Annotated in this window: 192 protein-coding genes and 13 pseudogenes (1 of these 205 running past the window's edge); 103 read left to right on the top strand and 102 right to left on the bottom strand. The window is 72.1% G+C overall.

What is annotated here, in order from left to right:
• Both ACIGYR_RS14605 and ACIGYR_RS14600 read left to right on the top strand, forming a co-directional pair.
• On the top strand, nt 1-344 hold the 3' portion of the coding sequence (locus tag ACIGYR_RS14605; RefSeq protein WP_391843022.1) for a TetR/AcrR family transcriptional regulator. 229 nt of this gene lie to the left of the window's left edge; the window shows 344 of its 573 coding nt (coding positions 230-573); the start codon falls outside the window, past its left edge; its stop codon occupies nt 342-344.
• A gap of 32 nt (nt 345-376) precedes the next feature.
• Nucleotides 377-1,543: a GDSL-type esterase/lipase family protein gene (locus ACIGYR_RS14600; RefSeq protein ID WP_399599073.1), complete on the top strand. Its 1,167-nt coding sequence runs from the start codon at nt 377-379 to the stop codon at nt 1,541-1,543.
• 16 nt (nt 1,544-1,559) lie between these two features.
• Here ACIGYR_RS14600 and ACIGYR_RS14595 read toward each other — a convergent pair whose 3' ends face one another.
• On the bottom strand, nt 1,560-2,213 hold the full coding sequence (locus tag ACIGYR_RS14595; protein ID WP_391843026.1) for a class F sortase: 654 nt from the start codon (nt 2,211-2,213) through the stop codon (nt 1,560-1,562).
• Between the two features lie 180 nt (nt 2,214-2,393).
• Entirely contained in the window at nt 2,394-2,984 is a 591-nt protein-coding gene (locus ACIGYR_RS14590) for a hypothetical protein (RefSeq protein WP_399599070.1), read from the bottom strand.
• Nucleotides 2,985-3,219: 235 nt separating this feature from the next.
• Between ACIGYR_RS14590 and ACIGYR_RS14585 the strand changes: the two genes are divergently transcribed.
• On the top strand, nt 3,220-4,218 hold the full coding sequence (locus tag ACIGYR_RS14585) for a hypothetical protein (RefSeq protein ID WP_399599068.1): 999 nt from the start codon (nt 3,220-3,222) through the stop codon (nt 4,216-4,218).
• A 140-nt stretch (nt 4,219-4,358) separates the two neighbouring features.
• The gene (locus ACIGYR_RS14580) at nt 4,359-5,237 is read left to right on the top strand and encodes a hypothetical protein (protein WP_399599066.1); all 879 of its coding nucleotides are present in this window, start codon (nt 4,359-4,361) and stop codon (nt 5,235-5,237) included.
• Between the two features lie 75 nt (nt 5,238-5,312).
• Here ACIGYR_RS14580 and ACIGYR_RS14575 read toward each other — a convergent pair whose 3' ends face one another.
• Together ACIGYR_RS14575 and ACIGYR_RS14570 are read right to left on the bottom strand one after the other, a co-directional pair.
• Nucleotides 5,313-6,524: a cytochrome P450 gene (locus ACIGYR_RS14575; protein WP_399599064.1), complete on the bottom strand. Its 1,212-nt coding sequence runs from the start codon at nt 6,522-6,524 to the stop codon at nt 5,313-5,315.
• On the bottom strand, nt 6,521-7,231 hold the full coding sequence (locus tag ACIGYR_RS14570; protein ID WP_391843036.1) for a tRNA-dependent cyclodipeptide synthase: 711 nt from the start codon (nt 7,229-7,231) through the stop codon (nt 6,521-6,523). Before ACIGYR_RS14570 ends, ACIGYR_RS14575 begins: the two co-directional genes overlap by 4 nt.
• Nucleotides 7,232-7,449: 218 nt before the next feature.
• On the opposite strand from ACIGYR_RS14570, the gene ACIGYR_RS14565 reads away from it, so the two are divergent.
• The 8 genes and pseudogenes from ACIGYR_RS14565 to ACIGYR_RS14530 form a co-directional block, all read left to right on the top strand.
• Complete coding sequence (locus ACIGYR_RS14565) at nt 7,450-8,286, top strand: fructosamine kinase family protein (RefSeq protein ID WP_399600206.1); 837 nt, start codon at nt 7,450-7,452, stop codon at nt 8,284-8,286.
• A gap of 102 nt (nt 8,287-8,388) precedes the next feature.
• Nucleotides 8,389-8,580, top strand: a complete 192-nt coding sequence (tgmA, locus tag ACIGYR_RS14560; protein ID WP_014670659.1) for a putative ATP-grasp-modified RiPP — start codon at nt 8,389-8,391, stop codon at nt 8,578-8,580.
• 17 nt (nt 8,581-8,597) lie between these two features.
• Nucleotides 8,598-9,581, top strand: a complete 984-nt coding sequence (gene tgmB / locus ACIGYR_RS14555) for an ATP-grasp ribosomal peptide maturase (protein ID WP_399599060.1) — start codon at nt 8,598-8,600, stop codon at nt 9,579-9,581.
• Nucleotides 9,582-9,616: 35 nt separating this feature from the next.
• Nucleotides 9,617-10,504: a Gfo/Idh/MocA family protein gene (locus ACIGYR_RS14550; protein ID WP_399599058.1), complete on the top strand. Its 888-nt coding sequence runs from the start codon at nt 9,617-9,619 to the stop codon at nt 10,502-10,504.
• A gap of 642 nt (nt 10,505-11,146) precedes the next feature.
• Nucleotides 11,147-12,250, top strand: coding sequence for a PP2C family protein-serine/threonine phosphatase (locus ACIGYR_RS14545; protein WP_399599055.1), 1,104 nt, complete (start codon nt 11,147-11,149; stop codon nt 12,248-12,250).
• A 684-nt stretch (nt 12,251-12,934) separates the two neighbouring features.
• Nucleotides 12,935-13,402: a hypothetical protein gene (locus ACIGYR_RS14540; RefSeq protein WP_391843044.1), complete on the top strand. Its 468-nt coding sequence runs from the start codon at nt 12,935-12,937 to the stop codon at nt 13,400-13,402.
• A 268-nt stretch (nt 13,403-13,670) separates the two neighbouring features.
• On the top strand, nt 13,671-14,912 hold the full coding sequence (locus tag ACIGYR_RS14535; RefSeq protein WP_399599051.1) for a serine hydrolase domain-containing protein: 1,242 nt from the start codon (nt 13,671-13,673) through the stop codon (nt 14,910-14,912).
• Nucleotides 14,913-15,112: 200 nt separating this feature from the next.
• A pseudogene (locus tag ACIGYR_RS14530) lies at nt 15,113-15,396 on the top strand (hypothetical protein); the annotation flags it as partial.
• A gap of 15 nt (nt 15,397-15,411) precedes the next feature.
• Here the strand turns inward: ACIGYR_RS14530 and ACIGYR_RS14525 are convergent.
• Entirely contained in the window at nt 15,412-15,885 is a 474-nt protein-coding gene (locus ACIGYR_RS14525) for a MarR family winged helix-turn-helix transcriptional regulator (protein ID WP_399599048.1), read from the bottom strand.
• A 138-nt stretch (nt 15,886-16,023) separates the two neighbouring features.
• Between ACIGYR_RS14525 and ACIGYR_RS14520 the strand changes: the two genes are divergently transcribed.
• The 3 genes from ACIGYR_RS14520 to ACIGYR_RS14510 all read left to right on the top strand — a co-directional run bounded on the left by ACIGYR_RS14520 (nt 16,024) and on the right by ACIGYR_RS14510 (nt 18,865).
• Entirely contained in the window at nt 16,024-16,644 is a 621-nt protein-coding gene (locus ACIGYR_RS14520) for an L-threonylcarbamoyladenylate synthase (protein ID WP_391843050.1), read from the top strand.
• 114 nt (nt 16,645-16,758) lie between these two features.
• Nucleotides 16,759-17,514, top strand: coding sequence for a dienelactone hydrolase family protein (locus tag ACIGYR_RS14515; protein ID WP_399599045.1), 756 nt, complete (start codon nt 16,759-16,761; stop codon nt 17,512-17,514).
• 151 nt (nt 17,515-17,665) lie between these two features.
• Nucleotides 17,666-18,865: a glycoside hydrolase family 64 protein gene (locus ACIGYR_RS14510; protein ID WP_399599042.1), complete on the top strand. Its 1,200-nt coding sequence runs from the start codon at nt 17,666-17,668 to the stop codon at nt 18,863-18,865.
• A gap of 57 nt (nt 18,866-18,922) precedes the next feature.
• Here the strand turns inward: ACIGYR_RS14510 and ACIGYR_RS14505 are convergent, their stop codons facing one another.
• Complete coding sequence (locus ACIGYR_RS14505; protein ID WP_399599039.1) at nt 18,923-21,328, bottom strand: M4 family metallopeptidase; 2,406 nt, start codon at nt 21,326-21,328, stop codon at nt 18,923-18,925.
• Nucleotides 21,329-21,737: 409 nt separating this feature from the next.
• Between ACIGYR_RS14505 and ACIGYR_RS14500 the strand changes: the two genes are divergently transcribed.
• Nucleotides 21,738-22,553, top strand: a complete 816-nt coding sequence (locus tag ACIGYR_RS14500) for an SAM-dependent methyltransferase (protein WP_399599036.1) — start codon at nt 21,738-21,740, stop codon at nt 22,551-22,553.
• 275 nt (nt 22,554-22,828) lie between these two features.
• Here the strand turns inward: ACIGYR_RS14500 and ACIGYR_RS14495 are convergent, their stop codons facing one another.
• Entirely contained in the window at nt 22,829-23,116 is a 288-nt protein-coding gene (locus ACIGYR_RS14495) for a DUF1905 domain-containing protein (RefSeq protein ID WP_399599033.1), read from the bottom strand.
• A gap of 137 nt (nt 23,117-23,253) precedes the next feature.
• Between ACIGYR_RS14495 and ACIGYR_RS14490 the strand changes: the two genes are divergently transcribed.
• Both ACIGYR_RS14490 and ACIGYR_RS14485 read left to right on the top strand, forming a co-directional pair.
• Nucleotides 23,254-24,771, top strand: coding sequence for a metallophosphoesterase family protein (locus ACIGYR_RS14490; protein ID WP_399599030.1), 1,518 nt, complete (start codon nt 23,254-23,256; stop codon nt 24,769-24,771).
• A 67-nt stretch (nt 24,772-24,838) separates the two neighbouring features.
• On the top strand, nt 24,839-25,876 hold the full coding sequence (locus tag ACIGYR_RS14485; protein ID WP_399599028.1) for an LLM class flavin-dependent oxidoreductase: 1,038 nt from the start codon (nt 24,839-24,841) through the stop codon (nt 25,874-25,876).
• Nucleotide 25,877: 1 nt separating this feature from the next.
• Here ACIGYR_RS14485 and ACIGYR_RS14480 read toward each other — a convergent pair whose 3' ends face one another.
• A complete protein-coding gene (locus ACIGYR_RS14480; protein WP_399599024.1) occupies nt 25,878-26,852 on the bottom strand; it encodes a TauD/TfdA dioxygenase family protein in 975 nt (324 codons plus the stop codon).
• Nucleotides 26,853-27,226: 374 nt separating this feature from the next.
• Here ACIGYR_RS14480 and ACIGYR_RS14475 point away from each other — a divergent pair, with 374 nt between their 5' ends.
• The gene (locus ACIGYR_RS14475; protein ID WP_391843064.1) at nt 27,227-27,844 is read left to right on the top strand and encodes a DNA polymerase ligase N-terminal domain-containing protein; all 618 of its coding nucleotides are present in this window, start codon (nt 27,227-27,229) and stop codon (nt 27,842-27,844) included.
• A gap of 160 nt (nt 27,845-28,004) precedes the next feature.
• Here the strand turns inward: ACIGYR_RS14475 and ACIGYR_RS14470 are convergent, their stop codons facing one another.
• From ACIGYR_RS14470 to ACIGYR_RS14450, 5 genes are all read right to left on the bottom strand, one after another.
• Nucleotides 28,005-30,335, bottom strand: a complete 2,331-nt coding sequence (locus ACIGYR_RS14470; RefSeq protein ID WP_399599020.1) for a SpoIIE family protein phosphatase — start codon at nt 30,333-30,335, stop codon at nt 28,005-28,007.
• A gap of 54 nt (nt 30,336-30,389) precedes the next feature.
• Nucleotides 30,390-30,857 carry a peroxiredoxin gene (locus ACIGYR_RS14465; RefSeq protein ID WP_391843068.1) on the bottom strand — a complete coding sequence of 156 codons (468 nt, stop codon included), beginning with the start codon at nt 30,855-30,857 and terminating at the stop codon, nt 30,390-30,392.
• Nucleotides 30,854-31,234, bottom strand: coding sequence for a MauE/DoxX family redox-associated membrane protein (locus ACIGYR_RS14460; RefSeq protein WP_391843070.1), 381 nt, complete (start codon nt 31,232-31,234; stop codon nt 30,854-30,856). Before ACIGYR_RS14460 ends, ACIGYR_RS14465 begins: the two co-directional genes overlap by 4 nt.
• Before the next feature lie 31 nt (nt 31,235-31,265).
• Nucleotides 31,266-31,490: a hypothetical protein gene (locus tag ACIGYR_RS14455; protein ID WP_399599016.1), complete on the bottom strand. Its 225-nt coding sequence runs from the start codon at nt 31,488-31,490 to the stop codon at nt 31,266-31,268.
• Nucleotides 31,491-31,732: 242 nt separating this feature from the next.
• Nucleotides 31,733-32,590 (bottom strand): LysR family transcriptional regulator, encoded by an 858-nt coding sequence (locus tag ACIGYR_RS14450; RefSeq protein WP_399599013.1) that lies wholly within the window; start codon nt 32,588-32,590, stop codon nt 31,733-31,735.
• Nucleotides 32,591-32,746: 156 nt separating this feature from the next.
• Between ACIGYR_RS14450 and ACIGYR_RS14445 the strand changes: the two genes are divergently transcribed.
• The 3 genes from ACIGYR_RS14445 (at nt 32,747) to ACIGYR_RS14435 (ending at nt 35,922) form a co-directional block, all read left to right on the top strand.
• A complete protein-coding gene (locus ACIGYR_RS14445; RefSeq protein ID WP_399600204.1) occupies nt 32,747-33,559 on the top strand; it encodes an EamA family transporter in 813 nt (270 codons plus the stop codon).
• A 298-nt stretch (nt 33,560-33,857) separates the two neighbouring features.
• Nucleotides 33,858-34,616 (top strand): IclR family transcriptional regulator, encoded by a 759-nt coding sequence (locus tag ACIGYR_RS14440; RefSeq protein ID WP_391843076.1) that lies wholly within the window; start codon nt 33,858-33,860, stop codon nt 34,614-34,616.
• Nucleotides 34,617-34,713: 97 nt separating this feature from the next.
• Nucleotides 34,714-35,922, top strand: a complete 1,209-nt coding sequence (locus ACIGYR_RS14435) for a PP2C family protein-serine/threonine phosphatase (RefSeq protein WP_399599011.1) — start codon at nt 34,714-34,716, stop codon at nt 35,920-35,922.
• A 19-nt stretch (nt 35,923-35,941) separates the two neighbouring features.
• On the opposite strand, the gene ACIGYR_RS14430 is transcribed toward ACIGYR_RS14435, so the two are convergent.
• On the bottom strand, nt 35,942-36,313 hold the full coding sequence (locus ACIGYR_RS14430; protein WP_399599007.1) for an ATP-binding protein: 372 nt from the start codon (nt 36,311-36,313) through the stop codon (nt 35,942-35,944).
• Between the two features lie 243 nt (nt 36,314-36,556).
• Here ACIGYR_RS14430 and ACIGYR_RS14425 point away from each other — a divergent pair, with 243 nt between their 5' ends.
• The 3 genes from ACIGYR_RS14425 (at nt 36,557) to ACIGYR_RS14415 (ending at nt 40,196) form a co-directional block, all read left to right on the top strand.
• Complete coding sequence (locus tag ACIGYR_RS14425; RefSeq protein WP_391843082.1) at nt 36,557-37,312, top strand: IclR family transcriptional regulator; 756 nt, start codon at nt 36,557-36,559, stop codon at nt 37,310-37,312.
• A gap of 44 nt (nt 37,313-37,356) precedes the next feature.
• Nucleotides 37,357-38,871 (top strand): glycerol kinase GlpK, encoded by a 1,515-nt coding sequence (gene glpK, locus ACIGYR_RS14420; protein ID WP_399599004.1) that lies wholly within the window; start codon nt 37,357-37,359, stop codon nt 38,869-38,871.
• 323 nt (nt 38,872-39,194) lie between these two features.
• Nucleotides 39,195-40,196, top strand: a complete 1,002-nt coding sequence (locus ACIGYR_RS14415) for an ATP-dependent DNA ligase (RefSeq protein WP_391843152.1) — start codon at nt 39,195-39,197, stop codon at nt 40,194-40,196.
• Between the two features lie 131 nt (nt 40,197-40,327).
• On the opposite strand, the gene ACIGYR_RS14410 is transcribed toward ACIGYR_RS14415, so the two are convergent.
• The gene (locus ACIGYR_RS14410; RefSeq protein WP_399599001.1) at nt 40,328-40,864 is read right to left on the bottom strand and encodes a cysteine hydrolase family protein; all 537 of its coding nucleotides are present in this window, start codon (nt 40,862-40,864) and stop codon (nt 40,328-40,330) included.
• 231 nt (nt 40,865-41,095) lie between these two features.
• Between ACIGYR_RS14410 and ACIGYR_RS14405 the strand changes: the two genes are divergently transcribed.
• Together ACIGYR_RS14405 and ACIGYR_RS14400 are read left to right on the top strand one after the other, a co-directional pair.
• Nucleotides 41,096-41,665, top strand: coding sequence for a hypothetical protein (locus ACIGYR_RS14405; RefSeq protein WP_399598998.1), 570 nt, complete (start codon nt 41,096-41,098; stop codon nt 41,663-41,665).
• Nucleotides 41,666-41,746: 81 nt separating this feature from the next.
• The gene (locus ACIGYR_RS14400; protein ID WP_391843090.1) at nt 41,747-42,508 is read left to right on the top strand and encodes a hypothetical protein; all 762 of its coding nucleotides are present in this window, start codon (nt 41,747-41,749) and stop codon (nt 42,506-42,508) included.
• Here the strand turns inward: ACIGYR_RS14400 and ACIGYR_RS14395 are convergent.
• Nucleotides 42,480-42,890 carry a TetR family transcriptional regulator C-terminal domain-containing protein gene (locus tag ACIGYR_RS14395; protein WP_399598995.1) on the bottom strand — a complete coding sequence of 137 codons (411 nt, stop codon included), beginning with the start codon at nt 42,888-42,890 and terminating at the stop codon, nt 42,480-42,482. The genes ACIGYR_RS14400 and ACIGYR_RS14395 overlap by 29 nt on opposite strands.
• A 12-nt stretch (nt 42,891-42,902) precedes the next feature.
• On the opposite strand from ACIGYR_RS14395, the pseudogene ACIGYR_RS14390 reads away from it, so the two are divergent.
• A pseudogene (locus tag ACIGYR_RS14390) lies at nt 42,903-43,049 on the top strand (aldehyde dehydrogenase family protein); the annotation flags it as partial.
• A 240-nt stretch (nt 43,050-43,289) separates the two neighbouring features.
• A complete protein-coding gene (gene hemC / locus ACIGYR_RS14385) occupies nt 43,290-44,225 on the top strand; it encodes a hydroxymethylbilane synthase (protein WP_399600201.1) in 936 nt (311 codons plus the stop codon).
• A gap of 141 nt (nt 44,226-44,366) precedes the next feature.
• Here the strand turns inward: hemC and ACIGYR_RS14380 are convergent, their stop codons facing one another.
• The 4 genes and pseudogenes from ACIGYR_RS14380 to ACIGYR_RS14365 all read right to left on the bottom strand — a co-directional run bounded on the left by ACIGYR_RS14380 (nt 44,367) and on the right by ACIGYR_RS14365 (nt 46,322).
• On the bottom strand, nt 44,367-44,891 hold the full coding sequence (locus tag ACIGYR_RS14380) for a hypothetical protein (RefSeq protein WP_399598992.1): 525 nt from the start codon (nt 44,889-44,891) through the stop codon (nt 44,367-44,369).
• 191 nt (nt 44,892-45,082) lie between these two features.
• Nucleotides 45,083-45,564 (bottom strand): annotated as a pseudogene (locus tag ACIGYR_RS14375) (ABC transporter permease); the annotation flags it as partial.
• Nucleotides 45,553-45,801, bottom strand: a pseudogene (locus ACIGYR_RS14370) (ATP-binding cassette domain-containing protein); the annotation flags it as partial. The pseudogenes ACIGYR_RS14370 and ACIGYR_RS14375, both read right to left, overlap by 12 nt.
• A gap of 65 nt (nt 45,802-45,866) precedes the next feature.
• Nucleotides 45,867-46,322 (bottom strand): MarR family winged helix-turn-helix transcriptional regulator, encoded by a 456-nt coding sequence (locus ACIGYR_RS14365; RefSeq protein ID WP_399598990.1) that lies wholly within the window; start codon nt 46,320-46,322, stop codon nt 45,867-45,869.
• A 263-nt stretch (nt 46,323-46,585) separates the two neighbouring features.
• On the opposite strand from ACIGYR_RS14365, the gene ACIGYR_RS14360 reads away from it, so the two are divergent.
• Nucleotides 46,586-47,383 carry an RNA polymerase sigma factor SigF gene (locus tag ACIGYR_RS14360; protein WP_391843101.1) on the top strand — a complete coding sequence of 266 codons (798 nt, stop codon included), beginning with the start codon at nt 46,586-46,588 and terminating at the stop codon, nt 47,381-47,383.
• 3 nt (nt 47,384-47,386) lie between these two features.
• Here ACIGYR_RS14360 and ACIGYR_RS14355 read toward each other — a convergent pair whose 3' ends face one another.
• Entirely contained in the window at nt 47,387-47,701 is a 315-nt protein-coding gene (locus ACIGYR_RS14355; protein ID WP_391843103.1) for an ANTAR domain-containing protein, read from the bottom strand.
• Nucleotides 47,702-47,827: 126 nt separating this feature from the next.
• On the opposite strand from ACIGYR_RS14355, the gene ACIGYR_RS14350 reads away from it, so the two are divergent.
• Nucleotides 47,828-48,634 carry a VOC family protein gene (locus ACIGYR_RS14350; RefSeq protein WP_391843105.1) on the top strand — a complete coding sequence of 269 codons (807 nt, stop codon included), beginning with the start codon at nt 47,828-47,830 and terminating at the stop codon, nt 48,632-48,634.
• Between the two features lie 55 nt (nt 48,635-48,689).
• On the opposite strand, the gene glgX is transcribed toward ACIGYR_RS14350, so the two are convergent.
• Together glgX and ACIGYR_RS14340 are read right to left on the bottom strand one after the other, a co-directional pair.
• Nucleotides 48,690-50,831: a glycogen debranching protein GlgX gene (glgX, locus tag ACIGYR_RS14345; protein WP_399598985.1), complete on the bottom strand. Its 2,142-nt coding sequence runs from the start codon at nt 50,829-50,831 to the stop codon at nt 48,690-48,692.
• On the bottom strand, nt 50,828-51,340 hold the full coding sequence (locus ACIGYR_RS14340) for a pep a2 (protein WP_399598982.1): 513 nt from the start codon (nt 51,338-51,340) through the stop codon (nt 50,828-50,830). The genes glgX and ACIGYR_RS14340 overlap by 4 nt, the downstream gene beginning before the upstream one ends.
• A 303-nt stretch (nt 51,341-51,643) precedes the next feature.
• Here ACIGYR_RS14340 and ACIGYR_RS14335 point away from each other — a divergent pair, with 303 nt between their 5' ends.
• The 6 genes from ACIGYR_RS14335 to ACIGYR_RS14310 all read left to right on the top strand — a co-directional run bounded on the left by ACIGYR_RS14335 (nt 51,644) and on the right by ACIGYR_RS14310 (nt 60,543).
• Nucleotides 51,644-51,943, top strand: coding sequence for a DUF5133 domain-containing protein (locus ACIGYR_RS14335; RefSeq protein WP_161294330.1), 300 nt, complete (start codon nt 51,644-51,646; stop codon nt 51,941-51,943).
• Nucleotides 51,944-52,051: 108 nt separating this feature from the next.
• Nucleotides 52,052-54,043 carry an alpha-1,4-glucan--maltose-1-phosphate maltosyltransferase gene (locus ACIGYR_RS14330; protein WP_399598979.1) on the top strand — a complete coding sequence of 664 codons (1,992 nt, stop codon included), beginning with the start codon at nt 52,052-52,054 and terminating at the stop codon, nt 54,041-54,043.
• Nucleotides 54,040-55,758 carry a maltose alpha-D-glucosyltransferase gene (treS, locus tag ACIGYR_RS14325; protein WP_399598975.1) on the top strand — a complete coding sequence of 573 codons (1,719 nt, stop codon included), beginning with the start codon at nt 54,040-54,042 and terminating at the stop codon, nt 55,756-55,758. The genes ACIGYR_RS14330 and treS overlap by 4 nt, the downstream gene beginning before the upstream one ends.
• Before the next feature lie 32 nt (nt 55,759-55,790).
• Nucleotides 55,791-57,155, top strand: coding sequence for a maltokinase (locus ACIGYR_RS14320; RefSeq protein WP_399598973.1), 1,365 nt, complete (start codon nt 55,791-55,793; stop codon nt 57,153-57,155).
• 3 nt (nt 57,156-57,158) lie between these two features.
• A complete protein-coding gene (gene glgB, locus ACIGYR_RS14315) occupies nt 57,159-59,360 on the top strand; it encodes a 1,4-alpha-glucan branching enzyme (RefSeq protein WP_399598970.1) in 2,202 nt (733 codons plus the stop codon).
• Nucleotides 59,361-59,454: 94 nt separating this feature from the next.
• On the top strand, nt 59,455-60,543 hold the full coding sequence (locus tag ACIGYR_RS14310) for a glutamate--cysteine ligase (RefSeq protein ID WP_399598968.1): 1,089 nt from the start codon (nt 59,455-59,457) through the stop codon (nt 60,541-60,543).
• A gap of 19 nt (nt 60,544-60,562) precedes the next feature.
• On the opposite strand, the gene ACIGYR_RS14305 is transcribed toward ACIGYR_RS14310, so the two are convergent.
• Nucleotides 60,563-60,796, bottom strand: coding sequence for a DUF6480 family protein (locus ACIGYR_RS14305; protein ID WP_391847899.1), 234 nt, complete (start codon nt 60,794-60,796; stop codon nt 60,563-60,565).
• A gap of 149 nt (nt 60,797-60,945) precedes the next feature.
• Here ACIGYR_RS14305 and ACIGYR_RS14300 point away from each other — a divergent pair, with 149 nt between their 5' ends.
• The 5 genes from ACIGYR_RS14300 (at nt 60,946) to ACIGYR_RS14280 (ending at nt 67,625) form a co-directional block, all read left to right on the top strand.
• A complete protein-coding gene (locus tag ACIGYR_RS14300; protein WP_399598966.1) occupies nt 60,946-62,844 on the top strand; it encodes an AMP-dependent synthetase/ligase in 1,899 nt (632 codons plus the stop codon).
• Between the two features lie 149 nt (nt 62,845-62,993).
• On the top strand, nt 62,994-63,428 hold the full coding sequence (locus ACIGYR_RS14295) for an ATP-binding protein (protein WP_391847897.1): 435 nt from the start codon (nt 62,994-62,996) through the stop codon (nt 63,426-63,428).
• Between the two features lie 195 nt (nt 63,429-63,623).
• Entirely contained in the window at nt 63,624-65,000 is a 1,377-nt protein-coding gene (locus tag ACIGYR_RS14290) for an NAD(P)/FAD-dependent oxidoreductase (RefSeq protein ID WP_399598963.1), read from the top strand.
• 97 nt (nt 65,001-65,097) lie between these two features.
• Complete coding sequence (locus ACIGYR_RS14285; RefSeq protein ID WP_391847895.1) at nt 65,098-65,307, top strand: DUF4287 domain-containing protein; 210 nt, start codon at nt 65,098-65,100, stop codon at nt 65,305-65,307.
• Nucleotides 65,308-65,402: 95 nt separating this feature from the next.
• Nucleotides 65,403-67,625 (top strand): FUSC family protein, encoded by a 2,223-nt coding sequence (locus ACIGYR_RS14280; RefSeq protein WP_399600199.1) that lies wholly within the window; start codon nt 65,403-65,405, stop codon nt 67,623-67,625.
• A gap of 58 nt (nt 67,626-67,683) precedes the next feature.
• On the opposite strand, the gene ACIGYR_RS14275 is transcribed toward ACIGYR_RS14280, so the two are convergent.
• Nucleotides 67,684-68,538: a SigB/SigF/SigG family RNA polymerase sigma factor gene (locus tag ACIGYR_RS14275; protein ID WP_399598959.1), complete on the bottom strand. Its 855-nt coding sequence runs from the start codon at nt 68,536-68,538 to the stop codon at nt 67,684-67,686.
• A gap of 232 nt (nt 68,539-68,770) precedes the next feature.
• Nucleotides 68,771-69,205 (bottom strand): ATP-binding protein, encoded by a 435-nt coding sequence (locus tag ACIGYR_RS14270; RefSeq protein ID WP_399598956.1) that lies wholly within the window; start codon nt 69,203-69,205, stop codon nt 68,771-68,773.
• Nucleotides 69,206-69,330: 125 nt separating this feature from the next.
• Between ACIGYR_RS14270 and ACIGYR_RS14265 the strand changes: the two genes are divergently transcribed.
• Both ACIGYR_RS14265 and ACIGYR_RS14260 read left to right on the top strand, forming a co-directional pair.
• Entirely contained in the window at nt 69,331-69,570 is a 240-nt protein-coding gene (locus tag ACIGYR_RS14265) for a hypothetical protein (protein WP_399598953.1), read from the top strand.
• Nucleotides 69,571-69,843: 273 nt separating this feature from the next.
• Nucleotides 69,844-70,302, top strand: a complete 459-nt coding sequence (locus ACIGYR_RS14260; RefSeq protein WP_391847891.1) for a cyclic nucleotide-binding domain-containing protein — start codon at nt 69,844-69,846, stop codon at nt 70,300-70,302.
• Between the two features lie 5 nt (nt 70,303-70,307).
• Here the strand turns inward: ACIGYR_RS14260 and ACIGYR_RS14255 are convergent, their stop codons facing one another.
• A complete protein-coding gene (locus tag ACIGYR_RS14255; protein ID WP_399598950.1) occupies nt 70,308-71,609 on the bottom strand; it encodes an MFS transporter in 1,302 nt (433 codons plus the stop codon).
• Between the two features lie 82 nt (nt 71,610-71,691).
• On the bottom strand, nt 71,692-72,309 hold the full coding sequence (locus ACIGYR_RS14250; protein WP_399598947.1) for a LysE/ArgO family amino acid transporter: 618 nt from the start codon (nt 72,307-72,309) through the stop codon (nt 71,692-71,694).
• A 66-nt stretch (nt 72,310-72,375) separates the two neighbouring features.
• Between ACIGYR_RS14250 and ACIGYR_RS14245 the strand changes: the two genes are divergently transcribed.
• Nucleotides 72,376-73,263, top strand: a complete 888-nt coding sequence (locus tag ACIGYR_RS14245) for a LysR family transcriptional regulator ArgP (protein WP_399598944.1) — start codon at nt 72,376-72,378, stop codon at nt 73,261-73,263.
• Nucleotides 73,264-73,787: 524 nt separating this feature from the next.
• Complete coding sequence (locus tag ACIGYR_RS14240) at nt 73,788-74,039, top strand: WhiB family transcriptional regulator (RefSeq protein ID WP_391847887.1); 252 nt, start codon at nt 73,788-73,790, stop codon at nt 74,037-74,039.
• A gap of 243 nt (nt 74,040-74,282) precedes the next feature.
• Here the strand turns inward: ACIGYR_RS14240 and ACIGYR_RS14235 are convergent, their stop codons facing one another.
• The 4 genes from ACIGYR_RS14235 to ACIGYR_RS14220 form a co-directional block, all read right to left on the bottom strand.
• A complete protein-coding gene (locus ACIGYR_RS14235; RefSeq protein WP_399598941.1) occupies nt 74,283-76,118 on the bottom strand; it encodes a sensor histidine kinase in 1,836 nt (611 codons plus the stop codon).
• Between the two features lie 74 nt (nt 76,119-76,192).
• Nucleotides 76,193-76,900 (bottom strand): response regulator transcription factor, encoded by a 708-nt coding sequence (locus ACIGYR_RS14230; protein ID WP_399598938.1) that lies wholly within the window; start codon nt 76,898-76,900, stop codon nt 76,193-76,195.
• Between the two features lie 20 nt (nt 76,901-76,920).
• On the bottom strand, nt 76,921-77,691 hold the full coding sequence (locus ACIGYR_RS14225; RefSeq protein ID WP_399598936.1) for a L,D-transpeptidase family protein: 771 nt from the start codon (nt 77,689-77,691) through the stop codon (nt 76,921-76,923).
• Between the two features lie 41 nt (nt 77,692-77,732).
• Nucleotides 77,733-79,142, bottom strand: a complete 1,410-nt coding sequence (locus tag ACIGYR_RS14220) for a M1 family metallopeptidase (RefSeq protein ID WP_399598933.1) — start codon at nt 79,140-79,142, stop codon at nt 77,733-77,735.
• Nucleotides 79,143-79,308: 166 nt separating this feature from the next.
• Here ACIGYR_RS14220 and ACIGYR_RS14215 point away from each other — a divergent pair, with 166 nt between their 5' ends.
• Nucleotides 79,309-79,656 carry a DUF488 domain-containing protein gene (locus tag ACIGYR_RS14215; RefSeq protein WP_399598931.1) on the top strand — a complete coding sequence of 116 codons (348 nt, stop codon included), beginning with the start codon at nt 79,309-79,311 and terminating at the stop codon, nt 79,654-79,656.
• 97 nt (nt 79,657-79,753) lie between these two features.
• On the opposite strand, the gene ACIGYR_RS14210 is transcribed toward ACIGYR_RS14215, so the two are convergent.
• Both ACIGYR_RS14210 and ACIGYR_RS14205 read right to left on the bottom strand, forming a co-directional pair.
• The gene (locus ACIGYR_RS14210; RefSeq protein ID WP_399598928.1) at nt 79,754-81,427 is read right to left on the bottom strand and encodes an FAD-binding dehydrogenase; all 1,674 of its coding nucleotides are present in this window, start codon (nt 81,425-81,427) and stop codon (nt 79,754-79,756) included.
• 48 nt (nt 81,428-81,475) lie between these two features.
• Nucleotides 81,476-82,096 (bottom strand): TetR/AcrR family transcriptional regulator, encoded by a 621-nt coding sequence (locus tag ACIGYR_RS14205; protein ID WP_399598925.1) that lies wholly within the window; start codon nt 82,094-82,096, stop codon nt 81,476-81,478.
• A gap of 132 nt (nt 82,097-82,228) precedes the next feature.
• On the opposite strand from ACIGYR_RS14205, the gene ACIGYR_RS14200 reads away from it, so the two are divergent.
• The 3 genes and pseudogenes from ACIGYR_RS14200 to ACIGYR_RS14190 all read left to right on the top strand — a co-directional run bounded on the left by ACIGYR_RS14200 (nt 82,229) and on the right by ACIGYR_RS14190 (nt 85,257).
• Nucleotides 82,229-82,858, top strand: a complete 630-nt coding sequence (locus tag ACIGYR_RS14200; protein ID WP_399598922.1) for an alpha-ketoglutarate-dependent dioxygenase AlkB family protein — start codon at nt 82,229-82,231, stop codon at nt 82,856-82,858.
• Between the two features lie 181 nt (nt 82,859-83,039).
• A pseudogene (locus tag ACIGYR_RS14195) lies at nt 83,040-83,777 on the top strand (MBL fold metallo-hydrolase); the annotation flags it as partial.
• Nucleotides 83,778-84,021: 244 nt separating this feature from the next.
• On the top strand, nt 84,022-85,257 hold the full coding sequence (locus ACIGYR_RS14190; RefSeq protein ID WP_399598920.1) for a DUF4032 domain-containing protein: 1,236 nt from the start codon (nt 84,022-84,024) through the stop codon (nt 85,255-85,257).
• Between the two features lies 1 nt (nt 85,258).
• Here ACIGYR_RS14190 and ACIGYR_RS14185 read toward each other — a convergent pair whose 3' ends face one another.
• Entirely contained in the window at nt 85,259-86,125 is an 867-nt protein-coding gene (locus ACIGYR_RS14185) for a universal stress protein (RefSeq protein ID WP_399598918.1), read from the bottom strand.
• Between the two features lie 297 nt (nt 86,126-86,422).
• Between ACIGYR_RS14185 and ACIGYR_RS14180 the strand changes: the two genes are divergently transcribed.
• The 4 genes from ACIGYR_RS14180 to ACIGYR_RS14165 all read left to right on the top strand — a co-directional run bounded on the left by ACIGYR_RS14180 (nt 86,423) and on the right by ACIGYR_RS14165 (nt 92,986).
• Nucleotides 86,423-88,099, top strand: coding sequence for an FAD-dependent oxidoreductase (locus ACIGYR_RS14180; protein WP_399598915.1), 1,677 nt, complete (start codon nt 86,423-86,425; stop codon nt 88,097-88,099).
• On the top strand, nt 88,096-89,547 hold the full coding sequence (locus ACIGYR_RS14175; protein ID WP_399598913.1) for an ATP-binding protein: 1,452 nt from the start codon (nt 88,096-88,098) through the stop codon (nt 89,545-89,547). The genes ACIGYR_RS14180 and ACIGYR_RS14175 overlap by 4 nt, the downstream gene beginning before the upstream one ends.
• A complete protein-coding gene (locus tag ACIGYR_RS14170; protein ID WP_391847874.1) occupies nt 89,544-89,894 on the top strand; it encodes a UBP-type zinc finger domain-containing protein in 351 nt (116 codons plus the stop codon). Before ACIGYR_RS14175 ends, ACIGYR_RS14170 begins: the two co-directional genes overlap by 4 nt.
• A gap of 86 nt (nt 89,895-89,980) precedes the next feature.
• A complete protein-coding gene (locus ACIGYR_RS14165; RefSeq protein ID WP_399598910.1) occupies nt 89,981-92,986 on the top strand; it encodes an AAA family ATPase in 3,006 nt (1,001 codons plus the stop codon).
• Nucleotides 92,987-93,303: 317 nt separating this feature from the next.
• Here ACIGYR_RS14165 and ACIGYR_RS14160 read toward each other — a convergent pair whose 3' ends face one another.
• From ACIGYR_RS14160 to ACIGYR_RS14150, 3 genes are all read right to left on the bottom strand, one after another.
• A complete protein-coding gene (locus ACIGYR_RS14160) occupies nt 93,304-94,470 on the bottom strand; it encodes an SGNH/GDSL hydrolase family protein (RefSeq protein ID WP_399600195.1) in 1,167 nt (388 codons plus the stop codon).
• Nucleotides 94,471-94,916: 446 nt separating this feature from the next.
• Nucleotides 94,917-96,719 (bottom strand): alpha-galactosidase D, encoded by a 1,803-nt coding sequence (locus tag ACIGYR_RS14155; protein ID WP_399598907.1) that lies wholly within the window; start codon nt 96,717-96,719, stop codon nt 94,917-94,919.
• A gap of 165 nt (nt 96,720-96,884) precedes the next feature.
• The gene (locus ACIGYR_RS14150) at nt 96,885-98,645 is read right to left on the bottom strand and encodes a M4 family metallopeptidase (protein WP_399598905.1); all 1,761 of its coding nucleotides are present in this window, start codon (nt 98,643-98,645) and stop codon (nt 96,885-96,887) included.
• A 337-nt stretch (nt 98,646-98,982) separates the two neighbouring features.
• On the opposite strand from ACIGYR_RS14150, the gene ACIGYR_RS14145 reads away from it, so the two are divergent.
• The 10 genes from ACIGYR_RS14145 to ACIGYR_RS14100 all read left to right on the top strand — a co-directional run bounded on the left by ACIGYR_RS14145 (nt 98,983) and on the right by ACIGYR_RS14100 (nt 108,401).
• Nucleotides 98,983-100,179 carry a serine hydrolase domain-containing protein gene (locus ACIGYR_RS14145; protein WP_399598902.1) on the top strand — a complete coding sequence of 399 codons (1,197 nt, stop codon included), beginning with the start codon at nt 98,983-98,985 and terminating at the stop codon, nt 100,177-100,179.
• Nucleotides 100,180-100,266: 87 nt separating this feature from the next.
• The gene (locus tag ACIGYR_RS14140; protein WP_399598899.1) at nt 100,267-100,944 is read left to right on the top strand and encodes an AIM24 family protein; all 678 of its coding nucleotides are present in this window, start codon (nt 100,267-100,269) and stop codon (nt 100,942-100,944) included.
• A gap of 153 nt (nt 100,945-101,097) precedes the next feature.
• A complete protein-coding gene (locus ACIGYR_RS14135; protein ID WP_399598896.1) occupies nt 101,098-102,138 on the top strand; it encodes a tetratricopeptide repeat protein in 1,041 nt (346 codons plus the stop codon).
• Entirely contained in the window at nt 102,135-103,160 is a 1,026-nt protein-coding gene (locus tag ACIGYR_RS14130; RefSeq protein WP_399598894.1) for a polyprenyl synthetase family protein, read from the top strand. Before ACIGYR_RS14135 ends, ACIGYR_RS14130 begins: the two co-directional genes overlap by 4 nt.
• Nucleotides 103,161-103,259: 99 nt before the next feature.
• Nucleotides 103,260-104,219, top strand: coding sequence for a threonine/serine dehydratase (locus ACIGYR_RS14125; protein WP_399598892.1), 960 nt, complete (start codon nt 103,260-103,262; stop codon nt 104,217-104,219).
• A gap of 143 nt (nt 104,220-104,362) precedes the next feature.
• The gene (locus tag ACIGYR_RS14120) at nt 104,363-105,943 is read left to right on the top strand and encodes a protein kinase (protein ID WP_399598889.1); all 1,581 of its coding nucleotides are present in this window, start codon (nt 104,363-104,365) and stop codon (nt 105,941-105,943) included.
• A gap of 37 nt (nt 105,944-105,980) precedes the next feature.
• Nucleotides 105,981-106,952, top strand: a complete 972-nt coding sequence (locus ACIGYR_RS14115) for an LLM class F420-dependent oxidoreductase (protein ID WP_399598887.1) — start codon at nt 105,981-105,983, stop codon at nt 106,950-106,952.
• 66 nt (nt 106,953-107,018) lie between these two features.
• On the top strand, nt 107,019-107,168 hold the full coding sequence (locus ACIGYR_RS14110) for a hypothetical protein (protein WP_399598884.1): 150 nt from the start codon (nt 107,019-107,021) through the stop codon (nt 107,166-107,168).
• 62 nt (nt 107,169-107,230) lie between these two features.
• Entirely contained in the window at nt 107,231-107,656 is a 426-nt protein-coding gene (locus ACIGYR_RS14105; protein ID WP_399598881.1) for an SsgA family sporulation/cell division regulator, read from the top strand.
• Nucleotides 107,657-107,696: 40 nt separating this feature from the next.
• The gene (locus tag ACIGYR_RS14100) at nt 107,697-108,401 is read left to right on the top strand and encodes a DUF2238 domain-containing protein (RefSeq protein WP_399598878.1); all 705 of its coding nucleotides are present in this window, start codon (nt 107,697-107,699) and stop codon (nt 108,399-108,401) included.
• A gap of 56 nt (nt 108,402-108,457) precedes the next feature.
• Here the strand turns inward: ACIGYR_RS14100 and ACIGYR_RS14095 are convergent, their stop codons facing one another.
• The 5 genes and pseudogenes from ACIGYR_RS14095 to ACIGYR_RS14075 form a co-directional block, all read right to left on the bottom strand.
• The gene (locus ACIGYR_RS14095; protein ID WP_391847861.1) at nt 108,458-108,952 is read right to left on the bottom strand and encodes a DUF6328 family protein; all 495 of its coding nucleotides are present in this window, start codon (nt 108,950-108,952) and stop codon (nt 108,458-108,460) included.
• Between the two features lie 49 nt (nt 108,953-109,001).
• The gene (locus ACIGYR_RS14090) at nt 109,002-109,985 is read right to left on the bottom strand and encodes an aldo/keto reductase (RefSeq protein ID WP_399598873.1); all 984 of its coding nucleotides are present in this window, start codon (nt 109,983-109,985) and stop codon (nt 109,002-109,004) included.
• 176 nt (nt 109,986-110,161) lie between these two features.
• Nucleotides 110,162-110,767: a TetR family transcriptional regulator gene (locus ACIGYR_RS14085; protein WP_391847859.1), complete on the bottom strand. Its 606-nt coding sequence runs from the start codon at nt 110,765-110,767 to the stop codon at nt 110,162-110,164.
• A gap of 85 nt (nt 110,768-110,852) precedes the next feature.
• Nucleotides 110,853-112,346: an MFS transporter gene (locus ACIGYR_RS14080; protein WP_399598869.1), complete on the bottom strand. Its 1,494-nt coding sequence runs from the start codon at nt 112,344-112,346 to the stop codon at nt 110,853-110,855.
• Nucleotides 112,347-112,472: 126 nt separating this feature from the next.
• Nucleotides 112,473-112,712 (bottom strand): annotated as a pseudogene (locus tag ACIGYR_RS14075) (FAD-binding monooxygenase); the annotation flags it as partial.
• A 401-nt stretch (nt 112,713-113,113) separates the two neighbouring features.
• On the opposite strand from ACIGYR_RS14075, the gene ACIGYR_RS14070 reads away from it, so the two are divergent.
• Nucleotides 113,114-113,491, top strand: coding sequence for a tyrosinase cofactor (locus ACIGYR_RS14070; protein WP_391847857.1), 378 nt, complete (start codon nt 113,114-113,116; stop codon nt 113,489-113,491).
• 35 nt (nt 113,492-113,526) lie between these two features.
• Entirely contained in the window at nt 113,527-114,348 is an 822-nt protein-coding gene (locus tag ACIGYR_RS14065; protein ID WP_399598865.1) for a tyrosinase family protein, read from the top strand.
• On the opposite strand, the gene ACIGYR_RS14060 is transcribed toward ACIGYR_RS14065, so the two are convergent.
• Together ACIGYR_RS14060 and ACIGYR_RS14055 are read right to left on the bottom strand one after the other, a co-directional pair.
• Nucleotides 114,349-115,044 (bottom strand): ribonuclease H, encoded by a 696-nt coding sequence (locus ACIGYR_RS14060; protein WP_391847855.1) that lies wholly within the window; start codon nt 115,042-115,044, stop codon nt 114,349-114,351.
• Between the two features lie 34 nt (nt 115,045-115,078).
• Complete coding sequence (locus ACIGYR_RS14055) at nt 115,079-115,873, bottom strand: VOC family protein (protein WP_391847854.1); 795 nt, start codon at nt 115,871-115,873, stop codon at nt 115,079-115,081.
• 315 nt (nt 115,874-116,188) lie between these two features.
• On the opposite strand from ACIGYR_RS14055, the gene ACIGYR_RS14050 reads away from it, so the two are divergent.
• Genes ACIGYR_RS14050 through ACIGYR_RS14035 form a run of 4 tightly spaced genes read left to right on the top strand, consistent with a single transcriptional unit; the run spans nt 116,189 to nt 120,592 of the window.
• Nucleotides 116,189-117,631 carry a family 2B encapsulin nanocompartment shell protein gene (locus ACIGYR_RS14050; RefSeq protein ID WP_399598863.1) on the top strand — a complete coding sequence of 481 codons (1,443 nt, stop codon included), beginning with the start codon at nt 116,189-116,191 and terminating at the stop codon, nt 117,629-117,631.
• A gap of 16 nt (nt 117,632-117,647) precedes the next feature.
• A complete protein-coding gene (locus ACIGYR_RS14045; RefSeq protein WP_399598860.1) occupies nt 117,648-118,700 on the top strand; it encodes a family 2 encapsulin nanocompartment cargo protein terpene cyclase in 1,053 nt (350 codons plus the stop codon).
• 53 nt (nt 118,701-118,753) lie between these two features.
• Nucleotides 118,754-119,632 carry a geranyl diphosphate 2-C-methyltransferase gene (locus ACIGYR_RS14040; protein ID WP_399598857.1) on the top strand — a complete coding sequence of 293 codons (879 nt, stop codon included), beginning with the start codon at nt 118,754-118,756 and terminating at the stop codon, nt 119,630-119,632.
• A gap of 54 nt (nt 119,633-119,686) precedes the next feature.
• Nucleotides 119,687-120,592, top strand: coding sequence for an aminoglycoside phosphotransferase family protein (locus ACIGYR_RS14035; protein WP_399598854.1), 906 nt, complete (start codon nt 119,687-119,689; stop codon nt 120,590-120,592).
• Between the two features lie 31 nt (nt 120,593-120,623).
• Here the strand turns inward: ACIGYR_RS14035 and ACIGYR_RS14030 are convergent, their stop codons facing one another.
• Nucleotides 120,624-121,106, bottom strand: coding sequence for a VOC family protein (locus tag ACIGYR_RS14030; protein WP_399598851.1), 483 nt, complete (start codon nt 121,104-121,106; stop codon nt 120,624-120,626).
• 145 nt (nt 121,107-121,251) lie between these two features.
• Here ACIGYR_RS14030 and ACIGYR_RS14025 point away from each other — a divergent pair, with 145 nt between their 5' ends.
• The gene (locus ACIGYR_RS14025; RefSeq protein WP_399598849.1) at nt 121,252-122,454 is read left to right on the top strand and encodes an epoxide hydrolase family protein; all 1,203 of its coding nucleotides are present in this window, start codon (nt 121,252-121,254) and stop codon (nt 122,452-122,454) included.
• A 270-nt stretch (nt 122,455-122,724) separates the two neighbouring features.
• On the top strand, nt 122,725-123,615 hold the full coding sequence (locus tag ACIGYR_RS14020) for an RNA polymerase sigma factor SigF (RefSeq protein ID WP_399598846.1): 891 nt from the start codon (nt 122,725-122,727) through the stop codon (nt 123,613-123,615).
• 157 nt (nt 123,616-123,772) lie between these two features.
• Here ACIGYR_RS14020 and ACIGYR_RS14015 read toward each other — a convergent pair whose 3' ends face one another.
• Both ACIGYR_RS14015 and ACIGYR_RS14010 read right to left on the bottom strand, forming a co-directional pair.
• Entirely contained in the window at nt 123,773-124,225 is a 453-nt protein-coding gene (locus ACIGYR_RS14015; protein ID WP_391847846.1) for an ATP-binding protein, read from the bottom strand.
• Between the two features lie 584 nt (nt 124,226-124,809).
• A pseudogene (locus ACIGYR_RS14010) lies at nt 124,810-126,027 on the bottom strand (DUF6777 domain-containing protein); the annotation flags it as partial.
• 176 nt (nt 126,028-126,203) lie between these two features.
• Here ACIGYR_RS14010 and ACIGYR_RS14005 point away from each other — a divergent pair.
• Entirely contained in the window at nt 126,204-127,514 is a 1,311-nt protein-coding gene (locus ACIGYR_RS14005) for a streptophobe family protein (RefSeq protein ID WP_399598842.1), read from the top strand.
• On the opposite strand, the gene ACIGYR_RS14000 is transcribed toward ACIGYR_RS14005, so the two are convergent.
• The 5 genes from ACIGYR_RS14000 to ACIGYR_RS13980 are packed head-to-tail and all read right to left on the bottom strand — an operon-like array spanning nt 127,511 to nt 132,301.
• Nucleotides 127,511-128,515 carry a serine/threonine-protein kinase gene (locus ACIGYR_RS14000; protein WP_399598839.1) on the bottom strand — a complete coding sequence of 335 codons (1,005 nt, stop codon included), beginning with the start codon at nt 128,513-128,515 and terminating at the stop codon, nt 127,511-127,513. The genes ACIGYR_RS14005 and ACIGYR_RS14000 overlap by 4 nt on opposite strands.
• The gene (locus ACIGYR_RS13995; protein ID WP_399598836.1) at nt 128,515-129,057 is read right to left on the bottom strand and encodes a hypothetical protein; all 543 of its coding nucleotides are present in this window, start codon (nt 129,055-129,057) and stop codon (nt 128,515-128,517) included. The genes ACIGYR_RS14000 and ACIGYR_RS13995 overlap by 1 nt, the downstream gene beginning before the upstream one ends.
• A gap of 7 nt (nt 129,058-129,064) precedes the next feature.
• Nucleotides 129,065-131,404 (bottom strand): FHA domain-containing protein, encoded by a 2,340-nt coding sequence (locus ACIGYR_RS13990; RefSeq protein ID WP_391847842.1) that lies wholly within the window; start codon nt 131,402-131,404, stop codon nt 129,065-129,067.
• 59 nt (nt 131,405-131,463) lie between these two features.
• Entirely contained in the window at nt 131,464-131,874 is a 411-nt protein-coding gene (locus tag ACIGYR_RS13985; RefSeq protein WP_399598833.1) for a hypothetical protein, read from the bottom strand.
• Nucleotides 131,875-131,929: 55 nt separating this feature from the next.
• Entirely contained in the window at nt 131,930-132,301 is a 372-nt protein-coding gene (locus tag ACIGYR_RS13980) for a cupin domain-containing protein (RefSeq protein WP_399598831.1), read from the bottom strand.
• Between the two features lie 2 nt (nt 132,302-132,303).
• On the opposite strand from ACIGYR_RS13980, the gene ACIGYR_RS13975 reads away from it, so the two are divergent.
• On the top strand, nt 132,304-132,858 hold the full coding sequence (locus tag ACIGYR_RS13975) for a hypothetical protein (RefSeq protein WP_399598829.1): 555 nt from the start codon (nt 132,304-132,306) through the stop codon (nt 132,856-132,858).
• An 11-nt stretch (nt 132,859-132,869) separates the two neighbouring features.
• Here the strand turns inward: ACIGYR_RS13975 and mgrA are convergent, their stop codons facing one another.
• Nucleotides 132,870-133,862 (bottom strand): L-glyceraldehyde 3-phosphate reductase, encoded by a 993-nt coding sequence (gene mgrA, locus ACIGYR_RS13970; RefSeq protein WP_399598826.1) that lies wholly within the window; start codon nt 133,860-133,862, stop codon nt 132,870-132,872.
• A gap of 111 nt (nt 133,863-133,973) precedes the next feature.
• Between mgrA and ACIGYR_RS13965 the strand changes: the two genes are divergently transcribed.
• The 3 genes from ACIGYR_RS13965 to ACIGYR_RS13955 all read left to right on the top strand — a co-directional run bounded on the left by ACIGYR_RS13965 (nt 133,974) and on the right by ACIGYR_RS13955 (nt 137,014).
• Complete coding sequence (locus ACIGYR_RS13965) at nt 133,974-134,900, top strand: LysR family transcriptional regulator (RefSeq protein WP_399598823.1); 927 nt, start codon at nt 133,974-133,976, stop codon at nt 134,898-134,900.
• Between the two features lie 67 nt (nt 134,901-134,967).
• Nucleotides 134,968-136,470 carry a carotenoid oxygenase family protein gene (locus ACIGYR_RS13960; RefSeq protein ID WP_399598820.1) on the top strand — a complete coding sequence of 501 codons (1,503 nt, stop codon included), beginning with the start codon at nt 134,968-134,970 and terminating at the stop codon, nt 136,468-136,470.
• 28 nt (nt 136,471-136,498) lie between these two features.
• Complete coding sequence (locus tag ACIGYR_RS13955; RefSeq protein WP_391847836.1) at nt 136,499-137,014, top strand: DinB family protein; 516 nt, start codon at nt 136,499-136,501, stop codon at nt 137,012-137,014.
• On the opposite strand, the gene ACIGYR_RS13950 is transcribed toward ACIGYR_RS13955, so the two are convergent.
• The 10 genes and pseudogenes from ACIGYR_RS13950 to ACIGYR_RS13905 all read right to left on the bottom strand — a co-directional run bounded on the left by ACIGYR_RS13950 (nt 136,996) and on the right by ACIGYR_RS13905 (nt 145,307).
• Nucleotides 136,996-138,075: an adenosine deaminase gene (locus ACIGYR_RS13950; RefSeq protein WP_391847835.1), complete on the bottom strand. Its 1,080-nt coding sequence runs from the start codon at nt 138,073-138,075 to the stop codon at nt 136,996-136,998. The genes ACIGYR_RS13955 and ACIGYR_RS13950 overlap by 19 nt on opposite strands.
• Nucleotides 138,076-138,124: 49 nt before the next feature.
• Nucleotides 138,125-138,517: a VOC family protein gene (locus tag ACIGYR_RS13945; RefSeq protein WP_391847834.1), complete on the bottom strand. Its 393-nt coding sequence runs from the start codon at nt 138,515-138,517 to the stop codon at nt 138,125-138,127.
• Nucleotides 138,518-138,945: 428 nt separating this feature from the next.
• A complete protein-coding gene (locus tag ACIGYR_RS13940; protein ID WP_391847833.1) occupies nt 138,946-139,851 on the bottom strand; it encodes an aldo/keto reductase in 906 nt (301 codons plus the stop codon).
• 34 nt (nt 139,852-139,885) lie between these two features.
• A complete protein-coding gene (locus tag ACIGYR_RS13935; protein ID WP_399600193.1) occupies nt 139,886-140,554 on the bottom strand; it encodes a chitinase in 669 nt (222 codons plus the stop codon).
• A 250-nt stretch (nt 140,555-140,804) separates the two neighbouring features.
• Nucleotides 140,805-142,127, bottom strand: a complete 1,323-nt coding sequence (locus tag ACIGYR_RS13930; protein WP_399598814.1) for an aldehyde dehydrogenase family protein — start codon at nt 142,125-142,127, stop codon at nt 140,805-140,807.
• Nucleotides 142,128-142,263: 136 nt separating this feature from the next.
• Nucleotides 142,264-142,626: pseudogene (locus ACIGYR_RS13925) on the bottom strand (sigma factor); the annotation flags it as partial.
• 34 nt (nt 142,627-142,660) lie between these two features.
• The gene (locus tag ACIGYR_RS13920; protein WP_391847831.1) at nt 142,661-143,011 is read right to left on the bottom strand and encodes a YciI family protein; all 351 of its coding nucleotides are present in this window, start codon (nt 143,009-143,011) and stop codon (nt 142,661-142,663) included.
• 478 nt (nt 143,012-143,489) lie between these two features.
• Nucleotides 143,490-144,632, bottom strand: a complete 1,143-nt coding sequence (locus ACIGYR_RS13915) for an LLM class flavin-dependent oxidoreductase (protein WP_391847907.1) — start codon at nt 144,630-144,632, stop codon at nt 143,490-143,492.
• Nucleotides 144,633-144,835: 203 nt separating this feature from the next.
• Entirely contained in the window at nt 144,836-144,919 is an 84-nt protein-coding gene (locus tag ACIGYR_RS13910) for a putative leader peptide (RefSeq protein ID WP_391847906.1), read from the bottom strand.
• A 211-nt stretch (nt 144,920-145,130) separates the two neighbouring features.
• Nucleotides 145,131-145,307: a hypothetical protein gene (locus ACIGYR_RS13905; RefSeq protein ID WP_391847830.1), complete on the bottom strand. Its 177-nt coding sequence runs from the start codon at nt 145,305-145,307 to the stop codon at nt 145,131-145,133.
• Between the two features lie 195 nt (nt 145,308-145,502).
• On the opposite strand from ACIGYR_RS13905, the gene ACIGYR_RS13900 reads away from it, so the two are divergent.
• Entirely contained in the window at nt 145,503-147,014 is a 1,512-nt protein-coding gene (locus ACIGYR_RS13900; protein WP_399598810.1) for an SDR family oxidoreductase, read from the top strand.
• 302 nt (nt 147,015-147,316) lie between these two features.
• The gene (locus ACIGYR_RS13895; RefSeq protein WP_399598807.1) at nt 147,317-148,693 is read left to right on the top strand and encodes a cryptochrome/photolyase family protein; all 1,377 of its coding nucleotides are present in this window, start codon (nt 147,317-147,319) and stop codon (nt 148,691-148,693) included.
• A 15-nt stretch (nt 148,694-148,708) separates the two neighbouring features.
• Here ACIGYR_RS13895 and ACIGYR_RS13890 read toward each other — a convergent pair whose 3' ends face one another.
• The gene (locus ACIGYR_RS13890; RefSeq protein WP_399598804.1) at nt 148,709-149,830 is read right to left on the bottom strand and encodes a MerR family transcriptional regulator; all 1,122 of its coding nucleotides are present in this window, start codon (nt 149,828-149,830) and stop codon (nt 148,709-148,711) included.
• A 127-nt stretch (nt 149,831-149,957) separates the two neighbouring features.
• Here ACIGYR_RS13890 and ACIGYR_RS13885 point away from each other — a divergent pair, with 127 nt between their 5' ends.
• Both ACIGYR_RS13885 and ACIGYR_RS13880 read left to right on the top strand, forming a co-directional pair.
• The gene (locus ACIGYR_RS13885; RefSeq protein ID WP_399598802.1) at nt 149,958-150,608 is read left to right on the top strand and encodes a sigma-70 family RNA polymerase sigma factor; all 651 of its coding nucleotides are present in this window, start codon (nt 149,958-149,960) and stop codon (nt 150,606-150,608) included.
• Nucleotides 150,609-150,696: 88 nt separating this feature from the next.
• A complete protein-coding gene (locus ACIGYR_RS13880; protein WP_399598800.1) occupies nt 150,697-151,131 on the top strand; it encodes an SPW repeat protein in 435 nt (144 codons plus the stop codon).
• Nucleotides 151,132-151,264: 133 nt separating this feature from the next.
• On the opposite strand, the gene ACIGYR_RS13875 is transcribed toward ACIGYR_RS13880, so the two are convergent.
• Nucleotides 151,265-152,728 carry an APC family permease gene (locus tag ACIGYR_RS13875; protein WP_399598798.1) on the bottom strand — a complete coding sequence of 488 codons (1,464 nt, stop codon included), beginning with the start codon at nt 152,726-152,728 and terminating at the stop codon, nt 151,265-151,267.
• A 114-nt stretch (nt 152,729-152,842) separates the two neighbouring features.
• On the opposite strand from ACIGYR_RS13875, the gene ACIGYR_RS13870 reads away from it, so the two are divergent.
• Both ACIGYR_RS13870 and ACIGYR_RS13865 read left to right on the top strand, forming a co-directional pair.
• Entirely contained in the window at nt 152,843-154,027 is a 1,185-nt protein-coding gene (locus ACIGYR_RS13870; RefSeq protein ID WP_399598795.1) for an ROK family protein, read from the top strand.
• Nucleotides 154,028-154,134: 107 nt separating this feature from the next.
• A complete protein-coding gene (locus ACIGYR_RS13865; RefSeq protein WP_399598792.1) occupies nt 154,135-156,855 on the top strand; it encodes a glycosyl hydrolase 2 galactose-binding domain-containing protein in 2,721 nt (906 codons plus the stop codon).
• An 88-nt stretch (nt 156,856-156,943) separates the two neighbouring features.
• Here ACIGYR_RS13865 and ACIGYR_RS13860 read toward each other — a convergent pair whose 3' ends face one another.
• Nucleotides 156,944-158,386: a hydrolase gene (locus tag ACIGYR_RS13860; RefSeq protein WP_399598789.1), complete on the bottom strand. Its 1,443-nt coding sequence runs from the start codon at nt 158,384-158,386 to the stop codon at nt 156,944-156,946.
• Between the two features lie 227 nt (nt 158,387-158,613).
• On the opposite strand from ACIGYR_RS13860, the gene ACIGYR_RS13855 reads away from it, so the two are divergent.
• Nucleotides 158,614-158,877, top strand: a complete 264-nt coding sequence (locus ACIGYR_RS13855) for a GlsB/YeaQ/YmgE family stress response membrane protein (RefSeq protein ID WP_391847821.1) — start codon at nt 158,614-158,616, stop codon at nt 158,875-158,877.
• Between the two features lie 135 nt (nt 158,878-159,012).
• Here ACIGYR_RS13855 and ACIGYR_RS13850 read toward each other — a convergent pair whose 3' ends face one another.
• Together ACIGYR_RS13850 and ACIGYR_RS13845 are read right to left on the bottom strand one after the other, a co-directional pair.
• Nucleotides 159,013-159,867, bottom strand: coding sequence for a GNAT family N-acetyltransferase (locus ACIGYR_RS13850; RefSeq protein WP_399598786.1), 855 nt, complete (start codon nt 159,865-159,867; stop codon nt 159,013-159,015).
• 457 nt (nt 159,868-160,324) lie between these two features.
• A complete protein-coding gene (locus ACIGYR_RS13845; RefSeq protein WP_399598783.1) occupies nt 160,325-161,011 on the bottom strand; it encodes a chaplin in 687 nt (228 codons plus the stop codon).
• 286 nt (nt 161,012-161,297) lie between these two features.
• On the opposite strand from ACIGYR_RS13845, the gene ACIGYR_RS13840 reads away from it, so the two are divergent.
• Nucleotides 161,298-162,902, top strand: a complete 1,605-nt coding sequence (locus ACIGYR_RS13840) for an alpha/beta hydrolase (protein ID WP_399598780.1) — start codon at nt 161,298-161,300, stop codon at nt 162,900-162,902.
• Nucleotides 162,903-163,054: 152 nt separating this feature from the next.
• On the top strand, nt 163,055-163,579 hold the full coding sequence (locus tag ACIGYR_RS13835) for a DUF4232 domain-containing protein (protein WP_399598779.1): 525 nt from the start codon (nt 163,055-163,057) through the stop codon (nt 163,577-163,579).
• Between the two features lie 21 nt (nt 163,580-163,600).
• On the opposite strand, the gene asnB is transcribed toward ACIGYR_RS13835, so the two are convergent.
• A complete protein-coding gene (gene asnB / locus ACIGYR_RS13830; protein ID WP_399598776.1) occupies nt 163,601-165,442 on the bottom strand; it encodes an asparagine synthase (glutamine-hydrolyzing) in 1,842 nt (613 codons plus the stop codon).
• A 277-nt stretch (nt 165,443-165,719) separates the two neighbouring features.
• Nucleotides 165,720-166,499, bottom strand: a complete 780-nt coding sequence (locus ACIGYR_RS13825) for an alpha/beta fold hydrolase (protein WP_399598773.1) — start codon at nt 166,497-166,499, stop codon at nt 165,720-165,722.
• A 168-nt stretch (nt 166,500-166,667) separates the two neighbouring features.
• Here ACIGYR_RS13825 and ACIGYR_RS13820 point away from each other — a divergent pair, with 168 nt between their 5' ends.
• Nucleotides 166,668-167,762 (top strand): chemotaxis protein, encoded by a 1,095-nt coding sequence (locus tag ACIGYR_RS13820; RefSeq protein ID WP_399598772.1) that lies wholly within the window; start codon nt 166,668-166,670, stop codon nt 167,760-167,762.
• Nucleotides 167,763-167,828: 66 nt separating this feature from the next.
• Nucleotides 167,829-168,854: a Gfo/Idh/MocA family protein gene (locus ACIGYR_RS13815; protein WP_399598769.1), complete on the top strand. Its 1,026-nt coding sequence runs from the start codon at nt 167,829-167,831 to the stop codon at nt 168,852-168,854.
• A gap of 81 nt (nt 168,855-168,935) precedes the next feature.
• Here ACIGYR_RS13815 and ACIGYR_RS13810 read toward each other — a convergent pair.
• From ACIGYR_RS13810 to ACIGYR_RS13800, 3 genes and pseudogenes are all read right to left on the bottom strand, one after another.
• Nucleotides 168,936-169,028 (bottom strand): annotated as a pseudogene (locus tag ACIGYR_RS13810) (hypothetical protein); the annotation flags it as partial.
• Nucleotides 169,004-169,632 (bottom strand): annotated as a pseudogene (locus ACIGYR_RS13805) (alkaline phosphatase family protein); the annotation flags it as partial. The pseudogenes ACIGYR_RS13805 and ACIGYR_RS13810, both read right to left, overlap by 25 nt.
• Before the next feature lie 4 nt (nt 169,633-169,636).
• Nucleotides 169,637-170,050, bottom strand: coding sequence for an SsgA family sporulation/cell division regulator (locus ACIGYR_RS13800; RefSeq protein WP_391847812.1), 414 nt, complete (start codon nt 170,048-170,050; stop codon nt 169,637-169,639).
• A gap of 340 nt (nt 170,051-170,390) precedes the next feature.
• On the opposite strand from ACIGYR_RS13800, the gene ACIGYR_RS13795 reads away from it, so the two are divergent.
• Entirely contained in the window at nt 170,391-171,821 is a 1,431-nt protein-coding gene (locus ACIGYR_RS13795) for a PP2C family protein-serine/threonine phosphatase (protein WP_399598768.1), read from the top strand.
• A gap of 138 nt (nt 171,822-171,959) precedes the next feature.
• Here ACIGYR_RS13795 and ACIGYR_RS13790 read toward each other — a convergent pair whose 3' ends face one another.
• A complete protein-coding gene (locus tag ACIGYR_RS13790; RefSeq protein WP_391847810.1) occupies nt 171,960-173,456 on the bottom strand; it encodes a hypothetical protein in 1,497 nt (498 codons plus the stop codon).
• A gap of 332 nt (nt 173,457-173,788) precedes the next feature.
• Here ACIGYR_RS13790 and ACIGYR_RS13785 point away from each other — a divergent pair, with 332 nt between their 5' ends.
• Both ACIGYR_RS13785 and ACIGYR_RS13780 read left to right on the top strand, forming a co-directional pair.
• Entirely contained in the window at nt 173,789-174,934 is a 1,146-nt protein-coding gene (locus ACIGYR_RS13785) for an aminoglycoside phosphotransferase family protein (RefSeq protein WP_391847809.1), read from the top strand.
• 300 nt (nt 174,935-175,234) lie between these two features.
• Nucleotides 175,235-177,205 carry an N-acetylmuramoyl-L-alanine amidase gene (locus ACIGYR_RS13780; RefSeq protein ID WP_399598765.1) on the top strand — a complete coding sequence of 657 codons (1,971 nt, stop codon included), beginning with the start codon at nt 175,235-175,237 and terminating at the stop codon, nt 177,203-177,205.
• A gap of 40 nt (nt 177,206-177,245) precedes the next feature.
• Here the strand turns inward: ACIGYR_RS13780 and ACIGYR_RS13775 are convergent, their stop codons facing one another.
• From ACIGYR_RS13775 to ACIGYR_RS13735, 9 genes are all read right to left on the bottom strand, one after another.
• Nucleotides 177,246-177,743 carry a hypothetical protein gene (locus tag ACIGYR_RS13775; protein WP_391847807.1) on the bottom strand — a complete coding sequence of 166 codons (498 nt, stop codon included), beginning with the start codon at nt 177,741-177,743 and terminating at the stop codon, nt 177,246-177,248.
• A 58-nt stretch (nt 177,744-177,801) separates the two neighbouring features.
• Nucleotides 177,802-179,244 (bottom strand): tannase/feruloyl esterase family alpha/beta hydrolase, encoded by a 1,443-nt coding sequence (locus tag ACIGYR_RS13770; protein ID WP_399598762.1) that lies wholly within the window; start codon nt 179,242-179,244, stop codon nt 177,802-177,804.
• Nucleotides 179,245-179,384: 140 nt separating this feature from the next.
• Nucleotides 179,385-180,656, bottom strand: a complete 1,272-nt coding sequence (locus ACIGYR_RS13765) for an alpha/beta hydrolase family esterase (protein ID WP_399598760.1) — start codon at nt 180,654-180,656, stop codon at nt 179,385-179,387.
• 333 nt (nt 180,657-180,989) lie between these two features.
• Nucleotides 180,990-181,892, bottom strand: a complete 903-nt coding sequence (locus tag ACIGYR_RS13760) for a universal stress protein (protein ID WP_399598757.1) — start codon at nt 181,890-181,892, stop codon at nt 180,990-180,992.
• A gap of 117 nt (nt 181,893-182,009) precedes the next feature.
• Nucleotides 182,010-182,252: a DUF397 domain-containing protein gene (locus ACIGYR_RS13755; RefSeq protein ID WP_391847803.1), complete on the bottom strand. Its 243-nt coding sequence runs from the start codon at nt 182,250-182,252 to the stop codon at nt 182,010-182,012.
• A gap of 82 nt (nt 182,253-182,334) precedes the next feature.
• On the bottom strand, nt 182,335-183,501 hold the full coding sequence (locus ACIGYR_RS13750) for a thiolase domain-containing protein (RefSeq protein WP_391847802.1): 1,167 nt from the start codon (nt 183,499-183,501) through the stop codon (nt 182,335-182,337).
• Complete coding sequence (locus ACIGYR_RS13745; RefSeq protein ID WP_399598755.1) at nt 183,498-184,568, bottom strand: thiolase domain-containing protein; 1,071 nt, start codon at nt 184,566-184,568, stop codon at nt 183,498-183,500. Before ACIGYR_RS13745 ends, ACIGYR_RS13750 begins: the two co-directional genes overlap by 4 nt.
• Nucleotides 184,565-185,506, bottom strand: a complete 942-nt coding sequence (locus ACIGYR_RS13740) for a Zn-ribbon domain-containing OB-fold protein (protein WP_399598753.1) — start codon at nt 185,504-185,506, stop codon at nt 184,565-184,567. Before ACIGYR_RS13740 ends, ACIGYR_RS13745 begins: the two co-directional genes overlap by 4 nt.
• 245 nt (nt 185,507-185,751) lie before the next feature.
• Nucleotides 185,752-186,552 (bottom strand): crotonase/enoyl-CoA hydratase family protein, encoded by an 801-nt coding sequence (locus ACIGYR_RS13735; protein WP_391847799.1) that lies wholly within the window; start codon nt 186,550-186,552, stop codon nt 185,752-185,754.
• A 187-nt stretch (nt 186,553-186,739) separates the two neighbouring features.
• Here ACIGYR_RS13735 and ACIGYR_RS13730 point away from each other — a divergent pair, with 187 nt between their 5' ends.
• The gene (locus ACIGYR_RS13730) at nt 186,740-188,353 is read left to right on the top strand and encodes an acyl-CoA synthetase (RefSeq protein WP_399598751.1); all 1,614 of its coding nucleotides are present in this window, start codon (nt 186,740-186,742) and stop codon (nt 188,351-188,353) included.
• Nucleotides 188,354-188,391: 38 nt separating this feature from the next.
• Here ACIGYR_RS13730 and ACIGYR_RS13725 read toward each other — a convergent pair.
• Nucleotides 188,392-188,617 (bottom strand): annotated as a pseudogene (locus ACIGYR_RS13725) (alpha/beta fold hydrolase); the annotation flags it as partial.
• Nucleotides 188,618-188,792: 175 nt separating this feature from the next.
• Between ACIGYR_RS13725 and paaK the strand changes: the two are divergent.
• Nucleotides 188,793-190,097 carry a phenylacetate--CoA ligase PaaK gene (paaK, locus tag ACIGYR_RS13720; protein ID WP_399598748.1) on the top strand — a complete coding sequence of 435 codons (1,305 nt, stop codon included), beginning with the start codon at nt 188,793-188,795 and terminating at the stop codon, nt 190,095-190,097.
• Nucleotides 190,098-190,122: 25 nt separating this feature from the next.
• Here paaK and ACIGYR_RS13715 read toward each other — a convergent pair whose 3' ends face one another.
• The 3 genes from ACIGYR_RS13715 to ACIGYR_RS13705 form a co-directional block, all read right to left on the bottom strand.
• A complete protein-coding gene (locus tag ACIGYR_RS13715) occupies nt 190,123-191,640 on the bottom strand; it encodes an acyl-CoA synthetase (protein WP_399598746.1) in 1,518 nt (505 codons plus the stop codon).
• Between the two features lie 176 nt (nt 191,641-191,816).
• Nucleotides 191,817-193,367: an acyl-CoA synthetase gene (locus ACIGYR_RS13710; RefSeq protein ID WP_399598744.1), complete on the bottom strand. Its 1,551-nt coding sequence runs from the start codon at nt 193,365-193,367 to the stop codon at nt 191,817-191,819.
• Entirely contained in the window at nt 193,364-194,473 is a 1,110-nt protein-coding gene (locus tag ACIGYR_RS13705) for an NAD(P)H-dependent flavin oxidoreductase (protein ID WP_399598741.1), read from the bottom strand. Before ACIGYR_RS13705 ends, ACIGYR_RS13710 begins: the two co-directional genes overlap by 4 nt.
• A gap of 163 nt (nt 194,474-194,636) precedes the next feature.
• Here ACIGYR_RS13705 and ACIGYR_RS13700 point away from each other — a divergent pair, with 163 nt between their 5' ends.
• Nucleotides 194,637-196,424, top strand: a complete 1,788-nt coding sequence (locus tag ACIGYR_RS13700; RefSeq protein WP_399598739.1) for a serine hydrolase — start codon at nt 194,637-194,639, stop codon at nt 196,422-196,424.
• 145 nt (nt 196,425-196,569) lie between these two features.
• On the opposite strand, the gene ACIGYR_RS13695 is transcribed toward ACIGYR_RS13700, so the two are convergent.
• On the bottom strand, nt 196,570-198,132 hold the full coding sequence (locus ACIGYR_RS13695; protein WP_399598736.1) for a phytoene desaturase family protein: 1,563 nt from the start codon (nt 198,130-198,132) through the stop codon (nt 196,570-196,572).
• A 637-nt stretch (nt 198,133-198,769) separates the two neighbouring features.
• Here ACIGYR_RS13695 and ACIGYR_RS13690 point away from each other — a divergent pair.
• Nucleotides 198,770-199,174, top strand: coding sequence for a growth inhibitor PemK (locus ACIGYR_RS13690; protein ID WP_049568093.1), 405 nt, complete (start codon nt 198,770-198,772; stop codon nt 199,172-199,174).
• Between the two features lie 86 nt (nt 199,175-199,260).
• On the opposite strand, the gene ACIGYR_RS13685 is transcribed toward ACIGYR_RS13690, so the two are convergent.
• On the bottom strand, nt 199,261-200,877 hold the full coding sequence (locus ACIGYR_RS13685; RefSeq protein ID WP_399598733.1) for a bifunctional 3-(3-hydroxy-phenyl)propionate/3-hydroxycinnamic acid hydroxylase: 1,617 nt from the start codon (nt 200,875-200,877) through the stop codon (nt 199,261-199,263).
• A 192-nt stretch (nt 200,878-201,069) separates the two neighbouring features.
• Here ACIGYR_RS13685 and ACIGYR_RS13680 point away from each other — a divergent pair, with 192 nt between their 5' ends.
• The 8 genes and pseudogenes from ACIGYR_RS13680 to ACIGYR_RS13645 all read left to right on the top strand — a co-directional run.
• On the top strand, nt 201,070-201,825 hold the full coding sequence (locus ACIGYR_RS13680) for a thioesterase II family protein (protein ID WP_399598731.1): 756 nt from the start codon (nt 201,070-201,072) through the stop codon (nt 201,823-201,825).
• A 53-nt stretch (nt 201,826-201,878) separates the two neighbouring features.
• Nucleotides 201,879-202,169, top strand: a complete 291-nt coding sequence (locus ACIGYR_RS13675; protein ID WP_399598729.1) for a cation:proton antiporter — start codon at nt 201,879-201,881, stop codon at nt 202,167-202,169.
• A 148-nt stretch (nt 202,170-202,317) separates the two neighbouring features.
• Nucleotides 202,318-202,761 (top strand): type II 3-dehydroquinate dehydratase, encoded by a 444-nt coding sequence (locus ACIGYR_RS13670; RefSeq protein ID WP_391847787.1) that lies wholly within the window; start codon nt 202,318-202,320, stop codon nt 202,759-202,761.
• Nucleotides 202,758-202,973 carry an alpha/beta fold hydrolase gene (locus ACIGYR_RS13665; RefSeq protein WP_399598726.1) on the top strand — a complete coding sequence of 72 codons (216 nt, stop codon included), beginning with the start codon at nt 202,758-202,760 and terminating at the stop codon, nt 202,971-202,973. Before ACIGYR_RS13670 ends, ACIGYR_RS13665 begins: the two co-directional genes overlap by 4 nt.
• A gap of 97 nt (nt 202,974-203,070) precedes the next feature.
• The gene (gene ccrA / locus ACIGYR_RS13660; RefSeq protein WP_391847786.1) at nt 203,071-204,429 is read left to right on the top strand and encodes a crotonyl-CoA carboxylase/reductase; all 1,359 of its coding nucleotides are present in this window, start codon (nt 203,071-203,073) and stop codon (nt 204,427-204,429) included.
• A 2-nt stretch (nt 204,430-204,431) separates the two neighbouring features.
• Nucleotides 204,432-205,469, top strand: a complete 1,038-nt coding sequence (locus ACIGYR_RS13655; protein WP_399600191.1) for a 3-oxoacyl-ACP synthase III family protein — start codon at nt 204,432-204,434, stop codon at nt 205,467-205,469.
• Nucleotides 205,466-206,344: a 3-hydroxybutyryl-CoA dehydrogenase gene (locus ACIGYR_RS13650; protein ID WP_399598724.1), complete on the top strand. Its 879-nt coding sequence runs from the start codon at nt 205,466-205,468 to the stop codon at nt 206,342-206,344. The genes ACIGYR_RS13655 and ACIGYR_RS13650 overlap by 4 nt, the downstream gene beginning before the upstream one ends.
• 221 nt (nt 206,345-206,565) lie before the next feature.
• Nucleotides 206,566-207,188, top strand: a pseudogene (locus tag ACIGYR_RS13645) (transposase); the annotation flags it as partial.
• Nucleotides 207,189-207,347: 159 nt separating this feature from the next.
• Here the strand turns inward: ACIGYR_RS13645 and ACIGYR_RS13640 are convergent.
• The 12 genes and pseudogenes from ACIGYR_RS13640 to ACIGYR_RS13585 form a co-directional block, all read right to left on the bottom strand.
• Entirely contained in the window at nt 207,348-207,866 is a 519-nt protein-coding gene (locus ACIGYR_RS13640) for a MarR family winged helix-turn-helix transcriptional regulator (protein WP_399598722.1), read from the bottom strand.
• Between the two features lie 168 nt (nt 207,867-208,034).
• Entirely contained in the window at nt 208,035-208,964 is a 930-nt protein-coding gene (locus ACIGYR_RS13635; protein WP_391847783.1) for an ROK family protein, read from the bottom strand.
• A gap of 6 nt (nt 208,965-208,970) precedes the next feature.
• Entirely contained in the window at nt 208,971-209,669 is a 699-nt protein-coding gene (locus tag ACIGYR_RS13630; RefSeq protein ID WP_399598718.1) for an HAD-IA family hydrolase, read from the bottom strand.
• Complete coding sequence (locus ACIGYR_RS13625; RefSeq protein WP_399598716.1) at nt 209,666-210,766, bottom strand: Gfo/Idh/MocA family protein; 1,101 nt, start codon at nt 210,764-210,766, stop codon at nt 209,666-209,668. Before ACIGYR_RS13625 ends, ACIGYR_RS13630 begins: the two co-directional genes overlap by 4 nt.
• Nucleotides 210,763-211,923: a 3-amino-5-hydroxybenzoate synthase gene (gene rifK, locus ACIGYR_RS13620; RefSeq protein ID WP_399598713.1), complete on the bottom strand. Its 1,161-nt coding sequence runs from the start codon at nt 211,921-211,923 to the stop codon at nt 210,763-210,765. The genes ACIGYR_RS13625 and rifK overlap by 4 nt, the downstream gene beginning before the upstream one ends.
• A 221-nt stretch (nt 211,924-212,144) precedes the next feature.
• On the bottom strand, nt 212,145-212,978 hold the full coding sequence (locus ACIGYR_RS13615; RefSeq protein WP_399598710.1) for a shikimate dehydrogenase family protein: 834 nt from the start codon (nt 212,976-212,978) through the stop codon (nt 212,145-212,147).
• Nucleotides 212,975-214,381, bottom strand: coding sequence for a 3-deoxy-7-phosphoheptulonate synthase (locus ACIGYR_RS13610; RefSeq protein ID WP_399598708.1), 1,407 nt, complete (start codon nt 214,379-214,381; stop codon nt 212,975-212,977). The genes ACIGYR_RS13615 and ACIGYR_RS13610 overlap by 4 nt, the downstream gene beginning before the upstream one ends.
• On the bottom strand, nt 214,378-215,448 hold the full coding sequence (locus tag ACIGYR_RS13605) for a 3-dehydroquinate synthase family protein (protein WP_399598705.1): 1,071 nt from the start codon (nt 215,446-215,448) through the stop codon (nt 214,378-214,380). Before ACIGYR_RS13605 ends, ACIGYR_RS13610 begins: the two co-directional genes overlap by 4 nt.
• 203 nt (nt 215,449-215,651) lie before the next feature.
• Nucleotides 215,652-216,419 (bottom strand): arylamine N-acetyltransferase, encoded by a 768-nt coding sequence (locus ACIGYR_RS13600; RefSeq protein WP_399598702.1) that lies wholly within the window; start codon nt 216,417-216,419, stop codon nt 215,652-215,654.
• 113 nt (nt 216,420-216,532) lie between these two features.
• Nucleotides 216,533-221,851 (bottom strand): annotated as a pseudogene (locus ACIGYR_RS13595) (type I polyketide synthase); the annotation flags it as partial.
• A 33-nt stretch (nt 221,852-221,884) separates the two neighbouring features.
• A complete protein-coding gene (locus ACIGYR_RS13590) occupies nt 221,885-227,275 on the bottom strand; it encodes a type I polyketide synthase (RefSeq protein ID WP_399598699.1) in 5,391 nt (1,796 codons plus the stop codon).
• A 31-nt stretch (nt 227,276-227,306) separates the two neighbouring features.
• The coding region (locus ACIGYR_RS13585; protein WP_399598696.1) for a type I polyketide synthase at nt 227,307-228,911 on the bottom strand (1,605 nt) is incomplete at its 5' end.

Here is a 228,911-nt window from a genome sequence, read left to right as displayed (position 1 = left end):
CCGGGAAGGACGCCCTCGGCGCCTTCGCGAACGTCTACCGGGACTACGCCCGCGCACACCCCGGCCGCTACGCGGCGGCCCGCCACCCACTGGACTCCGAAACCGCCGCCGGCAGCGCGGGAGTCCGGATCGCCCACCTGACCCGGGCGGTCCTGCGCGGCTACGACCTCTCCGAGCCGGAGCAGACCCACGCGGTCCGCCTCCTGGGCAGCGTCTTCCACGGCTATCTGAGCCTGGAGTCGGCCGGCGGCTTCAGCCACAGCGCCCCCGACTCGCAGGAGTCGTGGACGCGGATCCTGGACGCCCTCGACTCCCTGCTGCGCAACTGGCCCGCCCACCCCTGACCCGTACTTTCCCGGAAGCGCAGACGGACACGATGCACACCATCCCCCTCACCGCCGATCTGATCCGCGGTGCCCTCGAGCTGGAGCGCACCGCGCACGGTCTGCTCCCCCACCGGCTGCCCGCCCGAGCCCGCGCCCAGTGCGCCGACCCGCAGCTGGCCCTGGTGGAGGCCCAGCCCTCCGGCGTACGACTGGTCCTCCGCACCCGCGCCACCACTGTCGAGCTGGACACCCTGCCGACCAAGCGGGTCTACCTCGGCGCACCGCCCCGCCCGGACGGCGTGTACGACCTGCTCGTCGACGGACGCCTGGCCGGCAGCGCCTCCCTCAGCGAGGGCAGCACCCTCACCATCGACCTGGCCACCGGCTCCGCCGAGCACCGGCCCGGCCCGGTCGGCACGGTGCGTTTCACCGGGCTGCCGGACACCGTCAAGGACGTGCAGATCTGGCTGCCGCACAACGAGACCACCGAGCTCGTGGCGCTGCGCGCCGACGCCCCCGTCGAGCCCGTGCCGGCCCGGGGCCGCACCGTCTGGCTGCACCACGGCAGTTCGCTCAGCCACGGCTCCGACGCGGCGACCCCCACCACCACCTGGCCGGCGCTCGCCGCGGCCCTGGGCGGAGTGGAGCTGATCAACCTCGGGCTGGGCGGCAGCGCGCTGCTGGACCCGTTCACCGCCCGCGCGCTGCGTGACACGCCCGCCGACCTGATCAGCGTCAAGCTCGGCATCAACGTGGTCAACACCGACCTGATGCGGCTGCGCGCCTTCGGTCCCGCCGTACACGGCTTCCTCGACACCATCCGCGAGGGCCGTCCCGACACCCCGCTGCTCGTCGTCTCGCCGGTGCTGTGCCCGATGCACGAGGACACGCCCGGCCCCACCGCCATGGACCTGGCCGCCCTGAGCGAGGGCCGCGTGAGCTACCGGGCCACCGGGGATCCGGCCGAGCGGGCGGCCGGCAAGCTCACCCTGGGGGTGGTCCGGGAGGAGCTGGCCCGGCTCGTCCGCGAGCGGGCGGCCGAGGACCCGGCTCTGCACTACCTCGACGGCCGGGAGCTGTACGGCGAGGCCGACTTCGCCGAACTGCCGCTGCCGGACGGCCTCCACCCGGACACCGCCGGCCACCGCCGGATCGGCGAACGGTTCGCGGCTCTGGCGTTCGCAGCGGGCCGCCCCTTCGCGGACCGCGCCGCCTGACCGGCGGGCCGCCGGCTCACACCAGGTGGGCGAAGACGACCAGGTTGTCGGTGTAGTCCCGCACCGTGCGGTCGTAGTCACCGGCGCAGGTGATGAGCCGGACCTCGGGGCGCTCGGCGTCCTCGTACACCCGGTCGCTGGGGAAATCGTCCTTCGCGAAGGTCTCGGAGTCGTCCACGACGAAGTCCGCCGTGCTCCCGTCGGCCCGCTCCACGGAGAAGCGGTCGCCGGGCTCCAGCTCGTCGAGGTGGGCGAAGACGGCCGGGGAGGTCACCGTGTCGACGTGGCCGGCGATGATCGCGGTGCCCGACTCGCCGGGCGAGACACCGTCGGCGTACCAGCCGACGAGGTTGGTGTCGGCGGCGGGCGGGGGCTGCAACTGGCCCGAGGCGCCGATGGACAGGGTGGTGAAGGGGGCGTCCACCGCGATCCTGGGGATGTGCAGGCGCGTCGGTGCGGACCGGGAGAGCCCCTCGCCGGTCTGCCTCGGATCGGCCGACGTGGCTGCCCCGGCACCCGCGCCCGAGGCCCGGTGCGTCTCCGGTACGCCGTCCGGCTGCTGATGATTGCCGAACATGCTGACGGCCAGGAAGACGGCCGCCACACCCCACAGCGTCAGCCGTCCGCCGCGGCCGGAGCCGGCGGGGGTCGAGGGGGAATCTGCTGCCATCGGAACCACCTCACTCGGGTCACGGCAGCACGGGGATCAGGCAGGGCAGGAGGAGCGGGATCGGCGTCTCGGGGGGCGCAGGGGACGCGGACCGGCGTCCCGGGGGGGCGCAGGGGACGCGGACCGCCGGCACGGCCGGCGCGCCGGCGGCGTCCGCAGCCCCTGCGACGTAGTGGCCCGTCAGGACGCCGGCGCGGCGGCCTTCTTGCGGCGCAGCGCGTACACGCCGGTGGCGCCTACCGCCAGCACGGCGAGGCCGCCGGCGGTGACACCGGGTGCGGCGAGCGCTCCGCCGCCGGTGTGCATGCCACCGCGCGGCTTGTCACGGCCCTCCTCCTCTTCGTCCCACTCACTCTTGCCGCCCTTGTCTCCCTTGTCCCCCTTGTCCCCCTTGCCGCCCTTCTCGCTCCGGTCCTCGCCGCCGCCGTCACTGCCCTTGTCCCGGTAGCTCTCGGGATCGAACCGGCTGTCGTCTTCACCCGAACCCCAGTCGCCGCTGCTCACCGCGGCGAGAGCTCCGCCACCCGTGTGCATTCCGCCGTGCGGTCCGTCGTGTTCACCCCCGCCGTCGCGCTTGTTGCCGTAGTCCTTGTCGGAGTCGCTGTCGGATCCCTTGTCGCGGCCGGATTCGCTGTCGTGCTCCTTGCTGTACGAGGAGTCGTCACGGCCGCCGTCGTGCTCGGCCGGAACTGCGAACGCGGCGGCGGGCGTCGCAAAGGCGAGGGCGGCTGTGGCTGCCGCCGTCGCCAGGAGCGTGCGGGCAGAGCGCATAGTGATGTCCTTCCGCCGTGACCGGGCAGCGGATACCTCATCAGCTGGTTGGACCCGGCCTCGACATGAACCACCGTCAGTGAGGCCCCCGGCTCCCACCATCCGGGCCGCCCAGCCGGGTCATCACGCCACCCGTCTGCCCCAGCGCGGCCGCCTCGCGACCCCTCGTCCGGCTCAATGGCCGACGCGACCGCACGCCTGCCCGAGTGATCGAGTCGTACCTGAGGAGAGCTCCATGCCCGCGAACGCCCTCCGCGGACCCAAGGCCCGGCGGCTGGCCGCCGCGTGGGCCGGTGCTCCGCTCGCCGTCGCCGTCGTCTGCGCCCCCGCCCGCGCGGGGGCGGAGACGGTGACGGAGTATCCGGTCACCACGACGGCCGCGGCCGCTCCCGCGGGCATCACCGGCGGCCCGGACGGCGCGCTGTGGTTCGCGGAGCACGGCGCCGGACGCATCGGGCGGATGACGGCCGACGGCACCGTCACCGACTTCCCGACCTCCGGCCCCGACACCGGGCCGGCCGAGATCGTCCAGGGGCCGGACCGTGCCCTGTGGTTCACCGAGACCACAGCCGGGCTGATCGGCCGCGTCACGCCCTCCGGCCGGCTCACCGAGTTCCCGCTGCCGACGGCCGGCGGGGGCCCGGCCGGAATCGCGCTCGGCCCGGACGGGGCCCTGTGGTTCACCGAGGTGACCGGCAACCGGATCGGCCGGATCACGGCCGCGGGCCGGGTCACCGAGTATCCGGTGCCCACCGCGGACTGCGCACCCCACTCCATCGCGGCAGGCGGGGACGGCGCCCTGTGGTTCACCGAGCTGGGCGGCGGCAAGGTCGGGCGGATCACCGCCGCCGGGCGGATCACGGAGTTCCCGCTGCCCGGCGGGGCCGGTTTCCCCGGCGGCATCGTCGCCGGGCCGGGTGGCATGTGGTTCACCGCGTCCGGCGAGCACGCGGCCTACCGGGTCGACTACACCGGGCACCTCAACCGGTTCCCGCTGCCCGGCGCGGACAGTCTGCCGGGCAGCATCACCCGCGGGCCGGACGGCCACGTCTGGTACGCCGACCAGGCCGGCCGTATCGGACGGATCACCGCGACCGGCACGGTCACCGCCTTCCCGGTGCCGGACGGCGCCGAGAAGGTGCCCCCCGGACTGACGGCCGGGCCCGGCCGTGCGATGTGGTTCACCGAACTGCTCGGCAACGCCGTCGGCCGCGTCCGTGTCGGCGCCGGGTGATGCCGGGCCGCCGGGCACGACCGGCTCCGCTCACCGTGCCCGAAAGCCGCCCGTGATCGCCGCCACCCCTTGTTATGACAGCCGTCATAGCGCAGGCTGGTGGCCGGCAGCACGGCAGGCGGACGCGGTGGGAGGAAGCGGTGGCGGAGACGATGGCGCGGGCCCTGTGGGAGCGGTACGAGCCGGTGCACGACCTCGTCTACTTCGCACCTGAGGCACGCCGTGCGGCGGACGGCCTCGGGATGCGCGGGTACTGGATGGGCTACTTCGCGCTGCGGGCCGCCCCGCTCGGCGCCGCGCACCCCGCGGTGGTGAGCAGCTGTTTCTTCGTCTTCCACCCCTCGCGCGTGGCCCGTGCACTGCCGGACGCCTGGGCGTACGCCGCTCCGGCGGAGGTGCTGGCGGCCCGCTGGGAGGCGATGGACGCGGCGATGACGCGGCTGTTCGGGGCGGACACCGTCGGTTCCGCCGCGTTCACGCAGACCGCGGACCTCGCCTGGGAGGCCGCCGCCGGCGCGGACACCACGGGCCGGGTGCTGGCCGCCGCCAACCAGGCACTGGAGCGGCCGGACCGGCCGGCCGCGCGCCTGTGGCAGGCCCTGACGACCCTGCGCGAACACCGGGGGGACTCCCATGTGGCGGTGCTGGTGAGCCTGGGGCTCGGGCCGGTCGAGGCGATGGTGCTCAAGGCGGCGGCCGGCGAGTCCGACGGTTCCTTCCTGCGCGAGACCCGGAAGTGGGCGCGGGAGGACTGGGCGGCGGCCGAGGGCCGGCTGCGCGCGCAGGGCCGGCTCGCGGCCGACGGATCGCTCACGTCCGCGGGGCGTGCCCTGCGCGCGGAGGTCGAGGCGCTCACCGACGCGGCGGCCGAGGGACCGTGGACCGTGCTGGGTGCCGAACGCGGCGCGCGCCTGGCCGCGCTGCTGGAGCCGCTGGCCCGCACGGTGGAGGAGGCGGAGCTGTTGCCGCCCGGGAATCCGGTGGGACTGACCCGGCGAGCGCATCCGGTCGGCCGCTGAGGGTCCGTCGGCCGCATGCGGCCCCGCCCGGGGTGCCGGGCCGGGGACGCCGTACGGGTGGCGAGGTGCCGTGGGCTACCAGGTCACCGGCAGCCGCTCGGGAATGCGCTTCATGAACCCGGTGCGCCAGACCAGTTGGCCCGGCGGGACGGCGAGCGCCAGGTCCGGCAGGCGGTCGAGCAGGACCTCCAGTGCGATGCGGGCGTGCGCGCGGCCGAGCGCGGTCGCGGGGCAGTAGTGCGCGCCGCCGCCGAAGGAGAGGTGGTCGGCGGTGTTGTCACGGTGGACGTCGAAGCGGTGCGGGTCGGGGAACTTCTCCGGGTCGAGATTGGCGCCCTCCACCAGGACGAGGACGAGTTCGCCCGCGCGTATGTCGACGTCGCCGAGCCGGACGTCGTCGAGGGCGAGGCGGGGCAGGGCGTCGCCGATGGAAAGGTTCACCCGCAGCAGCTCCTCCACGCCCGGGCCGATCAGCTCGGGCCGGTCCCGCAGCAGATCGCGGGCGATGGGGTGGGTGAGCAGGTAGACCAGGGCCATGGCGAGGAAGCCCGAGGTGGAGATGGTGCCGGCGCCGAACATGGTGACGCCGACGGTGGCCAGCATCTCGTCGCTGAGGTGCGCGTAGTCGGGGTCGTCACGCAGGGCGGCGAGCTCGCCCATCAGGCCGTGCGTGGCCGGGTCGTCGAGCAGGGCCGTCATCCGGGCGATGTCCCGGTCCCAGTTGAGGCGCGCGCCGGTGATCGGGCACGCGGAGTTCATGAAGGCGATGTCCAGGCTGCGCAGGAAGGCCGGGGCCTCGGCCTGCGGGATACCGAGGATGCGGCAGTGCATCCCGGCCGAGTACGGCTCGCAGAAGGCCCCGCGCAGATCGGCCGTCGGCCCGTCGGCGACGATCAGGTCGACCAGGCGGTGGGCCTCGGCGCGCAGCCACTCCATGAGGCCCGGCGCCTTGGGGTTGAGCGTCTTCATCACCGCGCGGCGCAGCCCCGCCCCGGTGATGTTGCCCATGTTGTTCACGACCTCGGGCGGGATCGTGAGCGCGTACTGCCGGGGAACGCCGGGTGCGGAGGTGTCCTTGAGGGAGAACCGGTCGTCCTTCAGGACCTGCGCGCACAGCTCGTACGACGACACCAGCCATGCCGTGTCGCCGGCGATGGTCCGCACGCGCCGCACGGGGGTGGTGGCGCGCAGTTCCCCGACCTCGGCGGGCACCCGGGTGCCGTCCCAGGAAAATGGGAAATCGGGCAAAGGGGGGTGGTCGGTGCGGGTGTCGGGTGCGGTGGTCACAGCGCGGCTCCTTCGACGGCGGCGGGGGTGACGATGGCGTGGCCCTGGTTGCGGGAGGCGCGCAGACCGGCCCCACGGGAGTACAGCAGTTCGGCCATCGGCAGGAGTTGGTGGTAGCAGTTGAGCGAGGAGGGCACGCCGAGGATCGCCGGGGTGTCCAGGAACAGCGGGGCCTCGGCGCACACGTACTCCAGGCACACGGCGCGCTGCCGCTCGCTCGGCGTCTCGCCGCGCGCGGTGAGGAAACGATTCACCAGGGCTTCGCACACGCCGCGGAAGGCACCGTCGGAGACCAGCCGCGCCTGCAGGTGCCGGTGGATCTCCTGGTAGGCGGGATTGGTGCGGAACTCCGACATCGGATGCCAGTCCAGCCGGGTGCCGCCCGGGTCGGCCGCCGACACGGCGTCACGGACCTTGGCGCGCACCCCGCGCAGATTCTTGACGGCCTTGCGACGGGCCTCCTCCGGCGGATAGCCGGAGGCCTCGTACATCTCGGCGACGTACAGGTCGGTATAGACGAAGTCGACCCGGTCGAAGTGGTCCAGCCCCCAGCGGGCGAGGTCGTGCAGGCGCCGGGCGGAAAAGTAGCTGTTGCCCGGGGACACACCGATCACGGCGTGAGCACCCTCATCGAGGATGACCTCGCAGTGGGAGGTGTACGGCTGGACTTCGAAGACGTCGGCCATCAGCACGGATGCTGTGGTCACGGGGGAAATCCTCCGCCGCGCGCTAGTCCCTGCGGGGCCTTGTGCCCCCGGTGTGGCGATGCGGCGCCCTCACGCTAGCCGTACTGGATCACCACGGGTAGTAACTGCCCGGGTTTGGCTGAAATCAGTCGTATCAAAGGTCGAACTACCCGACGGAGGGCCCCTTTTGCGGGCCCTACCCTGGTGCCGTGGTCTACCGAGAAGAGGATCCAGGACAGGTGGCGTCCCGGCTCACCGGGCGCCCCGCGACCGGGGGCCGACCGTCGTCGGGCTCCCCCGCGGAAGTGCTGCTCGACGGCGGGACACCGGTGATGGTCAAACGTGCTGACGGGTCCGGGGCGATACGCGCCGAGGTGGCGGGACTGCGCTGGCTGGCCGCCGCGGACGCGGTCCGGGTACCGGCGGTGCTCGGGCACGACGAGCACTGGATGGTGACCGAGCGGGTGCCCACCGGGTCTCCGTCCCCCGAGGCGGCGTTGCGTTTCGGCCACGCCCTGGCCGCGCTCCACGCGGCCGGCGCCCCCCATTTCGGGTCACCACCGCCCGGCGGCCCGGCGGACGCCTACATCGGCCGCGCCCCCATGCGCAACGCGCCGGGTGCCGACTGGCCGCGCTGGTACGCCGAGCACCGCGTGCTCCCCTACGTGCGTGCCGCGGTCGGCCGCGGCACGCTCCGCCCGGCCGAGGCGGCCGTGTTCGAGCGGGTCTGCGCGCGGCTGCCGGAGCTGGCGGGCCCGGCCGAACCGCCCGCCCGGCTGCACGGCGACCTGTGGAACGGCAACGTGCTGTGGGGCGCCGACGAGGAGGTCCGGCTCATCGACCCGGCCGCGCACGGTGGACACCGTGAGACCGACCTGGCGATGCTCCAGTTGTTCGGCTGTCCCCACCTGGAACGGGTACTCACGGGCTACCGGCAGGTGGCGCCCCTGGCCGACGGCTGGCGCGACCGGGTGGCGCTGCACCAGCTCTTCCCCCTGCTGGTGCACGTGGTGCTGTTCGGGCGCGGGTACGCCGAACAGGCCCTGGCCGCCGCCCGGGGAGCACTCGCGGGGTGAGAGCCCCGAGGCGCCCTCCCCGAGCCGCGGTCACGGAAAGTAAGGAAACCATTCACCCGTTCGACTCGTATAAGGACGTGAAAGCCTAATCAGGGAGAGACCATGCAACCGTTCACGCTCAACTACGCGCGGCCCGCTGTGCAGTTGGACGTCACCGCACCGTACGCGTACGACTCCGGACTGCAACTGAACGTCCTCCCGGACGGGCGGATCGCCGCCACCGACCACGCGACCTTGAGAGCACTCGGAACCACGACCTCGACCGCCGGTTCCAAGACGCACTTCGACGACTGAACCACGGGCTGCGACAGATGACCGTGCTCATCCTGACCAGTCAGGAAGACGTGACGGCGGACATGGTGGTCCTCCGGCTGACCGAGGCCGGCGTGCCCGTCGTCCGGCTCGACCCCGCCGACCTCACCAACGGGGTGGCGCTGTCGGGCGAATACGTGCAGGGCGCCCGCCGGGGACACCTGTCCGTCGGCGGGCGCCTGGTCAGCATGAACGGACTGCGCTCGATCTGGGTACGCAGACCGGGACAGCCGGCCGCCCGCGCCACCCAGCCGTCCGCCTGGCTGACGGAGGAGTCCTCGCAGGCGCTGTACGGCATGCTGCGCTGTACCGACGCCCGCTGGATGAACCATCCGGACGCCGCCCGCCGCGCCCGGCACAAGCCCTGGCAGCTGCATCTCGCCCAGCACAGCGGCCTCGCCGTACCGGCCACCCTGATCACCACGTTCCCGCAGGCGGCACGGGAGTTCGCGGAACGTTTCCCGGACCTGGTGGTCAAACCGGTCTCCGGGGCGCATCCCCAGGAGCCGCCCCGGGCGGTGCCGACCAGCCGGGTCGCACCGGACGCCGACTTCACCGCGGTGGCCTACGGGCCCACCCTGCTGCAACGGCGGATCGCCAAGCGGGCCGACATCCGGCTCACCGTGGTCGGCGGCACGCTGCTGGCCGCGCGCAAGCCCGCCGATCCGGACGCCCACCCGGACGACGTGGACGTCCGCTTCGCCCCGTCGGTCTCCCCCTGGCTGCCCGCGGACGTGCCGCCGCGGGTCGCCGAAAGCGTGCTGCGCTACCTGACCGAGGCCGAACTCGCCTACGGCGCATTCGACTTCGCGGAGGACGCCGACGGGATCTGGTGGTTCCTGGAGTGCAACCAGTCCGGCCAGTTCGGGTTCGTCGAGATGGACACCGGCCAGCCGATCGCCGCCACCATCGCCGACTGGCTCGCCGGGCACGGTGATGCGGGTCGCAGGTGTGCGGAGGGCGACCGGAGCACGGCATCGTGAGGGCGCGGGGATCGGCCCGGAGAAAGGAACGCGACATGCGCATCGGACTGCTGGGCACGGGCCCATGGGCACGGGCGGCCTACGCCCCCGCCCTGGCCGGGCACACCGGCCTGGAGTTCGCGGGGGTGTGGGGGCGCAGGCCGGAGGCGGCCACGGCGCTGGCGGAGCGGTACGACGTCACCGCGTACGCCGACGTGGACACACTGCTCGCCGACGTGGACGCGGTGGCGGTGGCCCTGCCTCCCTCGGTGCAGGCCGAGATGGCGGTGCGGGCGGCCGACGCGGGCCGCCATCTGCTGCTGGACAAGCCGCTGGCGGTGGCGGTCGCCGAGGGGCGGGCCGTGGCGGAGGCGGTGGAGCGGGCCGGGGTGGCGTCGGTGGTGTTCTTCACCGCGCGCTTCCAGAAGGAGCCGGAGGCATGGATCGAGGAACAGGCCGCCGTGTCGGGCTGGTTCACGGCGCGGGCGCAGTGGCTCGGGGCGGTGTTCACCAGCGACAGTCCGTTCGCGGCCTCGCCGTGGCGGCGGGAGAAGGGCGCGCTGTGGGACGTCGGTCCGCACGCCCTGTCGGTCCTGCTGCCGGTCCTGGGTGACGTACGGCAGGTCATGGCGGCGGCGCACGGTCCGGCGGACACCGTCCACCTGGTGCTCGACCATGCCACCGGCGCGTCGAGCACGCTCACGCTGAGCCTGACGGCTCCCCCCGCGGCGGCCGGGGCCGATGTGGAGCTGCGCGGCGAGGCGGGCGTATCGGTGCTGCCGGGGAGTTCGGAAGGCGCGGTCCCGGCGCTCTCCCGGGCAGCCGACGCACTGGTGCGGGCCGCCCGCACGGGCCGCCCGCACTCCTGCGACGCCGCGTTCGGCCTCCGGGTCACCGAGATCCTGGCCGCGGCGGAGGCGCGGCTGGCGGGCAGCGGACGCTAGTGGCGCATCTGCCGGTCGGCAAGAGGCGTTGTGGCCGGTGCCACGACCGCGGGAACGACATGGAGCCGGTGGCAGGGCAGAGCAATACCGTGATCCATCACGAGCCGGGAGTATTCACCTCATGATCGGCCGGACAGTTCCCGGGCCGCCCCGGCGCACCGGCCCACCGGGCTACCCGCGGCGCCGCGCGCGGCCGTGGGCCCGAGGACTCGCGCGCGGCCGTGGGCGCGAGGGCTGCCGAGTCGCTGGTGAGCAATGGGGCCGACGACGCCGGGGGCACGGTACGAGACAGGTACGGACAAGTGAGCACTGCTTCCGTCGGACGGGCGGATGAACAGCTCGGTCAGGGACTCCTCCGGGATGCGCGGGGGCGCGGCGCTCCCGGCCGGAGCCCGGACCTGTCACGCCCGGGGCATGAGACGCGGACAGCCCGTGAGGATGGTGATCCGCATGACGCTCGCCTCCCCTCTCATGGCCATGCCCGGCGCATGAGACGTGGGCGGCCCGTGAGGGTGATGATCCGCATGACGCTCGCCTCCCCTCTCGTCCGCCTCGGGTGTGGTGCTCACAGACCCAGGGAACGGTCGGGCGGGCGGTCACCGCTTCTTCGCGGGGTGCGGGGCGTCGGCGTAGCTTGGGGATGTGGGATCGGTGCGCGGCTGGTCGTCGCACGGGGACCGAAATCGCGGCTGGCTGCGGGGAGCGCCGCCGCCGTGGTGGGTGCGTGTGCTGCCCGTGCTGCTGCTCGTCGTCGTCGGCTCGGCCACGCTGATCACGCCCCATGCGCACGATCTCGGCTTCCTGCTGGGTGCGATCCCGCCGCTGGCGGTCCTGTCGTACGGCCCGGTGATGACCGGGCTCCTCGGCATGGGGGTGGTCGTGGTGCTGAACCTCCCGGCCGCGCATCTGAACCGCCCCGGCAACACCGACCTGCTCACCATCGTGTTCGTGGTCGCGCTGAGCGTGTTCGTCTCCTACGTCCGCAGCCACCGGGACGCCCAGCTGCACACGGAGCGGGCGATCAGCGAGGCGGTGCAGCAAGCCGTGCTCCCGCCACTGCCGGACCGGGTCGGAGGGGTCCGGTGCGCGACCTACTACCGCGCCGCCCAGGACGGGACGCTGGTGGGCGGGGACTTCTTCGACGTGCGGGCGGGGCCGTACGGCGTGCGCGCGGTGATGGGTGATGTGCAGGGGCACGGTCTGAAGGCGGTCGCCACGGTGGTGTCGCTGCTGGGGGCGTTCCGGGAGGCCGCACTGGACCAGCCGGACCTGGAGTCGGTGGCGGCCCGGCTCGACCGCCGGCTGGCGGTGGACTCGGTGGACGCACGGCACGCGGAGCTCTTCGCGACGGCCCTGCTGGTGGAGTTCGCCGTCGACACGGCCGCGGTGCGGGTGCTGGCCTGCGGTCATCCCGCGCCCGTCCTGTTGTGCGAGGGAGAAGCCAGGGAGGTGATCGTCACACCCGGTCCGCCACTGGGCATCGGGCTGGTCGGCGTCGAACCGCCGAAGGAGGTCACGGTGGCGCTCGGCCCGGGCAGCCGGCTGTTCCTGGCCTCCGACGGAGTGTGGGAGGCCCGAGGCGCCGACGACGCCTTCTACCCCCTGCCGGAGCGGCTGGCCGCCCTGACCGCCACCCCGTCCACCGAGCTGCCCGCCGCGGTGTGGGCGGACCTGGGACGGCGGCGCTACAAGGTCCGCGACGACGCCACCATGCTGGTGCTGGCACCCGAGCCGCCGGCCACCTGAGCCGGCTCCGCAGGACATGCGCCCGCCGGCCACCTGAGCCGGCTCCGCAGGACATGCGCCCGCCGGCCACCTGAGCCGGCTCCGCAGGGCACGCGCCCGCCGGCCCGCGTCCCACGGCCGTCCCGCGTCCCACGGCCGTCCCGCGTCCCACGTCCCGCGTCCCGCGTCCCGCGTCCACGGGAAGCGGTGCGAGCGGATGCCGGCGTACGGGCAGGCCGCGGAACGGGCAGCCGAAGCTCGGGCAAACCACGGTGCGAGCAGGCCGAGGCTCGGGCAAACCACGGTGCGAGCAGGCCGAAGCTCGGACGGGCGCGAGTACGGGGAGGGCCGTCCGGGACGGCGCGGATCTCGCGGGCGTCCCCCGGTGCCCTGTGTCGCCGGGGCAGCCTCCGGCCTCCTCGTGCCCGTCGATGTCGGCGCCCCGCGCGGCGCGCGCCCGCGCCTGGATCGAGCCCGTCCGCGCCGGATGATCACGAACGGGTGACGCGTCCCCCTGCTCCCACTGACGAACCGGCAGACGGAGTTCGAACGCCCCACCTCAAACGCCAGGCCGCGCCACCCCTTCCGCACCATAGAAATATCTACCACGATGCATATGCCGGGTTGGCGTGCGAACGCGGGAAAAGCCCGGTCACGGACGTTCCCTGCACTCGGGCAGGCGAGCGAGGACACCCGGAGCGGTGCATGACGAACACGATGTGGATGCGGAGCGTGGAGTGGCTGGCCGCGGCGTCGGCCGACCCGCGCGCCTGCAAGTGGGAGTGGGATCACGGCGAAGGCATCGCGCTGCTGGAGGCGGGCCGGTACTGGGACGTGCTGAGCGTCCCCGACCGGCTGGGACTGCTCACCCTGGACCTGTTGTGGCGGCCGGACCTGCCGGTGCCGGGGCCGACGCTGGTGGACACGGCGGCGGGGCGGGTCGGGTTCTTCCTGCCGCCCGACCCGGCGGGGGGCTGGGTGGGCGCCGGTCTGCGCTACGCGACGAAGGGATCCTGGATCGCCGTGCCGCCGCCGTACCGGCCGGCCCGCTTCCTGGAGTGGCTCGTACCGCCCGACGGCACCGGCACGCTCCATGCGCCCGGCGCCCTGGAGGAGGCGTTGCAACAGGCCAACGGCACGCTGGCGGTACTCGCGCCGCTGTGCGGGCGGTAGCGGCGCAGGAGCCGGGCGAAACCGGTCAGAGGCGGTCAGGACCGGGCCGTACGCTCGGGCGCTCATCGGGTCGGTGAAGGCCGCTCCCGGCGAAGGGGGCCCCGCGCCCGCCGGACCAGCATCCCGCCCAGATCTCCGCGCTCCCCGGCGCCGCGCCCCCGCCCGGCCCGGCGGGCAGTGCCGGACCGGCGCTCCTATGCTGGGAAGGTCCGGGCTCCGACATCCCCGCCCAGCGCACGGTCGCCTCTCATGTGCTTGGAGTCAGCCCATGTCGCCTACGTCCGTAACCCTGCGCCGGGTAGCCATGACCGCCCTGCTGACGGGATCGCTGCTCGTACCGCTGACGGCAGGGGCGGCGCCGGCCACCGTACCGGCCGCGCACCTCTCCGACACGCCCGGCCCGTCGGCCGCGGGGCCGGACGTCCGCCCCCTCTCCCCCGAGGTGGCACGTCAACTCGACGCGGGCGTACAGCAGGTGATGCGCAAGGCGAACATTCCGGGGGTGACCGTCGGCGTATGGACGCCGGGCCAGAAGAGCTACGTCCGTTCGTTCGGGGTCGCCGACAAGGCGACCGGACGGAAGATGGCGCCGGACCTGTACATGCGGATCGGCAGCGAGACGAAGACGTTCACCGTCAGCGCGCTGCTGCAACTGGTCGACCAGGGCAAGGTCGGCCTGGACGATCCGATCGGCAAGTACGTCGACGGCGTACCGAACGGCGACAGGATCACGCTCCGGCAGCTGGCCGGCATGCGCAGCGGGCTGTTCAACTACTCCGAGGACAACGGCTTCTTCAAGGCTCTGACCTCCGACCCCCGACGTCCCTTCACGCCACGGGAGTTGCTCGCCTACGCCTTCAAGCATCCGGTGATGTTCCAGCCGGGCCAGAAGTTCTCCTACTCCAACACCAACCTGATCCTGCTCGGACTGGTGGTGGAGAAGGAGAGCGGTCAGCACCTCGGGGACTACATCAAGGAGCACATCCTCGATCCGGCCGGCATGAAGGACACGCTCTTCCCGAGCGGCAGTGAGTTCCCCCGGCCGCACGCGCAGGGTTACACCGATCAGACGGCCGACGGCAAGATCGCCGAGACCGCGGGCTGGAACCCGTCCTGGGGCTGGGCCGCCGGAGCGATGATCTCCACTCTGGACGACCTGCGCATCTGGGCGCCCACGGTCGCCACCGGCCAACTGCCCGACGGCAAGCGGATGATCAGTCCCGCCACGCAGAAGCAGCGCCTGGTCACCCCGGCGACGCCGATCCCGGACACCGGATACGGGCTGGGCATCTTCAATGTGCAGGGGTGGATCGGCCACAACGGCTCACTGCCCGGCTACGAGTCGCTGACCATTTACCTCCCCGCGACCCGGACGAGCGTCGTGGCGCTGCTCAACACCGACATCGGCCACGGCCAGGACGAACCGAGCACGCTGATCGGCGAGGCCGTCACGAAGGTCATCTCTCCGCGGCACGTGTTCAATCTGCCCGCCGCGCCCGCGGCGAGGTGACGAGCCGATTCGACCGGCATCCCGGCCGCCCGCGCCTGCGCGTACGTGCGCGCGCCCGGTGCCGGTGCCGCCGGACAGGGCTCCGCCGGCGGCCTGGGGGGGAATGGGCCGCCGGCGGAGATGCCGCGCCCGGGGCGGGGGGAAGGCCCTGGGCGGCTCAGAGGTCGGATGCCCCGGAATCCGCCGGGTACGCAGGCGGGATCCGAGAACGATCCGAGGAGCAGTGCGCACGCGGCCGGAGCGGGGCGCCGGCCACCGCCGCCGCGCGGCGGCGCGCCAACCCCTGGCTCACCCTCTGCGCGGTCGCCTTCGGACTGTTCATGGTCCAGCTCGACGGACCCGTCGTCGCGATCGCCAACCCCGAGATCGGCCGCCGACTGCATGCGTCCACCGCCCAGTTGCAGTGGTGACCAACGCCTATCTGCTCGCCCTCGCCGCCACCCTCATCCTCGGCGGAAAGCTCGGCGACCGGAGTGACCGCCGGGGTGCAGCCGATGCGTCAGTGAACGCCGGGGTGCAGCCGGTGCCGCAGTGAGCCGAGTGCGCCGATGGCGGAGCCCAGGGCGTCCATCTCACCCTCGGTCAGCGACAGCAGGGCCTCGGTGAGGTGGGAGACCTGGAGCGCGCGCACCTTGCCGAGGCGGTGTCGGGCCAGCGGCGTCGGATGCAGCCGTGCGACCCGCTTGTCGGTGCTGTCCTCCCTCCGTTCCAGCAGGCCCTGCTCGGTGAGCCGGGTGACCAGCGCGCTGACGTTGTTCGGCTTCATCAGCAGGGCGCCGGCGGCCTCCCGGACCGTGGCGCCCTCGTGCTCGGCGACGTACCGGAGGAGGTGGAGATGCCCCTCGGGCGGCTTGGGGTGGGGGAAGTCGCGCGCGACCCGCCGGTCCAGGGCCCGGTACAGCGTGGGCAGGGCGTCGGCGAGCGCCGAGGCGACGCTGTCGACGTCCCGCCGAGGAGCGCTGGAACCGGACATGACCCCAGAGTAGGTATGTCGCCATACCCATGTCAAAAAGGTATGTGCTCATAGGTAGTACCCGGGAGCACCGTGCCGGTGGGGACCTACGGGCGGTGCGGTGCGCGAGCGGCGCACGGGACGGCATAAGCTCGACGGGTGGCGAAGTACTTCGACGTGCACCCCGAGAACCCGCAGCCGCGCAGCATCGCGCAGATCGCCGACGCGGTGCGCTCGGAAGCACTCATCGCATACCCGACCGACTCCTGTTACGCGCTCGGCTGCCGGCTGGGCAGCCGGGACGGCATGGACCGGATCCGTTCCATCCGCCGGCTGGACGACCGGCACCACTTCACACTGATGTGCCGTGACTTCGCGCAGCTCGGCCAGTTCGTGCGGGTGGACAACGACGTGTTCCGGGCCGTGAAGGCATCCACGCCGGGCAGTTACACGTTCATCCTGCCCGCAACCCGCGAGGTGCCGCGCAAGCTGCTGCACCCGAAGAAGAAGACCGTGGGCGTGCGCATCCCCGACCATGTGGTCACCCAGGCGCTGCTGGCGGAGCTGGGTGAGCCACTGCTGTCCAGCACGCTGCTGCTGCCGGACGAGGAGGAGCCGCTGACCCAGGGCTGGGAGATCAAGGACCGGCTCGACCATGCGGTGGACGCCGTGGTCGACTCGGGTGAGTGCGGCACCGAGCCGACGACGGTGGTCGACTTCTCCAGCGGGGAGGCGGAGATCGTCCGGTGGGGCGCCGGGGATCCCAGCCGCTTCGAGTGAACCCGCGGCACGCCGGGTCCGGGGTTCCGGATCCGGCGTGCCGGCATGGACCGCAGCCGCGGCGCCGGGGACCATCGCCCCGGCGCCCGTTCTCCGAGGGAGAGCCTTACCACCATGACCGACGTCCAGGGAAACGTTGTCGACGTCCGGACCGCGGACGGCGTGGCCGACGCCTACCTCGTCCATCCGGCCGACGGGCGCCCCCGTCCGGGCGTGCTGTTCTACCAGGACGCGTACGGGCTGCGGCCGCACCTGCGGGCGATGGCCGACCGGCTGGCCGGCGCCGGTTACACGGTGCTGGTGCCGAACGTGTTCTACCGGGCCGGCCGGGCGCCGGTGGTGGACCTGCCCGAGTTCATCGACCCGGCCGCCGACCCGGCCATCTGGGAGCGGCTCGGGCCGCTGCTGGCCGGTCTGACGCCGGACCTGGTCAAGCGGGACGCGGACGCCTATCTGCGCCGGCTGGCCGACAGCCCCTTCGTGTCCGACGGCCCGGTCGCGCTGACCGGCTACTGCATGGGGGCCCGGCTGGTTCTGTGGACCGCGGGCGCCCACCCGGACCGGGTCGCGGCGGCGGCCGGCTTCCACGGCGGGCGCCTCGCCACCGACGACCCGGAGAGCCCGCACCTGGAGGCGCCGCGCATCAGGGCGGAGCTGTACTTCGGGCACGCGGACGAGGACCCGTCGCTGCCCCCGGAGCAGGTGGCACGCTTCGAGGAGGCCCTCGCGACCGCCGGGGTGCGGCACACCTGCGAGGTCTACGCCGGCGCCCACCACGGCTACACCCAGGCGGACACACCCGCCTACGACCGGAAGGCCGCCGAGCGGCACTGGGCGGCGCTGTTCGACCTGCTCGAGCGGACCTTCTGAGCCGGACCCGGGCGCCCGCCCGACGGCGGGCGCCCGGGTCGAATCCCGTCCATGTCATTGACATGCACTCGCCCTGGCACGACGCTGAGAGCGCTCTCAAGCAGGTACGGACCAATTCCGTACGACCCCGACCCCCACACGGAGGTGGAGAGTGCCTCACAGGCTCACGCGCCGGGCGCTGCCCCCGGCCGCCGCCGCGGCCCTGCTCGGCGGACTGCTCGTGCTCGGCGCACCGGAAAGCGCCGGTGCCGCCGTGCCGGACACCATCCCCCTGAAGATCACCAACAACTCGGGCCGCTCCGAACCGGTCTACGTCTACGACCTCGGCACCCAGCTGTCCTCGGGACGGCAGGGCTGGGCCGACGCGAACGGCACCTTCCACGCCTGGCCGGCGGGCGGGAATCCGCCGACTCCCGCGCCGGACGCGGCGATATCCGGCCCGGCCCCCGGACAGTCCACGACCATCCGCATCCCGAAGTTCTCCGGCCGGATCTACTTCTCCTACGGTCAGAAGCTCGACTTCAGGCTCACCACCGGCGGACTGGTGCAGCCGGCCGTGCAGAACCCCTCCGACCCCAACCGGAACATCCTCTTCAACTGGTCGGAGTACACGCTCAACGACTCCGGGCTGTGGCTCAACAGCACCCAGGTGGACATGTTCTCCGCGCCGTACGCGGTCGGGGTGCAGCGGTCCGACGGCGGCGTCAGCACCACCGGGCATCTGAAGTCCGGCGGCTGGACCGGCTTCTTCAAAGCGCTGCGCGGACAGCCTGGCGGCTGGGCCAACCTCGTCCAGACGCGGTCCGACGGCACCGTGCTGCGCGCGCTGTCCCCGCTGTACGGCGTGGAGACCGGGGCGTTGCCGGCCAACGTGATGGACGACTACGTCAACCGGGTCTGGCAGAAGTACACGACGTCGACGCTGACGGTCACACCGTTCGCCGACCAGCCGAACACCAAGTACTTCGGCCGGGTGTCGGGCAACGTCATGAACTTCACCAACTCCTCCGGCGCCGTCGTCACGAGTTTCCAGAAGCCGGACGCCGCGAGCATCTTCGGCTGCCACAAGCTGCTGGACGCCCCCAACGACCAGGTCCGCGGCCCGATCTCGCGTACGCTGTGCGCCGGTTTCAACCGCTCGACCCTGCTGGTCAACCCCAACCAGCCGGACACCACGACGGCGAACTTCTACCAGGACCCGGTGACCAACCACTACGCGCGCAAGATCCACGCGCAGACGGCCGACGGCAAGGCGTACGCGTTCGCCTTCGACGATGTCGGCAACCAGGAGTCGCTGGTCCATGACGGCGGCCCGCAGCAGGCGTATCTGACGCTGGATCCGCTGAGCTGACGCACGACGGTCCCGCACCCGAGGAACGGGGTGCGGGACCGCGCTTGTGGGAAGGGCTCAGCTGGTCGTCAGGGCCGTGTCGTCCACGACGAAGCTGGTCTGCAGCGAGGAGTCCTCCACGCCGTTGAACTTCAGCGTGACCGTCGAGCCCGCCAGCGAGGACAGGTCGAAGGTCTTCTGGCTGTAGCCGGCGGCCTTGTTGAGGTTCGAGTAGGTCGCGAGGGTCGTCGAACCGGCGGTCACCGTCAGCTTGTCGTACTGGACGCTGGAGCTGGTCTCCGCGGTGTCGATGTGCAGGTAGAAGGTCAGGCTCGCCTTGCAGCCCGCCGGGATCGTCACCGACTGGGACAGCGTGTCGGTGTGCGTGCTGCCGTACCCGTCCAGCCATGCCTTGTAGGAGCCGCTGTGGGCCGCCTCACCGCTGTCGGTGGTGATGACGCCGCTGGTGGCGCTCCAGCCGGTGCTGCCCGACTCGAAGCCGGGGTTGCTCAGCAGTTGCTTGGACGTGCAGCCGCCGCCGGTCGTGCTGACCGTCCAGGAGAAGGTGGCGGTGCCCGTCGCGCCGGTGGAGTCGGTCACCGTCACGGTGGTGTTGTAGGTGCCCGCCGTGGTGGGTGTGCCGGAGATCAGACCGGTCGTGCCGTTGATCGACAGACCGGAGGGCAGGCCGGAGGCGCTGTAGGTCAGCGCGCCGCCGTTGGTGCTGCTCGCCTGGATCTGCAGGTTCACGGCGGTACCGACGGTGGCGGACTGGCTGCCCGGGTTGGTGACCGTCACCCCGCTGCTGGGCGGGTTGATGTGGCCGCCGACGGCGATGCCGGCGAAGGCGTTGCCCACTCCGGCGTACTGCGTGGAGTTGGTGCCGTACAGGTCGCCGGCCGCGCGGAGGGCGGCGGCGCGGGCGGCCGCGTAGTCGGTGCTGGACGTCATGTACGTCGTCAGCGCCTTGTACCAGATCTGCAGCGCGGCGGCCCGGCCGATACCGGTGACGGCGACGCCGTCGGCGGTGGGGCTGTTGTAGGTCACGCCGTTGATGACCTTGGTGCCGCTGCCCTCGGACAGCAGGTAGAACATGTGGTTCGCCGGGCCCGAGGAGTAGTGCACGTCGAGGTTGCCGACGCCGCTGTACCAACTGTCGGCCGATCCGCCGTCCTTGCTCGGCTTGTCCATGTAACGCAGCGGCGAGCCGTCGCCGTTGATGTCGATCTTCTCGCCGATGAGGTAGTCGCCGACGTCCTTGGCGTTGTTGGCGTAGAACTCCACGCCGGCCGTGCCGAAGATGTCGGAGGTGGCCTCGTTCAGGCCGCCCGACTCGTCGCTGTACTCCAGGCCGGCGGTGTTCGAGGTGACGCCGTGGGTCATCTCGTGGCCGGCGACGTCGAGCGAGGTCAGGGCGTGGGTGTTGCCCGAGCCGTCGCCGTAGGTCATGCAGAAGCAGCTGTCGTCCCAGAAGGCGTTGACGTAGCCGCTGCTGTAGTGGACGCGGCTGTAGGCGGCGACGCCGTCGTTGCGGATGCCGCTGCGGCCGAAGGTGTTCTTGTAGAAGTCCCAGGTCTCCTGGGCGCCGTAGGCGGCGTCGGCGCCGGCGGTCTGGGTGTTGGCGCCGGTCCCGTCGCCCCAGACGTCGTCGGCGTCGGTCATCAGGGTGCCGGTGCCCGAGGTGCCCTTGTTGAGGCTGTAGGTCTTGTGACCACCGCGCGAGGTGTCGTACAGCTGGTACGTCGACCCCGACAGCGTGGTGCCCAGGGTGACGGTTCCGCTGTACTGGGTGTTGCCGGTGCCGGTCTTGACCGCCTGGTACCGGTACAGCTCCTTGCCGGTGCCGGCGTCGGTGATGACGTGCAGCTGGCTGGGGGTGCCGTCGTCCTGGAAGCCGCCGATCACGGTCTCCCAGGCGAGGGTCGGGGTGCCGTGGCCGGCCCAGATCACCTTGCGGGCGCTGTCGGCGGTGGGCTTCTTGGCGTCCAGGGCCTGCGCGGCCTTCAGCGCCTTGGTCTGGGCGGCGGCCTTGGTGAAGGTCGCAGTGACGGAACGCACCTGTATCTTGCGCTTGTTGTTGAAGGTGGTGCTCACGGTCCCCTTGGCCAGTGAGGCCGGCGGGGTGTGCACGACGAGGTCGCCGCCGAGGACGGGCAGACCGGCGTACGTGCGCTCGTAGCGCGTGTGCACGGTGCCGTCGTTGTCCTTGACGACGTCCTTGACGACCAGCTTCTCCTGCGCGCCCAGGCCGAGGGTGCGGGCGGTCGTGGCGGTCTGCTGCTGGGCGCTCTTGATCAGCGCCTGGTGCTGGGCCGGGCTGAGCGTGGCCTCCATGCCGCCGGTGTGCAGCGGGCCGGGGTGGGGAGCGGCCGGGGTGGCGGTCGCCGGGACCGCCTGGAGGCCGACGGCCAGGAAAGCCGCGGTGGAGACCAGGGCGGCTCCGACCGTGGCTCGCTTGTGGGGAAGGGGTCTGTGGGGTCTCACTCGTACTCCTCCTGCTGCGGCCGCCGGTCGGCGGCCGGTGACAGACGGGCAGACGGGTCTGCTGCCCGGGCGAGCTGAGCTGTGCGGGACCGTGATCCGTGAACCGGTGGGGCGGATCAGCGTGCTGAGGGAGAATGACAGTATTGACCGAGCCATGTCACCTCACGGCGGTTCAATCGAGGGTTTTCCCTATCGGTCCTGTTTCGCGTGGCCGCCCCGTCCGGGCTGTTCTCCGCCGCGCCCCGCGGCCGCCTTGGAACCGCTGTCCGTCCGCGCCCGCGCCGGGGCCGCTGTCCGTCCGCGCCCCGCGCCCACGCCGGAAACGCGAACCGGGAGGCGACAGGCGGGTGTTCGGACATAGGTTGTGCCGTGGCTGATCCCTGTCTTGGCTGAAAGAAGGACACGACCCATGACCGATTCGGCGACGACGCCCGAGCCGGCGACGCACCAGAAGATCGACACATCGGTGCCGCACTCGGCCCGTATCTGGAACTACTGGCTCGGCGGCAAGGACAACTACCCGGTCGACGAGGCGGCCGGCGACGCGTACACCGCCGTCTTCCCGGGCATCGTCACCATCGCCCGCAGCAGCCGTGCCTTCCTGCGCCGCAACATCGCGTACCTCGTCTCCGAGGCGGGCATCCGGCAGTTCCTCGACATCGGCACGGGTCTGCCGACCGCCGAGAACACCCATGAGGTCGCCCAGCGGCTCGCCCCCGAGGCACGGATCGTCTACGTCGACAACGACCCGATGGTCCTGGCCCACGCCCGCGCGCTGCTCTACTCCTCCAGCGAGGGGGCGACCGCCTACATCGACGCCGACATCACGGACCCGGACCGCATCATCGCGACCGCCGCCGAGACGCTGGACCTCACCCGGCCCACCGCGCTCGTCCTCAGCAACATCCTGGGCCACGTCGCCGACCACGACCAGGCCCGCGCCATCGTCGGCCGGCTCATGGACGCCCTGCCGTCGGGCAGTTACCTGTCCGTCAATGACGGGTCACGCGGCATCGACCCGGTCTTCGAGCGGGCCCAGGACGCCTACAACAACAGCGGGGCGGTCCCGTACAACCTGCGTACGGCCGATGCGATCACCGCGTACTTCGACGGCCTGGAGCTCGTCGAACCCGGCGTCGTCTCCGTCACCCAGTGGCGCCCGGAGCCGGGTTCGCCCACCCCGGAGGTCATCGCCGAGCACGGAGGACTCGCCCGCAAGCCGTGACCGTCCGCGAGCCGGGCGGCACCCGCTTCGTCAGGTGGCTGCCCGGTCTCCGGGCGGCCACCCCCTCACCGAGAAGTGCCCACTCGGGTGAGCACGGATCCGCCGGTGCGCGCGGCACCGAACCGCCCAGAGCCGGTTTTCGCCGGCGCGGGGAGCGCCCGCCGAGTCGGTCTGGAGCACGGTTCCGCCGGTGTTCCGGATCATCTGCCGGAGCACCTTCCCGAAGTCGAGGGCAAGCGTGGCCGGCAGGCGCCACGGTGTCCCCGCCGGCGCGTTCACAGCCGCACCGTCAGCTTCACGGTCAACTCGTCGCCCACGGCGATCCCCCGCGCCGCGCGCACCGCCTTCTTGAGCGGCAGCAGATACGCGCCCTGCCTCGGGAAGAGCGACGTCGTGAAGGTGGTCCCGCCGATGCCCGCCGCCACGGGTATCGCGCCCCAGCCGTAGGTGGCCATGGCCGCCACCTCGCGGATGTCGGCGGACTCCTGGTCCGGCACGGCGACGAAGTAGTACGGCGACGGCCCCCGCCACTCGATCACCCGGCCGGAGAAGGAGAGTTCCACGCGATGCGATCCGTTCCGGAGAGGGGGCGGGCTGTCGCGGTGAGCATAACGGGGGTGGGAACGGACCACGCGAGCCGGGCCGTTGCGGGAGGCCCCGGCAACCCGCCGTCGACCAAGGCGTTGTTACCGTGCACCGCGTGTCTGAATCCTCACGTGATACCGCACAGGGCGCCGGTTGGGGCGCGGCCGACCCCGGCACGTACAAGCGGCTGATGCCGGGCCACGCCGAGAAGCTGTCGTGGCTGAACCCCCGGATCCTGTGGGCCGCCCGCAACGGCGTCCTGGCGTCGTGGTTCGGTGACCCGACCGGTCGTACCCGCAGCCGCTGGGTGGCCCGGCGGGCCGCGGCGGGCGCGCCAGCCGACAAGCTGATCCGACGGGACGTACCCGAACGGTTCTCCTTCATCGTCATCGGGGACACCGGCGAGGGGGACGACTCCCAGTACGCGGTGGTACCCGGTCTTCTGAAGGCGGGTCAGGACACGGACTTCGCGGTGATCGCCAGCGATGTCATCTACCCCGTCGGCAGCGCCGACGACTACGGCAGCAAGTTCTTCCGGCCGTACCAGGACTACCCCGCACCGATCTACGCGATACCGGGCAACCACGACTGGTACGAGGACCTCGGCGCTTTCATGCGCGTCTTCTGCGCCGACGCCCCGCCGCTCGACCCGGAGCCCCGGCCCCGCCCGCTCACCGGCGCCTGGTGGCGTTCCCTGTTGTGGCACCGGGCGAAGCCTGTCGACGAGCAACGGCTCGCCGAGGCACGGACGTTGCGTTCGGCGCCCGGTCAACAGGCCGAGCAGCCGGGCCCGTACTGGGCGATCGACGCCGGACCGGTGCGCATCATCGGCATCGACACCGGCCTGCTGGGCACGGTCGACGCCGAACAGGGCGCCTGGCTGCGGGAGATGTCCAAGGGGCCCCGGCCGAAGATCCTCGTCTCCGGGTCACCGTTGTACGTCGACGGTGAGCACCACCCGTGCCCCATCGAGGGCGGCGGCACGGTGGACGATGTCGTCCGGGCCCCGGAGCACCACTACGTGGCCGCGATCGGCGGCGACATCCACAACTACCAGCGCTACCCGGTCACGGTGGACGGCCGCACCGTCCAGTACGTCGTGGCGGGCGGCGGCGGGGCGTTCATGCACGCCACGCACACCATCCCGCGGGTGTCGGTCGGTGGCGTCACCGAGCGCGAGTTCCGCTGCTATCCGCTGCGCGGCGACTCGCTCGCCTTCTACAGCCGCCTCTACGGCCGCCGGCTCCGGCTGCGCCGCTTCTTCCGCCTGAGCGAGGCGGAGGCGACGGCCGTCGTCACCGAACGGCTCGGCATCGAGCCGGTCCGCCCTCCCGGCCCCGACGCCCGGGTCACCCGCCGTACCCGCCTGGTCGCGAGCCTGCTCGGCGCCGGTCGCCGCCCCGACCGTCCGGCCCGGTTCCGGCTGCCCGTGCGGAAGATCTACACCCAGCTGTTCTCGCCGTCCTCCGCCACCTACAGCCCGCCGTTCTTCAAGTGCTTCCTGCGGCTGGACGTCTCTGCGGACGCCGTCCGGCTGCGCTGCTTCGCCGCGACGGGCAACCGCGCGCAGGAACTCGATCCGCCGGTCGAGGACGAGGTCGTGATCCCGCTGCCGCCGGCCGGGACGAACTGATCACACGGTTGTCACACTCGCCTGCCAGAATCGAGGCAGAGCCGACCGACGACCGTTGGAGGAGCCGGTGCCGTCCCCCTCTCGCCCCCTGCGCAAGCTGGGCTTCCTCACCATCGGCCTGTTCGACGCGGCGGACCCGGGCCGGGGCCACGAGTCGACGCTGGAGATCATCGAGTTGGGTGAGCGGCTCGGCTTCGACACCGCCTGGCTCCGCCACCGGCATCTGCAGTACGGCATCTCGTCCCCGGTCGCCGTCCTGGCCGCCGCCTCGCAGCGGACCCGCCGGATCGGGCTGGGCACCGCGGTCACACCGCTCGGCTGGGAGAACCCGCTGCGGCTCGCCGAGGATCTGGCGACGGTGGACGTGCTGTCCGGCGGCCGGCTGAACCCGGGTGTCAGCGTGGGCCCGCCGATGCACTACGAGCAGGTCAAGGGCGCCCTCTACCCGGACACCGCCGACGCGGAGGACTTTGGCTACGAGCGCGTGCGGCGGCTTGTGGACCTGGTGCGGGGCAAGCCCGCCACCGACTTCAGCGGAGTGGAGGGATTCGAGGTCTTCTCGGATGTCGTCCAGCCGCAGTCCCCCTCACTCGGGCGACGGCTGTGGTACGGCGCCGGCAGCCTCGGGTCGGCGCGCTGGGCCGGTGAGCACGGGATGAACCTGCTGACCAGCAGCGTCGTCAAGGCCGAGGGCGCCGCGGACGGGGACGGGCCGCCGGACTTCGCCGAGATCCAGCTGTCCCACATCCGGGAGTTCCGGGCGCACCACCCCGACGGCGACGCCGCCCGGGTCTCCCAGGGGCTGGTGGTCATCCCCACCGACTCCGCGAGCCCCGGGCAGCGCGCCAAGTACGCGCGGTACGCGGCCGGCCGGCTGCCCCGCACGGCCTCCCCCCAAGGCCCGGCGAAGCTGCTGTTCGCGCCGGACCTGGTGGGCACCTCGGCGGAACTGGCCGAACGGCTCCACGCGCACGCCGCCTTCCGCGAGGTGGACGAGGTGGCGTTCGCGCTGCCGTTCACGTTCGAACACGAGGACTACGTACAGATCCTGACGGACATGGCGCAGAGGCTGGGCCCGGCACTGGGGTGGCGGCCCGGCGGTTGAGTCACCACTTCCCCGCCGTCGTACCGGTGACCGGCTCGGACGGCCGCCCGTCCACACCGACCGGCACATCGCCCTGGAGCATCACCCGGTGCATGATCCGGGGAGCGCCGGCCCGCGTGTGGTCGCCGGGGGCGAGGTGGATGGTGGCCCGGTTGTCCCAGAAGGCGACGCTTCCGGGTTCCCAGCGGAAGCGGACCGTGTACTCGGGGCGCACGGCCTGCTCCAGCAGCATCTCCAGCAGCGCCGCGCTCTCCGGCCGGGAGACTCCCTCGATCTGCTCCAGGTAGTAGCCGTTGACGAACAGCACCCGCTCCCCGGTCTCCGGATGGACGCGGACCAGCGGGTGCACGGAGGCGACCTGGTGGTCCAGCAGGTGGCGGACGTACCCGTCGTCGCCGGACCGGGGCTGGTAGCCGACGCCCAGCCGGTGCTCGGCGCGCAGGCCGTCCACGAAGGCGCGGACCGGGGCGGACAGTCCGGCGTAGGCGGCGGCCAGGTTGGCCCAGGTGGTGTCGCCGCCGTAGGGCGGAACGGTCTCGGCGCGCAGGACGGTCGCGGCCGGCGGGTCGATCCGGGCGCCGTGGTCGCAGTGCCAGCCACGCAGCAGGGAGTGCCGGCGGCGGCGCAGCCACTCCTCGTGCTCCATGCCGAACCGGCCGCCCAGTTCCAGCCGGTCCGCCGTGGTCTCCACCTCGGGGAAGTCCGCAGGTGAGGCACCGCCCCGCCGGGCGAGGACGACCGGATCACCGAAGCGGCGCGCGAAGGCGATGTGACCGGCGTGGTCGAGTCGCTGCCCGCGGAAGAAGACCACCTTCCAGCGCAGCACCGCGTCCCTGATGAGCGCGATCACCGCGTCCTCCAGCGGACCGGCGAGGTCGACGCCGGTGATCTCGGCGCCGATGTACCCGGCGACCGGTTTCACCTCCACGCCCGCGCGAGGCTCCGCTCCGCCCGCGATCGCCCCGTCCGTCGTCATGCGCCCTCCGGTGCTCGTCCGGTTGATCACCACTCACCCTATCCATGGGCCTGGGGGGAGACACAGAGGAGACCCTGGAGATGGCCGCGGCAGCCCGCTGGACACCCCGGGCGAGGACTCTGGCGCCGGCCGGTTCGGTGCGCCGGCCGAGCTGCGGGAGCGGGGGCTGACCAGGAGTCCCGGGCTGAGCGCCGGGTCCGCCGCCCAGCCGGGCGAGGCCCGGGCGATCGGACCCTGGTGAGCGTCCGGAACGTGTACCACCTGGCCGACCGGCAGGACGACGCGGTGGCCGAGCCGGACGGCGTCGCGGGCTGACGGGCCCGGGTCCGGGGTACCCGGGAGCGCGTGAGCCGGACGCAGGGAAGGAGCCGCAGATGGCAGCGGAGGACCGGCTGCGGACGTACCGCGGCAAGCGTGACTTCGAGCGGACGCGCGAGCCGTCGGGGCAGGCACCCTCGGCCGGCGGCGACGGGCCCCGGTTCGTGGTGCAGATCCACGACGCGCGCCGGATGCACTTCGACTTCCGGCTCCAGGTGGACGACGTCCTGAAGTCCTGGTCGGTCCCCAAGGGGCCGTCCGGCGATCCCGCGGACAAGCGGCTGGCGGTGCCGACGGAGGACCATCCGCTGGAGTACGAGGACTTCGAGGGCGTCATCCCGAAGGGCGAGTACGGCGGGGGCACCGTGATCGTGTGGGACCACGGGACGTACGAACCGCTCAGCCACGACCGCCGGGGGCACCCGGTGGACTTCGCCGAGTCCCTGGAGCGCGGGCATGCCACCTTCCGCCTGCACGGCACCAAGCTGCACGGCGAGTACGCCCTCACCCGCTTCCGCGGCGGCACCGACGAGGAGGATGCCTGGCTGCTCGTGCGCAAGGGACCGGCGCGGGCGGAGGGGCACGGCACCCCGGATCCCCGCCGGGCCCGTTCGGTGCGCACGGGACGCACGCTGGCGCAGGTCGCCGCCGACGCCGACGCCGGACGGGAGTGACACCGGTCCTCGAGCGGGGCGCCGCAGGGCTCACCGAGTCCCCCCGTCCAGGTCGGCCGCGGACCCGGTGACACGCCGTTCGTCCTCGACACGCTCCACGTGCTGCCGCACGGCTCCCGTCCCCGCCGTACGCGCCGAACGGGCCTGCGGCTCCCCGTGATCAGGTGTCGGGGAGCGGCTGTTCGGCCCAGATGGTCTTGCCCGCGGCGGTCTGCCGACTGCCCCAGCGCTGGGTGAGCTGGGCGACGAGCAGCAGTCCCCGGCCGCCCTCGTCGTAGGCGTGCGCCCGGCGCAGGTGCGGGGAGGTGGAACTGGCGTCGGACACCTCGCAGATGAGGGCCCGGTCGCGGATCAGGCGCAGCTGGATGGGCGGTTCGCCGTAGCGGATGGCGTTGGTGACGAGTTCGCTGACGACGAGTTCGGTGACGAACGATGCCTCCGTCAGCCCCCAGACGTCCAGTTGTTCGGTGGCCGCCTGCCGGACGACCGCGACCTGCGCGGGATCGCGCGGGACGTCCCAGGTGGCGACCCGGTCGGCGCCGAGCGCCCGGGTGCGCGCGAGGAGGAGGGCCACGTCGTCGCACGGCTGGTCGGGCAGGACGGCCTTCACGACGTTGTCGCAGAGGGCGTCGAGGGAGTCGGCGGGTGCGCGGAAGGCCCGGAGCAGTTCGTCGGAGGCGCCGTCCAGGTCCTGGTCACGGTAGTCGATCAGGCCGTCGGTGAAGAGGGCGACGATCGAGCCCTCGGGCAGTTCTTGTTCCGTGGCCTCGAACGGCAGACCGCCGACGCCGAGCGGCGGCCCGGCGGTCATGGGAACGAGTTCGGCGGTGCCGCCGGGCAGGATGACGGCGGGGGGCGGGTGGCCGGCGGCGGCCAGGGAGAGGCGGCGGGAGATGGGGTCGTAGACGGCGTACAGGCAGGTCGCGCCGAGTTCGGCGATCTCCTCTCCGCTGCCGTCGGCGGCCAGGTGGGTGACCAGGTCGTCCAGGTGGGTGAGGAGTTCGTCGGGGGGCAGGTCCACGTCGGCGAGGGTGCGCACGGCTGTGCGCAGCCGGCCCATGGTGGCCGACGACTGGATGCCGTGGCCCACCACATCGCCCACCACCAGGGCCACCCGGCCGCCGGAGAGCGGGATCACGTCGAACCAGTCGCCGCCGATGCCGGCCACCGACCCGCACGGCAGATAGCGGTGGGCCACCTCGACCGCGGCCTGCCGGGGCAGGCCGCGCGGGAGCAGGCTGTGCTGGAGGGCGAGGGCGGTGGAGCGCTCGCGGGCGAATCGGCGGGCGTTGTCGACGCAGACCGCGGCGCGGCTGGCGAGTTCCTCGGCGAACGCGGCGTCGTCGGGGCCGTAGGCGTCCGGGTGGGCCATGCGGACGCAGACCGCGACGCCGAGGGTGGTCCCGCGCGCCCGGAGCGGCACCGCGACCATCGAGTGGACGCCCTTGCGGTAGGGGCTTCCCTCCGGTGAGCGCGCGTTGCGTTCCGCGAGCCACTCGGCGAACTCCGGCTCGCCGGCCTGGCAGACCACCGCGTGCCCCTCCTGCAGGGCGCGGGCGGGCGGCAGGGTCGGCTCGTAGACATGCCGCTCGCCCAGGCGCAGGGCCGCCCCGGGATTGCCGGGACGGGTGGAGCCGTGGGCGACGCGGCGCACGTCGACACCGCCGTCCGGGAGCGCCGGCGGCTCCTCCGCGCCGAGCACCCACTCGAGCAGGTCGACGCTGGCGAAGTCGGCGTACCGGGGGACGAGGAGTTCGACCAGTTCCTCGGCGGTGCGGACGACGTCCAGGGTGGTGCCGATGCCGGTGGCGGCCTCGTTGAGCAGGGCGAGACGGCGGCGGGCCCAGTACTGCTCGGTGTTGTCGAAGGCGGCGATGCCGACCGCGGTCAGCTCGCCGGAGTCGGTGCGCAGCGGCCACATCTCGACGCTCCAGAGATGCTCCCGGTTCATGGCGGGAGCCCCGGCGAAACTCTCGTAGCGAACGGGCCGGCCGGTCTCGGCGACCTCCCGGAGATGGCGCAGGAAGCCCTGGTGATAGTCGGCCTCCCCCACGGTGTCCGGGAAGAAGCGGCCGTTCAGCGCGGCCTCGGACACGCCCATCACCCTGCAGGCGGAATCGTTGACGCGCAGGTAGCGCTGCTGGAGGTCGAACACCGACATGGACATGGACGCCTGCTCGAACGCCTGGGCGGCCAGCGTGGAGTCGGGCGCGTCGGCCGTGACGACGTAGCCGGTGGGGGTTTCGTCGGCGTCGGTCACCGGGCAGGTGGTGACGGCCACCTCGATCCGGTGGCCGTCACGGTGCCGCAGGGCGATGATCCCGGAGCGTGCGGTGAGCTTGCCGTCGGCGAGGTCCTCCGCAAGCAGGTCCGCCGCCGGCCGGCCCACGACGTCCCGGGCCGGGTGGCCGGTGAGCAGCCGAGCGCCCTCGCTCCATCCGGTCACCCTGCCCAGCGCATCGAGGACCGCCATGGCGGCGACAGGCTCCATATACCCCAGGATGTTCCGATTGGCCCGGCGCATCAAGCCGCAGGGCTGCCCGTCTCACCCCCGATGGGCGCGGAGGGCGGTGAGAGCCCGGTCGGCGTGGGAGTTCATGCGCAGCTCACTGCGCACGATCTCCAGGACGGTACGGTCCTGGGCGATCACGAAAGTGACGCGCTTGGTCGGGGCCAGGGAGAGGCCGCGCTTGACGCCGAACCGCTCGCGGACCGTTCCGTCGGGGTCGGAGAGCAGCGGCATGCCGAGGCCGTGCCGGCCGGCGAACTTTTGCTGTTTGTCGACGGTGTCCCCGCTGATTCCGACCGGCCGGGCGCCGGCGGCGGCGAATTCCGCGGCGAGATCGCGGAAGTGGCATGCCTCGGCGGTGCAGCCGGGGCTGAGGGCGGCGGGATAGAAGAAGAGGACGACGGGGCCGTCGGCCAGCAGGTCGGTGAGGCTGCGGGTGGTACCGGTCTCGTCGGTCAGGGCGAAGTCCTCGACCCTGTCCCCCACGGCGATGCGCTCGGTCATGATCGTCCCTTTCCGTTGCGGGCCACTCCGCGTGCCCACAGCACGAGAGGCACCTGGAGGGGCAGCCGGGCGAGGGCCGCCGTTCTGAGGGGCGCCGGCCGGTGGCGCCAGTCCACGGCCATCTGGACGTTCGCCGGGAACACACCGACGAAGAAGGCGGCTGCCGCCTTCGCGGCCGGCACGCGGGTCCGGGGCGCCGCGAGGGCGCCCGCCAGGACCAGCTCGACGACCCCGCTGCCGTACGTCCAGGCCCGCGGCGAGCCCGGCAGCAGGCGGGGGACGGTCGCGTCGAACTGCCGCGGGGCGGCGAAGTGGGCGACCCCGGCGGCGGCCAGCAGGCCGGCCAGTAGCAGGGGCGAGCGTTCGGACCGGGGCACGGTTCCTCCTCTGACGGCCTGCCGCCGGATACTACTGGACGGCGCCGCACGGCCCGGGTGTGTCAGCCGGTGGTGGCCGGCTTCTGCCCGGCGCCGCCGGGGCCGGGTGCCGGGCCGGGCGCAGGGCCGCGACGCCGATGAAGACCATGGACGACACACCGGCCAGCGCGAAGGCGGTGAAGCCCCGGCCGCCCTCGCCCGCGGCGAGCAGCTGCCCGCCGAGCCACGGGCCGAAGACGGCGCCGAAGCGGCCCATGCCGGAGGTCCAGCCGACGGCGGTGGCGCGGTTGTCCGGGGCGGAGCGCGCCCATGCCGGAGGCCCAGCCGACGGCGGTGGCGCGGTTGTCCGGGGCGGAGCGGATCGAGACGGTCGCGTAGATCATCGTCTGGGCGCTGTTGAGGACGCGACGGCGGCCTCGGCCGCGCACAGTCCTTCCAGCACCATGCGGCACTCGGTGATGGCGACCGATTTCTGTCTGCATGTTTTGAGGTGGCGTCTCAGCCGCTCCGGTAGAGCTCGGTCAGCAGCTCCAGCACCGCCTGGAGTGCCGGATGCGGGTCGTCGCGCCACCAGGCGAGCCGGACGGCGACGGGTTCGGCGTCGCGCACCGGCCGGTAGACGACGCCGGGCCGCGGGTACTGGTACGCGGTCGCCTCGGCCGTCACCCCGAAACCCCGTCCGGCGGCGATGACGGTCAGCCAGTCGTCGACGTCGTGGGTCTCCTCGGTGGCCGGGCGGGCGTCCGGCGGCCACAGTTCCGGCGTGGCCGTGCCGGTACGGCGGTCCACGAGCAGGACCCGGTCGGTGAGGTCGGCGAGCCGCACGGAGCGGCGCCGGGCGAGCGGGTCGTCGGCGGCGAGCGCGCACAGCCGCCGCTCCAGTCCGACGAGGGCGGTGCCGAAACGCCGGTCGTCCGGCGCCCTGCGCACGACGGCGAGATCGCAGGCGCCCTCGGCGAGCCCGGCGGAGGGCGAGTTGACCCGGACCAGGTACAGATCGGTGTCCCCGTGGGCCGCGCTCCAGCGCCGCTGGAAGGCGACCGTGTGCCGGCCCAGCGCCGACCAGGCGTAGCCCACGCGCAGCCGGGTGTGCCCCGAGGTGGCCTCCCGGACCAGGTCGGACACGTCCGCGAGCACCCGCCGGGCCTGCGCCACCACGCGCGTCCCGGTCGCGGTGGGCGTCACCTCGCGGGAGCTGCGCCTGAGGAGCCGTACCCCCAGGGCGCGTTCGAGGGAGGCCAGGGCGCGCGAGACGGCGGCCTGGGAGACGCCGAGCGCGATCGCCGCGTCGGTGAACGTGCCCTCGTCGACGATGGCCACGAGACAACGCAGCTGCCGCAGATCGATGTCGTGCATACGCTGATCGTATAGATCGACCCGTACATGCATTATGCGCAAGTGAGCAGGTGGCGCACTCTCGTTCGCATGCGACGAGCTCTCGAACGCCCGGCCGCGGCCGGGCCCGTGGCGGTGGCCGGGCACGCGCCCCGGCCCCGGTCCCTGACGGCCGGAGTGGCCGCCATGGCCGGCAGCGGGGTGTCCAACCAGACCGGCGCCGCCGTCGGTGCGCTGGCCTTCCCGGTCCTCGGGCCGCTCGGCGTGGTGGCGGTACGGCAGTACGTCGCCGCACTCGTCCTGCTCGCGGTGGCCCGGCCCCGGCTGCGCACCTTCACCTGGCGGCAGTGGTGGCCGGTGCTGCTGCTCGGCGGGGTCTTCGGCGCGATGAACCTCAGCCTGTACAGCGCCGTCGACCGGATCGGTCTGGGTCTCGCCGTGACCCTGGAGTTCCTGGGACCGCTCACCATCGCGCTGGCCGCGTCCCGGCGCCGGCTGGACGCCGGGTGCGCGGCGCTGGCCGCGGCCGGGGTCGTCGCCCTGATGCGTCCGCGACCCTCCGCCGACTACGCCGGGATGGCCCTCGGCCTGGTCGCCGCGTGCTGCTGGGCTGCGTACATCCTGCTCAACCGGGTCGTCGGGCGGCGCATCCCCGGAGCGCAGGGCGCGGCGGCCGCGGCGGCCGTGTCCGCACTGGCCTTCCTGCCCGTCGGCGTCGCCGTCGTGCTCACCCGTCCGCCGACGGCCGGCGCCGTTCTGTGCGCCGTGGCCGCCGGTGTCCTCTCCTCGGCCGTGCCGTACCTGACCGACCTGTTGACGCTGCGGCATGTGCCTGCGCGGACATTCGGCCTGTTCATGAGCGTCAACCCGGTGCTGGCGGCCGTCGTCGGCTGGGTGATCCTCCGGCAGGGCCTCGGCGGCGCGGAGTGGGCGGCCATCGGGGCGGTGGTGGCGGCCAACGCGGTGAGCATCGCCACCACGCGCCACTGACGACGGCAGGCCGACCGGCCCCGGCACGTCCCAGGGCACTCCCGGCGCCGCCGGCCGCCGGCCCGCCACGTTCCTGGGTGTCCCCGCGCCGCCGGCCGTCGCCCTGGCACGCCCCCGGCGTGATCCCCGCGCCGCCGGCCGTCGGCCCCGGCACGTCCCCGGGCGATCGCCGCCCGCACGTCCTGGGGTGCTCCCCCGCGCCGCCGCCCGCCGGCCCGGCTCTCTCCTCTCCCTCCGCGGCCAGGGTCGCGGGGACGTCTGCCTTGCCGGGGCCAGGTGCCCGGAGCAACCTGGTCCTATGGGTGCTCAGGAAGGGCCCACCCTCATCACGTCCGTGCAGCGGGCCCTGCGGCTGCTGGAGGCGGTCGGCGCGCACGAGAACGGCGCCCCCGCGAAACAGCTGGCGCGCGAGACCGGGCTGCCCCTGGCCACCGCCTATCACCTGCTGCGCACCCTGCTGCACGACGGTTACGTGCGGAAACTGGACGACGGCGGCTTCATCCTCGGTGACCGGGTGAACTCCCTGCACACGGCGGGCAGCGCGCAGACGTTGCTCAGCCGTGTGCGCCCGGCGCTGGCGGCCTTGCGGGACGAGCTGTCCACCGCCGCCTACCTCACGTTCTACGAGGACGGCGAGATCAGGGTCGCCGACATCGTCGACGGGCCACGCGCGCCGCGGGTGGATCTCTGGGTCGGGTTCGAGGACGCGGGACACGCCACCGCACTGGGCAAGTCGGTGCTGCGCGAGCTGGACGAGGACGCGCGCCGCGAGTATCTGACCAGGCACCACCTCCCCGACCTCACACCACGGACGATCACGAGTCTTCCGGAGCTGCTCCGCAGGCTGAACTCGCCGCCCTTGGCACCGGCCGTCACGGACCTGGAGGAGTACGCACTCGGAACCGTGTGCGTCGCCGTGCCCGTCTACCGCGGGGACACGCCCGGCTCCCTCGGCGTCTCCCTGCCCGCGGAGCGGCGGGACCGGATCCCGGAGATCGGGGCCCGGCTCCTGCCGATCGCGAACCGAGTGACCAGGGGGCTGTCGCTCACTATCTGAAAATCCGCTCCTTGTGGCCGTCCTCACCGACCCGTTTTCTTGATGAAACGGACATTCCGGGTGTGCACCCCCTACAGGTGAGGACAGCGGACGACACATGAGCCAGGCCCGACACCATGGCGACGACCCCCGACCGATGCCGCTGTTCAGGAAACGGGTGGCCCGCACCACGGGATCGGTGTGCCGGCGTGCCGCCGGGCAGCTGCCCGCGGGAAAGCCCCTGCTGCCCGCTCTCGTCATCGCCGTCGTCGTACTCGCCGACATCGCCGCCGGGGCGGGGGTGCCCTGGCTGCCGCTGCTGGTGGCCGGACCCGCGCTGGCAGCCGCCACCAACGGCCCGCGGGGTGTGGTCTGCGTCGGCCTCCTCGCGGCGGCGACGGGCACGGCGCTGGGTGTCGGGCATCCGGTTCCCGCGCGCGAGCCGGCGGCCGTGGTCTCCGCCCTGCTGGCCGTCACCGCCGCGAGCTGCCTGGCCAGCGCGATGCGCGGCCGTCGTGAACGGGTCCTCGCCGCCGTCCGCTCGGTCGCGGAGACCGCCCAGCAGGCGCTGCTCCAGCCCGTCCCGGAGACCGTCGGCCCGTTCCAGGTGGCCGTCCGCTACAGCGCCGCCGCGGCGGAGGCCCGGATCGGCGGGGACCTGTACGCCCTCGTGCCCACCCCGCACGGCATCCGGCTGATCGTCGGGGACGTGCGCGGCAAGGGGCTGCCCGCCGTGGGGACCGCCGCGCTCGTGCTCGGCGTGTTCCGCGAGGCCGCCCACGACGAGCCCGACCTGCTCGCCGTGGTCGGCCGGATCGAGCGGAGCCTGGCGCGCAATCTCGGTCCGGACGACTTCGTCACCGCCGTGGTCGCCGGATACAGCGGATCGGGCGGGCTGGAGGTCGTCAACTGCGGACACGCGCCTCCGCTGCTGATCTCCGCGTCCGGGGAGATCGGGACGGTGGAGCCCGCCCAGCACGCTCCACCGCTCGGGCTGCGCGCCCTCTCGGGCCAGGCTCCCGGCCTTCAGCGGCTGTCCCTCGCGGTGGGGGACCAACTGCTGCTCTACACCGACGGCGTCATCGAGGCCCGCGACCACGCCCGGGAGTTCTATCCACTGGCCGAGGGCGTGGCCCGCCATGCGTCCGATGAGCCGGACCGCACGCTCTCCGCGCTCCACGACGAACTGCTGGCGCATGTGGGCGGCCGATTGCACGACGACGCCGCCCTGCTGCTGCTCCGCAAGCGGACCGATGAGGAGCCGGCCTCCGTGCCGTCCGGCCGGGAGATCCGGCCTCGGACCATGGTGTCCGGTTCGCGGGCATAGCTTCGCACCACGGCGGCTTTCAGGCCACCGCGAGTTCGGCCCAGCGGGTCACGCCTCCGGAGTGGACCCGTATGCCGTGACGCGTCGCCAGGGCGTGGACGATCGCCTCGCCCCGGCCGTGCTCGTCGGGATCGATCCCGACGAGGGACTGCCCCGCCGACAGCGCCGCTCCGGCGTCGGTGACCTCGATCCGCAGGGTGCGGCAGCCGTCGCCGCGCACCCATGACAGCCGTAGCTCTGCCGGGGGCCGGGCGTGGAGGATCGCATTGGTGACCAGCTCCGACACCACGAGCAGCGAGTCCTCGATGATTTCCGGACACACCGTCCAGTCGGCGAGGAGCACCGCCACCCGTCGGCGTACGGCCGAGACGGCACCAGCGACGGGCGGCACCGGACACACATGTTCGTATGCCGCCCGAAGCAGCGTGTTGAGCTGTGCCACCATATTTTTCTCCCGATGGTGTGTGCTGCCGGTCCGACGCCGTGACTCGACGCGTTCCGGGCCTCAAAGCAAGCTATGGAGACAAATCGGGCGGGTCAATGAACATGGGTCGGCATTACCGAACGCACCCGTGCCGGGGGCGCCCTCCGGCCCCGTGGAGCGAAGCCCGCTCGGCGGTAATAGGCTCGCTTCATGGCCGGCCCAGTCCAGTCGATCGAAAGGGCGGCGGCGATCCTGCGTCTGCTCGCCGGTGGGCCCCGCCGACTGGGGCTTGGCGAGGTGGCGGCCTCGCTCGGCCTGGCGAAGGGCACCGCCCACGGCATTCTGCGCACGCTCCAGCACGTGGACTTCGTGGAGCAGGACGCGGCGACCGGGAAGTACCAGCTCGGAGCCGCCCTGCTGCACCTCGGCACCAGCTACCTCGACGTCAACGAGCTGCGCTCGCGCTCCCTCAACTGGGCCGACGCGCTGGCCGCCCGCAGCGGGGAGGCGGTACGCCTGGGGACACCGCTGGAAGGAAAAGTCCTCATCGTGCATCACGTGTTCCGGCCCGACGACACCTTCCAGACCCTGGACGTGGGCGCGCTGCTCCCTCTGCACGCCTCCTCCCTCGGCAAGGTGCTGCTGGCCTACGGGACCGCGACCGTCGAACCGGCGCTGGAGGCGTACACCCGGCACACGCTGCTCGAGCCGGAGCAGCTCGGCCGGGCGCTCATGGCGGTCCGGGAGGTCGGGTGGGCCGCCGAGATCCAGGAGATGAGCATGGGCGAGGCCGGGGTCGCCGCGCCGATCCGGGGGCACGGTGGCCTCGTCGTCGGCGCCATCGGGCTGTCCGGGCCGATCGAGCGGATCTGCGACAGCCAGAACCATCCCCGCGCCGGTCTGATCAGTCTGATCCGTGAAGCCGCCCGGGCGATCTCCAGAGACCTGGGAGCCGCCCGCTGGTAGGCCAGGACAGCCGCCCCTAGATCCGTCGGAAGGCAGACCCGATCATGGCTGAACGCTATGTGATGTCCGTCGATCAGGGCACCAACTCGACCCGATGCATCCTGTTCGACCACCGCGGGCGGCTGGTCTCGGTCGCGCAGAGGGAGCACCAGCAGCACTTCCCCCGGCCCGGATGGGTCGAACACGACGCCGTCGAGATCTGGCAGAACCTGCGGCGCGTCGTCCCCGAGTCCCTGTCGGACGCCGGCGTCGACACGGGGCAGGTCGCCGCCATCGGCCTGGCCAACCAGCGCGAGACGACGGTGCTCTGGGACCGGCGGACCGGCGCCCCCGTGGGCAGGGCGATCGTCTGGCAGGACACCCGCACGGCGCCGCTGGTCGAGGACCTCATACAGCGCCCCGGGGAGGAGTTCTTCCTGCAACGGTGCGCCCTGCCGCCCTCGACCTACTTCTCGGCGCTGCGGATCCGGTGGCTGTTCGACCACGTCAAGGGCGTCGAACAGCGCGCCAAGGACGGCGAGGTGCTGTTCGGAACGATCGAGAGCTGGCTGATCTGGAATCTCACCGGGGGCACCGACAGCGGACTGCACGTCACCGACGCCACCAACGCCAGCCGCACGATGCTGATGAACATCCACACCCTCACCTGGGACGACGAACTGCTGGACTTCTTCGGGGTGCCCCGCGCGATGCTGCCGGAGATCCGGTCGTCCGCCGAGCTGTACGGCGACGCACGCTCGCTGCTGCCGGGTGTCTCCATCACGGCCGCCCTAGGTGATCAGCAGGCCGCCCTCTTCGGCCAGACCTGTTTCTCTCCCGGCGAGGCCAAGTGCACCTACGGAACGGGAAGCTTCCTGCTGCTCAACACCGGCACCGCCGTCGTGCGGTCCCGGCACGGACTTCTCACGACCGTCGCCTACAAGATCGGTGACCAGCCGCCGTCCTACGCCCTCGAGGGGTCCATAGCCATCACCGGGGCCCTGGTGCAGTGGTTCCGTGACCGGCTCGGCCTGATCAGCAGCGCCCCGGAGATCGAGACGCTCGCGCGGACGGTCGAGGACAACGGCGGCTGCTACATCGTCCCCGCCTTCTCGGGGCTCTTCGCCCCCCGCTGGCGCAGCGACGCCCGCGGGGTCGTCGTCGGCCTGACCTCGTACATCACCAAGGGGCATCTGGCACGGGCCGTGCTGGAGGCCACCGGATGGCAGACCCGGGAGGTCGTCGACGCCATGAACGCCGACTCCTCGGTCTCCCTCCAGCAGCTCAAGGTGGACGGGGGCATGACCGCGAACAACCTGCTCATGCAGTTCGTGGCGGACGTGCTCGACGTGCCCGTGGTACGGCCCATGGTCGCCGAGACGGTCTCCCTGGGCGCCGCCTACGCGGCGGGGCTCGCCGCCGGCTACTGGCCCGACCTGGAGGTGCTGCGCCGCAACTGGCACCGGGCCGCCCAGTGGCTGCCCGACATGGATCCCGGGCGGCGGGAGACGGAGTACGACAACTGGCAGCGGGCCGTGGAAAGGTCCCTGGGCTGGGTCAGACCGCCCCGGCCCGCCTGACCGCGGCGCATCCCTGGACGCACCTGCCCCCACCGCTCGGGCACCCTCACCGCACGCGCACCTCACACACGCGCACCGCCGACCGCACGCGCACCTGACTGCATAGGCATGCCCGACCGCACGTGCACCTGACCGCATGGGCATCCCCGACCGCACGTACACCTGACCGCATGGGCATCCCCGACCGCACGCGCCTACCCCCGGCGCGCCACCCCGGAGCGGCCGCCCCGGCCCGGCCCGTACGGCGGGCCCGTTCAGGGGAACCGGGGAGGAAAGGCGCGTGAGGGCGGCGGCCCCGGTCGAGATCTTCTGCCGTGACCGCCGTGACCCTGCCGCTCATCGCGCCGATGCTCGCCACCCCCGGCAGCCTGCCGCCCGCCGCCCAGGACGCGCGGTGGGCGTACGAGACCAAGCAGGACGGCCAGCGGGTGATGGTCTATCTGCCCGGTGACGGCAGTGTCCTGCTGCGCGCCCGGTCCGGTGAGGAGATCACCGCGGCCTATCCCGAACTCCGCCCGCTGGGCGCCGCCCTGGGCGGCACACCCGCCGTGCTGGACGGCGAGGTGCTGGCCCTGGACGAGTTCGGACGTGCCGACTTCCAGCTGTTGCAGAGCCGGATGGGCCTCGCGCACGCCCCCGCGCGGGCCGCGCGCCGGGCCGCTCAGGTACCGGTGCACCTGGTGCTGTTCGACGTGCCGTTCCTGGCGGAGTCGCTGGTACGGCAGCCGTACGTGCGACGGCGGGCCCGGCTGGCGGAGCTGGGCCTGGCCGGGCCGTACTGGTCGACACCGGGGGCCGTGACCGGGCACGGCGCCGAGGCGCTGCGCGCCACCCAGGAGCACGGTCTGGAGGGTCTGGTGTGCAAGCGGCTGGACTCGGTGTACGAGGCCGGGGTCCGCTCGCGCGCCTGGATCAAGATCCGGAACATGCGTGCCGAGGACGTGATCGTCGGCGGCTGGCTGCCCGGCAAGGGCCGGCTGACCGGGCTGCCCGGAGCGGTGCTCGTCGGCCAGCGCGACGCGGACGGCCGGCTGCGGTACGTCGGCGGGGTCGGCACGGGCTGGAGCGAGGCGGAACGAACCCAGCTGGCGGACCTGCTCCGGGACGCGCCGAGCGACCGGTGCCCCTTCCACCCGGCACCGCGGATCACGGAGGCGCGCTGGGTGGCGCCCCGGCTGGTCGGCGAGGTCAGCTACAGCACCCGCACCCGGAACGGCATGCTGCGCCAGCCGTCCTGGCTGCGGCTCCGCCCGGACCTCACCCCGGAGGAATCGGCGGCGGACCTGCCGCAGGACCTGGCACGGGGACCGGAGGCCCGGGGTTAGGACCGCAGGGCCTGGCACAGGGACCGGAGGCCCGGGGTTAGGACCGCAGGGCCGGGCTGGGGACGGCCTTCCCCTCTCCAGCCGGGCGGGCGCGGACGTACCACGCGGCTCGGCGACGAGGGTGTGGTGCCTCACCCCCAGAGGTCCTCGCTCCGGCAGACGCGGGCACCCATGTTCCGCTCCATCATCTGCAGTGCCGCCCGGGCGAGGTCCGCGTGGATGTGCGCGACGGCGTCCTTGGGAACGACCACCTGGAAGTGGCGGATGTGGGCGTCGAGAGCCGAATAGAGCACGCACTGCTCGGTGACCTGTCCGGTCAGCACGAGCTGGTCGGTGCCCTGTTGCCGCAGCAGGTACTCCAGCGGCGTCTCGAAGAAGACCGAATGCCGGGCCTTCAGGACGAACAGGGAGTCCTCGTCGGGTTTCAGCGGTTCGACCAGGTGGGCGTGCGGGCTCGCCAGGGCGTGCTCCAGCACCTCGCCGTGGTGCGAGCGCCACTCGCCGAAGTTGTCGTTGACATAGATCACCGGAGCCGCACGCCGCCGTGCGCGTCGCAACAGATCGGCCATGACCGGTACCACCGATTCCGCCGAGGGGATGAGCAACTCGGCGTCCTTGTGCTCATACGTATTGATCATGTCGATGACGATCAGCGCGGACTTGCTCATGTCACCAGGGTTCCACCGTTGGAGGGCGGGGCAACCTCAGCCGTCGAGGAGGCTGCGGAGCTGCCGGGTCGTGCTCCCGGCGGGCGGCTCTCCGATCGGGTGATGCCGTCCGTGTCCGGCCCCGCCCGTGATCGTTACGTCCGGTGCCGCCGCTTCGCAGCGGTGGCACCGGCGTCCCGCTGAACGGCGGGACGCGTCGAAGATTTCCGTCGCCATGACAAGGAGCTGCCGGTGGGAGGCTGGATCAGTGTCGGGCTCGGGGCTGCCGCCGTCTTGTGCCCACTGTCCCAGCACGGCGACACGACCGTCGCCCTCGATCACACGTCGGCCACCGCGCGACTGGTGGTCTGCGCACCCGACGTGTGGATCGACATGGGTGACGGCCCGGTCGCCGAGCCCGAACCCGCGCGGCCCGCGACGGCACCCGCACCGCGGCCCGCCACGCCGCAGCCGGCCACACCGCGGCACGCCGCGCCGGCTCCCGTGCCGCCGGTCTCCGGCCCACCCCGTCCGGCGGCCCGGCACCCTCGGGAACCGGCCCCCAAGGTCGCGCCACCGGCCGCCACCTCACCCGGTCCGGCGACGGTTACGCCGTCGGACCGGGAACAGCGCCCCTCCCCCGCACCGCTGAGGGCACCGGCAGCCTTCCGGTGGGTGCCCCGCTCGCACTACACCGGCGGCCCGCGCCGCCCGGCCGTGGCGGGCACTCCGATGACCATGACCATGGCTGTGGTCACCACCCCGGCCGTCCTGGCCGCGGCCGTGCTGCGGCCCGGCTCCCGCCGCCGAGGCCGCGGCTGACCGCGCCCCGACCCGGCCGTCGCCTCCCGGCCCGGCCGCCGTACCCCCTCCGTTCCGCCGCACCCGTCCTGGAGTTGTGCTGTGCCCGAGTGGCTCGTCTACACGCTGATCTCGATTCTGGTCTGCCTTCTCGTCGTCGCGGCCATCGTGGTGCGGCACCGCCGGGTCGCCGCCGACGAGGACACCTCCGAGACACCGGACGTGCTGGAATACATGGTCATGATGGTCGGCGTCGTCTACGCCATCGTGCTCGGTCTGGCCATCGCCGGTGTGTGGGAGGCCCGCGGGGCGGCGGAGGACACCGTCCAGCGCGAGGCACAGGCCCTGTACGAGATCGACCAACGCCTGGACGTGTACCCGGCCGCCTTCCACTCCCAGGTGCACCGCCACATCGACGACTACGCACGGCACGCCGTCACCACCGAATGGCCCGCGATGGAGCGCGACGCACCCGTCGACGGCACCGGCGCCCGACTGCTCGCCCGTATCCGCAGCGACGTCGCCCACCACACTCCGGCCGACGAACTCCAGGCCCAGGCGTACCAGCCCTTGGTGGACCAGATCGCCGCCGCGGACGATGCCCGTCACCAGCGCCTGGACAGCGCCGGCACCACCCTGCCCGGCGAGGTCTGGTTCGGTCTCGTCGCCGGCGCCGTCGTCACTCTCGGCCTGCTGTACACCCTGCAGATCCGCCGCTCGGCCCGCGAACTGCTGCTCGCCACCGCCTTCAGCGCCCTGGTGGTCTTCCTGCTCTGCCTCGTCTGGAGCTTCGACGCTCCCTTCGGCCACTCGGGTACCGACTCCGCGCAGCCTCTCAGCGATCTGCTGGCCACGGCCCTGTGACCGGCTGGACCTCCGGCAACGTCTCCGGCAGCCCCAGTGCGGCGGACACGTGCCGCCAGATCGCGGTGAGGGCCGTGTCCAGGGTGACGGTGGGGTCGCGGAGCATCAGGCGGATGCCGTAGCCGTCGCTCAGGGACAGGACCAGGGTGCTGAGAGCGTCCACGTCGGTCGGGGTGAACTCGCCCGAATCGATGCCACGGCGCACCGCGCCGGCCACCCAGGCGTGCAGTTGGGCGTACAGGCCGACGGCGAAGACGCGGGTCGTCTCGTCGCGCAGGGCCCGGGCCCACAGCTCCTGCCACAGCCGCCAGTCCTGGTGCAGTTCGGGATCGGTCGGCAGGAGGTTGCGCAGGATCCGGGCGAGCGCCTGCTGGTCGCCCATCCCGGCGTCCGGATGGTGGCGGTGACCGGCAGCGTCCACGCCGGCCGGGAGATCGCCGCGGCGGCGGCCGCCGACCTCAAGCGGGTGCACCTGGAACTCGGCGGGAACGCACCGGTGCTGGTCCACGAGGACGCCGATCTCCACGACACGGTCGAGCAGTTGGCGCCCCTGGCCTTCTACAACGCGGGCCAGGACTGCACGGCCGCGACCCGGCTGCACCGGCATCGTCCGGGTCGACACCCACGGCACCACGGTGTCCGAGATGCCGCACGGCGGCGTACGGCACTCCGGCTACGGAAGCGACCTGTCGCTCACCGGCCTGCTCGACTACACGCAGGTCGAACACGTCATGCTGTGACCGCGCCGGGACCATGCACCGCCAGGGTCTATCGTGTCCCCATGTCTGTGCCGGAACTGATCCGTATCGTCTCCCGTGACTCACCCATGGCCCTGGCCCAGGTCGAGCGTGTCCGCGCCGAGTTGGCCGTACTCCACCCGGGGGTGCGGACCGAGGTCGTGCCGGTGAAGACGACCGGGGACAAGTGGATGGGCGATCTGTCCAAGGTCGAGGGCAAGGGAGCGTTCACCAAGGAGGTGGACGCGGCCCTGCTGGCCGGGGAGGCGGATCTCGCGGTGCACTGCGTCAAGGACGTGCCCGCCGACCGGCCGCTGCCCGCCGGGACGGTGTTCGCCGCGTTCCTGAAGCGGGACGACATCCGGGACGCGCTGGTGCACCCGGGCGGCCTGACCCTGGACGAGCTGCCGGTCGGCACCCGGATCGGCACCTCCTCGGTGCGCCGGGTCGCCCAGCTGGCCGCCACGCACCCGCATCTGGAGTGCGTGCCGTTCCGCGGCAACGCCAACCGCCGGCTGGAGAAGCTGGCGGCGGGCGAGGCGGACGCGCTGCTGCTGGCGGTGTCCGGTCTGGAGCGGATCGGCCGGACCGACGTGATCAGCGAGGTGCTGTCGACGGAGGCGATGATGCCGCCGATCGGCGCGGGCATCCTCGCCCTGCAGTGCCGGGAGGCCGACAGCGCGCTGATCGATGCCGTCAGCGGGCTCGGTGACCCGGACACGTATCGCGAGGCGACGGCCGAACGGATGTTCCTGCATGTGCTGCAGGGGCACTGCAACAGCCCGATCGCCGGGTACGCGCGCGTGGACCGCGGCGGGGAACTCTCCCTGCGGGCCTGCGTGTTCACCCCGGACGGCAAGACCCGGCTGAACGCCCACGAGTGGGCGGGCCGGCTCGACCCCGCCACGCTCGGCACCTCGGTGGCGGTGGCGCTGCTGCGCCAGGGCGCGCGGGAGATCATCGACGGCATCCCGCACTGAGCGACGTACCGCACACGGCTGACCCGCCCGGGGTACGAGGAACGCACGGGCGGGCGGCTGACCCGCACGAGGTACGGGGTACGCACGGCGGGCGGCTGACCCGCACGAGGTACGTACGGCGGCGGGCGGCCCCTGCCCGCCTCAGGCGGTTCCCGGCTCCGTCTGGTCCCTCAGGAAGGCGGAGACCTGATGGGCCAGACCACCCTGCCCGGTGCTCGCGGGAGCCGCGGCCGTGGTGGCCTCCAGGACGCCGATGCCGCCCGCCCACAGCCGGCGGTCGCTCCACTCGTCGTCCACCCGCAGCTGCACCTGAACGTCCACGTGACTCAGGGCACTCTCGGGCGCGGCGGCGTAGAGCACGGCGGTGGCCCGGCGCAGCGGATAGACGTCGAAGCCCTCGATGAACTGGGAGTTGCGCCAGTCGATGAAGGCGCCCTCGCCGTCCGGGCCGACGCGGACGTCGAGCTGACCGTCCTCCAGATGGATGCCGAAGTGCCGCGCGCCCCGGTTCTCCACGGTCACCCGGACACTGAAATACGTCAGTCCGGCGGCGGCGTCGTCCCGTCCGCGCGGCGGCTCGGCCGCCTCCAGACGGTGGACGCGGACCCGCAGACCGGCATGCTCCTCGTACTCCTGCCAGTCCCCGACCACGTTCGGCTCGTACACAGTGCCCCTCTCGACCTTCGAGAGCTGCTGTCTATCTGTGCTCTCAGCGCACTGTCAAATGAGCGGAATGCGCTGTGGCCAGGGTATTCACCCGCTTTGATCGGTGATCAAGCGCTGCCCAGGAAGAATCCGTTCGCGGCCTGTTCCGGGCGGGTGCGCGCGCGTGCCGCACATCACGTCCGGGGGCAAGATCAGCGGGCCAGACGGCCGAGCAGCGCGGAGGCCGCGGTGATGCCGAGCGCAGCGGCCACCGCCAGGACGGCGAAGTCCAGCCGGTCGCGGCTGAGGACGATCCCCGCGATGGTCATCGACAGGCAGGAGAAGAACACGGAGACGAGGACCACCGCGAGGGCGACGCCGAGCAGCTTGACGATCACGACGACCCCGTGATCAGGGACGAGCGTGGGGTCGGCGTGACGAGCAGCTAGTTCAGGATGCCGGCGTCCCGCTCCCAGATGATCTGGATGCCGTAGAAGATCGCGATGGACATCGCCGACTGGGCGATGATGCCGGGCGCCAGATAGTCGATGTACGGCACCCCGCCGGTGGGGATCGCCCGGATCCGGGTGAAGGTCTGGCCGAAGATCAGCAGCCACAGGGCGGGCTGGACCGCGCGGGTGTACAGCTCGGTGCGGTCGTGGCGCAGCTTCTGCAGCTCGACCGCGGACGCGGCCGCGGTGCATCAGGCCGACCCGGTCGCAGCACTGGTCGTCCTCGTCCATGTAGTGGGTGGTGACCAGGACGGTCATGCCGGTGGCGGCGCGTACGGCGTTGATGTGCTCCCACACGGCGGTGCGGGCGATCGGGTCCAGGCCGATGGTGGGCTCGTCCAGGATCAGCAGCCGAGGCGCGCTGACCAGGGCTGGGCGAGTTCGAGGCGGCGGACCATGCCGCCGGCCTCTGTCACGGCACCGCCGGATGGGGGCCGGGCACCGCTGAGGCCGGGGGTGCCGGGTACGTCCGGGATCTCGCTCGTCATGTCTCCTCGGCTTCCTCGTGCAACGTGACGGCCAGCCTGCGCAGGGCCGGCAGGGCCGCGCGCAGCGCCTGCTGATCGGCCTCCCCGAGCCGCGAGACATGCCGGCCGACCAGTTCGGTCCGGCGGCGCTGCCAGTCCGCGAGCCGCTGTGCGGCGGCTCCGGTCAGCAGCAGACGGGCGGCACGCCGGTCGGCCGGGTCGGTCTCGCGGATCAGACAGCCGTCCCGGGCGAGCTGGTTGACCAGGGTCGACACGGAGTTGTTCGCCAGGTGCAGTTGTCGGGCCGCCTCCGAGATGCCGATGCCGGGCCGGGACTCGACCAGCCGCAGCAGCTCGACCTCGGCACCGCGCAGCCGGGGCCCGGTGACCCCGCCGCGCAGCCGGCGCCGGATCAGCCGCTGGACACCGACGAGCGCGTCGGCCAGGTCCGCCGGAAAGGTGTCCGCTTCCACACCCGAAAATTACCTCTGACACAGAGCTATTTCTTCCCGAGCGGGAGTCAAGAGCGCGACGACAGCGGCCCTCAGTGAGGCCCAGAGGACCTATATGTACTTATTTGTTTTGAGATGTCCGTCAGCGGGAAAGCGAACCACTGTGCTTCGGACATGAGGCACGTCCGTGGGAGCCGGCTCCGCCGGACGCCCCGATGTCCCCTCATCGTCCGAGCGCACCTCCCACGGTGTCCACCAGCACCTGCCGAGAGAGGTGCGCGCACATGCCTGTCACCGGCGGCACCAAGCCCCACCCCCACGACGACGCCCCGGACACCGGCGAGTCCTTCCAACGGCTCGCGCGGCTGCCGGACGGTCCCGAGCGCCAGGCGCTCAGGGACGAACTGGTCCGGCTGTGGCTGCCCATGGCCGAACGGATCGCCGTACGGTTCCGCGGCCGCGGCGAGGCCCTGGAGGACCTCTACCAGGTGGCCGCGCTGGGCCTGGTCAAGGCCGTCGACCACTACGACCCCGCCCGCGGCCGTGCCTTCGAGGCGTACGCGGTGCCCACCATCACCGGGGAGATCAAGCGTCACTTCCGGGACCACATGTGGACCCTGCACGTACCCCGCCGGGTACAGGACCTGCGCAACCGGGTCCGCACCGCCACGAAGGAGCTGGCCCAGACCACGTCGGGCCGGGCGCCCACCGTCGCCGAGATCGCCGCGCACACGCGGCTCAGCGAGGAGGAGGTGCGCACCGGCATGGAGGCGCTCGAGTGCTTCTCCGCACTGTCCCTGGACGCGGAGGTGGCCGGCACGGACGGTTACGCCCTCGGGGACTCCCTGGGCGGACCGGACCCGGGGTTCGACCTCGTCGTGGACCGGGCCGCGGTCAAGCCGTGTCTGGAGACGCTGCCCGAGCGCGAACGCACCATCCTCTACCTGCGGTTCTTCGGCGGTATGACACAGAGCCGGATCGCCGAGCAGCTCGGCATCTCGCAGATGCACGTCTCGCGGCTGCTCAGCGGCTGCTTCGACCGGCTGCGTGAGGAACTGCTCGCGGAGGCCCGCGCCCGCTGAACGCTATTCCTCCTCGGTACCGGGCACCTGCGTCGGGCCGTGCCGGTCCAGGGCGTCCTCGAGTGCGGCGCGGATGTCGGCCGGTATCTCCCCGCGCCGACCCCAGATCAGGATCAGCTCCGCGATGTGGCGCAGCTTGATGTTGCTGTGCTGGGAGACCTCCTTGAGCACCTCCCAGCCCTCGTCCGGGGTGACCCGGCCGAGGGCCACGACCATTCCGATCGCCTGGTCCACGATCGCGTGCGAGGTCATGGCCTCCTTCAGCTGGTCGACCTCTGCCTGTAGCGCGGCCACCCGGTCCGCCTCACTCTCTCCCATCTCTCCATCCTGGGCAGGGGGCTGCACCCCTGCCACCTGGGGTACTCGACAGGCACTCCACCCCCGTCCGGTTGGACACTGGTGCCAGACCGGTGGCCGCCCGGCCCCGAGAGCAGGACGACTGCCATGAACCACGACACCCCCGTCGGCGGACCGCGCAGGAAAGACGTCGTCTCCACGCACGCCGTCTACGGCGCGCCGTGCTGGGTGAGCCTGACCAGCCGCGACCTCCAGGCCACCGAGGACTTCTACTCGGCCGTCCTCGGCTGGCGCTGGCGGGGCGCCAAGCTCGGTGAACACTTCCGGATCGCCCTCGCCAACGGCGTCCCGGTGGCCGGGATCGCCGCCGTCGCCACCATGTGGCAGATGGCGGTGGCCTGGACGCCGTACTTCGCCGTCCAGGACGCGGACCTGGCCGCGTCCCGGGCCCGGGAGAGGGGCGGCACCGCCGCGGTGGGGCCCCTGTCGTTCCCCCCCGGCCGGGCGGCGCTGCTCGCCGACCGGGACGGCGCCACGTTCGGGATCTGGCAGGGGGAGCTGGTCACCAACTGGGAGGCGTGGCGGCAGGCGGCACCGACCTTTGTACGGCTGCACACCCGGGACGCCTTCGACGCCGCGATCTTCTACGGCGAGGTCCTGGGCTGGGCGACCGGCTCGGAGGGCTGCTGCGAGGTCGAGTACGACGGTGACGAGGTGGTGCTGCGCAGCCGGGGTGACGCGGTGGCGCGCATCGACTCGGGCGCGGTGGAGGCGGCCCCGGACCCCTCGGTGCGTCCGCACTGGCAGATCCACTTCGCGGTGACCGACGTGCCGGGCTGCGCCCGCGCGGCGGAGAAGCACGGGGGCAGCGTGCTGCGCGAGGACGAGACCGAGGCGATCCTGCGGGACGCCGACGGCGCGCAGTTCACGGTCACGGCCCGCCGCGCTCGCTGAGCCCACGGGCCCGCGGGTTCCCCTTCATGGGTACCCGCGGGCCCGCCGTGGCTCGTCACGCCCCGCGCGAGGGACGCGAGAGCAGAACCAGGCCGCGGGCCTCCACGCGGAGCTTCGTGCCGGCCTTGCGTTCGCGTTCGTCGGGGATCCCGTCGGGGTCGGCGGTGTCGATCAGGGTGGTCCAGCGCTCGCCGAAGGATTCGCCGGGCAGCCGGAAGACGACCGGCTCCCAGTAGCCGTTGACGAGCAGCAGGAAGGAGTCGTCGACCATGCGGCGGCCGTGCGGGTCCCGTTCGGCGATGGCGTCGCCGTTGAGGAACACGCCGACCGAGTGCGCGTCGTCACGCTGCCAGTCCCGGCCGGTCATCTCGCGGGCGTCGGGCCGGAGCCACATCAGGTCGGGCAGCGGCTGTTCGGCGTTGGTCGCGGTCTCGCCGCGGAAGAAGCGGCGGCGGCGCAGCACCGGGTGCGCCGCTCGCAGGGCGATCAGGTGCCGGGTGAACTCCACGAGCGACTGCTGCTCCCGCGCCAGTTCCCAGTCGATCCAGGAGATCTCGTTGTCCTGGCAGTAGGCGTTGTTGTTGCCGCGCTGGGTGCGCCCGAGTTCGTCGCCGTGGCAGAGCATCGGGATGCCCTGCGACAGCAGCAGGGTGGCGAGCAGGTTGCGCTGCTGGCGGGCGCGCAGTTCGAGGACGGCCGGGTCGTCGCTGTCGCCCTCCGCCCCGCAGTTCCAGGACCGGTTGTGGCTCTCGCCGTCCCGGTTGTCCTCGCCGTTGTCCTCGTTGTGCTTGTCGTTGTACGACACGAGGTCGCGCAGCGTGAAACCGTCGTGCGCGGTGACGAAGTTGACGCTCGCGCGCGGCCGGCGCCTGCTGTGCTGATAGATGTCGGAGGAGCCGGTCAGCCGGGAGGCGAACTCGCCGAGCGAGCCGGGCTCGGTCCGCCAGAAGTCCCGTACGGCGTCCCGGTACTTGCCGTTCCACTCCGACCACAGCGGCGGGAAGTTGCCCACCTGGTAGCCGCCCTCCCCCACGTCCCACGGCTCGGCGATGAGCTTGACCCGGCTGATCACCGGGTCCTGCTGGATCAGGTCGAAGAACGCCGAGAGCCGGTCCACCTCGTGGAACTGCCGGGCCAGGGTGGCCGCGAGGTCGAAGCGGAAGCCGTCGACGTGCATCTCGGTGACCCAGTACCGCAGCGAGTCCATGATCAGCTGGAGCACGTAGGGGTGCCGCATCAGCAGGCTGTTGCCGGTGCCGGTGGTGTCGTAGTAGTGCGCCCAGTCACCGTCGACCAGGCGGTAGTAGGAGGCGTTGTCGATGCCCCGGAAGGACAGGGTCGGGCCCATCTCGTTGCCCTCGGCGGTGTGGTTGTAGACCACGTCGAGGATGACTTCGAGCCCGGCCGTGTGCAGCGCCTTCACCATGGCCTTGAACTCGTTGACCTGCTGGCCGCGGGTACCGTGGGCGGCGTAGGCGTTGTGCGGGGCGAAGAAGCCGATGGTGTTGTAGCCCCAGTAGTTGGACAGGCCGCGGTCCTGGAGCACGCCGTCCTGCACGAACTGGTGCACCGGCATCAGTTCGACCGCGGTCACGCCGAGCGAGGTGAGGTGTTCGGTCACGGCGGGGTGCGCGAGGCCGGCGTAGGTGCCGCGCAGGGGCTCGGGGACGTCGGGGTGGGTGCGGGTGAGGCCGCGGACGTGGGCCTCGTAGATCACCGACTCCGCGTACGACGTCCTGGGCGGGCGGTCGTCGCCCCAGTCGAAGAATGGGTCGGTGACCACGCCCAGCATGGAGTGGCCGGCGCTGTCGGCCGGGGCGGGTCCGTCCGGGGCCCGCTCGTACAGGGAGGCGTGGTTGTCGATCTGGCCGTCGACGGCACGGGCGTAGGGGTCGAGCAGCAGTTTCGCCGGATTGCAGCGGTTGCCGAGGGCGGGCTGCCAGGGGCCGTGCACCCGGTAGCCGTAGCGCTGGCCGGGGCCGATGCCGGGCAGGTAGGCGTGCCACACGAACCCGTCGACCTCGTGCAGCCGGACCGGGGTCTCGGTGCCGGCGTCGTCGACGAGGATCAGCTCGACGCGCTCGGCGACCTCGCTGAAGAGGGCGAAGTTGGTGCCCTGGCCGTCGAACGAGGCACCCAACGGGTAGGGGTGCCCGCTCCAGACGGGCACCCCTGCGCGCTTCTTGCGGGCGGTCACCGGCTGCCCTCCAAGGCGTCGTCCCCGGCGGCCGCCGGCGCGGCCAGGGCGGCCACGCGCTCCATGCGTGGCACCTGGAGCCCCGTGCGCAGCATCGGCGCGGGGGCGACGGGCACCAGCGGCATGCGCTCGCCGGCACGGGCGCGCTGGGAGAACCAGATGATCTTGCTGCCGGTGTCCGAGGCGCAGCAGCCCCAGCCGTCGCTCATGGCGGCGATGTCCGCCAGGCAGGAGCGCAGGTCCTGGTCGGGGCGCAGATCCGGGTCGTTGTCGCCGAAGGCGGTGATGAGGTGCTGGCCGTTCCACCACATCTCGATGGAGGTGTGCTTGTCCGTCGCATGCGCGTCGATCGCCCGCAGCAGCAGTTCGGCGCCGCGGCAGACGGGGTCCACGAGGTTCTCGAGATCCCAGTAGCGGAGATGGGCGGCCAGGATGCGGCTGACCTGTACCACCCGTTCCGGGCTGACTTCCACATCGAGGTGGTAGTAGCAGGGCACTGCGGTCTTCATCGTCGCTTGCTCCTCACCGGCGAAGCTCTCGCTCCCCTGACCCCGTCCGGGAGGGATCCCGGACACACAGCGTGAGCGTTGATCGCTTCTGAGTCACCTCCACGGTGCGGGCACTACGCCATTCGTGCAACACGAGCACCCGGCACCCGTAATGGTTGAAGCTCCAACAAGACGCTGCGTCGTCGCGCGTGCACCATAAGTGAAAGCCTCGATCGCCGTAACGGTGCCGTGCCTCTCCGTGCGCGGACACCACCCGACCGTCGGGAACGCGCCCAGTCGAGAGCGTGGAAGGTGAAGAGGGCGATGCTGCTACCCGCCAAGGCCGAAGTGGCCCGGCAGTTGCGGCGTTACCGGGCGTGGGAGCGCGTGATGCTCGCCTCGCCTCACGACCGCACGGTCCGGGCCACCTTCGAAGACTCGGGGTACACGCTGTGCGTGCTGATGGGCAAACGCTGCGCCCGCGAGGCCGCGGACGCCGCAGAGCGCTATCTCCGCACGAACCTGGTCACCTACCTGCGTGAGCAGGACGCACGTCCGCAACCTCGTCGCGCGGCCAGAAGAGCGCCGCCGTCGGAGCGGCGTTCCACGGCGCCAAGCCCCTGACCTGGCACCGTACAAGGCGTTCCCCTCGGACCGGCACACGCCGGGCCGACTATCGGATCGCGAAGCCGGGCCGGGTGCCCGGCTTCGCGCACGGCGGAGGTGACACACATGCGCAGGACCCCGGCCATCGGCCGTGTACCGGTACGCGACGTCCGGCCGGCCGTGGAGTGCGGCAGGCGCCCGGCCAAAGCGGTGGCCGGGGAGACCTTCGAGGTCACGGCCACCGTGTTCCGCGAAGGGCATGACGCCGTCGGCGCGAACGTGGTCCTGCGCGATCCGGTGGGCCGGCGCGGCCCGTGGACACCGATGCGGGAGCTGTCGCCGGGAAGCGACCGCTGGGGGGCGGAGATCACGCCGGACGTGACCGGCCGCTGGACCTACCGGGTGGAGGCGTGGAGCCATCCGCTGGCGACCTGGCGGCGCATCGCGTCCGTGAAGGTGCCGGCCGGGATCGACACCGGCCTGGTGCTGGAGTCGGGCGCCGAGCTGTACGAGCGTGCCGGCGCCGGAGTGCCCAAGGGCCCGGAGCGCGACCTCGTGCTGGCCGCCGCACAGGCCCTGGGCGACGACTCCCTCTCGGTGCACCACCGGCTGAAGGCGGCGTTGTCGCCGGAGGTGGAGGAGGTGTTGGCCCGCTACCCGCTGCGGGAGCTGGTGACCGCCTCGGACGCGATGCCGCTGCTGGTGGAGCGTGAACGCGCCCTGTACGGCTCCTGGTACGAGTTCTTCCCGCGCTCGGAGGGCACCGCCGCGCAGCCGCACGGCACGTTCCGTACCGCCGCCCGCCGGCTGAAGCCGATCGCGGACATGGGCTTCGACGTCGTCTACCTGCCTCCCGTCCACCCGATCGGCACGACGTTCCGCAAGGGCCGCAACAACACCCTCACCGCCGGCCCGGACGACGTCGGCGTGCCCTGGGCGATCGGCTCGCCCGAGGGCGGCCACGACGCCGTCCACCCCGGCCTCGGCACCATCGAGGACTTCGACCACTTCGTCGCTCAGGCACGCGAACTGGGCCTGGAGGTCGCCCTGGACTTCGCGTTGCAGTGCTCACCGGACCACCCCTGGGTGCACAAGCACCCCGAGTGGTTCCACCACCGCCCCGACGGCTCCATCGCCCACGCGGAGAACCCGCCCAAGAAGTACCAGGACATCTACCCCATCGCCTTCGACGCCGACATGGACGGCCTGGTCACCGAGACCGTCCGCGTGCTGCGGCACTGGATGGGGCACGGGGTGCGGATCTTCCGGGTCGACAACCCCCACACCAAGCCCGTGGTGTTCTGGGAGCGGGTCATCGCCGAGGTCAACCGCCGGGACCCCGACGTGATCTTCCTGGCGGAGGCGTTCACCCGGCCCGCGATGATGCACACCCTCGCCCAGATCGGCTTCCAGCAGTCGTACACGTACTTCACCTGGCGCAACAGCAAGCAGGAACTGACCGAGTACCTCACCGAACTGTCGGGTGAGGCGGCGGCCTACATGCGGCCGAACTTCTTCGCCAACACCCCCGACATCCTGCACGGCTACCTCCAGCACGGCGGACGCCCCGCCTTCGAGGTCCGTGCCGTCCTGGCCGCCACCCTCTCCCCCGCCTGGGGCATCTACTCCGGATACGAGCTGTGCGAGAACACCCCGCTGCGGCAGGGTGGCGAGGAGTACCTGGACTCGGAGAAGTACCAGCTCAAAGCCCGCGACTGGGAAACCGCCGAACGCGAGGGCCGCACCATCGCCCCCCTCATCACCCGGCTCAACACCATCCGGCGAGAACACCCCGCGCTACAGCGCCTGCGGAATCTGCACTTCCATGAGACCGACAACGATGCCGTGCTCGCCTACAGCAAGAGCACGGGTACGGACACGGTCGTCGTGGTCGTCAACCTCGACCCGCGTCACACCCAGGAGGCCACGGTCTCGTTGGACATGCCGCAACTCGGCCTGGACTGGGACGCCACCCCACCGGTGCACGACGAACTGACGGGCGAGACGTACCACTGGGGCAGGACAAACTACGTGCGTCTCACGCCCGGCCGGACGCCGGCGCACGTGCTCCACGTCGGGCGATCGACGCCCCAGAACGGAGGGCCCGCAGCGTCATGACCGTCAACGACCCCGTACCGGACACTTTCGAGGACACTCCCGCGGGTGACCGGGACCCCGAGTGGTTCAAGCGTGCCGTCTTCTACGAGGTGCTGGTCCGCTCCTTCCAGGACAGCAACGGTGACGGCGTCGGCGACCTGAAGGGCCTGACCGCCAAGCTCGACTATCTGCAGTGGCTCGGCGTGGACTGTCTGTGGCTGCCGCCGTTCTTCAAGTCCCCGTTGCGCGACGGCGGATACGACGTGTCCGACTACACCGCCGTGCTCCCGGAGTTCGGGGACCTCGCCGACTTCGTGGAGTTCGTGGACGCCGCCCACCAGCGCGGCATGCGCGTGATCATCGACTTCGTCATGAACCACACCAGCGACCAGCACCCGTGGTTCCAGGAGTCCCGGAAGAACCCCGAGGGCCCCTACGGCGACTTCTACATGTGGGCCGACGACGACAAGCAGTACCAGGACGCCCGGATCATCTTCGTCGACACCGAGGCGTCCAACTGGACCTTCGACCCGGTCCGGGGCCAGTACTACTTCCACCGCTTCTTCTCGCACCAGCCGGACCTGAACTACGAGAACCCGGCAGTCCAGGAGGAGATCCTGGCCGCCCTGCGCTTCTGGCTGGACCTGGGCATCGACGGCTACCGCCTGGACGCGGTGCCCTACCTGTACGCGGAAGAGGGCACCAACTGCGAGAACCTGCCCGCCACGCACGCCTTCCTCAGGCGGGTCCGCCGGGATATCGACGCGATGTACCCGGACACCGTGCTGCTGGCGGAGGCGAACCAGTGGCCCGAGGACGTCGTCGACTACTTCGGCGACTACTCCACCGGTGGCGACGAGTGCCACATGGCGTTCCACTTCCCCGTCATGCCGCGCATCTTCATGGCCGTACGCCGGGAGTCGCGCTACCCGGTCTCCGAGATCCTCGCCAAGACCCCCGCGATCCCCACCAGCTGCCAGTGGGGCATCTTCCTGCGCAACCACGACGAGCTGACCCTCGAAATGGTCACCGACGAGGAACGCGACTACATGTGGGCCGAATACGCGAAAGACCCGCGGATGCGCGCCAACATCGGCATCCGCCGCCGCCTCGCCCCCCTGCTCGACAACGACCGCAACCAGATCGAGCTGTTCACCGCCCTGCTGCTGTCCCTGCCCGGCTCGCCGATCCTCTACTACGGCGACGAGATCGGCATGGGCGACAACATCTGGCTCGGCGACCGCGACGCCGTACGCACCCCCATGCAGTGGACCCCCGACCGCAACGCCGGTTTCTCCACCTGCGACCCCGGACGCCTGTACCTGCCCACGATCATGGACCCGGTCTACGGCTACCAGGTCACCAACGTGGAAGCCTCTATGTCCTCCCCGTCCAGCCTGCTGCACTGGACCCGCCGCATGATCGAGATCCGGAAGCAGAACCCCGCCTTCGGACTCGGCTCGTTCACCGAGCTGCCGTCCTCCAACCCCGCGGTCCTGGCGTTCCTGCGCGAGTACGGCGACGACCTGGTGCTGTGCGTGAACAACTTCTCCCGCTTCGCCCAGCCCACCGAACTCGACCTGCGCACCTACGACGGACGGCACCCCGTCGAGCTGATCGGCGGGGTGCGCTTCCCCGCCATCGGTGAACTGCCCTATCTGCTGACCCTGCAGGGCCACGGCTTCTACTGGTTCCGGCTCACCCGAGTCGCATCCCGCATCGGCCGCCGCCGCTGACCCGTCCGGCGCCGAGGAAAGGACGCGTCACCATGCCGAAGACCATCACCCCCCGACCGCGCACCGCGACCGGCGTCGACGGGCCCATGGCCTCACTGGGCGGTCTGCTGCGCGAATGGCTGCCGAGGCAACGCTGGTTCGCGGGCAAGGACCGGCCCGTCACCGATCTGTCGGTGCTGTCCGTGACCGAGCTGTTCCCGGGGTGTCTGCACCTGCTGGTGCACGCCTCGCACGTGCCGGTGCCCACCCCCGGCGGCACGTCCGCGCCCGGGGACTGCTACCAGCTGCTGCTGGGCCTGCGACGGCATCTCGCCCCGCGGCTGGAGCGTGCGTTCATCGGGCGGGCACAGGAAGGCCCGCTGGCCGGGCTCGCGGTGTACGACGCGCTGCACGATCCGCGTTCGGCGGATCTGCTGCTCCAGCGGCTGCGGCAGCCCGGCGCGGCGGGTCCGCTGCGGTTCGAGGCGGCCCCGGGCGCCCGAGTGCCCGGTGGCCTGCCGCCGCGGCTGCTGGACGCCGAGCAGTCCAACACCTCGATCGTGTACGGCGACGCGTACATCCTGAAGGTGTTCCGGCGGATCCAGCCGGGCGTCAACCCGGACCTGGAGGTGCCGGCGGCGCTGGCCGCGCAGGGCTGCGCCCGGGTGCCCGCGCCGGTGGCCTGGTTCACCACGACCGCCCCGCGCCGGGCCACCCTCGGAGTGCTCCAGCCGTTCCTGCCGGACGCCACCGACGGCTGGTCGCTGGCGCTCAGCGCGCTCGCCGCGGGCGACGACTTCACCACCGAGGCCCGCGCGCTGGGCCGGGCCATGGCGGAGGTGCACCTGGCGCTGGCCGATGCCTTCCCGCCGGCCGCGCCGGGCGAGAACGGCCGTACGGCCGAGGCGATGTGCGCGCGGCTGAACGCCGCCGCGCACGCCGTACCCGGGCTGCTGCCCTTCGTGCCCGGCCTGAAGGCCGCGTTCGGGGCGCTGGCCACCTGCGACACGGGGCCGCCCGCCCAGCGCATCCACGGCGACCTGCACCTCGGGCAGGTGTTGCGGGCCGGCCGCGACTGGTTCGTCATCGACTTCGAGGGTGAACCGTCGCGCCCGCTCGCCGAGCGGCGGGCCCCGCAGTCCCCGGTGCGCGATGTGGCCGGGATGCTGCGCTCCTTCGACTACGCGGCCCGGCAGCGCCGCCCCTGGCGACCCGAGTGGGCGCGCCGCTGCCGGGAGGCGTTCTGCGCGGGCTACGCGGCCCGCGCGGGCTGGGATCCACGCAAGAAGCACGCGCTGCTGCGCGCGCACGAGACGGACAGGGCGGTCTACGAGGTGCTGTACGAGGCGAGACACCGGCCGGACTGGCTGCCGGTTCCGATGGCGGCGATCAAGCGACTCGCCGTGTGGGGAGGCTGACTCATGGCACTGCGTGACACCACGCGACCCGAGACCGCGGGGCCCGTGCCGCCCGCGGCCGTCCCGCTGGACACGGCCGACCGTGACCGGCTGCTGGCCGGCGCGCACCACGATCCGCACGCCCTGCTGGGCGCCCACCCCGTTCCGGGCGGCACGCTGTTCCGGGCGCTGCGCCCGAACGCCCGGGCGGTGAGTGTCCTGATCGACGGCAAGCGCACCGAGATGTGGTCGGAGGGCGACGGGCTCTTCGCCACCGTCCTGACGTGCGCGGAGATCCCCTCCTACACCCTCCTCGTGGCGTACGGCGACACCGAACAGGAGGTGCAGGACCCGTACCGCTTCCTGCCCGCCCTCGGCGAGCTGGACCTGCACCTGATCGGCGAGGGCCGGCACGAGCAGCTGTGGCGGGCGCTCGGCGCCGAGCCGATGGTCCACCAGGGCGTGGCAGGCACCCGCTTCACCGTGTGGGCGCCGAACGCCCAAGGGGTGCGGGTGGCGGGGGACTTCACGTACTGGGACGGCACGCAGTACCCGATGCGGTCGCTCGGCGCGTCCGGGGTGTGGGAGCTGTTCCTGCCCGGGATCGGCGAGGGCACCCGGTACAAGTTCGAGATCACCTCCCGGCACGGCCACCGCTTCCTGAAGGCCGACCCGATGGCCCGGTGCGCGGAGGTGCCGCCGGACACCGCGTCGGTCGTGACGGCCTCGCGCTACGAGTGGGGTGACACGGAGTGGATGGCGCATCGTGGTGACACACCCGTGCACCAGGCGCCGTTCTCGGTGTACGAGGTGCATCTGCCCTCCTGGCGACCCGGTCTGACCTATCGCCAGCTGGCCGACGAACTCCCGGCCTACGTCAAGGAGATGGGCTTCACCCACGTGGAGCTGATGCCCGTGGCCGGGCACCCCTTCAGCGGCTCCTGGGGTTATCAGGTCACGTCCTACTACGCGCCCACACCCCGGCTCGGCTCCCCCGACGACTTGCGGTACTTCGTGGACGCCTGTCACCGGGCCGGCCTCGGCGTGATCATGGACTGGGTGCCGGCGCACTTCCCGAAGGACGACTGGGCGCTGGCCCGGTTCGACGGGGACCCGCTGTACGAGCCCGGGAACGCCACGCGGGCGGAGCACCCGGACTGGGGGACGTACGAGTTCGACTACGGCCGCACCGAGGTGCGCAACTTCCTCGTCGCCAACGCGGTCTACTGGTGCGAGGAGTTCCACATCGACGGGCTGCGCGTGGACGCCGTCGCCTCCATGCTCTACCTGGACTACTCGCGGGACTCCGGCCAGTGGGAGCCGAACGTGTTCGGCGGCCGGGAGGATCTCGACGCGGTCGCCTTCCTCCAGGAGATGAACGCCACCGTGTACCGGCGCTGCCCGGGCGTGGTGACCATCGCCGAGGAGTCCACCGCCTGGGACGGGGTGACCCGGCCGACGGACAGCGGCGGCCTCGGGTTCGGCCTGAAGTGGAACATGGGCTGGATGCACGACTCGCTGGAGTACATCCAGAAGGAGCCGGTGCACCGCAAGTACCACCACGACGAGATGACGTTCTCGATGGTGTACGCCTACAGCGAGAACTACGTCCTGCCCATCTCCCACGACGAGGTGGTGCACGGCAAGCAGGCGCTGGTGTCGAAGATGCCCGGCGACTGGTGGCAGCGGCGCGCCAACCACCGTGCCTATTTGGGCTTCATGTGGGCCCACCCCGGCAAACAGCTGCTGTTCATGGGGCAGGAGTTCGCGCAGGGGGCGGAGTGGTCCGAGGCACACGGCCCGGAGTGGTGGCTGCTCGGCGACGACTACCACTCGGCCGGCGACCACCGGGGCGTCCAGGCCCTGGTCCGGGACCTGAACACGGTGTACCGGGCGATGCCGGCGCTGTGGCAGCGGGACACCGACCCGGGCGGCTTCCGGTGGGTTCTGTGTGACGCGGCGGACGACAACGTCCTGGCGTTCCTGCGGTTCGCCGCCGACGGCAGCCCGCTGCTGGCGGTCTCGAACTTCTCTCCCGTCGTCCGGCAGGACTACCGCCTGTGGGTCCCGGACGACCTCCCCGCCTGGCACGAGGCGCTGAACACCGACGACGTCCGCTACGGCGGCAGCGGGGTCGGCACCGCGGGACCGGTCAAGCCCGAGGACGGGTTCCTCCGGCTGACGCTGCCGCCGCTCGCCACCGTCTGGCTGGCGCCGGAGCGCTGAAAGCCGCAGGTGTCGGCGGCCGTCCGAGGGGCAGTCGAGGTCGTACAGACCGTCGGCTGCCCCTAGTGGCACGGACAGAAGGGCGGCACACCAGGTGCGCACTGTCGGAGTGGAGGAGGAACTCCTCCTGGTCGATCCGGACAGCGGGGACCCGAGGGCGCTGGCGGCAGCAGTCCTCGCCCGCGCCGCTCAGGACGATCCCGGGCAGGACGTCTTCGAGAAGGAGCTGTTCGGCCAGATGCTGGAGTTCGCCACGCATCCGCAGTCGGACATGGCGGACCTCGGTGACGAGATCGTCCGCTGTCGCAAGGAGGCTGCCCGGCACGCCGGGCAGATCGGTTGCACCGTCGCCGCGCTGGCCACCTCTCCCCTGCCGGTCAGTCCCTCCCTCAGCGTGAACGATCGGTACCAGTGGCTGGCCGAGCGGTACGGGGTGCCCACCTGGGACCAGCTCGTGTGCGGCTGCCATGTCCATGTGTCGGTGGAGTCCGACGAGGAGGGCACAGCCGTCCTCGACCGGGTCCGCCCGTGGCTGTCGGTGCTGCGGGCGATCAGTGCGAACTCCCCGTTCTGGCAGGGCCGCAACACCGGCTACGCCAGTTATCGCAGCCGGGTGTGGAACCGCTGGCCGTCGGCCGGGCCGACCGAGCTGTTCGGGACCGCCGAGCGGTACCACCGACGGGTGGCCGACATGGTGGCCACCGGAGTCATCCTCGACGAGGGGATGGTCTACTTCGACGCGCGGCTGTCGGCCCACTATCCGACCGTGGAGTTCCGGGTCGCGGACGTGTGCCTGGGCGCGGACACCGCCGTGCTGGTCGCGACGCTCTGCCGCGCCCTCGTGGAGACGGCCGCGCGCGACTGGCGGGCGGGCCGGCCGGCGGCCGACCCCGGCGTGAGTCTGCTCAGGCTGGCCGACTGGCAGGCCGCCCGGTTCGGGCTGGAGGAGGACCTCCTGGACCCGGTCAGCCTGCGGCCCCGGCCCGCTCCTCAGGTGCTCGAATCCCTGCTGGAGCATGCCGGGGACGCGCTCACCGAGACCGGCGACGCGGACCGCGCAGCACATACCGTCGACGAGCTGCTGCGCCGGGGCAACGGCGCGCGCGAGCAGCGCCGGCTGCTGGAGCACACCGGCAGCCTGCGCGACGTCGTCACCGAGTGTGTGCGGCGTACGCAGGGTTAGACGTCCCGCCCGGCGGGGTTCAGAGGATCAGGATCAGGGCGTAGACCAGGAAGAACGCCGCTATCAGCGCGACCAGGAGCAGGATCAGGGTCAGCGGAGCCTTGGCCCAGCCTCTGTGCTGGGCGTGCGGCTCCCGGGGCCCGGCCTCGGGCATGCTGCTCTCGGCGGGCGGTGTCTCACCGGGCGGAACTCCCCCACCTGGCTCCAGTCCGGTCGTGCGCTCGGGTTCCGGATCGGGATTCACATGACTCATGCCTCCCGAGTCCCCAGGACGCGCCCACATCATCAGCCGATCACGACTTCCCCGATCCTCTCACCGAACGCGCTTGCCTGAGCTACATTCGAGCACCGCCGACACCGAGCCGATCGGCGGAGTGACCCTCCGTACACCGGGAGCAGCGCATGCGCGACGTCGCCCTCGCTCCGGCCTCCACCCCGCCGCTGACCGGCGGTCTCGCCGACTGTGTCTTCGCGGCGGCGGACCGGAATCCGACGCTGCCGATGCTGGCGCGCCGCGCGGGTCCCGGCGCGGCCGGATGGGAGGAGGTGACGGCGGTCGAGGTGCGGGACGAGGTGGTCGATGTGGCCAAGGGCCTGATCGCCGCCGGGATCACGCCCGGCCACCGGGTGGCCCTGATGGCCCGGACCCGCTACGAGTGGACGGTGCTGGCCCACGCGCTGTGGGCCGTGGGCGCCGAGGTCGTACCGGTCCATCCGGCCTCGTCCCGGGACCAGGTCGAGTGGATCCTGCGGGACGCGGGCTGCGTGGCCGTGGTCGTGGAGGACGAGCAGGGCGTGATGACCGTCGGCACGGTGTGCGCCCGGCTGCCGCGGCTGCGGCACGTCTGGCAGCTGGACACGGGGGCGCTGACCGATCTCGTCGAGCGGGGCACGGTGGTCCCCTACACCACGGTGGAGTCGCTGCGCCGGATCGTGCTGCCGGACTCCACGGCGGCCGTCGTCTACACCTCCGGCACCTCGGGCCGCCCGATGGGCTGCGCCCTCAGTCACCGGGGCCTGGCCTACCCGTGCGACACCCTGCTGGCCGGCTGGGCGCACACCGCGGCGCCCCCCGGCGAACAGCCGTCCGTGCTGGCCTTCCTGCCGTTCTCCCACGTCTACGGCATGATGATCATGCTGACGTGTGTGCGCGGCGGAGCGCTGATGGCGCATGAGCCGGAGGTGACGGAGACGGCACTGGCGTCGGCGTTGAGCAGCTTCCGTCCGACGTACCTCTACGGCGTGCCGTCGGTGTTCGAGAGGCTGTACAAGACCTTTCTGCGCACCGCCCAGCAGGCGGGCCGGGGTGCCCTGTTCGAGCGGGCCGCGCAGACCGCGCGGGACTTCGCCGCGGCCGAGGAACGCCGGCGGCTGGGCACCGGGCCGGGGCCGGGTTTCGAACTGAGGCTGCAGCACTCCCTGTTCGAGCGGACGGTGTACCGCAGGCTCCGGGCCGCGCTCGGCGGCCGGGTGGTGCGGGGCACCTCGGGCGGTTCGGCGCTCGGCCGTGAACTGGCCCTGTTCTACGAGGGCATGGGTGTCTTCGTCCACGACGGCTATGGGCTCACCGAGGCCGCCGGCGGGATCACCATGCAGCCGCTCGGCCGGGAGAAGTCCGGGACCGTCGGGCTGCCGCTGCCGGGCACCCAGGTCCAGGTGGCCGACGACGGGGAGATCCTGGTGCGCGGGCCCTCGGTGTTCCAGGGCTACATCAGCGACGAGTCGGCGACCCGGGCCGCGCTGCGCGGCGGCTGGCTGGCCACCGGGGACATCGGCCGGCTCGACTCCGAGGGCTATCTGACGATCACGGGGCGCAAGAAGGACATCATCGTCACCAGCGGCGGCAAGAGCGTGGCGCCGGCCCTGCTGGAGCAGCGCCTGCGCATGCATCCGCTGGTCCACCAGGCAGTGGTGATCGGCGACGACCGGCCTTGTGTCGGCGCCCTGATCACCCTGGACCCGGACTTCCTCGCGCACTGGCGGGGCGCCCTGGCGCTGCCGGGTGACCACCCGGGCCGGGAGGCCCGGGAGGAGAACGCGCTGCGGGAGGAGATCGCGCGGGCCGTGGCCTCCGCCAACAGCGCGGTGTCCCGCGCGGAGTCCATCAGGGTCTACCGTGTCCTCCAGGAATCGTTCGCGGCGGACAACGGGCTGCTCACACCGTCCATGAAACTGCGCCGGGACGCCGTCGTGCGGCACTACGCGGCCGAGATCGAGGCGATGTACCAGGCGCGTTCGCGCTCGCGGCCGGTTGCGCAGGAGCCGGCCGAGTGGGACGAGGCGGATGACGTCTTCCGCTGAGAAGGTGCACCCGGGGGCCGCCGGGCCGGGGGGGACGGATAGTCCGCGCGGCTTTGGGAACCCGCAGCGGAGCAAGAGATCAGCAACGACGACCGTCCTGGCCGGAGGGGCCGAGCGGGCCCTCCCGGGCCGGGGCCGGGGAATGCGAGATGGTGACGGAGCCGCGTTGGGACGACACACCACCCGCGGAGGAGAGCCACGAGCGTACGTTCTCCTTCCCGGGTGAGCTGCGCAACGTCACGGGGGCACGGCTGGCGGCGGAGGAGTTCTTGTGCTCCCTCGCCCGGCACGCGCCGCCCGGGGCGCACGAGTACTGGGACGACATCCTGCTGGTGGTCACGGAGCTGGCCGCGAACGCCGTCCAGTACGCGCCCGGCCCGTTCGATCTGCGGCTGCGCCGCACCTTCGACGGGGTGCACGTGACGATGCGGGACACGAACCGGACGACGCCGCAACCGCGGCCCTTCCACCCGCGTACGGGCGGCGGCGGCATCGGCTGGCATCTGGTGCACACCCTGTGCACCCAGGTCAGCGTCGTCGTGCACGACGGCGGCAAGGACATCCACGCGTTCCTGCCCTGGTGACGGATGTTCGACGTGTAGGTGTACGCCATCCGGTTACTCCACCCCGCTGTGGGGCACGTTGATCCCCACGCGTTCGTCTGCCTGCCGCGCTCAGCTGGCGGAACGGCTGCAGGCACGGTGGGATCGGAGTTGGTGTGTGGCGATCCGGGGCAGGCGAACGGCATCGAGCAGGACCGCCTGGAGCCGCAGAAAGGGATGGACACCGTGACACGACCCAGGATCCTGGTGGTTGGCGCCGGCTTCGCCGGAGTCGAGTGCGTCCGCCGCCTGGAGCGGAAACTCGCCCCCGACGAGGCCGACGTCACGCTGGTGACGCCGTACGCCTATCAGCTGTATCTCCCCCTGCTGCCCCAGGTCGCCTCCGGCGTGCTCACGCCGCAGTCGATCGCCGTGTCCCTGCGCCGGAGCAAGAAGTACCGCACCCGGATCATCCCGGGCGGCGCGATCGGTGTGGACCTGAAGTCCAAGGTGTGCGTGGTGCGCACCATCACCGACAAGATCGTCAACGAGCCCTACGACTACATCGTGCTGGCGCCGGGCAGCGTGACCCGCACCTTCGACATCCCCGGTCTGACCGACCACGCCTTCGGGATGAAGACGCTCGCCGAGGCCGCCTACATCCGCGACCACGTGATCTCGCAGCTGGACCTGGCGGACGCCAGCGACGACCCGGCGGAGCGGGCCGCGCGGCTGCAGTTCGTGGTGGTCGGAGGCGGCTACGCGGGCACCGAGACCGCGGCCTGCCTGCAACGGCTGACGCACGCCGCCGTGCAGCGCTACCCGCGCCTGGACCCGGGTCTGATCAGGTGGCACCTGATCGACATCGCGCCCAAGCTCATGCCGGAGCTGGGTGACAAGCTCGGCCGCAGCGCGCAGGAGATCCTGAAGCGACGCGGCGTCGAGGTCTCGCTGGGCGTGTCGATCGACAAGGCGGGCCCGGAGGAGGTCACCTTCACCGACGGCCGGGTGGTGCCCACGCACACCCTGATCTGGACGGCCGGTGTGGTCGCCAGCCCGCTGATCGCCACGCTCGGCGCGGAGACGGTCAAGGGCCGGCTCGCGGTCACCGCCGAGATGTGCCTGCCGGGGCACGACGGGGTGTTCGCGCTCGGTGACTCGGCGGCGGTGCCGGACCTGGCGAAGGGGCAGGAGGGTGCGGTGTGCCCGCCCACCGCGCAGCACGCCATGCGGCAGGGCAGGAAGGTCGCCGACAACGTCATGGCGGCCCTGCGGGGCCGGCCGCTGCAGCCGTACGAGCACAAGGACCTGGGGCTGGTGGTGGACCTGGGCGGCAAGGACGCGGTGTCCAAACCGCTCGGTATCGAGCTGCGCGGGCTGCTCGCGCAGGCGGTGGCGCGCGGATACCACTGGTCGGCGTTGCGCACGAACGTCGCCAAGGCCCGTGTGATGACCAACTGGCTGCTGAACGCGGTCGCGGGCGACGATTTCGTCCGCACCGGCTTCCAGGCGCGCAAGCCCGCCCGGCTGAAGGACTTCGAGTTCACCGACGCCTATCTGACGCCGGAACAGGTACGGGCGCGCGTGGGCGGCACCGCACTGGACCAGCTCTGATGTGACCTGAATCACCGAGAGACCGCCGATCATTTCCCACCGGACCGGCGGTCTTCTCAGGTGACCGGCATACGTCACACGGAGGGAACACCGCACCATGACCGAGAAGACCGTGAAGGGCCCGGCGAGCTACTTCCCCGCGATCGAGAAGAAGTACGGCCGCCCGGTCGCCGAGTGGCAGGAGCTGATCCGCTCCTCACCGCTGACCAAGCACATGGAGCTGGTCGGCTGGCTGAAGTCGGAGCACGGACTCGGTCACGGACACGCCAACGCCCTGGTGGCCGCCACGCTGGCCGAGAGCAGGTAGCCCGGACCCGCGTGCGATGCTGGGTCGGAGATCATTTCTGGCACGGGAGAGAGCACGGCGGCGTGAAGGCAGCGGGACGGTCGGGACAGGTACGGATGTGGGACCGGCTCGCGGCGTCGGACCCGGGGCTGCTCCGCCTCACCGCGGGACTGCGCACGGTCACCGCCATCGCGCTGACCCTCGCCGTCCTCGCCGTGCTGCGCGTCCCGGTGCCGCAGCTGGTCGCCGGAGCCATGGCGGCGATGGTCGCCACCTTCGCCATCCGGGAGAAACAGCGGGGCCCGCAGGCCGTCACGCTGGCGCTCGGCCTGCCGGTGGCACTGGTCTCGGTCACGCTGGGCGCCCTGCTCAACCAGCAGGTCGTGGCCGGGGACCTGTTCTTCGTCGTCCTCATCTTCTGCGCCGTCTACGGCCGCCGGTTCGGTGACCGCGGCACGGCGCTGGGGCTGATCGGCTTCCAGATCTACTTCCTCTCCCTGTTCGTGCACGCGACGATCTCCGGGCTGCCGGCGCTGTTCGGTGTCATCTGCGTGGCGTTCGCGGGCAGCGCCGCCGCCCGGTTCATGCTGTTGCCGCAGACCCCGGCGGGCACCCTGGACCGGCTGCGGCGGGCCTTCCGCGCCCGGCTCGCGCAGCTGCTCGCCACGCAGGCCGAGCTGCTGGACGCCGGCCCCGACGGGGTGGAGAAGGTGCTGGAGGAGTTGCGCACCGGCACCGCGCGGCTGCACGAGACGGCGCTGATGATCCAGGGCCGGCTGGAGGACGGCACCTCGGACCCGGCCGTGGCCCGGCTGCTCCAGCGCCGTATCGCGGACGCCGAGATCGCCGCCGAACGGCTCGGGCTGCTGCTGCTCACCGCGCGCAGCGCCGAGCGGACCGACACCCTGACCCTGCACCTGCCGGGCGCCCCGCTGCCCTCGGGGGGCGAGCTGCCGGTGCGGGACGAGGCGACGGCGGCGCTCCGCCGGGACCTGAAGGCGCTGCGGGTGCTGATGCTGCGGCCGGCCGGCGAGGCGTCGGGGACCGCGCTCGCCCACGTGCGCAACCGGCTGCTCGGCTATCGCGAGGAAGAGAACCTGCCCAAGGCCGCTCCGGCCGTACAGGACGTCTTCCGTGGCCTGGGCGAGGCCGCGCGGGCCGCGCTCGGCCTGCGCATCGCGCTGGACGGCCCGCAGGACGAGTCCGACGACTCCCCGGCGACCGCCCGCTCACGCGAGGAGCTGGACGCGGAGGACGCCGCGATCGAGATCAGCGAGGAGAGCGAACCGGAGGAGGCGGAGCCGGCCGGTCTGCAGCGGCCCACCACCCGGGCCGCGCTGCAGGTGGCCGTCGGCTCCTCGCTGGCCATCGCCGGCGGCGAGCTGCTGTCCAGCCAGCGCTGGTACTGGGCGGTGCTGACCTGCTGGATCGTGTTCCTCAACACCGCCTCCACCGGCGAGATCCTGGTGAAGGGCTACCGCCGGCTGCTGGGCACGGTCCTCGGGGTGGTGGCCGGCATCGGGCTCGCCGGGCTGATCGGACACCACACCTGGACGGCGTTCGCACTGGTGCTGCTGTTCATCTTCGCGGTGTTCTACACCGCGCCCCTGTCGTACACCCTGATGTCGTTCTTCGTGACGGCGATGCTGGGCCTGTTGTACACCCTGCTGAACACGTACAGCATGTCGGTGCTGGTGCTGCGGATCGAGGAGACGGCGCTCGGCGCGGCCTGCGGGGTGATCGCCGCGGCGGTGGTGCTGCCGATCCACACCGACCGCCGTACCAACGACCTCCTCATGGCGACCCTGGACCGGCTCGCCGACGTGACGCGGGGCGCCGTCGACCAGCTGAGCGGCGGGACCGGCGGCGATCTGGTGGAGCAGGCGCGCGAGCTGGACCAGGCGCTGGCCGACCTGCGGGCGGCCACCCAGCCGCTGACCCATCCGATCACGCCGCTGCGCTCGCGCCGGGACACGGCCCGGTACGTGGTGGCGCTGCTGGAGACCTGCGCGTACCACGGGCGTTCCCTCGCGGCCACGGCCGAGCTGCTGCCGACGCATCCGTCCATCGCGGCGGATCCGCGGTTGCGCGGGGCCTGCGGGCGGATCGTGCACAACATCGAGGCGATCGCCGCGCATGTGGCGGATCCGCGGTCCACCGCGGAGATCGAGACCGGCTCCAGCATCGCGTCGATGCTGGAACCGGGAACCGCGCACACTCCGCGCTACGGCCGGGTGACGGACCGGGTGCTGCGTCATCTGCAGCGGCTGGACGAGGCGGTCTCCGGTCTGGCCCGCCCGCTGGGCGTCGCCGGGGGCCCGGCACAGCCAGGGAGGTGAGCGCCCGCGCCCGGCCCGCCGCGCACCGCTGATCGGCCGCTCACCGCCGGCCGGCCGCTCACCGCTGGTCGGTGCCGGGGTGGCGGCTGCCGAGCACCTCGTCACGGACGCGGGCACAACTGCGGCTGATCAGCCGGGACACGTGCATCTGGGAGATGCCGAGCCGGTCGGCGATGCGGCTCTGCGTCATGTCCTCGAAGAAGCGCATGTAGAGAATGGCCCGCTCGCGCTCGGGCAGCCGGCGCAGCCCCTCCTTCGCCGCCTCGCGGTCGACCACGACGTCGTAGGAGGTGTCCGCCTCGCCGAGGGTGTCGGCGAGGCTGTATCCGTCGTCGGCGGCCGAGAGCTCGGCGTCCAGCGAAAGGGTGCTGAAGCTCTCCAGCGCCTCCAGCCCGGCGGTCACCTCTTCCTCGGTGAGCCCGGTGTGGGCGGCGATGTCGGCGACGGCGGGTTCGGGGCTGCCGGGGTTCTGGGTGAGCTCGCGCCGGGCCACCCGGACCCGGTTGCGCAGTTCCTGCACCCGGCGCGGCACCCGGAGGGCCCACATCCGGTCGCGGAAGTGCCGCTTGACCTCTCCGGTGATCGTCGGCACGGCATAGCTCTCGAAGGCCCCGCGGGAGGGGTCGAAGCGGTCGATGGCCTTGACCAGTCCGAGCGCGGCCACCTGGCGCAGATCCTCGACGGACTCGCCACGGTCGCGGAACCGGCCGGCGATCCGGTGGGCCATGGGCAGCCAGGCGGTGACGAGTTCATCGCGTACGGCGTCCCGCTCGGGGCCGTCGTCCAGTTCCGCCAGCCGGGCGAACAGGTCCGCGGTGTCGGGGGCGTCGTCGTGGTGCCGCCTGCTGGGCGTCGGGGCGGCACCGGCGGGGGCGGACGTCCCGGGACGGCTTGTCGACAGGTCGGTCAGCATGCGGAATCGCTCCTGAACGTGGTTTCAGGGCACGGCCGGAACGGGGTTCCGGGTCCTGGCCCGAACGGGGGTGTCAGGGGGAGTTGCGGGGGATCCGCCGGGCCCGCCAGGAAGGGGGCCCGGACAGCGGTCGTGTTCCCCGCCGGGGCGCGCCTCCGGTCCGAAGCACGAGATTCCGTCTGCCCCCCGGCCATGCGGGCAAACGCCGCTGCGCGGAACTTCGCGAACCGCTTCAGCGCAGCGGTACGACGGCCGTGATGCGCTTGCCGCCGCAGGGCAGCTCCGCGACCCGGACGTCCCGGGCCAGCCGGCACACGATGGGCCAGCCGCGCCCGCCCGGCAGGGTACGGCCGCTGTCGTCCCTGGCCTGGAGGGCCACCGGGACTTCGTCACTGCGGTCGCAGACCGAGACCCGGACGCCGCCGGCGTCGACATCGACGTCGAAGCCGGTGATGCCGCCGCCGTGCAGCAGGGCGTTGGTGGCGAGTTCCGAGGTGACCAGCAGGGCGTCCTCCACCGCCTCGGGCGGGCACGGCAGGGCGCGGGCGCGGCACCGCTCGGTCATCACGCGCTCCACCTTTCTGCGCGCCTCGGCCGGTCGGCCCGGCACCCAGCGGCGCGCGTCCGGCAGGTTCGCGCGGGAGTTGGTCCGGTGCTTGTCGAGCATCCTTGTCCTCCCTGAGCGGTGCCCGGATTGCGTTGCTCTCTCCCTTCCGGCTGACCCTCCAAGCCGCTGTCAAACACCGTCGGTGGCGGTGTCATCACCTGGATTCCGGCGGGTACCCGCCCGGCATGAGCGATGTCGTGGACGCGGACGAATTGTTGCGGCGGATCCGGCGGGGCCGGGAGTACGCGGCCGAGGAGGAGCGGGCCTGGCTGGAGCGGGCCCAGAGCCTGACGGCGACGGATCCGGAGGGTGCGCGGGAGGCGGCGGACCGGGCGCGGGCGTACGAGGCGGTCCAGCGGGTGCTGGAGGAGATCGTCCGCCCGGGCGAGGCGGCACGGACGGACGGGGTGAAACAGGTCACCTGACCCGCTTGCAGTGAGCGACCCGCAAGAAAGATGGTTTACTATTCATCCATACGTGATGCGGGAGTGGCGCGGAACCGTCCTTCCCCCTCCCACGCGTCACCGCATACGGCCCTGGCTGGTCTCCCCCGTCCAGCCAGGGCTTTTTGCTGCCCGGCAGGCGACACGCCGACGGAAAACGGCAGCCTTCGAGGTGCCCGGCACGGCAGCAGCGGCTGAAATGGGCTTAAGCACAGCACCGGATCCGCAACCGCCGCCGGCGAGGAGCCCCGCGCCATGACCAAAGCGATCAAACTGCTCACCGCCCTCCCCCAGGCGCAGCGCGAGCGCCTGATGGAGGTGGCCGAGGAGGTCTCCTTCCCGGAGGACACCCGCATCTTCGAGGCGGGCGGCACGGCCGACCGGTTCTGGGTGATCCGCTCGGGCGCTGTCCATCTGGACCAGCAGGTCACCTCCCGGCAGCGGGTGACCGTGGCCACGCTCGGCGCGGGCGACCTGCTCGGCTGGTCCTGGCTGTTCCCGCCGTACAAGTGGGACTTCGGCGCGGTGGCCTTCAGCAATGTACGGGCCTACGCGTTCGACGGGCCGTCGGTGCTCGCCCTGTGCGTGGAGGATCCGCTGCTCGGGCTCTCGGTGGTACGGACGGTGGCCGAGATCCTCGCCCACCGGCTGGAGACGACCCGCGGGAAGCTGATGGACCAGTACGCGCTGCGCCGGGGCCGAGGGCCGCTGTAGGTCCGTCAGACGCGGTAGCGGCGCAGCGCCGGGACGGCGCAGGCCAGGGCCAGCATCACCACGACGACCAGGGCGCCACCGCCCGCGACGGCGGCGCGCGGGCCGAACGCCGCGCCGACGGTGCCGTGCAGGACGTCGGCCAGGCGCGGGCCGCCCGCGACGACCACCGTGAACACGCCCTGCATCCGGCCGCGCATCTCGTCGGTCGCGGCCGACAGCAGGATCGCGCCGCGGAACACCATCGAGACCATGTCGGCGACCCCGGCCGCCGCGAGGAACACCACGGCCACCCAGAGGTTCCCGGTCAGCCCGAACCCGGCGATGGCCACACCCCAGCCGACGACCGCCCCGATGACCATCCAGCCGTGCCGGCGGGCCCGCGAGAACACACCGGAGAACAGGCCGCCGAGCACCGCGCCCACCGGGATGCCGGCGAACAGCACCCCCAGTGCGAAACCCTCGCCGTAGGAGCCGTACGTCTGCGCCGCCAGCTGCGGGAAGAGCGCGCGGGGCATGCCGAACACCATGGCGACGATGTCGGCGAGGAAGGACAGCAGCAGCACCTTGTGCCGGGAGATGTACCGGAACCCGGCCGCTATCTCGCGCAGCCCGGCCCGGCGGCCGGCGGCCCCGCCGAGCGGCGGCAGCGCGGGCAGGCGGTGGACGGCCCACACGGTCACGCACAGCGCCAGCGCGTCGATCAGATACAGCTCGGGCAGCCCGATCACCGGGATGAGCACGCCGGCGAGCAGCGGGCCGGCCACCAGGCCCGTCTGCATCACCGTCGAGCCGAGCGCGTTGGCCGCGGGCAGCTGCTCCGCCGGTACCAGGCGGGCGATGGAGGCGGTGCGGGCGGGCGCGTTCAGCCCGAAGAACGCCTGTTGCAGCGCGAGCAGCACCATGAGGACGACGACCGAGTCCAGCCCGGTGACGGCCTGCGCCCAGAACAGCAGCGAGGTCACCGCGATGCCGCTGTTGGTGACCAGCAGCAGTTTGCGGCGGTCCACGGTGTCGGCGACCGCCCCGCCCCACAGCGCGAAGGCCACCATGGGCACCAGGCCGGCCAGGCTCGCGTAGCCGACCCAGGCCGAGGAGTGGGTGATGTCGTAGATCTGCTTGGGTACGGCGACGGCCGTGAGCTGGCTGCCCACGGCGGTGACGATGGTCGACGACCACAGGCGCCGGTAGGCGGGGATGCGCAGGGGACGGGTGTCCATCGCCCATCGGCGCCAGCCGCGCCGGGGCGGGGCCTCGTCCGCCGGGGCACTGGTACCGGTCTGGGTGCTGCTGCTCTCGCTGGTGTCCACGGATGTCCTGGTTGCTCGTTACATCTTTTCGCTTCGCGAAGCTAACTATTGCAGCAACGCCCGTGGGCTTCGAACGGATTCCTCAGGAACCGGCGACCAGGGTCACGCCCAGGGCCAGCATGGTGAGCGCGACCAGGCCGTCCAGGAACCGCCACGCGCCGGGCCTGGCCAGGAACCGGCCCAGCAGCCGGGCGCCGAAGCCGAGCGCGGCGAACCAGCACAGGCTGGCGAGCACGGCACCGAGCCCGAAGGTCCAGCGCAGCGGGCCCCGGTCCGCGGCCAGGGAGCCGAGCAGGAACACGGTGTCCAGATAGACGTGCGGGTTCAGCCAGGTCATCGCCAGGCAGGTGAGCACCGCCCGGCGCCGGGAGCCGGCCGGCTCCCCCTCGGTGCTCAGTGCCGCCGTGGCCGGCCTGAGCACCCGACGGGCGGCAAGGGCGCCGTAGCACAGCAGGAAGGCCCCGCCGACGATCCCCACCGCCCGGAGCGCGCCCGGCCAGGCCACCACGACGGCGCCGACCCCGCCGACGCCGAGCGCGATGAGCACCGCGTCGGACAGGGCGCAGATGCCGACCACGGCGAGAACCGCGTCCCGGCGCACCCCCTGCCGCAGGACGAAGGCGTTCTGGGCGCCGATGGCGACGATCAGGGAGAGGCCGGTGCCGAATCCGGCAGCCGCGGCGGTCAGGGCGTGGTTCATGTCCGCGACGCTAGGCACGCTCCGGCGGCAAGTACAGCTAAAGATTTTTACGTACCCTTAGCCGCTGTGATGACAGAGCTTCCGCTGGAGCAGGTGCGGACCCTGCTGGCCGTGGTGGACGAGGGCACCTTCGACGCGGCCGCCGCCGCGCTGCACGTGACGCCGTCGGCGGTCAGCCAGCGGGTCAAGGCCCTCGAACAGCGCACCGGCCGGGTGCTGCTCCAGCGCACGAAACCGGTGCGGCCCACGGAGTCCGGCGCCGTCCTGGTGCGGTTCGCCCGGCAGCTCGCCCGGCTGGAGCGGGACGCCTGGGGGGAGCTGGGGCTCAGCGGCACCGGCGAGCCGACACGGGTGTCGGTGGCGGTGAACGCCGACTCACTGGCGACCTGGTTCCTGCCGGCCCTCACCCGGGTCGACGGCCTCTGCTTCGAACTGCACCGGGAGGACGAGGACCACACGGCGGCGCTGCTGCGGGAGGGACGGGTCATGGCGGCGGTGACCTCCTCCGCCGACCCGGTGCCGGGCTGCACGGTCCGTCCGCTGGGCCGGATGCGCTACCTGCCGGTGGCCGCACCGGAGTTCATCGCGGCCCACCTGGACGGGCGGCCGTTGGCGGAGGCGCTGTCCCGGGCGCCGGTCGTGGCCTTCGACCGCAAGGACGACTTCCAGGACGGTTTCGCGCGCCGGCTCGGCCGGGGCTCCGCCGGCCCGTTCCGGCACCATGTGCCCACTTCCGAGGGGTTCCTGGACGCGGTCGCCGCGGGGCTCGGCTGGGGCATGGTCCCGGAGGCGCAGGCCGGGCCGCTGCTGGACCGGGGGCGGCTGGCCCTCCTCACCCCCGGTGAGTACGCGGACGTCACCCTCCACTGGCAGCAGTGGAAGCTCGACTCCCCCGCGCTGGCGGCCCTGGCCGACGCGGTGACCGCGACCGCGGCGGAGACGCTGCGCCGCTGAGCCACGCGGGGCGTGCACACCGAGCCGCCTGCGAGGCGGAAGCCGCGGCGCGGGAAGCATGGGGCACGCGGAAGTCCGCGGCACAGGAAGTCCTCGGGGCGGGAAACCTGCGGCAGGGGGTTTTGCGGCACGGGAAGTCTGCGGCACGGGGGTTGTGCGGTGCGAGAGGTTTGCGGACGGGGTTTTCCGGTGCTGGAAGTCCGCGGCACAGTAAGCGCTCGGCGCGGAAAGTCTGCGGCGCGAAGGACCGGCCGGCGGTGCCCGGTCGGCTGCCGGCCCGAACTCCCCGTCCGCGGTGGCCTGTCGGGGGGATCCGCGCTCTCCGTGCGCCGCTTCCGGGCCCGTTGACCGCCCACGGCCCCGTGAGGAGACCGGAGCCCCTGCGGTGACCGGCGGGCGATCGTCGCCGGATCTCCCCCGGTTGTGCCGTTTCACGTCGCCGTGACCGGTCACCCGAAACCGCAGAGCGCGTGCGCGACGCATGCGACAGGCACGACGACTTCGATCCGATCCAGGAGATTCCGATGGACAACTGGCGCGAACATGCCGCGTGCCGTCACGAGGACCCCGATCTGTTCTTCCCGATCGGCACCACCGGGCCGGCGCAGGTGCAGGCACAGCAGGCCAAGGCGGTGTGCGAGCGATGCCCGGTCCGGGAACAGTGCCTCGACTGGGCGCTGGACACGGGCCAGAGCATCGGTGTCTGGGGCGGTACGACGGAGCTGGAGCGGCGCGCGCTGCGGCGCCGGGCGCGCTCCCGGCCACGCTCCGGCTGACCGGACCCTGGTCGGCCGACGGGCGAGCGGCCCGTTCTCCGGCCCCGGCCCGGCGCCGCCAGGAGGCTCGCTTTCCGACCCGGCCGGCCCCCGTCAGGAGGCTCGTTGTCCGGCCCGGCCCCCTCAGGGAGGCTCGTTCCCGCCCCGGCCCGTCCCCGGCCCCCCAGGATCCGGTGGACGCGCGCCGGGGCCCTTTCCTGGGGCAGGTGGGCGTGCCGGAGAGTGGGCCGTGGCGCTCCGGCCTCAGGGCTCGTCGGCGGGCGGTGGCATGGCCGGCAGCCGCAGGGCGAACTCCGCGCCCGCTCCCGGCTCGCTCGTGACCGCGGCCGTGCCGCCGTGGGCCGCGACCAGATGGCGGACGATCGCCAGGCCCAGGCCGCTGCCACCGGTGCGGCGGCTGCGCGACTTCTCCGCCCGCCAGAACCGCTCGAAGACGTGCGGCAGGTCCTCGGGGGCGATGCCCGAGCCGGTGTCGGTGACGGTGAAGAGGACCTCCTCACCGTCCCGCCGCGCGGCGAGCGTGACGGTGCCGTCGGCGGGGGTGTGCCGCAGCGCGTTGGAGACCAGGTTGCCGAGGGCCTGCCGCATCCGGACCGGATCGGCGTCCAGCCAGGCGGCATCGCCGGTCTCGGTGCGCAGGGCGACCCCGGCGGCGTCGCCGGCGACACGGTGGGCGGCGGCGACCTGGTCGAGCAGCTCACCGGCCCGCAGCGGCTCACGGTGCAGGCGCAGCGTGCCGGCGTCGGCCGCGGCGAGGTCCTGGAGATCGTCGATGATCCGCTGGAGGACGAGCGCCTCCTCGTGCAACGAGTCCAGCAGCGCCGGGTCGGGACCGACGACACCGTCCCGGACGACCTCCAGCCAGCCCCTGATGTTGGTGAGCGGGCTGCGCAGCTCGTGCGCGATGTCGCTGACCATGGCCTTGCGCTGCGCCTCCAGCCGCTCGCGCCGCTCGGTCAGGTCGTTGAACGCCTCGGCGAGGATGCCGGTCTCGTCCCGGGTGGTCACCGGCACGCGTACGTGCAGCTCGGGCGACTGCTGTGCCGCCAGGGTGAGCGCGCGCAGGGGCCGTACCAGCCGGATGGCCACGACGGCGGTCACGGCGACGGTCACGGCGAGGACCAGCCCGGCCACGCCGACGACCTTGGCCTTGTTGGCCGGTGACATGTCGAACCGGGCCGGGTTCTGGTCGCCGATGCCGAGGAACAGCTCGGCCACCGGGGCGACGTAGGGCTCCAACTGGGTGCGGCGCGCGCTCTGGACACAGTCCTGGGCAGCCCGCGCGGCCTCGCCGGTGGCGACCTTGGCGTACTTGGCGAGCAGGAAGCCGCCGCCGAACGGATCCTTGCCGCTGGGGTCGAAGGTGAGGAAAAGCTGTCCGCCGAGGTGCAGTCCGGCCTGTCTCAGGCAGGGCCGGGCGAGTTCCGACAGCGCGTCCAGTGCCGTCCGTTCCGTCGTTGTGGGGGTGTTGAGCTGCCCGTCCTCGCACGCCACCGCGCCGTAGGCGGCGGGGTCGGTGCCGTCCGGCGCGCTCACGACCGGCCGCCCGCTCACGGTCCGTACGACGCTGGGCTGTAGGCCGTAGCGCTCGTAGCAGTGCTTGCGCTTGGTGGCCAGCGCGTCCAGCCCGGCGCGTTCCTTCCGGGAGAGCCGGTAGGGGCCGACCGCACGCGGGTCGATGCCGCTGAGCTGGGCGCCGGTCTCGGTGTAGGTGTCGGTGCGCAGCGGGTCGACGGTGGCGGCGGCCCGGGGCGGCAGCGGGGTGCCGCGGGGCGCGGAGTCGGCGACGAAGGCGCGGTCGGCGGTGGTGAGGGCGATCCGGCGTCCGGTGCGGGCGGCCAGCGCCCGGACGGTGTCCCGGACGCCCGACCAGCCGGAGTGGGTGGCGGCGTAGCCGCTCAGCTCGGCGAGGATGCGGTTGTCGGCGGCCAGGTCCTGGCCCTGCTCCTCCTTGAGGGCGCTGGTCGTGGTGGTCACCGCGAGCCACGCGGTGGCCGCCACCGAGCAGACGGCGATCAGCGCGGAGACGGACAGCAACCGGACGAGCAGCCGTTTGCGCAGCGGGATCCGGCGTTTCACGGGCGCCGGCCGGCCGTCGCGTGCGGTGCCGCGCCGACCGTCCGCCCGCCCTTCGGGCCGGGGCTCGCGGCGCCTCACGGCCGGGCGCCGGTCAGTTTGTAGCCGACGCCGAACACGGTCAGCAGCCGTACCGGCCGCCGCGGGTCGGCCTCGATCTTGCGGCGCAGATTCATGATGTGCACGTCGACGGCCCGCTCGGTGGAGGCCCGGTCGAAACCGCGAGTGCAGTGCAGCAGCTGCCGCCGGGTGAACACCCGCTCCGGCTCGCTCGCCATGGCCAGCAGGATCTGGAACTCGGCGGGCGTGCACTCCACGGGCGCGCCGTCGCAGCGCACCTCGTGCCGTACCGGATCCACACCGATCCCGGCGGCGCGTACGACGGGGTCGTCGTCCCGGGCGCCGCCGCCCCGCCCGCTGCGTCTGAGGACCGTGCGGATGCGGGCCATCAGCTCGCGCGGGCTGTACGGCTTGGTCAGGTAGTCGTCGGCGCCGAGTTCCAGGCCGAGCAGCACGTCGTCCTCGGCGGAGCGGGCGGTGAGCATCACCACCGGGATGTCGGGCCGTTCCGGGCTGCCGCGCAGCGCCCGGCACACGCCGAAGCCGTCGACGACCGGGAGCATGAGGTCGAGGACGACGAGGTCGGGGCTCAGCCGGCGGGCCGCGTCGATCGCCGCCGCGCCGTCGTGCACCACCGTCGCGCTGTGGCCTTCGGCCAGCAGCGACCGGCGGATCAGTTCGGCCTGCTTCTCGTCGTCCTCGGCGACCAGTACATGTGCGCACACGAGTTCGGATCCTAGGCCCCTCAACGGGCGAGCCAGTCGGCGTACCCCATCACGACGACCGGCTGCCGGCCGGGGTCCAGCGTGCGCAGGAGATCCTTCATGTGGGCCTTGGCGACGCTGACGCAGCCGTGGGTGGGGCCGCCGTGGTCGACGTGCAGCCACACTCCCCCGCCGCGCGCCGGACCGAGCGGGCGGGTCCAGTCCAGCGGCGAGGTGCCGGGCCGGCGGTTGTAGTCGATGGCGATGACGTAGTCGAAGGACCCCTCCAGCGGTTCGCCCTCGAAGCCGGTGCCCGGCGAGTGGAATCCGCGGGAGCGGTGGTACGGGAACCTGCTGCCGGGGTCCGGGAGCAGGCCGCCGGCGTCGGAGAGGGTGTAGACGCCGAGCGGGGAGCGCAGGTCGCCGTTGAGGTGGTGGGCGCTCCAGCCGTGCAGCGCGTTGTGGGCGGGCCAGGCGGCGCCCGCCTGCCAGCCGGTGGGGGTGCGCTCGTGCAGGACCACCGTGCACAGCGGGGAGTTCCTGCCGCGCCCGGTGACGACGACGGCCTGCCCGCAGCGTTCGGGTATCGCCGCCAGCCGCTCACTGCCGAGCCCGGGTATGCCCCGCGGTGCCGACTCCGCGGACGTCTCGGAGGTGGCCCGCGACGCCGGCTCCGTGGACGTCCCGGGGGTGGGCGCCGGCGCCGGACGGCGGGCAGGTGTCCGGCGCTCGGTCGCCCCGGCTCCGCCGCCGCAGCCGGTGAGCAGCAGCGGGGAGGCGAGGAGTGCGACAGCGGTTCTGCGTTGGATCATGGGTCGACCTTGGCCGACAGTTGTTTGGAAGTGGTCAGGGGTCAGGCGCTGTTCGGCTTGCCCGGCGTGTAGAGCCAGGTGTGGAACAGCTCTGTCAGCTGCTTCCCCGACTTCTCCTCGGCAAGCCTGACGAACTGTGCCGTCGTACCGTGCCCGCCGCGGTGCCGGGACGCCCAGGCGCGCAGGATCCGGAAGAAGTCGCGGTCGCCGACGGCCCGGCGCAGCTCGTGCAGGGCCATCGCGCCGCGCGCGTAGACGGGCGTACCGAAGATCCGGGCGCCGCTGCCCGGGTCGCCGGGCGGATAGGCCCACAGGCCGTCGCTCGCGGGCCGGGCGTAGAGGGAGTCGAAGGTCCGCTGGGCACGGTCACCGCCGTGCTGCTCGGCGTAGAGCCACTCGGCGTAGGTGGCGAAGCCCTCGTTGAGCCAGATGTCCTTCCAGGAGGTGAGGGAGACGGAGTCGCCGAACCACTGGTGGGCGTTCTCGTGGACGAGGGTGCCGAGGCCGGGTGCGGAGTCGTAGAGCGGCCGGGTCTGGGTCTCCAGGGCGTAGCCGACGTCCGGGGCGTGGTCGACGATCGAGCCGGCGGCCCGGAACGGGTACGGCCCGAACAGCCTGCTCTCCCACTCCAGCACGGCGGGCAGCTGCTTGAGGACGGGTGCGGCGGCGCGCGCCTCGCGGGCGTCCACGGCGTTGTACACCTGGATGCCGTCCCGGGTGGTGTACCGCTCGACCCGGAAGGTGCCGATGGTGGCGGTGGCGAGGTAGGCGGCCATGGGCCGGGTCTCGTGCCAGCGGAACGTGGTCCGTCCGTGAGCGGTGCGCTGTCCGAGCAGGACGCCGTTGGCGACGGCGGTGCGGCCCTGCGGCACGGTGATCGTGAAGTCGTAGGTCGCCTTGTCCTTGGGATGGTTGTCGGCCGGGAACCAGGTCATCGCGCCCTGCGGCTCGCCCGCGACGAACGCGCCGTCGTCGGTGGGGATCCAGCCGTCCGGCGAGCCGTCGGGGTCGGTGACCGGCTTCGGGGTGCCGTGGTAGGCGACCTGGACGCGGAACCGCTGTCCCGCGCGCGGGGCCCGGCGCGGGGTGATGACGAGTTCCTGGCCGTCGCGCCGGAAGGCCGCCGCCCGGCGGTCGACGGTGACGGCGGTGACCGTCAGCCCCTTCAGGTCGAGGTCGAAACGGGTGAGTCGCTCGGTGGCGCGGGCGGTGAGCACCGCCGTGGCGTCCAGGCGTCGGGAGGCGGTGTCGTAGCGGAGCGTCAGGTCGTAGTGGTGGACGTGGTAGCCGCCGTTGCCGCTGAGCGGGAAGTAGGGGTCGCCCGCGCCGGCCCCGCCCGTGCCGCCCGGCGCCGCGGGTCCGGCGGCGCCGAGGAGCGCCGCCACGGCGACGGGGACGGTGGCGAGGGTGGCGGTACGGCGTCGGGCGGGCTGTCTGCGGGGTGGCGTCACGTGCGCTCCTCGGGAGTGGCCGATGATCGACTGGCCGTCAGGGTAGGCGCGGCGGCGCCCGCCGTTCCCCCTTGTTCCGGTCAAGTCGTGCCGCGTCGCCGCCCGATGGGCGGGGCGGCGCGCAGTACGCTCGCGGAACCGACCCCGACCCGGAAGGGCCCCGACCGTGAGCGTGCGCGTGCGCCGGATCTACGAACCGCCCGAGCCCGACGACGGCCTGCGTGTGCTGGTCGACCGGCTGTGGCCGCGCGGCCTCGCCAAGGACGCGGCGCAGATCGACGAGTGGCCCAAGGGACTCACGCCGTCGGGTGAACTGCGCACCTGGTACCACGGCGGCGGCTCGTACGAGGAGTTCCGCCGCCGGTACGAGGCGGAACTCGACGCGCCGGAGGCCGCCGAACTGCTCGACGGCCTCCGGAAGTCGGCCCGCGAGGGGCGGGTGACGCTGCTGACGGCGTCGAAGAAACCGGACCAGAACCACGCGACCGTTCTGGCGGAGTTGCTGAGGGGCTGAGTACAGGCGGTCTGTTCCGACGGACTCGCTGAAGGGCTGAGTTCAGGCGGTCTGCCGCGCGACCGTTCCGGCGGAGTTCCTTGCTGAAGGACTGAGTTCAGGCGGTCTGCCGCGCCGCCGCCCGCCCCGCGGCCCGGCCCGAGAACAGGCAGCCGCCGAGGAAGGTGCCCTCCAGGGCGTTGTAGCCGTGGACACCGCCGCCGCCGAATCCGGCGACCTCGCCGGCCGCGTACAGCCCCTCGACCGGAGTGCCGTCGGCGCCGAGGGCGCGGGAGTCGAGGTCGGTCTGGATACCGCCGAGGGTCTTGCGGGTCAGCACGTGCAGCCGGACCCCGATGAGGGGGCCCGCGGCCGGGTCGAGGATACGGTGCGGGGTGGCGACCCGGCCGAGCCGGTCGCCGATGTAGCGGCGGGCGTTGCGGATGCCCTGGACCTGGGAGTCCTTGCTGTAGGGGTTGGCCATCTGCAGGTCACGGGCCTCGATCTGGCGGCGTACCTCGGCCGCGTCCAGCAGCGGCTTGCCGGTCAGGCCGTTCATCTTCTCGACCAGCTGCTCCAGGCTGCCCGCGGTGACGAAGTCCGCGCCCTTGTCCAGGAACGCCTGCACGGGTGCCGGTGCGCCCTTGCCGAGCAGCCGGTCGCGCAGCACGGCCTTGCGGTCCTTGGCGGTGATGTCGGGGTTCTGCTCGGAGCCGGAGAGCGCGAACTCCTTCTCGATGATCTTCCGGGTGAGGATGAACCAGGAGTGGTCGTGTCCGGCGATGTCCTCGGTGGTGCGCAGGTGCTTGAGCGTGCCCCGGGTGTCGTATCCGGGCAGGCAGGGGTCGGGCAGCCGGCGGCCGAGGGCGTCCAGCCAGATGGACGACGGTCCGGGCAGGACGCGGATGCCGTGGCCGGGCCAGATGGGGTCCCAGTTCCGCAGGCCCTCGGTGTAGTGCCACATGCGGTCGCGGTTCACGAGCCGTATGCCGGCCTCGGCGCTGATGTCGAGCATGCGGCCGTCGACGTAGGCCGGGACGCCGGTGACCATCTCGGCGGGGGGCGTGCCGAGCTTCTCGGGCCAGTAGCGGCGGACGATGTCGTGGTTGGCGCCGATGCCTCCGGTGGTCACGACGACGGCCTGGGCGGTCAGCTCGAAGTCGCCGACGCGCTCACGGCTGGAGGCGACGCCGCGTGGGGAGTCGTCGGGGGCGAGGACGGTGCCGCGCACGCCGCGCGCGGCGCCGTCCTCGACGACCAGCTCGTCCACCTGGTGGCGGTGGTGGAAGGTCAGCAGTCCGTCCCGGGCCGCCTGCCGGGCGTACCGGACGAAGGGCTCGACCACGCCGGTGCCGGTGCCCCAGGCTATGTGGAAGCGGGGCACGGAGTTGCCGTGTCCGTCCGCCCGCAGGTCGCCGCGCTCGGCCCAGCCGACGGTGGGGAGCAGCTCGATGCCGTGCCCCTGGAGCCAGGACCGCTTCTCGCCGGCCGCGAACTCGACGTAGGCCCGGGCCCAGCGCACCGCCCAGGAGTCCTCGTCGTCCAGCCGGTCGAACTGCGCGCTGCCCTGCCAGTCGTTCCAGGCGAGGCCGAAGGAGTCCTTGATGCCGAGACGGCGCTGCTCGGGGGAGTCGACGAGGAAGAGCCCGCCGAAGGACCAGAACGCCTGGCCGCCGAGGTTGGCGGCGTTCTCCTGGTCGACCAGGGCGACCCGGCGGCCCCGGCTGGTGAGTTCGTGCGCCGCGACCAGGCCGGCGAGGCCCGCTCCGACGACGATGACGTCCGCGTCCATGGCGTCTGTGTCCTTCCTGTCCGTGCTCGTGACTGGCGAGTTCCGGGGCTATGCGGGGATGCGGCTGCCGTCCGTGAGCAGCGCGGTGAGCAGCTGTTTGAGCCAGGCCCGGGCGGTGTCGACGTCCCGGTCCAGCAGCAGTTGGGTGGTGACCCCGTCGTACGCGGCGACCACGGCGTGCGCGGCGCCGTCCGCGTCGCCCAGGACGGCGGGCAGGGCTGTGTGCCCCCGGGCCCGCAAGAGCCGGTCGGCGATGGCCTCGCGGAGCCGTGCCCGGTGGTCGAGGAGGGCCCGGGCGACCGCGGGGTCACGGGCTGCGTGCACCAGGAAGTCGGTCTTCACCAGCAGCCAGTCCACGTCGAGCAGCAGTACCTCGGTGACCCGGTCCACGGCGGCGGGTACGTCCAGGTCGGGGCCGTCCTGGCCGAGCGCGTCGGTCACCTGGGCCGCGATGAGGTCGGCGCGTTCCTGGTAGAGGGCGAAGAACAGCTCGTCCAGGGTGGTGAAGTTCGAGTAGAAGGCGCCCCGGCTGAACCCGGCCGCCTCGCAGACCTCCTCGATGGAGACCCGCCCGAAGCCCTTGGCCGCGAACACGGCGAAGGCGGCGTCGAGCAGCCGGGCGCGGGTGCGGACCCGGCGCCGGGTGACGCGCTTGGGTGGCTCTTCCATCGGCACGGGCCCTCTCATTGGATACGCGAATGTATCGGATACACCGGTGTATTGAAAAGCCCCCGAGCCGGGCCGGGGAACGGCCACGTCACCGAATGGAACACAGTTTCGATTAAGGAGTACGCTGGCCTCATGGCCACGCACCTCCAGGGCTCCCTGTTCGACCAGACCGACGAGCTGCGGCTCGGCCCGTTGCACGGGCTGCGCCGGACCGAGCTGAGCGCGGGCGCCTGGATCGACGTCCTGCCGGGCTGGCTGAGCGGCGCCGACGCACTGTTCGAACGGCTGGCGGCGGACGTGCCGTGGCGGGCGGAGCGCCGCAAGATGTACGACAACGTGGTCGCCGTACCCCGGCTGCTGGCCTTCTACGGCGCCCGGGACCCCCTCCCCCACCCGGTGCTGGACGAGGCGCGTACCGCCCTGTCCCGGCGCTACGCCGAGGAGCTGGGCGAGCCGTTCACCACCGCCGGGCTGTGCTTCTACCGTGACGGCCGGGACAGCGTGGCCTGGCACGGGGACCGCATCGGCCGGGGCGCCCGCCAGGACACCATGGTCGCGATCCTCTCCGTCGGAGCACCCCGCGACCTGCTGCTGCGCCCGGCCGGCGGAGGCGGCGACACGCTGCGCCGGCCCCTGGGCCACGGCGACCTCATCGTGATGGGCGGCTCCTGCCAGCGCACGTGGGAACACTGCGTCCCGAAGACCAGCCGGGCCACGGGCCCGCGCATCAGCATCCAGTTCCGGCCACACGGCGTGCACTGACGGCACGGGGGCGCACGGGCACCGGGCCCGCGATCTGCGCCACCCGCCCGCTCCGCGATCGCAGCGGCGGTGGCCGACCGAGCGGATCCGGCCGCATGACCGCCGGGCCCCCTTGTGCGGGACGGCGTCCGGTCTGGTTGGCTGTCCCCCGACGATCCGCCGCTCGGGGCTCGGAGAGATCATGCGGGCTGACGTACAACAAGTCGCCGACGGCACCTACCTGGTGCACGGGCACAACACCAACTGGGTGATCCTCAAGGACGGTGACGCCGTCACCCTGGTGGACACCGGGTACCCCGGGGACCGGCCGGGGCTGCTGGAGTCCCTGGCGGCCGTGGGCGGTTCGCCGGACGCGGTCGCCGCGATCCTGATCACCCACGCGCACAACGACCATCTGGGCTCGGCCGAGTACCTGCGCGCCGGCCACGGCATCCCGGTGTATCTGCACCCGGCCGAAGTCCCGCACGCCCGGCGGGAGTTCCTGCAACAGGCCCGCGTCTCCGACGTGGTCCGCAACGCCTGGCGGCCCGGTGTCCTGTCCTGGGCGCTGCACGTGAAGCGCGTGGACGGCCTGACGAGCTACCCCGTCGCGGCCGCGGAGCCGTTCGCGGCCGAGGGGCCGCTCGACCTGCCCGGCCGGCCGGTCCCCGTGCACACCCCCGGTCACACGGACGGCCACTGCGTCTACCACCTGCCCGACGCGGGCATCGTGATCTCCGGTGACGCCCTGGTCAGCGGGCACGCCATCTCCCGGGTCGAGGGCCCGCAGATGCTGTGCGACTTCTTCCACCACGACCGCGCGCGGGCGCTGGACTCCCTGGAGTTGATCGGCGCGCTCGACGGCGACACCCTGCTGCCCGGTCACGGGCCGGTACACCGTGGCTCGCTACGGGCCGCGGCGGACCAGGCCCGGGAGCGTGCCTCGTAGCACAGCTACCGTCCGCGACAAGCCCCGTGACGGGGCCGGCCCGCCGGCACACGCGCCCCCAAGGCAAGGGCCTGCTGCTCCATGCGCGCCCCAGGCCAAGGGCATGCTGCTCTATGCGCGCCCCAGGCCGAGGACCCGCTGAAACACGCGCCCCGAAGCCAAGGGCCCACTGAAACACTCGCCCCAGGGGCCGGGGCCTCCTGGGACACGCGTAGCCGGCCTTAGGGTTCGTGTCATGGCCTTGCAGATCAGCGCCACGAATCCGGAGCACCCCGCGCTCCTGCTCGCCCTGCCCTGGGACACCCCGCTGGAGGAGTGGCCCGAGGAGCACCTCGTGCCGCTCCCCCGCGGCATCTCCCGGCACGTCGTGCGGTACGCGCACGCCGGCGAGGAGGTGATCGCCGTCAAGGAACTCGCCGAACGGCCCGCGCTGCGCGAGTACCAGCTGCTGCGCGACCTGGACCGGCTCGGCATCCCCGCCGTGGACGCCCTGGCCGTGGTCACCGGGCGCACCGACGGCTCCGGTGCCCCGCTGGAGCCGGCGCTGGTCACCCGGCACCTGCGCGGCTCGATGCCGTACCGGTCGATGTTCGAGACGACCATGCGCCCGGCGACCATGCACCGCCTGATGGACGCCCTCGCCGTGCTGCTGGTCCGTCTCCACCTGGCGGGGTTCGCCTGGGGCGACTGCTCGCTGTCCAACACCCTGTTCCGGCGGGACGCGGGCGCCTACGCGGCCTATCTCGTCGACGCCGAGACGGGCGACCTGCACCCGCGGCTCAGCCCCGGACAACGGGAGTACGACCTGGACCTGGCCCGGGTCAACATCAGCGGCGAGCTGCTGGACCTGGAGGCGTCCGGCGCGCTGCACCCCTCCCTCGACCCGGTCGAGTTCGGTCACGAGATCTGCACCCGCTACCAGGGACTGTGGCAGGAGTTGACCCGCACCTCGGTGTACCCGGCGGGCAAGTACCACTACATCGAGCGCCGGATCCGCCGCCTGAACGACCTCGGCTTCGACGTGGCCGAGATGCAGATCGAGCACTCCCCCACCGGCGACACGGTCACCTTCGTGCCGAAGGTCGTGGACGCCGGCCACCACCAGCGGCAGCTGCTCCGGCTGACCGGGCTGGACACCGAGGAGAACCAGGCGCGGCGGCTGCTGAACGACCTGGAGAGCTGGATGGCCACCCAGGACGACTACGCCCCCGGCGACCCCCTCGCCGCCCGGCCCGAGGTGCTGGCCCACCGGTGGGTCCGGGACGTGTTCCGGCCCACCGTGCGGGCGGTGCCGCCGCAACTGCGCGGCTCCGTGGACCCGGCCGAGATCTACCACCAGCTGCTCGAACACCGCTGGTACCTGTCCGAGCGGGCACAGCACGACATGGGGCTCGACACCGCCGTCCAGGACTACATCGAGAACGTCCTGCCCAAGGCCCGTGCCACGCTGGAGCCGGCCGACCCGGAGTAGCTCACTCGTGCGGGACCACGGCCACCGGGCAGCCTGCGTGGTGCAGCACCCCGTGCGCGACCGAGCCGATCCGGGCGCCGACGGCCGTACGGTGCGCACGGCGCCCGACGACCATCAGCTGGGCCCGGCCGGACATCGACAGCAGCACCTGGCCCGCGCTGCCCATCTCCACGTGCTCGGCCACGGGCACCTCGGGGAACCGCTCGCGCCAGGGCTCCAGGGCCCCGGCCAGCGCCTGCTTCTCGTACGGTTCGAGACCGCCCGCGTCGTCCAGCAGCTTGAGCGAACCGGGGCTGTAGGCGAAGACCGGCGGCAGGGTCCACGCCCGGACGGCCCGGACGGTCGCGCCGCGGGCCGCCGCCGTCTCGAACGCGAACCGCAGCGTGGCCGCGCTGTCCTCGGGGCCGCCGTGCTGGCCGACCACGACGTCCCGGCCGGCCGCCTCCGCCGTGGGCTCGTCCTCGGCGCGTACCAGGACCACGGGCCGGGCCGCCTCGGCGATCACCTGCTGGCCGACCGAGCCCAGCAGGAACCCGACGACGGGCCCGTGGCCGCGCGAACCGAGCACCAGCATCTCGGCCCCGGCCGCCGCGTCGGCCAGCGCGTGCGCGGCGCCGCCCTCGACGACGTCGGTGCTCACCGTCAGCCCCGGATGCCGCTCGGCGACGAGGCCCACGGCCTCCGTCACGCCCTGCGACACCCACCCCTTCTGGGTGTCCCGGTCGGCGGTGGCGAGCGCCTCGGCGTACCGCCAGGCGTGCACCACGCGCAGCGGCAGCCCCCGGCGTACGGCCTCTCTGGCCGCCCAGTCCAGCGCGGCCAGACTCTCCGCCGTGCCGTCCACCCCTGCCGTGATCGGGCGTGTCATCCGTGGGCCTCCTCGTCGTAGCCGCGTCCTCGTGGTGCTGGTGCCCGCTGCCGGGCACCGCGTGCGCACGGCCATGATGATCTCTTCTACGCGCCGTCGCACGATCCCCCGGCCGTCGTGCGCGCACAGGCCGGCGGCCGCCTCCGGTGAACACGCCGCCGGCACCCGCCCTCGGGGGATCAGCGCCGTGCCCGGTCCCGGCGCGCACCCGGGCGATCGAACATACGATGGGCTGGAACCGGTGCGGTGGTCCCCACGACACCGCCCGCGGGATCCGGCAATCGGGTGGGGAGAGGCATGGCACAGGCCGCCGAAGCAGCGCGGACCGTCATCCTGACCGTGGACGACGACCCGGGAGTCTCCCGTGCCGTCGCCCGTGACCTCAGGCGGCGCTACGGCGAGTCCTACCGGATCGTGCGCGCGGAGTCCGGCGAGTCCGCGCTGGACGCGCTGCGCGAGCTGAAGCTGCGCGGTGATCTGGTGGCGGTGATCCTGGCCGACTACCGCATGCCGCAGATGAACGGCATCGAGTTCCTGGAGCAGGCGCTCGACGTGTACCCGGGAGCGCGGCGGGTGCTGCTGACCGCGTACGCGGACACCAGCGCGGCGATCGACGCGATCAACGTGGTCGACCTGGACCACTACCTGCTCAAGCCCTGGGACCCGCCGGAGGAGAAGCTCTACCCGGTGCTGGACGACCTGCTGGACGCGTGGCGCAGCAGCGCCTACAAGCCGGTGCCCAGTACCAAGGTCGTGGGTCACCGCTGGTCGGCGCGGTCGTCGGAGGTGCGTGAGTTCCTGGCCCGCAATCAGGTGCCGTACCGCTGGTACTCGGTGGAGGAGCCGGAGGGGCAGCGGCTGCTGGCGGCGGCCGGGCAGGACGGCCGGCGGCTGCCGCTGGTGATCACACCGGACTGCACCGTCCTGGTCGAGCCCGAGGCACCCGAGCTGGCGGCGCGGGTCGGCCTCGCCACGACGCCGACGGCCGACTTCTACGACCTGGTCGTGATCGGCGGCGGTCCGGCCGGGCTGGGGGCCGCCGTGTACGGGGCCTCCGAGGGGCTCAGGACCGTGCTCGTGGAGCGGTCGGCGACCGGTGGGCAGGCCGGGCAGAGCTCGCGGATCGAGAACTACCTCGGCTTCCCCGACGGCGTCTCCGGCGCCCAGCTCACCGGCCGGGCGCGGCGGCAGGCGGCCAAGTTCGGGGCGGAGATCCTCACCGCCCGTGAGGTGACGGGACTCGAGGTCAACGGCGCCGCGCGGGTCGTACGGTTCGCGGACGGCTCGTCGGTCGCCGCGCACAGCGTGATCCTCGCGACCGGGGTGCAGTACCGGCAGCTGGAGGCCACCGGCTGCACCGATCTGACCGGCTGCGGGGTGTTCTACGGCTCGGCGCTGACCGAGGCGGCCTCCTGCCAGGGGCACGACGTGTACATAGTCGGCGGCGCCAACTCGGCGGGCCAGGCGGCGATGTACCTGTCCCGGTTCGCCAAGTCGGTGACGCTGCTGGTGCGCGGCTCCGACCTGTCGGCGTCGATGTCGTACTACCTGATCCAGCAGCTGAACGACGCCCCGAACATCTCCGTGCGCAGCAACACCGTGGTCGACGCCGCGCACGGCACCGGCCGCCTGGAGCGGCTGACGTTGCGTCATGTGACGTCCGACGACACCGAACAGGTCGACGCCCAGTGGCTGTTCGTGTTCATCGGCGCGGCCCCGCTGACCGACTGGCTGGACCGGACGGTACTGCGCGACCAGCGCGGCTTCATCCTGGCCGGGCCCGACCTGACCGCCGACGGACGGCCGCCGGCCGGCTGGGAGCTGGACCGGCCGCCGTACCACCTGGAGACCAGTGTCCCCGGCGTGTTCGTGGCAGGCGACGCGCGCGCCGAGTCCGCCAAGCGTGTCGCGTCGGCCGTCGGAGAGGGAGCCATGGCCGTGATGCTCGTCCACCGGTATCTGGAGCAGTCATGAGCGGGCACGTGATGCCGTGCAGCCCCAAGGAGGTCGGCTCGCTCTTCCTCTTCGAGAGGCTGAGCCCCGAGCAGCTGGGCCGGCTCTGCGCCGAGGGGCGGGTGGAGCTGTTCCAGCCCGGCCCGGTGTACGCCGAGGGTGACCCCTCGACCTGCTTCTTCGTGCTGATCGAGGGCACGGTCGTGCTGTCCCGGCGGGTCGGCGGCGACGACGTGGAGGTCATCCGGACCTCGCAGCGCGGGGTGTACGCGGGCGCGATGCAGTCCTACCTGGGCGACCGGGTGCGGCAGGTCTACAACAACTCCATGCGGGTCACCGAGCCGAGCCGCTTCTTCGTGCTGCCGGCGGACATCTTCGCGGACGTCATGCGCGAGTGGTTCCCCATGGCCGTGCACCTGCTGGAGGGCCTGTTCTTCGGTTCGAAGAGCACGCAGGCGGCGGTCGGGCAGCGGGAACGGCTGCTGGCGCTGGGCTCGTTGTCGGCGGGGCTCACGCACGAACTGAACAACCCCGCGGCGGCGGCGGTCCGGGCCACCGCGACCCTGCGGGAGCGGGTCGCGAAGATGCGGCACAAGCTCGCCCTGATCGCCGAAGGCCCCTTCTCCCGCGATGTGCTGGCGAGCCTCGTGGAGATCCAGGAACGCACCGCGGAGCGGGTGGCGAAGGCCCCGGTGCTCAGCCCGCTGGAGGCCACCGACCGGGAGGACACGCTCACCGACTGGCTGGAGGACCACGGTATCGAGCAGGCCTGGCAGGTGGCGCCCACCTTCGTGCAGGCCGGGCTGGACGTCGACTGGCTGGAGCACGTCGCGGCGGCGGTGGACGAGGAGATCCTGCCCAACGCGGTGGGCTGGCTCAACTACACCATCGAGACCGAGCTGTTGATGAACGAGATCGAGGACTCCACCACCCGGATCTCGCACCTGGTCGACGCGGCCAAGCAGTACTCGCAGCTGGACCGGGCGCCGTACCGGGTGGTGGACGTGCACGAACTCCTCGACAGCACGCTGCTGATGCTGTCCGGAAAGATCGGACCGGGCATCGAGGTCGTCAAGGAGTACGACCGCACGCTGCCGCCGGTCCCCGCCTACCCGGCGGAGCTGAACCAGGTGTGGACCAACCTGATCGACAACGCCGTCTCGGCCATGAAAAGCACGAGCGGCCAGGGCACGCTGACCGTGCGGACGGGGCTCGACCGCGAGCGGCTGCTGGTGGAGTTCCAGGACACCGGACCCGGCGTCCCGCCGGAGATCAAGGACCGGATCTTCGACCCGTTCTTCACCACCAAACCGGTCGGCGAGGGCACCGGGCTCGGACTGGACATCTCCTGGCGCATCGTCGTCAACAAGCACCACGGCGCCTTGCTGGTCGAGTCGGTGCCCGGTGACACCCGCTTCCAGGTGCTGCTGCCCCTGACCGCCGAGACGCCCGACGAGGAGACGGTATGAGCAACGTCGACGGTATCGATCCGCACGTCCCGCCCAGCGGCACGGGCTGCACGGAGTGCGAGGAGGCGGGCGGCTGGTGGTTCCATCTGCGCCGCTGCGCGCAGTGCGGGCACATCGGGTGCTGCGACGACTCCCCCGCGAAGCACGCCACCGCCCACTACCGGACGACGGGACACCCGGTGATCCGCAGCTTCGAGCCGGGCGAGGGCTGGTTCTGGAACTTCGCCACCGAGGAGTTGTACGACTCCGGGCCCGAACTCGCTCCCCCGGTCAGCCATCCCGCCGACCAGCCGGTCCCGGGTCCGGCGGGCCGGGTCCCGCGGGACTGGGCGCGCACCCTGCGCTGAGGCCCGCCGGTCGCGCGGCGGCGGGTGCGCCGGGCGGAGGCGCAGGTCCCGGAGGCGTTGTCGGTGCCGCATGTCAGGATGGGGGCGTGTCGCAGACCGCCTTCACCGCAGCGCCGTTGATCGGACGGAACGAGGAACTGGCCCGGCTCACGGGCGTACTGGAGCGTGCCCGGGGCGGCGCGCCCGGCGCGGTGCTGCTCGCCGGGGACGCCGGCGTCGGCAAGACGCGGCTGCTCGACGAGGTCGCCGGGCGGGCGGCGCGGACCGGGACGACCGTGGTCACCGGGCACTGCGTGGACCTCGGCGACGTCGGCCTGCCGTATCTGCCGTTCACCGAGATCCTGGGGCTGCTCGCCACCGACGAGCGCTTCACGGCCGTACTGGCCGCGCATCCGGCGGCGGACCGGCTGCTGGGCGCCGGCCCGGACGCGGCCGGGGGCCCGGACGGGCGGCTCAGACTCTTCGAGGACGTCGCCGGGCTGCTGGCCGATCTGGCCGCCGTCGCCCCGCTGCTGCTCGTCCTGGAGGACCTGCACTGGGCCGACCAGTCCTCCCGGGACCTGCTGCGCTTCCTGCTCGGGCGGGGCGTGCTGCACCGGCCGGGCGGCGGCGCCCCGGGCCGGCGGCTGGCGCTTCTCGCCTCCTACCGCGCCGACGATCTGCACCGCCGCCATCCGCTGCGGCCCCTGCTCGCCGAGCTGGTCCGGCTGCCGGGGGTGGAGCGCCTGGAGCTGCGGCCGCTGCCGGATCCCGAGGTCGCCCGGCTGGTGCGGGCCCTGGAGGACCGACCGCTGCCCGACGCCGTCGTGCACGGCATCGTCGCCCGCGCCGAGGGCAACGCGTTCTACGCGCAGGAACTGCTCGCGGCGGCCGACGCCGGGCCCCTGTGTCCGAGCGAGGCCGGCAGCCCGGCGGCGGACGCCGACGGGGTGCCCAGCGGCCTGGCCGACCTGCTGCTCATCCGGGTCGAGCAGCTGTCCGAGACGGCCCAGCAGGTGCTGCGGACCGCCGCCGTGGCGGGGCGGCGCGTGGAGCACGCGCTGCTGCGCGAGGCGGCCGGGCTGCCCGAGGACACGCTGGAGGCGGCCCTGCGGGAGGCCGTCGGCCATCAGCTCCTCCTCGCCCAGGACGACGGGACATACACCTTCCGGCACGCTCTGACGCGCGAAGCGGTCTACGCCGACCTGCTGCCCGGTGAGCGGTCCCGGCTGCACGGCGGGTACGCCCGGCTGCTCGCCGCCCGCGGCCGTACCCCCGAGACCGCGGCGGAGCGCGCCCACCACTCCCGGGAGAGCCACGACCTGCCCGAGGCGCTCGCGGCCCGTCTGGAGGCCGCCGACCACGCCCGCCGGCTGGGCGCACCCGCCGAGGAGCTGCGCCACCTCGAAGCGGTCCTGGACCTGTGGCCGTCGGTGCCGGCGTCCGCCCGGCCCGTCGGACAGGAGCTGGACCGGATCACGCTGACCCTGCGCGCCTCGGCCGCCGCGGCCCACGCCGGGGAGGTCCACCGCGCGGTCTCGCTGACCCGCGCGGCGCTCGCCGGGGTCGGCGAGGACACCGACGACGAACTGGCCGCCCGGGTGCGGTACACGCTGGCCGGGAACCTGCTGACCGTGGACAGCCTGACGGCCGCCTTCCGCTACAGCAGTGAGGCGCTGGCGATGATCCCGGCCGAACCGCCGTCGCGGACCTGGGTGTGGGCGGCGGCCACCCATGCCGCGGCGGCCCGTCAGGTCGGCGAGGAGGAGACCGCGCTGCGGATCGGCCGGCAGGCCCTGCGGGTCGCCGAGGAGCTGGGCATGACCGCCGCCCAGGCCGATCTGCTGGTCTCCCTGGCGAACACCGAGGCCGGCGGCCGGCGCTCCCCTGAGGGCCGGGAGCAGCTGCGGCGGGCCAGGGACCTGGCCCGTTCCGCCCGGAACGCCCCGGTGGAACTGCGCGCGCTGTTCGGCCTGGCGATGGGCGCCTTCGAGGCGGGTGACCTGGCGGAGTGCCTGCCCGTCGTGGCCGAGGGGCTCGACCGGGCCCGCCAGGCCGGGCTGCTGTCCTCGGCGTATCCGCTGGAGCTGCGCTACCTCCAGCTGGTGGCGCTGTTCACCCTGGGCCGCTGGGACGAGTGCCTGCGCGTGGCGGCCGAGACGGCCCCCGCTCTGCCGGCGGCGGGCGGCGCCTTCGCGACGAGCCCCGCCCTGTTCGTGGCCCTGGCCCGCGGCGACGAGAGCGCCGCCGCCCGGGCACGTGCGCTGCTGCGGGGCCCGTTCGACTGGATGGGCACGCTGGTCGCCGGGATCGTGCTCACCGACTCCGCCGTCCGGCGCGGCGACGTGGCGGAGGCCATGGAGCGGATGCGGGAGGCGGTCGCGGCCCTCGGCGACGGTACGACGCGCCGGCCGGGCGTGACGGTCCGGCTGGCCGCGCTCTGCCTGACGGCGGTCGCCGACCGGGCCGTGGAGCTGCGCGCCACGGGCGACGCCGGCGGGGACCTGGCCCGCTGGGCGCGGACCGCGGATGAGCTGGTGGAGTCGGCGCGGGCCACGGCCGAGCAGGACGCGGAGGGCGGGGTGCAGGGTCCCGAGGGCCTGGCGTGGCTGGCCCGCGCCGAGGCGGAGTGGGCGACGGTCGTGTCCGGGCCGGACCCGGCGGCCTGGGAGAAGGCCGTCGCCGCGTTCGGGTACGGCGACGGGTACGAGCAGGCGCGGAGCCGGCTGCGGTGGGCGCGGGCGCTGCTGGCCGTGGAGCGGACGGCACAGGCGGCGGAGCAGATGCGGCTGGTCCGGGCGACGGCGACCGGCTTGGCCGCGGCGCCGCTGCTGGAGGAGATCGACATGCTCACCCGCCGGAGCCGGCCCGGGGCCGAGCCGGACGGCGCGCAGGCACCGTCGCTGACCGCGCGGGAGCGGGACGTGCTGCGGCTCCTCGCCCTGGGCCGCAGCAACCGGCAGATCGGCGAGGAGCTGTTCATCACCGGCAAGACGGCCAGCGTGCACGTCTCCAACATCCTCGCCAAACTGGGCGCCGCGAGCCGCACGGAGGCGGTGGCGGTGGCCCACCGCCGGGGTCTGGTCACACCGGAGCCGGCCGAACCCGGGTGACGAACCCGCGCAGGGAGGCCGGGCCCAGGCGACGGTCCCGCGCAGAGACGGCCGGACCAGCGACGGCCCCGCGCAGGGACAGCCGGACCCAAGCGACGCACCGGAGCCGGCCGGACCCACCTGCCGCACCGGAGCCGACCGGACCCAGGTGACGGGCCCGCGCAGGGACGGCCGGACCCAGGTGCCGCACCGGAGCCGGCCGGACCCGGCTGACAGCCCTGTGCAGGGACAGCCGGACCCAGGCGACGCACCGGAGCCGGCCAAACCAGGTGACGGCCCCGCGCAGGGGCGGTCGGCCGGCACCGGGTGGTGGTGGTTCAGCGGGCGCAGGTGAGACCGGCTGGGTCGACGGCGTCGGCGAGGGCCTGCATGCCCTTGTCGTTGGGATGCAGATGGTCGCCGCCGTCGAAGAACGGCAGGAGGCGCTCGGGGTCGTACGGGCTGCGCAGGACGCGGTCGAAGTCGGTGACGGCGTCGAAGTCCCCGCTGCCGCGCAGGTACCGGTTCACCTCCTGTCGTACGGCTTCGGCGGCCGGGTCCCATTCGGGCCAGCCCTTGAACGGGCCGATGGTGGCGGCGACCGCGCACCTGCCCGTCGCGTGCGCCCGCCGGGCGATCTCCCGGTAGCCGGCGACGAGGTCGGCCGCGGTGACACCGGTGTGCGCCTTGAGGTCGTTGACGCCCTCGAAGAGGAAGACGGTCCGCACTCCGGGCTGGGTGAGGACGTCCCGGTCGAGCCGGTGCAGCGCGGCCTGGCCGGCGCCGTCCGCGAGCAGCTTGTTGCCCGAGATGCCCGCGTTGGCCACGCCCTGGACGGCCGTGCCCGCCGCGTTCAGGCGCCGGGCGAGGTAGTCGGGCCAGCGGCGGTTCAGGTCGGTGGTGGACTGCCAGCCGTCGGTGACGGAGTCACCGAGCGCGGCGACGGCGCCGCCGGCCGCGCCGGAGGCCCGTACGGCGACGGAGTCGATGTACCACCAGGAGGTGGTGGTCCGCGTCCAGTCGGCGCCGCTCTCCTCGGCGGTGTGCGCGCCCTGGCCGGTGTAGGAGGTCTGCATCGCCATCCAGTGACCGGTGGCCGGTCCGGCCGCATCGGGGGTGCGCAGGCTGACGACGAGGTCGGAGCCGGCCGGGAGCCGGCCGGGCAGCGGATCGCTCCAGGCGACGGCTCCGGCCGGGACGGTGACCGTGCGGGTGCCGCCGAAGGTGAGCGGCCGGTTGCTGCCCGGCCGCAGGGCGGCACCCCGGTCGCGCAGGCCGGCGTACACGCCGTCCAGGGTCAGCGGCCGGTCACCGAAGGCGTTGGTGAAGCGGACGCGCAGGCCGGTGCCGCCGATGCTGGTGTGGACGATCAGCCGGTAGCCCTGGCCGGCCGTGCCCTCGCCCATGCGATCGGCGCTCGCCGCCCAGGTGACCACGTCGGAGGCCCGGGCGGTGCGCGCGGGCGGGGTGGCAGCCTGTGCGGCGCTCGCCGACCGGGTGACCACGTCGGAGGCCCGGGCGGTGCGCGCGGGCGGGGTGGCAGCCTGGCCGGCGCTCGCCGACCGGGTGACCACGTCGGAGGCCCGGGCGGTACGTGCGGGCGGGGTGGCGGCCCGGGCGGGCGGCGCGAACTGGCAGGTGAGGGCGGTGAGCAGGACGGCGGCGATACGGCAGCAGCGCCCGAACCGGCCGGTCACCGGGCGAACTCCCGGCGCGTGGCGGTCCGGCCGGGGCGTCCGCGGACCGCCCGGAACGTACCTGCGTGTCCCACGGTGGTCATGGTGCGGCCTGCGGCGCGTGTCCGCACCTCGGTCGGGGGACGAGCGAGTGCTCGTCGGCGGGGGGCCGCCACCGCGGCCGGTGACGGGCGGTGACAGTGGGGGGTTGGGTGCGCCGGGGGGCCGGCCTTCTCGCCGTGTCTGCCGGGCGGGTGTTCCATGGCGGGGTCCGATCACTGACGGGGGGACGAGGGGACGTCGATACGGTCGATGTCCGGGGCATAGTCCGCACCGCTGTCGAAGGTGACGGTGTTGCGGCCGGCCCTGAGGGTGACGGGGACGCTGACCGTCTCGGCGGTCCCCCAGTCACCGGTGGAGGGGAACGTGTGGCGGGTGCCGACGCCGGAGCCGGCGGTGACGGTCACCGGCCGGGCGTCGCCGCTGACGTAGGCCACCTTGATCAGATAGGTGCCTGACCGGGCCACGACGATGTCGTTGAAGCGGAGCGTGCCGCCGCCGTAGAGGTCACCGACCTTCTTGCCGCCGGAGCAGGCCGGGCAGTCGGCGACGGAGGCCCGGCCGCCGAGGGTGTTGGTGCCGTCCTCGGCCTCGTGCGCGCTGGTGGTGAGCGCGCCGCCGTGCGGGGTGACGGTGAACAGGCGGGAGCCGTGGGCGGGCAGGGCCTCGGTGATCTTGTCCTTGCGGGAGCCGAGGTTCTCGTGGTTCCACAGGTCGCGGACGGTCGCCCGGCCGGTGAAGCCGAGGGAGGAGAAGTCGGCGGTGACGGCGGCGGGGGCGTCCGCGAGGTTGAACAGGGCGACCGTGTACGTGCCGTCCGGGTTCTTCGCGGCCCACACCTGCTGGGGGTCGGAGGGGGTGACCGGCCGGGCGGGCGGGGTGTCGCCCTGGTCGACGGCGATGACCTCGCGGTTGGTGAGCAGCTTGACGCCGTAGTCGTCGAGCCGGGTGAGGTCGTCGCCGGTGTAGAGAGGGGACTTGGCGATGGCCCACAGGGTGGCGTAGGTCTGCCGTTCGGCCTTGGTCAGACCGTCCATGGCGCCGTTGCCGACGTCGAGGGAGTCCAGGTCGTTCCAGCCGCCGGGACCGGCGTGCTTCGTCCAGCCAGGGGTGTCGGTGAAGCGGTCGTCGACGGAGTTCTCCCAGCTGACGAGGGTGTTGCAGTAGCACTCGACATCGGTGTCGACGCGCCAGCCGTGGGAGTGCTTCCGCCAGTCGGCGGCGTGGCCGATGTCCAGGGACCAGGACAGTTCCAGGTGGATCGGCCGGCCGGTGGCGGCGATCGCCTTCTGCCAGGCGGCGACGTCGGCGACGTTGTCGTAGTTGTCGCCGCTCTTGAAGGAACCGGGCCCCACGCCGTCGAGTTTGAGGAAGTCATAGCCCCAGTCCGCGAGCGACTGGGCCTGGGAGTCGACGTACTTCTGGGTGCAGGGTCTGGAGAAGTCGAGTTTGTAGGCGCTGTCCCAGCCGTTGGTGGTGCGCAGGTCGCCATGGACGATGTCGGCGGTGGTGCAGCCGTCGGCGTTGCGGATCGGCACCTTGCCGTCGCCGTACGCCTCCTTCTCCAGGCCGACCGGCAGATAGATGCCGGCCTTGAGGCCGAGTCCGTGGATGTGGTCGGCGACCGCCCGCATGCCGTGCGGGAAGCGGACCGGGTCGGCCTGCTGGCGTCCGTAGGCGTCGTAGCCGGGCTTCCAGCTCTTGTCCCGCCACCAGCCGGAGTCGATGTTGACGTACTCGTAGCCGTAGCGCTTCAGCCTGGTGGCCAGGGCGTCGACCTGCCGCAGGACGTTGGCCTCGGTGAGGTAGCTGTAGTCACCGTCCGGGTTGAGGCCGGGGTACCGGGAGGACTGCATGCTCCAACTGGACCAGCCCATGAAGGGCTTGGCGGCCGTGACCGGCGTGGTGTCGGCCTGCGCGGTGGCCGGGACGGCCGTGGCGAGGCCCGCGATGAGGGCCAGGGCGACGGCGGCTGTGAGCCCGCGCACGGGCGGGACGGAAGGTGAGGGTGACCGCATGGCCGGGAAACTAGGACCCTTATTTTCCGCTGTCAATAAATAAAGCGGCGGATGTTACGGGAGCGGTCGGGACCCGCGGCCGGCCGCAAGAGCCCTGCCCGGACCCGGACATGCGGATGCCCCGCGCGAGGCGGGGCATCCGGTCGTGCTGGTGCGCGCTGTCCGTCAGTGGTGGGCGCGCGGCGTGTTGGCGGCGGTCACGTTGACCGCGGCCCACGACTTGTCGACCGTCTTGTACTCGGTGCTGTTCGCGCCGTACAGGTCCTTGGCCGCCTTCAGGGTCGCGAGACGCGCCTGGTGGAAGTCGGTCGTGGAGACCATGTAGCGGGTGAGCGCACGGTAGTAGATGGCAGTCGCCTTGGAGCGGCCGATGCCCTTGACCGTGACGCCGTGGTAGGTCGGCGAGTTGTAGGTGACGCTGCCGATCTTCTTCTTGCCGCTGCCCTCCGCGAGGAGGTAGTAGGCGTGCGAGGAGACACCGGAACCGGCGTGCACCTCGGTGAAGTAGGTGTCCGGCGACCAGTAGTCGATCGTGCCCTCGAGCTTGTCGAGGGACGGGTGGTCCAGGCGGCGCAGGAACTTCTGCGCGAGGCCCAGCTTCTCGCCGACCAGGTAGTCCGGCGTGTCCTTCGTGTTCTTGGCGTAGAACTCGACGTTCGAGCCGAAGATGTCCGCGAGCGACTCGTTGAGCGAGCCCGGCTCGCCGTACTGGTTGCCCTCGGAGTCGACGATGGTGGGCTGCAGGTTGGCGGTCGCCTCCACCACGCCGTGGGTCAGCTCGTGACCGGTGACGTCGAGGACGACGAGCGGCTTCTTGAACATCTCGCCGTCGCCGTCGCCGTACAGCATGCAGTTGCAGGTGGGGTCCCAGAAGGCGTTGGCGACCTTCTTGCCCCAGTGGACCATCGCCTGGGCGGCCTTGCTGTTGCCCGCGATGCCCTTGCGCTTGAAGGTGTTCTTGTAGAAGTCCAGCGTCTTGGTCACGCCGTACTGGGCGTCGGCCGCGGCGCTGACCCGGCTGGTGGTCTTGCCGTTGCCCCACACGTTGGTCGTGTTGGTGAACTTCGAGCCGGCGCCGAACTTCTCCGTGTACGAACCCTTGGCGTCCCGCGTCTCGGTGCCGTACCGGCTCGGGTCCTTGAGCTGGTAGTGGCCGCGCGAGGTCGCCGTGGTGGTGAGGCCGACGTTGCCGACGAAGAGGGTCTTGCCGGTGCCCTTGGCGGACGTCGGGTAGTGGGTGACACCGGAGGCACCCGAGCCGACCAGGCCCGGCACTGCAGAGCCGGAAGCGGTGCCGGTGGCCGGGTCGAGGGTCTCGCCGCGCTCGCGCAGGGTGTCGAGCAGCTTGGGCGAGAGGAACTCGTCCCGGTCGGGCGTGTTGCTGCGCACCTTGCCGGTGACCGCGTCGACGACGACCGTGCGGGAGCTGTCCTTGTCGGTGACGGTCACCTGGTAGGCGAGGGCGGAGGTCTCACCACGGGCGTCCACCACGAGCTGGGCACCGCCCGCGTCGCCCTTGGCGGCCTGGGCGGCCTTGGCGGCGGCCTGGTCCGCGGTCAGCTTGGCCTCGGCGGCCGGCTTGACGGCGTGGTCGGCCGCACGGGTCACGCCCGTGTAGGCCAGTCCCCGGTCCAGGTGGACGATGAGGTCGCCACCGAGCACCGGCAGGTCGTTGTGGGTGCGGACGAAGCGGACGTGGCGGGCGCCCTCGGGGTCGATCATGACGTCCTGGGCGTGCAGTGCATCGCCCTTCGAGACGCCGGACGCCGAGGCGTGCGCGAAGGCCGCGGTGCGCGCCGCCTCCACCACCACCGTGGCGTTCGGGGCGGCGGAGGCGGCGGACCGCTCCACCCCCGTGGAGGGGCCCGCGAAGGCCGTACCGGCCAGGCCCGTGGCAGCCGTGGTCACCGCGACGGCGACTGCCACGGTGCGTATGTGCGGTCTACGCAATCTGATCAGGGTTCCTTCGTTCACAGGCGATCGGGGTCACCAACCGCCTTGAGGCATGGCGCACTTGGGCGCCATGGGGGCTGTTCTGGCCCCGAGGGACAACCCTTGCGGATCAGTCATGGGCACGTAAAGACGGAATGATCCATTTCGCGAACTTCTATGACAATCCTTTACGAATGGGGGGCCACAGAGTGATCGCGGGACAGCCGACTGTGTGTCGGCTGTGGAGACGTCGTCTTCATCCCCTAGGTTCCCTGGGCGGAATGTGACCGACATCGCATCAGAAAACCCGAGCCGACAGGAGTGACAGAGGATGGTCTCGACAACGGTGGGACGGGGAGCGGTCCTCGGAGCGGTCGCGCTGTCGCTCCTCGCGGTCCCGGCGCGGGCCGCGACATGGGAGCCGGACAGCCCGGCGGCGCTCCCGGCACCCGACACCGCGGGCCTGGCCGCGGTGCTGCGGTCGGTGGTGGCCCAGGGCGCACCCGGCGCACTGGCCCGGATCGACGACCACGGCCGGACGTACCGGGTCACACACGGCGTCGCCGACCGCGGCAGCCGGCGGGCCATCTCGACGGACGACCGGTTCCGGGTCGGCAGCATCACCAAGACCTTCTCGGCCGTCGTGCTCCTCCAACTCGTCGACGAGCACCGGCTCGCGCTCGACGCGCCGGTCAACCGCTATCTGCCGAACCTGCTGCCGGACGACCGGATCACGGTCCGTCATGTGCTGAGTCACCGCAGCGGCCTGTACGACTACACGAACGACATGTTCGCCGACAGCGTCTCCGGCTTCGAGGCGGTCCGGACGAAGGTCTTCACCTACCGGCAGCTGGTCGCCCTCTCCCTGCAGAGGCCCCGCACCAACGCCCCCGGCGCCGCCTACTCGTACTCCAACACCAACTTCGTCGTCGCCGGCCTGCTCATCGAGAAGCTCACCGGGCAGCCCGTGGGGAGCGCGTACCAGAAGCGCGTCATCGAGCCGCTGGGGCTGGCCGACACGTTCTACGTCCATCCGGACACCGCGATCCCGGGCCGGTACGCCCGCGGGTACCTGACCCCGGACAAGGCGGGCGCCCCCCTGGTCGACGCGACCACGCAGACCGTGTCCTGGGCGCAGAGCGCGGGGGCCGTCATCTCCAGCGCGCGGGATCTGGACGTCTTCTACGGCGCACTGCTCGGAGGGAAGCTGCTGCCGGCCGCGCGGCTCGCGGAGATGGAGCGGTTCACGAAGGTCGACGGCACGACGGCGTACGGGCTCGGGCTGCGCCGGCGCGACCTGTCCTGCGGGGTGTCGGTGTACGGGCACACGGGGGCGGTGCAGGGGTACTACTCGTACGCGTTCACCACGAAGGACGGGGGGCGCAGTCTCACGGCTGTGGCCAACACGTCGAACAACGGGAAGGTGCTGGGCACGTTGGCGGGGGCCCTGGAGTCGGCGTTCTGCGGGAAGCCGAAGACGGAGCAGAAGGCTGAGCAGATGGCCGAGCCGAAGGCGGGGCGTGAATAGGGGCTGCCGGGCGCGGCTGTTCGGTGGCTGAATCGATACGTTGCGTGATCTTGGCGGAATGCCATCGTCCGGGACACCATGCCCGGCATGAAGGGTGACCTCTTTTCCAGTCAGCACGTCGTGCAGCCGGCCGTACAGCCGGGCATGTCCGTCGAGAACGCCAAGTGCATCCGGTACGCGGTCGAGGGCGAGATGTACGCCCGGCAGGGCGCCATGGTCGCCTACCGCGGCGACCTGAAGTTCGAGCGCAAGGGGCAGGGTGTCGGCGGCATGCTCAAGCGTGCGGTCACGGGTGAGGGACTGCCCCTCATGGCGGTGCGCGGGCGGGGCGAGGCATGGTTCGCGCACGAGGCGCAGAACTGTTTCATCGTCGAGGTCGAGCCCGGGGACCAGTTCACCGTCAACGGCCGCAACGTCCTGTGTTTCGACGCCTCGCTGGCGTACGAGATCAAGACGGTGAAGGGGTCGGGCATCGCCGGTGGCGGCCTGTTCAACAGCGTGTTCAGCGGGCAGGGCCGGCTCGGCCTGGTCTGCGAGGGCAACCCGCTGGTCATCCCGGTGTCCACGCAGTCACCGGTGTACGTCGACACGGACGCGGTGGTGGGCTGGACCGCGCAGCTGCAGACCTCGCTGCACCGTTCGCAGTCCATCGGCTCGATGCTGCGCGGCGGCTCCGGCGAGGCCGTGCAACTGGTGCTCCAGGGCGAGGGGTTCGTCGTGGTGCGGCCGAGCGAAGTGACACCCCAGAAGGCCCAGCAGCACTGAACCTTCACATCTGATCCGTTCCCCGCGGGCAACCCCCGCCGCCGTACCGGCGTCTTGATCCACAACAGACCGGGCCCCGGCCCCACAGGGCCGGGGCATCTTTTCGAGACGCTATACACGACATGTATACACTCCGTGTATAGAAGGGTACGCATGTACGGCAAGGCTTTCGCCCCGGAGTACCAGGGCGCCCTCACCACCCTGTCCGTGAACTCCTCGCTGGTCGACGTACTGGCCGAGGGCACCGAGCGGCTGCGCGAGGCCGAACGCGCCGGGCGGCCCGGCGAGGCGGCGCGCTGCGGGCTCGCCGTCGCCGAGGCGCACCGGCGACTCGGCCACGTGGAGGAGGCCGACCGGGCCTGGAAGGCGAGTTACCGCGCCGCCCGGGAGGCCGGCGACACCGCCGCGATGGCCTGGGCGCTGTGGAGCGGCGGCACGCTGGCCCGGCAACGCGGGGCGTTCCCGCTGGCCTGGCGGCTGCTGAAGCTCGCGGCCGAACTCGGCGAGCGGGGCGGGGACGTCGTCGTGCGCGGCTACTCGCTGGCCGGGCTCGCGGAGACCGGCCGGATCCAGGGCGACTACGCGGCGGTCGGCCGGCTGCACGAGCAACTGCTGGCCGAGGCGCGCAAAAGGGGCGAGGCCCGGCACACGGTGTGGGCGCTGGAGGGCATCGCCCAGATGCACCGCAACACCGGCGATCACGACAGGGCGTACGCCCTGTTCGAGGAGGCGGCGCAGATAGCCGGCCGGGCCGACGACCGGCGCGGGCACGCCTGGGCGCTGCGCGGACTCGCGGACGTCCTGTCGGTGCGCGACGGCGCCACGGAACGGGCGCTGGAGCTGCTGGCCGAGGCGGAGGCGACCTGCCGGGACATGAACCTTTCCAGCGCGCTCGCCTACAACCACAAGATGCAGGGCAACGTCCTGTACCGGGCCGGCCGTCACGCCGAGGCCCGCGACCGGTACGAGCTGGCGCTGACGGAGTTCCGGACGATGAGCGAACCGCGCGGCGAAGCGCTCTCCCGGCTTGGGCTGGCCAAGTCCCTCGCCCGGCTCGGCCGCGACCGTGCCGAGACCGCGGCGGAACTCGCCGACCTGGCCCGGACGCTGGAACGCAGCGGGCTGCGGCACGCACGGGAGATGGTGGCCCGGGCACAGCGGGAGTTCGGCCTCGACGCGGAGGTCGTACGGTGACGGCGCTCACCTCACCGGTGCGGGAGTCCGCTCCCCGGATCCTCGCCCGGTGCCGGGAACTGGTGCGGCCTCGGCTGCGCGAGGCGGTGGAGCGGCTGCACCCCTGGGTGGCCGAGATGGCCGCGTACTCCTTCGGCTGGTGCGAGGTCGGCGGGGCGCCCGCCGCCGCGCCGGGCGGCAAGGGCGTGCGGCAGGCACTGGCCGTGCTCGGCGCCGAGGCCGCCGGTGCCGACGGGCGTGCCGGTGTCCCGGCGGCGGTCGCGGTGGAGCTGGTGCACGCCTTCTCGCTGCTGCACGACGACATCATGGACGGCGACGCGACCCGGCGCCGCCGCCCCGCCGTCTGGCAGGCGTACGGCACGGGGCCGGCCGTACTGGCCGGGGACGCCCTGTTCGCGCTGGCGGTGGACACACTCGCCGCCGCGCCGGAAGGCCCCGGCGCGGTACGGCTGCTCTCCTCGGCCCTCGCGGATCTGGTGCGCGGTCAGGCCGACGACCTGCTGTTCACCACCCGGCCCGGTACCGGGCCGGACCGGGTGACACCACGGGAGTACCGGGCGATGGCCGAAGGCAAGACAGGCGCGCTGCTGGGCTGTGCCCTCGCGCTGGGTGCCGCGCTCGGCGGGGCGTCCCGGGACACGGTCGGCGCGCTGGACCGGGCCGGCCGGCACCTCGGGGTCGCCTTCCAGCTCGTCGACGACGTGCTCGGCATCTGGGGCGACCCGGCCGTCACCGGCAAGCCCGTGGGCGGCGATCTGCGGGAGGGCAAGAAGACGTTCCCGGTGCTGGCCGCGCTCGGTTCCCCGGCGGCCCGGCGGCTGCCCTCGCTGCTCGGCTCCGCCGAACACGCGCAGGAGGCCGCCGCGCTGATCGAGGCGGTGGGTGGCCGTGCGGCGGCGCTGACCGAGGCCCGCGCCCAGACGGCCGCCGCGCGGCGGCTGCTCGCCGGCGCACCGCTGGCCCCGGGGCCCGCCGAGGATCTGACCCGGTTGCTGGACCACCTGGGGGAGCGCGCGCTGTAGCCGAGTTCCATGATCCGGAACACCGTTGACCGCCGGCCTCCCCGCGGGCGAAGGTGCGAACGGCGCGGCTCCCGACCCGCGCCGGAAGGGTGCAGCACCTTGATCGACATCTCGGACATCGAAGCCGCCGCACAGCGGATCGCCGGGCACGTGGTACGGACGCCGACGGTGCCGAGCCCCGGCCTCGGCGCCCTGCTCGGCGTCCCGGTCACCGCCAAACTCGAACTGCTCCAGCGCACGGGCTCGTTCAAGGCCCGTGGGGCCACGGCGAAGCTGCTGTCGCTGAGCGAGGCCGAGCGGGCGGCGGGGGTGGTCGCGGTCAGCGGCGGCAACCACGGCATCGCCCTCGCGGTGATGGCGGCGGCCCTCGATGTGAAGGCCACCGTCGTCATGCCGCGCACCGCGCCCGCGCGCTCCATCGCGCTGGCCGAGGACGCCGGGGCGACGCTGCGGCTGACCGACGGCATGGACAGCGCCTTCCAGCTGGTGACCCGGCTGCGGGACGAGGGCCTGACCCTGGTCCACCCCTTCGACGATCCGGCCGTGGTCGCCGGACAGGGCACCGTGGGGCTGGAGTTGGCCGAGGACGCCGGGGAGCTGACGGACGTCGTCGTCAGCGTCGGCGGCGGGGGCCTGATCGCCGGCGTCGCGGCTGCCCTGCGCGCCCGGCGTCCCGGGGTGCGCGTGTGGGGCGTGGAGACCGAGGGCGCGGAGGCGATGTCCGGCGCGCTGAAGGCCGGCGGCCCGGTCCCGGTGCCGCTGTCCTCCCTGGTCACCACGTTGAGCGCGCCCTCGGTGTCGCAGCTGACGTACGACCATGTGTCCGCGCTGGTCGAAGAGGTCCTGGTGGTGCCGGACCGGGACGCGGTGCGGGGCTGTCTGGAACTCGCCGACCACGCCAAGGTGTGGGCCGAGCCGGCCGCGGGCTGTCTGCTGCCGGCTGCCCGGCGGGTGGCGGCACGGGCCGGCGCGGGCGCGCGGATCGGGCTGGTGGTGTGCGGGGGCAACACGACGCCCCGCGAACTCACCGGCTGGGCCGACCGCTTCGGGCTCCTGTGAGCCAGGGAGGACATCCCGAAATCGCAAGCCCCTTCGAACGTTTGAATAAAAGGCAGGAAAGGGCCTGAATCAAGGATTCTTTGAACGCACCCCCGCGGGCGACGCGTACCTCTGGGAAAGTCCGGCAGGGGTTTCAGCGAGGGATGACCATGGTCAAGGCGCACGTCTTCGCACACGAGTTGGTCGCCGGGCGGTACCGGCTCCTGGAGGTCTTCTCCCGCGAGACGAACCGCCTGTGGTGGTACGCCGAGGACGTAGCCGCGCGGCAGCCCCGTCTGGTGGCGCAGACCGCCCTGCCGGAGCCCGCCGACGAGGACACCGCGCGTCGCGTCACGGCCCGGGTCGTCCGCACGTCCGAGACCATGCGGCTGCTGCGCCCGGGCCGGGTCGCCACGGTCGTCGACGCGGTGGTGGAGGCGGGCGTCCTGTGGACGGTGACCGAGTGGATCGACGGCCGGCCCCTCGGCGAACTGCTCGACCGGGAGGGGCCGTTCGCCCCGGTGCGGGCGGCCCGAGTCGGCCTCGAACTGCTGGAGGTGCTGGAGGCCGCGCACGACGAAGGTGTCACGCACGGCGAGCTGAGCCCCGGGCAGGTCTTCGTGCGGGACGACGGCCCGGTCGTCGTCAGCGGCTTCGGACTGGCGGGCGCGACACTCGTGCCGCGGCTCACCGCACCGTCGTACGCCTCCCCGGAGCAGGCACGTGACGAGCGCATCGGCCCCGCGGCCGACCTGTGGGCGCTGGGCGCGCTGCTCTACACGATGGTCGAGGGCCGGCCGCCGTTCCGGGACCGCGGCCGGCCCGAGGCCACGCTGAGGGCGGTGGACCGGCTCCCGCTGCGCACCCCGCTGCGTGCGGGCCCGCTCACCCGGGGCGTGCAGGGGCTGCTGCGCAAGAACGCGCAGGAGCGGCTGACCCGGCCGGTGGTCCGCGAGGCGCTGACCCGGGCGCTGAGCGAGGACACCGGCACGCACTCACCGCCGGCGCCCGAGCCCCAGCCGCGCGGTGCCCGCACGGGCGTGCGCCGTGCCGGGCCGGTGCCGAGCGGACCGGTCCTGGCCGTGGGCACCGCGCTGGCCGCGCTCACCCTGGCCGCCGCGGTGCTGGCCGCGACCGGCGCGCTGCCCGGCACGGATTCCGCGTCCTCCCCGCCCCGGGCCGCGGTCCCGGCCGCCCCCACCGACCGGCACACCGGCGGTGACACCGCGCCGACCCCGACACCGACCGCCTCGGCCTCCGCCGCCCTGCCGGCCGGATACCACCGGTACAGCGCCCCCGAGGGTTTCTCGGTCGCGCTGCCCGACGGCTGGAAGCGGCTGGCCACGTCCCGGGTGACCGGTCTCGCCTACCGCGTCACCCTCGGCCGGGGCGGCGACGCGCCCACGCTCGCCGTCACCTACAGCGAGCGTGTCGGCCCCGACCCCGTCGCCGTGTGGCGGGACGACGTCGAGCCCGGGCTCGCCGAGCTGCCGGGCTACCGCCGGGTCGGCCCGGTCCGGGCCACCACCTACCAGGGCCGTGAGGCCGCCGACCTGGAGTGGCTGGCGGGATCCGGGGAGGCCCGGGTGCACACCTTCGGGCGCGGCTTTCTGCTCGGTGGCCGGCGGGGCTTCTCCCTGCGCTTCACCACCCCCGACGCGGCCTGGGACGACGCCGCCAACCGGCTGGCGCTGAAGACGTTCCTGCGGACGTTCCGGGCACCGGAGGACCGACCCGGCCGGTAGGCCGTTTTTCCTCCGCCCAGCCGGGGACTCGCTCAGCATGGTGCAAATCGGATACACGATGATGACCGAGCAGGCCGGCCCCCGGGATCTGGTGGAGCACGTGGTGGGAGCCGAGGAGGCGGGCTTCGACTTCTCGGTGATCTCGGACCACTACTTCCCGTGGCTGCGCGCCCAGGGACACTCCTCCTACGCGTGGAGCGTGCTGGGCGCAGCCGCCCAGGCCACCTCGCGGATCCCCCTGATGACCTACGTCACCTGCCCCATCCTGCGCTACCACCCGGCGATCGTGGCGCAGAAGGCGGCGACCGTGCAGTTGCTGTCGGAGGGCAGGTTCCGCCTCGGGCTCGGCGCGGGCGAGAACCTGAACGAGCATGTCGTGGGCGGCGGCTGGCCCCCGGCTGACGTCCGTCACGACATGCTCGAAGAGGCCGTGGGGATCATCCGGGCGCTGTTCGAGGGCGGCCATGTCACCCACCACGGACAGCACTACGACGTGGAGTCGGCCCGCCTGTGGGACCTGCCGGAGACGGCGCCGCCGATCGGCATCGCCGTCTCCGGCGAGCAGTCCTGCAAGCTCGCCGGGCACCTCGCCGACCTGGTGATCGCGACGGAGCCGAAGGCGGGCCTGCTGGAGGCGTTCGACCGGCACGGCGGCAGCGGCAAGCCCCGGGTCGGCCAGCTGCCGGTGTGCTACGACCCCGACCGGGACACGGCCGTCAAGCGCGCCCACTCCCAGTTCCGCTGGTTCGGCCTGGGCTGGAAGGTGAACGCCGAGCTGCCGCACCCCGACTCCTTCGAGGCCGCGACCCAGTTCGTGACCGAGGACGACGTCGCCGCCTCCATCCCGTGCGGAGACGACCCCGACGACTTCGTGGAGGCCGTGCGGCCCTACGCGGAGGCCGGGTTCGGGGAGATCGCCCTCGTGCAGATCGGCGGCGATTCCCAGCGGGACTACCTGGACTGGTCGGCGAAGACCCTGCTGCCGGCGCTGCGGGAGGCGTTCGCCTGACGCGCTCGCTGTACCGAGGCGCCCGACCGCGCGCGCCGCGTTCCTCGCCGACCCCTTCACCGCCCGGTGACCAGGTCGTTCGAGGAGCTGGCCTTCGACGGCGCGCAGGACTTCCACGAGGACGACAAGGTCCAGCGCCTGGCGGAGTTTCAGCGGGCCGTAGGCGGCTGTCCGACCGCACTGCGCGGCGCCTGCGGGAATCGGTCTCACCGGTGAGCATTCCCGGCGCTGCCGGGGTACTAGAGGGCTCTACGCCCATTGTTCCCGGAGGCCCCCGCGTGAACTCGCTCGTGCACAAGACCCTGGTGGTGCAGCTCCTCGCGCCCGGCACCGGACGGTGTCCGGTGCTGGCCCATCTCGGTTATGACGCGGACGACCCGTTCGCCGTCACCGCCGTCTTCGCCCACGACGGGCATGTGCTGGCCCGCTGGCGGCTGGACCGGGAGATGCTCTCCGCCGGTTTGACCGGACCGGTCGGCGTCGGTGACGTACGGCTGCGGCCGGCCGCCACCGGCCTCTGGCACGAACTGCGCATGGAGTTCCTCGGGGACACCCGGCCCGACGGCAGCCGGCACCGGGCGGTGGTGTTCGCCTGGGCGCCCGCGATCTCGGCGTTCCTGCGCGAGACCCACCAGATCGTCCCGCCGGGGCAGGAGCACGTCCCGGTGGACGAGTTGCTGGCGGAGATCCTCTCCGCGGGCTGAGTAGCCGTACTCATGTCCGCGGATCCGGTCCGGCGCCACGATGGGGGGCGACGACGCCCCCGAGGCAAGGAGCTCCGCCGTGACCGCAGTGCACTCCGCCCCGCTCCCGACGCCGCGCCGCGTGCCGCCCGCCCTCTTCGCCGGCGTGGTGGCCGTGGGACTGGCCGTGTCGGCGTGGGGCGCGCGCGACCGTACCACCTGGTTCCTGGAGACCGTGTGGGCGCTGGTGGGCCTGCCCCTGGTGGTACTGGCCTGGCGGCGCTTTCCGCTGACGGGGCTGCTGTGCGGGCTGCTGACCGTGCACGCGCTGGTCCTCGCGGTCGGCGGGCACTACACCTACGCCCAGGTCCCGGCGGGCGACTGGGTGCGCGACACCCTCGGCCTGGACCGCAACCCGTATGACCGCTTCGGGCACCTGATGCAGGGCTTCGTCCCGGCGGTGCTGGTCCGCGAACTGCTCGTGCGTACCTCGCCGTTGCGCGGCAGCCGCTGGCTGGCGCCGCTCACCGTGTGCGCCTGTGTGGCCTTCAGCGCCTGCTTCGAGCTGCTGGAGTGGCTGGCGGCCGAGGTGGGCGGGCACGGAGCGGACGCGTTCCTCGCCACTCAGGGCGATGTGTGGGACACCCAATGGGACATGTTCTGCGCGCTGATCGGTGCCGTGCTGGCCCTGCTGCTGCTCAGCCGGGTGCACGACCGTCAGCTCCGCGCTCCGGCGGGCGGCACGGCAGCGCACCGTGATCGGTGAGGTGCCCCGGCTGACCGCCGGGTCGACGGCAGCCACGGGGCCTCGGGGTATGCGCCCTACTCGCCCGAGCGGGCCGTGTGCTTGCGGCGGGCCCATAGGGGCAGGCCGTACCAGCACGCGAGGTACCAGGCGACGACGGCCGCCACCAGGTACGGGACATACCCGTCGTGCGTGGCCACCCGGAGGATCAGCAGCAGGGACGACGTCATCGTGGCCAGCAGCAGGACCAGGCCGACGAACGTCATCCGGGAGGCCAGCCGCACCGCCTGCGGCTTGACCCGGCGGCCGGAGACCAGGCGGTGCAGGGACACCGGGCCGATCAGGGCACCGGTCGCACAGGCCCCCAGGACGACCGTCACGATGTAGATCACCTGGTCCGGGGTCGCCAGGCGCCCGTACTTCGGCTGGAAGACCACGGTCAGCAGGAAGCCGAACAAGATCTGTACACCCGTCTGGGCCACCCGGACCTCCTGGATGAGCTCGCCCCACATCCGGTCGGCCCGCTCTTCCTCGGTCTCGTCGCGCCCCCTGCGCTGTTCCTCCTGCGTCATGCGGTGCGTGTAACCGCCCCACCGTTCGTTCAAACGGTCGGCGTCCAGCTCACCAGCGCTGCTCGACCTGGTCCTTGATGCGGCGGTCGTAGAGTTCGCGGATCGCGGTGAAGGTCTCCCGCGGCAGCGGTGGCAGCTTGGCCGCGGCGGCGTTGGCGCGGGCCTGCTGCGCGTTGCGGGCGCCGGGGATCACCGTGGTCACGCCGTCCTGCTCGATGATCCAGCGCAGCGCCAGCTGGGCCGGGGTGTACCCCTCCGGGGCGAGCGCGGCGAACTCGGCGGCGGCCTCGACGCCGGTGCCGTAGTCGACGCCGGAGAAGGTCTCGCCCTGATCGAACGCCTCGCCGTGCCGGTTGAAGGTGCGGTGGTCGTCGGCCGCGAACACCGTGTCCTTCGTGTACTTGCCGGACAGCAGCCCGGAGGCGAGCGGCACGCGCGCGATGACGCCGACGCCGGCCTCGCGGGCGGCGGGCAGCACCTCGTACAGGGGCTTCATCCGGAACGGGTTGAGGATGATCTGCACGCTCGCCACGTTCGGCCGGGCGATCGCGGTGAGCGCCTGGTCGCAGGTCTCCACGCTCACCCCGTACGCGGCGACGCGCTCCTCCTCGACCAGGGTGTCCAGGGCGTCGAACACCGCGTCCGAGGAGTAGACCGGCGTGGGCGGGCAGTGCAGCTGCACCAGGTCGATGCGGTCGACCCCGAGATTGCGGCGTGAGCGGTCGTTCCATTCGCGGAAGTTGTCCAGGACATAGTTCTCGGGGATCTGTTCGACCCGGCGGCCCATCTTGGTGGCCACGAGCACGTGCAGGTCCGGACGGCCGCGCAGGAACGAGGCGATGCTCTCCTCGCTGCGTCCGTCGCCGTACACGTCGGCCGTGTCGAAGAAGGTGACCCCGGCCTCGGCCGCCGCCTCCAGGACGGACAGGGCCTCCTTGTCGTCCACGTCGCCCCAGTCGGCGCCCAGCTGCCATGTGCCGAGACCGACGACCGATGCCCACTGACCCGACCTGCCGATTACGCGTTCGTCCATGGCGTCAGTGTGTCATCCGGCACGGTCCCGCGGAGCCGGCCGTTCCGCCGGGTCCGTCCCGGGACCGGCCGGTCCTCCGGGGCCCTGCCGACCGGTCCCGACGTCACCGGGTGAGCCGCATCACGGGGTGAGCCGCCCGGCCCCCACATCACGGGGTGAGCCGACCGGCCCCGACGTCACGGGGTGAGCCGGCCGCCGGGCGTCAGCTGCGCCTGTACGGCGGGCCCGTAGCGGTCGGCGACGGCGTCGGCGTCGGTATCGCGCAGGTGCGGTCCGCGGGCGATGCCGTACATCACCCCGAGGCCGACGAGGGCGGCGACCGCCAGTTCGGCGCGCAGGCCGGCGTCGGGGCCGGTGAGCCGGGCGGCGAGGCGTTCGGTCACCTGGGCGCGGAAGTTGGCGCGCAGCACGTCGCCGTGGTCGCCGTGCAGCGGGGCGAAGGCGATGCGCAGCAGCGGGTCGGCGCCCCGCTCGCGCTGGCTGGACAGCACGTGCCGGACCATGTGCCGGCCGAGGTCGTCCAGCGGGGCGTCCAGCAGGTCGTCGGCGTCGGTGTCGAAGGACATCACGCGGGCGAAGAGGGCGTCCTTGTTGCCGAAGTACTTCAGGATCAGCGGCGGGCTGACACCGGCCCGGTCGGCTACGGCCTTGAGGGTGATGTCGGCGTGCGCGTGCCGGGCCAGGAGGAAGCGCGCGGCCTTCAGGATGGCGTCCTTGGTGGCCTCGGCGTCCCGGCGTGCGGGGGCGGGCACCTGACCGGGTGGCGTGCTCATGGTCCTCATGCTCCCTCCGCCATATCACGTTCCCTCCGCTCCTCACGCTCCCTCCAGCGCCGGGGTCCTCACGTTCCCTCCGCCGCCGGGGTCCTCACGCTCCCTCCAGCGCCTCGTCGCGTGCGCCCCGGGTGGCGCCCCGGTCCCTGCGGGTGGGGCCGGCGTCGCCGTCGCCCGGGATGGACAGGGCCGCCGCGCAGGCCGCGAGGGCGACGACACCCGCGACGGTGAAGGCGAGCTGGTAGCCGTGGAGGGTGGGCAAGGGGACACCGCCGAGGAGGCTGCTGTGATGGACGAGGACGGCTGCGACGGCCGCGCTGGAGACGGCCTGGCCGATGGTGCGCATGAGGACGTTGACGCCGTTGGCGGACGCGGTCTGGGCGGCCGGTACGGCGCGCAGGATGAGGGTCGGCAGCGCCGAGTAGGCGAGCGTCGTGCCGGTCGCCACCACCGTGGCCCCGAGGATGATCATCCACAGGTCGCGACTGTCGGCGATGCGCAGCGCGTACCCGCAGGCGATGACGGCGGCACCCAGCGCGAGCGTGATCCGCGGGCCGCGCGCGGCCGAGATACGGGCTGACAGCGGCGAGAACAGCAGCATGGTGACGCCGCCGGGCAGCAGGCAGAGTCCGGTGGCGACGATGGACAGGCCGAGCCCGTACCCGGTGGCCTTCGGTGCCTGCACCAGCTGGGCGGTGACCAGGGAATTGGCGTAGAAGGCGAACCCGGTCAGCAGGGCCGCCACATGGGACAGGCCCACCCGGGGCCGGCTGACCAGGCGCAGGTCGACCAGCGGCCGTGCGGTGCGCAGCTGGTGCCACCACCACAGGGCGAGGACGACCACGGAGCCGAGGAAGAGTCCGAGGACCCGGGCGCTCCCCCAGCCCCAGGTGCCGCCCTGGGAGACGCCGAGCAGCAGGCAGACCAGCCCGGCCGCAAGGCCGAGCGCGCCGAGGACGTCGAACCGTCCGGGCTCGCGCACCGGCGACTCCTTCACCGCCCACCAGGTCGCCGCGACGCCCGCCGCGCCGAGGGCGCTGGTCAGCCAGAACATGGTGTGCCAGTCGGCGTACTGCACGACCAGCGCGGCGAGCGGCAGGCCGAGCGCGGCGCCGATGCCGACGGTGGAACTCATCAGTGCCACCGCCGAACCCCGGCGCTCCGGCGGGAGTTCGTCGCGCAGGATGCTGATGGCGAGCGGGACGACGGAGGCGGCGGCGCCCTGGAGCGCGCGGGCGGCGATGAGCACGCCGATGTCGGAGGAGAGCGCGCACATGACGGATCCGACGGTCATCAGGGCGAGTGCGGCGGTGAGCACCCTGCGCTTGCCGTACATGTCGCCGGCCCGGCCGAGCACGGGGGTGAGGACGGCGCCGGAGAGCAGGGTCGCGGTGACCGTCCAGGAGACGGTCGCGGCCGAGGCGCCGGTGAGCCGGGGCAGGTCGGGGAGCAGGGGGACGACCACGGTCTGCATGACCGCCATGAGGATGCCGCCCGACGCCAGCACCGGAATGGTGAGCCGGTCGCGCAGCCGGGGCGCCTGCGGACCGGTGCCGGGCGGCGGGGATATCGGGGCTGGCTGATCCATCGGCGCTCCTGCGGGCGGCACGGATTGGAGGTGAATAACAATTCACTGTATCGAGTGAATGCCCATTCACCAACCGTGCCGCGGGCGCGGGTGACGGCTCAGGCCGGGTGGTGCTCCAGGAGCGCGCTACCGCCGGCGGGCGTGCAGGGCGCGGGCCGCGCGGGGGCCGAGCCAGCGCTTGAGCCTGCGCAGCGGTTCCAGCCGGCCGGCCGCCTTGTCGAGGCCGTAGTACAGCTGCGGCGGGACGTACGGCAGCAGGGGCGAGTGACGCCGGCCGAGCAGGGCGAACATCCGATGCGGGGGCAGCTGGATGTAGGGGGGCAGGTTCTCGTACCACTGGGAGCTGTAGCGGGCCGCGCTCTGGATGCCGCTTGAGCAGGATGGCGAGGTAGAGGCCGGCGGGCCCGCCTCCGACACAGACGACCTTCACGTGTACACCCCTGACAGTCACCCGACGTGGTCGATCGGCACCGGCAGGTAGCAGGGTGTCGGCCCGCCCGATCGCGTCAGCTTGTCGCGGTGAGCCACGCCACTCGGGCGGGCGCCAGCCGGAAAGGATCATCGGAAACCCGGGCGGCCCGGCAAGGAATTCCCCGTTCCGGGGTGAACCGGCACCTCCGCGCAGCAAGATCATCTTGGTTCAACTCTGTAGGACAATTAACCAATTGTCCGGATCGCAGCCAACCGGTTCCGGGCGATTTCTTCCGCTCCATGACATCCCGATAGGCATGCGGGGTCACACCGGACCACTGTTCAGGAGGACCCGCATGCCCGACATCACCCGGCGCCGCGCGCTCACCACGGCAGCCGCCGTCGCCGCGACGGCCTCGGCCGTCGCCCTCGCCGCGCCCGCCGCGTCGGCCGCCGGCCACCACGACCACACCATGGCCGACTCGTTCGACGAGGTCTACAAGGGCCGCCGCATAGCGGGCGGCCCGGCGAGCGGCGGTGGACACCACCACGGACACGGCGGCGGGTACGAGGTGTTCGTCGACGGCGTGCAGCTGCACGTGATGCAGAACGCGGACGGTACCTGGATCAGCGTCGTCAGCCACTACGACCCGGTGGCCACCCCGCGCGCCGCGGCCCGTGCCGCGGTGGACGAGCTACAGGGCGCACAGCTGCTGCCGTTCCCCACCAACTGACCGCCCTCGCAAGGACTTCCGGAGCACCGCGCACCATGACCGTACGCAAGAACCAGGCCACCCTGACCGCCGACGAGAAGCGGCGGTTCGTCGCCGCCCTCCTGGAGCTCAAGCGCAACGGGCGCTATGACGAGTTCGTCCGCACGCACAACGAGTTCATCATGTCGGACACCGACAGCGGCGAGCGGACCGGCCACCGCTCCCCCTCCTTCCTGCCCTGGCACCGCAGATTCCTGCTCGACTTCGAACAGGCACTGCAGTCCGTGGACTCCTCCGTCGCGCTGCCCTACTGGGACTGGAGCACCGACCGCACGGTGCGTGCCTCGCTGTGGGCGCCGGACTTCCTCGGCGGCACCGGGCGCAGCTCCGACGGCCGGGTGATGGACGGCCCGTTCGCCGCGTCCGCGGGCGCCTGGCCGATCAACGTGCGCGTCGACGGCCGTACGTTCCTGCGCCGCTCCCTCGGCACCGGCGTGCGTGAGCTGCCGACGCGCGCCGAGGTGGAGTCGGTGCTGTCGATGGCGACGTACGACATGGCGCCGTACAACAGCGCCTCGGACGGTTTCCGCAACCACCTGGAGGGCTGGCGCGGGGTCAACCTGCACAACCGGGTGCACGTCTGGGTCGGCGGGCAGATGGGCACCGGTGTCTCCCCCAACGACCCGGTGTTCTGGCTGCACCACGCCTACGTCGACAAGCTGTGGGCGGAGTGGCAGCGCCGGCACCCGGGTGCCTCCTACGTGCCGACGGGCGGCACGCCGGACGTGGTGGACCTCGACGACACGATGAAGCCGTGGAACGACGTGCGCCCGGCGGACCTGCTCGACCACACCAGGCACTACACGTTCGACGTCTGATCAGGCCCCGGCGGTGGCGCACTCCGGATGGCCCCAGCCCTGCGCGTTCTTGGCGATCTTCTCGCCGGCCGCGTACGACCGGCCGCACAGGCAACGGCCGGGGAACTTCGCCTTGATGGTGCGGGAGGACGCGGTACCGCCGGTGCGGGGTGCCTTCCGGCGGGGCGCCCCGGCCGCCTTCGGGGTGTCCGGCGACGGCGGGGGTTGCGCCGAGCCGAGCGCGCTGCCGGCCGGTTCCTGGACGGAGGCCGCCTGGCTGGCCGCGCGGTCGGCGAAGTCGTTCAGCGGGTCGCCGTCGACCTGGTGGGCGGGAACGTAGCGGAACTCCACCGACCGGCCGTCGAGGAGTTCGTCGATGCGGACGACCAGGTCCTGGTTGGCCACGGGCTTGCCGGCGGCCGTCTTCCAGCCGTTGCGCTTCCAGCCGGGCAGCCAGGTGGTGACGGCCTTCATCGCGTACTGGGAGTCCATCCGGATCTCCAGCGGCACGTCCGGGTCGACGGCCGCGAGCAGCCGCTCCAGAGCCGTCAGTTCGGCGACGTTGTTGGTGGCCCGGCCGAGCGGGCCCGCCGCCCAGCGGGCGGGGGTCCGCTCGTCGTCGTCCGAGACCACCCATGCCCATCCGGCCGGCCCGGGGTTTCCCTTCGAAGCCCCGTCGCACGCGGCCACCACACGTTCACGCATGTGCTCGATCATGCCACGACCGCGCAGGAGAGCTGTTCCGGACCGGTCATACGTCCTTGATCGCGGGCATCTCGCCCTCGGTGGTCGTGATGTCGATCACCGAGAAGTTCGCCCCCTGCGGGTCGCTGAGCGCCGCGAACCGGCCGAAGGGGCTGCTCATCGGCCCGAACCGAAGGACCCCGCCGAGCTTGGTCGCCCGGTCGACGGCCGCGTCGCAGTCGTCGACGGTGAAGTAGACGTTGACGTACGAGGGCACCTCGGGCGGGAAGTCGTCGGTCATCCGCATCCGGCCGAGGACCGTGTCCTCGCCGATGTCGAACATCCGGAAGTCCACCGCGTCGTCCTCGATCTCCTTCATCCGGTACGGGAAGACGGCGGAGAGGAACGCGTCCGCCTGCTCGGGCTCACGGGTGAACACCTCCGCCCAGCAGTAGGCGCCGGGCGTGGCCATCGCCTCGAAGCCCTCGTGGGTGCCCGCCTGCCACACCCCGAACACCGCCCCGCTGGGCTCCCGGGCCAGGCACATCGTGCCGAACTCGCCGACCTGCATCGGCTCCATCAGCACCTCGCCGCCGTTCTCCCGGATCCTCTCCGCGGTGGCGGCGGCGTCCGGCGAGGCGAGGTACAGGCACCACTGCGACTGGCCCTCCTGGCCGGGCATGGGCGGGACGACGGCCGCTACGGCCTTGCCGTGCACGTATGCCTGGGTGTAGTTGCCGTACTCCGACGACGACTCGCCGAAGGTCCAGCCGAGGACGTCGCCGTAGAACCTCTTCGCTCCCTCGACGTCGCTGAACATCGCATCGGCCCAACAGGGCGTTCCCTCGGGTTGCACGGCCATGGTCGGAGCCCTCTCGGTCAACTGGATGGTCCCGCTACATCACGCTAGTCACCCCGCGGTCCCGCCGCGCGCCGAAGCCGAGGGCCGAAAACCCGGGCGCCCCAGGGGTACGGGGGCGAAACACCGGCGCGCGATCACCCCACCCCGCACAGAACACTCTCAACGGGGTGTTTACGCCACACAGTGATCGAGACCGCCCCTTTCACGCTGTACCGGGACATCGCGCGCGCTGTTTGGCTGGTCCGAGCGCGCCGCCACCCTGCGCACCGCCGACCGATCCACATCACCCCTGTCCGCCTCTCCGCAGGAGGGAATGTGTCCACTCCGGACATCGCCATCGGTTCCGCAGTCGACGAACCCGATCCCGGGCCCCCGGCAGACGCCCCGCTCACCAGCCTGAGCACCCGGGCGGCCCGGCAGCTCACCACCACCACCAAGTCCGAACCGCAGATGCAGGCCATCACCTCACGGTGGCTGCTGAAGACCCTGCCGTGGGTCGACGTCAAAGGCGGCGCCTACCGGGTCAACCGGCGTCTGCAACTGCGCACCGGTCGCGGACGCGTGCACTTCGAGCAGAACGGCGCCGACGACATCCGGGTCGTCCCGGAGACACTGACCGAGCTGCCGATCCTGCGCGGCTACTCCGACATGGAGGTACTGCGGGAGATCGCCACCCGCTTCCAGCCGCGGGAGGTACGCCCCGGCCAGGTGCTGTTCGAGGCGGGACAGCCGGTCACCGAGGCATACCTCGTGGCACACGGACGCTTCACGCGCTATGCCGAGGGAAAGTACGGCGCCGAGGAGATCGTCGGCGTCGTCACGGGCGGCGACCAGATGGGCGACGAGGCGGTCGGCCAGTCCGATCCGCTGTGGCTGACCTCCGTCCGGGCGGAGACCGCCGGTGTGGTGCTGGCGCTGCCCTGGGCGGTCGTGGAGGAGTTCAGTGAGCGGGCGCCGTCCCTCGCGGCCCACCTGGCGGCGTACGTCGAGCGGCAGCACCGGCCGATGAACCGCAAGGGCGAGGCGGAGGTGCCCGTACAGGCCGGCCATGTGGGCGAGCCGACCCTGCCGGGCGGTTTCGTCGACTACGAACTGGCCCCGCGCGAGTACGAGTTGTCACTCACCCAGACCGTGCTGCGCGTGCACACCCGGGTGGCCGACCTCTACAACGACCCGATGGACCAGACCGCCCAGCAGCTGAGGCTCACCGTCGAGGAGATCCGCGAGCGGCAGGAGTGGGAGCTGGTCAACAACCGGGAGTTCGGGCTTCTGCACAATGTCGACTACAGCCAGCGGATCAGCACCTTCACCGGACCGCCGACGCCGGACGACATGGACGAGCTGCTGTCGATGCGGCGCAGGACGAAGGTCTTCCTCGCCCACCCGAAGGCGATCGCGGCCATCTTCCGGCAGTGCAACAAGCGGGGCCTGGTGCCCGGCACGGCGAGCGTGGACGGGCACGAGGTGCCCGCCTGGCGAGGGGTGCCGATCTTCCCGTGCAGCAAGATCCCGATCACCGAGAACCACACCAGCAGCATCATCGCGCTGCGCACCGGCGAGGCCGACCAGGGCGTGATCGGTCTCCACCAGACCGGCATTCCCGAGGAGTACCAGCCGGGTCTGAACGTCCGCTTCATGGGCATCGACACCGCCGCGATCATCAACTACCTCGTCACGGCCTACTACTCACTGGCCATCCTGGTGCCCGACGCGGCCGGGATCCTGGAGAACGTCCAGCTCGGCCGGACGGCCGAGTGACGGACCGGAGCACGTCATGAGCGCATCGACGCACACCTACCGGCTGCCCGGCCCCCCCGACATCGCCCGGAGCATGCGCAGGGACCGGCGCACCGGGACGATTCCCGGACTGCGCCACCGGCCGGCCGCTCCCGCCGACCCGCAGAAGGCCGCCGAGATCGACCGCCGGCTGGAGACCTGGGCCCGCGGTCTCGACCTGTTCCCGGAGGCGTGGAAGGGGGACTTCTCCGGCTTCCAGTTCGGCCGCGCGGTCGTCCTTCAGCATCCGGGCGCACTCGACCTGGAGCGCCTGACGGTCGCCGGCCAGCTGCTGCTCGCCGAGAACGTCGTCGACTCCTGCTACTGCGAGGAGGACGAAGGCCGGGGCGGCGCGCGGCGCGGCCTCGGCGGCCGGCTGATCATGGCCCAGTCGGCGATCGACCCTTACCACGGCGTCCCGGAGCTGGAGGAGGAGTGGCGCCAGGGCGTACGGGCCGACGGTCCGCTGCGCTCCTACCACTTCGCCCTGGCCGACTACGCCGCCTTCGCCACCCCGAGCCAGACCGCCCGGTTCGTGCACGACATCGCCCGGCTGCACCTGGGGTACCTGGCGGAGGCCGCCTGGGCCGAGACCCGGTACGCGCCCCGGGTCTGGGAGTACCTGGTGATGCGGCAGTTCAACAACTTCCGGCCCTGTCTGTCGATCGTCGACGCGGTGGACGGCTACGAACTGCCCGAACAGGTCTACGCCCGGCCCGAGATCCAGCGGATCACGGCCCTTGCCTGCAACGCCACCACCGTCGTCAACGACCTGTACTCCTTCACCAAGGAGCTGGCCGGCGACCCGACCCACCTCAATCTGCCGCAGGTGGTCGCCGCCAACGACCGCTGCGGGCTGAAGGCCGCCTATCTGAAGTCCGTCGAGATCCACAACCGGATCATGGACGCCTTCGAGCAGGAGTCCGCCCTCCTGTCGGGCACCTCGCCCCTCGTGGAGCGCTACGCCCGGGGGCTCGCCGCCTGGGTGGCCGGCAACCACGAGTGGCACGCCACCAACACCCACCGCTACCACCTGCCCGACTACTGGTAACCGCATCGCCTCTCGGAACGAAACACCGTCACATGTGCAACAAGGAGTCACCGTTGACGACCGTGCCCTTCGCCCGGACCGCATCCGTTCCCGTGCCGGCCCAGTCCACGTACCAGAGCCGCGTCGCCGACTACTGGAACGCCGAGGAGAACCCGGTCAACCTCGAACTCGGCAAGATCGACGACCTCTACCACCACCACTACGGGATCGGGGCGGCCGACCGCTCGGTGCTCGACGAACCGGACGCCGGCCTGCGCCGGGAACGCATCACCACCGAACTGCACCGGCTGGAGCACGCCCAGGCCGAACTGCTCGCCACCCACCTGGGCCCGCTCTCCCCGGCCGACCGGGTCTTCGACGCCGGCTGCGGCCGGGGCGGCGGCAGCGTCGTGGCGCATCTGCGCTACGGCTGCCACGCCGACGGGGTCACCCTCTCGACGAAACAGGCGGACTTCGCCAACGAACAGGCCCTCGCGCGGGGCATCGGCGACAAAGTGCGCTACCACCACCGCAACATGCTCGACACCGGGTTCGAGACCGGCGCGTACGCGGCGTCCTGGAACAACGAGTCCACCATGTACGTCGAGCTGGACCTGCTGTTCGCCGAGCACGCCCGGCTGCTGCGCCGCGGCGGACGCTATGTGGTGATCACCGGCTGCTACAACGACACCTACGGGCAGGCGTCCCGTGAGGTGTCACTGATCAACGCGCACTACATCTGCGACATCCATCCGCGGTCGGCGTACTTCCGCGCGATGGCCCGGAACCGGCTGGTGCCGGTCCACGTCGAGAACCTGACGGAGGCCACCATCCCGTACTGGGAACTGCGCAAGGAGGCGGACCACCTGGTCACGGGGATCGAGGACACCTTCCTGTCCGCGTACCGCAACGGCAGCTTCCAGTACCTGCTCATCGTGGCCGACCGGGTCTGAGCCCGGCGTAATTCCGTCGACAGCGAGGGCGTCGAGACGCTGGGATGGGCTCCGATGAGTGCCTTCGACAGCCAGAAGCCGCGCAGGATGCACGCGGACGAGGCCGACCTCGACGCCCCGCTGGTTCAGCGCCTGATCGCCCGCCGGTTCCCGGAGTGGGCAGCCCTGCCCGTACGGCGGCTCGCGTCCTGCGGGACCGAGAACGCCATGTTCCGGCTGGGCGCCGACCTCGTGGTACGGCTTCCCCGGCGTCCCGCCGCCGTGCCGGACGTGCTGCGCGAGCAGCACTGGCTCGGCCTGCTCGGTCCGCTGCTGCCGGTGGCGGTGCCCGAACCGCTGGGGGTGGGCGGGCCGGACGAGGAGTTCCCGTGGCCCTGGGCCGTCTACCGCTGGCTGGAGGGCCGTAACCCGGTGGCGGGGGCCGTGGCGGAGCCGGAGCGGCTCGCCGAGGATCTCGGGGCGTTCGTGCGCGCGCTGCGCCGGGTCCCACCGGAGGACGGGCCGCCCGGCTACCGGGCCGGTCCCCTGAAGGACCGTGCCGAACCCACCCGCGCGGCCATCGCCGAGCTGGCCGGGAGGGTGGACACCGGCGCGGTCACCGCCTGCTGGGAGCAGGCCCTGCGGACCCCGGAGCACACCGGGCCGCTATGGGCCCACGGGGACCTGGCTCCCGGGAACGTGCTGGTCGACGGCGGCCGGCTCAGTGCTGTGATCGATTTCGGCACCGCCGGGGTCGGCGACCCCGCCGTGGACCTGATCGTGGCCTGGAACCTGCTGCCCGCGTCCGCCCGGGACACGTTCCGCGAGGCTGTCGGCGCCGACGACGCCCAATGGGCGCGCGGCCGGGGCTGGGCGCTGTCCATCTCGCTGATCCAGCTCCCGTACTACTGGCACACCAACCCGGCCCTGGCCGAGAACTCCCGGCACGTGATCGCCGAGATCCTCGCCGAGGCCGGGTGACGCGGCGGCGGCCGGCCGGCCACCACCCCTGTCAGTCGCCGGCGTATGCCTGCTCCAGTGCGGCGGCGTCCAGCTTGCCCATGCTCATCATGGCCCGGGTGGCGCGCGCGGCCTTCTCCGGGTCGGGGTCGGCGATCATGTCGATGAGCGGGGCGTAGACGACCTGCCAGGAGACGCCGTACTTGTCCTTGAGCCAGCCGCAGGGGCCGCCCTCGCCGCCGTTCTCGGTGAGTTTCGTCCAGTAGTGGTCGATCTCCTGCTGGTCGGAGCAGAAGATCTGGAAGGAGATCGCCTCGCCGAAGGTGAATTCGGGGCCGCCGTTGAGAGCGACGAACTTCTGGCCGTTGGCCGTGAACTCCACGGTCAGCACGGAACCGGCCGGACCGGGCCCGGACTCGGTCCACCGGACGACGCGTCCGATGCTGGAGTTCTTGAAGACCGAGACGTAGTGGTGCGCGGCCTCCTCCGCCTGGCCGTCGAACCAGAGACACGTGGTGAATCCGTCGGTGGTCATGTGCGCCTCCCGGGGCGTGGAAGAGGGTGGGCAACAGGGCGTGGAACACGGTCATGTGTGTCGACCACTCCCGGGCGCGAAACTCATCGGTCCCTCCACCGGTTCACCCGGACGGGTGAGGCGGCTTCCGCCTAACATCCGGATCATGACCTCCACGCCCGGCGACAGCGACGGCATCCGGCCCTTCCACCTCTCGGTCCCGCAGAGCGACCTCGACGACCTCCACGACCGCCTCGACCGCACCCGCTGGCCCGCCGAGCTGCCCGGCGCCGGCTGGGAGTACGGAGTCCCCGCCGGCTATCTGCGGGAGCTGGTCTCCTACTGGCGGCACGAGTACGACTGGCGCCGCGCGGAGGCTCGGCTGAACGCGTGGCCGCAGTTCACCACCACGATCGACGGCGCCCACATCCACTTCGCGCAGCTGCGCTCCCCCGAACCGGACGCCACCCCGCTGGTGCTGACCCACGGCTGGCCGGGCTCGCTCGTGGAGTTCTGGGACGTGGCCGAACAGCTCGCCGACCCGGCGGCACACGGCGGGGATCCGGCCGACGCCTTCCACGTCGTCGTACCGACCATCCCGGGGTTCGGGCTGTCCGGGCCCACCACGGAGCCCGGCTGGGAAGCGGGCCGGGTCGCCGACGCCTGGGCGGAGCTGATGCGCCGGCTCGGCTACGAGCGGTTCGGCGCCCAGGGCGGCGACTGGGGCGCGGCGATCTCCAGGGAACTGGGCCGCGCCCACCCCGACCGGGTCATCGGCGTCCACCTCAACCTGCTGCCCGGCGCGCAAGCGGCCACCGAGCCGACCGCCGAGGAGCTGGCCGCGCTCGGGCCCGAGGAGCGGGAGCGGACGCTGCGGTCATGGCGAGCCTGGGCCGAGTGGTCCCGCGAGGGCACCGGGTACGCCGTCCTGCAGTCGACCCGGCCGCACACCCTCGGCTACGCCCTGACGGACTCGCCCGTCGGCCAGCTCGCCTGGATCGTCGAGAAGTTCCGGGAGTGGAGCGACTGCGGGGAGCTGCCGGAGGAGGCCGTCGACCGGGACCGGCTGCTGACCGACGTGATGCTGTACTGGCTGACCGGCACGGCCGCCTCGTCCGCCCGGATCTACTACGAGCGGGCGCACGCCACGGGCCGCGGCGCCCGCCCGGCCGAGCCGTCGACCACCCCGACCGGGCTCGCCCTGTTCCCGGCCGAACCCCAGATCGCACTGCGGCACAAGGCCGAGCGCACCGAGAACCTGGTGCGCTGGACGGAGTTCGACCGCGGGGGGCACTTCGCGGCCATGGAGGAGCCGGACCTGCTGGTCGCCGACGTACGGGCGTTCTTCCGGCAGCTGCGGGAGGGGTGACGGGCCGGGCGGCGGGGTCCCGGGCACGGTCCCGGTGTCGCGCGAAGGGGGACAGGGGGCCGGCGGCCCCGGGCCCGACCGGCTGTTTCACGCCAGTACGGTGTGCCGGCTGCATGCACGGCGTCACCGGGGGTACCCGCCCGGTTAGCGCTCCATCGGGGCATGACTGCCCGAATAGCGGGTACCCGGAGGAACGCTGCATGCACCAGGGAATTCGGACACTGAAGCCGTAGAGGCACATGTCGTACCGTGACTTCGTGGGGAGAGGTAATGAAAACCGCCGCCGGGATCCGGTCGGAAGCAGAGGTCGTCGCACAGACCGAGCAGGACAGGACGGGCGAGGTATCACTGCCTGGCATCGCCGACCCGACGTCGGTCGCCCCACGGGACGCGCGGGAGCTGTCCCGTCAGTTCTTCCACCGGCTGGCCGAGCTGGAAGAGGGCACGCACGAATTCCAGTACGCGCGCAACACGCTCATTGAGATGAACATGTCGCTGGTGCGGTTCGCGGCCGGACGGTTCCGGGGCCGTGGCGACGACATGGAGGACATCGTCCAGACCGGCATGATCGGGCTGATCAAGGCCATCGACCGATTCGACCTCACGCGCGAGGTCGAGTTCACCTCCTTCGCGCTGCCGTACATCGTCGGCGAGATCAAGCGGTTCTTCCGGGACACCACCTGGGCCGTGCACGTGCCGCGCCGGCTCCAGGAGCTGCGGGTCGAGCTGGCCAAGGCACGCGAGGAGCTGTCCAGCCGACTGGACCGGGACCCGACGGTCGCCGAGCTGGCCACACTGATGAACATCCCCGAGGACCAGGTGGTCGAGGCCCAGCTTGCCTCCAACGGCTACAACTCCGCGTCCCTGGACGCCGCGCTCACCGGCGACGGCGCCGAGGACGGCGAGGCGGTGCTCGCCGACTTCATCGGTGTCGAGGAGGAGGGGCTCCGGCTCGTCGAGGACTTCCACGCGCTCGCCCCGCTGATGGCGGAGCTGAGCGACCGCGACCGGCAGATCATTCACCTGAGGTTCGTGGAGGAGGCGACCCAGGCGGAGATCGGGGAGCAGCTCGGGTGCTCTCAGATGCACGTCTCGCGGCTGATCAAGCGGATCATCGCCCGGCTGCGGCAGGGGATGCTCGGCGAACTCGGCTGCGCCTGACGCGGCACCGCGGGGGCGCTCCGGTCCGGGAACGCCCCCAGCCGCTCGGCAGGGGCGAACCGCTCGGTTCGGGGCGACCGGTACGGCTCGCGGAGCCCTCGGTGTTTCGGCTCGACGCTCTGTGTCACAGAGCCCTCAGCTCAGTGTCACAGAGCTCTCAGGATTTCAGCTCGAAGACGGCGCGGATCCGTTTGCCCACGGGGACGCGCTCCACGGTGACCTCCGAGGCAAGGGCGTGCACGATCTCCAGCCCGTGCCGCCCGACACGCTCGGGGTCCTTCGGGAAACGGCGGGGCAGAGCGCTGCTGCTGTCGTACACGGACACGGCGACGGCGGCGTCCGTGCCCTCCAGCTCCAGGATGTAGGGGCCGTTGCTGTGCTGGTCGGCGTTGGTGACCAGTTCGCTCACCATCAAAAGCAGTTCACCGTCGGCGCGACCGTCGGCGATCGCGCACCATTCGTTTCGCAGCTGCTGGAGGAAGCGGGAGGCGAAAGTGCGGGCTTCTGCGATGCATCCGGGTTCGCCGGTGTAGTGCGCCGCACGCCGCAGCGGCTCCACGGGTACGTCGAAGCCAGTCGGTATCACTGCCCCGCCCAGGTGCTCGGTCATATGTCTCTCTCGAAAGCCCGGTCCGGCCGGTCGCTGTTGCACCAGTCCTCGTACCCCGAGTCCGGCCCTCCAGTCCACCGGACACGTTCGCCGAACGCGCACAGTGGTGAAGGTCACGGCGGGCGGTGAGCCAGGACCGCTCACCGGGAACCGCCCGACTCCTCCTGGTGCTGATCGGAGTCCTCGGGCTGCTGCCGGGACTCCTGCGGCTGCGCGGACGTCCGCGGCGGCTGCTGCGACGTCCGCTCCGTCCGCTGCGAGGTCGGTGCTGGCTGCCCGTCCGTCCCTGAGGTCACCGGGACGGAAACGGTTTCGGGCGGCGAGCCCGGCACCGGCGCCGACGAGCGGGCGGTGGCCGTCTCCCCCCGCGGCGACGTCACCGTCCCGGACGGCGGATTGGACGACTCGGTCCGCGACGACTGCGACGGCGTCCTCGACGCCCCCGGCGACGAGGACGCGGGCCGGGACGGCTCCGTCCGTGACTTTGAGGAGGAAGAGAACGGAGGCTTGGACGAGCCCGACGACGGGGGCGTGGAAGACCCGGAGCGCGACGACTCCGACGGGGCCTTGGACGACTCGGACGGCTCCGACGGGGCCTTGGACGACTCGGACGGCGGCTTGGACGACGACCCCGACGACGGAGGCTTGGAAGACCCGGGACGCGACGACTCCGACGGGGCTCTCGACGGCCCCGACGAGGAGGGCGAGGGCTTGGACGGCCCGGAGGACGAGGCGGACGACGTCGCCGGCGAGGAGGATGCCGAGGACGTCGGCGGGGCGGTCCGCTTCGACGCCGACGGACAGGGCTTCGCCGAGGAACCCGGCCGCCCCGTCGTGCCCGGGGACGTCGAGCACGGTGCCGGCTGATTCCACGGCTGCGGGTGCCTGGGCGGCTGGACGTGGTGGTCACGGCGGCCGTGCTCGTCGCCGCGGTGGCGGCCCACCCACTCGTGGTGGTGCGGGTCGTAGATCGTGAAGACTTTTACCGGCAGCGGTGCCGGCGTCACCACGACGACATCGCCGGGCCGGTACGAGGGCCAGCTCCGCCCCACGACCTTGGGCGTGGTGTGCTGGGCGACCGGCGCGGTCAGCGGGTTGCCGCACGCGCAGCGCACCCGGGGCACGCCGTGCCCGTCGACCAGGACGGCGGTACCGGCCTGGAGGACGGACTGGTAGCTGGTGGCCGCGCCGTCCTGGTACCCGTGGTTGGTCACCCAGGTGTCCGTGCGCAGCTGTACGGAGGTGAGGGAGCGCAGGTAGACGGGGACGTCAGCCGGCTTCACGCCGGCCGTCGCGGCGAACGCCCGGTTCTTGCTCGAGTCGGCCCGGAGGTACGTGATCTGCTTCTCGACGTCACAGCTGGCCGTCTGCCGGGTGCCGCCGTACAGGCCGGGCGCCCCGCCCTGCACCCCGCGGACCTGCTCGCCCCCGCCTCCCGTCCCGCCGGTGGGCTCCGCGGAGGGGGTCGCCGGGGTGGAGATCTCCTGTGCGGTCGACTTCGTGAACGGGTTCTGGCCCACGCTGTTGGCGGACTGAAGGAACACCTCGCCGCCCTTGGTGGAGGATCCACCGCCGCCCGGACGGGTGAAGACCACCGCGAGGGCCACGGCGGCGGCGACGGCGACGGCGAGCGCTGCCATGCGGGGCACCGATCTCCACCACGGCCGGTGCGGCTCCCCGGGCCCGGGGCCGCCGGTCGGCGGCTGCGTGGGCGGCGGCCCGGAAGGGGGGCGGGAGGAACCCGAGAGGGGGCCGGAAGGAGGGCCGCTGGCCCGGCCGGATGACGGAGGTTCGACGCTCACGAGTCCTTCTTCCCGTCGCGGCGCGGCATTTCAGAGGTGAACCCGCTCAAACCCGTTTTGATGCAGCCGCCTGCACTTTGATCCCATTGTGTGTCGCAGTGCCGTCCGGCTCGCAAGCCGACGCGGACGGCCCACCCGGCGGGCGGCGGGCCCGGCCGCTGCTTAGCGTGGCAAAGGTGAGCCCTCCGACCGTCTCCGCGTGGCCCGCCGCCCGGCACGGCTGGGCGCAGGCCGTGGGCGCGGTGCTGACCGGGCTGGCCGTCATGGTCCTGGTGGCGGCGCTGGGGCTGTGGGCGGCCGGTGCCGGGGGTCTGCCGGACGGGGCGTTCCCGCGGGTGGTGGCGGCGACCGTGGTCACCGCGGTCGGCGGCAGCGTGCGACTCTCCGGCGACGCGGGTGCGTTCGCCCGGACGCAGGCCGGGCTCTCCGTGCTCCCGCTGTCCGTCACGCTCGCCGGCGCCCTGGTGCTGGGCGCCGGCTTTCTGCGCCCACTGCGACACCGGGCGGTCGCCTCGGCCGGGGAGCTGGCCGGCTGGGCGGCCCGGTTCGCGGTGCTGTGGCTGCCGGCGCTGATCGGGCTGGCCTTCGCCGCCCGGCAGACGTTCGCCGTGGACATGGGCAGCGGCACCCTCAACGACCTCGCCGGCCTGTTCGACGCCGCGCCGAAGGTCGGGTTCACCACGGATGTTTTGTCGACCGTCCTGTTCGGGCTGCTGTGGCTGGCCGGAGTGCTGCTGCTGGCACTGCTGGTCGCACGCGGTGCCCCGCTGCCGGGACGGCTGCTGCGCCGTCAGGAGTCGGTGCGCCCCGCGGCGCACGCGATGGTCGAGCTGTTGCTGGCCTACGTGGTCGTCGGCCTGGTCACCGCCGTGATCACGATCGTCACCCGCGGACACGTCGCCGGCGTGACCGCGCTGGTCCTGCTCGGCCTGCCCAACCTGGTCTGGCCGGCCCTCACCATCGGCCTGGGGGCGACCTGGAACGGCCGGGTGGACGGTCCGTTCGGGCTGCCGATGCCGCACGTGCTGGACGAGATCCTGCGCACCCCGGACGTCTCCGCGCTCAACCTGCGCTCGCTCACCGCGTACGACGGCCGGATGTGGTGGCTGTTGGTGCCGGCCGTCGTCCTGCTGCCGGCCGTGGCCTTCCGCATGGCCGTGCGGTCGCCGTCCCGGGTGCGATTGTGGCAGCACGCCGTACACCTGGCCGTCGCGCTGGCCGCGACGGTGCTGATGATCTGTCTGACGGGCCGTGTCTCGGCACACTACGGGCTGTCCCTGCTGGGCATCGGCGACCTGGGCGGCGGGCTGGCCGGGGAGGTGCTCCTGCGGCCCCGGCTGTGGCAGGCGGTGGGCCTGGGCGCGCTGTGGGGACTGGTGGCCGGCTTCCTGGGCGGCCTGCTGGCCCGGCCGGTGCGTCGCGGGGGCCCGGCGGAGACCTCCCGGCCCCGTCCGGGAGCGGACCGGCACCGCCCCCGACCGGGTTAGGCCCGGTCGGAGCCGGCCCGGTCGCCGTGGGCGCCGAAGGCCGGCGCGGCCCAGTCCGGGGGCCGGGGGGCGGGCCGGACGGGCGCGGGACGGTCCGGCTCCTCGTCCGCGCGGTCGTGCGCGGGTGCGGTGGTCATGGCCGTGCGCAGGGCGGCGACGAAGGCGAGGCAGGTGTCGTAGCGGCCGTCCGGGCTTTTGGCCAGGGCCTTGGCGAAGACGGGGTCGAGGGCCGGGGCGAGACCGGGGCGGGCGCTCGGCGGGGGCGGCTCGTCGTACTGGTGGGCCCACAGCAGGGCCATGTCGTCCTCCCGCTGGAACGGGGGGCGGCCGGTGAGGGTCTCGTAGACGACACAGGACAGGCCGTAGACGTCGCAGCGGCCGTCGACCGGGCGCCCGGAGATCTGCTCCGGTGAGACGTAGTCGAGGGTGCCGACGAACTGGCCGACACTGGTGAACCCGGTCAGCGACAGCGACTTCTTGGTGAGCCCGAAGTCGGTGAGGTACACGTGCTCGGGGTGATCGCTGTCGGTGCCCTCGGCTACCAGGATGTTGCCGGGCTTGACGTCCCGGTGCACCAGTCCGTGCTCGTGCGCGGCGTCCAGGGCCGAGGCCACCTGGGCGGCGATCCGCACGGCGTCGGGGGGCCGCAGCGGGCCGTGTACGTCGAGGAGGTGGCGCAGGTCGCTGCCGGAGACGTACCGCATGGCGATGTAGAGCACCCCGTCCGTCTCGCCGGCCTCGAAGACCGGCACGATGTGCGGGTGGTCGATCGAGGCGGCCACCTGGGACTCGTGGGTGAAACGCTTGCGGAAGGTGTCGTTGCGGGCCAGCTCCGGGGCGAGCAGTTTGAGGGCGACCGTGCGGTCCAGGCGCAGGTCGTGGGCGCGGTACACGACGGCCATCCCACCGCGCCCGACCTCGCTCTCGATGCGGTAGCCCGCCACCTTCCGGCCGATCAGTTCCGACGGCCGGCCGGAGAACAGGCCGGTCCCGCTCGCCATCACCGCTCACCCTCGGGCGCGGCCGTCCGGGTGGGGGTGTGCCCGGTGCCGTCCGCGCCGTCGACCGTCCGGTCGGTGGCGTAGGTGCTCAGCCGCCGTCCGTCGCCGTACATCCACCGCCCCTCCTGCGGGTCGTACAGCCACATGGACTCACCGTCGACGACGAGCCCGATCCGCAGGCCCTGGGTGCGGGTCTCGAACTCCTCGCCGTCCAGGGCACCGGACGCCAGCGCCTCCACGGCGGTCCGGTAGTCGGCCAGCGCCTGTTCGGCACGGGCCAGCAGGGGCCGCGGGTCGGCGGCGCCCTCGGTGCCGTCGGCGGCGGGCGGGGCGTCGGGTACGGCGACGAGGACGCGGCCGTCGACCCAGGCGGCCCAGCCGTTGGCGCAGCGGATGTGACCCCAGTCGCCGCGCCGCTCCACGAGCTCCACCGGCAGCAGCGGGTCCAGGGGCACCGTGGGCCGCGCCGGGTCCGGGGCCTCCCAGGCGGGCATGCCACGCGGCGGTACGACGTGGGTGGGACGGAATCCGGTAGAGGTCATCGCCCGCCTACTTCCGCATCACGGCCGGCTCCTGCCGGCGCAGCAGCCGGGCGACCGTGAGGCCGTAGAGCGCGGCCAGCACCAGCAGCATGGCCATGTCGAGCAGCCAGACGTCCGTCGTGTGCCGGAACAGGGGGTCGGCGGACACGTTCCCGGGGACGATCCGGGACAGTCCGACGGTGCCGGCCATGGCGCCGAGCGCCCAGCGGGAGGGCACGAGCCAGGACAGTTCCTCCAGGCCGGGCACCCCGTTCAGGGTGAGCAGGGCCCCGCAGAAGACGACCTGGACGACGGCGAGCAGCACCAGCAGGGGCATCGTCACCTCCTCCTTGCGCACCAGCGCGGAGACCAGCAGGCCGAGCATCATCGCCGTGAACGCCAGCAGGGCGACGGCGAGGGTGATCTCGGCGAGCGGCGGCAGCAGGACGCCCCGGCCGCCCGGGGCGTCCAGATCGACGCCGAGCAGGGCGACGAGGGTGAGCACGACGGCCTGGGCGACCGTGATCGTGCCGAGGACCACGACCTTGGACACCAGGTATGCGGACCTGGGCAGGCCGACGGCGCGTTCGCGCCGGTAGACGGCGCGTTCCTTGACCAGTTCGCGCACCGCGTTGGCGGCGCCGGTGAGCACCGCGCCGACGCAGAGGATGAGCAGCGCGTTCATCGCGGTGTCCCGGGTGAGCCGCCCGCCTGCCAGGGCCCGGCCCATGGCACCCATCACGAACGGCAGGCCGATCATGATGAGCAGGAAGGTGCGGTCGGCGCTCAGGACGGCCGTGTAGCGGCGGGCCAGGGTGGCGACCTGGGCGCTCCAGCGGCGCGGGCGGGGCGGCGGCACCGGGGGTACGGGAGCCGGGCCGGGGTGGCGGGGCTGGGCGGTGGCGTCGGTGACGTAGCGCCGGTGGAGCGGCGAGGCGCGGTACTCGTGGCCCCAGTCCCGGTCCCGGTCGCGGTCGAACGCCTCGAACGCCTCCGGCCAGTGCGCGAAGCCGAAGAAGGCGAGGGAGTCGGCGGGCGGCCCGTAGTACGCGACCCTGCCGCCGGGGGCCAGGACGAGGAGCCGGTCGCAGACGTCCAGGCTGAGGACGCTGTGTGTGACGACGACGACCGTGTGGCCGTCGTCGGCGAGGCCGCGCAGCATGTGCATCACCGAGCGGTCCATGCCGGGGTCGAGGCCGGAGGTGGGTTCGTCCAGGAAGAGCAGCGAGGGCTTGGTGAGCAGTTCCAGCGCCACGCTGACCCGCTTGCGCTGCCCGCCGGACAGGGTGTGCACCGGCTGGTCGGCACACTGTTCCAGGCCCAGTTCGCGGATGACCTCGGCCGTCCGGGCGCGCCGCTCGGCGGAGTCGGTGTCCTCGGGGAAGCGCAGCTCGGCGGCGTAGGCGAGGGCGGCGCGGACGGTGAGCTGGGGGTGCAGGATGTCGTCCTGCGGGACCAGGCCGATGCGCTGGCGCAGTTCGGCGTAGTCCCGGTACAGGTCGCGGCCGTCGTACAGGACGGTGCCCCGGTCGGCGGGCCGCAGTCCGGTGAGGGCGTTCAGCAGCGTGGACTTGCCGGCACCGCTCGGTCCGACCACCGCGAGCAGGCACTTCTCGCCCACCGGGAAGGACACGTGGTCCAGCAGGACCTTCCCGTCGCGGCCGGCGGTGACGGTGAGGTCCTGGACGTCGAGACACACCTCGCCGGTGTCGACGTACTCCTGGAGTTCGTCCCCGACCAGGCAGAACGCGGAGTGGCCGATGCCGATGATGTCGCGGGGGCCGACGGGGGCGAGGGTGACCGGGCGGCCGTTGAGGTAGGTGCCGTTGTGGCTGCCGAGGTCGGCGATCTCGTACGTGCCGTCCGTGTGAGCGCGCAGCTCGGCGTGGTCGCGGGAGACGGACAGGTCGTCCACGACGAGGTCGTTGTCGTGGGCGCGGCCGATCCGGACGGTGCGCGCCGGGAGCGGGCGGACGCTGGCGGGCCGGCGGAAGGTGCCGGTCAGCGCGGGCCGGGAGACGGCGGCGGGTCGGTCCGGGGCCGGTTCCGGGGTGTCGGCGAGGGTCGCGCGGGGACCGTCGGCGGGGTTGCCGAAACGGATCTCGCTGCCGGGCCGGACCGCGGACTCCTGGATCCGGTACCCGTCGGTGTAGGTGCCGTTGGTGCTGTCGCGGTCCACGACGGTCCAGTGGCCGTCGGCGCAGCGCAGCACGGCGTGGTGCCAGGAGACCCGGGCGTCGTCGAGGACGATGTCGCTCAGCGGGTCGCGGCCGACGAGGTAGTCGTGGCTCGGAGTCATCACCGTGGAGCCCGTCTCGGTCTCCAGGACGAGTTCGGGCGCAGTCGGTATGGCCGGCCGCTCAGCCATGCGGGAAATTCTACCGATTCATCCGCATACGCGCCCCGTCCGCAGGCCGGGGCCGCCGGTCAGGCGACGGGTACGACGAGGGGTCTGGCGGTCCGCTGCATGCGCAGCGCGTCGACGGACTCCGCGAGCAGCTCGTACTCGGTGGTCTCGTCGCCGGTCGCGATCCGCACCAGCCTGCCTGCGGCCAACTCTTCGGCGACCACTTCCTGTTGGGCGGGATCGCCGCACCAGGCGCGCAGTACGGCCGGCACGTCGGGCACGGTGTCCGCGACCGGGACGAGCGAGCTGGGCGGGAAGTGGTCGGCCTCGGGCTGCGGGTCGAGGCGGTCCGCGATCCAGCTCGCACGGTCGCGCAGCCACCACAGGGCGAGGGCCAGGGTGGGCGCCCGGTAGGTGCCGAGGGGCACTCCGATGCGCTGTCCGCCGCAGGTGCCGTATGCGGTGACATGGCACAGGAACTCGTCGTGCATGCGCACTCCCCCGTCGCGTCGGTCGCCTGCCGGCTGGCCTCGCTCTCGGCGCGGATCATGTGCGGTGCGTGATCAGGACTTCGCTGGAAGTGAAGACCTCACAGTCGAGTATGTTCACTACTGAATCACTGTCACCATGTCTTTTTGGCCACTCTCTTGGCATATTCCCGGCGCCGGTTGGCCGAAATGCGGCGGGGCCCGTGTCACCCCTCGCCGACCGGCTCGGGCAGGGACCCCGTCGCGGCCTCCCGTTGGCGAACGCGGAGCCGGCCCGCCCGCCGGCCGTCTCGGCGCTCAGCTGCGCGGTGAGCCAGCGCAGTACCGGCGCCTCCGCCGCCGCGCCGCGTACGTGGATCAGCTCGGGCAGGGCCCGGCGCAGCAGGTCGCCGGTGTCCCGGCTCAGGTCGATGTGCCCGGAGACGCACATCGGTGGCGGCCCGCGGGGCGCGCGTGGTGTCGGTGTCGTCGCGGGGCATCCGCTTCTCCCCCGTCGTCTCCGACCACCTGCACTTCGAACGCCGTGCCTACGAGCCGTTCCTCGCCTACGGCCAGTCGAAGACCGCCAACGCGCTCTTCGCGGTGGAACTGGACCGGCGCGGCCGGGCGGAGGGTGTGCGGGCGTTCGCCGTGCACCCCGGCATGCCCGTCGGCACCGGCCTGGCCAGGCACCTCCCCGTGGAGGCCCGCCGGGCGGCCGGTGCCGTCGACGACGAGGGCCGCCCGGTGCGTGACCCCGCCCGCCAGCTGAAGACGGCCGAGCAGGGGGCCGCCACGAGCGTCTGGTGCGCCACGAGCCCGCGGCTCGCCGGGCTGGGCGGCGTCTACTGCGAGAACTGCGACGTCAGTCCGCTGGTGACCGCCGGGACGGAGGCCGCCTGGTACGTCTCCGGGGCCCTGCCCGGAGTGCTGCCGTACGCGGTCGACCCCCGGGCGCCGGCCCGCCTGTGGGAGGTCAGCGAACGGCTCACCGCCGACGCGCGCTGACCCCGGGCGGGCTACGGCCTGACGATCGCGTCGATCCTCGCCAGTTCCTCGTCGGCGAAGTCCAGGTTGCGGATCGCGCCGACGCTGTCCTCCAGCTGCCGCGGGCTGCTCGCGCCGACCAGGGCGGAGGTGACCCGGCCGCCGCGCAGCACCCAGGCCAGCGCCAGCTGGGCGAGGCTCTGGCCGCGCGAGCGCGCGATCTCGTTCAGGGCGCGGAGACGGCCGACGAGGTCCTCGGTGACCGCGTCCGAGTTCAGGAACGGACTGTCGCTCGCGGCCCTGGAGTCCTCGGGAATGCCGTCGAGATAGCGGCCGGTGAGCAGGCCCTGCTCCAGCGGGGAGTAGACGATGGAACCGGCCTGGAGTTCGTCCAGGGCGTCGAGCACGCCCTCGTCCTCGGGGCGCCGGTCGAGCATCGAGTAGCGCGGCTGGTGGATGAGGAGCGGGGTGCCGAGGCCGGCGAGGATACGGGCGGCCTCGCGGGTCTGCTCGGCCGAGTAGTTGGAGACGCCGACGTAGAGCGCCTTGCCCTGCTGCACCGCCGAGTGCAGGGCCCCCATCGTCTCCTCCAGCGGAGTGTCGGGGTCGAAGCGGTGCGAGTAGAAGATGTCGACGTGGTCCAGGCCCATCCGCCGCAGGCTCTGGTCGAGCGAGGACAGCACGTACTTGCGCGAGCCCCACTCGCCGTACGGGCCGGGCCACATCAGGTAGCCGGCCTTGGTGGAGATCACCAGCTCGTCGCGGTAGCGGCCGAAGTCGGCCTTCAGGGCCTCGCCGAAGGCGGACTCGGCGGCGCCGGGCGGCGGGCCGTAGTTGTTGGCGAGGTCGAAGTGGGTCACGCCGAGGTCGAAGGCGCGACGGAGGACGGCCCGCTGGGTCTCGACGGGCCGGTCGGGACCGAAGTTGTGCCAGAGGCCGAGCGACAGGACGGGGAGCTTCAGTCCGCTGCGGCCGGTGCGCCGGTAGGGCATGGCGGTGTAGCGGTCGGGGTGTGCGGTGTACAACGCGTCTCCAGAGGGGTGGGCACACGGTCTGCCGGTTCCACTCTTCCCCCGTCGGCGGGCAGCGGTCCAACAGAAGAATCCGATGCGATTCAGCGGCTAGGCTTCTCAATCATGGAACTGCGCCATCTTCAGCACTTCGTCGCGGTCGCCGAGGACCAGCACTTCACCCGGGCCGCCGAACGCCTGATGGTGTCCCAGTCGGGCCTGTCGGCGTCCATCCGGGCGCTGGAGCGGGAGTTGCGGGCGCCGCTGTTCGTGCGCACCACCCGCCGGGTGACGCTCACCGAGGCGGGACGGGCGCTGCTGGCCGAGGCCGAGCGGATCCTCGCCCAGGTCCGGTCGGCGCACGAGGCCGTCGCCGCCGTGCAGGGCGTGCTGCGCGGCACGCTGGCGCTGGGCACCGAGCAGTGCATCGCCGGGGTGCACGTGGCCCGGCTGCTGGCCGCGTTCCGGGGCCGGCATCCGGACGTGGAGATCCGGCTGCGGCAGGCCGGCTCGGGCGCGCTGGCGGAGGAGGTCGCGGCCGGCCGGCTCGACCTGGCCTTCGCCTACCGCACCCAGGCCGACTCCGACCAGCTGCGGTCGGTGTCGCTGACCAGCGAGCCGATGACCGTGCTGTGCCACCCGAGCCATCGCCTCGCCTCGGCCCCGGCCGTGCTCGGCCCGGACGACCTCGCCGGTGAGGTCTTCGTCGACTTCCATCCCGACTGGGGCCCGCGCCGCACCACCGACGCCGCGTTCGCCGCGGCCGGCGTACGGCGCACGGTCGCGCTGGAGGTCAACGACGTGCACAGCCTGCTGGACCTGGTGGACGAGAACCTGGGGATCGCCGTCGTACCCCGGCACTTCCGGCACAAGCGGCCGTCGCTCACGGCCCTGCCGCTGAAGGGCGCGGGCGAGACGGAGTACGAGACGGCGGCCCTGCTGCCGCCGGACCGTGCCACCAGCCCCGCCGCCCGGGCGCTCGTCACGCTGCTGGAAACCGGAGGGGGAACAGGGGGCCTGGTACCACCCCGGGAAGGGTCCCAGGGCTCCTGACTCCCGCCTGCCGCCGCCGCAGACTCGAAGCCGTCGGTCACGTGACCGACGGTCGGGAGGACATGTCATGGCGGAACACACACGGCGGACCGTGCTGCGCGGGACGGCCGGGCTCGCGGCGGCGGGCGCGCTCACCGGCCTGGGCGGCGGGCGGGCGGCGGCCCGTCCGGCGGACGGGGTGACCGGGCGTCATCACCCGTTCCTGGAGGGGGCGTTCGCGCCGGTCACCGAGGAGCTGACGGCCTTCGACCTGCCGGTCACCGGCCGGGTCCCGCGCGAGCTGAACGGACGTTTCCTGCGCAACGGCCCGAACGTGCTCGGCCTGGAGGATCCCCGGGCCCACCACTGGATGCTCGGCGAGGGCATGGTGCACGGCGTCCGGCTGCGCGACGGCAGGGCCGAGTGGTACCGCAACCGCTGGGTGCGCTCCTCGCAGGTGGCGGGAAAGCTGGGCGAGCCGTACCCGGGCCCGGTGCCGCCCGAGGACTACGCGTGCAACACGCACGTGATCCCCCACCGGGGCCGGATCCTCGCCCTCCAGGAGAGCGGGCCGGCGCCGTACGAACTCGACGGCGAACTGAACACCGTGGGCACCCACGACTTCAAGGGCACTCTGGACGGCGCGTTCACCGCGCACACCAAGTTCGACGCGCACGCCGGTGAGCTGCACGCCGTCGCCTACCACCCCACGTGGGACCACGTCCGGCACCTGGTGGTGGACCCCGCCGGGCGGGTCGCCCGTACCACCCGGATCCCGGTGCCGGACGCCCCGATGATGCACGACTTCGCTCTGACCGAGCGGCACGTCGTCGTCTTCGACCTGCCGGTCACCTTCGACGCGGCGGCGGCCGGACGCGGCGCCCCGGTGCCCTACGTGTGGAACCGGCACCACGCGACCAGGGTGGGCGTCATGGCGCGCTGCGGCGGCCCGGTCCGCTGGTTCGGCATCGAGCCGGTCTTCCACTCGCACACCCTCAACGCCTACGACGAGGGCGGGTGCGTGGTGGTCGACCTGATGGCCTTCCCGGCGCCCTTCCAGGTCGCCGGCCGCGGCTCGGGCGGGCCGTACGCGGCGGGCACGGCCCGGCTGGAGCGCTGGACGGTCGACCTGCGCCACGGGCACGTACGGCAACGGGTGCTGGACGACCGGCCGCAGGAGTTCCCGCGGGTGAACGAGGCGGTGGTCTCGCGGCGCCACCGCTACGGCTACACGGCGGCGGCCGCCGGCATGACGGCCGCGTATCTGACCCCGGACGGGGGCGACCCGCCCGACGACGCCTTCTCCGACGCGCTGCTCAAGCACGACCTGCTGCGCGGCAGTACCGAGGTGCACCGGCTGCCGCGGGGGGCGGCGGCGGGCGAGGCGGTGTTCGTCCCCCGGGACGCGGCCGACCCCCGGGCGGCCGAGGACGACGGTTACGCGATCGCGTACGTCCACGATCCCGACCGCGGGGCGGCCGACCTGCTGATCCTCGCGGCCCGGGACTTCACCGGCGAGCCGGTGGCGCGGGTGCGGCTGCCGGGGCGGGTGCCGCTGGGCTTCCACGGAAGCTGGATTCCGGACGCGTGAGCGGCGCCGGTTTGCGATGGTGGGCGGTATGCATGCAAAGGACATCCTCATCGACGGCTTCGGCCGCATCCAGGAAGAAGTCCATGCCGTCCTCGACGGCCTCGGCCCGGACGAACTGCACCACCGCCCGGCCCCCGACGCCAACTCCATCGCCTGGCTGGTCTGGCACCTGACCCGGGTGCAGGACGACCACATCGCCGACGGCTTCGACCTCGACCAGGTGTGGCTCTCCCAGGACTGGGTCAAGCGCTTCGGCCTCGATCTGCCCCGTCACGACACCGGATACGGACACAGCCCCGCCAAGGTCGCCAAGGTCCGCGTCGAGTCGGCGGACCAGCTGACCGGGTACTACGACGCCGTCCACGAGCAGACGCTCGGCGCGCTGCGCTCCCTGGCCGCCAAGGACCTGGAACGCGTCGTGGACGAACGCTGGGACCCCCCGGTGACGCTGGGGGTCCGCCTGGTGAGCGTCCTGTCCGACGACCTTCAGCACATCGGACAGGCCGCCTACCTCAGGGGGCTGGTTCAGAGCGCTGCCGCGTAACCCGGCAGGACCACGTCCTCTATGAGGGCCTTGCGCTCGTCGAACGGGAGGAACGCGCTCTTCACGGCGTTCACCGTGACCGTGCGCAGGTCCTCGACCGTCCAGCCCGCCTCCTCGACCAGCAGGGACATCTCCCGGGTCATCGTCGTCCCCGAGACCAGCCGGTTGTCGGTGTTGAGGGTGACCCGGAAGCCGAGGTCCTTCAGGGCCGTGATCGGGTGCTCGGCGATGGAGGTGGCGCAGCCGGTCTGGAGGTTGGAGGTGGGGCACATCTCCAGGGCGATACGGCGGTCGCGGACCCAGGAGGCGAGACGGCCGAGCTTGCCGGCCGCGAGGTCGGGGATGTCCTCGACGAGGCGCACGCCGTGGCCGATGCGCTGGGCGCCGCACACCTGGAGCGCCTGGTGGATGCTGGGCAGACCGTGCGCCTCGCCGGCGTGGATGGTGAAGGGCACGCTCTCGCGGCGCAGGTGCTCGAAGGCGTCGAGGTGGTCGGCGGGCGGGAAGCCGTCCTCGGCGCCGGCGATGTCGAAGCCGACGACTCCGGCGTCCCGGTAGGCGACGGCCAGGTCGGCGGCCTCGCGGACGCGGTCGAACATGCGCATGCCGCACAGCAGGGTGCCGACGCGGACCGGGGTGCCGGCCGCGGACGCCTTGGCCATGCCGGCGGCCAGGCCCTCCTGGACGGTCTCCACGACCTCGCGGAGCGACAGCCCGCCGTTCGTGTTCAGCTCGGGGGCGTAGCGCACCTCGGCGTAGACGACACCGTCGGCGGCGAGGTCGAGGACGTACTCCTCGGCGGTGCGCAGCAGGCCCTCGCGGGTCTGCATGACGGCGAGGGTGTGCTCGAAGGTGGCGATGTAACGGACCAGGTCGCCGGAGTTGGCGGCTTCGAAGTACCAGGCGGCCAGTTCGTCGGGGTCGGTGGTGGGCAGCTTGTGGCCGACCGCGGCCGCGAGCTCGACGACGGTGGCGGGGCGCAGGCCGCCGTCGAGGTGGTCGTGCAGGACGGCCTTGGGGAGCCGGCGGAGGGTCTCGGAGTCGATACGGGGCGCGGTCATGGCAGGGCTTTCCTCGGCAGGTGGATCAGAGTGGGTGGTTCGGGAACGATCAGGCGGCGGGCTGGAGAAGGTCCCAGCGGTTGCCGTACAGGTCCTGGAAGACGGCGACCGTGCCGTACGGCTCGTGGCGCGGCTCCTCCAGGAAGGTCACGCCGGCGTCGGTCATCCGGGCGTGGTCGCGGGCGAAGTCGTCGGTGTGCAGGAAGAAGCCGACGCGCCCGCCGGTCTGGTCGCCGGCCCGGGCCCTCTGGTCCTCGTCCTTGGCGCGGGCCAGGAGCAGGCCGGTGCCGTGGCCGTCGTCACCGGGTTCGACGACGACCCAGCGGGAGCCGTCGGGGCGCGGGGCGTCCTCGGCGAGACGGAACCCCAGGGCCTCGGTGTAGAAGCGGATGGCCTCGTCGTAGTCGTGGACGACGAGGGTGACCAGGGCGACGCGACGCATGGTGACCTTCCGGGTGGGGGTGGTTAGCCGGTGAGGTTATACGTAAAACTACACAGACGCCAGTCCCAGTTCTACGCGCGTCACGATGCGGTCGGGGGCCGGGTGCCGCGGCACGGCCGAGCCCGGCCGCGGACACCGGCACACCAGCTCGTTCCCGGAGTGCCGGCCCGGCCGCGGACACCGGCACACCAGCTCGTTCCCGGAGTGCCGGCCCGACCGCGGACACCGGCACACCAGCTCGTTCCCGGAGTGCCGGGCGCGCCCGCATCACCTCGCCGACCTGCTGACGAGGCACAGCGGCCTGCACGGCCGGACCCGAACTCGCGGCCGCGCCGTTTGCGCACGGTCACCCGTACGGCGGGACGGCCTACGCGCCCGGCGGACCGGGCCTGCCGGCCGGCATGCGGGGCGCGGCCCGGTGACCGGCGTCAGTCCGTCCGGGTCCGTGCCTCGTCGAGCCGCGCTCGCTCCCCGGCGGTGAGGCGCAGGGCACCGGCGGCGATGTTCTCGATCAGGTGGCCGGGGTTGCCGGTGCCGGGAATGGCGAGGACGTGCGGGCCCTGGTGCAGCGTCCACGCGATGCGGACCTGGGCGGGGCTCACGCCGTGGGCCCGGGCGACGGAGAGCACCGCGTCGTCGTGGGCCGTCGTCGCACCACTCTCTCCGGCCGCTCCGGCGACGGCGTAGAAGGGCACGAAGGCGATGCCGTGTTCGCCGCACAGCCGCAGGACCTCGTCGCCGACGGGGTCGGGACGGTCCACCGCGTACCGGTTCTGGACGCTCACCACGGGAGCGATCTCCAGTGCCTCGGCGAGGTGCCGGGGCTCGACACCGGAGATCGCCAGGTGCCGGATCAGGCCCGCCTCGCGCAACTCGGCGAGGGCGCCGAAGTGTTCGGCGATGGATTCCTGACCCATGCGGCGCAGATGGACGACGTCGAGGTGGTCCCGCCCGAGCTGGCGCAGGTTCTCCTCGACGTGTCCGCGCAGCTGGTCGGGCCTGGCCGCGGTGCCCCACTCGCCGTGGTAGTCGCGGTAGGGGCCGACCTTGGTGGCGATGACCAGGTCGTCGGGGTACGGGGACAGCGCGGTGTTGATGAGTTCGTTGGCCGAACGCAGCGCCGAGAAGTAGAAGGCCGCGGTGTCGATGTGGTTCACACCGAGCTCGACCGCCTTGCGCAGGACGGTGAGCGACCGCTCCCGGTCGCTGGGGGTGCCGAGGTGGAAGGCGGCGCTGCCCGTCAGCCGCATCGCGCCGAAGCCGAGGCGGTGGACGGGCAGGTCGCCGAGTTTCCAGGTCCCGGAGGCGTCCGCGGTGATCGATTGTGCAGTCATCGACGGAGCATCCCACACGGCGCCCGGCGGGTCCTCAGCAGTACAGATCGCCGCCCGGCGACACCCCGAGGATCTGGGCGAAGCGCTGGTAGGCGGAGACCCGGCTCTGCACCTGCGCGGGATTCTTCCCGTCGCACTCCAGGGAGCCGTTGATGCTGCGGATGGTCTGGCCGAAGCCGGCGCCGTTCACCATGGCGTTGTGCGGGGTCATGCTGCCGGGGCCGGTCTGCGTGTTCCAGTACCACAGTCCGGTCTTCCAGGCGACGGAGGCGTTGTTCTGGACCAGGTTCGGGTTGTTGAGCAGGTCGATGCCGAGGGCGTCACCGGCGGCCTTGTAGTTGAAGTTCCAGGAGAGCTGGATGGGTCCGCGCCCGTAGTACGCCGCCTGGCCCGCGGGACAGCCGTACGGCTGCCCCCAGTCGCAGTAGTGCGGGTAGTTGGCGGTGTTCTGCTCGACGACGTACACCAGGGCGCCGGTCTCGTGGCTGACGTTGGCGAGGAAGGCGGCGGCCTCCTGCTTCTTCACGGTGTCGCTGCCGGTGTTCGCGAACGCGGGGTAGGCCCCGAGGGCAGCGGTGAGACCACTGTAGGTGTAGAAGGAATTCCGGTTCGGGAACATCTGGTTGAACTGCGCCTCGCTCACCACGAAGCCGGCCGCGGAAGCCGTGGGGGCCGTCTGGAGCACCAGGGCGGAGCCGCCTATCGCGAGCGACGTCAGGACTGCGGCGATGCGATACCTCAACACGGGTCAACTCCTTTGCGGAGCACGGCCGCGTCCGCCGGAGGGGGAAGCGGCCGTGGTGGGGGGTTGGGCACACTCAACCGCCTTGGTCTGTACCAGTCAAGGGTTTAGACCAGTCGATCAGTCATCGGTTGCGTCGGCGAACGCCTTGCACGCACAACGAAGTTGGCCCGGCCGCAGAATGCGGCCGGGCCCGGGGGCTTGCGGAAGGTCAGTTCAGCGGCTTCGCCAGCACCGCCTTGCGATGGCTGAACGTCTCGATGGAGTAGCGGCCGTGGTAGTTGCCCATGCCGCTCTCCCCCACTCCGCCGAACGGCAGGTCGGAGACGGTGAGGTGGGCGAGGGGAAGGCCGTACCCGAGGCCGCCCGAGGATGTCTCGGCGGCGATGCGTTCACGGGTCTTGTCCGACTCGCTGAAGACGTACAGGGCGAGCGGCTTGTCGCGGTCGTTGATGAAGCGGATGGCCTCGTCCAGGCCGGGCACGGTGACGATCGGCAGGATCGGGCCGAAGATCTCCTCGCGCATGACGGGCGATCCGGGGTCGACGTCCGCGAGGACGGTGGGAGCGAGGTACTTGGCCGTCCGGTCGCCGACGCCGCCGACGGCGACACGGCCCGAGCCGAGCAGGGCGGACAGCCGGTCGAAGTGCCGCTCGTTGATGATCCGGCCGTACTCCGGCGAGCGCTCCGGGTCGGTGCCGAACAGGCCCTCGACCGCGTGCACCAGCGCGGCCTCCAGCGCGGGCGCGGTGTCCGGGTCGGTCAGGACGTAGTCGGGGGCGACACAGGTCTGGCCGGCGTTGAGGAACTTGCCGCGGGCCAGCCGCTCCGCCACCGCGGGCAGGTCGGTGCCGCGGTCTACGAACACCGGGGACTTGCCGCCCAGTTCGAGGGTGACCGGGGTGAGGTGCTCGGCGGCGGCCCGCATGACGACACGGCCGACGGTGCCGTTCCCGGTGTAGAAGATGTGGTCGAAGCGCTCGGCCAGCAGGGCCGTGGTCTCCGGGACACCGCCCTCCACGACGGCGACCGCCTCGGTGTCCAGGTAGGCCGGTATCAGCTCGGCCAGCGCGGCCGAGGTGGCCGGGGCCAGCTCGCTCGGCTTGGCGACGACCGCGTTGCCCGCGGCCAGCGCGCCGACCATGGGGGCGAGCAGGAGCTGCGCCGGGTAGTTCCAGGGGGCGATGACCAGGACGACACCCAGGGGGTCGTACTGCGTCCAGGCCGTGGCGTCGGCGCCGAGGTGTGCCGGGACCGGCGCGGGCTCGGGGCGCAGCCAGTCCGACAGGTGCTCCAGGGTGTGGTCGATCTCGCGGACGGTGAAGTCGATCTCCGTGCGGAACGCCTCGGTACCGCTCTTGCCGAGGTCGGCGTGGAGAGCGGCGGCGAGGTCGGGGCCGCGTTCCGTGAGCATCGCGCGCAGCCGGCCCAGTTGGCCGGTGCGCCACTCGACGGACTTGGTGCGGCCGGTACCGAAGGCGGCGCGCAGCCGGGCGACGAGGTCGGCGGGCTGCTCGGGCAGAGACTGGTTCACGGGTGCCTCGCTGGTGGTGCCCGGGCCGGTTCGCCCGGACGACGGAAGGTCAGATGTATAGGCCAACCTTTCATGTCCTCAAGTTCATTCCGTGCCCACCCCGGGGTGTCGAAGGTCACGTCCGGGTGCGGGCCTCCCGCACCCGTCGCGCGACCCGGGCCTGCGGGGCGAGCGCGGGGCGCCAGCAGGTGAAGATCAGCCGGAGCCGGTCGTCGCGCACGCGGCCCTCCTCGGGCTGTGCGTCGGGGACGTGGAGCCGGGCCGCCTCGGCGTGCCGCGAGTCCCGGGAGGACTCCCGGCGCAGCCGGTCGACCGCCCGGTCGCGGGCGGTCGTGACGATCCACCCGGCCGGGCTCGGCGGCACGCCGGTCTCCGGCCACCTGGTCACGGCAGTGGCGAAGGCGTCCTGGACCACTTCCTCGGCGAGGTCGATGTCGCTGAGGAAGCGGACGAGGCCCAAGACCGCGCGGCCGTACTCGGCCCCGAAGACGGCCTCGATGTCGGGAGCCCCGGCCGTCGGTGCCGATCCGCCGTCAGTGCTGGTCCACGAAGGGCCGCACCTCGATGGGCAGGGTGGTGGCCAGGGCGGCCTTGCGTCCCCAGGCCAGGGCCTCGTCCAGGTCGGCGGCCCGGATGAGGCACAGGCCGCCCAGGTACTCCTTGCCCTCGGCGAAGGGGCCGTCGCTGACGAGGACGTCGCCGTCCCGGGGGCGGAGCAGGGTGGCGGTCTCCGGGCCGTGCAGGCCGCCCGCGAAGACCCAGGCGCCGGCGGCACGCAGTTCGTCGTTGAATGCCTCGACGTCGCGCATGATCTCGGCGAGGGCTTCGGGGTCGGGCGGTGTGCCGTCGGCAGGCTGGACCACGCTGAGCAGGTAGTGCTTCATGACGTCCTCCAAGGCGTCGGGCCCGGGCAGGGCTCTGTGTCACCTCCTACACGAACGAACCCGCCCCGGTCCGACACCGCGCGCCGCGATCGCGGGAAAAATCTCCGGGAGGATCTTCCGCACGGCTCGCCCCCCGCATCCGCTCGTCGTCCGCGCCCGCCACCGCCTCGCCCACGGTGTCGCCGCGACGGCCACCGACGAGCCGGGCCGCGGCGCGAAGTGGACCAGGCGCGGCACCGTGACGGCTTCCTCGGCACCGTGACGGCTTCCCCCGGCTCACCGTGAAGGCTTCCCTCGGCATGACGCCTTCCTCGGCACCATGAGGGCTACCTCGGCACCATGACGGGCTTTCTCGGCGCCATGACGGCTTCCTCGGCGTCGGGCAGCTCCCGAGCGGCCGGCAGGCTCCAGCTGACGGCCCGGCGACTTCGATCCGCTCTCTCCGGGTGAACGGGCGGCCCGCCGGCAACGGGGGCGCTCAGCTCGCGAACGGCACCCGGACGGAGGCAGGGACCGTGGCCCGGCCGGGATGCGCCCACAGTCCCCGTTCGGCGAGCCGGGGCAGGACGCCCTCGCCGAACCAGTAGGCCTCCTCCAGGTGCGGATAACCGGAGAGCACGAACTCGTCGATACCGAGGGCGTGGTACTCCACGATGCGGTCGGCGACCTCGTCGTGGCTGCCGACCAGGGCCGTGCCGGCACCACCGCGCACCAGGCCGATGCCGGCCCACAGATTCGGGTGGATCTCCAGGCCCTCCCGGCCGCCGCCGTGCAGCGCGAGCATGCGCTGCTGGCCCTCCGACTCGCTGCGGGCGAGGCCCGCCTGTACGGAGCGCACGGTCTCCGGGTCGAAACCGTCGAGGAGCCGGTCCGCCTCCGCCCACGCCTGCGCCGCGGTGTCCCGGGTGATGACGTGCAGCCGGATCCCGAACCGCAGGGTACGACCGTGCGCCGCGGCGAGCCCACGGATCCAGGCGATCTTCTCGGCCACCTGCGCGGGCGGTTCGCCCCAGGTGAGGTAGACATCGGCGTACCGGGCCGCGACCTGGCCGGCGGCCGGCGAGGAGCCGCCGAAGTACACCTCGGGGACCGGCTCGGGCAGCCGGCCGAGCCGCGCCTCCTCGACCCGCAGTTGCTCCCCGTGCAGGTCGACACTCTTGCCCTCCCACAACTCCCGCACGATGTGCAGGAATTCACCGGTACGGCGGTACCGGGCGGTCTTGTCGAGGAAGTCGCCGTAGGCCCGCTGCTCGGCACTCTCGCCGCCGGTGACGACGTTGAGCAGCAACCGGCCGCCGCTGTGCCGCTGGAAGGTGGACGCCATCTGGGCGGCGAGCGTCGGCGAGACGAAGCCGGGCCGGAAGGCGACCAGAAACTTCAGTCGTTCGGAGTGCTGGCTGACCATGGCGGTGGTCAGCCACGCGTCCTCGCACCAGGCGCCGGTCGGGGTGAGCGCGCCGACGAAGCCCAGGTCCTCGGCGGCGCGGGCGATCTGGCTCAGATAGGCGACCGTCGGCGGCCGGTCCCGGCCGGAGGCGGTCGCCGGGGTGCCGTGGCCGCCGCCGACGACATGGCGGCTGTCGCCGTTGGTGGGCAGGAACCAGTGGAAGGTGAGGGACACGAGGTCTCCGATCACGTGGTGAAACAGGACACCCGCGGCCGGCGCCTCGGCGATGGCGGGCGCGGCGCGGCGCGGCGGTCGCTGCCGGGGCCTCGGCGTCGTCAGCGCATCGCACGGATGCCGCGGGCACGCTGCGTCCGTGGCGGAAAGGCAGGAAATTCACGCCGTGGCGGAGGCCCGGGGAGAAGGGGGAATACGGCGGATCAAGCCGCCGGGCGACAGGAGGCGCTGGAGACGCGTGCGAGGTCGACATGGCGTCGCCGCGTGAGTTCCCGTCGCTTCGTCATGCCGTTGATCGTGGCAGCGGCCGGTGACGGCCGTCAAGGAAGAGCCGGTCGCTCCTGCCGAGGACCAGCGGATTTCACGAAGGCGTGACAGAAAGCCGTGGCAGGAAGCCTTGCACGGACGTTCCGGCCCGGGCCGGCGAGGGGCGGCCCCTCCCGGCCCCGTTCCCGTCGATCACCCCGGGCCGGACCGGCGCGGGTGGAGTGGCCGGGCTCAGGCGCGGCCGTCCTCCTCCTGCCCCTCGACCACGACGAGGAACGCGTCCGACTTCAGGTCCATCACCACGGTCGCCGGTTCCCCCGCGGCACGTCGGGCCGCCGCGTACTCCTCTGCCGGCCAAGATCCTCGCGGAGCCCCGGCGGGGAAACGCTCCAACACCTTCGCACTCATGACGGCGGCCACCTCCTGCGTCGCGGACCCGGACGGAATGTACGTGTTGTGCAGGTCCGGTTGCCCCCGATCAGCGCAGACATGTCCCCACTCCCGGCACACGTCCTTCCGCCGTTCCGGTGAGGAGCGCATCCGCGGGCCCGTCCCGGCGGGAAGTCCTCTCGGGGGGTCACCGACGCGAAGGGCCTGTCTGCGATGAACCACGACGACTCGGCGGACGGGCTCCGCTGCCTGGTGACCGGTGCCACGGGATATATCGGGGGCCGGCTGGTGCCCGAGCTGCTGGCCGCCGGGCACCGGGTGCGCTGCCTGGCCCGCTCCCCCGGCAAACTCCGCGACCATCCCTGGGCAGGGCAGACGGAGGTGGTGCGGGGCGACGTCACCGACGCCGACTCGGTCGCCGCCGCGATGCGGGACGTCGACGTGGCGTACTACCTGGTGCACGCGCTCGGCAGTGGCGGGGACTTCGAGGAGACGGACCGGCGCGCGGCCCATGTCTTCGGGGAGCAGGCGAAGGCGGCCGGTGTGCGCCGCATCGTGTACCTCGGCGGTCTCGCGCCGGCCGGGGTGCCCGAGGACCGGCTCTCGCCGCATCTGAGGTCCCGGGCGGAAGTCGGCCGCATCCTGCTGGCCTCGGGTGTGCCGACCGCCGTGCTGCGGGCCGCCGTCATCATCGGGTCGGGCTCGGTGTCCTTCGAGATGCTGCGGTACCTCACGGAGCGGCTGCCGGTGATGGTCACGCCGAGCTGGGTGCGTACCCGGATCCAGCCCATCGCCGTCCGGGACGTCCTGCGCCTCCTCGTCGGCAGCGCGCGGCTGCCGGAGGACGTCAACCGAGCCTTCGACGTCGGCGGACCGGACATCCTGACCTACCGGGACATGATGAACCGGTACGCGCACGTCGCGGGGCTCCCCCGGCGGCTGATCGTGCCCGTGCCGGTCCTGACGCCGGGCCTCTCCAGCCACTGGGTGGGGCTCGTCACGCCCGTACCGGCGTCCATCGCGCGGCCGTTGACGGAGTCGCTGCGCCATGAGGTGGTCTGTCACGAGCACGACATCGCCGGGTATGTGCCGGACCCGCCGGGCCACCCGCTCGGTTTCGACGAGGCGGTGCGGCTGGCCCTGCGCCGGGTGCGCGAGGCGGCGGTGGCGACGCGCTGGTCGTCCGCGGCGGTGCCCGGCGCCTCCAGCGAGCCGTTGCCCACCGACCCCGACTGGGCCGGCGGCAGCCTGTACACCGACCGGCGCGAGGCGGTGGTGGACGCCCCGGTGTCCGCGCTGTGGCGGGTGATCGAGGGCGTGGGCGGGGAGCACGGCTGGTACTCCTTCCCGCTCGCCTGGAGTCTGCGCGGCTGGCTGGACCGGCTGGTCGGCGGTGTCGGCCTGCGCCGGGGCCGCCGGGACGCCGAGCGGCTGCGGGTGGGCGACTCCCTGGACTTCTGGCGGGTGGAGGAGATCGAACCCGGTCACCTGCTGCGGCTGCGGGCGGAGATGCGGCTGCCCGGACTGGCCTGGCTGGAGATGTACGCCGAGCCGGACGGCGACGGCCGCAGCCGGTACCGCCAGCGGGCCCTGTTCCATCCGCACGGGCTGCTCGGCCACGCCTACTGGTGGGGCGTGTCACCCTTCCACGCCGTGGTCTTCGGCGGCATGGCCCGCAACATCGCGCGAGCGGCAACCCGTCAGGCACCCGGACCCGCCCACTGAGCCCCACGTCCACCGGACCCCCCGCCCGAAACCCACCACACCAGGCCCCGCCGAAAACACCCACCCAGCCACCCACTCACCACACCAGGCCCCGCCGAAAACACCCGCAGCACCCAGTCCCCCACCCCCCACCCCCACCGAAATCGCCCGCACGCATCCACCGACCCGGCCCTCCGCGAAGGCCCGCCCGCCCGGGCGCCTCCGTCCCGGGCCGCTGACCATCCGCCCGCCGAGGCGCGCATCCGACGGGCCCGTCACGCCGGAAGTGCTCAGCGTCCGTACCCTCGTCCCGGAGCCACGTCATGTCCGTCTCGGTCGTCCTGTTCACCGCCGATCTGCGTCTGCACGACCATCCGCCCCTGCGGGCCGCGCTGGAGGGCCGCCGGCAGGTCGTCCCCCTCTTCGTCCGCGACCGGGCGGTGGCCGCCGCGGGCTTCGCGGTGCCCAACCGGCTGGCGTTCCTCGCCGACTGCCTGCGGGACCTGGACGCCGGGCTGCGCGAGCGCGGCGGGCATCTGGTGGTGCGCTCCGGCGACGTCGTGGACGAGGTCTGCAAGGTGGCCGCCGAGGCGGACGCCGACGAGGTGCACATGGCGGCCGACGCGAGCGCCTATGCCCACCGGCGGGAGCGGCGGCTGCGGCGCGCCCTGGAGGCCGAGGGGCGGCGGCTGTACGTCCACGACTCGGTGACCACCGCGGTGGGACCCGGCGAGGTGACCCCGGCCTCCTCGGACCACTTCGCCGTGTTCACGCCGTACTTCCGGCAGTGGACGGGGCAGCGGCTGCGGGACGTTCTCGCGGCGCCCCGCTCGGTGCGTGTCCCGCCGGGCGTCGGGTCCGAGGAACTGCCGTCCCGGGCCGCGGTGCCGGAGGTCTCGCCGGGGCTGGCCGAGGGGGGCGAGAGGGCGGGCCGGCAGCGGCTCACCGCCTGGTTCCGCTGCGGCCTCGCCGCCTATGAGGACCGGCACGACGACCTGGCCGGCGACGCCACCTCCCGGCTCTCGCCCCACCTGCACTTCGGCACGCTGTCGCCGGTCGAGCTGGTCCACCGGGCGCGGCTGGTGGGCGGTCCGGGAGCGGAGGCGTTCGTACGGCAGGTCGCCTGGCGGGACTTCCACCGTCAGGTGCTGGCGGCCCGGCCCACCGCGGCACATGCCGACTACCGCCCCAGACACGACCGCTGGCGGTCCGAGCGCACGGCCCGCAACGACATCGAGGCGTGGCGGGAGGGCCGTACCGGCTATCCGGTGGTGGACGCGGCGATGCGCCAGCTCCTGCACGAGGGGTGGGTGCACAACCGGGCCCGCCTGCTCACGGCGAGCTTCCTGGCCAAGACGCTGTACGTCGACTGGCGGATCGGGGCCCGGCACTTCCTGGAGCTGCTGGTCGACGGGGACCTGGCCAACAACCAGCTGAACTGGCAGTGGGTCGCGGGCACCGGCACGGACACCCGTCCCAACCGGGTTCTCAACCCTGTCACCCAGGGCAAGCGGCACGACCCCGACGGCGGGTACGTCCGGCGCTGGGTGCCGGAGCTGGCGCAGCTCCCGGGGGCGGCGGTCCACGAGCCGTGGAAGCTGCGGGGACCGGACCGGGCGCGTATCGACGCGTATCCGGACCCGATCGTCGGGCTCGCCGACGGACTGGCCCGGTTCAAACGGGCCCGCGACCGCGGCTGAGCGGGCCCGGCCTCGTCAGGATGGCTCGCCGGGCGGTGCGGCGCGGTGGGTGGACGCCAGGATGTCGAGGGCCTCGGACAGGGAGGCCGGACGCAGCATGCCGCGGGTGGGCCGGCCGGACCAGCCGGGGCCGCCGAGCACCATCAGCGGCCGCGCGCGGGCTCCCTTGACGCCCCACTCCATGGCGATGACGTGTTCGGCCAGCGGCAGGCTCGCGGTGGAGCGGGCCTGCGCCCACAGCACCACGGCGGCCGGACCCAGTCGCCGTACCGCCGCCAGGAGCGCCTCCGCCGGAACCGCGGCGCCGAACATCCGCGCCGGGACCCCGAGCCGGCTCAGGGCGGCGTTGAGCGCCTCCAGCGGCAGGGTGTGCTGCTCACCGGGGACGCAGGCCAGCAGCACGGGCCCGGCTCCCGTGGCCCCGGAGGGCGCCGCGGGCTGCCGGGTGTGCCGGCGCAGGGTGGTGGACACGTGCCAGGACAGCAGGTGCTCCACCTCGACGTACCGGTCCCCGGAGGAGGCCCACTTGCGGCCCACGGCGTGCAGGGTCGGTGCCATCACCTCCTGCCAGGCGGTCACGAGGCCGTAGCGGGTCAGGACGGCTTCCAACCGCTCCTCGAGTGCCACGGCGTCGAGCCGGACCGCCGCGCGGGACAGCCCCCGGCCCTCCTGCCGGACATCACCGGGGAACGGTCCGACGACGCCGGCCTGCCCGGGGCCGCCGCCCGACCCGACGACGCCGGACGACCCGACGACGTCCGCCTGTCCCGGGACGTCCGCCGAGCCGAGGACGTCCGTCTGTCCGAGGGTGTCGGCCTGTGTTCTCGGTGCGGGTGCCGTCTCGGGCGGACGCGCCGCAGCGGGCGGGTAGGCGCGCTCGCGCGCGGTCCGGGCGGCCTCGGCGGGCGGCACCCCGGACGCGGTCAGCCGGCACATCCTCTCCAGCATCGTCACGTCCTCGGGCGCCCAGCGCCGGTGCCGGCCGCCGGTGCGTGCGGCGGGGCCGATGCCGTAACGGCGGTCCCAGGAACGGAGGGTGGTGGGCGAGACGCCGAGCCGGCGGGCCAGCGCTCCGGTCGTCAGCGCCGGCTCGGTGGCACCGGGTCCGGACGGTCCCACGGCATCACCCGTGTCCATACGACGACGATACGACGCAGAAGCGATGCGAGTTGTCGCGTCACCGCACCGGCTCACACGATCGAGGTGGTCGGGACGACACCCGGCACGTCCCGTCCGGCACGTCCGACGTGAAGGAGCCGTCGCCATGAGCCCGCACCCCACCGCCGTCGCCTCCGGCACCGCGACCCCGGCCGTCCCGCCCTCCGGCATGTCCCCGTGGCCCATCGCCGCGGAGCCGCTCACCGACGAGCACCTCATGCGGGGACTGGCGGCCGGTGACGACGCCTGTCTCGCCGCCGTCCACCGCCGTTGGTCACGCATGGTGCACACGCTGGCGTGGCGCACGCTGGGCGACGCCAGCGAGGCCGAGGACGTCACCCAGCAGGTGTTCCTCGGCGTCTGGCGCGGATGCGGCGGTTACCGGCCCGAGCGCGGGACGGTGGCGGGATGGATCGCCGGTATCACCCGCCGCAGGATCGCGGACGCCCTGTCGGCGCGGACACGCCGTGGAGAGCTGGTCGCGGCCGCCGGTGCGGCCCTGCCGCCGGACGAGTCCGCCGCCGGCCGGCCCGAGACAGCGCTGGACCGTGTCCTCCTGCGGCACGCGCTGGCCCGGCTCCCCGCACCCCAGCGGCGCGTGCTGTGCCTGGCCTACTACGAGGACCTCACCCAGACCCAGATCGCGCAGCGCACGGGATGGCCACTGGGCACGGTCAAGAGCCATGCGCGCCGGGGCCTGCGCCAGCTGCGCCGCGACCTGGGACAGCGGACCGGGACGGACCAGCTCTACACATAAGGAAGAAATAAGAGCAAAATGGACTATGCGGCGCTCACCGCACACCGAACAGATGCGGTCTGACTTGCAGAGCCAAAGGAGACGACGAATGGCCAACCTGCACAGGGGTGACATCTCCAGCCACCCCGATGTCTCCGAAATGCGGGATCGCTACTCCCGTGTGCTCGGCGGTCGTGATGTGGCACTCGTGGACGGGCCGGTGTTCCTGCTCGGCCTGTACTGTGCCGCCTCCCCGTGGATCCTGCACTACACGGGGAACCAGCCCTCGCTGATGACCCACAACCTGATCATGGGCGTAGCGATAGCCCTGCTGGCTCTCGGATTCACGCGGGCACCCGAGCGGATGTACGGCCTCAGCTGGGCCATGTGCGCCATGGGCATCTGGATGATCATCGCCCCGTGGATCGTGGGGCGCGGCCCCGACGCGGGCGTCATCGTCAACAACGTCGTCATCGGCGCTTTGGCCCTCATTCTCGGACTGATCTGCGCCGGTACCGCGGCGAAGACCGCCCCCAGGCCGTAGAAGAGGAGACCGAGGAAAGGAAGGAACGAACAGCGCGGCCGGTTCGCCCGGGCGGACCGGCCCACGCTTGTCCGCCACCGCTCAGCGGGACGGCAGCTCCTTTCCACGGGTCTGCTGTCCTCGCGAGCTCATGTCAAGGGCGCGGTACTCGCGAGCCGGCTTCGAGGGGCGTCGCGCTCGCGCCGTACTCCTCGCTGATCTCCTTCGGCCCGTACGGCCACACCTTCTCCAGCCGCGCCCAGACCAGGAAGGCCGCGCAGCCGAGGGCCAGCCAGGCCAGGGACCACTCGATGGGATGCCGGCCCGGCGAGTTCTTGTCGGCGTACCCGTAGATCACGCACCAGCCGGTGAAGGCGACGATGCTCGGCAGCGGATAGAGCCACATCCGGTACGGGCGGGCCAGCGTCGGCCGGCGTCCGCGCAGGACGGTCAGCGCGACGATCTGGGCCAGGGCCTGGACGACGACCATCACCGTGGTGAGCAACTGGATCAGGGTCGCCAGGTCGGTGTGGCGGCCGATCAGGAAGCCCACGGCGGTGATCACGGCCATGGTGGCGAGGCCGAGCACCGGGAAGCGGTGCTGCGGGTGCAGTTTCGCGTACGGGCGGAAGAAGACCCGGTCGCGGGCGGCGTCGTAGGGCACCCGGGAGCCGCCGAGGAGGCCGGTGAAGACGGAGGCGAACGCGGTGATCAGGATCAGCACGGTCACCGTGTCGGCCGCGCCCTCGCCCCAGGTCTCCTCCAGCACCGCCGAGGCCACCGAGGTGGAGGCGATGTCCCCCGGGTCGGTCATCCGGTGCCAGTCGACGACGCCGAGGGTGCCGATCTGGAGCAGCAGGTAGATCGCCATGATGCCGAGGATCGACACGATGATGGAGCGCGGGAGCGTACGGCCGGGGTCCTTGATCTCGGCGCCCATGTAGGCGGTCGTGTTGTAGCCGAGATAGTCGTAGATGCCGATGGTCAGGCCCCCGGCGAAGCCCAGCCAGAAGTGGTCGCTCGTCAGGTCGAAGGCGTGCGCCGGATAGGTGAAGGCCAGGTGGGGGCTGAAGTCGCCGGCCGCGGCGGCGATCACCAGCAGCACGGAGGCGATCATCACGGCCCACATCACCGCGCTGATCCGGGCGATGTGCTCGATACCGCGCCACAGGAGGAGCACCACCAGGGCGATGACACCGAGGCCGATCAGGTCGCCGGAGGTCTGACCCAGGCCGGGCGCGAGATAGCCCAGGTACTGAACGAATCCGACCACGCCCGTGGACATGATCAGCGGGATGAAGAGCATCGCCGTCCACACGAACAAGAACGGCATCAGGCGGCCGGTGCGGTACTGGAACGCCTGGCGCAGATAGACGTAGCTGCCGCCGGACCCGGGCATGGCCGCGCCCAGTTCCGCCCAGACCAGCCCGTCGCACAGGGCCAGGACGGCGCCCGCGACGAACCCGATGACCGCCTGCGGCCCGCCGAACGCGGCGACCATCAGCGGGATCGTCACGAACGGGCCGATGCCGCACATCTGGCTCATGTTGATCGCCGTGGCCTGGAACAGGCCGACGCGGCGGACGAAGCCACCCGTGGGTGGCGGGCTACCGGACATGGGGACTCCTGACGCGACGCTCCGCGGCACCCGGCGGGGCCGACGTGGCCGATAAAGTTAAGGATCCTTACTAGAGGCGTCAAGTACGCGTCAGGAATGCACGAGAATGGTGGGATGCCCGCCAGCGATGCCGTAGAGCAGCAGGAACAGCCCTGGAGCCGCCGACGCCTGCGCAGCACCAACGAGCGGCTGCTTCTGGACCGGCTGCGCGACCTCGGTGCCGCCTCGCGCGCCCAACTGGCACGCGAGACGGGCCTGTCCAAGCCGACGGTCTCCAGCGCGCTGGCCTCGCTGGCGGCGGCCGGCCTGGTGCACGAGGTCGGCACGCACGCCCCGGAGCGCGGGCGCACCGCCGTGCTCTACGCCCCCGATCCGGCCGCCGGGTACGCGCTCGGCGTGGACATCGGCCGGAGCTGGCTGCGGGTGGCAGTGGCCGACCTGGACGGCACGCTCGTCGCCCGGGCCGACGTGCGCAACCGCGCCCGCGCCTCCGCCGCCCTGACCGACCTGGTCGTGACCACCGCCCGCCAGGTCATGGCGAACTCGGGCACGGACCCGGCGGAGGTGGTGCACGGGGTGATCGGCACGCCGGGGGTGTACGACGAGGAGCGGCGGCGGGTGCGGTACGCGATGCATCTGCCCGGCTGGGGGCGGCCCGGGCTCGTGGACCGCATACGCACGGAACTGGGCGTGCCGCTGGAGGTGCACAACGACGCCAACCTGGCGGCGCTCGGCGAGCACGCCTTCGGCGTCGGCGCGGGCAGCCGGCTCTTCGCGTACATCATGATCGGCACCGGCCTCGGGATGGGGATCGTCAGCGAGGGACGGCTGTTCACGGGCGCGCACGGGCTGGCCGGGGAGATCGGCTTCCTGCCGTGGCACGGCCGGCACAAGCCGGAGCGGCTGGAGGACGCGGTGTCGGGGGTCGCCGTGGTGGAAGCGGCCCGGGAGTTCGGGATGCGCGGGCAGCTCACGGCGAAGGCCGTGTTCGACGCGGCCCGGCAGGGCCATCCGGACGCCGTGCGGGCCGTGGAGCTGGAGGGCGAGCGGATCGCGCACACCGTGGCGGCTGCCGCCGCCGTGCTGGACCCCGACCTCGTGGTGCTCGGCGGCGGTGTCGGCCACAGCGTCGACCTGCTGCTGCGGCCGGTGCGGGAGCGTGTGCGCGCACTCACCCCGCTGCGCCCCCGGATCGCGCCGAGCCGGCTCGGCGAGGACGCCGTTCTGCTGGGCGCGCTGGCCACCGCGCTGGACACGGCCCGGGATCTGGTGTTCGAGCGCCGCACGGCCGGAAGCTGACCGTCGCCGCCCCGGTCACGGCCACGGTCGTTGACACGCCTTCCGGCGGACCCTAGCGTGAAACCGGATTAGTAAAGTTTCCTAACTTTACCAGCCTGGAGACCCTCGTGTTCCCTCGCCCCGCTCCCGCCCGCCGGTACACCACCACGACCGTCGTCCTCGGGCTGCTCGCCACGCTGACCTCCGGCGCCTGGGTCGAGGACCGGCCGCCGACCGCGCCGCACGGGCACTTCAAGACCACCCGCGTCTCGGACGCCGCCGGGTCGAGCACCCCGCTCTCCGGCTTCGCCGTCCAGTCCACGGCCCGGGTGAGCGACTCCGCCACCACGGTCTCCTCCCCCGGCTACCCGGCGTCCGGCTGGCATCCGGCGGGCCCGCGTTCGACCGTCCTCGCCGCTCTCCTCGCCGACGGCGTCTACGCCGACCCGTTCTACTCCACCAACCAGCAGAGCATCCGGCGGGCCGACTTCGAGGTGCCCTGGTGGTACCGCTCCGACTTCACCGTCGAGGACACCGCTCGGCGCACCTTCCTCGACTTCAGCGGGGTCGTCTCGGCGGCCGACGTCTACGTCAACGGCCGGCAGCTGGCCTCGGCCACGGACGTCAGGGGCGCCTACACCCACCACGAACTGGACCTCACCTCCCTGGTCCGCCCCGGCACGAACACGGTCGCCTTCCGGGTCCGGCCCAACGACCCCGACAAGGACCTGACCATGGGCTGGCTCGACTGGCTCCAGCCGCCGGCCGACCGGAACATGGGCATCGTCCGTGACGTCCTGGTCCGCAGGTCCGGTCCGGTCACGCTGCGCGACGCGCACGTGACGACCGAACTGGCCGTGCCCTCGCTCGCCACCGCCGACCTGACGGTGAAGGCTCAGGCCCGCAACGACACGGGCACGGCGGTCACGGCGGCCGTCGGCGGCAGCATCGGCGGAACCGAGTTCCGCAAGACGGTGTCGCTCGGCGCCCACGAGACCAGGACCGTCACCTTCTCCCCCGCCGACGCCCCCGGCCTGCACCTCACGGAGCCGAGGGTGTGGTGGCCAGCCGGGATGGGCGGGCAGCCGCTGTACGACCTCGACCTCACCGCCACCGTCGCCGGCGCGGTCTCGGACACCGCGCACGAGACCTTCGGCATCCGGGACGTGCGGGCCCCGCTGAACTCCGACGGCGCCCGCCAGTACCGGATCAACGGCCGCGACCTGCTGATCAAGGGCGGCGGCTGGTCCCCGGACGAGTTCCTGCGCTGGGACCGCGCCTACGCCGAGGACCGCCTGAGCTACGCCGTCGACCTGGGCCTGAACACCATCCGCCTGGAAGGCCACCTGGAGCCGGACGAGTTCTTCGACCTGGCCGACCGCCACGGCGTGCTCACCCTGCCGGGCTGGGAGTGCTGCGACAAGTGGGAGGGCGAGGTCAATCCCAGCGGGTCCGGCGAGAAGTGGGACGACGCCGACCATGCCGTGGCGAAGGCGTCCATGGCCGCCGAGGCCGCCCGGCTGCGCGACCACCCGAGCGTGCTGTCCTTCCTGATCGGCAGCGACTCCGCCCCCGACGCGACGATCGAGAAGGGCTACCTGGACGCCCTGAGGGCGGCCGACTGGCCCGCTCCCGTGGTGCCCGCCGCGTCCGACGCCGCCTCCCCGCAGCTCGGCAGGTCGGGCATGAAGATGACGGGCCCCTATGACTGGGTGCCGCCCGGCTACTGGTACGCCAAGCGCGAAGGCGGGGCCACCGGTTTCAACTCCGAGACCAGCGCGGGCCCGAGCATCCCCACCCTCGACAGCCTGCGCCGGATGATGACCCCTGCCGAACTGGACACCCTCTGGAAGAACCCCGACGCGAAGCAGTACCACCGCTCCCCCTCCTCCACCTTCGGCACGCTCAAGATCTACGACAAGGCCCTCGCCGGCCGCTACGGCGCCCCGACGAGCCTCACCGACTACGTGCGCAAGGCCCAGCTGGCGCAGTACGAGAACGTGCGGGCCCAGTTCGAGGCGTACGGACGCAACGCGACCGACGCGGACCAGCCCGCCACCGGGGTGATCCACTGGATGTTCAACAGCGGCTGGACCTCCCTGCACTGGCAGCTGACGGACCGTTACCTGGACCAGAACGGCTCCTACTTCGGCGCCAAGAAGGCGAACGAGCCGCTGCACGTCCAGTACTCCTACGACAACCACTCGGTCGTCGTGGTGAACAACCGGCCCGAACGCGCCCAGGGCCTCAGCGTGCGGGCCACGGTGTTCGACCCCGACGGCACGCAGAAGTACGACAGGACCGTCACCGGGACGGCGGTCGCGGGCAACGGCGCCCACGGCTCGGTGCTCACCCTGCCGTCCTCGGTGAGCGGGTCGGCACGCACGTACCTGCTCCGGCTGGTGCTGACGGACGCGGCCGGCGAGGAGGTGAGCCGCAACGTGTACTGGCTCTCCACCGCTCCCGACACGCTCGACTGGAACGGCACCACCTGGTACTACACGCCCACGACGAGCTACGCCGACCTCAAGGGGCTCGCGTCGATGGCACCGGCGCCGGTGTCGGCGACGGCGGTCACGACCTCGTCCGGCGGCACGTCGACCACGACGGTGACCCTGCGCCACACCGGGAGCGAGAAGACTCCGGCGCTGCTGACGGACGTCCATCTCGTGGACGCCCAGGGAAAGCCCGTGCTGCCGGTGCGCTGGTCGGACAACGAGGTGAGCTTGTGGCCGGGCGAGTCGGTGACGCTGACCGCCACCAGCCGGACGGCCGATCTGCGCGGCTCGGCTCCGAGCGTGCGGGTCTCCGGCTGGAACACGCCGGAGCGGACGGTGCCGGCGGCCTGACGGCACGGGAGCGGGCCCGGACGGCCCGCTCCCTGCTCACCGCGCTCGGCTCACACCTCTTGAGCTCACCGCGCTCGGCTCACACCTCTCAGCTCACGTCGAGCGCGGTGTCGTCCACGACGAACGAGGTCTGGTACTTAGAGCCCTCGGTGCCGGTGAACTTCAGGGTGACGGTCTGTCCGGCGTAGCCGCCGAGGTCGAAGCCGCGCTTGGTGTAGCCGGCGGCCGCGTTGAGGTTGGAGTACGTCGCCAGGGTGCCGAGGACCGTGCCGGAGCCGCTGAGGACCTGGACCTTGAGGGTGTCGTAGGCCGTGGTGGTCGTGGTCTCGGCGGTGTCCACGTGCAGGTAGAAGCTGAGCGTGGCCGAACAGCCCGGCGGGACGGTCACCGACTGGGAGAGCGTGTCGGTGGTGGCGGTGCCGTTGCCGTCGAGCCAGGCGTAGTACGAGCCGGAACGGGCCGCCTCACCGGGGGCGTCGGTGATGACACCGCTCGTGGCGCTCCAGGTGCCGTTGCCGGATTCGAAGCCGTTGTCGCGCAGGAGCTGGGCGGCGGTGCAGGACGTCGTGCCGCCGCCCCCGCCGCTGCCGCTCGCGCCGGCCAGCCACTCGGTGGCGTTCAGCGCGAGGGCCGCGTCGGTGGCGCCGGAGTCGTTCCAGCCGTCGTAGAGGGTGTTACCGGACTGGCCGGTGCCGTCGTCGATCGGGGAGCTGTCGCCCCAGAAGGCCACCCGGCCGCTGCCGAAGGTGCTGGTGGCGAAGAAGGCGCCGGTGTTGCCGGAGTAGCCGGTGCGGTAGAGCAGGCCCTTGACCCCGGGGTTGTCGGCGGGCTTGAGGGTGGCGGTCGTGCCGCTGGCGATCAGGCTCTTGGTGACCGTGCCGAAGGAGCCGTGCAGCACCGGGTCGGTGCTGTCGCCGATCGCGGACGGGTGGTCGGAGCTGATGCTCAGTGAGTCGACGGAGAAGCCGAACGGGTCGGTGGAGTCGACGCTGTTGTTCGTCATCAGGTCGTTGAAGATCTCGACGGCGTCCTCGCCGTCGTTGTTGCGGTCGGCGCCGGTGTGGTCGGAGATCATGAACAGACCTCCGCCGTTCTTCACGAAGTTCATGATCGCCGTTTTCTCGGCGGCCGTGAACAGGGTGTTCGGCTCCGGCAGGACCAGCGTGTCGAAGTTCGACAGGTCGGTTGCGGACGTGCCGCCGTAGGCGAGAGCGGAGCCCGACGGCAGGGTCTTCAGGCTGTATGCGCCGGTCTTCTGCAACGCCACGCCCCAGGAGGACAGGGCGCCGGTCCAGTCCGTCTCGGCGGACGGGGAGGAGTCCTGGCCGAGGGGGTCGGGCTGGCTGGTGGAGATGATCCAGTCGGCGTTGCCCGCCGTCTCGGCGTGGGCGTTGTCGAACAGGACGCGGTGCGTGGTCGCCGCGTGGGCGGGAGCACCGGAGCCGACCTGGAGAGCTGATCCGGTGAGCAGTAGCCCGAAGCCGGCCAGGGCGGTGGTGAATCTGCGGCGGTATCTCCTGGATCCGAGCATCCGTCGAACCTCCATCAGGGGTGGGGAAGAGGTGGTGCGGCGCCAAGTCTGCGCGCGTAGAACCCGCTTGAGGGTTTCCTCCACGCGTCGAATGGTTGAAAGGTACATGGCATGAAGGTGAGGTGAACAGAGCTTGTGGCCACGACCGGAGCGGAGTGGCTCCGCCTGCTGCGGGCAGATTCCACAGCAGCGGGGTTCACCGGCTGGAGCGTCGAAGAGGGAACGCCATGGAGATCTCAGGCTTCATCAGCGCCGTCGTCATCGGCGTAGTCATCGGTGTGCTGGGCCGGCTGGTCGTTCCCGGCCGGCAGCGCATCGGCGTCCTGTGGACCATCGCCGTCGGCGTCGTGGCCGCGCTGCTCGGCTCGGCGATAGCCGCCGGGTTCGGCGTCGCCGACACCGACGGTCCCGACTGGATCGAGTGGTTCATCCAGATCGCCCTGGCGGCCGTGGGGGTGGCCGCACTGGACCGCGTCCAGGCCCGGCGCTGAGTCAGTTCCCGCAGGCGGACCGATGGGGTGGGACGAACTGCGTGGGCCGCGCCACCGCGTGGAGGCGCTGGACGGCGGACGAGCTACGGACCGCACCGCCGTTTCCACGCGTGCCGCCCTCACCTCGCCCGAGGATCAGCCGAGTTCGAGTGTGGTGACGCCGAACACCCGCTCCGCGGCGTACGCGCGTACCGGGCCGGTGTACATGCGGGCGGTCTCGAACGAGGAGCGCAGGCCGGCCGCTTCGGCGAGGGCGACACCGGCCGCGTTCGGCTCGGGCACGTCGATCGCGACCTCGCGGCCGGCCACGCCGTCGGTGAGCGCGGCGAACAGCGACCGGGCGTCGTCCGCGGTGTCCGCGAAGAGAGGGCCGATGCGCAGGGTGTCATGACCGGGGCGGATCACGCCGTAACCGGTGAGACGACCGCCGTCCTCGCGGACGACGGCACGGTGGCCGGGTCCGGTGAGCCACTCGGCGAGGAACCGGGGGCGGTCGGCGGGGTGGCAGGCGCTGTCGTAGGCGGTGAGCGCGGCCAGGTCGGCGGGTCCGACCGGGCGGACACCGGCGGGCGTCCCGCTCTCGGGGGCGGTGCCGCTGAACCGGACGGTGCGGTGGGCGAGCCGGAAGCCGGACTGCCGGTAGTTGTCCTGCTGGGCGACGACCCCGTCCAGACCGACGGTCCGGCTGCCCGCGTGGGCCAGGGCGGTCTTCCAGGTGGTGAGACCGTGTCCGTGGCCGCGCAGGTCGGGGCGGACCAGGTAGCAGCCGAGGAAGGAGTAGTCGGGGCCGTGATTGACGACGGAGATGGCCGAGACCGGCTCCCCGTCGATCCGGCCGAGGAAGAACCCGTCGGGATCCTGGGCGAAGAACGCGGGCCCGTCGGACAGCCCGGGATTCCAGCCCTCCGCCGCCGCCCACCCGCTGATCACCGGCCAGTCGGCGAGGGTGGCCTGCGAGAGGACGAGATCGTGGGGGGCCGCAGAGGTCATCGGTGCGCTCCGTTTCCGTCGGGTCGGTGTCGTACGGCACGGCCTCGGCCGGGCCGCCCGCAGCATCCTTGCGGATCAACGGGGGCCGCGCCATGGGGAGATCGGCCGATGGCCACCGTGCGGCGGCCCGCCTCACCGCACGGAACGGGGATCGGGTGCGGTGACGGCACACTGACGGAGCTGCTGCTACGGGCGCCCGCCTCGACGCCAGAACGTAGGAGCCGGGCGGGCTGACCGATCCGCCTCGACGCCAGGGCGAAGGAGACGGGCCGCTGACCGGCCCACGTCAACCCCAGAGAGAAGGAGCCGGGCGGCTGACCGGCCCGCCTCGACGCCAAGGCGCAGCAGCCGGGCGGGCTGACCAATCCGCCTCGACGCCAAGGCGGAAGAACCGGGCGGCTGACCGGTCTGTCCGGCCCCACCGGGACAAGGCCCGGTGGGGCCGGGCGCGGTCCGCTCAGCCGTTGCGGCCCGGGCGGAAGCGGCGGTACAAGGTCGCACCCGTCACCAGCAGCGCGGCGCTGCCGGCGATGGCGGGGGCCGTGAGGTCGGCTCCCGTGTGGGCCAGCGCGGCCGTCGCCGGGCGCACGGCGCGCGGGCCGGCGTGGGACCGGGCGTGGGCCGGGGGCTTCGGCACCCGGGGCCTGGGGGCCGGGGTGCGCGGGGCCTGGGGACGCTCGCCGGGACCGTTGACCGACTGGTTGCCGATGGCCGGATTTCCCAGGCCGACCACGTTGACGCTGTTCCCGGTGACGTTCACCGGCAGGTCGACCGGGAGCTGGATGCCGTTGCCCGAGATCACCCCGGGCGAGTCCGCGGCATCGCCGTGGGCGGACGCACCGCCCGACGTCGCCGATCCGCTCTTCCCCGCGCCGTCGGCCTTGGCCCCACCGCTGTTGGCGCAGGCGTTGCCCGCCGCCGGGTTGAGCAGCCCCACCACGTTCACCGTGTTGCCGCAGAGGTTCACCGGCACGTGCACCGGGAGCTGGATGCCGTTGCCGGAGACCAGCCCGGGCGAGCCGGCCGCCGTACCGCCGGCGCCGGCCCCGTCTGCCGCGAAGGCGGCGGACACCGGGAGCGCCACAACCATCGCGCCGGACGCGGCGGCGACGGCGATCACACCGTTTCGGGTAGCCCGTCTCATAGGTTCCCTGCCTTCCAGACTTCGTCGCGGGCACTCACCCGCCCCTCGTAGAACGTCGACGAACCGATCCGAGTTATGGCTAATCGGCCTTTCACCCCATCGAGCGGCACTGTTATCGAACTGCGTGTAAAGCCTCTGAATGATCACCAACAGGACACGGAGGGTGCGCAGGATACGACGGCGGGTGCCGTTCCGCTCGCCCGCAGGCGGGCCGTCCGGAGGCCGCCTATGGTGATCCGAGGGCGCCGTCCCCCGGTCCGCGGCGGGCGCCCCGGGAGGCAGATCGATGCTGGCCATGCTGTCCACACGGCCCACCGTGCGGCGCTGCGCGGGTTCCTCGGCACTCGCCCTGGCACTGCTCGGAGCGGGGCTGCCCGCGGCTGCCGCCGACCAGCCGCAGCCCGACCTGTCCCGGTTCTACCGGCAGCAGCCGGCCTGGGGTGCCTGCGAGGGCCCGGACATGCCCAAGGACCTGCAGTGTGCGAAGGTCACCGTTCCGCTCGACTACGCGAGACCCCGCGCGGGCACCCTGGACGTGGCGCTCGCCCGCTATCGCGCCACCGGCACGTCACGGGGCTCGGTGCTGCTGAACTTCGGCGGCCCGGGCGGGGCCGGCATCCCCGCGCTGGCCTCCGACGGCAGACAGTTCATGGACCTGACCAACGGCTACGACGTCGTCACCTTCGACCCGCGCGGCGTCGGCCGCTCCTCCCCCGTCAGCTGCGGCGAGGGCAGCGACGCTGCCTCCACCGCGGCGGGGAAGGCCGCCGACGCCGGCCATCCGCAGGCACTGTTCAAGCAGTTGCGACAGGCCGCCGACCAGTGCGCCCGGTACTCCGGCTCGGTGCTGCCCCACATCGGCACCATCAACGCCTCCCGCGACATGGACGTCATCCGCCAGGCGCTCGGCGACGACAAGCTCAACTACCTGGGCTTCTCCTACGGCACCCGGCTCGGCGCGGTGTACGCGGCGCAGTTCCCGGGCAAGGTCGGCCGGGTCGTCCTCGACGGTGTGGACACGCTGACCGAGTCGCTGGCCGAGCAGGGGATGGCGGGCGCCGAGGGACAGCAGACGGCACTGGACGATTTCCTGGACTGGTGTGCGACGGACATCGGGTGTCCGTTCGGGCAGGACCGGCGCGCGGCCGGGGACCAGGTGCTCCGGCTGGTGCGCTCGCTCGACGACAACCCGGTGCCCACGGGCCTGGGCGGCTCGCTCTCCGGCCAGGACCTGGTGGGCGCCATCGGGCAGGGCCTGTACAGCAAGGAGCTGTGGCCCTCGCTGCAACGCGCGCTGGCCTCGCTGATCGAGGACGGTGACGCCCGGCGTGTCCTGGCCTTCTCCACGGGCGGTGTCGGCCTGCCCCGCGGCCGGCACCGGACGGACGGCGGGCTGGTCGACACCGAGGACGTCCCGGCGGACAACCTCGCGGCCGCGCTGATGGCGATCAACTGCGCGGACGACCCCGACCGGCCCGCCGCGGCACAGCTCACCAAGGACCTGAAGGACCTGACGGCCGCGTACGACCGGGCCTCGCCGGTCTTCGGCCGCTACCGGCTCACCCAGCTGCTGATGTGCTACGGCCGCCCTGTGGGGACCGACTTCATCCGTGACCGGGTGAAGAACGTGCACTCGGCGAAGATGCTGCTCGTGGGCACGCGCGGCGACCCGGCGACGCCGTACCGGTGGACCGTGGAGACCGCCCGCCGGCTCGGCCCGTCGGCGGTGGTGCTCGACAGCAAGGGCGAGGGCCACACCGGGTACTCCTCCTCCACGTGCGTGCACGGCAAGATCAACGACTTCCTGCTCTACGGCACACTGCCCGCCAGCGGCAGTTCCTGCCCCGCGGACGCGCCGCCCGCGGGCGTCGCCCCGAACAGCGCCGACTGACGGCGTCGCGCACCACCGGCCGGTGACGGAAGCGGCGCGACCAGGCGGCAGCCGCGAACCGGGGCAGAATCGGGGGTGTGCCGGTCGTCACACCGGGCAGGCGCCTCTCCCGGCCGCCGTATTCCGTACGTCCACGACAGGGGGACATCCTCATGCGCATCCGCGCCGCCATCGCCGTACCCACCGCCTCGGCCGCCGCGGTGGCCCTGCTGCTGAGCGCGCCGCCCGGCCAGGCCGCCACCGGCCAGGGCCGGTCCGTCCGCTGTGCCGAGCAGTCGCTGACCCTGCGGGCCAAGGCCGCGCCCGGCCACCCGACCGTGCTGCGGGTCGAGGTCACCAATCGCGGCACCCGTGCCTGCGTCGTCGACCGCGTGTCCACGGTGACGTTCGGGGGCCTGGACGGGGCCGCGCTGCCCGTGCCGCAGGGCGGCACCGGCAGCTACCGGCTCACGGCGGGCGGCACCGCCCACGCCGACGTCCGGACCATCGCCGACCCGGCGGACCCCGAGGCCCGCCGGGTGGACTCGGTCACGGTGGCGGCGTCGGCCGCGCACTGGGGCCGCTCCTTCACCGCCACGCGGCTGGGCACCGGGCGGCAGGTGCTCGTCTGGGAGCCGGTGACCACGTGGTGGCAGCCGTCGGCGGCGGCCGCGGACCGGGCCATCGGCCTCGGCTGAGCACCGGCCCGGGCGGGCGGCTCAGCCGAGCACCAGCTCGGGCGAGTAGAGGTCCAGCCACCGGGCGAGGTCCAGGGTGCGCTCCAGGCCGCGCCGGGCCGCCTGGGTGCTGACCGGCGCGGTGCGCTCGGCAGCCCGGCGGACCCGGTCCCGGTCGACGACGTCGAAGACGGGGTGGGAGGGCCGGGCGAGCACCTCCTTGACCTGTTCCTGCAGCGCGCGGGCGTACTGCGGGTCCTGCGTGGACGGGTACGGGCTCTTCACCCGGTCGTACACCGAGCGCGGCAGGACGTCCGCCGACGCCTCCCGGAGCAGGCTCTTCTCCCGGCCGTCGAAGGACTTCAGGGCCCAGGGCGTGTTGTAGACGTACTCGACCAGCCGGTGGTCGCAGAACGGCACCCGGACCTCCAGGCCGACGGCCATGCTCATCCGGTCCTTGCGGTCCAGCAGCATGCGCACGAAGCGGGTCAGGTGCAGATGGCAGATCTGCCGCATCCGGTACTCGAAGTCGCTCTCGCCGTCCAGCCGGTCGATGCCGGCGACGGCGGTGCGGTATCCGTCGGCGACATAGCCTTCCAGGTCCAGGGACTTGGTGACGTCGGCGCGCAGCACGTCGGCGTCCTCGCCGAAGTGCCGGCCCATGTTGGTCAGCCAGGGGAAGGTGTCGGCGCGGCGCGCCTCTTCGTCGAAGAACTGCAGGTAGCCGCCGAAGACCTCGTCGGCGGACTCGCCGGAGAGGGCCACCGTGGACTTCTCCCGGACGGCGCGGAAGAGCAGCAGCAGTGAGGTGTCCATGTCGCCGAGGCCGGACGGCAGGTCGCGGGCCCGGATCACCTGCTCGCGCACGGCGGGGTCGGCGAGGGCGTCGGAGTCGAGCACGATGTCCTGGTGGTCGGTGCCGGCGAGCCGGGCGACGTCGTGCACGAAGGGCGTGTCCGGGGTGCCGCGCAGTTCGTCGGCGACGAAGTGCTCGGTCTGGCCGACGAAGTCGACGGCGAAGCTGCGCACCTTCTCGCCCTGCTCGGCGAGTTGCCGGGCGGCGATCGCGGTCATGGCGGAGGAGTCGAGCCCGCCGGAGAGCAGGGTGCAGCGCGGCACGTCGGCGACCAACTGGCGGCGCACGATGTCGTCGAGGAGCGAGCGCACGGTGTCGATCGTGGTGTCGCGGTCGTCGGTGTGCGGGCGGGTCTCCAGGCGCCAGTACACGCGGGTGGACAGGCCGGAGCGGTCGACGGTGACGACGGTGCCGGGCTCCACCTCGCGCATGCCGTCCCAGACGGCGTGTCCCGGCGTCTTGATCATGACGAACAGCTCGCGCAGACCGTCCGCCGTGACGCGGGGCCGGGCCAGCGGGTTGGCGAGGATGGCCTTGGGCTCGGAGCCGAACAGGACGCCGTCGGCGGTCGGGTAGCAGTAGAACGGCTTGATGCCCATGCGGTCGCGGATCATCACCAGCTTGTCGCGCCGGCCGTCCCAGACGGCGAACGCGTACATGCCGTTGAGCCGTTCGGCCACCGCGTCACCCCACTCCAGATAGCCGTGCAGCACGACCTCGGTGTCGGAGTCGGTGGTGAACCGGTGGCCGCGGTCCCTCAGTTCCCGGCGCAGCTCGGTGAAGTTGTAGGTCTCCCCGGAATACACCAGGGCGACGGTGCCCTCGGGGGTGGTCAGGGACATCGGCTGGCGGCCGCCGGGGAGGTCGATGATGGCGAGCCGGCGGTGTCCGAGGGCGGCGGGGCCCTCGGTCCAGGTGCCGCGGTCGTCCGGGCCCCGGCAGGCCATCGTCTCGGTCATCGCATGCAATGTGGTGGCCTCGGCCGTCAGGTCACGGTCGAAGGAGATCCATCCGGTGATGCCGCACATGCGCTACCTCCTGCCTCCGGCTTGCCGGCAGATCCGCTCCCACCTGGGCTTTCTCGGTGGGCGGAGGTCCGACCGACAAACCAGTTGTATCGAGCACCTATATGACGAGCGTCCGTCAGGCACCCGGTGGAGTCAACGCGGCGTCAACACGGCAGGCCCGGCCGGCCCATGGTTTCAGCCGTGTTTTGCCTCAGCAAAATCCGCGCGCGGGCCTGTTACCGCGGCAGTGGCGACAGGAACCGGCCACGGGCAAAGACTTCCTCAAGCACCCCACGTCCTACGCCTTCGCGGTCAGAAACGAGTCGAGCGCCCGGGTCAGTTCGGCGGGCTTCTCCAGCGGCAGCTCGTGGCCCGCGTCCAGGATGCGCACGACCGCGTCGGGGTAGGCGCCGGCCATCCGGAGCATCTGCCGCACCGGGAGCTGCACGTCGTGGTAGCCGTGCACCATCAGCGTCGGCACGGAGATCTCGCCGGCCCGGTCCAGGACGTCGAAGGCCCGCATCGCACCGTAGAGGGTCATGACGACCTCGCGCGGGGTGGCGGCGGAGGCGCGGATGTGCGCCCGGATCAACTCGCGCGGATAGCCCGGCGCGAAGGCCCGCTGGATGTTGGCGGCCACGAACAGCTTGAACGGCACCAGAGTGGAGGCGGCCATGAGCAGACCGCGGCCACGGCTGTAGGTCATCCGGCCGATGGAGCCCACCAGCACCATCCGCTCCACGCGCGCGGGGTGCGCGAGGGCGATGGTCTGCGCGATCATCCCGCCCATCGAGTGGCCGACCAGCACACACCGGTCCACTCCGATGTGGTCGAGCAGCGCGAGGACGTCCCGCGCCAGCTCCTCGATCGTCCGCACCCCGGCGCCCGTGCTGTCCCCGTGACCGCGCAGGTCCAGCCGGACCACCCGGCGCCGCGCGCGGAAGTGCGCCATCTGGTGGTCCCAGCGGTGCCGGTCGGCGGTCCAGCCGTGCACGAACACCACGGGCACCTCCGCCCCGTCGCGGGGGCCCTCGTCGTCGTACGCCAGCGTCGCTCCGTCGACGTCGAGCTGTGGCATGAGGGCCTCCCGGGGTGCGGCACGGTCTGGTTACTGACGGGTACGGTATCCGGCCGCACGGCCCCGCGTCACCGGTGTCCGCCAGGAGGTCCGGCGGCGGACAGCGGAGCCGCCGGGGCCCGGATTACCCCGAATGCCGTAAAGGTGATTCCGCCCTATCGTCGTGTCATGGAGCACGCACTGAGTCCCGTGACCCTTGCCGAACTACGGCGTCCGCGCCCCTACCCGGCGGTCTCCGTGCTGACCCCGACGCACCGTCGGGAACGTGGAAGCGGCCAGGACCCGGTCCGGCTGCGCAATGTGGTGACCGAGGCGCGCAGACGCCTGGAGTCCGACCCGGCCGTCACCCGCGAGCGGCGTGCCGACGTCGTGGCACAGCTCGACCGGGCCCTGGCCGAGGTGGACCTGACGCATGCCGAGGACGGCCTGGTGATCTTCGCCGCACCGGGCGAGCACCAGGTGTGGTCGCTGGCCCGGACCGTTCCCGAGCGGGTGGTGCTGTCGGACACCTTCCTCACCCGCAATCTGGTCGCCGCGCAGGCCGCGGAGCGGCCGTTCTGGGTACTGTCGGTCTCCGCGGACTGCGTCACCCTGTGGAGCGGCGGCGAGGACCGTGTGGTGCAGGACCGCTCGGGCGGCTTCCCGCTGGAGCGCAGGCAGGAGAATTTCGACGCGGAGCGCCAGATGCGGATCGGCGACCTGCCGAGCGCCTTCCGCGACGAGGGCACCCGCCAGTTCCTGCGGGAGGCGGACGCCGCCATGAGCGCGGTCCTGCGCGAGGAGCCCCGGCCGCTGTACGTCACCGGCGAGCACGCGGCGCTGTCTTTGCTGGAGGAGGCCGGCACCGTCGCCAGGACCGCCGTCCACGTCCCGCACGGCGGCCTCGCGCACGCCGGTCCCGACGCCGTCTGGCAGGCGCTGCGGCCGGTGCTGGAGGCGGAGAACCGCAAGGGCGCCACGGCCGTGGTCCAGGAGCTGACCTCGGCACGGGGTCACCGGATGTTCGCCGCCGGCCTGGACGAGCTGTGGCAGAGCGCGCGCGAGGGCAGGGTCCGGCTGCTGGCGGTGGAGGAGAACTTCCGGGCCACCGTCCGCGATCTCGGCGAGCACCTGATGCCGGCCGAACCCGGCGATCTGGACGCCCGCGACGACATCGTGGACGAGATCGTCGAGCAGTGTCTGGAGACCGGTGCCGACGTGCGCTTCGTGCCCGACGGCACGCTGGGCGACGCGGACGGCATCGCGGGCGTGCTGCGCTACTGACCCGCGGACCGCGCTCGCTCGTCGGCGTACGCTACGGCGTGATCGTCGGCGTAAGGGAGCGCGTGCATGGGTGACCTGCTGGGCGTGGCGGTACTGGGTGCCGGACACATGGGAGCCGACCACATACGACGCCTCGACCGGGTGGTGAGCGGCGCCAGGGTCGCCGCCGTGGCCGACCCGGAGGTCGAACGCGCGAAGGAGGCGGCGGCCGGCCTGGACGACGTCACCGTGCACAGCGACCCGGTGGCCGCGCTCGACGCGCCCGGCGTCGCGGCGGTGCTGGTCGCCTCCCCCGGTCCCGCGCACGAGGAGGCGCTGCTCGCCGCGTTCCGCAGGAACCTGCCCGTGCTGTGCGAGAAGCCCATGGTGCCGGACTCCACCGGAGCCCTGCGGGTCATGGAGGCGGAGGCGCGGCTCGGCCGCCGGCTGGCGCAGATCGGCTTCATGCGCCGCTACGACGCCGAGTACCGGCGGCTGAAGTCCCTGCTGGACGGGGGTGGTCTGGGCCGGCCCCTGATGCTGCACTGCACCCACCGCAACGTCTCCTCCCCCAGCCACTTCACCAGCGCCATGCTGGTCAACAGCTCGGTCTCGCACGAGATCGACGCGGCCCGCTGGCTGCTCCGGCAGGAACTGACGGCGGTGACCGTGCTGCGCCCCACGCCGTCCGCCGGCGCCCCCGAGGGGCTGCTGGATCCGCAGTTCGTCCTGTTCGAGACCGAAGGCGGCGCGCTGGTCGACGTCGAGGTCTTCGTGAACTGCGGCTTCGGCTACCAGGTGCGGTGCGAGGCCGTGTGCGAGAGGGGCAGCGCACGGATCGGTGACGAGCACACCATGGTGGTCACCACGGCGGGCAGCGCCCGTGAGGAGGTGGCACAGGACTACCTCGTCCGCTTCGCCGACGCCTACGACCGCGAGGTGCAGACCTGGGTGGACGCCACCCGGCGCGGCGAGGTGACCGGTCCGGGCGTCTGGGACGGCTACGCGGCGTCCGTCGTCGCCGAGGCGGGGGTCCGGGCGCTGGAGACCGGCGGCCGGGTGACCGTGGATCTCGCCCCGCGCCCGGACCTGTACGCCGGCGTCAGCCGCTGACGCCGGCGGCGCCCGTCTCCAGATGCCGGTGAACCGGCGCGACCAGGTCGCGTCGGAGCCGACGGTCACCGTGAAGTCGTACCAGCCGTTCTGGTACGCGACGGCGTTGAAGTAGTCCTCCGTCGAGCCGCCCGCGGCGACGGTGCAGGTCGCCAGTCGCTGGTGTGGGGGCACTTGGCGGGCTTGCCGAGCGCCGCCGTCCAGGTCTCCAGGAAGCGCAGGACCGAGGTGTGCTCGAAGACCTCGGAGGAGATCCGGCCGCCGCGCGTCCAGGGCGAGACGACGATCATCGCCACGCGGAAGCCGAAGCCGTACGGCACACCGTTGAGGAACTCCCCGGCGGTTCCGGCGGGCGGAAGTAGGCGCACCCGTTGTCGCCGTAGTTGTCCGCCGCGTTCTGGTAGACCTTCCAGCTCACCCCGGCCGCCTGCAGCGCCTCGGCGTAGTTCTGCCAGGTCAGGCCGGACTCGTCGCCGCCGTCGTAGCGGGCGGAGTCGACCTTGCCGCTCCACAGGTAGGTGTGGTTGGGGCCGGTGGCGCTGAGCGTGGAGGAGAAGTAGGCGTCGCAGATGGTGTAGTTGTCGGCGAGCGTGTAGTGGAACGGGATGTCGGAGCGGTCCAGGTAGCCGAGCGAGCGGACGTTGCCGACGCCCGCGACCCAGTTGTCCAGGCGGCCCTTGTTCCAGGCGGAGTGCTGCGAGGCCCAGGAGTGCGGCAGGTCGCCGTTGCACTGGGCGAGGGTCTCGCCGTCCGCGTCGCCCGCGTCCGGTGTCCCAGCGGGCTCACACCCCGCCGAACAGAGCGCTCAGCCCCCGCTCCACCACCGCCGACACATCCTCCTGGCCGCACGCCACCGTCTCGTAGGTGCGCACCAGGAAGCGCCGCAGCGCCGCGGCCTGGAACAGCAGCAGGGCCACGCCGTGCGGCGAGTGGAACTCCAGTACCGTCCGGGCGCGCCCGTACGGCCATATCTGTACGTCCCCGTGGCCCGCCGGGGCCCGCAGCCCCTGGTCCAGCAGGGAACGCGCGAAGGTCCAGGTGACCTCCTCGCCGTGCAGGGCGGCCTCGGCGGGGAAGTCCAGGAACACGGCGAGCGGATCGTCCGCGGCGTAGCGCAGGGTGGCCTGCACCGGGACCTCCCGGTCCTCCGCCGTGATGAGTCTGGCCCGGGTGGGCTGTTCGATGGTGATGTCCATGCCCATAAGGAGTCGGCGAGGGCCTGTCGCATGGCGCCAATTCCGGTCAGAGTTCGGCGGGTACCGGCCGCTCCGCGGCATCCGCGAACAGAGATGCGTCGAACGTGTGCCTGAACGCCGGAGCAGGGCGGCGCTCCGGGGTCAACTCGTCCAAGAGTGCTACGACTTGGCGACCACGACGCGTACGTCATTCGTACCCGTGGATCCCTCCGGGAAGACTCTGGCATATGTCAGAAGCACCACCGTATCGTGTGTTGCCAAATCCCTTACAGGGCGTCGCGGGCTGTGCAACAGTCGTAACGGTCCCCCGCCGTACCGTCCCCCCCATTCGGAGTGCGTCATGCCGTCCCCAGTCTCCGCGGACCGCCCAGCCGCCCAGCCGCCCGGACGCGGCTCGGTCGATGCGCTGATAACGCAGGCGCGGCGGCTCAAGGGCGACGTGGACGCCGTACGGCGGGACGCCCGGAGCCACGGTTCGGACCCCGAGGAGCGGTGGCAGCGGGCCCTGTACGACCTGGCCCTGCACCAACTGGACGATGTGGACGCCCACTTGGCCCAGCTGCGGGACGGCCCGCTCCCCGCGCCGGCCGGACCCGCCGGGCCGCCCGCCGGCCGGCCCGAACCGGCTGCCGCTCCGGGCGGTTCACTGCTCAGCCGTGTCGGCAGCGCCGAGTGGCACCTGTCGACGGACGAGGCCACCTGGTCCGCGGAGTTGTACCAGATCCTCGGCCTCGACCCGGCCGGTCCCGCCCTCACCCTGGACGAGCTGCCCGGCCTGGTCCTGGAGGAGGACCGGCCGAGGCTGACCGCGATGGTGACGGACTGCCTGGTCGACGCCAAGCCGATCGACGGCGAGTTCCGCGTCGTACGGCCCGACGGCTCCACGCGGACCGTGCACATGATGGGCGAACCCGTGCTCGGCGCCGACGGCGGCACGACCTCCATGTGGGCCGTGCTGCGCGACGTCAGCGAACTGCGCCGCTGCCGGCGGGCGGTGCACGAGACCCGTGACTCGCTGCACCACCACCGCCGGCAGGAGCAGACCGAGCACCGGATCGCGGCAGAGCTGCAGGAAGCCGTGCTACCGCCATGGCGCGGCTCCCTGCGGCTCCCGCACCAGGGGCCGGCGGCCCTCGATCTGGCCGCCCACCGGCTGACGGCCGCGAGCGCCCCCCCGATCGGCGGGAACTGGTACGACGCGCTGGAGCTGTCCGACGGCCAGACCCTGCTCAGCCTGGGCGACCTCACCGGAGAGGGCGTCGCCGTCGCCTCCGGCATGGCGACGCTGCTCGGCGCCGTCCGCGGCATGGCGATGGCCGGCACGGAGCCCGGCCGACTGCTCACCCTGCTCAACCAGTTACTCGACACCTCCGTGCAGCCCGCCCTCGGCAGCGCCGTCTGCTGCCGCTACCGGCCCGAGACCCGCACCCTGGTCTGGGCGCAGGCGGGACACCCCGCTCCGCTGCTGTACCGCGACGGAACGGGGTGCACGCTGAACACACCGGACGGTGTGCTCCTCGGCGCCTCCTCGGGCGCCGTCTACGGGCAGTCCGTGGTCACCCTGCGACCGGGCGACCTGCTCCTCCTGCACACCGACGGGCTGATGTCGGGCCACGGCAGGACGGCGGCCGTGGACCGGCTGCTCGGCCTCGCCCCACGGCTCGGCGCGGCGCGCACCGCGCAGGACTGTGTGCGGACGGTCGTCGAGGAGTTCGGCGGAGCCGGACGCGAGGACGACGCGTGTGTGCTCGTCGCCAAGGTCACCGCCTGAACCGATCCGCCAAGGTCACCGCATGAGCTGACCCACCGCAGTCACCGCATGAGTTGACCCACCGCAGTCGCCGCATGGGCTGACCCACCGGGGTCGCCGTACGAACCGACCTGTGGGGCCGGACGGCGCGCAGGCCCCCTATGCCGGTGCGCCGTTGCCGTCACCCTTGGCCCTCGGCTTGGGCAGGACGAGCTTGATCTCCTCCCGCAGCTCGTGGATCTTCGGGTAGCCGGCGTACTCGGCGGTCAGCCGGTACATCTGCCGCAGCCGGTCCCAGGTGCGACGGGATGAGTTCGAGCCCATCGACATCAGCGCCAACCGCGCGTAACGGTCCGCCTGTTCGGGGTCGTCGGCGATGAAGCAGGCCGATGCCATGGAAAGATGGTCGAAGATCTTCGACCGCTCCCGTCCGTCGACGCGCAGGGCGAGGGCCTTCTCCGCGTAGTGCTGGGCGTGCGCGGCCGCACCCGGGTCGAACTCCGCCAGGGTGCGATAGGCGAGCGCCTGCATGCCGTACAGGTCCTCGTCCTTGAAGGTCTGCATCCAGTCCGGCTGTTCCACGTCCCGCCGGTCGGAGACGAACAGGTCCTCCGCCTGGCCGAGCGTGCGGCGCATCGCCTGACCCTTGCCCATCGACGCCTGTGCCCACGCCTCGATGGTGTGGAACATCGCCTTCGTCCGCGGCTGGAGCCGGTCGCCGGCGCCGGACTGGGCGAGCTTCATCAGGTCCAGGGCGTCGTCCGGCCGCCCGAGGTGCACCATCTGACGGGCCGCCCGGGACAGGGCCTCACCGGCGCGCGGCCGGTCACCGCCCTCCCGCGCGGCATGGGCGGCGATGACGAAGTACTTCTGCGCCGTGGGCTCCAGGCCGACGTCGTGCGACATCCAGCCCGCGAGGACGGCGAGGTTGGCGGCGACGCCCCACAGGCGCCGCTGGAGGTGGGGTGGATGGTGATAGGCGAGCATGCCGCCCACTTCGTTGAGCTGGCCCACGACCGCCTTGCGCTGCAGCCCGCCGCCACGGGCCGCGTCCCAGGCGCGGAACACCTCGACCGAGCGCTCCAGCTCCTCGATCTCCTGTGACCCGATGGGTGCGGCCTCGTACCGGTCGAACCCGGCGGGGTCGATGTGCAAGGGGTCGTCGAGGAGGGGGGCGTCGGCCTTCAGGGCCGGGTCGGTGTGCAGCCAGTCGTGCATGGCGCTGCTGAGTGTGGATCCCGCGGCGAGCGCGGCACCCGCGCCCACCAAGCCGCGTCGGTTGAGCATGAGGTCCATTCCCGTGAATTCGGTGAGGACCGCGGCGGTCCGCTCGGGCGGCCACGGCACACCGTCGGGATGTTCCTCGATCCCGCCACCCTGCCGTTTTCCCGCACGCCCGTGCCGCACCAGACCAAGGTCCTCGATGGTCACGACACGGCCGAGACGCTCGGTGAACAGAGCCGCCAGCACCCGCGGCACGGGATCGCGCGGGATCTCTCCCATGTCGATCCACCGCCGTACCCGGGAGGTGTCGGTCGACAGCTGGGGGTGGCCCATGGCCGCCGCCTGCCGGTTGACCAGCCTCGCGAGTTCGCCCTTGGACCAGCCGGCCAGGCCGAACAGGTCCGCAAGGCGGGTGTTGGGTTGTCCGCTCACGTCAAGCCCCCAGGTTCTCGGCTGAGTTGACAGTAGCCCGGTGCAAGTTGCCGGGCGACTATTCGCCACGGTTCGCCAGGGTCCGCCAGATGGTGTGCCACCGGCCACCGGGTGTCAGGTAGGAACGAGCCACCCCGACCCGGTCGCCAGCTCCATATGGCGGCCCCATAGCGGCATATGACGGGCACATTCCCCAGGATGTGTCCGGGCGGCCGGGCCGGGGGGCGCACGCTCCCGAAACCACGCTCATGGGTCACACACCCGCGAGCACGGGTTCGGAACGCGGACGTACAGGCAGGCACAGCAGGCACACGAAGGGATCTGTATCTCCCATGTACGCAGCATCGTCCTCCGTGTCCGCCCCGCCCCGGCCGCTGCGCACCCGCCCCGCGGGCGGCGGACCGTACCTCGACCCGGCGGCGCGGCCGGGCAGCCCCGTGCTGGGCGCGGGCCGGCCCCGGCGGATCCCGGGGCAGCCCGGGTCCCAACCGCTCAGCGGGCGGCTCGACCTGTCCGGCCCCCAGGGCGCCCAACTGCGCACCGCGCTGGCGTCGGTGCACCGGATCTGCCCGGAGTTCGCTCCGGTGCAGGTTCTGCGGCGCAGTGGACGGTCCGTCCTCCTGGTGGGGACGACGGGGCGCAGCACGGCCGTCGCCAAGTGCCTTCTGGACCACTCGCCGGCCTGGGCGGAGCGGAGCCGTCAGGAAATAGCCGCATACCGCTCGTTCGTCCGGCACCGGCCGCCGGTCCGGGTGCCGAGGCTGATCGCGGCGGACCCGGACAACTGCACACTGGTGATCGAGCGGATGCCGGGCCGTACGGCGGCGTTCCAGCGGCATCCGATGGAGGCTCCGCCGCGCGCGGACATCAGGGCCGCGCTCGGCGCGATCTGCCGGCTGAACGCGTGGCGGCCCCCGGCGGGCACCTTCGACATGCCGCTGGACTACGCGGCCCGGATCTCCCGGTACCACGAGCTGGGCCTGCTCACCGACCGGGACCTCGGTGACCTGCAGAAGCTGCTGCACGGCATCGCCCACGAGGTGGGCCGGCACGGCATGCTCCAGTTCTGCCACGGCGACGCCCTGCTCTCGAACCTCCTGCTCTCACCGGCCGGTCCAGTGCTGGTGGACTGGGAGCACGCGGGCTGGTATCTGCCGGGGTACGACCTGGCGACGCTCTGGCTGGTCCTCGGGGACGCGCCGGTGGCCCGGCGGCAGATCAGCCAGATCGCCCAGTCGGCGGGCCCCGCCTCCCGGGATGCCTTCCTGGTGAACCTGATGCTCCTGCTCACCCGGGAGATCCGTACGTACGAGACGGCCGTGCAGCGTTCGATGCACGAAACGGCCCCGGCGGCACCGGGCACGGCCCAGCCGGGTGCTGCGCCGTCCGGCGAGGAACAGCGGCTGCTGCTCAGGCGGCTGCACGACGACTGCCAGATGGCCCGCAGGGCCGTCCGTGCGGCGGTCGGCACTCGCTGACGGGGACGACGGCTCCGCGGTGTGCGCTGAGCGGCGGCGCACCGCGGACCTTCGTGCCCGGGCCCCGCAGCCCGGCGCGGGCACCCTCCCACGCCGACCCGGCTCGGCAGGACCACTGGTGTACGCCAGTGACGCCCCGCAGGCCCGCGCACCGCCGCCGCGAAACTCGCCACAAACCCTCCGTGACGTGGGAAATTCCCTTCCTGACGGCATCATTGACGGATCGTCGGCAAGCCGGTACCACTGATCCAGCTCGGCGCCGCGCGCCCCGCCACGCTCCGCCCGTCACAGGAGGCCGCATTGCGAGGATCCGCCACCGACCCCACGTCCACACCCGGCCCCAGAAGCCTGCGGCGGACCGCCGTCCCACTCGCCTCCGCGGCCCTGCTGCTGCCGTTGCTCGGCGCGACCCCGGCCCACACCGCCACGGACTCCTCCGCGAACCGCTTGCAGCACGCGTTCGCCACCGCGGCGGCCGACTACCACGTGCCCCAGAGCGTCCTGCTGGCCGTCTCCTATCTACAGTCCCGCTGGGACCGGCACGGCGGCGCGCCGAGCGTGACCGGCGGCTACGGCCCGATGCATCTCACCGACGCCCCCACGGCCCTGGCCACCGCGGAGCACTTCGCCGAGGGGACGGAGGACGCCCGGGGCGACACCGCCCGCGCCGCGCTGCACCCGGACGCCGAGGCGCCGGCCGAATCGGCGGTCCCGGCCCGTCTGAAGACACTGCCGAAGGCGGCGGAGCTGACGGGCGTCCCCGCCGACGAGTTGCGCACCGACCCGGCGGCGAACGTGGCCGGCGGCGCGGCTCTGCTCGCCGCCGCGCAGAGGGAGCTGGGCGAACCGCTGAGCGCCGATCCGGCCGACTGGTACGGCGCGGTGGCCCGGTTCTCCGGCGCCGACGACACGGCGACCGCCGCCGCGTACGCCGACGACGTCTACGACGTGCTGCGCACGGGCGAGGAGCGCACCACGGACGACGGCCAGCTGGTGACCCTGGCCGCCCAGCCACGGCTGACCGCCGACACCGCCCAGCTGAAGCGGGCCGGTCTGCGCACGCTGCCCACCGACGGCACCGAGTGCCCGAGGTCGGTGTCCTGCGAGTCGGTTCCGGCTCCCTACGCGGAGTTCGGGGACAACGACTACGGCAACCACGACCTCGGCGACCGCCCGGCGTCCCAGCGCATCAAGTACATCGTCATCCATGACACGGAGGGTGCCTGGGACGGCGTCCTGAAGCTGATCCAGGACCCCACTTACGTGTCCTGGAACTACACGATCCGCTCGACCGACGGTCTGATCGCCCAGCACGTCAAGGCGAAGGACGTGGCCTGGCATGCCGGCAACTGGGACGTCAACGCGCGGTCCGTCGGCATCGAGCACGAGGGATTCCTCGCCCAGCCGGACGCCTGGTACACGGAGGCGATGTACCGCGCCTCGGCGCGGCTGGTGAGGTATCTGGCCCGGACGTACGGCATCCCGCTGGACCGGCAGCACATCCTGGGCCATGACAACGTGCCCGGACCGACCACCTCCACGATCCCGGGGATGCACACGGATCCCGGCCCGTACTGGGACTGGCGGCACTATTTCCAGCTCCTGGGCCACCCGTTCCGGCGTACCGGCGGCGAGCACGCCGGAGTGGTGACGGTCCTGCCGGACTACGCCTCGAACCGGCCCGTGTACACCGGCTGCACCACCAAGGGCGAGCCGTGCACGGCGCACGGCTCCGGCGAGGTGCGGCTGTACACGGATCACGACGTGACCGCCCCGCTGATCAAGGACATCGGTCTGAAGACGGACCCGACCGACGGGGTGAACGATCTGTCCTCGCGGGTCTCCACCGGCCAGCAGTACGCGGTCGCCGACCGTTGGGGCGACTGGACCGCCATCTGGTACCTCGGGCAGAAGGCATGGTTCCACGATCCCCGCGAGGAGCCGGCGGCCGTTCCGGCGACGGGTTTCGTGGTGACCCCGCGCGACGGCCTGGCGAGCGTCCCGGTGTACGGCCGCGCCTACCCGGAGAAGGAGGCGTACCCGGCGGAGCTCCCCGCCCAGTCGGTGCTGCCGCTGCCCTACACGATCCCGGCCGGGCAGAAGTACGTGGCCGGTGACGTGATGCCGGGCGAGTACTACTACGCGGTCACCTTCACCACCGACTCGCACCGGGTCGTGGTGGGCAAGGACCTGTACTACGAGATCCAGTACGGCCACCGTGTCGCGTTCGTCCGTGCCGCGGACGTGACGCTCGAACTCCCGGCCCGCTAGCGGCGGGGCGAGGAGTCTCGGCCCTGCCGGGCGGGGCGTCTCAGCCCTGCTGGAAAAGCTCCGCCGGGAGCGGCTTCAGCAGGGCGTACAGGTCGTCGGTGATGGGGCGGTCCCAGGCGGCGATGGTCACGAGGACGCCATCGCTGCGGTCGAACTGGACGCAGGAGATCCGGCTCTCGGAGAGCTTCAGCCGCCGCACGATGAGGAGGTTGTCGCCCTGGAGCACCGGCGTGTCCTCGGAGCCGACGACGGTGATCTCCTCGTCGTTCTCCAGGGCGAGCAGCAGCTGGCCCACCTCGAAGGGGATCTCGCCCTCCGCGACCTCACGGGCCGGGGAGCCCTCGGGGAGGTTGCCGATGATCATCGCGGGGCCGCGTCCGCCGAACAGGTCGTAGCGCAGGAAGACACCCTGGCAGGTGCCGTCGGGGGCGGGCAGCAGGCCCGCGCCGAGGTTGCCCGGCCAGTCGCCCGGGTCCATGGCCAGCACGTCGAAGTCGGGTCCGGCAGGGGTCGCGCTGCGGCGGCGGAGGAACGACATGCGGCCATGGTACGTGCCCGTGCTCCGGTGGGTGGTCCGTGGGCGCCCGGAAGATCGTTCATCGAAGGGGGCAGCTGGTGCGCAGGGCCGCCGGGTCCGCGCCGGCCGGGCGGGCGACGGTGTGGTCCGCGGGCGGTCGGCCTTTTCGGGTGATCCAGCGTTCCAGGGCCGTGAACGCGGAGCGGTGGCAGGGCACCATCGGGCGGAGTCTGTCGGGGAAGACGTCCGCCAGGGAGTCGGTGTGGGTGCCGTCCTCGATGCGGTAGTAGCGCAGCAGGGCGCCGCGGCCGGCCCGGTGGACCATGCGGGCGTAGACGTCGGAGTCCTCACTGATCGGCAGCAGCACGTCGAGGGTGCCCTGAAGGGTGATCAGGGGCTTGCCGATGCGTCCGGTGAGGGCGATGCGGCCGACCGCCCGGTGGACGGCGGCCGGGCGGGCCGGGTAGGCGTAGTCGGCGTCGCAGGCGGGGCTGCCGGAGGCGCAGTAGGGGGTGCCCGCCTCCGTGTCCCCGTCGTAGCCGGGGTCGACCTCCTCGCGGTAGATGCGCTGCGTGAGGTCCCAGTAGACCTGGTGGTGGTACGGCCACAGGAACTCGGAGCCGGCCGGGAAGCCGGCCCGGTGCAGCGCCGCCGCGGCCTCGGCGGCTCCGGGGCCGCCGGCGGCGTAGGCGGGGTAGTGGCGTAGTGCCGCCGGCAGGAAGGTGAACAGGTTGGGTCCGTCGGAGCGCCAGAGGGTGCCCTCCCAGTCGACTCCGCCGTCGTACAGCTCCGGGTGGTGCTCCAGTTGCCAGCGCACCAGGTAGCCGCCGTTGGACAGGCCCGTGGCGAGGGTGCGGGCCGGGGGGCGGTGGTAGCGCTGGGTGACGACGGTGCGGGCGGCGCGGGTGAGCTGGGTGAGGCGGGTGTTCCATTCGGCGATGGCGTCGCCGGGTCGGTGGCCGTCGCGGAAGAAGGCGGTGCCGGTGTTGCCCTTGTCGGTGGCGGCGTAGGCGTAGCCGCGGGCGAGCACCCAGTCGGCGATGGCGCGGTCGTTGGCGTACTGCTCGCGGTTGCCAGGGGTGCCGGCGACCACCAGGCCGCCGTTCCAGTGGTCGGGTAGCCGGATGACGAACTGGGAGTCGTGCTGCCAGCCGTGGTCGGTGTTGGTGGTGGAGGTGTCGGGGAAGTACCCGTCGATCTGGATGCCGGGGACACCGCTGGGGGTGGGCAGGTCCTGGGGGGTGAGCCCCGCGTAGTCGGCCGGGTCGGTGTGGCCGGAGGCCACGGTCCCCGCGGTGGTCAGTTCGTCCAGGCAGTCGGCCTGCTGGTGGGCGGCGCCCGGCACGTGCAACCGGTCGCGACCGGCGCAGTGGGCGTCCGGTGTCCCCGGGCCGAGGGGTGCGGCCGCGGCCGGGACGGCCAGGAGGGAGAAGGCGGCGGCGAGCGACAGTGCGCCGAGGGCGGTGCGCCGGGCCGGGCGGCCGGGCGGTGGTGTGGGGCGGGGCGGGCGGTGGAGCAGCATACGGTTCCTCCGGCGGGTTGGGGACGCGCTGGAGGTTAGGGGTGGTGTGGTGGTTGCGGACATGTGTGGGGCCGCCATGATGACCGCCCGTTCGGGGGTGTCGGCCACCATGGCGGCCCGGTCCGCCTGCTGACCGGTTGTCAGGGGCAGCCGGCGTCGGCGAGGGTGAAGTAGCCCGCGGGCGACTCCTTGAGGGTGTGGGTGACGAAGGTGTTGTACAGGCCCAGGTTCTGGCCGGAGCCCTTGGCGTAGGTGTAGCCGCCGCTGGTGGTGGCCCGTCCCGCCTGTACGTGGGCGTAGTTGCTCGCCGTCCAGCAGGCCGCGGTACCGCCGCCCGGGTCTCCGGGGTCCGGGTCTCCCGGGTCGGAGGTGTCCAGGCCGAAGAACCGGGCGATCCAGCGGCTGGAGCAGATCGAGTCGGGGAAGTACGGGGCGCCGGTACTGCCGCACTGCTCGCCGCCCGTGCCGGGGTCGACCGGGGTGCCGTGGCCGACGCCGGGGACACGGTCCACCTCCACGGCGACCGTGCCGTCGGCGGCCAGGTACTGGTCCTGCCGGGTGGCGTCGGGCCCGATGGTGTTCGTCCGGGTGGGGGTCTGGGACAGGCCGTGCAGTGCCGTCCACTGGTCGCGCAGTTCGGTGGCGTCGCGCGGTACGACGGTGGTGTCCTGGTCGCCGTACCAGATGGCCGTTCGCGGATACGGCCCGGTGTAGGACGGGTAGGCGTCGCGCACCCGCTGGGCCCAGTCGTCCGGGCTCAGGTCCACGCCGGGGTTCATGCAGAGATAGGGGCTGTTGTCCCTGGTGCAGTCGTAGGGCAGGCCGGCGACCACCGCGCCCGCGGAGAAGACGTCGGGATAGGCGGCGAGCATGACCGCGGTCATGGCGCCGCCGGCGGACAGGCCGGTGACGTGAACGCGCCGAGGATCGGCGCCGTAGGCGGTGACGGCGTGGCTCACCATCTGCCGTATGGACAGGGCCTCGCCCTGGCCGCGCCGGTTGTCGCCGGCCTGGAACCAGTTGAAGCACTTGCTCGGGTTGTTGGCACTGCCTGTCTCGGCGAGCACCAGCAGGAAGCCGTCCTCGTCGGCGAGCCGGGGCAGCCCCGAGTTGTCGGCGTAGACCTGGGCGCTCTGCGTGCAGCCGTGCAGGGCCACCACCACCGGGGGGTGGGCCGGCAGGGTGGCGGGCCGGTACACATACATGGTGAGGGCGCCCGGGTTGGTGCCGAAGTCGCTCACTTCGGTGAGCGGGACGGAGGCGCGGGCGGCGGGCGCGGGGCCGGTGAGCAGGGTGCCGAGGACGACGGCGGCGACGGCGAGCAGGCGGGTCAGGAGACGCACCGTCGGGCGGCGCGGCGGACGGACGGGTGGGGGCGCTCCGGTCGCCCTGCTGGACGGGGGCTGTGGCATGGCGGCTCCTTCGGTGGACACACGGGCCCCGGCCGCTCCGGCGGGAGGCGGTGCCAGGGGGTGGCGGAACCATAGGTTCGGGTGTGTCCGGTCACCATGGCGCCGCGCACCACAGCCGTCGGACCGTCAGTCGGCACCGGACGGATTGCGGAGCGCGGCGCGGTCTGCTACTCCGACCCGGTCACGACTCACTCCTCCGACCCGACCGGGTCCCACTCCTCCGACCCCGGCCGCGGCTCACTTCTCCGGCCCCGGCCGATCCCACTCCTCCGACCCCGGTCGGTCCCACTCCTCCGGCCCCGGCCGGTCTCACTCCTCCGACCCCGGCCGGTCTCACTCCTCCGGCGGGGCCGGGGGCACCACCGCGACCGGGCTCGCCGAGTGCAGCAGTACGGCCTGGGTGACCGAGCCCATCATGCGGGCCGGGGCGAGCAGCCGCCGTCGGTGCCGGCCGACGACGACCAGCTCGGCGTCCCTGGAGGCGGCGACCAGGCACCCGGCCGCGTCACCGGGCAGCGCCTCGGCATCGGCGCGGACCTCGGGGTGCCGCTTGCGGTGGGGAGCGAGGAAGCCCTCGGCGAGGACGCGGGTCTCGTCGGCGACGGCGTCCTGCTCGACGAGGGGCGGCACCGGCTGGCCGGGGGCGGACCAGATCTGCACCGGCCACGGGTAGGCGGCGATCACCTGGAGCCGGGCGTCGCGCAGGGCGGCCTCGGCGAAGGCGAAGGCGAGAACACCCTCGTCGGGGCTGTCGGCGTGCAGTCCGACGACCACCCGGGGGCCGGTTTCGGCAGGCCCCTCCCCGTGCACCTCTCGGCCGGGCGGGGGTACGACGACGACCGGGCACTCGGCGTCCCGGGCCGCCGCGAGGCCGTTGGAGCCGAGCAGCAGGCTGGCGAAGCCGCCACGGCCCCGCGAGCCGAGCACCAACACCTGGGCGTCAGTGCCCAGTTCGGGCAGGACGGCACCCGGGACGCCCTCCACGGCGATGTACTCCACGGCCGGTTCCCCGGCGCCGCCCCCGATCCGGGCGCGCACCTCGTCGAGCACCGGGTCGCCCTCCGCCTCGGGCGGAGCGGCGACCAGGACGTCGGCCTGGCCCCAGGCCGCGTACTGCCGTACGTGCACCACGCGCAGCGGTGCCGCGCGACGGCGGGCGGCGTCCAGGGCCCAGTCGAGGGCACGCAGGCTGTCCGCGGACCCGTCGACCGCGGCGATGACCGGCGCAGCGCTCATCCTTCCTCACCTCCGGAACACGACCTTCCCCTTGCTCGGGCCAGCCTCGCTCAGGTCCGGGCCCCGGCAGGGCGCTGCGGATCGCGTGTCCGGAAATCCGGCCGCAACACCCCCCGCTCAGGTCAGGTCGAACTCACCTTCCCTCGCTCCGGAGACGAAGGCGCCCCATTCCGCGGGGGTGAAGATCAGGGAAGGCTTCTCCGGACGGCCGCTGTTGCGCATCGCGATGAAGCCCTCGACAAAGGCGATCTGGACATCCCCCAGACCTCGGCTGCTGGACTGCCACTCGGCCTCGCTGAGATCCAGCTCCGGCTTGTCCCAGCCCGCGAGCGGTTGCTGCTGGATGGTGCTCTCGGCCACGTCCGTGCTCCTCCCGGTTCGTCGTCCGCGGTCAGCCTAGCGACCGCTCACGACGGCCGACAGGCCACGTGGGCGGGACCCTTCAGGAATCGGGGGGCTCGGATCCCACGAGCCACATGGCGAAGAACTGCGAGCCGCCGCCGTAGGCGTGCCCGAGCACCCGGTGGGCCCCGTCCACCTGGTGTTCTCCGGCCTGCCCGCGCACCTGGAGGGCCGCCTCGGCGAAACGGATCATGCCGGAGGCGCCGATGGGGTTGGTGGACAGCACCCCGCCGGACATGTTGACGGGCAGGTCGCCGTCGAGTTCGGTCACCCCGGACTCGGTGAGCTTCCAGCCCTCGCCCTCCGCGGCGAAGCCCAGGTTCTCCAGCCACATGGGCTCGTACCAGGAGAACGGCACGTACATCTCGACGGCGTCGATGTCCCGGCGCGGGTCCGCGATGCCGGCCTGCCGGTAGACGTCGGCGGCGCAGTCCTTGCCGGCCTGCGGGGAGACGAAGTCCTTGCCCGCGAAGAGGGTCGGCTCGCTGCGCATGGCGCCGCCGAGCAGCCAGGCGGGCGGCCGGGGCGCGCGGGCGGCTCCGGCCCGGTCGGTGAGGACCATCGCGCAGGCGCCGTCGGAGGAGGGGCAGGTCTCGGAGTAGCGGATGGGGTCCCACAGCATGGGCGATGCCTGGACCTTCTCCAGGGTGATGTCGTGTTCGTGGAGGTGGGCGTAGGGATTCTTCAGGGCGTTGCGCCGGTCCTTGTAGGCGACGAGGGAGCCGATGGCGTCGGGGGCGCCGCTGCGCCGCATGTAGGCGCGCACGTGCGGGGCGAAGAAGCCGCCGGCTCCGGCGAGCAGGGGCTGCTGGAAGGGGATGGGCAGGGACAGGCCCCACATGGCGTTGGACTCGGACTGTTTTTCGAAGGCGAGGGTGAGGACCGTGCCGTGGACGCGCGCGGCGACCAGGTTCGCGGCGACGAGTGCGGTGGACCCGCCGACGGAGCCGGCGGTGTGCACCCGCAGCATGGGTTTGCCGACGGCACCGAGCGCGTCGGCGAGGTACAGCTCGGGCATCATCACGCCCTCGAAGAAGTCGGGCGCCTTGCCGATGACGACGGCGTCGACGTCGGACCAGTTCAACTCGGCGTCATCGAGGGCGCGCCGGGCCGCCTCCCGGACGAGTCCGGCGATCGACACGTCCCGGCGGGCGGCCACGTGCCTGGTCTGGCCGATCCCCGTGACGGCCACGGGCTCCTTGCTCATCGTGGATCCCCTTCGAGTACGGCGACCAGGTTCTGCTGAAGGCAGGGCCCGGAGGTGGCGTGGGCGAGGGCGCGGTCGGAGGCGCCGCGGTGGATGCGGGCGGCGGCCTCGCCGATGCGTATGAGTCCGGCGGCCATGACCGGGTTGGCGGCGAGGGCGCCGCCCGAGGGGTTGACGCACACGTCGTCGTCGAGGCCGAGGGCCTGGCGCAGGATCACCTCCTGCGAGCTGAACGGCGCGTGCAACTCGGCCGTGTCGACGGGTCGTTCGAAGGCGCCCGCCTTGTGGGCGGCGAGCCGGGCGGAGGGTGAGTCGGTGAGGTCGCGCACGCCGAGGCCGTGGGCCTCGATGCGATGGTCGATGCCCCGGATCCAGGCGGGCCGGGTGCACAGTTCCCGGGCCCGTTCCCCGGCCGCGAGGATCACGGCGGCGGCGCCGTCGCCGACGGGCGGGCAGTCACCGGTGCGCAGCGGCCGTACGACGTAATCGCCCTGCGGGGCGCCTCCGGTGAGCCGGGCGCGCGGGTGGGCGTACGCGTCGGCGCGGCTGCGGGCGCCGACGGCGGCGAGAGCCGGTTCGTCGGTGTGGCCGGCGTCGATGAGGGCCTGCGCCTGGAGGGCGGCCAGGGCGACCGCGTCCGGCCACAGCGGGGCGACGTAGTACGGGTCGAGCTGGCGGGTGAGGACGTCCCGGACCGAGCCCGGTGAGCACTTGCCGTAGGAGTAGACGAGCGCGGTGTCGGCGTCTCCGGTGAGCAGCTTGGTCCAGGCTTCGTAGAGCGCCCAGGCGCCGTCCATCTCGACGTGCGACTCGGAGATCGGCGGCCAGGCGCCGACGCCGTCCAGGGCGAGGGTGAAGGAGAAGGCGCGGCCGGCGAGGTAGTCGCTGGAGCCGGAGCAGGTGAAGCCGATGTCGGCGGTCCTGAGCCCCGTCTGTGCCAGCACCTCGTGCAGCACCGGCATGAGCATCTCCACCTCGGAGGACTCCTCGGTGGAGCGCCGGTGGCCGGTCCGGGCGTAGGCGACGACGGCGATGTCCCGGGGACCGGGCGCTTCCTGGCTGGTCACAGCAGCTCCTTGTACGTCTCGTAGTCCGCGTCGGGTTCGCCGGTGGGCCGGTAGTGGTCGGGGTAGCGGGCGTCCTCGGTCCACACCGGTTCCACGCGCAGGCCCATGCGGACCTGGTCGTAGGGGATGCCGCCGATCCGCGCGTGCAGGGCGAGGTCGGCGCCGTCCAGGGCGATGTGCGCGTAGACGTACGGCACCTCGATGTCGAGGTTCTTCGCCTTGATGTTGACGATGCAGTAGGTGGTGACCGTGCCCCGGGGCCCCACCTCGACCTGTTCGGCCGTGGCCACGCCGCATGTGGGACAGGCACCCCTGGGCGGGACGTACACCTTGCGGCAGGACGGACAGCGCTCGCCGACGGTGCGCCGGTCGGAGAGGGCGTCGATGTAGGCGGACTGGGCGCGGCCGGGCGAGTAGGTGTAGTCGAGGCGGGCGGGCGCGACGATGCCGGTGAGCGGGTTCTGGAAGGTCCCTCTGTGGTGGCCCGGTTCGAGGGCTTCGCCGTCGTACGGCTCGAAGCAGGCGATGTCGGTGATGGCGCCGGTGCGCTCCTCGGCCCAGCGGACGCGCACCCGCATGCCGGTGCGGACGGTGTCGGGGCGGGGGGCGTCGAGGGCGTGCAGCAGTGCGGTGTCGGCTCCGTCGAGCCGGACCAGGACCCAGGCGAAGGGGGTGGACAGCGGCTGGCCGCGGCGGGGGGCGTGGTTCCAGGCCCAGGTCGTCACCGTGCCGGTGGGGGCGACCTCCACCAGGTCGCGGATCTCCTCGGCGGTGACGGGGTCGTACTCGACGGGCGGGACGAGGATGCGGCCGTCGGTGGTCCGTATGCCGAGTACGACCCGTTCGCGCAGGCCGGTGAGGAAGGCGCTCTGGACGGGTCCGAGGGAGCGGGTGAAGGGGAACTCGACGACCAGGGGGGCTTTGAGGACTTCGGGCATCAGGAAGGTGCCTCCTTCGGGCGGGGTCGGTGGAGTCGCGCCCCGAAGGGGCGCGGGGCAGTGACTTCTGCGGCTCCCGCCGCGATGCGGGGCAGTACTTGTGCGGCTCCCGCCGCGATGCGGGGCAGTACTTGTGCGGCTCCCGCCGCGATGGGGGTCCCCCTGGTTCGAGCGAAGTCGAGAACTCGGCGGAGTGACGGGCCACCCACGGCCGGCGGCGTCCGGACCGCACCTGCGGCGGGGCGTTACGCGCGCTTGTAGACGGGGGGCCGCTTCTCGGCGAAGGCACGGGCCCCCTCCTTGGCGTCGGCGGTGTCGAAGACGGGCCAGCCCCGGGCGAGTTCGGCGGCCAGCCCGTCGGCCTCGGTCATCTCGGCGGTCTCGTACACGGATGCCTTGACGGCCTCCACGGCGAGCGGGCCGCAGGCGTTGATCTGTTCGGCGATCTCCAGGGCCTTGGTGAGGGCGGTGCCGTCGGGGACGACATGCCCGATCAGGCCGGTGCCGGCGGCTTCCCGGGCGCTGTAGGGGCGTCCGGTGAGCAGCATCTCCAGGGCGTGGGTGCGGGGGATCTGGCGCGGGAGGCGGACGGTGGAGCCGCCGATCGGGAACAGGCCGCGTCTCACCTCGAACAGGCCGAAGGTCGCCGACTCGCCCGCGACGCGGATGTCGGTGCCCTGAAGGATCTCGGTGCCGCCGGCGACGCAGTGGCCCTCGACGGCGGCGATCACCGGTTTGCGGGGGCGATGGTGGCGCAGCATCGCCTTCCAGTGCAGGTCGGGATCGGCCTGCAGCCGGTCACGGTACCGCTGTCCCCGCATGCCGTCGCCGGCCAGCGCCTTGAGGTCCATGCCGGCGCAGAACACCCCGCCGGCCCCGGTGAGCACGATGGAGCGGACGGTGTCGTCCGCGTCGGCCTCGGTCCAGCCGTCGTGGAGTCCGACGAGCATCGGCAGCGAGAGCGCGTTCTTGGCGTCGGGCCGGTTGAGCGTGAGCACCAGTGTGGCGCCTTCCCGCCGCACGGTGAGGTGTTCCGTCCCACCCATGGCCATCTCCCCTCGGTCGGAACGAGAACAGGTTGCAGGAGGCGGGTGGGCACTTCAAGGGCTTTCTGACAGCCAGTCAGATTTATTGGCGCGGTCCCTTCACAGTTGCCGCGCGCTTTGCTCTGATGACCGGCGAGCCGACGGATGCGCCTGTCTTCGCCAGGGCTGCCGGGGTCAGGAGGAAGCGGTGGAGTACAACCTTGCCGACCTGTTCGAGTCGGTCGTCGACGTGGTCCCGGACCGCGAGGCGCTCGTGTACCTCGACCACCCCGGCACCGGCGCGGAGCGCCGACTGACGTACGCGGAGCTGGACGCCGCCGCCAACCGCATCGCGCACCATCTGATCGACAGCGGCGTAGGGCCCGGCGAGCACCTCGGGCTCCACCTGTACAACGGGGTCGAATACCTTCAGACGGTGCTGGCCTGCCTGAAGGCCAGGATCGTCCCGGTGAACGTCAACTACCGCTATGTCGAGGACGAGTTGGTGTACCTCTACCGGGACGCCGACCTGGCCGCGCTGGTCTTCGACGCGGAGTTCGAGGACCGGGTGGCGGGGGCGCTGCCTCGGGCACCGAAGCTGCGGCACCTGCTGCGGGTGGGCGAAGGGACGACGCGGGTACCGGCGGCGGTGCCGTTCACCGTGGCCGAGGCGTCCGGATCGCCCGAGCGGGGCTTTCCCGCTCGCTCCGGGGACGACCAGTTCATCGTCTACACCGGCGGTACGACGGGCATGCCCAAGGGGGTGATGTGGCGTCAGGAGGATCTGTTCTTCGCCGGGCTGGGCGGCGGGGCACCGACCGGGGAGCCGGTCAGGGCGCCGGAGGAACTGGCCGAGCGGGTCGCCGCGGGCGGCTCCGGGATCACCTTCTTCCCCACTCCCCCGCTGATGCACGGCACGTCGACGCTGACCGCGTTCATCGGTTTCAACTTCGGTCAACGGGTGGTGCTGCACCGCAAGTTCGTCCCGGAGGAAGTGCTGCGGACCGTCGAGCGGGAGCGGGTCACCAGCATGTCGCTGGTCGGTGACGCGATGCTCCGGCCGCTGATCGACGCGCTCGGCGGCCCACTGAAGGGCACGGACTGCTCGGCCCTGTTCAGCGTCTCCTCGTCGGGCGCGATCATGTCGGAGACGGTGCGCCGGCAGTTCTGCGAGCTGGTGCCGAACGCCCTGCTGCTGAACAACTTCGGCTCCTCCGAGTCCGGCTTCAACGGCACCGCCACCGAGGACTCGGGACCCGAGCGCGGGTTCCGCATCCGGGTCAACTCCCGTACCCGGGTGGTGGACCCGGTGACGCACGAGCAGGTCGCGGCCGGCCAGGTCGGCCGGGTCGCGCAGTGCGGGCACGTGCCGCTCGGCTACTACAACGACCCGGCGAAGACCGCCGAGACCTTCTTCGAGAGGGACGGGCAGCGGTGGGTACTGCTGGGTGACATGGCGACGGTCGACGCGGACGGCGTGGTCACCGTCCTTGGCCGGGGCTCGCAGTGCATCAACACCGGGGGCGAGAAGGTGTATCCGGAGGAGGTCGAGCAGGCGCTCAAGGCGCATCCGGACGTGTACGACGCGCTGGTCGCCGGCGTGCCGGACGCCCGTTGGGGCAACCATGTGGCGGCCGTGGTGCAGCTGCGCGCCGGGGCGCCGCGCCCGTCGCTGGCCGACATCCAGAGTCACTGCCGTACCCGCCTGGCCGGTTACAAGGTCCCACGGCAGCTGGTGATCACGGACACCATCCAGCGGTCCCCCAGCGGCAAGGCCGACTACCGGTGGGCGCGGGAGGCGGCGGCGGCCGAGCGGCCGTAGCCGCAGCAGTGCCCACGGGGCCCGCCGTCGGGCGGGACCTCGGCCATCCGGTCGCGGCGGTACGTCGCCGGGTCCGTCGGCGCCGCCGAGTCAGCGGTGCCCCGCAGGTCGAGCAGGGCCAGTCGGCGGTGCGCGGTCAGCCCGCCGGGATCCACGAGGCAGGCCGAGGCGCAGGGGGCCACCGGGAAGGACGGCGAGGGGCTGTCCCGCACCCCGCAGGCGATAGGTGAGCCGGGTCCCGTCGGCCGCGGTGAAGGTCGGCATGCGGCGATCACGCCGGGCCGCGCCGCCGGAGCGCAACGCCTTTCGGCGGGGCCCCTCGCGCCAAAATCCGCCAGACCTCTTGCCGAGAGGCTCAGTGGCCTGAATTACTGGCCGGGAACACCTCGACCGAATGATCGGTCGTCCGGAATGTACGGATGGCAAGGGAGACGTCCCGATGGCGGATGTGAGGGACCTGCTCGACGCGGGCGAACGGCTCGGGCCCGAGGAGCTGCGCGCACTACAGCTGGAGCGGCTGCGCGCCTCGCTGCGGCACGCGTACGAGCACGTGCCGTTCTACCGCGAGTCCTTCGACAAGGCCGGCGTCCGCCCGGAGGACTGCCGCTCGCTCGCCGACCTGGCCCGCTTCCCCTTCACGACCAAGGCCGACCTCCGGGCGAACTACCCGTACGGCATGTTCGCCGTGCCGCGCGCGAGGATCCGCCGACTGCACGCCTCCAGCGGGACCACGGGCCGCCCCACGGTGGTCGGCTACACGGACAACGACCTCTCCATGTGGGCCGACATGGTGGCGCGGTCGATCCGGGCGGCCGGCGGCCGGCCCGGCGACATCGTGCACGTGGCGTACGGCTATGGGCTGTTCACCGGTGGCCTGGGCGCCCACTATGGTGCCGAACGCCTGGGCTGTACGGTCATCCCGGCGTCCGGCGGCATGACGGCCCGGCAGGTGCAGCTCATCCAGGACCTGGAACCGTCCGTCATCATGGTGACCCCCTCCTACATGCTGACGCTGCTGGACGAGTTCGAACGGCAGGGCGTGGACCCGCGGACCACCTCGCTGCGGGTGGGCGTCTTCGGCGCCGAGCCCTGGACCGAGGAGATGCGGCGGGAGATCGAGGAGCGGTTCGCGATCGACGCCGTCGACATCTACGGGCTGTCGGAGGTGATCGGTCCGGGCGTCGCCCAGGAGTGCGCGGAGACCAAGGACGGCCTCCATGTATGGGAGGACCACTTCTACCCGGAGGTCGTGGATCCGATCACGGGCGAGGTGCTGCCGGAGGGCGAGGGCGGCGAGCTGGTGTTCACCTCGCTGACCAAGGAGGCCATGCCGATCGTCCGGTACCGGACGCGGGACCTCACACGGCTGCTGCCCGGGACGGCCCGCGCGTTCCGGCGGATGGAGAAGATCACCGGGCGCAGCGACGACATGGTGATCCTGCGGGGGGTCAACCTCTTCCCGACCCAGATCGAGGAGATCGTGCTGCGCACGCCCGGTGTGGCGCCGCACTTCCAGCTGCGCCTCACCCGCCAGGGCCGCCTCGACGCCCTGACCGTCCGGGCCGAGGCCCGGCCGGACGCGCTGCCGGAGGTGCGGGAGGCGGCGGCCCGGGCCATCGTCGCGGGGGTCAAGGACGGCATCGGGGTGTCGGTCGACGTGGAGATCGTGGAGCCGGAGTCGCTGGAGCGGTCGGTGGGCAAGATCCGCCGGATCGTGGATGAGCGCCCGCGCACCGCCGGCTGACTCGGCCGGGCGGCCGGCCCCGCGGTCAGCCGCTGAAGCGGTCGCGCAGCTCGCGCTTGAGGATCTTGCCGCTGGCGTTGCGTGGCAACTCGTTCACGAACAGCACCCGTTTGGGCGCCTTGAACGGCGCGAGCCGCTCCTTCACATGCGCGATCAGCTCACGCTCCAGGCCCTCCTCCGTCACCTCGCCGCGCGGGACGACGACCGCCGTGACGGCCTCGATCCACCGCTCGTCGGGCAGGCCGATCACGGCGGCCTCGGCGACCGACCCATGGGTGTACAGGGCGTCCTCGACCTGGCGCGAAGCCACCAGTACCCCACCGGAGTTGATGACGTCCTTCACCCGGTCCACGATCGTGAAGTAGCCCTCGGTGTCCCGCACCGCGAGGTCCCCGGAGCGGAACCAGCCGTCGCGGAACGCGGCGGCGGTCTCCTCGGGCTTGTCCCAGTAGCCCTCGCACAGCTGCGGTGAGCGGTAGACGATCTCACCGGGCGTGCCGGCGGGGACGTCCTCGCCCTCCTCGTCGACCACCCGGGCGTCGACGAACAGCACGGGACGGCCGCAGGAGTCCATCCGGCCCTGGTGCTCGTCGGGGGCCAGGACGGTGGCCAGCGGGCCGATCTCGCTCTGGCCGAAGCAGTTGTAGAAGCCGAGCTCCGGGAGCCGTTCACGCAGGCGCTCCAGGACCGGCACCGGCATGACCGACGCGCCGTAGTAGGCCTTGCGCAGTCCGGACAGGTCCCGGGTCGTGAAGTCCGGGCGGCCCGCCAGAGCGATCCACACCGTCGGCGGGGCGAACAGGCTGTCCACGCGGCCCGTCTCGATCAGGTCCAGGAGCCGGTCCCCGTCGGGCCCGTCGAGGATCAGGTTGGTGGCGCCGACCGCCAGGTAGGGCAGCAGGAAGACGTGCAGCTGCGCGGAGTGGTACAGCGGCAGCGAGTGCGCGGGGCGGTCGCCGGCGCTGAGGTCGAGTGCCGTGATCGCGCTCAGGTACTCGTGGACCAGCGCGCGGTGCGTCATCATGGCGCCCTTGGGGAGCGCGGTGGTCCCCGAGGTGTACAGCAGCTGCACCAGGTCCTCGGTGCGCGGTTCGGGGCCGTCGTACGCCGGCGCCGTCGCCAGCCGGGCCAGCAGTGAGTCCTCGGCGTCGCGCAGGGGCAGGGTACGGACGCCGTCGGGGAGCCGGCCCGCGAGTCCGGGGTCGGCGAGGACCAGGGAACTGCCGGACTGGTCCACGAGATAGGCGAGGTCGTCGCCGGTGAGGTTGTGGTTGACCGGCACGTGCACGAGGCCGGCGCGGGCACAGGCCAGGAAGCCGATCAGATACGCGTCCGAGTTGTGCCCGTAGGAACCGACCCGGTCGCCGGCGGCGAGGCCCTGGCCGAGCAGGACGCTCGCCGCGCGGGAGACGGCGTCGTCGAGTTCCTCGTACGTCCAAGTGCGGTCGCCGTACTCGACCGCGACCCGCGCCGGGGTGCGCCGGGCGCTGCGCCGCAGCACCCCGTCGACCGTGCTGCCCGTCCCGCCCTGTCCCTGCGTCATGACTGCTGATCCTCGGGCCGTCACCGGGGCAGGTCAAGCACCGGAAGCCCCCGCACCGGCCGGCCGGCACCTCAACCGCTCCCTGTGCCGGCGGCGTTGAGGCCACGCCGGGTGCCCGGCTGCGGGTGACGGACCCCCGCGCCGCCGGCCGGGCCGTCCGTCCGTGAGCCGGGCGGTCACACCGGTCGGGTACGGCCCTGCCAGTACGGCTCCCGCAACCGCCGCTTGTACAGCTTGCCGTTGGGGTCGCGGGGCATCTCGGCGATGAAGTCGACGGTCCTGGGCCGCTTGTACCCGGCGAGCCGTGCGGCGCAGTGGTCCAGGATCGCGGCGGCCAGCTCCGGGCCCGGCTCGTGGCCCGGGGCCGGTTCCACCACGGCCTTGACCTCCTCGCCCCAGTCGTCGTGCGGGATGCCGAAGACGGCGGCGTCGGCGACCGCGGGATGGGCGAGCAGGGCGGACTCGATCTCGGCCGGATAGATGTTGACCCCGCCGGAGATGATCATGTCGATCTTGCGGTCGCGGAGGAAGAGGTAGCCGTCCTCGTCCAGGTAGCCGAGGTCGCCGACGGTGAAGAAGTCGCCGATACGGTTCTTCCGTGTCTTGGCCTCGTCCTTGTGGTACGAGAAACCGCCGGTGTTCATCTTCATGTAGACGGTGCCCAGTTCGCCGGGGGCCAGCCGGTTTCCGTCGTCGTCGAAGACCGCGAGTTCGCTGATGGGCCATGCCCTGCCGACGGTGCCGGGCTTCTTCAGCCAATCCTCCGCGGTGGCGAAGGCCCCGCCGCCCTCGCTGGCGGCGTAGTACTCCTCCACGCAGTGGCCCCACCACTCGATCATCGCCCGTTTCACGTGGTCGGGGCAGGGCGCGGCCCCGTGGATGGCGTGCCGCATGGACGAGACGTCGTACCGTCGCCGTACGCCCTCCGGCAGGGCGAGCAGCCGGTGGAACTGGGTGGGGACCATATGGGTGTGCGTGCACCTGTGGGCGTCGATGAGGCGGAGCATCTCCTCGGGCGTCCACTTGTCCATCAGCACCAGTCGGTGGCCGATGTGCAGGGAGGCGCCGGCGAACTGGAGCACGGCGGTGTGGTAGAGGGGCGAGCAGACGAGGTGCACGTTGTCGCCGTACGGCCTGATGCCGAAGATGCCGAGGAAACCGCCGAGGTAGGCGTCCTCGGGGCGCCTGCCGGGCAGCGGGCGGCGGATGCCGCGCGGGCGGCCGGTGGTGCCCGAGGTGTAGTTCATGACCCAGCCGAGTTCGCGCTCGTCGGGCGCCGACTCGGGCTGCCCGTCGAGGAGTTCGGTGTACGGCCGGAAGCCCTGGACCGTCCCGACGGCGTACCGGTGGCTCGCCGGGAGCCCCGCCTCGTCGGCCGCCTGGCGGGCCGGCCCGGCGAACCGCTCGTGGGCGAGGAGCGCCTTGGCGCCGGAGTCGGCGACGATCCAGGCGATCTCCGGGCCCACGAAGTGGTGGTTGACGGGGACGAGGTAGAGACCGGCCTGGCTGGCGGCCAGGTAGGCGGTGACGAACTCGGGCCCGTTGGGCAGGACGGCCGCGAAGGCGTCCCCGCGCCGGAGGCCGGCCGCGCGCAGGCCGTGGACGAGTCGGTTGGCGGCGGCGTGCAGCCGTCCGGCCGTCCACTCCTCGCCGTCCGGCGCGATGAGGACGGTGCGGTCGGGGTGCTCGGTCGCCTGGGCCCAGAAACCGGCGGGGGGTGTGCTCACTGGCCGCTCCTTCCGGCGATGCGGTTGATGCGGTCCACGGCCTCCTCGAAGCCGCGGGTGAGGTCGTCGAAGACGGCCTGGACGCTGCGTTCGCCGTTCATCCGCCCGACGATCTGGCCGACGGGGGTGCCGAGCAACGGCTCGACCTCGTGCTTCTGGATGCGGGAGACCGCCTCGGCCACCAACAGGCCCTGCAACGGCATGGGCAGGGTGCCGGGGCCGGCCGGGTCGTCCCAGGCGTCGGTCCACTCGGTGCGGAGCTGACGTGCGGGCTTCCCGGTCAGGGCACGGGAGCGGACGGTGTCACCGGACTCGGCGGCGAGCAGCTTGCGGGTCAGGGCGGGCGAATGGAGGTCGGCTTCCGTGGTGGTCAGCCAGAGGGAGCCCAGCCACACACCCTGGGCGCCGAGGCTGAGCGCGGCTGCCACCTGCGGGCCGCTGCCGATGCCCCCGGCGGCCAGGACGGGCAGCGGATCGACGGCCTCCACGATCTCGGGGGTGAGCACCATGGTGGCGATCTCCCCGGTGTGTCCGCCGGCCTCGTAGCCCTGGGCCACGACGATGTCGATGCCCGCCTCCCGGTGCTTGCGGGCGTGCCGGGCGCTGCCGGCGAGTGCGGCGACGAGGACGTGCCGGTCGTGGGCGCGCCGGACCACGTCGGCGGGCGGCGAGCCGAGGGCGTTGGCCAGCAGCCTGATCGGGTAGTCGAAGGCGACGTCGAGCTGGGAGCGGGCGACCTGCTCCATCCAGCCGGTGATGCGCCATCCGGACGCCTCACCCTCGGCGAGTCCGGGTACGCCGTACCGGGCGAGGGTGTCCTTGACGAACTGCCGGTGCGCCTCCGGGATCATCGCCTCGACCTCGGCCTCGGTGACTCCCTCCACCTTCCTGGCCGGCATGACGACGTCCAGGCCGTAGGGCCGGCCTCCGGCGTGCGCGTCGAGCCAGTCGAGGTCGCGTTTGAGGTCGTCGGGAGCGGTGTAGCGCACCGCGCCGAGCACACCGAGGCCGCCGGCCCGGCTGATGGCCGCGGCGACCGCGGGGAACGGTGTGAAACCGAAGACGGCGTGCTCGATTCCCAGACTCCTGCTCAGCTCCGTCTGCATGGGCGCAGGATGCCGCAGCCGGCCGGACGACGGAAGACCTTTTCTGATGCTCCGTCAGATTTCTGCCGATGCCACGCGCCCCGTTGACACGCCCCCCGCCTGACAGGAAAGTTTCACCCGCAGAGCAAGCCCCGAAAGATACTTTCAGGCGGGAGGCCGCACGATGACGGAGGACCTGGCAGGCGGACGAACGAGCGGTCTGACCCGCCGCCGGCTCATGGTGGGCTCGCTGGCCTCGGGCGGCGCGCTGGCCCTCGGCGCGCTTCCGGCGGGCCCGGCCACGGCCGCGCCCGCCTCCGGCCGCCGCACCGTCCTGCGTCACGGCTCGCCCGAGCACGCCGGGCTGCTCCCCGCGCACCTGCGGCAACTCGTCACGGACGCCGAGGCGTTCCTTCACCCCTCCCCCCGGCACCCCTGGTACGCGGGTGCCGTCCTGCTCGCCGGGCGGGGCGGCACCGTGGCGCTGCACGAGCCGATCGGCATGGCGGTGCGCTACGCCGCGTACGACGAGAAGACCGACACCGGAGTCGAACTCCCGCCCGAACGGCAGCTTGCGATGACCCGGGACACCGTGTTCGACCTGGCCTCCGTCTCCAAGCTGTTCACCTCGGTCCTCGCCGTGCAGCAGATCGAGCGCGGCGGGCTGGACCTCGCCGGGACGGTCGCCTCGTACCTCCCCGACTTCGGTCGCGCGGGCAAGCAGGGGGTGACGATCCGGCAGCTGCTCACCCACACCTCCGGATTCCGTGCCTGGATCCCGCTGTACGACGCACCGACCTACGAGCAGAAACGGGAACTGATCTGGAACGAGGCTCCGCTGCACCCGCCCGGCACCGCCTACCTCTACTCGGACCTGAACCTGATCTCCCTTCAGCTCGTCCTGGAGAGGATCACCGGCCGCACGCTGGACGCGCTGCTGCGCGACGAGATCACCGGTCCGCTGGGCCTGGGCAGCACCCGCTACAACCCGCCCGCCTCCTGGAAGCCGCGGATCGCGGCCACCGAGGACGCGCGCCGGCCCTGGTCGGGGCTGGACCGCGGGCTGGTGTGGGGCGAGGTGCACGACGAGAACGCCTACAGTCTGGGCGGTGTCGCGGGCCACGCCGGGGTGTTCTCCTGCGCCTGGGACCTCGCGGTGCTCGGCCGTACGCTGCTCAACGGCGGCTCCTACGGCCGGGCCCGGATCCTGCGGCCCGAGTCGGTGGACCTGATGTTCACCGACTTCAACACGGCCTTCCCGGGCGACGAGCACGGCCTCGGCTTCGAGCTCTACCAGCACTGGTACATGGGAGCGATGGCCACCCCGCGTACGGCCGGCCACACCGGCTTCACCGGCACCTCGCTCGTGCTCGATCCCACCACCGACTCGTTCCTGGTCGTCCTCGGCAACTCCGTGCACCCCGTGCGCACGTGGCGATCGGGGTCGGCGCCCCGGGTCGCCGCCGGCAACCGTCTCGCCCGGGCGGTGGCGGTCCGCCCGGCGCGGGGCCGGACGGCCTGGTTCTCGGGCATGGCGAACGCCACGGCCGCCACCCTCACCCTCCCGGAGCTGGACACTTCCCCCGGCTCGGCGCGCCTGCGCTGTGCCCTGTGGTGGGACACCGAGCCCCGGTCCGACGTACTGGCCCTGGAGTCCTCGGCGGACGGCGGCGCCACCTGGCACCCGGTTCCCTTCACGACCACCCGCAGCGGCGAGGACCCCGAAGACCACCCGACGGGGTCGGTCACGGGTTGGTCGGGCCGTGTCTGGCACCGGGTGGTGGCGGATGTACCGACCGGCCCCCGGCTGGCGCTGCGCTGGCGGTACGGCACCGACGCGCTGTACGTCGGCCGGGGCGCGTACGTCGACGCCCTGCGCGTCGAGGCGGGCGGGGCGGTGCTGTTCGACGGGGCACGCCCGGCGGACACCGCTCGGCTCACGCCGGTGGGCTGGCAGCGCTCGGCCGACTGAACCGGCCGGGGGCAGGGATTGCCGGCCGGGGGCACGGATTGCCGGCTGGGGCAGGGGTGACGGCTGGGCAGGGGTGACCGGCCGGCACTCGGCCGAGCGACCCGGCCGGGGGCACTCGGCCGGCCGAGGGGGCGGACCGCAGGCATCAGGTCCGTTCCAGCACCGCCATCGCCGCGTTGTGCCCGGGCACCCCGCTCACCCCGCCGCCGCGCACCGCGCCGGCCCCGCACAGCAGGACACGGTCGTGCCGTGTCTCCACACCCCATCGACCGCTGCCCGGCTCGGCGTACGGCCAGGACAGGGCCCGGTGGAAGATGTTGCCGCCGGGCAGCCGCAGATCCCGTTCGAGGTCCAGCGGGGTCTTGGCCTCGATGCACGGGCGGCCGTCGGCGTCGGTGGCCAGACAGTCGGCCAGCGGTTCGGCGAGGTGCGCGTCGAGCTGGGCGAGGGTCGACTTCAGCAGTTCCTCGCGCACGGCGTCGTTGTCCCGGTCGAAGAGCCGGGCCGGGGTGTGCAGGCCGAAGAGGGTGAGCGTCTGGTAGCCGCGCTCGGCGAGTTCGGGGGCGAGGATGCTGGGGTCGGTCAGGGAATGGCAGTAGATCTCCGAGGGCGGCGCTGCGGGGAGTTCACCGGCGGCGGCCTGGGTGTGGGCGGTGGCCAGCTGGCGGTAGCCCTCGGCGATGTGGAAGGTGCCGGCGAACGCCTCACGCGGATCGGCGTCGGGGTCGCGCAGCCGGGGCAGCCGTTCGAGCAGCATGTTGACCTTCAGCTGGGCGCCCTCGGCGGGTTCGGGGGCCGGATCGCCGGTGAGGGCGGCCAGCTCCTGCGGGGAGGCGTTCACCAGGACGTGCCGGGCGACGGCGACACCCTCGCCGTCCCGCGTGCGGTAGGCGACCTCGGCGGTGTGTCCGTCGGTGTCGATCCGGACCGCCTCGTGCCCGGTCGCGATGACCGCGCCGGCCGCCCGGGCCGCCCCCGCCAGCGCGTCGGTCAGCGAACCCATGCCGCCGACGGGCACGTCCCAGGCGCCGGTGCCGCCGCCGATGACGTGGTAGAGGAAGCAGCGGTTCTGGGCGAGGGAGGGGTCGTGGGCGTCGGCGAAGGTGCCGATGAGCGCGTCGGTGAGGACGACGCCCCGGACCAGGTCGTCGGCGAAGGTCTTCTCGACGGTGACGCCGAGGGGCTCCTCGAACAGGGCCCGCCAGGCGGCCTCGTCGTCGATCCGGCGGCGCAGTTCGTCACGGGTGGGCAGCGGTCCGGTGAGTGTGGGGAAGACGCGCTGGGCGACGCGGCCCGTCATGCCGTAGAAGCGCTGCCAGGCCGTGTACTCGTCGTCGCCGCCGGTCAGCCGGGCGAACGCCGCCCGGGTGCGCTGCTCGCCACCGCCGACCAGGAGTCCGGTGGGCCGCCCGGCCCGCTCGACCGGGGTGTACGAGGAGATGGTGCGGGAGCGGACCCGGAAGTCCAGCCCGAGGTCGCGCACGATCTTCCGCGGCAGCAGGCTGACCAGGTACGAGTACCGGGACAGCCGGGCGTCGACCCCGGTGAACGGGCGGGTGGAGACGGCCGCGCCGCCGGTGTGGTCCAGCCGTTCCAGCACCAGCACGGAACGGCCGGCCCGGGCCAGGTAGGCGGCTGCGGCCAGGCCGTTGTGGCCACCGCCGACGATGACGGCGTCGTACGCGCGTGTTCCCTCGTTCGCGGACATGGTTCTTCGTAGCACGTGGTGATCGGCCCGGAGGGTGGAATCAGAAAGATACTTGACACATACGTACACCGCAGGTCGCAAGGGGTGCCCGGTACGTCTGCCACCGACGAAGTGATCCCGAAGCAGGCGTCGCTCAGCTCAGGAGAGCCCTGACTCGGTGCCCCGACCAGGTTCAGAGTTGCTCAGGTAGCGCGTTGAGGGAACGTGTCGGGAAAGCCGCATCATGACGGTGGCCGGCCCCCGCTCGGCGAACTCCCGGCGGACTTCAGGCAGGTTGAGAACCTTGTCCAGGCTTTAAGTTTCTGTGCAGGGGCCGAGTTGGATCTCCTGCCCGCCGATCTCGTACACGAGCGACTCGGATTCCGCAGTGGAGTGTGGATCGCAAGGCAGGTGGCTGAGTGGAACCGGCTCGACCGACTTCCGGGCTCGGCGCCGGGGTTCGACCCGCGTGAACCGGCCTGCGATCCGGCTCATCAGGCCCTCGAACGCCTCCCGCCAGCGGGCTGGGTACAATGTGACCTGGGGCCACCGCGTGATCGTTTGTCTTCACACACCGATGATCAACGGTGGCCGCACCCGTCTCCACAGTGCGTCAGGGTCGCGCAGGTTCGCCTGCCGTCCCGTGTCAGGAGGACATGTGCAACGTGGCGAAGTCTGGTGGGTGGGGGGCGACGAGCGGCGACTGTTCGTACTGCTGTCGGGAGATGACGCGTCCGGGATCCGGGCGATGCAGGTCGTCGCGCCGGCGGGCGTCGACATGAGCGGTTTGGGCGTCGAAGTGCGAGTTGGCGCCATGGAAGGGCTGCCCTTTGAGGGCGTGCTGCGGTTCGCCTTCAGGCGTCCAGGTTTTATCCCTTGCACGTGGCTGACCACTGTGTCACGGGATGGCCTGATCGAGCGGGCGGCCGTCCTGTCCTCGGCGAAGCTCAGCGAGATTGACGATGCCCTCCGACTCGCTGAACAACCACAGGAGCAGACCCCGGCAACGACCGCGAAGCTCAGCGAGATGAGGGACGCGCTCCGTCGCGGTGAACTCGGGTAGAAGGAGAAGGAGCCGACGGTGTGGGCGATCTCGGCCAGATGGTCGGCGCTGTCCGGCTGTTGCCTCGGCGCCCCTCACCATCGAGATCACGAACTACGGCTGGAGTATAGGCGGGCCCGCAGGTCGTCCACCAGCGCCGCCGCTGCCCCCATGCCTGAGGCCGCCCCATACACGTGGTAGTCCGGACGGATCAATACCGCGTCGGCCCCGTGGCGAGCCAGGAAAGTGCGGTAGACGCCGCCCACGTCGGCCACCGACATGTTCTGCGGCGTCCCGTCCTCGGGGAGCAGCGTCACCAGGTGCGTACCCAGTTCCGTGAGGAATGCCGACTGTTCCGCGTCGAGGTCGGCGTCCGCGCCCTCTGCCAGCATCAGAACGAAGCCGCGGCCGACCACATCATCGAAAAGGCCCGTGCCTCTAAGGCCGCGTATCTGGCCCTGGGGGACCACCTCGCCCGCCGGGGATATGGGCGACCCGTCCACTCTCCGGTGAAGGAGCCCCTCCGTGAGGGGCAACGCCGGGTCCGGGACCGCCGGACCGCGGCCGCGGCGGCCCGCCAGGATCGTGGAATCGCGCTCGGCCGCAGCCACGGGGTCCGTCACGCAGATCACCCGGCCCAGCTGGACCGAGGACAGAATCGACTTGTGTACCTGCGCGCGGCGTTCCTCTGTGTAGGTGTCGAGAAGCGACTCCGGGGCGAGGCCGCCCACTACCAGGTCCAGCTTCCACACCAGGTTGACGACGTCGCGGATGCCTGAGCACATGCCCTGCCCGGCGAACGGCGGCATCAGATGGGCCGCGTCCCCGGCCAGCAGTACCCGACCGACCCGCCACTGCTCGGCCCAGCGGGACTGGAAGATGTACGTGGTGCTGCGCAGCAGCGTCGCCGTGTCGGGGGTCACCCCGTAGGGAGCGAGAAGCCGCCAGGCAGTTTCCTCCCGGTTCAGGTCCGCGGCACGCTCGCCGGGCAGCCGCATGAACTCCCAGCGCCGATGCCCCGGACCGCTGCCGACCAGGGTGGTAGGCCTGGCAGGGTCACAGATCTGGACGTTGGTGGGGACGAACTCGCCCGGCTCGTGCAGCTGCACATCGCACAGCAGCCACTCGTAGGAAAAGCCGAGATCGGTGACCGGCACATCCAGATGGTCCCGGACGAAGCTGTTGGCACCGTCACAGCCCACCACCCACCTCGCGGTGTACGTCTGGGCTGCGCCGTCCTCGTCCTCGGCCGTCACCACGACCCGGTCGTCTTGCTCCTCGATTCCCACCACCTGGCGGCCCTGTACCACAGTCACTCCAGGCAGCCCGGCTGCCCGCGAGGCCAGCAGTTCCTCGAGGGCGGGCTGGTGCATGGTACTGGCGTCAGGCCACCCGTACGGGCCTTCTGTGCGAAAGACGATGTCGAGGAGGACCTCACCGTCGGCGGAATGCCACTGGTAACCGGTGGCGGGCTCGGTGATCCGGCCGAGGCTCGGGCCCGTCCCGCAGCCGGCGAGCAGCCGTGCCGTCTCGCCGTCGAAGCTGGTCGCCCTGGGCAGGGTGTAGGGGCGTCGGCGCCGTTCCAGGACGATGGTCTGTCGGCCGCGCTGTGCCAGCAGGATCCCGAGAGTGGCCCCGACTGGGCCATTGCCGACGACAATCACGTCCACATCTGTCTCGGGGCTCGCGCTGGCGGGCTGCTTGTGCGGTGACGTCTCGGGCACGGGAAACCCCTCATCGCAGGGTGGCTGGCGCAGGCACAACTGCCGAAATCGGAACGGCGCAAGACTAACAATCCGTAACGGAGTTTGGGCCGCTCGAGGCCTTGGGACTATCAGATCTGGGGATACGCGGTTCCACCCGTACGAACCTAGGCTTCCGATATCCCCTCACCAACCACGAGGAGCTCGTCCGGCATGCATCAAGCAACGGCGCAGTTCGAGAAATGGGTGAGTGTCTCGCACCCCGCGCCGCAGAGCAATGTGCGGCTTGCGTGCCTTCCGTACGCGGGCGGCTCTGCAAGCTTCTTCTTCCCGGTGTCCAAGGCTCTGCACCCAACCGTGGAGGTGTTGGCCCTCCAGTACCCAGGTCGGCAGACCCGGCTCCACGAACCGAGGATCGACAACGTCCCCGAGTTCGCGGACCAGATCTTCGCCGCGCTGCGGCACCTGGACGACAAGCCACTGGCCCTGTTCGGCCACAGCATGGGCGCTGTCCTCGCGTACGAGGTGGCGCTGCGCATGCAGGACGCCGGGCTGCCTGCACCAGTACGGCTGTTCGCGTCCGGTCGGCGGGCACCGTCCCGCTATCGCGACGAGCGGATGCATACGGCGACCGACGCTGAACTCGTGGCCGAGCTCAGGAAGCTCAGCGGAACCAACGAGATGCTGCTCGGCGACCCGGACGTGCTGGCGATGATCCTGCCGGCCATCCGCAGCGACTACACCGCCATTGAACGGTACCGGCACGAGCCCGGCCGACGCCTCGACTGCCCGGTGACCGTGCTCACCGGAGACAGCGACCCCCGGGTCTCCCTTGATGAGGCCGAGGCATGGGCCGAGCACACCACCGGGGCGAGTGAAACGGAGGTCTTCCGGGGCGGCCACTTCTTCCTCGTAGACCGCGTAGCCGAGGTCATCGGCCTGGTGGCCCGGCGGCTGGGGCCGTTCTGAAAGACCTCCGCGACGTCGCGGCACCTGACACCCTTCCCCGCTGCCTCAAGTGCATGCGAGGAATCCCCAACTCACCGAAGCGACTGATCCTCTCGGCCGGGGTGCTGGGCGACCTGGCGGGCTGGTTTCTGCTGTCCGTCGTCTCAGCGATGGCCACCGTCGGGCTGACCGCCGGTGTCATCGCCACCGCCATCCTCTACCCAGTGGGCGTGGTGCTCTTCGCGGCGGTGATCGGCCGCCCGCTGGTACGGACCGTACTGCGGTGGGCCGACCGCTCCGAGAGCGCCATTCCCACGGTCGCCGCAGCCGTCGCCCTGGTTGTGTTCAGCTCGGCGGCCACCTGATGGCGCCGCCCATCCTGCGGTACGCGATGGCCCACGTCGAGGAGACCGCCGGGACCATGCTCGGAATGGACACCCTGACAGCCGCCCCCGATGGGGCCCCGGACCACGGACCGGATGCGGTTCGGACCTTTGAACGGTGAGGTGACACATGAGCACGATGCTCCTACTGAACGGTCCCAACCTCGGCATCCTGGGCCGCCGCGAGCCCAAGATCTACGGCACCGACACCCTGGCCGACATCGAGCAGGCGGTCGCCAACGAGGTGAGCGGGCAGGGCTGGAAGGTCCTGTCCCTCCAGCGGGAGTCGGAGGGCGATCTGGTGAGCGCTGTCCACGAGCACGGGCCCGACAGCGTCGGCGCCGTGGTCAACCCTGGCGCCCTGATGATCGCCGGCTGGAGCCTGCGGGACGCGCTCGCGAGCTACGAGCACCCGTGGATCGAGGTACACCTCAGCAACGTGTGGGCGCGGGAGCAGTTCCGGCACGAATCGATCATCGCCCCGTTGGCCTCCGGCGTCGTGGTAGGCCTCGGAGCGTTCGGCTACCGCCTGGCGGCCCGAGCCCTACTGCACGTAACCGGCGCGGTCCGATGACCAAGCCGACGCCGGACCGGCGCGCCGCCAGCGCGGACATCACTGTGCCGTGCCGCGTGGTCTCTTTCGCTCAAGACCTGGTCGCCCCGCCCGTATACGGCCGCGAGCTCGCCGGCACGATCCCCGGCGCCACGTTCGAGGTCGTCAACGACGCGGGGCACTCCGGGTACCTGGAAGCCCGCGATGAGCGCGCCGCCCCTCGACGCCCGTAGACGGCAGCAGATGGGTCCTGTACGCCGGGTGAGGGCCGAGCCCGACACAGAAAAACCGATCGTTTCACCAGCCTCACATGGCTTGACGAGGAGCCCGATGATGTCACTCTCCGATGCAATACGTGCCGGTGCCGGCCCGCAGGAACTGGCCGCCGCGGAAGTACCGGCGGAGTTCCTCGCCGCGCACCTGCGGATCGAGGACGAGAAGACCTTCGAGGGGATCGAAGGCGACCGCGACGTGCGCAAGACCCTCCACGTGGGCACGGTGCCGATGCCGGAACTCGCGCCCGACGAGGTGCTGATAGCCGTCATGGCCAGCGCCATCAACTACAACACGGTCTGGTCCGCGACCTTCGAACCGTTGTCGACCTTCGGCTTCCTCCAGGCATACGGGCGCCAGGGCGGCTGGGCGAAGCGGCATGACCAGCCCTTCCACGTCCTCGGCTCGGACGCCGCCGGAGTGATCGTCCGCGCCGGTTCCGGCGTGCGGCGCTGGCGGGTCGGTGACCACGTGCTGGTCAACGCGGCCTGTGTCGACGACCAGGAGGCGTCCGTCCAGGCCGACGGGATGCTCAGCGAGAACCAGCTCGCCTGGGGCTTCGAGACCAACTACGGCGGCCTCGCCCACTACACCATCGCCCGGGCCAGCCAGTTGATCCCCAAGCCGGCACACCTGACCTGGGAGGAGGCCGCCTCGGTCCCGGCCTGTGCCGGAACCGCGTACCGGATGCTGGTCAGCGACCGCGGCGCACGGATGAAGCAGGGGGACGTGGTCCTGATCTGGGGCGCGTCCGGCGGACTGGGAGCCTACGCCGTTCAGTTGGTGAAGAACGGCGGCGGCATCGCTGTCGGAGTCGTCGGCTCCGAGGACAAGGCGCGAGTGGCGCGCGCCCTCGGCTGTGACCTGGTGATCAACCGTGAGGAGTACGGCTTCGGCAGTGACGCCGGCGACGAGCCGGCGGTCGCGGTGGCGCAGGGAAAGCGGCTGGGCCGGCTCATCCGTGACGGCGTGGGCGAGGATCCGCACATTGTCTTCGACCACGTGGGCAAATCCACCTTCGGTATCTCGGTGTTCCTGGCGCGGCGCGGAGGCACCGTGGTGACCTGCGGTTCGAGCACCGGCTACGAGCACCGGTTCGACAACCGCTATCTGTGGATGCGGCTCAAGCGCATCATCGGCAGCCACGTGGCGAACCTCCAGGAACAGGTCGACACCGCACGACTGTTCGACCAGGGATCGCTGGTGCCCGCACTGACCTCGCTGTTCACGTTGGAGGAGGCCGGCGCGGCGACCCGGCTGGTGCAGCTCAACCAGCACATCGGCAAGGTGGGCGTGCTCTGCCTGGCCGACCGTCCGGGCCTGGGTGTGACCGACCCCGAGCGGCGCGCCCGGATCGGCGAGGACCGACTGACCCTGATGCGCGCGTACGCGCACGACAGCGTGCGGGCGGCGTGACCATGGAAAGGGAACAGGGGTACGTCATATCCGTGCTGGGGACCGGCTCCTACCTGCCCGAACGGGTGGTGACCAACGAGGAGATCGAGGCCCGGGTACCCGGTGCCTCCGCCGAGTGGATCGCCGACCGGACCGCCATCGTCGAACGGCGGTACGCGGCACCGGACGAGGCAGCGTCCGACCTCGCCGTCCATGCCGCGCGCGCCGCCTTGGACCAGGCCGGACTGGACGCGGACGGCATCGACTTCATCATCGTCGCCACGACGACCGGTGACGCCCCGATCCCCTCCACCGCGTCACTGGTGCAACTGGCGCTCGGCGCCCACCGGGTCGCCTGTTTCGACGTCAACATCGCCTGCACCGGGTTCGTCACCGCGCTGTCCATCGCCCGGGCGTACGTGGCGCTGGACCCGACGACGAAGGTCCTGGTCATCGGCACCGACGTGTGGACCCGGTTCATCGACTTCGACAACCGGGCGACCAGTGTTCTGTTCGGGGACGGAGCCGGGGCCGTGGTCATCGGCTCCGTCCCGCATGCGCCCGGCGATCCGGAACGCGGCCTGCTCAACGTCGAGTTGGAGAGCCGGGCCGAGGCCCACGAACTGATCAGCATGCCGGCCGGGGGCAGCCGCCGTCCCGCCTCCGTCGAGACGGTCGCGGACGGTGGCCACCTGCTGAGCATGCAAGGCCGGGGGGTGCGCGACTTCGTCCTGGACAACGTCCCCGGCCTCATCGCCGGGCTGCTCAAGCACTCCGGCTACGAACCGGCCGACGTGCAGCACTTCGTGCCGCACCAGGCCAATGGCCGGCTGGTGGCGGAACTGGCCGAGGTCAGTGGTCTGGAGCGGGCAGACACCCATCTGCCGTTGCGTCACAGCGGCAACCTCGGTTCCGCGTCGGTGCCGGTCGCACTTGACGCGGCCAACCGTTCCGGCGTGCTACGGGACGGCGATCTGGTGCTCCTGGCGGGCTTCGGCGCGGGTATGGCGGCCGGTGCCGCCCTGCTGCGCTGGACCGTGACCGAGGGCGGGACTCGATGAGGACGACGGTGGAACGACTGGGCGTGATCGGTGGCGGGACGATGGGCGCCGGCATTGCCGAGGTGAGCCTGCGCGCCGGGGTGGAGGTGACGGTCCTGGTCTCCGCCCCGCATCGGATCGAGGACGCGGTCGGACGGCTGACGGCCTCGTTCGCCCGCGCGGTGACCAAGGGCCGGATGACGGTGCCGGAACAGGCGGCGGCCATGGCCCGGTTGCGGGTCACCGCCGATGTCGAGAACCTCGCGGACCGGCAGTTCGTCGTGGAGGCCGTGACCGAGAGACTCGATGTGAAACGACGGGTGTTCAAGGCGGTGGACGGGGTGCTGGCCGACCCTGCGGCCGTCCTGGCCTCGACGACCTCGAGCCTGCTGGTCGGCGATCTGGCGGAGGCCACCGGTAGAGCCGGGTCCGTGGTGGGAATGCACTTCTTCAATCCCGTACCGCTGATGCCCCTGGTCGAGGTGGTGGTGACGGACCGCACCTCGCAACAGTGCGCCGCGTCGGCCGAGTCCTTCGCCAGGGACACCCTCGGCAAGGAGGTGATCCGCGCCGCGGACCGAAGCGGGTTCGTGGTCAACGCCCTGCTCGTGCCGTATCTGATGGCGGCGGTCAGGATGTACGACCAGGGCATCGCCGACGCTGACGACATCGACCGGGGAATGGTGCTGGGCTGCGGACATCCCATGGGCCCGCTCGCGCTGCTCGATCTGATCGGGATCGACACGATCACCGACGTGGCCCGCTCGATGGCGGAGAACTCCGAGGACCTGGTCCCCGAGCTGCCCCCTTTGCTCACCTGGATGGTCCGGGAGGGCAGACTGGGCCGCAAGACGGGCCACGGCTTCCACCGGTACGACGAGTCCTCCGGATCCTGACCCGACGACCGACCCGATCACGGTCCGGCCGGGCACGACCTGACCGACTGCCACCAGCCTCCCTGTTTCGCTTCGGATGGCTGAGCTGGAGTGATGGCTGTGGAGTGGGGTGTCTGATCATTGCTGCGTCGAGGCCCGACGCGCGGGTCGGTTTCTCCTGCGGGCTGAAGGGTCTGCCGCTCGGATTCGGTGGTGACGCAGAGTCGTGAGGAATCGTTGACATTCGCGTGATGGATGTCAACGAGCTTGTGCAGACGATGTTTTCAGGACTGTCCCCGCTGGTCATCGAGGATGTGCTCGACGAGGACGAGCGGATCGTGGTGCGGGCACGGACTGGGCAGGACACCGCAGTCTGCCCGTCGTGTGGAGCATCGTCGGGACGCGTGCACGGCTATCACTGGCGAACGGTGGCTGACATACCGGTCGACGGTCGGCGGGTGGTGGTCCGCGTACGGGTGCGGCGCCTGGTGTGCCCCACGCGCGGCTGCCGCCACACCTTCCGCGAGCAGGTACCCGGAGTCCTGGAGCGGTACCAGCGCCGCACCACCCGGCTGACCATCCAATCCCGTTGCCCACCGGCCGGGTGCCCCGCGTGATCGGCGTCGATGACTTCGCTCTGCGCCGGCGCCATCGCTACGCCACCGTGGTGATCGACGCCGAGACGTACGAGCGGCTCGACGTGCTGCCCGACCGCACCGCCGACACCCTGGAGGCATGGTTGCGCGAGCATCCAGGCGTCGACGTCGTGTGCCGTGACGGCTCGGCCACCTATGCGGAGGCCATCCGCCGCGCCCTGCCCGACGCGGTCCAGGTCGCCGACCGGTGGCATGGCTGGCACAACATTCCGCACGGCGACTCGCCCGGATGCTCCTGACCAGGCCCGGCAACCTCAAGGCCGAGCAACACGAGCTACTGATTCACCCTCTCATACAGCAACGGCCCCACCGAGGGCGTCGACACCAAGACCAAGCGGCCGTTAAGTTGACACACCCACGCAGCACTTCTAGCGCAGCCAGGGAAGGTCGGCACCCGCTTTGTCCGTCTGGAGTCCATCGGTGACGATCTGCATGATCGCGCCGAGGGACTCCTGCTGCTGGGGGGTGAGCCGGTCGAACAGGGCATGCTGCACTGCTGTCGCATAGCCCGGAGCGGTCCGCCTGAGGACCTCCAGGCCCTCCTCTGTGAGCACCGTGAACTTGCCGCGCTTGCCGGAGGGAGCTTCCTCGCGCCGTACCAAGCCGTTCTTCTCCAAACGTGCGACGGCGTGTGAGAGCCGGGGCCTGGTGATCTTCGCGTGCATCGCCAGCTCCGTCATCTGCAGCCGCTGGTGAGGGGACTCTGCGAGGTTCACCAGGAGCCTGTAATAGCAATGAGGCATATTCACCGTACGCTGCAGCTGGCGGTCCATGTGGTCTTCGAGGAGCATGGCCGCGTGGACATAGGAGCGCCAGATACGTTGCTGCTCATCGGTGAGCCATCGGAGCTTTGCGGTGGATGAGTATGCCTTCCTCGTATCCTTCACTTTAATGCACAGACTCCTTGAATATTTAATGAATTCATACACCTTTCCCCAACGTCTTTTTAGTCCCCTATGAGCCTCGGCGGTCCATCGGGGCAGAGTTCAGTCGGTTCGACTCCGTGAACGGCTGCGACGCAGCGGGTGCCTCCACAGAGCCGGAAGCAGGGCAACCTACAGCAGCGGTACGGCTCCGTCGGTGACGGCTCGGGCAAGGAGGATCGCGCCCTGGAGGGAGGAAAGGCCACCAAGGCGCGCCGGAGCGACCGGTGGGGCAGGGCGGCCTGGACGCGAGAGGGATGTCAGGTGGGTCGCTATGCGGTCGACCAGGTTGTCGATGCCTGCCGCGAATCCGCCTCCGATCACAGCGAGGCTGGGGTGGAGCAGTTCGGTGACCCCCATGATGGCAGTGGCCAGGGCCCGGCAGGTGTCGTCGATCGCGGCTGTAGCCCACGGGCGGGCGGTACGGAGTGCTTCGCGCAGCTCTTCGTAGGTGACCGGCTCGCCGTGGAGCTCGCCGGCCCGGGCCAGAGTGGCCGGCCCCGAAGCTATCGCCTGGAGGCAGCCCTGGCGGCCGCAGACACACACGGGGCCGCCCAACTCGACGACCATATGGCCCAGTTCGAAGGAGCCGCGACCCGGGCCGGGGCACAGGCGGCCCCCCAGGACCAGGCCGCCGCCGATGCCGGTACCGACGCCGACGTAGAGCAGATTGGCGCAGTCGGCCGCCGCGGCCTCGGCGAGGGCGGCCACGTCGCCGTCGTCCGCCCATGCGACGGCCGCTCCGGGCACGAGGGCGCGTAGCGCGGGGCCCAGGGCGAGGCCGGTCCATGACGGTCGGCTGGGCCAGGAGGTGACCTGCTCGTCCGGGCCGACCGTGGCGGGGACGGCGACCCCGGCGGCCTGGAAACCATCGCCTGTGCGGGCCGCTAGGGTGGTGATGCCGTCCGACAGCAGGGCAAGGTCGCTGTCCGGTCCATCTTCGTGGTGCGGCCAGGAGAACGTGTGCTCCTCGGTACGGCCGTCCGCTGACTCGGCGCGCAGGACGACCTTTGTGCCCCCTATGTCGATGCCCAGATGCCACGACGGCGGTGAGGCTGTCATTCCGTCTCAGTGGCCGGGGACGGCCGGGCAGAGGCCGAGCAGGTCGGCGGGCCGTTGCAGGACGATGTCAGGGCCGGCGGCGAGCAGTCCGATCTCGTCGTGGCAGCCCCACAGTGCGGCTGCGGCGGTGACGTCGGCGCCGTGGGCGCTGGCCAGGTCGGTGGGGGCGTCGCCGATCATGATGGCCCGGTCTGCGGGAACGTTGAGGAGTTCGAGCGCGCGTCTGACGATGTCGGGGGCGGGCTTGGGCCGGGGCACCTCGTCGGAGCCGATGACGTGGGCGAAGTACGGAAGCAGGCCGAGGACGTCGAGCAGGGACCGGGCGCGCTCGCCTGCCTTGCCGGTGGCGATGGCTAGCCGGAGGCCGCGCTCGTTCAGCATCCTCAGCACATCGGCAACACCGTCGTACACCTGAACGTGGTGGGCGAGCCGGTAGCTCTCACGGACGAAGGGCTCCTCCATCTCCAGCGGAAGGCCCATGATCCGCATGATGTCGGGAAAGTAGCGGCCCTGATGGCGCTGGTACTCCTCGAAGGGCGCCTCGCCTGGGCCGACGACCTCGGCGTAGGCGAGGGAGAAGGCCTCACCCATCACCGCGAAGCTGTCGACGACGACTCCGTCGAGATCGAAGATGACTGCTTGTCTGGAGACTGGGGAGTGCTGTTCGGAGGTCGTTGCCGCGTGGTGTTCTGACCCTGTGGTCATGCGGTCCTCACCCCCTTGTGGGGGGTGAATCGGGGCGCGTGGTCCGCAGGTCGAGCGGCCCGGGCCGATGCGTAGAAGCTTTCGACCAGCTGGACGGTGTTACGGGCCTGGGCGACGGCCACGCCGCGTCGGCCTGGGTCGGCCAGGAGCCCGGCGAGGCCGTCGAGCTGGCGTCCGTACTCGATGCCGATCGGCTCGGCGGGCAGCGGGATCTGCTGTGTGATGCCTTCCCGGGTGAGGGTCAGCACCCGTTCGGGGGCCCGGTTGGGACTGAAGCCGAAGGTGCAGTGCAGCCGTGCCGTTCCATTGCTGCCCTCGACGGTGATGACGGAGGCGTCCAGCGCCTCGTGCGAAGCCCAGCTGGCTTGTAGCGAGACCGAGATCCCGTCCTCGCGGAGCAGGAAGCCTCGGGCGGTGTCCTCGACGTTGCCGGCCGGGACGTCGGTGGGCTGGTCCTCGCGCCAGGTAGCGGACCAGGCACTGCTGCTGACGAAGTCGTCGGAGACCGAGCCGATCACTTGGGTGACGGGGGCGGGGCCGAGGAGGTAGGTGAGGACGTCGAGCAGGTGCCAGCCGAGGTCGACGAGTACACCGCCACCGGACTTGCTGCGCTGGGTGAACCAGCCGCCGGGCTGTGGCACGCCGCGCGCCCTGACCCAGGCCAGGGTGACATGGCGGATCCGGCCAACCTGGGGCAGCAGCCCGGCGAGCTTTTGGACGTCGCCGCGGTGGGCGGCGGCGCTGCCGGCGAGCAGTATGCCGCCGTTCTGTTCGGCCGCGGCGAGGGCGTCGGCCTCGGCGGTGGTCAGGCAGACCGGCTTCTCCAGGAAGACGGAGATCCTGCGGCGGAGCAGGGCGGCCGCTACCTCGGCGTGCAGATGGTTGGGTACCGCGACGAAGGCGATGTCGACCGTGCGGGGGGCGAGGGCGTCGATGGTGGTATGGGCGGGCAGGCCCATCGCTACGGCGGCTGCCCGGGAGGCCGGGTCGGGGTCGACGGCGGCGACCACCTCGAAGTCCTTGTGCTCGCTCAGCAGTCTGAGCCACAGCTCGCGGCCTGCCCAGCCGAGCCCGACGACGGCAGCGCGGACCTTCATCGTGCGGCCACCGCGTCGGCGATGATCTCGGCCGTGGTGTGGAGGGCTTCCTCGGAGGCGAGCAGCACCCGGTGGTGCAGCCAGATGCAGTCGGTGCTGATCGCCTCCGTGTGAGGGCAGCTTGCGGCGAGCCTGTCGACGGTGGTGTCGGGCGCGGCCGTCTCCCAGAACGCTTCGGTGCGGTAGATCGCCCGGAAGGCGGCGAAGGCAGGCAGCCCGGCCCCGACGAGCGTGTCGACGAGGGCGTTGCGGCCCTCCTCGGAGATGCCGGGGATCCGGAACATGGCCATGTAGTGGGAGTTCCGGTCGGCGCGCGCATCGCCCCCCTGGGGTACGACTCCGTCGATCTCGCCGAGCAGCCGGGACAGCAGTGTCCAGCGCTGTTCGCGCAGCGTGAGCTGGGCGTCGAGGCGGCTCAGCTGGGCGCGGAGCACGGACGCGGAAAATTCGTTGAGCCGCATGTTGGTGCCGGCAGTCTGGTGCATGTAGCGGCGGTCGGTGCGCGGCCGGCCACAGCTGTGCCGCAGGAAGGCGGCCTCGTACGTCTCCTCGTCGGGGAAAAGCAGTGCACCACCCTCGCCGGCGGTCATCAGCTTGCCGTTCTGGAAGCTGAACGCGGCGACCGTACCCAACTCGCCCACCCGCTTGCCCTGCCAGCGGGCACCGTGCGCGTGGGCAGCGTCCTGCAGCAGGGGCACGCCGGTGTCCGCGGAAAGCTTGTCGAGCGCGTCCATGTCAGCGATGAGCCCCGCCATGTGCACGGGCATGATCACCCTGGTGCGAGGGGTGACGGCGGACGCCGCGGCAGCCACGTCGATGTTGTACGTGTCGAGATCGACGTCGACGGGGACGGCGACCGCACCGAGCCGCTGAGCGGCCTGGGACGAGGAGATGAAGGTGAAGGCCGGCACGATGACCTCCGTGCCCGGACCGACACCCAGACACTGCAGCGCCAGCTCCAGGGCATGGGTGCCGTTGGTGACGGCCAAAGCATGCGGGGCACCATGGAAGTCGGCGAACTCACTCTCGAAGGAGTCCACCTCCGACCCGCCCATGCGCCACCACTGACCCTGCTCCAGGGCCCGGATCAGGCCGGTGCGCTCGCCGTCGTCGTACTGCGGCCAGGAGGGAAACTCTGGTGCCGGTCGCGCGTTCATGTATCTCCAAATCTCCACTTCGGACACTTCTCGGCCGATGGCCGACGGACGGCATAAAGCGGGCGGGGCACGCGGCCGACCGGAGGTTCCACCTCGAGGATCAGACCCAAGAGTGCGACTTTCACGGTAGGCACCGCGCTCACCACCCCACATCCCCCGGTCTGGTAGCCGTCTGTCGGGGTGTGGGTCGGCTGGACGTGGGATCGTGGCGGGTGTGTGCGTCAGCCGGTCCTGGGTGCGCTCAGGCCGAAGAATGCGCAGTAGGACTCCACTTGACCGTTCAGCATGTGGATGCCGTGGTGGACGTGGTGGCCGAGGGCGGCGGCCTGCCGCAGCAGGGGCGTCTCGTGGGGTTTCATGATGATGTCGCCCACCACCGCTGCGGGCGGGAGGGCTTCGGGCTGGAACGGCAGTGGGTCGCTGGATCGCAGTCCGAGCGGGGTCGCGTTGACCGCGAGGTCGCTCTCATACAGGGGCAGTTCGGCGACGGCGTGGATTCGGCCGGGCCAGTACGTGGCGAGTCGGCCGACAAGCGTCTCCAGTTTGGGCAGGTCCGGGTCGGTCACGGCGATCCGGTCCGCGCCAGCCGTCAGCAGCGCGGACGCGATGGCGCTGCCCGCCCCGCCGGCCCCGGCGAGCGCGACCCGCTTGCCTCGTATCTCATGCCCGGCGCGGGCGAGGCCAGTCACGAAACCGGAACCGTCGAAGTTCTCAGCGAGCCACCTGCCGTCGGTCTCGCGGCGCAGCACGTTGGCCGTTCCGGCGATCTTGACGGTATGGCTTTGCCGGTCGGCGAGCTGGGCGGCGTGCGTCTTGTGTGGGACGGTGACGAAGATGCCGTCGAGGTTACCGATCCGCTGCAGGCCGTGTATGACCCGTTCCAGATCGCCAGGGTGGACCTGTACCGGCACCAGCACCGCGTCGACGCCCTGTTCGGCGAAGAGCGGGTTGAGCAGGCCGGGGGACTGGACCTGCTCGACCGGGTCGCCGATCACCACGTACAAGCGGGTGGTGCCGCTGATCGGGGCCTGCGGCGGGGTGGCGGTGTTGGTCATCGCGGGTTCCTGGGGCCGGCAGAGGTGACCTGCTGGGCAGCCGGCCGGATGGCCTCTGCGAGCAAATCGGCAACGGTGAAGGCCAGTTCCATAGACTGTTCCTCATTCAGGCGAGGGTCGCAGGCGGTACGGTAGCGGGCCGACAGGTCAGCCTCACCGAGGCCGCGGGCCCCGCCCAGGCACTCGGTGACGTCCTCGCCGGTCGCCTCCAAGTGGAGGCCGCCGGGGTGAGTGCCGAGGGTGCGGTGGACGTCGAAGAAGCCGTTGATCTCCGCGACGATGTCGTCGAAGTGGCGGGTCTTGCGGCCATCCGGCGTCGTGCGGGAGTTGCCGTGCATCGCGTCGCACTGCCATACCACCTGGTGGCCGGTGGAGGTGACCTTCTCCACGATCGGCGGCAGCACCTCGCGGACCTGGGAGTGGCCCATCCTGCTGATCAACGTCAGCCGCCCGGGCGTGGCATAGGGGTCGAGCCTGCGGACGTACTCGACGGCTTCTTCCGGGGTTGTGCTGGGACCGATTTTCACCCCGATGGGGTTGGCGAGCAGTTCGGCGACGGCGAGGTGCGCGTCGCCGAGGCCTCGCGTGCGCTCGCCGATCCAGAGGAAGTGGGCGAGTGGGCTGACGAGCAGTGGTTCCGGACCGATGGTGAACCCGGCTGTGTGGAGCGGGGCGCATTCGTAATCGAGCAAGAGCATCTCGTGGCCCACATAGAGCTGTTCGCTGCTCGGGCCCGGATCGCGGCCGATCTCTTCGGCGGTGCGGACGAAGCGGCCGCCGCCGGGGGTGCCTTGCAGGTACGAGGGGAGGCCGGTGTGCGGGTTCGCCGGCTCCTGTGCGTACGCCCGGCGGGCGAGCGTCATCGCGCGAGCCGCGTGCCCGTGGGCGCGCAGCATCCTGTCCGGGTCACACGTGCGTGCGGCAAGGGTGCGTTCGGCGGAGTTGACCATGTCACCCCGGTAGACCGGCAAGCCGTCCGCGTCGACGGACTGTGAGCGCGGCTTCGCGTACTGTCCGGCCATACGGGCGAGGGGAACCACCGGCAGCCCGGCGGCGTGGGCAAGGTGCAGCGACATACGCTTCAGGAGACCGAGGTTGGCTCGCAGGTGCGATTCGGTGGTCTCGGCGAAGGTTTCCGCGCAGTCCCCGCTCTGCAGCAGGAACGCCTGGCCGCGGGCGACCGCCGCGAGCTGCTCGGAGAGCTGCGCCGTCTCGGACTCGGCCACGATCGGGGGCGCGGTGCGCAGCAGTTCCACTGCTGTCCGGGCCCGGGCCGGGTCCGGCCACTCGGGCTGCTGCGCCGCAGGTCTGTCCAGGGCCGCGGCGAGGCGGTCCGCGAGCGTCGGCTCCCGCGTGTTCCCGCCCCGGACCGCGCCGTGCGCTGCCTCTGATGAGCGCGTCATGCCAGCGGGGCTCCCGTTCCATGGAAGCCTGCCGGCTGGATGAGTTGCCCGAGTGGCTGCCGTGGCATGCGCTCCAGGACCTCGGCGACGACCTGTTCGGACACGTCGTGGACCAGCTCCGCTCCCCCGGGCCCGTCGAGGACGAAGGCGAGGCCGGTGAGCGCCTTCTTGTCCCGGCGCATCAGGCGGATCAGCTCGGCCGTCTCGATCCCCTCGGGCAGCGCGGTGGGCAGGCCGTAGAACTCGACGACCTCCCGGTGCTCCGCCACCCGCTCGGGACCGATGCGGTCCAGGGCCCCGGCGAGCAGGCCCGCGAAGATCGTGCCGATCGCGACGGCCTCGCCGTGCCGGAGCGCAAAACCGCCGGCCAGCTCCAGGGCGTGGCCCAGGGTGTGGCCGTAGTTGAGGATGTGTCGCAGGCCGGTGTCCCGCTCGTCGGCCGAGACGACGCCGGCCTTCAGCCTCACACTGGCGGCGATGCGCTCCGCGAGGCCGAGCCCGCGCAGGTCACCGGCACCGATGAAGTGGCAGCGGGCGATCTCACCCAGGCCGTTGAGCATCTCCCGCCGGGGCAGGGTGGACAGGTAGTCGGTGTCGCACAGCACGGCGGCGGGCTGCCAGTAGGCGCCCACCAGGTTCTTACCAGAGGGCAGGTTGACCGCCGTCTTGCCGCCGACACTCGCGTCGACTTGGGCCAGCAGCGTGGTCGGCAGATGTACCACCGGCACGCCCCGGTGGTACAGGGCGGCGGCCAGGCCGACGACGTCGGTGGTGGTTCCGCCCCCGCAGGAGACGACCGCGTCGTTGCGTGTGAGGCCGAAGCGTACGAACTCCGCGCACAGCGCCTCGACGGTGGCGAGGTTCTTGTCCGGCTCACCGTCCCGGGCGGGCAGCAGCACGGTCTCCACTCCCGTGTCAGGCACCCATTCCGCGGGCCGGGCTGACACGACGGCGACCCGCCGGGCGCCGAGGCCCTGGATCACTTCGGCCAGCATGGAACGCACCCCAGGGCCGATCAGCACATCGTAGGAACGCTCGCCTATGTGGACCGGTATCTGTTCTCTCACTCCGCCTCACTCTGTCTTGTGGAAGCCGGTGGTGCGCCGGGGCGGCCACCCCGCCGGGGTATTCAGGAGACGGTCCGCCGTCTGAACCCTGGGCACGACCGAGGCCGCTGCTGACCAGAGGTCCGGCTGTGCACGGCGGGGTCGGCTGAAGCTTTCGCGAGCATCTCCGGCCTTTCCGCAAGCGGTCGTGGTGGTTCGTCTGCTCAGCTCCAGTAGGTGCTGACGATCTTTTCGAGTTCGTTCTCGTCCCGGATGAGACGAAGCCGCTCCTCGCCGTCCTCAACGGACAGGAAGAGGTTCGCGGTGAGCGTGACCTGCCCGTTGTCGATGACCCGTCGGCGGCGCCGCGGGTGCGCCACCATCTCCTCCAGCGGCAGGGCGTCGCGCCAGCGGGCCCAGTCCGCGGTGGTACGCGTCTCCGGCAGGAAGCGGTAACTGTCGCGCCAGTCTTTGGCGCGGGTCTTGTACTCGAGGAAGTAGTGCTTCTCCCGACGGGTCAACCGGAACTCGATGCCGTCCTGGACCACGGTCTCTCCGGAGAACGGCAGCGGCTCCACGATGGAGATGCCCGCGTGTCCGGCGTCGGCGAGCCAGTCCTCACCGTCGATGGTGACGCGCATGACCATGTGCTCGATGTCAGGGCCCCACACTCCCCCCGGCAGGAGGGTGGCTGCGGCCAGCACCTGCACGTCGAAGCCCAACTCGACGAGGAGCCGATGGAACATGAAGTTCAATTCGACGCAGATGCCGCCCCGGCCGCTGAGCACGATCGTCTCGAAGGCCGGGTCAAGGTCGAAAGACGCCTGGGCCAGGCCGAGGGCGTCACCACTGCTGTTCAGGTCCAGGGCGTAACCACTGTCGTAAGGGATCCGCATCTGGTGCTCGCGGTGGATCTTCCGCAGGGTCGCCAGGCTTGCGTCGGGCGTTCCCGAGAAGCCGAGGTACTCCAGGTACTTGTCCTTGTCGAACATGCTTTGTCTCCTTGGGTGTTCGTCGTCGGCGAGTGGCGGAGGGGGTAGGTCGGTGACCGGTGCGCCGGCCGTGCTGCGTCGCATTGTCGGATTCCGGCAGGGAGACGAGTCGGTCATTGATCTCCGCGCACCATGCGTGGAGTATCCGGCGAGCCCACGTGGGATTCGAGGCGTTCCAGCAGCTCCTCGGCGGCCAGTTCCGCGGTGGGGTACTCGAAGGCGAAGGTGGCCGGGATGCGGACGCCGGTGAGCGCCGACAGCCGGTTCCTGAGTTCGATGGCGGTCAGAGAGTCGAAACCGATGTCGAAGAAGGAAAGGTCCGGTCCGATGTCGTCCGCGGACACGTAGCCGAGGATCGTGGCGACCTCGCGCTGGACCAGGTCGACCAAGATCTTGCCTCGCTGGTCCGGGGACGCCTCGGCCAGCCGATCCGCCAGCGTGTCGGCCCCGGTCGCCCCATCACGGGCGGGCCGCCGACTGACGCGGATGAGGCCGCGCAGCAGTGGGGGGACGGACGCGGAGTCGGCCTGGTCCCATATCGCCTCGAGTTCCATCTTCGTCAGGACCTGAACAGCGTCACGGTCAAGCAGCGCGAGGTCGAACAGCTCCATGCCCTCTTGCGCCGTGAGTTCGGTGCTGTTCCAGCGGTCGAAACGCTTCAGCTCGACCTCAGCGAGTTTGTCCAGCGCGTCCGATCCCTGCCCCCACCATCCCCACACCAGTGAGATCGCCGGCAATCCGGAAGCATGACGGCGTACAGCTAGCGCGTCGAGGTAGGAGTTCGCGGCGGCGTAGTTGCCCTGACCCGCTGAACCGAAGATCCCCGAAAGAGAGGAGTACAGGACGAAGGCCGCGAGGTCGAGATCGCGCGTGAGTTCATCCAGAATGTGCGCCGCATCGGCCTTCGGACGGAGCACCGCGTCGAGCTGTTCGGGCGTCAGGGACGTCACCACACCGTCATCCAGCGCTCCGGCTGCGTGGATCACGCCGGTAAGGGGGGTGTCCTTGGGAACCGAGGCCAGAAGCGCGACCATGGAGTCTCGATCGGACACATCGCACGCTACGACTCGGACGAGCGCCCCGAGCCCCTCGAGTTCGGCTTCCAACTCGGCCGCGCCCGGTGCGTCCGGTCCCCTCCGGCTGACCAGGATGAGGTTTCTGATCTTATGCTGGGAAACCAGGTGCCTGGCCGCCAGGCGACCCAGCCTACCCGTACCGCCGGTGATCAAGACCGTGCCCTCGGGGTTCAGTGGACGGCCATGGGCATCGGCGGGGGCGGCCTTGACGAGCCTCGGCACCGCCACCGCGCCTCTGCGAAGTGCCGCCTGAGGCTGCCCGGACGCGAGTACATCGGGAAGGCGCCGGGCTGACGCCTCCGTGCCGTCCGTGTCGACCAGGAGGACGCGGCCCGGGTTCTCGGACTGTGCCGAACGCAGCAAGCCGGCAGCCGTTGCAACGGCCAGATCGGGAGCCGGGTCCCCGTCCTGGACGACCGCACCCACCTGTGTGAGAGCGACGAGAGGAGTGTCCTGGAAGGCGGGTTCTGCGAGCCACGCCTGGACGACCTCCAGCACTCGCCCGGTGAGGTCCCGGACGGCGGCGTGGTCCGTACGTCCGTTCCCGGCCACATCGAGGAGGAACATGCCGGGGGGCGTTCCGGCCACGGCACGAACGTCCTCGGCGGTTGTCACGGGTACGACGTTCAGCTCGTCATGCACGCTCCTGACGGAGATGGGCTCCCAGGCCACACGGAACATCTGCTCCTTGGACGCACCTGAGCCGACACGCAGCAGTTCCGGGACCACCGGTCGCAGGACCATCGAGTCGACGGCAGCCACAGGTGCGCCGAAGGCGTCGGCCAGGCGCAAGCGGATCGTGTCGCGGGCGAGCGGTGTGAGGTGGACCCGCAGTGTGGAGGTTCCGACGGCGTGCAGTCTGACGTCGCGCCAGACAAATGGCAGAGCCAGCTTCGGGCTCTCGCCGGCCATATCGGTGCGGAAGGCACAGGCGTGCATGGCCGCGTCCAGGAGGGCCGGGTGCAGCCCGTAGTCATCGCCCTTGCCTGCTGCCTCGGGCAGTGAGACCTCGGCGAACACCTCCTCGCCGCGCGTCCACGCCCCGCGCAGGCCCCGAAAGGCCGGACCGTAGCCGTATCCCGCCTCTGCCATGCCGTCGTAGGCGTGGGCGAGTACGTCCGGGTCGACGGCGGTGGCGCCGGGCGGCGGCCACTGGGTGAGGTCGAAATCGGCCCCACCCTCCTCCGGCACCAGGCGCCCGGAGGCATGACGGGTCCAGCTCCCACGTGGACCGGATTCCTCCCAGCGGGAGTGAATCTGGACGGTGCGGTGGCGAGATTCGTCAGGCTCACCCACCCACACACGTACCTGGACACCGCCGCTCTCGGGCAGCAGTAGGGGGCGCTCGATAACCAGTTCGCCGACCAGGCCGCACCCGATCTCGTCGCCGGCGCGGACCGCGAGTTCCACGAAGGCTGCTCCGGGCACGAGGACGACTCCGGCGGCCGCGTGGTCGGCGAGCCAGGGGTGCGTGCGCAGCGACAGCCGGGAAGTGAACAACACGCCGTCCGAGCCGGGGATTTCGGTGACCGCGCCGAGCAGGGGATGGTCCGCCGCCTCGAGACCGAGGCCTGGTGCGTCCCCACCGGAGTCTGCCGGATCCAACCAGTAGCGCTGGCGCTGAAAGGCGTACGTGGGCAGATCTACGGGCCGCTCCGTACCGCGGCCGAGGACGGCCCCCCAGGAGACCTGAACGCCGTGGGTGTGCAGGTGGGCCAGCGAGGCGAGGAACCTGCGCGGGCCGCCCTCGTCGCGGTGCAGCGACCCGGTGACGACAGCGGGTGCCTGGAGCTCCTCCAGGACGTCCTGGACGCTCGACGCCAGCACAGGGTGGGAGCTGACCTCGATGAACACTCCATGTCCATCACCGGCCAGGGACCGAATGGCCGGGTCGAACTGCACGGTCTGACGCAGGTTGCGATACCAGTACTCGGCGTCCAGTTCCGTGGTGTCCTGGAGTCGCCCGGTCACCGTGGAGTACAGCGGCACGCGCGAAGGCCCGCCGGAGATCCCCGTAAGTGCCTCAAGGAAAGAGTCGCGCAGCACATCCATCTGTGAGGAGTGTCCGGCGGCGTTGGCCCTGTGGATCCTGCGGGCGTGGATGCCCTCGGTCTCGCACCGGGCGAGCAGCTCTTCCAGGGCGGGCAGTTCACCGGTCACGACCACTGAGGAGGGTCCGTTGACTGCGGCGATCTCCAGGCCCGGCAACTCCTCGATCAGCACGGAGGCGGCCTTGACGCCGGCAACGAGGGACGCCATGCCTCCGCGTCCCGACAACTCGGCGCGGATAGCCTTGGCCCGGTAGACCACGAGGCGGGCGGCGTCCGGAAGGGACAGCGCACCGGCGAAGCAGGCAGCGGCGATCTCGCCCTGGGAATGACCCACGACCGCATCCGGGACGACCCCGCACGCTTCCCACAGCGCGGCAAGCGACAGCATCAGTGCCCACGACACCGGCTGCACGACGTCGATGTCTTCAAGGGACCGGGCGCCCTCTACCTGCCGCACCACATCGAGCAACGACCAGCCGGTCAGCGGGTCAAGCGCCTCGGCGCACTCGGCCATGCTGGTTGCGAACACGGGCGACGCCTCAAGCAGTTCCCTTCCCATGCCCGCCCACTGTGCGCCCTGGCCCGGGAACACGAAGACAGTCCGGCCCACTACGCTCTCGGCCGTTCCCCTGACGACACCGGTCGCTGACTCGCCGTTGGCCACAGCGTCCAATGCAGTCAGCGCCTCTTCCCGGTCCTCGGCGAGCACGATCGCACGGTCGGGGAGAAGACCCCGGCTCTGCACCAGCGACCGGCCGACGTCAAGCGGGTCCAGCTCTTGACATTGCCTCAGGAACGAACCAAGGCGCCGGGCCTGACCGGCGAGACCCGCCTCGCCACGGGCCGAGAGGACCAGTGGCACAACCGAGTCGCCCAGCACGCGCGCCTTCTCGTCGGACGGGTTCACGGACGTCTGCTCGGGCGCCTGCTCCAGGATGACGTGCGCGTTGGTGCCGCTGACGCCGAAGCCGGAGACCCCCGCACGACGAGGACGGCCGATCTCGGGCCACTCGTGCGCCTCGGTCAGCAACTCAACCGCTCCAGCAGACCAGTCGACCTGAGGCGTGGGCTCGTCCACGTGCAAAGTCCGCGGCAGCACACCATGCCGCATGGCCATCACCATCTTGATCACACCAGCGACGCCTGCCGCATGGCCCGCGTGTCCAAGGTTCGACTTCACTGAACCGAGCCACAGCGGCAGTCCGGGCTCACGGCCCTGACCATAGGTGGCGAGTAGGGCCTGTGCCTCGATCGGGTCGCCCAGGGGGGTTCCGGTGCCGTGCGCCTCGACGATGTCGACATCGGCGGGCGACAAACCAGCGGTAGCGAGTGCCTGGCGGATCACCCGCTGCTGCGAGGGCCCGTTCGGCGCGGTGAGTCCGTTGGACGCGCCATCCTGGTTCACCGCAGTGGCCCGTACGACGCCGAGAATCTCATGTCCGTCACGGATGGCATCGGAAACCCGCTCCAACAGCAGGACGCCCACGCCCTCGGCAGAGTTCGTTCCATCTGCGGATGCCGCAAACGCCTTGCACCGGCCGTCCTTCGCAAGAGTCCGCATACGCGAGGCCAACACCAAGCCGGCGGGAGTGCACATCACGCTGGAGCCCCCGGCCAGCGCCAACGACGACTCGCCCGAACGCAGGGACTGCACTGCCATGTGCAGGGCTACCAGGGACGACGAGCAGGCCGTGTCGACCGTGACTGCGGGCCCCTCGAACCCGAGAGTGTAGGAAACCCGTCCCGACAGGACGCTCGCCAAGCCGCCGGTCATCAAGTAGCCCTCGAGCTCGTCGGGGACGCTGTGGAAACCGGTGGCGTAATCGTGCCCGCCCACGCCGGCGAACACGCCGACGTTCTTGCCACGCAGAGTAGCCGGGTCTATGCCCGCCCGTTCGATCGCCTCCCACGACGTCTCCAGCATCAGACGCTGCTGCGGGTCCATGACCAGCGTCTCGCTTTGTGAGATGCCGAAGAAACCGGCGTCGAACTCGCCTACGTCGTGCAGGAACCCGCCTTCCCGTACATAAGTCGTGCCGGCCCGATCGAGGTCCGGGTCGTACAGGTTCTCAAGATCCCAGCCCCGGTCGGTGGGGAATGCGCCGACTGCGGAACGACCATCGGCGATCAACTCCCACAACTCTTCAGGTGACGACACCCCACCGGGGAACCGGCACGCCATGCCCACGATGGCGATCGGTTCAGTGAAGCTGTCGCGGATCTTCTTGTTCTCGTTCTCCAGCTGCTCGTTCTCGATCAGTGAAGCCCGCAGCGCTTCGACAAGCTTTGCCTCTGAGCTGGTCATTCGCTGTCTCCATTCGTTCCGGTCGTGCGTCCGCTACTGCTTCCGGGCTTTCCTCATTGCGCGCTCCACCAGGTCGTCAACGCCCATCTCCTCGATCAGCAGCTTGCCGTCCTGCTTCGGTTCGGCGGTGTCCGGCGCTGTGGCACTTTCACCACCGGGGCTCGCCACCAGTTGCAGGAGCTTCTCCATGAGCCCGAGTTCCTGGAACCGGGACAGAGGCGTGGTGACCAGGACCCTCCGGATCTCGTCCTCCCGACCCGCCAACTCGCCAACGGCCTCAGGGCACAGTTCCGCGAGCAGACGGCGCATCAGGCTCCGGGGTGTGGGATGGTCGAAGATGATCGTGGCAGGGAGGCGGATCCCTACGAGTCCGTTGAGTCGGTTGCGGAGTTCAACGGCCAACATCGAGTCGAAGCCGACCTCCCGGAAAGCCCGGTCGGGGTCGACCTTGCCGGGTGTTGAATGGCCCAGGACCGCAGCGACCTCGCGCCGGATCAGATCCAGCAGCATCTGCTCTCGCTGGACCGGGAGCGTGGCGGCCAGCCGTTCAGCGAGGCCGCCCCAACGGGGGGCCACGTGCCGAGCGGTGCGACGGCCGGCACGCACGAGGCTCCGCAGCAGTACGGGTACGGGTTCGGACGCGGCTTGGGCGCGCAGCGCGGCGTAGTCCGGCTTGGCCGCCAAGAGCACCGCGTCGTCCGACTGCAGCGCCGCGTCGAACAGCTCCAGACCCTCCTGGCTGGAGTGTGCCACCAGGCCCTGCGGGGCCATCCTCCGCTGAATGGCCATGCCCCGGTTCCCGCTAGTGCCGGTCTGGTCCCACACCCCCCATGCGAGGGAGATGCCGGGCAGGCCGGAGCGGTGGCGGTGGAGGGCGAGGGCGTCCAGGCAGGCATTGGCGGCGGCGTAGTTGCCCTGGCCGGGGTTGCCGAGGACTCCAGCGGCGGAGGAGAAGAGGACGAACGCCGCAAGATCGATGTCCCGGGTCAGTTCGTGCAGGTGCAGTGCGGCGTCAAGTTTCGGCCGCAGCACGGTGTCGAAACGCTCCGGGGTCAGAGCCGTGAGCACGCCGTCGTCGAGGACTCCGGCGGTGTGAACGACGGCGGTGAGCGGGTGCGCATCCGGTACGGCGGCCAGGAGCGCCGCGACAGCGTCCCGGTCGGCGGTGTCGCACGCGGCGATGGTGACGGTCGTGCCGAGGGCGGTCAGTTCCTCGAACAGCGCCGCCGCCCCTTCGGCATCCGGTCCGCTCCGGCTGGCCAGCAGCAAGTGCCGTACGCCGTGTTCGGTCGCCAAGTGCCGGGCGACGAGACTGCCGAGCGTCCCCGTGCCGCCCGTGACAACAACGGTGCCGTCGGGGTTGAGCTCGCGCCGGGGACCTTCGGCAAGCGGGGCGCGCTTCAGCCGAGGGACGAAGGCCACGCCACCGCGCACACGGACTCGGGGCTCGCCTGTGGCCACCGCGAGCTGCACGGCGTTCACGGCCGTCGTGTGCTTGGACGTCGCCGCACTGCCGCAGTGCTCGGCATGGTCGCTCTCGACAAGGACGATACGGTCCGGGTGCTCCGACTGTGCCGAACGCAGCAGGCCCGACACGGCGGCTACGGTGACATCGTCCTCGGCGTCCGGGACGATCACGACGAGGCGGGTGTGCGCCAGGGCCGGTGCCGCCAGCCATGCCTGGACAACGGCCAGCGCGGCGGCGACAACCTCGCGCGGGTCGGCGGGCGCATGCCCGGCCTCATACACCAGCAGGCCCGGTACCGCTGGACCGTCCGCCGCGAGGCCAGCAACATCTTCGGCATCGACGACGACCGCCGTAGTGCCGGCGTCCTCAGTCATCTCACCCGGGGAAAGGGGAAGCTCAACCCAGTCGACCTGGAACAGGGCCCCAGGGGCCGACGCGTCCTCGGTCTCTGCCTGTTCGGGCGAAAACGGCTCGGCGACAACGACATCAGCGCACAACACGGGCGCGCCGGTGGCATCGCTGACCTCAAGGCGGGTCTCGCCAGTGGTGTCACGGGCTGCGCGTACCCGCACCGCCGCGGCACCAGAAGCCAGCAAGGCCACCCCGCTCCACCGGGTCGCGATCACGTCCTCATCAGGAAACGCCGTTCGCACCGCTGCGTCGAGCAGCGCCGGATGCAGGCCGTAGCGGTCGGCATCGCCGACCGCCTTGTCGAGGGCCACATCGGCTGCGGGGCTGCCGGTAGGCCACGGGGCGCCGGAAGTGGACGGGGTCACCGGGCCGGGCACCAACGTGCCGTGCGCGTGGCGTGTCCACACCGCGTCCAGGCCGGCGTTGTCCGGGCGGGAGTACACCTCGACCGGCCGCCGCCCCTGCTCATCGGCCTCCCCGACGGTCATCTGCACGGCTCTGCCACCGCGCAGCGGCAACAAAACGGGCCGGTCCACGGTCAACCCCTCGACCACCGGACTGCCCACCTCGTCACCGAACCGGATGGCCAGCTCGACCAACGCCGCGCTCGGCACGACGACGACGTCACCGACGGTGTGATCACCCAGCCAGGGGTGCGCATCCACCGACCACCGCGAGGTCGTCATGAAACCACCGGAGTCCGGCCGGCCGACGATCGCCCCGATCAGCGGATGATCAGCACCCGCCTGACCGAGCGCGACGGCATCGACAGCAGGAGTGGAACGCAGCCAGTAATGCTCGTGATCGAAGGCATACGTCGGGAGCTCAATGTGTGAAGCACCGGCAACCGGCAGCATTGCCGCCCAGTCCACGACCACACCCTGGACGAACAGTTCGGCCATCGAGACCAGCAACCGGCCCAGGCCGCCATCCTCACGGCGTAGCGAACCGGCCACCACGGCCTCTGTGTCGGTCTGGTCGACGATCTCGCTGACCGGCTGGACCAGGACGGGGTGAGCGCTGGACTCCACGAAGACGGTGTGGCCGCCGGCCAGGAGGTCGGCGATGGCGGGACCGAAACGGACCTGGCTACGCAGGTTCCGATACCAGTAGCCGCCGCCCAGAACACCCGCCTCCTTTACCCACTCCCCCGTCACAGTCGAGTAGAAGGGAATCAGCGGGGCTTGGGCACGGATGTCGGAGAACGCCTCGCCCAGGATCTCCTCGATCGCCTCGACATGCCGTGTGTGGGAGGCGTAGTCCACAGCCACTCGGCGCACGCGGACGCCATCCGCAACAAGAACGTCGAGGGCTTCGTCGAGAGCCTCGGCATCACCAGCGATCACCACCGAGGACGGACTGTTGACCGCCGCCACCTCGACTCGATCGGCCCACCGCTCGATACGCTCCGCCACTTCAGTCTCGGACAGCGCCACCGACGCCATACCACCCCGGCCCGCCAAATCGCCCGCGATGACCTGACTGCGTACCGCCACAATCCGGGCAGCATCCTCCAGTGACAACGCACCCGCCACACACGCAGCCGCGATCTCACCCTGCGAATGACCCACCACCGCATCCGGCACCACACCGACCGACGACCAGACGCCGGCAAGGCCGATCATCACAGCGAAACTCGCCGGCTGCAGCACATCCACGCGCTCCAGGAGATCGGCCGGAGCATCCCCCCGCAGCACATCCACCAGCGACCAGTCCACCCAAGGCTCCAACGCCGCCGCACACTCAGCGATCCGCTCCGCGAACACCGGTGAGGAGTCCAGGAGGTCTCGACCCATGCCGGCCCACTGCGAACCCTGCCCCGGAAAGACGAACACGACCTTTCCGGCCCTGCCCAGAGCCGACACGCTGCCAGTGACCACACCGGGATGAGACTCACCCCGCGCCAGCGCACCAAGCCCCGCCAACGCCTCCTCCCCGGAGTCGGCCACGATCACCGCACGCTCGGACAACATCGCCCGCTGAGCGACCAACGCACCCGCCACGTGAGGCAGTGACACCTCACTCGACTCCACAAAGGACGTCAACCGCTCGGCCTGGCCCGCCAGGGACCCGGCACTCCTCGCCGACACCACCAGCGGAACCACACCCACATCGGTCCCCGCCAGCCCAGGCCCGACAGGCTCCGGCCCTGCGGGCTGCTCTTGCGGTGCCTGCTCCAGGATCAGGTGCGCGTTGGTCCCACTGACACCGAAGGACGACACACCAGCACGGCGGGGCCGGCCGGTGTCGGGCCACTCCCGGGACTCGGCCAGCAGCTCCACCGCGCCCGCGGTCCAGTCCACCTTCGCCGACGGGGCATCGACATGCAGCGTGGGAGGCATGACCCCGTGCCGCAGCGCCTGCACCATCTTGATCACACCAGCCACCCCCGCCGCGGCCTGGGTATGACCGATGTTCGACTTCAACGACCCGAGCCACAGCGGCCGGTCCTCGGGCCGGTCCTGCCCGTAGGTGGCGATCAGCGCCTGCGCCTCGATCGGATCACCCAGAACCGTCCCCGTCCCGTGCCCCTCCACCACATCCACATCCGCCGTCGAAAGACCCGCATCGGCAAGCGCCTTACGGATCACCCGCTGCTGCGACGGACCATTCGGCGCAGTCAACCCGTTCGAGGCACCATCCTGATTCACCGCGCTGCCACGGATCACCGCGAGCACCCGATGCCCGCGCCGCCGGGCCTCCGACAACCGCTCCAGGACCACCACCCCGACGCCCTCGGCCCAGCCGGTGCCGTCCGCGGCGTCCGCATACGACTTGCACCGGCCATCCGAGGACAGTCCGCCGTGGCGCGAGAACGCCTCGAACGCCCCCGGCGTCGCCATCACCTTGGCCCCACCCGCCAGCGCCAGCGAGCACTCCCCCCGCCGCAACGCCTGCGCCGCCAGATGGATCGCGACCAGCGAGGACGAACACGCCGTGTCCACCGTCACCGCCGGACCCTCAAAACCGAACACATACGACACCCGGCCTGAGGCCACACTCGACGCCGCCCCCGTGCCGATACCCCCCAGCTCGGAGTGCACGTTGCCACCCGCGAAGTAGTCGGTGCCCATGACGCCGGAGAACACCGCGACCTCTTGGCCCTTCAGCGTCCCCGGGTCGATCCCGGCCTGTTCCAACGCCTCCCACGAGGTCTCCAGCAACAACCGCTGCTGCGGATCCATCGCCAGCGCCTCACGCGGCGAGATCCCGAAGAAACCCGCGTCGAACTCCGCCGCGTCATACAGGAACCCGCCCCGGGGCACGTCGGGGGTGCCGGCCTGGCCCGGGTCGGAGTCGAACAAGCCCTCCACATCCCAGCCACGATCGGACGGGAAACCGGACACACCGTCCCGGCCCTCGCTGACCAGCCGCCACAAATCCTCCGGACCCGCCACACCACCGGGCAGACGACACGCCATACCCACAACGGCAACCGGCTCCCTGGAGGCCTCCAAGAGCTGACGGTTCTGCTTCTTCAGCGAGCCGACCTCTTCGAGCGACGCTCGGAGCGCCTCGACGACCTTTTCATAAGGAGCACTCACTTGAAATCCCCAACCATCAGGTGCCGCGGAGTCACTTGTCGCCGAGCGCCAGCTGCACAAGACCGTCGACGTTCAAGTCGGCGATCGCGGTCTCATCATCGGCGTCGTCCACCATGCCGATCGGCGGTTCGTGGTCATTGAGTTCAACCAGCCTGACCAGGGCGTCCAACAGTCCAGCCGCCCGGAGCCGGGCGAGTGGGAGCGATGCGAGCCCGCGCCGCAGCCGTGCCTCGTCCACGTCCGGGCCGGCCGTGACGCCGTCGGGGACCACTTCGCGGTGGAGATAGCGGGCGAGGGCGAGCGGGTTGGGGTAGTCGAAGACGATGGTGGCGGCAAGCTTGAGGCCGGTGGCCCCACGAAGGCGGTTACGCAACTCGACCGAGGTGAGCGAATCGAACCCGGAGTCCTTGAACGCCGTCTCCGCTCCGACCTTCGCGATCCCGGCATGACCGAGGACCATCGCCACATGACCACGGACAAAATCGAGCAGCAACGCTTCCTGCTCCTGTGATGTGAGCCCTGCAAGCCGGGCAGCAAGGCCACCACCACTGTCCCCCGCCCCTGCCTGCCTGTCTCCCGCCCGTGCCCGCCGCCGTCCGCCCTGCACCAGACCACCCAGAAGCCCTGGCAGACCCCCGCCGGCCACAGCATCAGCACGCAGCCTCCGCAGATCCAGCTTGATCGGCACCACCAGAGCCGCGGAAACCCGCAGGGCCGCGTCGAACAGCCCCATTCCCTCGGCGGCCGCGATAGGCAGGATGCCGCCACGGCTCATACGAGCCTGATCGACCTCACCCAGGTGAGCGGTCAATCCGGTGCTCTGCTCCCACAGCCCCCAGGCCATCGACACCCCAGGCAGGCCCGCCGCCCGCCGCCGGTGAGCCACCGCGTCGAGATAGGCATTGGCCGCCGCGTAATTGCCCTGCCCCGCCGCACCGATCAAACCCGACGCGGAAGAGAACACCGCGAACACCGACAGATCCATGTCCCGCGTCAGCTCGTCCAGATGGCCAACGGCCGTCACCTTCGGCCCGAACACATACGCCAACCGTTCCGGCGTCAGCGCGCCGATCACACCGTCGTCCAACACACCAGCGGTGTGGACAACACCGGTCAGCGGATGCTGCGCCGACACAGAACCCAGAAGCGCGGCCACCGCATCCCGGTCAGCGACATCACACGCCGTCACAGCCACCGATTCGGCACCCAACTCGCCGAGTTCGGCGGCCAGCTCCCGCGCCCCCTCGGCCTCCGGACCACGCCGGCTGACCAGAACCAGATGCCGCACACCGTGCTCAGCCACCAGGTGCCGGGCCAACAACGCACCCAGCGAACCCGTACCACCCGTAACCAGAACCGTCCCCTCAGAGTCGAAGACGGCGGGGACATCAGAGATGTCGGGGACGGCAGCACCGGTCGTGTCACGGACCAGACGTGGCGCGGACAACACCGTGCCCCGCACAGCGACCTGGGACTCGCCGGTAGCGAGCACAGCAGCGAGGACCGGTTCCATTTCGACGCCGGTGACGTCGAGGCCGGAGCCGGCAGGGTCGAGGTCGACGAGCACGATCCGGTCGGGGTTCTCGGTCTGGGCAGCCCGGACCAGACCCCACACGGCGGCACCGGCCGGATCGGT

It is taken from the genome of Streptomyces sp. NPDC053076 (assembly GCF_044546845.1).
Taxonomy (GTDB): Bacteria; Actinomycetota; Actinomycetes; order Streptomycetales; family Streptomycetaceae; genus Streptomyces.
The sequence above is the reverse complement of the archived record's forward strand: the minus strand, read 5'-3'. Positions and strand labels throughout refer to the sequence as shown.

Excerpts from the sequence above, each read along its gene's own strand:
- ACIGYR_RS14600 (WP_399599073.1), top strand. The coding sequence starts at position 377 with ATGCACACCATCCCCCTCACCGCCGATCTGATCCGCGGTGCCCTCGAG.
- ACIGYR_RS14595 (WP_391843026.1), bottom strand. The coding sequence starts at position 2,213 with ATGGCAGCAGATTCCCCCTCGACCCCCGCCGGCTCCGGCCGCGGCGGA.
- ACIGYR_RS14590 (WP_399599070.1), bottom strand. The coding sequence starts at position 2,984 with ATGCGCTCTGCCCGCACGCTCCTGGCGACGGCGGCAGCCACAGCCGCC.
- ACIGYR_RS14585 (WP_399599068.1), top strand. The coding sequence starts at position 3,220 with ATGCCCGCGAACGCCCTCCGCGGACCCAAGGCCCGGCGGCTGGCCGCC.
- tgmA (WP_014670659.1), top strand. The coding sequence starts at position 8,389 with ATGCAACCGTTCACGCTCAACTACGCGCGGCCCGCTGTGCAGTTGGAC.
- tgmB (WP_399599060.1), top strand. The coding sequence starts at position 8,598 with ATGACCGTGCTCATCCTGACCAGTCAGGAAGACGTGACGGCGGACATG.
- ACIGYR_RS14550 (WP_399599058.1), top strand. The coding sequence starts at position 9,617 with ATGCGCATCGGACTGCTGGGCACGGGCCCATGGGCACGGGCGGCCTAC.
- ACIGYR_RS14540 (WP_391843044.1), top strand. The coding sequence starts at position 12,935 with ATGACGAACACGATGTGGATGCGGAGCGTGGAGTGGCTGGCCGCGGCG.
- ACIGYR_RS14535 (WP_399599051.1), top strand. The coding sequence starts at position 13,671 with ATGTCGCCTACGTCCGTAACCCTGCGCCGGGTAGCCATGACCGCCCTG.
- ACIGYR_RS14525 (WP_399599048.1), bottom strand. The coding sequence starts at position 15,885 with ATGTCCGGTTCCAGCGCTCCTCGGCGGGACGTCGACAGCGTCGCCTCG.
- ACIGYR_RS14515 (WP_399599045.1), top strand. The coding sequence starts at position 16,759 with ATGACCGACGTCCAGGGAAACGTTGTCGACGTCCGGACCGCGGACGGC.
- ACIGYR_RS14500 (WP_399599036.1), top strand. The coding sequence starts at position 21,738 with ATGACCGATTCGGCGACGACGCCCGAGCCGGCGACGCACCAGAAGATC.
- ACIGYR_RS14480 (WP_399599024.1), bottom strand. The coding sequence starts at position 26,852 with ATGACGACGGACGGGGCGATCGCGGGCGGAGCGGAGCCTCGCGCGGGC.
- ACIGYR_RS14475 (WP_391843064.1), top strand. The coding sequence starts at position 27,227 with ATGGCAGCGGAGGACCGGCTGCGGACGTACCGCGGCAAGCGTGACTTC.
- ACIGYR_RS14470 (WP_399599020.1), bottom strand. The coding sequence starts at position 30,335 with ATGGAGCCTGTCGCCGCCATGGCGGTCCTCGATGCGCTGGGCAGGGTG.
- ACIGYR_RS14465 (WP_391843068.1), bottom strand. The coding sequence starts at position 30,857 with ATGACCGAGCGCATCGCCGTGGGGGACAGGGTCGAGGACTTCGCCCTG.
- ACIGYR_RS14455 (WP_399599016.1), bottom strand. The coding sequence starts at position 31,490 with ATGGGCCGCTTCGGCGCCGTCTTCGGCCCGTGGCTCGGCGGGCAGCTG.
- ACIGYR_RS14450 (WP_399599013.1), bottom strand. The coding sequence starts at position 32,590 with ATGCACGACATCGATCTGCGGCAGCTGCGTTGTCTCGTGGCCATCGTC.
- ACIGYR_RS14440 (WP_391843076.1), top strand. The coding sequence starts at position 33,858 with ATGGGTGCTCAGGAAGGGCCCACCCTCATCACGTCCGTGCAGCGGGCC.
- ACIGYR_RS14435 (WP_399599011.1), top strand. The coding sequence starts at position 34,714 with ATGAGCCAGGCCCGACACCATGGCGACGACCCCCGACCGATGCCGCTG.
- ACIGYR_RS14425 (WP_391843082.1), top strand. The coding sequence starts at position 36,557 with ATGGCCGGCCCAGTCCAGTCGATCGAAAGGGCGGCGGCGATCCTGCGT.
- glpK (WP_399599004.1), top strand. The coding sequence starts at position 37,357 with ATGGCTGAACGCTATGTGATGTCCGTCGATCAGGGCACCAACTCGACC.
- ACIGYR_RS14410 (WP_399599001.1), bottom strand. The coding sequence starts at position 40,864 with ATGAGCAAGTCCGCGCTGATCGTCATCGACATGATCAATACGTATGAG.
- ACIGYR_RS14395 (WP_399598995.1), bottom strand. The coding sequence starts at position 42,890 with ATGGGCGACCAGCAGGCGCTCGCCCGGATCCTGCGCAACCTCCTGCCG.
- hemC (WP_399600201.1), top strand. The coding sequence starts at position 43,290 with ATGTCTGTGCCGGAACTGATCCGTATCGTCTCCCGTGACTCACCCATG.
- ACIGYR_RS14360 (WP_391843101.1), top strand. The coding sequence starts at position 46,586 with ATGCCTGTCACCGGCGGCACCAAGCCCCACCCCCACGACGACGCCCCG.
- ACIGYR_RS14355 (WP_391843103.1), bottom strand. The coding sequence starts at position 47,701 with ATGGGAGAGAGTGAGGCGGACCGGGTGGCCGCGCTACAGGCAGAGGTC.
- ACIGYR_RS14350 (WP_391843105.1), top strand. The coding sequence starts at position 47,828 with ATGAACCACGACACCCCCGTCGGCGGACCGCGCAGGAAAGACGTCGTC.
- ACIGYR_RS14340 (WP_399598982.1), bottom strand. The coding sequence starts at position 51,340 with ATGAAGACCGCAGTGCCCTGCTACTACCACCTCGATGTGGAAGTCAGC.
- ACIGYR_RS14335 (WP_161294330.1), top strand. The coding sequence starts at position 51,644 with ATGCTGCTACCCGCCAAGGCCGAAGTGGCCCGGCAGTTGCGGCGTTAC.
- ACIGYR_RS14330 (WP_399598979.1), top strand. The coding sequence starts at position 52,052 with ATGCGCAGGACCCCGGCCATCGGCCGTGTACCGGTACGCGACGTCCGG.
- treS (WP_399598975.1), top strand. The coding sequence starts at position 54,040 with ATGACCGTCAACGACCCCGTACCGGACACTTTCGAGGACACTCCCGCG.
- ACIGYR_RS14320 (WP_399598973.1), top strand. The coding sequence starts at position 55,791 with ATGCCGAAGACCATCACCCCCCGACCGCGCACCGCGACCGGCGTCGAC.
- glgB (WP_399598970.1), top strand. The coding sequence starts at position 57,159 with ATGGCACTGCGTGACACCACGCGACCCGAGACCGCGGGGCCCGTGCCG.
- ACIGYR_RS14305 (WP_391847899.1), bottom strand. The coding sequence starts at position 60,796 with ATGAGTCATGTGAATCCCGATCCGGAACCCGAGCGCACGACCGGACTG.
- ACIGYR_RS14300 (WP_399598966.1), top strand. The coding sequence starts at position 60,946 with ATGCGCGACGTCGCCCTCGCTCCGGCCTCCACCCCGCCGCTGACCGGC.
- ACIGYR_RS14295 (WP_391847897.1), top strand. The coding sequence starts at position 62,994 with ATGGTGACGGAGCCGCGTTGGGACGACACACCACCCGCGGAGGAGAGC.
- ACIGYR_RS14290 (WP_399598963.1), top strand. The coding sequence starts at position 63,624 with ATGGACACCGTGACACGACCCAGGATCCTGGTGGTTGGCGCCGGCTTC.
- ACIGYR_RS14285 (WP_391847895.1), top strand. The coding sequence starts at position 65,098 with ATGACCGAGAAGACCGTGAAGGGCCCGGCGAGCTACTTCCCCGCGATC.
- ACIGYR_RS14280 (WP_399600199.1), top strand. The coding sequence starts at position 65,403 with ATGTGGGACCGGCTCGCGGCGTCGGACCCGGGGCTGCTCCGCCTCACC.
- ACIGYR_RS14275 (WP_399598959.1), bottom strand. The coding sequence starts at position 68,538 with ATGCTGACCGACCTGTCGACAAGCCGTCCCGGGACGTCCGCCCCCGCC.
- ACIGYR_RS14270 (WP_399598956.1), bottom strand. The coding sequence starts at position 69,205 with ATGCTCGACAAGCACCGGACCAACTCCCGCGCGAACCTGCCGGACGCG.
- ACIGYR_RS14265 (WP_399598953.1), top strand. The coding sequence starts at position 69,331 with ATGAGCGATGTCGTGGACGCGGACGAATTGTTGCGGCGGATCCGGCGG.
- ACIGYR_RS14260 (WP_391847891.1), top strand. The coding sequence starts at position 69,844 with ATGACCAAAGCGATCAAACTGCTCACCGCCCTCCCCCAGGCGCAGCGC.
- ACIGYR_RS14250 (WP_399598947.1), bottom strand. The coding sequence starts at position 72,309 with ATGAACCACGCCCTGACCGCCGCGGCTGCCGGATTCGGCACCGGCCTC.
- ACIGYR_RS14240 (WP_391847887.1), top strand. The coding sequence starts at position 73,788 with ATGGACAACTGGCGCGAACATGCCGCGTGCCGTCACGAGGACCCCGAT.
- ACIGYR_RS14225 (WP_399598936.1), bottom strand. The coding sequence starts at position 77,691 with ATGATCCAACGCAGAACCGCTGTCGCACTCCTCGCCTCCCCGCTGCTG.
- ACIGYR_RS14210 (WP_399598928.1), bottom strand. The coding sequence starts at position 81,427 with ATGGACGCGGACGTCATCGTCGTCGGAGCGGGCCTCGCCGGCCTGGTC.
- ACIGYR_RS14205 (WP_399598925.1), bottom strand. The coding sequence starts at position 82,096 with ATGGAAGAGCCACCCAAGCGCGTCACCCGGCGCCGGGTCCGCACCCGC.
- ACIGYR_RS14200 (WP_399598922.1), top strand. The coding sequence starts at position 82,229 with ATGGCCACGCACCTCCAGGGCTCCCTGTTCGACCAGACCGACGAGCTG.
- ACIGYR_RS14190 (WP_399598920.1), top strand. The coding sequence starts at position 84,022 with ATGGCCTTGCAGATCAGCGCCACGAATCCGGAGCACCCCGCGCTCCTG.
- ACIGYR_RS14185 (WP_399598918.1), bottom strand. The coding sequence starts at position 86,125 with ATGACACGCCCGATCACGGCAGGGGTGGACGGCACGGCGGAGAGTCTG.
- ACIGYR_RS14180 (WP_399598915.1), top strand. The coding sequence starts at position 86,423 with ATGGCACAGGCCGCCGAAGCAGCGCGGACCGTCATCCTGACCGTGGAC.
- ACIGYR_RS14175 (WP_399598913.1), top strand. The coding sequence starts at position 88,096 with ATGAGCGGGCACGTGATGCCGTGCAGCCCCAAGGAGGTCGGCTCGCTC.
- ACIGYR_RS14170 (WP_391847874.1), top strand. The coding sequence starts at position 89,544 with ATGAGCAACGTCGACGGTATCGATCCGCACGTCCCGCCCAGCGGCACG.
- ACIGYR_RS14155 (WP_399598907.1), bottom strand. The coding sequence starts at position 96,719 with ATGCGGTCACCCTCACCTTCCGTCCCGCCCGTGCGCGGGCTCACAGCC.
- ACIGYR_RS14145 (WP_399598902.1), top strand. The coding sequence starts at position 98,983 with ATGGTCTCGACAACGGTGGGACGGGGAGCGGTCCTCGGAGCGGTCGCG.
- ACIGYR_RS14140 (WP_399598899.1), top strand. The coding sequence starts at position 100,267 with ATGAAGGGTGACCTCTTTTCCAGTCAGCACGTCGTGCAGCCGGCCGTA.
- ACIGYR_RS14135 (WP_399598896.1), top strand. The coding sequence starts at position 101,098 with ATGTACGGCAAGGCTTTCGCCCCGGAGTACCAGGGCGCCCTCACCACC.
- ACIGYR_RS14120 (WP_399598889.1), top strand. The coding sequence starts at position 104,363 with ATGACCATGGTCAAGGCGCACGTCTTCGCACACGAGTTGGTCGCCGGG.
- ACIGYR_RS14115 (WP_399598887.1), top strand. The coding sequence starts at position 105,981 with ATGGTGCAAATCGGATACACGATGATGACCGAGCAGGCCGGCCCCCGG.
- ACIGYR_RS14100 (WP_399598878.1), top strand. The coding sequence starts at position 107,697 with ATGGGGGGCGACGACGCCCCCGAGGCAAGGAGCTCCGCCGTGACCGCA.
- ACIGYR_RS14095 (WP_391847861.1), bottom strand. The coding sequence starts at position 108,952 with ATGACGCAGGAGGAACAGCGCAGGGGGCGCGACGAGACCGAGGAAGAG.
- ACIGYR_RS14090 (WP_399598873.1), bottom strand. The coding sequence starts at position 109,985 with ATGGACGAACGCGTAATCGGCAGGTCGGGTCAGTGGGCATCGGTCGTC.
- ACIGYR_RS14085 (WP_391847859.1), bottom strand. The coding sequence starts at position 110,767 with ATGAGGACCATGAGCACGCCACCCGGTCAGGTGCCCGCCCCCGCACGC.
- ACIGYR_RS14080 (WP_399598869.1), bottom strand. The coding sequence starts at position 112,346 with ATGGATCAGCCAGCCCCGATATCCCCGCCGCCCGGCACCGGTCCGCAG.
- ACIGYR_RS14070 (WP_391847857.1), top strand. The coding sequence starts at position 113,114 with ATGCCCGACATCACCCGGCGCCGCGCGCTCACCACGGCAGCCGCCGTC.
- ACIGYR_RS14065 (WP_399598865.1), top strand. The coding sequence starts at position 113,527 with ATGACCGTACGCAAGAACCAGGCCACCCTGACCGCCGACGAGAAGCGG.
- ACIGYR_RS14060 (WP_391847855.1), bottom strand. The coding sequence starts at position 115,044 with ATGATCGAGCACATGCGTGAACGTGTGGTGGCCGCGTGCGACGGGGCT.
- ACIGYR_RS14055 (WP_391847854.1), bottom strand. The coding sequence starts at position 115,873 with ATGGCCGTGCAACCCGAGGGAACGCCCTGTTGGGCCGATGCGATGTTC.
- ACIGYR_RS14045 (WP_399598860.1), top strand. The coding sequence starts at position 117,648 with ATGAGCGCATCGACGCACACCTACCGGCTGCCCGGCCCCCCCGACATC.
- ACIGYR_RS14035 (WP_399598854.1), top strand. The coding sequence starts at position 119,687 with ATGAGTGCCTTCGACAGCCAGAAGCCGCGCAGGATGCACGCGGACGAG.
- ACIGYR_RS14030 (WP_399598851.1), bottom strand. The coding sequence starts at position 121,106 with ATGACCACCGACGGATTCACCACGTGTCTCTGGTTCGACGGCCAGGCG.
- ACIGYR_RS14025 (WP_399598849.1), top strand. The coding sequence starts at position 121,252 with ATGACCTCCACGCCCGGCGACAGCGACGGCATCCGGCCCTTCCACCTC.
- ACIGYR_RS14020 (WP_399598846.1), top strand. The coding sequence starts at position 122,725 with ATGAAAACCGCCGCCGGGATCCGGTCGGAAGCAGAGGTCGTCGCACAG.
- ACIGYR_RS14015 (WP_391847846.1), bottom strand. The coding sequence starts at position 124,225 with ATGACCGAGCACCTGGGCGGGGCAGTGATACCGACTGGCTTCGACGTA.
- ACIGYR_RS14000 (WP_399598839.1), bottom strand. The coding sequence starts at position 128,515 with ATGGCGAGCGGGACCGGCCTGTTCTCCGGCCGGCCGTCGGAACTGATC.
- ACIGYR_RS13995 (WP_399598836.1), bottom strand. The coding sequence starts at position 129,057 with ATGACCTCTACCGGATTCCGTCCCACCCACGTCGTACCGCCGCGTGGC.
- ACIGYR_RS13990 (WP_391847842.1), bottom strand. The coding sequence starts at position 131,404 with ATGGCTGAGCGGCCGGCCATACCGACTGCGCCCGAACTCGTCCTGGAG.
- ACIGYR_RS13985 (WP_399598833.1), bottom strand. The coding sequence starts at position 131,874 with ATGCACGACGAGTTCCTGTGCCATGTCACCGCATACGGCACCTGCGGC.
- ACIGYR_RS13980 (WP_399598831.1), bottom strand. The coding sequence starts at position 132,301 with ATGTGCGTCTCCGGGCACATCGACCTGAGCCGGGACACCGGCGACCTG.
- ACIGYR_RS13965 (WP_399598823.1), top strand. The coding sequence starts at position 133,974 with ATGGAACTGCGCCATCTTCAGCACTTCGTCGCGGTCGCCGAGGACCAG.
- ACIGYR_RS13960 (WP_399598820.1), top strand. The coding sequence starts at position 134,968 with ATGGCGGAACACACACGGCGGACCGTGCTGCGCGGGACGGCCGGGCTC.
- ACIGYR_RS13955 (WP_391847836.1), top strand. The coding sequence starts at position 136,499 with ATGCATGCAAAGGACATCCTCATCGACGGCTTCGGCCGCATCCAGGAA.
- ACIGYR_RS13950 (WP_391847835.1), bottom strand. The coding sequence starts at position 138,075 with ATGACCGCGCCCCGTATCGACTCCGAGACCCTCCGCCGGCTCCCCAAG.
- ACIGYR_RS13945 (WP_391847834.1), bottom strand. The coding sequence starts at position 138,517 with ATGCGTCGCGTCGCCCTGGTCACCCTCGTCGTCCACGACTACGACGAG.
- ACIGYR_RS13940 (WP_391847833.1), bottom strand. The coding sequence starts at position 139,851 with ATGACTGCACAATCGATCACCGCGGACGCCTCCGGGACCTGGAAACTC.
- ACIGYR_RS13920 (WP_391847831.1), bottom strand. The coding sequence starts at position 143,011 with ATGAAGCACTACCTGCTCAGCGTGGTCCAGCCTGCCGACGGCACACCG.
- ACIGYR_RS13910 (WP_391847906.1), bottom strand. The coding sequence starts at position 144,919 with ATGACGAAGCGACGGGAACTCACGCGGCGACGCCATGTCGACCTCGCA.
- ACIGYR_RS13905 (WP_391847830.1), bottom strand. The coding sequence starts at position 145,307 with ATGAGTGCGAAGGTGTTGGAGCGTTTCCCCGCCGGGGCTCCGCGAGGA.
- ACIGYR_RS13900 (WP_399598810.1), top strand. The coding sequence starts at position 145,503 with ATGAACCACGACGACTCGGCGGACGGGCTCCGCTGCCTGGTGACCGGT.
- ACIGYR_RS13895 (WP_399598807.1), top strand. The coding sequence starts at position 147,317 with ATGTCCGTCTCGGTCGTCCTGTTCACCGCCGATCTGCGTCTGCACGAC.
- ACIGYR_RS13890 (WP_399598804.1), bottom strand. The coding sequence starts at position 149,830 with ATGGACACGGGTGATGCCGTGGGACCGTCCGGACCCGGTGCCACCGAG.
- ACIGYR_RS13885 (WP_399598802.1), top strand. The coding sequence starts at position 149,958 with ATGAGCCCGCACCCCACCGCCGTCGCCTCCGGCACCGCGACCCCGGCC.
- ACIGYR_RS13880 (WP_399598800.1), top strand. The coding sequence starts at position 150,697 with ATGGCCAACCTGCACAGGGGTGACATCTCCAGCCACCCCGATGTCTCC.
- ACIGYR_RS13875 (WP_399598798.1), bottom strand. The coding sequence starts at position 152,728 with ATGTCCGGTAGCCCGCCACCCACGGGTGGCTTCGTCCGCCGCGTCGGC.
- ACIGYR_RS13870 (WP_399598795.1), top strand. The coding sequence starts at position 152,843 with ATGCCCGCCAGCGATGCCGTAGAGCAGCAGGAACAGCCCTGGAGCCGC.
- ACIGYR_RS13860 (WP_399598789.1), bottom strand. The coding sequence starts at position 158,386 with ATGCTCGGATCCAGGAGATACCGCCGCAGATTCACCACCGCCCTGGCC.
- ACIGYR_RS13855 (WP_391847821.1), top strand. The coding sequence starts at position 158,614 with ATGGAGATCTCAGGCTTCATCAGCGCCGTCGTCATCGGCGTAGTCATC.
- ACIGYR_RS13850 (WP_399598786.1), bottom strand. The coding sequence starts at position 159,867 with ATGACCTCTGCGGCCCCCCACGATCTCGTCCTCTCGCAGGCCACCCTC.
- ACIGYR_RS13845 (WP_399598783.1), bottom strand. The coding sequence starts at position 161,011 with ATGAGACGGGCTACCCGAAACGGTGTGATCGCCGTCGCCGCCGCGTCC.
- ACIGYR_RS13840 (WP_399598780.1), top strand. The coding sequence starts at position 161,298 with ATGCTGGCCATGCTGTCCACACGGCCCACCGTGCGGCGCTGCGCGGGT.
- ACIGYR_RS13835 (WP_399598779.1), top strand. The coding sequence starts at position 163,055 with ATGCGCATCCGCGCCGCCATCGCCGTACCCACCGCCTCGGCCGCCGCG.
- asnB (WP_399598776.1), bottom strand. The coding sequence starts at position 165,442 with ATGTGCGGCATCACCGGATGGATCTCCTTCGACCGTGACCTGACGGCC.
- ACIGYR_RS13825 (WP_399598773.1), bottom strand. The coding sequence starts at position 166,499 with ATGCCACAGCTCGACGTCGACGGAGCGACGCTGGCGTACGACGACGAG.
- ACIGYR_RS13820 (WP_399598772.1), top strand. The coding sequence starts at position 166,668 with ATGGAGCACGCACTGAGTCCCGTGACCCTTGCCGAACTACGGCGTCCG.
- ACIGYR_RS13815 (WP_399598769.1), top strand. The coding sequence starts at position 167,829 with ATGGGTGACCTGCTGGGCGTGGCGGTACTGGGTGCCGGACACATGGGA.
- ACIGYR_RS13800 (WP_391847812.1), bottom strand. The coding sequence starts at position 170,050 with ATGGACATCACCATCGAACAGCCCACCCGGGCCAGACTCATCACGGCG.
- ACIGYR_RS13795 (WP_399598768.1), top strand. The coding sequence starts at position 170,391 with ATGCCGTCCCCAGTCTCCGCGGACCGCCCAGCCGCCCAGCCGCCCGGA.
- ACIGYR_RS13785 (WP_391847809.1), top strand. The coding sequence starts at position 173,789 with ATGTACGCAGCATCGTCCTCCGTGTCCGCCCCGCCCCGGCCGCTGCGC.
- ACIGYR_RS13775 (WP_391847807.1), bottom strand. The coding sequence starts at position 177,743 with ATGTCGTTCCTCCGCCGCCGCAGCGCGACCCCTGCCGGACCCGACTTC.
- ACIGYR_RS13770 (WP_399598762.1), bottom strand. The coding sequence starts at position 179,244 with ATGCTGCTCCACCGCCCGCCCCGCCCCACACCACCGCCCGGCCGCCCG.
- ACIGYR_RS13765 (WP_399598760.1), bottom strand. The coding sequence starts at position 180,656 with ATGCCACAGCCCCCGTCCAGCAGGGCGACCGGAGCGCCCCCACCCGTC.
- ACIGYR_RS13760 (WP_399598757.1), bottom strand. The coding sequence starts at position 181,892 with ATGAGCGCTGCGCCGGTCATCGCCGCGGTCGACGGGTCCGCGGACAGC.
- ACIGYR_RS13750 (WP_391847802.1), bottom strand. The coding sequence starts at position 183,501 with ATGAGCAAGGAGCCCGTGGCCGTCACGGGGATCGGCCAGACCAGGCAC.
- ACIGYR_RS13740 (WP_399598753.1), bottom strand. The coding sequence starts at position 185,506 with ATGCCCGAAGTCCTCAAAGCCCCCCTGGTCGTCGAGTTCCCCTTCACC.
- ACIGYR_RS13735 (WP_391847799.1), bottom strand. The coding sequence starts at position 186,552 with ATGGGTGGGACGGAACACCTCACCGTGCGGCGGGAAGGCGCCACACTG.
- paaK (WP_399598748.1), top strand. The coding sequence starts at position 188,793 with ATGGCGGATGTGAGGGACCTGCTCGACGCGGGCGAACGGCTCGGGCCC.
- ACIGYR_RS13715 (WP_399598746.1), bottom strand. The coding sequence starts at position 191,640 with ATGACGCAGGGACAGGGCGGGACGGGCAGCACGGTCGACGGGGTGCTG.
- ACIGYR_RS13705 (WP_399598741.1), bottom strand. The coding sequence starts at position 194,473 with ATGCAGACGGAGCTGAGCAGGAGTCTGGGAATCGAGCACGCCGTCTTC.
- ACIGYR_RS13700 (WP_399598739.1), top strand. The coding sequence starts at position 194,637 with ATGACGGAGGACCTGGCAGGCGGACGAACGAGCGGTCTGACCCGCCGC.
- ACIGYR_RS13695 (WP_399598736.1), bottom strand. The coding sequence starts at position 198,132 with ATGTCCGCGAACGAGGGAACACGCGCGTACGACGCCGTCATCGTCGGC.
- ACIGYR_RS13680 (WP_399598731.1), top strand. The coding sequence starts at position 201,070 with ATGCATCAAGCAACGGCGCAGTTCGAGAAATGGGTGAGTGTCTCGCAC.
- ACIGYR_RS13675 (WP_399598729.1), top strand. The coding sequence starts at position 201,879 with ATGCGAGGAATCCCCAACTCACCGAAGCGACTGATCCTCTCGGCCGGG.
- ACIGYR_RS13670 (WP_391847787.1), top strand. The coding sequence starts at position 202,318 with ATGAGCACGATGCTCCTACTGAACGGTCCCAACCTCGGCATCCTGGGC.
- ACIGYR_RS13665 (WP_399598726.1), top strand. The coding sequence starts at position 202,758 with ATGACCAAGCCGACGCCGGACCGGCGCGCCGCCAGCGCGGACATCACT.
- ccrA (WP_391847786.1), top strand. The coding sequence starts at position 203,071 with ATGATGTCACTCTCCGATGCAATACGTGCCGGTGCCGGCCCGCAGGAA.
- ACIGYR_RS13655 (WP_399600191.1), top strand. The coding sequence starts at position 204,432 with ATGGAAAGGGAACAGGGGTACGTCATATCCGTGCTGGGGACCGGCTCC.
- ACIGYR_RS13650 (WP_399598724.1), top strand. The coding sequence starts at position 205,466 with ATGAGGACGACGGTGGAACGACTGGGCGTGATCGGTGGCGGGACGATG.
- ACIGYR_RS13635 (WP_391847783.1), bottom strand. The coding sequence starts at position 208,964 with ATGACAGCCTCACCGCCGTCGTGGCATCTGGGCATCGACATAGGGGGC.
- ACIGYR_RS13630 (WP_399598718.1), bottom strand. The coding sequence starts at position 209,669 with ATGACCACAGGGTCAGAACACCACGCGGCAACGACCTCCGAACAGCAC.
- ACIGYR_RS13625 (WP_399598716.1), bottom strand. The coding sequence starts at position 210,766 with ATGAAGGTCCGCGCTGCCGTCGTCGGGCTCGGCTGGGCAGGCCGCGAG.
- rifK (WP_399598713.1), bottom strand. The coding sequence starts at position 211,923 with ATGAACGCGCGACCGGCACCAGAGTTTCCCTCCTGGCCGCAGTACGAC.
- ACIGYR_RS13615 (WP_399598710.1), bottom strand. The coding sequence starts at position 212,978 with ATGACCAACACCGCCACCCCGCCGCAGGCCCCGATCAGCGGCACCACC.
- ACIGYR_RS13610 (WP_399598708.1), bottom strand. The coding sequence starts at position 214,381 with ATGACGCGCTCATCAGAGGCAGCGCACGGCGCGGTCCGGGGCGGGAAC.
- ACIGYR_RS13600 (WP_399598702.1), bottom strand. The coding sequence starts at position 216,419 with ATGTTCGACAAGGACAAGTACCTGGAGTACCTCGGCTTCTCGGGAACG.